160 protein-coding genes and 25 pseudogenes (2 of these 185 cut by a window edge) are annotated in these 230,686 nt (G+C 69.4%); 118 read left to right on the forward strand and 67 right to left on the reverse strand.

Going from position 1 to position 230,686, the window contains the following annotated elements:
• The 4 genes and pseudogenes from ACFJIX_RS22920 to ACFJIX_RS22935 form a co-directional block, all read right to left on the reverse strand.
• Window positions 1-234, reverse strand: a pseudogene (locus tag ACFJIX_RS22920) (sensor histidine kinase) (its annotated part extends 1,188 nt beyond the left edge of the window); the annotation flags it as partial.
• Between the two features lie 52 nt (window positions 235-286).
• Entirely contained in the window at window positions 287-733 is a 447-nt protein-coding gene (locus tag ACFJIX_RS22925) for an SgcJ/EcaC family oxidoreductase (protein ID WP_377161902.1), read from the reverse strand.
• Between the two features lie 267 nt (window positions 734-1,000).
• The gene (locus tag ACFJIX_RS22930) at window positions 1,001-2,815 is read right to left on the reverse strand and encodes a response regulator (RefSeq protein ID WP_377154995.1); all 1,815 of its coding nucleotides are present in this window, start codon (window positions 2,813-2,815) and stop codon (window positions 1,001-1,003) included.
• Window positions 2,812-5,946: a two-component regulator propeller domain-containing protein gene (locus tag ACFJIX_RS22935; RefSeq protein WP_377154996.1), complete on the reverse strand. Its 3,135-nt coding sequence runs from the start codon at window positions 5,944-5,946 to the stop codon at window positions 2,812-2,814. The genes ACFJIX_RS22930 and ACFJIX_RS22935 overlap by 4 nt, the downstream gene beginning before the upstream one ends.
• A 221-nt stretch (window positions 5,947-6,167) precedes the next feature.
• Here ACFJIX_RS22935 and ACFJIX_RS22940 point away from each other — a divergent pair, with 221 nt between their 5' ends.
• The 44 genes and pseudogenes from ACFJIX_RS22940 (at window position 6,168) to ACFJIX_RS23155 (ending at window position 65,874) form a co-directional block, all read left to right on the forward strand.
• A complete protein-coding gene (locus ACFJIX_RS22940) occupies window positions 6,168-7,766 on the forward strand; it encodes a family 43 glycosylhydrolase (RefSeq protein WP_377154997.1) in 1,599 nt (532 codons plus the stop codon).
• A 25-nt stretch (window positions 7,767-7,791) separates the two neighbouring features.
• On the forward strand, window positions 7,792-9,378 hold the full coding sequence (locus ACFJIX_RS22945; protein ID WP_377154998.1) for a beta-xylosidase: 1,587 nt from the start codon (window positions 7,792-7,794) through the stop codon (window positions 9,376-9,378).
• 157 nt (window positions 9,379-9,535) lie between these two features.
• Window positions 9,536-11,806, forward strand: coding sequence for an alpha-xylosidase (gene yicI, locus ACFJIX_RS22950; RefSeq protein ID WP_377154999.1), 2,271 nt, complete (start codon window positions 9,536-9,538; stop codon window positions 11,804-11,806).
• Window positions 11,806-13,620, forward strand: a complete 1,815-nt coding sequence (locus ACFJIX_RS22955; RefSeq protein ID WP_377155000.1) for a glycoside hydrolase family 9 protein — start codon at window positions 11,806-11,808, stop codon at window positions 13,618-13,620. The genes yicI and ACFJIX_RS22955 overlap by 1 nt, the downstream gene beginning before the upstream one ends.
• Before the next feature lie 110 nt (window positions 13,621-13,730).
• Window positions 13,731-14,813, forward strand: a complete 1,083-nt coding sequence (gene chvE, locus ACFJIX_RS22960; protein WP_377161904.1) for a multiple monosaccharide ABC transporter substrate-binding protein — start codon at window positions 13,731-13,733, stop codon at window positions 14,811-14,813.
• 18 nt (window positions 14,814-14,831) lie between these two features.
• Complete coding sequence (locus tag ACFJIX_RS22965) at window positions 14,832-16,409, forward strand: ATP-binding cassette domain-containing protein (RefSeq protein ID WP_377155001.1); 1,578 nt, start codon at window positions 14,832-14,834, stop codon at window positions 16,407-16,409.
• A pseudogene (gene mmsB / locus ACFJIX_RS22970) lies at window positions 16,402-17,614 on the forward strand (multiple monosaccharide ABC transporter permease). The gene ACFJIX_RS22965 and the pseudogene mmsB overlap by 8 nt, the downstream one beginning before the upstream one ends.
• Window positions 17,615-17,745: 131 nt before the next feature.
• Window positions 17,746-18,264 carry a winged helix-turn-helix transcriptional regulator gene (locus tag ACFJIX_RS22975; RefSeq protein WP_377155002.1) on the forward strand — a complete coding sequence of 173 codons (519 nt, stop codon included), beginning with the start codon at window positions 17,746-17,748 and terminating at the stop codon, window positions 18,262-18,264.
• A gap of 7 nt (window positions 18,265-18,271) precedes the next feature.
• Complete coding sequence (locus ACFJIX_RS22980; protein WP_377155003.1) at window positions 18,272-19,006, forward strand: ROK family protein; 735 nt, start codon at window positions 18,272-18,274, stop codon at window positions 19,004-19,006.
• Window positions 19,003-20,478, forward strand: a complete 1,476-nt coding sequence (gene xylB / locus ACFJIX_RS22985) for a xylulokinase (protein ID WP_377155004.1) — start codon at window positions 19,003-19,005, stop codon at window positions 20,476-20,478. Before ACFJIX_RS22980 ends, xylB begins: the two co-directional genes overlap by 4 nt.
• Window positions 20,479-20,552: 74 nt before the next feature.
• A complete protein-coding gene (xylA, locus tag ACFJIX_RS22990) occupies window positions 20,553-21,869 on the forward strand; it encodes a xylose isomerase (RefSeq protein WP_377155005.1) in 1,317 nt (438 codons plus the stop codon).
• A gap of 184 nt (window positions 21,870-22,053) precedes the next feature.
• Window positions 22,054-25,110 (forward strand): TonB-dependent receptor, encoded by a 3,057-nt coding sequence (locus tag ACFJIX_RS22995; RefSeq protein WP_377155006.1) that lies wholly within the window; start codon window positions 22,054-22,056, stop codon window positions 25,108-25,110.
• A gap of 104 nt (window positions 25,111-25,214) precedes the next feature.
• Window positions 25,215-26,918 (forward strand): DUF5597 domain-containing protein, encoded by a 1,704-nt coding sequence (locus tag ACFJIX_RS23000; RefSeq protein ID WP_377155007.1) that lies wholly within the window; start codon window positions 25,215-25,217, stop codon window positions 26,916-26,918.
• 53 nt (window positions 26,919-26,971) lie between these two features.
• Window positions 26,972-29,278: a hypothetical protein gene (locus ACFJIX_RS23005; RefSeq protein ID WP_377155008.1), complete on the forward strand. Its 2,307-nt coding sequence runs from the start codon at window positions 26,972-26,974 to the stop codon at window positions 29,276-29,278.
• 89 nt (window positions 29,279-29,367) lie between these two features.
• Window positions 29,368-31,251 (forward strand): annotated as a pseudogene (locus tag ACFJIX_RS23010) (glycoside hydrolase N-terminal domain-containing protein); the annotation flags it as partial.
• A gap of 94 nt (window positions 31,252-31,345) precedes the next feature.
• Window positions 31,346-31,831, forward strand: a complete 486-nt coding sequence (locus ACFJIX_RS23015) for a glycoside hydrolase family 95-like protein (protein ID WP_377161906.1) — start codon at window positions 31,346-31,348, stop codon at window positions 31,829-31,831.
• Between the two features lie 25 nt (window positions 31,832-31,856).
• Window positions 31,857-33,203 carry a GDSL-type esterase/lipase family protein gene (locus ACFJIX_RS23020; protein WP_377155009.1) on the forward strand — a complete coding sequence of 449 codons (1,347 nt, stop codon included), beginning with the start codon at window positions 31,857-31,859 and terminating at the stop codon, window positions 33,201-33,203.
• A gap of 87 nt (window positions 33,204-33,290) precedes the next feature.
• The gene (locus ACFJIX_RS23025; RefSeq protein ID WP_377155010.1) at window positions 33,291-34,670 is read left to right on the forward strand and encodes a GH1 family beta-glucosidase; all 1,380 of its coding nucleotides are present in this window, start codon (window positions 33,291-33,293) and stop codon (window positions 34,668-34,670) included.
• 131 nt (window positions 34,671-34,801) lie between these two features.
• Window positions 34,802-35,725, forward strand: a pseudogene (locus ACFJIX_RS23030) (MFS transporter); the annotation flags it as partial.
• A gap of 5 nt (window positions 35,726-35,730) precedes the next feature.
• A complete protein-coding gene (locus tag ACFJIX_RS23035) occupies window positions 35,731-36,147 on the forward strand; it encodes an MFS transporter (protein WP_377155011.1) in 417 nt (138 codons plus the stop codon).
• A 37-nt stretch (window positions 36,148-36,184) separates the two neighbouring features.
• A complete protein-coding gene (locus ACFJIX_RS23040) occupies window positions 36,185-37,570 on the forward strand; it encodes a glycoside hydrolase family 5 protein (RefSeq protein ID WP_377155012.1) in 1,386 nt (461 codons plus the stop codon).
• A gap of 228 nt (window positions 37,571-37,798) precedes the next feature.
• Window positions 37,799-38,812, forward strand: a complete 1,014-nt coding sequence (locus ACFJIX_RS23045) for a family 43 glycosylhydrolase (protein ID WP_377155013.1) — start codon at window positions 37,799-37,801, stop codon at window positions 38,810-38,812.
• Window positions 38,809-39,759 (forward strand): hypothetical protein, encoded by a 951-nt coding sequence (locus ACFJIX_RS23050; RefSeq protein WP_377155014.1) that lies wholly within the window; start codon window positions 38,809-38,811, stop codon window positions 39,757-39,759. The genes ACFJIX_RS23045 and ACFJIX_RS23050 overlap by 4 nt, the downstream gene beginning before the upstream one ends.
• 171 nt (window positions 39,760-39,930) lie before the next feature.
• Window positions 39,931-42,015, forward strand: a pseudogene (locus tag ACFJIX_RS23055) (TonB-dependent receptor); the annotation flags it as partial.
• A 7-nt stretch (window positions 42,016-42,022) separates the two neighbouring features.
• Window positions 42,023-42,394: pseudogene (locus ACFJIX_RS23060) on the forward strand (TonB-dependent receptor); the annotation flags it as partial.
• Between the two features lie 202 nt (window positions 42,395-42,596).
• Window positions 42,597-43,583, forward strand: coding sequence for a family 43 glycosylhydrolase (locus ACFJIX_RS23065; RefSeq protein ID WP_377155015.1), 987 nt, complete (start codon window positions 42,597-42,599; stop codon window positions 43,581-43,583).
• A gap of 267 nt (window positions 43,584-43,850) precedes the next feature.
• On the forward strand, window positions 43,851-45,599 hold the full coding sequence (locus ACFJIX_RS23070; RefSeq protein ID WP_377155016.1) for an IlvD/Edd family dehydratase: 1,749 nt from the start codon (window positions 43,851-43,853) through the stop codon (window positions 45,597-45,599).
• A 177-nt stretch (window positions 45,600-45,776) separates the two neighbouring features.
• Window positions 45,777-47,330, forward strand: a complete 1,554-nt coding sequence (locus ACFJIX_RS23075; RefSeq protein ID WP_377155017.1) for an alpha-N-arabinofuranosidase — start codon at window positions 45,777-45,779, stop codon at window positions 47,328-47,330.
• Between the two features lie 3 nt (window positions 47,331-47,333).
• A complete protein-coding gene (locus ACFJIX_RS23080) occupies window positions 47,334-48,893 on the forward strand; it encodes a glycoside hydrolase family 43 protein (RefSeq protein ID WP_377155018.1) in 1,560 nt (519 codons plus the stop codon).
• A 13-nt stretch (window positions 48,894-48,906) separates the two neighbouring features.
• Window positions 48,907-51,555: a beta-L-arabinofuranosidase domain-containing protein gene (locus tag ACFJIX_RS23085; protein WP_377155019.1), complete on the forward strand. Its 2,649-nt coding sequence runs from the start codon at window positions 48,907-48,909 to the stop codon at window positions 51,553-51,555.
• A gap of 249 nt (window positions 51,556-51,804) precedes the next feature.
• The gene (locus tag ACFJIX_RS23090; protein WP_377155020.1) at window positions 51,805-53,361 is read left to right on the forward strand and encodes a methyl-accepting chemotaxis protein; all 1,557 of its coding nucleotides are present in this window, start codon (window positions 51,805-51,807) and stop codon (window positions 53,359-53,361) included.
• A gap of 652 nt (window positions 53,362-54,013) precedes the next feature.
• On the forward strand, window positions 54,014-54,376 hold the full coding sequence (locus ACFJIX_RS23095; protein WP_377155021.1) for a hypothetical protein: 363 nt from the start codon (window positions 54,014-54,016) through the stop codon (window positions 54,374-54,376).
• A 28-nt stretch (window positions 54,377-54,404) separates the two neighbouring features.
• Window positions 54,405-55,535: an ABC transporter substrate-binding protein gene (locus tag ACFJIX_RS23100; RefSeq protein WP_377155022.1), complete on the forward strand. Its 1,131-nt coding sequence runs from the start codon at window positions 54,405-54,407 to the stop codon at window positions 55,533-55,535.
• A 103-nt stretch (window positions 55,536-55,638) separates the two neighbouring features.
• Window positions 55,639-56,280 (forward strand): response regulator, encoded by a 642-nt coding sequence (locus ACFJIX_RS23105; RefSeq protein ID WP_377155023.1) that lies wholly within the window; start codon window positions 55,639-55,641, stop codon window positions 56,278-56,280.
• Window positions 56,281-58,627: 2,347 nt separating this feature from the next.
• Window positions 58,628-58,909 (forward strand): annotated as a pseudogene (locus tag ACFJIX_RS23110) (histidine kinase); the annotation flags it as partial.
• A gap of 247 nt (window positions 58,910-59,156) precedes the next feature.
• Window positions 59,157-59,441, forward strand: coding sequence for an ATP-binding protein (locus tag ACFJIX_RS23115; RefSeq protein ID WP_377161908.1), 285 nt, complete (start codon window positions 59,157-59,159; stop codon window positions 59,439-59,441).
• Between the two features lie 114 nt (window positions 59,442-59,555).
• Window positions 59,556-59,897, forward strand: a complete 342-nt coding sequence (locus ACFJIX_RS23120) for a transcriptional regulator (protein WP_377155024.1) — start codon at window positions 59,556-59,558, stop codon at window positions 59,895-59,897.
• 2 nt (window positions 59,898-59,899) lie between these two features.
• Window positions 59,900-60,031, forward strand: a complete 132-nt coding sequence (locus tag ACFJIX_RS23125) for a hypothetical protein (protein WP_377155025.1) — start codon at window positions 59,900-59,902, stop codon at window positions 60,029-60,031.
• A 242-nt stretch (window positions 60,032-60,273) separates the two neighbouring features.
• A complete protein-coding gene (locus tag ACFJIX_RS23130; protein ID WP_377155026.1) occupies window positions 60,274-61,248 on the forward strand; it encodes an ABC transporter substrate-binding protein in 975 nt (324 codons plus the stop codon).
• Window positions 61,248-62,775: pseudogene (locus ACFJIX_RS23135) on the forward strand (sugar ABC transporter ATP-binding protein). Before ACFJIX_RS23130 ends, ACFJIX_RS23135 begins: the two are co-directional and overlap by 1 nt.
• A gap of 10 nt (window positions 62,776-62,785) precedes the next feature.
• Window positions 62,786-63,811, forward strand: coding sequence for an ABC transporter permease (locus tag ACFJIX_RS23140; RefSeq protein WP_377161910.1), 1,026 nt, complete (start codon window positions 62,786-62,788; stop codon window positions 63,809-63,811).
• Window positions 63,808-64,791 (forward strand): galactofuranose ABC transporter, permease protein YjfF, encoded by a 984-nt coding sequence (yjfF, locus tag ACFJIX_RS23145; RefSeq protein ID WP_377155027.1) that lies wholly within the window; start codon window positions 63,808-63,810, stop codon window positions 64,789-64,791. Before ACFJIX_RS23140 ends, yjfF begins: the two co-directional genes overlap by 4 nt.
• A gap of 56 nt (window positions 64,792-64,847) precedes the next feature.
• Window positions 64,848-65,546 (forward strand): annotated as a pseudogene (locus ACFJIX_RS23150) (family 43 glycosylhydrolase); the annotation flags it as partial.
• Between the two features lie 76 nt (window positions 65,547-65,622).
• Window positions 65,623-65,874 carry a hypothetical protein gene (locus ACFJIX_RS23155; RefSeq protein ID WP_377155028.1) on the forward strand — a complete coding sequence of 84 codons (252 nt, stop codon included), beginning with the start codon at window positions 65,623-65,625 and terminating at the stop codon, window positions 65,872-65,874.
• Here ACFJIX_RS23155 and ACFJIX_RS23160 read toward each other — a convergent pair.
• The 13 genes from ACFJIX_RS23160 to ACFJIX_RS23220 all read right to left on the reverse strand — a co-directional run bounded on the left by ACFJIX_RS23160 (window position 65,862) and on the right by ACFJIX_RS23220 (window position 78,404).
• Window positions 65,862-66,797: a LysR family transcriptional regulator gene (locus tag ACFJIX_RS23160; protein WP_377161912.1), complete on the reverse strand. Its 936-nt coding sequence runs from the start codon at window positions 66,795-66,797 to the stop codon at window positions 65,862-65,864. The genes ACFJIX_RS23155 and ACFJIX_RS23160 overlap by 13 nt on opposite strands.
• A 31-nt stretch (window positions 66,798-66,828) precedes the next feature.
• A complete protein-coding gene (locus tag ACFJIX_RS23165) occupies window positions 66,829-67,590 on the reverse strand; it encodes a FadR/GntR family transcriptional regulator (RefSeq protein WP_377155029.1) in 762 nt (253 codons plus the stop codon).
• A 16-nt stretch (window positions 67,591-67,606) separates the two neighbouring features.
• Window positions 67,607-69,544 (reverse strand): glycoside hydrolase family 97 catalytic domain-containing protein, encoded by a 1,938-nt coding sequence (locus ACFJIX_RS23170; protein ID WP_377155030.1) that lies wholly within the window; start codon window positions 69,542-69,544, stop codon window positions 67,607-67,609.
• On the reverse strand, window positions 69,541-69,996 hold the full coding sequence (locus tag ACFJIX_RS23175; protein WP_377155031.1) for a family 43 glycosylhydrolase: 456 nt from the start codon (window positions 69,994-69,996) through the stop codon (window positions 69,541-69,543). The genes ACFJIX_RS23170 and ACFJIX_RS23175 overlap by 4 nt, the downstream gene beginning before the upstream one ends.
• Window positions 69,993-70,496 (reverse strand): family 43 glycosylhydrolase, encoded by a 504-nt coding sequence (locus ACFJIX_RS23180; protein WP_377155032.1) that lies wholly within the window; start codon window positions 70,494-70,496, stop codon window positions 69,993-69,995. The genes ACFJIX_RS23175 and ACFJIX_RS23180 overlap by 4 nt, the downstream gene beginning before the upstream one ends.
• 99 nt (window positions 70,497-70,595) lie before the next feature.
• Window positions 70,596-71,357, reverse strand: a complete 762-nt coding sequence (locus tag ACFJIX_RS23185; RefSeq protein ID WP_377155033.1) for an extracellular solute-binding protein — start codon at window positions 71,355-71,357, stop codon at window positions 70,596-70,598.
• On the reverse strand, window positions 71,300-71,971 hold the full coding sequence (locus ACFJIX_RS23190; RefSeq protein ID WP_377155034.1) for an ABC transporter substrate-binding protein: 672 nt from the start codon (window positions 71,969-71,971) through the stop codon (window positions 71,300-71,302). Before ACFJIX_RS23190 ends, ACFJIX_RS23185 begins: the two co-directional genes overlap by 58 nt.
• Complete coding sequence (locus ACFJIX_RS23195; protein WP_377155035.1) at window positions 71,971-72,807, reverse strand: carbohydrate ABC transporter permease; 837 nt, start codon at window positions 72,805-72,807, stop codon at window positions 71,971-71,973. The genes ACFJIX_RS23190 and ACFJIX_RS23195 overlap by 1 nt, the downstream gene beginning before the upstream one ends.
• Window positions 72,804-73,709, reverse strand: coding sequence for a carbohydrate ABC transporter permease (locus ACFJIX_RS23200; RefSeq protein WP_377155036.1), 906 nt, complete (start codon window positions 73,707-73,709; stop codon window positions 72,804-72,806). The genes ACFJIX_RS23195 and ACFJIX_RS23200 overlap by 4 nt, the downstream gene beginning before the upstream one ends.
• Window positions 73,706-74,818 (reverse strand): ABC transporter ATP-binding protein, encoded by a 1,113-nt coding sequence (locus ACFJIX_RS23205; protein WP_377155037.1) that lies wholly within the window; start codon window positions 74,816-74,818, stop codon window positions 73,706-73,708. Before ACFJIX_RS23205 ends, ACFJIX_RS23200 begins: the two co-directional genes overlap by 4 nt.
• Before the next feature lie 85 nt (window positions 74,819-74,903).
• A complete protein-coding gene (locus tag ACFJIX_RS23210; protein WP_377155038.1) occupies window positions 74,904-75,917 on the reverse strand; it encodes an arabinan endo-1,5-alpha-L-arabinosidase in 1,014 nt (337 codons plus the stop codon).
• Between the two features lie 16 nt (window positions 75,918-75,933).
• Window positions 75,934-77,382 (reverse strand): aldehyde dehydrogenase family protein, encoded by a 1,449-nt coding sequence (locus ACFJIX_RS23215; RefSeq protein WP_377155039.1) that lies wholly within the window; start codon window positions 77,380-77,382, stop codon window positions 75,934-75,936.
• 92 nt (window positions 77,383-77,474) lie between these two features.
• Window positions 77,475-78,404, reverse strand: coding sequence for a dihydrodipicolinate synthase family protein (locus tag ACFJIX_RS23220; protein ID WP_377155040.1), 930 nt, complete (start codon window positions 78,402-78,404; stop codon window positions 77,475-77,477).
• A gap of 215 nt (window positions 78,405-78,619) precedes the next feature.
• Here ACFJIX_RS23220 and ACFJIX_RS23225 point away from each other — a divergent pair, with 215 nt between their 5' ends.
• From ACFJIX_RS23225 to ACFJIX_RS23235, 3 genes are read left to right on the forward strand one after another with little or no spacing between them, the layout of a single operon-like run.
• The gene (locus ACFJIX_RS23225) at window positions 78,620-79,372 is read left to right on the forward strand and encodes an SDR family NAD(P)-dependent oxidoreductase (RefSeq protein WP_377155041.1); all 753 of its coding nucleotides are present in this window, start codon (window positions 78,620-78,622) and stop codon (window positions 79,370-79,372) included.
• Window positions 79,369-80,316: an SMP-30/gluconolactonase/LRE family protein gene (locus tag ACFJIX_RS23230; RefSeq protein WP_377155042.1), complete on the forward strand. Its 948-nt coding sequence runs from the start codon at window positions 79,369-79,371 to the stop codon at window positions 80,314-80,316. Before ACFJIX_RS23225 ends, ACFJIX_RS23230 begins: the two co-directional genes overlap by 4 nt.
• Complete coding sequence (locus tag ACFJIX_RS23235; RefSeq protein ID WP_377155043.1) at window positions 80,313-81,395, forward strand: aldose epimerase family protein; 1,083 nt, start codon at window positions 80,313-80,315, stop codon at window positions 81,393-81,395. Before ACFJIX_RS23230 ends, ACFJIX_RS23235 begins: the two co-directional genes overlap by 4 nt.
• Window positions 81,396-81,496: 101 nt before the next feature.
• On the opposite strand, the gene ACFJIX_RS23240 is transcribed toward ACFJIX_RS23235, so the two are convergent.
• Entirely contained in the window at window positions 81,497-82,132 is a 636-nt protein-coding gene (locus tag ACFJIX_RS23240) for a TetR/AcrR family transcriptional regulator C-terminal domain-containing protein (protein WP_377155044.1), read from the reverse strand.
• Window positions 82,133-82,269: 137 nt separating this feature from the next.
• Between ACFJIX_RS23240 and ACFJIX_RS23245 the strand changes: the two are divergent.
• The 6 genes and pseudogenes from ACFJIX_RS23245 (at window position 82,270) to ACFJIX_RS23270 (ending at window position 93,176) form a co-directional block, all read left to right on the forward strand.
• A pseudogene (locus ACFJIX_RS23245) lies at window positions 82,270-83,477 on the forward strand (efflux RND transporter periplasmic adaptor subunit).
• A gap of 20 nt (window positions 83,478-83,497) precedes the next feature.
• On the forward strand, window positions 83,498-86,668 hold the full coding sequence (locus ACFJIX_RS23250; RefSeq protein WP_377155045.1) for an efflux RND transporter permease subunit: 3,171 nt from the start codon (window positions 83,498-83,500) through the stop codon (window positions 86,666-86,668).
• A gap of 1 nt (window position 86,669) precedes the next feature.
• Window positions 86,670-88,094 (forward strand): AdeC/AdeK/OprM family multidrug efflux complex outer membrane factor, encoded by a 1,425-nt coding sequence (adeC, locus tag ACFJIX_RS23255; protein ID WP_377155046.1) that lies wholly within the window; start codon window positions 86,670-86,672, stop codon window positions 88,092-88,094.
• A gap of 197 nt (window positions 88,095-88,291) precedes the next feature.
• Complete coding sequence (locus tag ACFJIX_RS23260; protein WP_377155047.1) at window positions 88,292-89,650, forward strand: patatin-like phospholipase family protein; 1,359 nt, start codon at window positions 88,292-88,294, stop codon at window positions 89,648-89,650.
• Between the two features lie 333 nt (window positions 89,651-89,983).
• Window positions 89,984-92,068 (forward strand): LamG-like jellyroll fold domain-containing protein, encoded by a 2,085-nt coding sequence (locus ACFJIX_RS23265; RefSeq protein ID WP_377155048.1) that lies wholly within the window; start codon window positions 89,984-89,986, stop codon window positions 92,066-92,068.
• Window positions 92,069-92,171: 103 nt separating this feature from the next.
• Window positions 92,172-93,176 (forward strand): alpha/beta hydrolase, encoded by a 1,005-nt coding sequence (locus ACFJIX_RS23270; protein ID WP_377155049.1) that lies wholly within the window; start codon window positions 92,172-92,174, stop codon window positions 93,174-93,176.
• Here the strand turns inward: ACFJIX_RS23270 and ACFJIX_RS23275 are convergent.
• On the reverse strand, window positions 93,142-93,759 hold the full coding sequence (locus ACFJIX_RS23275; RefSeq protein WP_377155050.1) for a mechanosensitive ion channel domain-containing protein: 618 nt from the start codon (window positions 93,757-93,759) through the stop codon (window positions 93,142-93,144). The two genes, ACFJIX_RS23270 and ACFJIX_RS23275, sit on opposite strands and share 35 nt — an antisense overlap.
• A gap of 233 nt (window positions 93,760-93,992) precedes the next feature.
• Between ACFJIX_RS23275 and ACFJIX_RS23280 the strand changes: the two genes are divergently transcribed.
• The gene (locus ACFJIX_RS23280; RefSeq protein ID WP_377155051.1) at window positions 93,993-94,286 is read left to right on the forward strand and encodes a hypothetical protein; all 294 of its coding nucleotides are present in this window, start codon (window positions 93,993-93,995) and stop codon (window positions 94,284-94,286) included.
• A gap of 89 nt (window positions 94,287-94,375) precedes the next feature.
• Here ACFJIX_RS23280 and ACFJIX_RS23285 read toward each other — a convergent pair whose 3' ends face one another.
• The 3 genes from ACFJIX_RS23285 to ACFJIX_RS23295 all read right to left on the reverse strand — a co-directional run bounded on the left by ACFJIX_RS23285 (window position 94,376) and on the right by ACFJIX_RS23295 (window position 97,460).
• On the reverse strand, window positions 94,376-96,124 hold the full coding sequence (locus ACFJIX_RS23285; protein ID WP_377155052.1) for a cyclic peptide export ABC transporter: 1,749 nt from the start codon (window positions 96,122-96,124) through the stop codon (window positions 94,376-94,378).
• A 104-nt stretch (window positions 96,125-96,228) separates the two neighbouring features.
• On the reverse strand, window positions 96,229-96,543 hold the full coding sequence (locus tag ACFJIX_RS23290; RefSeq protein ID WP_377161914.1) for a contact-dependent growth inhibition system immunity protein: 315 nt from the start codon (window positions 96,541-96,543) through the stop codon (window positions 96,229-96,231).
• Between the two features lie 2 nt (window positions 96,544-96,545).
• Entirely contained in the window at window positions 96,546-97,460 is a 915-nt protein-coding gene (locus tag ACFJIX_RS23295) for an RNase A-like domain-containing protein (RefSeq protein ID WP_377155053.1), read from the reverse strand.
• Between the two features lie 281 nt (window positions 97,461-97,741).
• Here ACFJIX_RS23295 and ACFJIX_RS23300 point away from each other — a divergent pair, with 281 nt between their 5' ends.
• The 5 genes from ACFJIX_RS23300 (at window position 97,742) to ACFJIX_RS23320 (ending at window position 103,772) form a co-directional block, all read left to right on the forward strand.
• Window positions 97,742-98,680 (forward strand): alpha/beta hydrolase, encoded by a 939-nt coding sequence (locus ACFJIX_RS23300; RefSeq protein ID WP_377155054.1) that lies wholly within the window; start codon window positions 97,742-97,744, stop codon window positions 98,678-98,680.
• A 108-nt stretch (window positions 98,681-98,788) separates the two neighbouring features.
• Window positions 98,789-99,130 carry a hypothetical protein gene (locus ACFJIX_RS23305; protein ID WP_377155055.1) on the forward strand — a complete coding sequence of 114 codons (342 nt, stop codon included), beginning with the start codon at window positions 98,789-98,791 and terminating at the stop codon, window positions 99,128-99,130.
• Complete coding sequence (locus ACFJIX_RS23310; protein WP_377155056.1) at window positions 99,094-99,918, forward strand: GNAT family N-acetyltransferase; 825 nt, start codon at window positions 99,094-99,096, stop codon at window positions 99,916-99,918. The genes ACFJIX_RS23305 and ACFJIX_RS23310 overlap by 37 nt, the downstream gene beginning before the upstream one ends.
• Before the next feature lie 7 nt (window positions 99,919-99,925).
• Window positions 99,926-101,233, forward strand: coding sequence for a lysine N(6)-hydroxylase/L-ornithine N(5)-oxygenase family protein (locus ACFJIX_RS23315; protein ID WP_377155057.1), 1,308 nt, complete (start codon window positions 99,926-99,928; stop codon window positions 101,231-101,233).
• A 211-nt stretch (window positions 101,234-101,444) separates the two neighbouring features.
• Window positions 101,445-103,772, forward strand: a complete 2,328-nt coding sequence (locus ACFJIX_RS23320) for a TonB-dependent siderophore receptor (protein WP_377155058.1) — start codon at window positions 101,445-101,447, stop codon at window positions 103,770-103,772.
• A 261-nt stretch (window positions 103,773-104,033) separates the two neighbouring features.
• Here ACFJIX_RS23320 and ACFJIX_RS23325 read toward each other — a convergent pair whose 3' ends face one another.
• The 4 genes from ACFJIX_RS23325 to ACFJIX_RS23340 all read right to left on the reverse strand — a co-directional run bounded on the left by ACFJIX_RS23325 (window position 104,034) and on the right by ACFJIX_RS23340 (window position 108,310).
• Complete coding sequence (locus tag ACFJIX_RS23325) at window positions 104,034-104,951, reverse strand: hypothetical protein (protein ID WP_377155059.1); 918 nt, start codon at window positions 104,949-104,951, stop codon at window positions 104,034-104,036.
• Window positions 104,952-104,965: 14 nt separating this feature from the next.
• Entirely contained in the window at window positions 104,966-106,939 is a 1,974-nt protein-coding gene (locus ACFJIX_RS23330) for a hypothetical protein (protein ID WP_377155060.1), read from the reverse strand.
• Window positions 106,911-107,387, reverse strand: coding sequence for a hypothetical protein (locus ACFJIX_RS23335; RefSeq protein WP_377155061.1), 477 nt, complete (start codon window positions 107,385-107,387; stop codon window positions 106,911-106,913). The genes ACFJIX_RS23330 and ACFJIX_RS23335 overlap by 29 nt, the downstream gene beginning before the upstream one ends.
• 437 nt (window positions 107,388-107,824) lie before the next feature.
• On the reverse strand, window positions 107,825-108,310 hold the full coding sequence (locus tag ACFJIX_RS23340; protein WP_377155062.1) for a DUF6933 domain-containing protein: 486 nt from the start codon (window positions 108,308-108,310) through the stop codon (window positions 107,825-107,827).
• Between the two features lie 146 nt (window positions 108,311-108,456).
• Between ACFJIX_RS23340 and ACFJIX_RS23345 the strand changes: the two genes are divergently transcribed.
• Window positions 108,457-109,095: a hypothetical protein gene (locus ACFJIX_RS23345; RefSeq protein ID WP_377155063.1), complete on the forward strand. Its 639-nt coding sequence runs from the start codon at window positions 108,457-108,459 to the stop codon at window positions 109,093-109,095.
• 69 nt (window positions 109,096-109,164) lie between these two features.
• Here ACFJIX_RS23345 and ACFJIX_RS23350 read toward each other — a convergent pair whose 3' ends face one another.
• Window positions 109,165-110,082, reverse strand: a complete 918-nt coding sequence (locus tag ACFJIX_RS23350; RefSeq protein ID WP_377155064.1) for a LysR family transcriptional regulator — start codon at window positions 110,080-110,082, stop codon at window positions 109,165-109,167.
• A 189-nt stretch (window positions 110,083-110,271) separates the two neighbouring features.
• On the opposite strand from ACFJIX_RS23350, the gene ACFJIX_RS23355 reads away from it, so the two are divergent.
• The 8 genes from ACFJIX_RS23355 (at window position 110,272) to ACFJIX_RS23390 (ending at window position 118,090) form a co-directional block, all read left to right on the forward strand.
• On the forward strand, window positions 110,272-111,195 hold the full coding sequence (locus ACFJIX_RS23355; protein WP_377155065.1) for a dihydrodipicolinate synthase family protein: 924 nt from the start codon (window positions 110,272-110,274) through the stop codon (window positions 111,193-111,195).
• Between the two features lie 167 nt (window positions 111,196-111,362).
• Window positions 111,363-112,466, forward strand: a complete 1,104-nt coding sequence (locus ACFJIX_RS23360) for a porin (RefSeq protein ID WP_377155066.1) — start codon at window positions 111,363-111,365, stop codon at window positions 112,464-112,466.
• 108 nt (window positions 112,467-112,574) lie between these two features.
• A complete protein-coding gene (locus ACFJIX_RS23365; RefSeq protein ID WP_377155067.1) occupies window positions 112,575-113,546 on the forward strand; it encodes a Bug family tripartite tricarboxylate transporter substrate binding protein in 972 nt (323 codons plus the stop codon).
• Between the two features lie 650 nt (window positions 113,547-114,196).
• Window positions 114,197-115,390, forward strand: a complete 1,194-nt coding sequence (locus ACFJIX_RS23370) for an elongation factor Tu (protein WP_377155068.1) — start codon at window positions 114,197-114,199, stop codon at window positions 115,388-115,390.
• A 203-nt stretch (window positions 115,391-115,593) separates the two neighbouring features.
• Window positions 115,594-116,460 (forward strand): hypothetical protein, encoded by an 867-nt coding sequence (locus tag ACFJIX_RS23375; protein ID WP_377155069.1) that lies wholly within the window; start codon window positions 115,594-115,596, stop codon window positions 116,458-116,460.
• Between the two features lie 205 nt (window positions 116,461-116,665).
• Entirely contained in the window at window positions 116,666-117,148 is a 483-nt protein-coding gene (locus ACFJIX_RS23380; RefSeq protein WP_377155070.1) for a GreA/GreB family elongation factor, read from the forward strand.
• Window positions 117,148-117,828 carry a glutathione S-transferase gene (locus tag ACFJIX_RS23385; protein WP_377155071.1) on the forward strand — a complete coding sequence of 227 codons (681 nt, stop codon included), beginning with the start codon at window positions 117,148-117,150 and terminating at the stop codon, window positions 117,826-117,828. Before ACFJIX_RS23380 ends, ACFJIX_RS23385 begins: the two co-directional genes overlap by 1 nt.
• Before the next feature lie 124 nt (window positions 117,829-117,952).
• Window positions 117,953-118,090 carry a hypothetical protein gene (locus ACFJIX_RS23390; protein WP_377155072.1) on the forward strand — a complete coding sequence of 46 codons (138 nt, stop codon included), beginning with the start codon at window positions 117,953-117,955 and terminating at the stop codon, window positions 118,088-118,090.
• A gap of 39 nt (window positions 118,091-118,129) precedes the next feature.
• Here ACFJIX_RS23390 and ACFJIX_RS23395 read toward each other — a convergent pair whose 3' ends face one another.
• The 16 genes and pseudogenes from ACFJIX_RS23395 to ACFJIX_RS23470 all read right to left on the reverse strand — a co-directional run bounded on the left by ACFJIX_RS23395 (window position 118,130) and on the right by ACFJIX_RS23470 (window position 154,534).
• Window positions 118,130-118,345: a putative motility protein gene (locus ACFJIX_RS23395; protein WP_377155073.1), complete on the reverse strand. Its 216-nt coding sequence runs from the start codon at window positions 118,343-118,345 to the stop codon at window positions 118,130-118,132.
• Window positions 118,346-118,388: 43 nt separating this feature from the next.
• A complete protein-coding gene (locus tag ACFJIX_RS23400; protein WP_377155074.1) occupies window positions 118,389-129,899 on the reverse strand; it encodes an amino acid adenylation domain-containing protein in 11,511 nt (3,836 codons plus the stop codon).
• Between the two features lie 323 nt (window positions 129,900-130,222).
• On the reverse strand, window positions 130,223-130,909 hold the full coding sequence (locus ACFJIX_RS23405; RefSeq protein ID WP_377161916.1) for a phosphopantetheine-binding protein: 687 nt from the start codon (window positions 130,907-130,909) through the stop codon (window positions 130,223-130,225).
• Complete coding sequence (locus ACFJIX_RS23410) at window positions 130,831-131,460, reverse strand: AMP-binding protein (RefSeq protein ID WP_377161918.1); 630 nt, start codon at window positions 131,458-131,460, stop codon at window positions 130,831-130,833. The genes ACFJIX_RS23405 and ACFJIX_RS23410 overlap by 79 nt, the downstream gene beginning before the upstream one ends.
• Before the next feature lie 28 nt (window positions 131,461-131,488).
• A pseudogene (locus tag ACFJIX_RS23415) lies at window positions 131,489-131,788 on the reverse strand (AMP-binding protein); the annotation flags it as partial.
• Window positions 131,671-131,931: an AMP-binding protein gene (locus ACFJIX_RS23420; protein WP_377161920.1), complete on the reverse strand. Its 261-nt coding sequence runs from the start codon at window positions 131,929-131,931 to the stop codon at window positions 131,671-131,673. The pseudogene ACFJIX_RS23415 and the gene ACFJIX_RS23420, both read right to left, overlap by 118 nt.
• A 97-nt stretch (window positions 131,932-132,028) precedes the next feature.
• A pseudogene (locus ACFJIX_RS23425) lies at window positions 132,029-133,951 on the reverse strand (condensation domain-containing protein); the annotation flags it as partial.
• Window positions 133,909-137,475 carry an amino acid adenylation domain-containing protein gene (locus ACFJIX_RS23430; protein WP_377161922.1) on the reverse strand — a complete coding sequence of 1,189 codons (3,567 nt, stop codon included), beginning with the start codon at window positions 137,473-137,475 and terminating at the stop codon, window positions 133,909-133,911. The pseudogene ACFJIX_RS23425 and the gene ACFJIX_RS23430, both read right to left, overlap by 43 nt.
• Window positions 137,381-143,914, reverse strand: coding sequence for an AMP-binding protein (locus ACFJIX_RS23435; protein ID WP_377155075.1), 6,534 nt, complete (start codon window positions 143,912-143,914; stop codon window positions 137,381-137,383). The genes ACFJIX_RS23430 and ACFJIX_RS23435 overlap by 95 nt, the downstream gene beginning before the upstream one ends.
• Window positions 143,915-143,939: 25 nt before the next feature.
• Complete coding sequence (locus ACFJIX_RS23440) at window positions 143,940-147,368, reverse strand: amino acid adenylation domain-containing protein (protein ID WP_377155076.1); 3,429 nt, start codon at window positions 147,366-147,368, stop codon at window positions 143,940-143,942.
• Between the two features lie 4 nt (window positions 147,369-147,372).
• The gene (locus ACFJIX_RS23445) at window positions 147,373-149,253 is read right to left on the reverse strand and encodes a TauD/TfdA family dioxygenase (protein WP_377155077.1); all 1,881 of its coding nucleotides are present in this window, start codon (window positions 149,251-149,253) and stop codon (window positions 147,373-147,375) included.
• 52 nt (window positions 149,254-149,305) lie between these two features.
• Window positions 149,306-152,362, reverse strand: a pseudogene (locus ACFJIX_RS23450) (AMP-binding protein); the annotation flags it as partial.
• A gap of 62 nt (window positions 152,363-152,424) precedes the next feature.
• The gene (locus tag ACFJIX_RS23455) at window positions 152,425-153,177 is read right to left on the reverse strand and encodes a thioesterase II family protein (RefSeq protein WP_377155078.1); all 753 of its coding nucleotides are present in this window, start codon (window positions 153,175-153,177) and stop codon (window positions 152,425-152,427) included.
• 14 nt (window positions 153,178-153,191) lie between these two features.
• Window positions 153,192-153,440, reverse strand: coding sequence for an MbtH family protein (locus ACFJIX_RS23460; RefSeq protein ID WP_377155079.1), 249 nt, complete (start codon window positions 153,438-153,440; stop codon window positions 153,192-153,194).
• 157 nt (window positions 153,441-153,597) lie between these two features.
• On the reverse strand, window positions 153,598-153,861 hold the full coding sequence (locus ACFJIX_RS23465) for a DUF4880 domain-containing protein (RefSeq protein ID WP_377155080.1): 264 nt from the start codon (window positions 153,859-153,861) through the stop codon (window positions 153,598-153,600).
• Between the two features lie 148 nt (window positions 153,862-154,009).
• Window positions 154,010-154,534, reverse strand: coding sequence for a sigma-70 family RNA polymerase sigma factor (locus tag ACFJIX_RS23470; protein WP_377155081.1), 525 nt, complete (start codon window positions 154,532-154,534; stop codon window positions 154,010-154,012).
• Between the two features lie 115 nt (window positions 154,535-154,649).
• Here ACFJIX_RS23470 and ACFJIX_RS23475 point away from each other — a divergent pair, with 115 nt between their 5' ends.
• The 10 genes and pseudogenes from ACFJIX_RS23475 (at window position 154,650) to ACFJIX_RS23520 (ending at window position 167,295) form a co-directional block, all read left to right on the forward strand.
• Window positions 154,650-155,462, forward strand: coding sequence for a 4'-phosphopantetheinyl transferase (locus ACFJIX_RS23475; RefSeq protein WP_377155082.1), 813 nt, complete (start codon window positions 154,650-154,652; stop codon window positions 155,460-155,462).
• A 97-nt stretch (window positions 155,463-155,559) separates the two neighbouring features.
• Window positions 155,560-155,862 carry a hypothetical protein gene (locus tag ACFJIX_RS23480; RefSeq protein ID WP_377155083.1) on the forward strand — a complete coding sequence of 101 codons (303 nt, stop codon included), beginning with the start codon at window positions 155,560-155,562 and terminating at the stop codon, window positions 155,860-155,862.
• Window positions 155,852-156,124, forward strand: coding sequence for a hypothetical protein (locus tag ACFJIX_RS23485; protein ID WP_377155084.1), 273 nt, complete (start codon window positions 155,852-155,854; stop codon window positions 156,122-156,124). The genes ACFJIX_RS23480 and ACFJIX_RS23485 overlap by 11 nt, the downstream gene beginning before the upstream one ends.
• Window positions 156,125-156,129: 5 nt before the next feature.
• Window positions 156,130-157,693, forward strand: a pseudogene (locus ACFJIX_RS23490) (PepSY-associated TM helix domain-containing protein).
• A gap of 38 nt (window positions 157,694-157,731) precedes the next feature.
• Entirely contained in the window at window positions 157,732-158,037 is a 306-nt protein-coding gene (locus tag ACFJIX_RS23495; protein WP_377155085.1) for an NIPSNAP family protein, read from the forward strand.
• A gap of 329 nt (window positions 158,038-158,366) precedes the next feature.
• Complete coding sequence (locus ACFJIX_RS23500; protein WP_377155086.1) at window positions 158,367-160,997, forward strand: hypothetical protein; 2,631 nt, start codon at window positions 158,367-158,369, stop codon at window positions 160,995-160,997.
• Window positions 160,961-162,787: a GMC family oxidoreductase gene (locus tag ACFJIX_RS23505; protein WP_377155087.1), complete on the forward strand. Its 1,827-nt coding sequence runs from the start codon at window positions 160,961-160,963 to the stop codon at window positions 162,785-162,787. The genes ACFJIX_RS23500 and ACFJIX_RS23505 overlap by 37 nt, the downstream gene beginning before the upstream one ends.
• Before the next feature lie 53 nt (window positions 162,788-162,840).
• Window positions 162,841-163,272, forward strand: a complete 432-nt coding sequence (locus ACFJIX_RS23510) for a hypothetical protein (protein ID WP_377155088.1) — start codon at window positions 162,841-162,843, stop codon at window positions 163,270-163,272.
• A 31-nt stretch (window positions 163,273-163,303) separates the two neighbouring features.
• A complete protein-coding gene (locus ACFJIX_RS23515) occupies window positions 163,304-164,614 on the forward strand; it encodes a hypothetical protein (RefSeq protein ID WP_377155089.1) in 1,311 nt (436 codons plus the stop codon).
• Complete coding sequence (locus ACFJIX_RS23520) at window positions 164,596-167,295, forward strand: hypothetical protein (RefSeq protein ID WP_377155090.1); 2,700 nt, start codon at window positions 164,596-164,598, stop codon at window positions 167,293-167,295. Before ACFJIX_RS23515 ends, ACFJIX_RS23520 begins: the two co-directional genes overlap by 19 nt.
• 51 nt (window positions 167,296-167,346) lie before the next feature.
• On the opposite strand, the gene ACFJIX_RS23525 is transcribed toward ACFJIX_RS23520, so the two are convergent.
• Both ACFJIX_RS23525 and ACFJIX_RS23530 read right to left on the reverse strand, forming a co-directional pair.
• A complete protein-coding gene (locus ACFJIX_RS23525; protein ID WP_377155091.1) occupies window positions 167,347-168,330 on the reverse strand; it encodes a hypothetical protein in 984 nt (327 codons plus the stop codon).
• Between the two features lie 338 nt (window positions 168,331-168,668).
• Complete coding sequence (locus ACFJIX_RS23530) at window positions 168,669-170,198, reverse strand: hypothetical protein (RefSeq protein ID WP_377155092.1); 1,530 nt, start codon at window positions 170,196-170,198, stop codon at window positions 168,669-168,671.
• A 279-nt stretch (window positions 170,199-170,477) separates the two neighbouring features.
• Between ACFJIX_RS23530 and ACFJIX_RS23535 the strand changes: the two genes are divergently transcribed.
• Window positions 170,478-172,124 (forward strand): lectin, encoded by a 1,647-nt coding sequence (locus ACFJIX_RS23535; protein ID WP_377155093.1) that lies wholly within the window; start codon window positions 170,478-170,480, stop codon window positions 172,122-172,124.
• 18 nt (window positions 172,125-172,142) lie between these two features.
• Here ACFJIX_RS23535 and ACFJIX_RS23540 read toward each other — a convergent pair whose 3' ends face one another.
• Window positions 172,143-172,751 carry an aspartyl/asparaginyl beta-hydroxylase domain-containing protein gene (locus ACFJIX_RS23540; protein ID WP_377155094.1) on the reverse strand — a complete coding sequence of 203 codons (609 nt, stop codon included), beginning with the start codon at window positions 172,749-172,751 and terminating at the stop codon, window positions 172,143-172,145.
• A gap of 165 nt (window positions 172,752-172,916) precedes the next feature.
• Here ACFJIX_RS23540 and ACFJIX_RS23545 point away from each other — a divergent pair, with 165 nt between their 5' ends.
• From ACFJIX_RS23545 to ACFJIX_RS23565, 5 genes and pseudogenes are all read left to right on the forward strand, one after another.
• Window positions 172,917-173,306, forward strand: a complete 390-nt coding sequence (locus ACFJIX_RS23545) for a hypothetical protein (protein WP_377155095.1) — start codon at window positions 172,917-172,919, stop codon at window positions 173,304-173,306.
• On the forward strand, window positions 173,278-173,901 hold the full coding sequence (locus tag ACFJIX_RS23550; RefSeq protein ID WP_377155096.1) for a DUF3365 domain-containing protein: 624 nt from the start codon (window positions 173,278-173,280) through the stop codon (window positions 173,899-173,901). The genes ACFJIX_RS23545 and ACFJIX_RS23550 overlap by 29 nt, the downstream gene beginning before the upstream one ends.
• A gap of 117 nt (window positions 173,902-174,018) precedes the next feature.
• A pseudogene (locus ACFJIX_RS23555) lies at window positions 174,019-174,486 on the forward strand (hypothetical protein); the annotation flags it as partial.
• Between the two features lie 85 nt (window positions 174,487-174,571).
• A pseudogene (locus ACFJIX_RS23560) lies at window positions 174,572-175,219 on the forward strand (protein kinase); the annotation flags it as partial.
• Window positions 175,220-175,354: 135 nt separating this feature from the next.
• A pseudogene (locus ACFJIX_RS23565) lies at window positions 175,355-176,308 on the forward strand (ATP-dependent DNA helicase); the annotation flags it as partial.
• A 261-nt stretch (window positions 176,309-176,569) separates the two neighbouring features.
• On the opposite strand, the gene ACFJIX_RS23570 reads toward ACFJIX_RS23565, so the two are convergent.
• The 4 genes and pseudogenes from ACFJIX_RS23570 to ACFJIX_RS23585 all read right to left on the reverse strand — a co-directional run bounded on the left by ACFJIX_RS23570 (window position 176,570) and on the right by ACFJIX_RS23585 (window position 178,343).
• The gene (locus tag ACFJIX_RS23570; RefSeq protein WP_377155097.1) at window positions 176,570-176,974 is read right to left on the reverse strand and encodes a hypothetical protein; all 405 of its coding nucleotides are present in this window, start codon (window positions 176,972-176,974) and stop codon (window positions 176,570-176,572) included.
• A 118-nt stretch (window positions 176,975-177,092) separates the two neighbouring features.
• A pseudogene (locus ACFJIX_RS23575) lies at window positions 177,093-177,234 on the reverse strand (IS30 family transposase); the annotation flags it as partial.
• A gap of 294 nt (window positions 177,235-177,528) precedes the next feature.
• The gene (locus ACFJIX_RS23580) at window positions 177,529-177,927 is read right to left on the reverse strand and encodes a hypothetical protein (protein ID WP_377155098.1); all 399 of its coding nucleotides are present in this window, start codon (window positions 177,925-177,927) and stop codon (window positions 177,529-177,531) included.
• Window positions 177,912-178,343 (reverse strand): hypothetical protein, encoded by a 432-nt coding sequence (locus ACFJIX_RS23585; protein WP_377155099.1) that lies wholly within the window; start codon window positions 178,341-178,343, stop codon window positions 177,912-177,914. Before ACFJIX_RS23585 ends, ACFJIX_RS23580 begins: the two co-directional genes overlap by 16 nt.
• Between ACFJIX_RS23585 and ACFJIX_RS23590 the strand changes: the two genes are divergently transcribed.
• The 5 genes and pseudogenes from ACFJIX_RS23590 to ACFJIX_RS23610 all read left to right on the forward strand — a co-directional run bounded on the left by ACFJIX_RS23590 (window position 178,308) and on the right by ACFJIX_RS23610 (window position 183,802).
• A complete protein-coding gene (locus ACFJIX_RS23590; protein WP_377155100.1) occupies window positions 178,308-179,123 on the forward strand; it encodes a serine/threonine-protein kinase in 816 nt (271 codons plus the stop codon). The genes ACFJIX_RS23585 and ACFJIX_RS23590 overlap by 36 nt on opposite strands.
• Before the next feature lie 219 nt (window positions 179,124-179,342).
• Window positions 179,343-181,797: pseudogene (locus ACFJIX_RS23595) on the forward strand (helicase C-terminal domain-containing protein).
• A 33-nt stretch (window positions 181,798-181,830) separates the two neighbouring features.
• On the forward strand, window positions 181,831-182,913 hold the full coding sequence (locus ACFJIX_RS23600) for a putative zinc-binding metallopeptidase (protein ID WP_377155101.1): 1,083 nt from the start codon (window positions 181,831-181,833) through the stop codon (window positions 182,911-182,913).
• Window positions 182,910-183,149 (forward strand): annotated as a pseudogene (locus tag ACFJIX_RS23605) (transglutaminase family protein); the annotation flags it as partial. The gene ACFJIX_RS23600 and the pseudogene ACFJIX_RS23605, both read left to right, overlap by 4 nt.
• A gap of 35 nt (window positions 183,150-183,184) precedes the next feature.
• Entirely contained in the window at window positions 183,185-183,802 is a 618-nt protein-coding gene (locus ACFJIX_RS23610) for a transglutaminase family protein (protein WP_377155102.1), read from the forward strand.
• Between the two features lie 34 nt (window positions 183,803-183,836).
• On the opposite strand, the gene ACFJIX_RS23615 is transcribed toward ACFJIX_RS23610, so the two are convergent.
• The gene (locus ACFJIX_RS23615) at window positions 183,837-184,919 is read right to left on the reverse strand and encodes a helix-turn-helix domain-containing protein (protein ID WP_377155103.1); all 1,083 of its coding nucleotides are present in this window, start codon (window positions 184,917-184,919) and stop codon (window positions 183,837-183,839) included.
• On the opposite strand from ACFJIX_RS23615, the gene ACFJIX_RS23620 reads away from it, so the two are divergent.
• From ACFJIX_RS23620 to ACFJIX_RS23670, 11 genes and pseudogenes are all read left to right on the forward strand, one after another.
• Complete coding sequence (locus ACFJIX_RS23620; RefSeq protein ID WP_377155104.1) at window positions 184,918-185,943, forward strand: SDR family NAD(P)-dependent oxidoreductase; 1,026 nt, start codon at window positions 184,918-184,920, stop codon at window positions 185,941-185,943. The two genes, ACFJIX_RS23615 and ACFJIX_RS23620, sit on opposite strands and share 2 nt — an antisense overlap.
• Before the next feature lie 89 nt (window positions 185,944-186,032).
• Window positions 186,033-186,251, forward strand: a complete 219-nt coding sequence (locus ACFJIX_RS23625) for a YciI family protein (RefSeq protein WP_377161924.1) — start codon at window positions 186,033-186,035, stop codon at window positions 186,249-186,251.
• A gap of 186 nt (window positions 186,252-186,437) precedes the next feature.
• Window positions 186,438-187,034: pseudogene (locus ACFJIX_RS23630) on the forward strand (GntR family transcriptional regulator); the annotation flags it as partial.
• A gap of 241 nt (window positions 187,035-187,275) precedes the next feature.
• On the forward strand, window positions 187,276-188,250 hold the full coding sequence (locus ACFJIX_RS23635; RefSeq protein ID WP_377155105.1) for a Bug family tripartite tricarboxylate transporter substrate binding protein: 975 nt from the start codon (window positions 187,276-187,278) through the stop codon (window positions 188,248-188,250).
• A 110-nt stretch (window positions 188,251-188,360) separates the two neighbouring features.
• Window positions 188,361-189,731 carry an MmgE/PrpD family protein gene (locus ACFJIX_RS23640; protein WP_377155106.1) on the forward strand — a complete coding sequence of 457 codons (1,371 nt, stop codon included), beginning with the start codon at window positions 188,361-188,363 and terminating at the stop codon, window positions 189,729-189,731.
• A 62-nt stretch (window positions 189,732-189,793) separates the two neighbouring features.
• Window positions 189,794-190,057 (forward strand): annotated as a pseudogene (locus ACFJIX_RS23645) (alcohol dehydrogenase catalytic domain-containing protein); the annotation flags it as partial.
• Window positions 190,058-190,331: 274 nt separating this feature from the next.
• Window positions 190,332-190,781 (forward strand): zinc-binding dehydrogenase, encoded by a 450-nt coding sequence (locus tag ACFJIX_RS23650; RefSeq protein WP_377161926.1) that lies wholly within the window; start codon window positions 190,332-190,334, stop codon window positions 190,779-190,781.
• Between the two features lie 20 nt (window positions 190,782-190,801).
• A complete protein-coding gene (locus ACFJIX_RS23655; RefSeq protein WP_377161928.1) occupies window positions 190,802-191,668 on the forward strand; it encodes an ABC transporter substrate-binding protein in 867 nt (288 codons plus the stop codon).
• Window positions 191,669-191,761: 93 nt separating this feature from the next.
• Complete coding sequence (locus tag ACFJIX_RS23660) at window positions 191,762-191,992, forward strand: DUF2789 domain-containing protein (protein WP_377155107.1); 231 nt, start codon at window positions 191,762-191,764, stop codon at window positions 191,990-191,992.
• Between the two features lie 119 nt (window positions 191,993-192,111).
• Window positions 192,112-192,573: a DUF421 domain-containing protein gene (locus ACFJIX_RS23665; RefSeq protein WP_377155108.1), complete on the forward strand. Its 462-nt coding sequence runs from the start codon at window positions 192,112-192,114 to the stop codon at window positions 192,571-192,573.
• 16 nt (window positions 192,574-192,589) lie between these two features.
• The gene (locus ACFJIX_RS23670) at window positions 192,590-193,150 is read left to right on the forward strand and encodes a DNA-3-methyladenine glycosylase (RefSeq protein WP_377155109.1); all 561 of its coding nucleotides are present in this window, start codon (window positions 192,590-192,592) and stop codon (window positions 193,148-193,150) included.
• Window positions 193,151-193,233: 83 nt separating this feature from the next.
• Here ACFJIX_RS23670 and ACFJIX_RS23675 read toward each other — a convergent pair whose 3' ends face one another.
• Window positions 193,234-193,581, reverse strand: coding sequence for a response regulator (locus ACFJIX_RS23675; protein ID WP_377155110.1), 348 nt, complete (start codon window positions 193,579-193,581; stop codon window positions 193,234-193,236).
• 95 nt (window positions 193,582-193,676) lie between these two features.
• On the opposite strand from ACFJIX_RS23675, the gene ACFJIX_RS23680 reads away from it, so the two are divergent.
• The gene (locus ACFJIX_RS23680) at window positions 193,677-196,604 is read left to right on the forward strand and encodes an ATP-binding protein (RefSeq protein WP_377155111.1); all 2,928 of its coding nucleotides are present in this window, start codon (window positions 193,677-193,679) and stop codon (window positions 196,602-196,604) included.
• Here ACFJIX_RS23680 and ACFJIX_RS23685 read toward each other — a convergent pair.
• Entirely contained in the window at window positions 196,510-197,511 is a 1,002-nt protein-coding gene (locus tag ACFJIX_RS23685) for a YihY/virulence factor BrkB family protein (protein WP_377155112.1), read from the reverse strand. The genes ACFJIX_RS23680 and ACFJIX_RS23685 overlap by 95 nt on opposite strands.
• Window positions 197,512-197,730: 219 nt before the next feature.
• Here ACFJIX_RS23685 and yqhD point away from each other — a divergent pair, with 219 nt between their 5' ends.
• The 6 genes from yqhD to arsH all read left to right on the forward strand — a co-directional run bounded on the left by yqhD (window position 197,731) and on the right by arsH (window position 202,374).
• Window positions 197,731-198,894, forward strand: coding sequence for an alcohol dehydrogenase (gene yqhD / locus ACFJIX_RS23690; protein ID WP_377155113.1), 1,164 nt, complete (start codon window positions 197,731-197,733; stop codon window positions 198,892-198,894).
• 98 nt (window positions 198,895-198,992) lie between these two features.
• Entirely contained in the window at window positions 198,993-199,910 is a 918-nt protein-coding gene (locus ACFJIX_RS23695) for an AraC family transcriptional regulator N-terminal domain-containing protein (RefSeq protein ID WP_377155114.1), read from the forward strand.
• A 76-nt stretch (window positions 199,911-199,986) separates the two neighbouring features.
• A complete protein-coding gene (locus ACFJIX_RS23700; RefSeq protein WP_377155115.1) occupies window positions 199,987-200,313 on the forward strand; it encodes an ArsR/SmtB family transcription factor in 327 nt (108 codons plus the stop codon).
• Window positions 200,314-200,326: 13 nt separating this feature from the next.
• Window positions 200,327-200,839 carry an arsenate reductase ArsC gene (locus ACFJIX_RS23705; RefSeq protein ID WP_377155116.1) on the forward strand — a complete coding sequence of 171 codons (513 nt, stop codon included), beginning with the start codon at window positions 200,327-200,329 and terminating at the stop codon, window positions 200,837-200,839.
• A 4-nt stretch (window positions 200,840-200,843) separates the two neighbouring features.
• Window positions 200,844-201,542 carry an aquaporin gene (locus ACFJIX_RS23710; RefSeq protein ID WP_377155117.1) on the forward strand — a complete coding sequence of 233 codons (699 nt, stop codon included), beginning with the start codon at window positions 200,844-200,846 and terminating at the stop codon, window positions 201,540-201,542.
• On the forward strand, window positions 201,535-202,374 hold the full coding sequence (arsH, locus tag ACFJIX_RS23715; RefSeq protein ID WP_377155118.1) for an arsenical resistance protein ArsH: 840 nt from the start codon (window positions 201,535-201,537) through the stop codon (window positions 202,372-202,374). Before ACFJIX_RS23710 ends, arsH begins: the two co-directional genes overlap by 8 nt.
• A 203-nt stretch (window positions 202,375-202,577) precedes the next feature.
• Here the strand turns inward: arsH and ACFJIX_RS23720 are convergent, their stop codons facing one another.
• From ACFJIX_RS23720 to ACFJIX_RS23735, 4 genes are all read right to left on the reverse strand, one after another.
• Window positions 202,578-207,506 (reverse strand): hypothetical protein, encoded by a 4,929-nt coding sequence (locus ACFJIX_RS23720; RefSeq protein ID WP_377155119.1) that lies wholly within the window; start codon window positions 207,504-207,506, stop codon window positions 202,578-202,580.
• A gap of 605 nt (window positions 207,507-208,111) precedes the next feature.
• Window positions 208,112-209,254, reverse strand: a complete 1,143-nt coding sequence (locus tag ACFJIX_RS23725; RefSeq protein WP_377155120.1) for a hypothetical protein — start codon at window positions 209,252-209,254, stop codon at window positions 208,112-208,114.
• A 192-nt stretch (window positions 209,255-209,446) separates the two neighbouring features.
• Window positions 209,447-210,145: a hypothetical protein gene (locus tag ACFJIX_RS23730; protein ID WP_377155121.1), complete on the reverse strand. Its 699-nt coding sequence runs from the start codon at window positions 210,143-210,145 to the stop codon at window positions 209,447-209,449.
• A gap of 9 nt (window positions 210,146-210,154) precedes the next feature.
• Window positions 210,155-210,919, reverse strand: coding sequence for a helix-turn-helix transcriptional regulator (locus ACFJIX_RS23735; RefSeq protein WP_377155122.1), 765 nt, complete (start codon window positions 210,917-210,919; stop codon window positions 210,155-210,157).
• 244 nt (window positions 210,920-211,163) lie between these two features.
• On the opposite strand from ACFJIX_RS23735, the gene ACFJIX_RS23740 reads away from it, so the two are divergent.
• From ACFJIX_RS23740 to ACFJIX_RS23785, 10 genes and pseudogenes are all read left to right on the forward strand, one after another.
• Complete coding sequence (locus ACFJIX_RS23740) at window positions 211,164-211,790, forward strand: hypothetical protein (protein ID WP_377155123.1); 627 nt, start codon at window positions 211,164-211,166, stop codon at window positions 211,788-211,790.
• Between the two features lie 242 nt (window positions 211,791-212,032).
• Window positions 212,033-212,752 (forward strand): GNAT family N-acetyltransferase, encoded by a 720-nt coding sequence (locus ACFJIX_RS23745; RefSeq protein WP_377155124.1) that lies wholly within the window; start codon window positions 212,033-212,035, stop codon window positions 212,750-212,752.
• A 3-nt stretch (window positions 212,753-212,755) separates the two neighbouring features.
• Window positions 212,756-213,865, forward strand: a complete 1,110-nt coding sequence (sctU, locus tag ACFJIX_RS23750) for a type III secretion system export apparatus subunit SctU (protein WP_377155125.1) — start codon at window positions 212,756-212,758, stop codon at window positions 213,863-213,865.
• Window positions 213,862-215,929, forward strand: a pseudogene (gene sctV / locus ACFJIX_RS23755) (type III secretion system export apparatus subunit SctV). Before sctU ends, sctV begins: the two are co-directional and overlap by 4 nt.
• A gap of 16 nt (window positions 215,930-215,945) precedes the next feature.
• On the forward strand, window positions 215,946-216,752 hold the full coding sequence (locus ACFJIX_RS23760) for a type III secretion HpaP family protein (RefSeq protein WP_377155126.1): 807 nt from the start codon (window positions 215,946-215,948) through the stop codon (window positions 216,750-216,752).
• Complete coding sequence (locus ACFJIX_RS23765; protein WP_377155127.1) at window positions 216,749-217,855, forward strand: FliM/FliN family flagellar motor switch protein; 1,107 nt, start codon at window positions 216,749-216,751, stop codon at window positions 217,853-217,855. Before ACFJIX_RS23760 ends, ACFJIX_RS23765 begins: the two co-directional genes overlap by 4 nt.
• Window positions 217,833-218,498: pseudogene (sctR, locus tag ACFJIX_RS23770) on the forward strand (type III secretion system export apparatus subunit SctR); the annotation flags it as partial. The gene ACFJIX_RS23765 and the pseudogene sctR, both read left to right, overlap by 23 nt.
• A gap of 75 nt (window positions 218,499-218,573) precedes the next feature.
• Window positions 218,574-218,837 (forward strand): type III secretion system export apparatus subunit SctS, encoded by a 264-nt coding sequence (sctS, locus tag ACFJIX_RS23775; RefSeq protein ID WP_088404105.1) that lies wholly within the window; start codon window positions 218,574-218,576, stop codon window positions 218,835-218,837.
• The gene (locus tag ACFJIX_RS23780) at window positions 218,834-219,712 is read left to right on the forward strand and encodes a hypothetical protein (RefSeq protein WP_377155128.1); all 879 of its coding nucleotides are present in this window, start codon (window positions 218,834-218,836) and stop codon (window positions 219,710-219,712) included. Before sctS ends, ACFJIX_RS23780 begins: the two co-directional genes overlap by 4 nt.
• Complete coding sequence (locus tag ACFJIX_RS23785; RefSeq protein ID WP_377155129.1) at window positions 219,709-220,164, forward strand: CesT family type III secretion system chaperone; 456 nt, start codon at window positions 219,709-219,711, stop codon at window positions 220,162-220,164. Before ACFJIX_RS23780 ends, ACFJIX_RS23785 begins: the two co-directional genes overlap by 4 nt.
• Before the next feature lie 255 nt (window positions 220,165-220,419).
• Here ACFJIX_RS23785 and ACFJIX_RS23790 read toward each other — a convergent pair.
• The 4 genes and pseudogenes from ACFJIX_RS23790 to ACFJIX_RS23805 all read right to left on the reverse strand — a co-directional run.
• Window positions 220,420-222,438: pseudogene (locus ACFJIX_RS23790) on the reverse strand (peptidase domain-containing ABC transporter); the annotation flags it as partial.
• Window positions 222,323-223,597 (reverse strand): HlyD family secretion protein, encoded by a 1,275-nt coding sequence (locus ACFJIX_RS23795; protein ID WP_377155130.1) that lies wholly within the window; start codon window positions 223,595-223,597, stop codon window positions 222,323-222,325. The gene ACFJIX_RS23795 and the pseudogene ACFJIX_RS23790, both read right to left, overlap by 116 nt.
• A 49-nt stretch (window positions 223,598-223,646) precedes the next feature.
• Window positions 223,647-224,168, reverse strand: a complete 522-nt coding sequence (locus tag ACFJIX_RS23800) for a hypothetical protein (protein ID WP_377155131.1) — start codon at window positions 224,166-224,168, stop codon at window positions 223,647-223,649.
• 57 nt (window positions 224,169-224,225) lie between these two features.
• Window positions 224,226-225,077: a hypothetical protein gene (locus ACFJIX_RS23805; protein ID WP_377155132.1), complete on the reverse strand. Its 852-nt coding sequence runs from the start codon at window positions 225,075-225,077 to the stop codon at window positions 224,226-224,228.
• Window positions 225,078-226,004: 927 nt separating this feature from the next.
• Between ACFJIX_RS23805 and ACFJIX_RS23810 the strand changes: the two genes are divergently transcribed.
• Complete coding sequence (locus tag ACFJIX_RS23810; RefSeq protein WP_377155133.1) at window positions 226,005-226,655, forward strand: ATP/GTP-binding protein; 651 nt, start codon at window positions 226,005-226,007, stop codon at window positions 226,653-226,655.
• A 243-nt stretch (window positions 226,656-226,898) separates the two neighbouring features.
• On the opposite strand, the gene ACFJIX_RS23815 is transcribed toward ACFJIX_RS23810, so the two are convergent.
• The 6 genes from ACFJIX_RS23815 to sctL all read right to left on the reverse strand — a co-directional run.
• Window positions 226,899-227,318 (reverse strand): PEP-CTERM sorting domain-containing protein, encoded by a 420-nt coding sequence (locus ACFJIX_RS23815; RefSeq protein WP_377155134.1) that lies wholly within the window; start codon window positions 227,316-227,318, stop codon window positions 226,899-226,901.
• Entirely contained in the window at window positions 227,300-227,581 is a 282-nt protein-coding gene (locus ACFJIX_RS23820) for a hypothetical protein (RefSeq protein ID WP_377155135.1), read from the reverse strand. The genes ACFJIX_RS23815 and ACFJIX_RS23820 overlap by 19 nt, the downstream gene beginning before the upstream one ends.
• A 106-nt stretch (window positions 227,582-227,687) precedes the next feature.
• The gene (gene sctT / locus ACFJIX_RS23825) at window positions 227,688-228,659 is read right to left on the reverse strand and encodes a type III secretion system export apparatus subunit SctT (protein WP_377155136.1); all 972 of its coding nucleotides are present in this window, start codon (window positions 228,657-228,659) and stop codon (window positions 227,688-227,690) included.
• Entirely contained in the window at window positions 228,656-229,189 is a 534-nt protein-coding gene (locus ACFJIX_RS23830; RefSeq protein ID WP_377155137.1) for a hypothetical protein, read from the reverse strand. Before ACFJIX_RS23830 ends, sctT begins: the two co-directional genes overlap by 4 nt.
• Window positions 229,189-230,538, reverse strand: a complete 1,350-nt coding sequence (gene sctN, locus ACFJIX_RS23835; protein WP_377155138.1) for a type III secretion system ATPase SctN — start codon at window positions 230,536-230,538, stop codon at window positions 229,189-229,191. The genes ACFJIX_RS23830 and sctN overlap by 1 nt, the downstream gene beginning before the upstream one ends.
• On the reverse strand, window positions 230,535-230,686 hold the 3' portion of the coding sequence (gene sctL, locus ACFJIX_RS23840; RefSeq protein ID WP_377155139.1) for a type III secretion system stator protein SctL. The gene runs 649 nt beyond the window's last position; only the last 152 of its 801 coding nucleotides appear in the window; its start codon lies off the right edge, out of view; the stop codon is at window positions 230,535-230,537. The genes sctN and sctL overlap by 4 nt, the downstream gene beginning before the upstream one ends.

The following is a 230,686-nucleotide window of genomic DNA, read 5'->3' on the forward strand; positions in this document are numbered from 1 at the left end:
AGCGCCCATCACCTGCTGCGCGGCCCAATTGCGCAAGCGCTGCTTGTTGGCCGACAGGTCGAGCAGCTCCGACAACAGATCGCTGGTCAGGCGGCTGTGCGCGGCATAGCTGTCCACACGTACCGCGCCCCAGTGGACGAATGCGGCCTGCACGCAGACCAGCGCCAGCATGGCGGCCAGGGCCAAGGTCAATCTCAGTCGATACATGGGCGCGGATTCTAGGAACTCGCGCATCGAGCGCCTTGTGCGCCCGCCGCCATCGCCGAGGATCGCGGCGGGCGCCGTCTCATCGGGACGCCGTCTCCGGCATCGCCGACGAATGGTGATGCGCGATCAGCCATTGGCCGTCGTTCCACTCGTACACGTAGGTGTATCGGGCCTTCACGGTCGCGCCACTGCCGAAGCGGAAGGTGTAGGTGCCGACGTCCTGCGCCACGTTGCAGCCGATCTTGATGAAGCGCTTGTCGATCGTGCCCTGCGGCTTGTCCTTCAGGAACTTCACGAAGTAGTCGCGAATGTCGGCCGGCGTGGCGCGGGGCTCATTGGTGACGGTGGGCAGCAGCACGGCGTCGGGCGCATAGTTGGCCGTGACGCGGTCCGGGTTGCCGGTCGCGAGCGAGGCGTTCCAGCGGTCGAAGAGCGCCGCGATCTGCGCCTTGTCGGCGCTGGCGCAGACAGGCGCGGACGTCGCGCGATCCTGGGCCGAGGCGGAAGTGCCCATGGCGCCCAGCATCAGCGCGGCCAGCGCAGGGGCCCACAAGGCTCGCGGCACGCGGCCCGAAGCGGGGCGGACATCGGAGGCGTCGCGGTGACGGGCGGAAACGGTCATGTGAGGAAACTCCAGATCGGTCGTTGAGCACGGGCACCGTGAGGTGCCGCGCCGGGAACAGGCTGTCCCTGGCGCACCATCGATTCTGGAAATCGCTCATGAACCCGCCATGAGTCGAAAATGAACCGCGAATGAACAGCGCCGCAGCCGGACGCGACGGCACGCCCGCTGTCAGCCCGCGCCCTTCGGCGCCTCGATCCACTGCAGACCGAGCTGTTCGCCGATGTGGACCTGCAGCTCCTTCAAGGACACCGGCTTGGTCAGGAACACGTTCACGCCGGCCTGCAGGCAGGCGGCGCGGTGTTCGGCCGTGGCCGAGGCCGAAATCGCGATCACGGGCACCGTCGACAGATCGGCATCCCGACGCAGCCGGCGCGTGGCCTCCATGCCGTCCATCGACGGCATCAGGCTGTCGATCAGGATCAGGTCCGGCCGGAAGCGCGTCGCGGCCACCGCCAGTTCGTCGCCGTCGGCCGCCTGCGCCACTTCAAATCCGGCGTTCGTGAGGAAATCGCACATCAGCGTGCGGTTCCCCTCCACGTCGTCGACCACCAGCACCCGCCTCGGCGCACCCAGGTAACGCGGCACGCCGGCCGTCGTGTGGGGCGCGTCCTGCGCCGGGGCCTCCGCCGTGGGCAACGGCAGCTCCACGCAGAAACGCGTGCCGCTGCCGAAGACGCTGCTGACCTGCATCTGCCCGCCCATGTCGTTCACCAGCGCTCGCGTGATCGCCAGGCCCAGACCGCTGCCGCCGGTGCGATGCCGCGCGTCGCCCACCTGCACGAAGGGCTCGAAGATGCGCCCCAGGTCCTCCGGTCGCATGCCGACGCCGGTGTCTTCCACCTCCAGTCGCAGCAGCACGTGCGCGGCGTTCCTCGGCTCGGCGGAGGCACGCAAGCAGACCGTGCCGCTGTCGGTGAACTTGATCGCATTGCCCAGCAGGTTGAGCAACACCTGGCGCAGTCGGCGCTCGTCGACGAGCACGCCTGCCGGCAGGCCCGTCCCGGCGTCGAACTGGAACGCCAGGCGCTTCTCGTCCGCCTTCACCCGCATCAGGTTCACCACGCGCCGCAGGGCGTCGGACAGGTTCACCGGCGCCGGATTCGACGCCGTGTGGCCGGCCTCGATGCGCGCCAGGTCGAGGATGTCGTTGATCAGCGCCAGCAGGTGCAGGCCGCTCTGGTGGATCGTGTCCAGCCCGCGCGCCTGACGGGCGCTCAGCCCCCCTTCCATGCTCAGCAGTTGCGCGTAGCCGAGAACACCGTTCAGCGGCGTGCGCAACTCGTGGCTCATGCCGGCGAGGAACTCGCTCTTGGCGCGGTTGGCGGCCTCGGCCGCATGCCGGGCGGCCCGCTCGGTCTGGAGCATCCCGCGATCGAGTTCGGTCCTGTCGGCCTGCGCGCGATCCTGGGCATCGAGCTTCGACAGGATGCTTTGCACCTGCCCTTCGACCGTCGCTTCGCTGAGGCCGAGCGCCGAGGCAATCTCCTGGTAGGCGTTGCCCTGCGCGATGAATCGCAGGACGCTGATCTCGGCCGGGGTGAGCGCCTCGTCCGTGACCTGCCCGGCCAGTTCGAACGAGGCTTCGGAAGGCAGCGCCATGCGGCCGGCATGCACGGCGCGGATGGCGTCGAGCAGCTCCTTGTGCAGGGCGTTCTTCAGCAGGTAGCCCCGGGCGCCGGACTGCAGCGCGCGCTGCGCCTGGGCGTCGTCGGCAAAGGTGGTGAGCACGATGATCCGAGCGTCGGGGAACTCGGCCCGGATCGCGGCGATGGCGTCGAGACCGCCCATCCCGGGCATCTGCAGGTCCATGAGCGTGACGTCCGGCCGGTGTGTCCGGAACTGCTGGATCGCCTCGCGACCGTTCGACGCTTCCGCCACGAGGGTCATGTCCGACTCGACGGAAAGCAGTGTCGCAATGCCTTGCCGCACGATCGGATGATCGTCGACACAGAGCACCTGGATGCGCGTCAGATCTTCGGTCATTCGCCGACCTCGTTGGGCGAGAACTTCTTGTGATGGAGCCACGACCGTGCCGATGTGACAGGACTATACGCCCGCGATGCGGGGGTGCTGAACACCACCTCCGTGCCCGCGTCGGGGCTGCTGCGAACCTCGAGCCTGCCGCCGACCAGCGCGGCGCGCTCGCGCATGCCGTTCAAGCCGTAATGCCCTTGCTTCTCCCCCATGCGCAGCACCTCCGGGTCGATCCCCTTGCCGTCGTCGCGTACCCGCACGCGCAACTCCCGCGCGTCGTAGTCGATCTCCACGTCGACCCGTCCGGCATCGGCGTGGTGGACGGCGTTTCGCATCGCCTCCCCGGCGATGCGGAAGGTCTCGGCGCGCACGAGCGGATGCAGCGACCGCGGCGAGCCTTGCACCTTGACCTCCACCTCGACCCGCGCCTCGACCCGCGCCTCGACCCGCGCCTCGACCCGCGATGCCGCCGTGTGACCGTCCTCGTTCGCGAGCTCCTGCGCCAGCGCGCGCAAGGCGTCCGGCAGGTCGTTCTTCTCCTGGGCCGACGTGCGCAAGCCTTGCACGGTGTCGCGGCCTTCCGTGATCGCCTCCGCCACCTGGTCGATCGCGCCCGCAAGGACCTGCTTCGATTCACGCGGGCGATCGGGCAGGAGGTTGAACGCGGCCTGGAACTGCAACAGCAGGCCGTTGAAGCGCTGCAACAGGGTGTCGTGCAGGTCGCGGGCGATGCTGGTGCGTTCGGCCACGCGCGCCTCCAGCGTCGCTTCGAACTGCTGATGCAGGCGCCGGATGCGCATGTGAAGCCAGGCCTGGAAGCCGGCCCAGGCCAGGGCGACGAGCACGGCCGCGGCGGCCACGCGGAACCAGGTCGTCTGATAGAAGGCCGGCTGGATCGAGAACGCCAACTGCGCGCCCTCCTCATTCCAGACGCCGCTGTTGTTGGACGCCTTCACATGGAAGCGATAGCTGCCCGGCGCCAGGTTCGTGTAGGTGGCCTGGCGCCTGTCGAAGGCTTCCTGCCAGTCGTCGTCGTGTCCCTCCAGCCGGTAGTGGAAGCGGGTGTTCGTCGGATCGACGAGACTCAGCGCGACGAAGTCGATCGTGATGTCGCGGATCAGCGGGGGAAGACGAAGCCCGTCCTTGACCTCATGGGGGGTCTGATCGGCCACGAGCGCCACGATGTGCACCGGTGGCGGCAGCGGATTGATGGGCAGGTGATCGGGGTCGACCACGTGCACGTCCGCCCCCGACACGAACCAGAACCTGCCGTCCCGGGCCTTCGCCACCGGCGGGTTGAAGTAGGCCGGCGAGAAGGCCAGCAGCGGGACGCCGTCCGTGGCGCCCCAGACCTTCGCGGCGATCTTGCGGGTCGGGTCGGCCACCCAGGCGGCCAGATCGTCCTTCAGCACCCGGACGAGCCCGCAGGCCGCATACATCCACAGCGATCCGTGGTCGTCCGACAGCGACCAGTGGATCGTGTTGCAGGGCAGGCCGTTGCCCACCGTGAGCGTCGTGACGCGGCCGTCCTGGATCCGGCTGAGGCCGCCCTCCTCCGTGGCCGCCCACAACGCGCCGTCGGCATCGATGCGCAGACCCGCGACGTGGCCCGCACCCAGCCCTTGCGCGGACGTGTAGGTCGCCTGGATCTTCCCGTCCTTGACGTACAGGACGCCGCCGTCCTGCCAGAAGGCCAGCCAGACGCCGCCTCGATCGGCCACGACGACCTTGGCCTGTTGCCGCCGGCCGAGCGCGGTCCATGGCATGTTCTCGACGAAGCGGCCCTGGTGCAGGCGTGTCAGACCCTTGTCGCCCGACAGCCAGAGGTTGCCCGCCTCGTCTCCGGTGATGGAGTAGATCTCCTTGGCGGGCACGCCGGGGACGGCGACGAAACGGTCCTTCTCCAGGTAGGCGAGTCCGCCGCCCGTGCTGACCCAGAGCCGTCCGTCCACGTCCTCGTACAGGGACTGCACCTTCGGATCCGGCAGCCCGTCGCGCTCCTTGTAGACCGTGGGTCTGGCGTCCTTCCACCGGGCCAGTCCATCGTTGGTGGCGACCCAGACGCTGCCGTCCGTCGTGGCCAGCACGGATTTCGTCCCCTCGTTGGGCAGCCCCTGTTGCGTGGAGAGGGTGGTGATCGGGAGCTTGCGAAAGCGGTCCACGCCCTTCTCGCTGCCGAACCAGATGTTGCCCTCCCGATCCTGGAACAGGCTGCAGGCGATGTTGCCCGAGAGACCCTCCGCCCGGGTGAAGGTGTCCACCCTGCCCGCCCGCTCATGGAGGATGCCCCGGCCCTCGGTGCCGATCCAGAGAGCGCCGTCGCGGTCCCGCAGCAGCTTGTTGGACTTGATGTCGCGGTCGGCGATCGGCTCCTCCTGCCTGAGGACGCTTCGCATCGGATAGTCCACCAGCTGGTCGTCCACGATCCGCTTGAGCCCCGCGCCGCGGATGCCGATCAGCAACTGGCCGTCGGTGGTCGTGCTCAAGTCGCCCACGCGCATCCCGGGGGTCTCGAATCGCCGGGGGGCGCCGGGCTGCCACCGCCAGAGGCCGGATTCCGCGCCCGCCCACAGGGTCCCGGCGCCGTCCTCCGCCAGGCTCCAGACGAACGCTCCGAATCCACCGTCCTGCGTCGTGCATCGCGCCTGTCCGTCGCGGACCGAGCACAGTCGCCCAGGGTTCGCGAGCAGCCCGGCCCAGATCGTTCCGCTGCTGTCTTCGAGCAGCGAGGTCACGAAGCCTTCGGTCTGCGGATACTGGGTCAATGCCTGGCCGTTCCAACTGGCCAGGCCGTTGAAGGTGCCGATCCACAGCGTGCCGTCGCGGGACACCAGCAGGGCGTAGGGATTGTCTGGCAGCGACTGGCCCTTCGGCGGCTTCCAGGGAACGAAGCGCAGGCCGTCGAATCGGAACAGGCCGAAGGACCCCGCGACCCACAGATAACCGTCCGGCGTCTGGGCCATGGAGAAGACCAGGCCCAGCAGGGCCCCGTCCCGCGCCGTCCAGGACGTGTGCGCATATTGCGTGATCTGCAGGGGCGGATCCAGCGCCAGCGCCGGGGACGGCGGGAGGGACAGGACCGATGCCAGGAACAGGCCCGTCAGGAGGGACGCGTGACCTTGGCCTTGCAGTCGACTCACAGGGATCCTTTGCCGCATGCACTCCGGGCAGCGTATCGCGAAAGGATCGCGGAGGGGTGGCCTCAAGTGAGGGGGAGAAAACGGGGAAAACAGGAGAAAACCGGCGCGCCCCGGTCTCCGGGTTAGCTCTCATTAATTCGTACAGCGCTCGAACTAACATGAGCCAGTGCCGCGATCGACAGATCGCCTTCGAGGCGACAGGCGGCAAGGAGACACGACCCATGTTGACGTTCACCCGACGAGCCGCCGTCCAGGCGACGCTCGCCTCGGCCGCGGCGGGACTGACCGCCATGCCGGCCGCCGCCGCGCCGGCCTTCGGGCAGGGCCGCGAGGGCCAGCGCAAGGCCGATCTGGGCAACGGCCATTACCGCAACCCGATCGTCCCGGGCGACCGTCCCGATCCGACCGTCCTCAAGGACGGCAGCGACTACTACCTGACCTTCTCCTCGTTCACCTCGTATCCGGGCGCGGTGATCTGGCATTCGACGGACCTCGTCAACTGGGCGCCGGTGACCGCCGCGCTGCATCGCCCGATCGGCGCCGTCTGGGCCATGGACCTGGTGAAGCACGACGGCCGCTATTTCCTCTACATCCCTGCCATGCAGGACGACGGCTCGCGGATCTACGTCATCCATGCCGACGACATCCGCGGTCCGTGGAGCGAGCCCGTCGACCTGGGCCTGAGCGGCTGCATCGATCCCGGCCACGCCGTCGGCGAGGACGGCCGGCGCTACCTCTTCGTCAACGGCGTGCGCCGGATCCGGCTCAGCGACGACGGCCTGTCGACGGTCGGTGCGCTCGAGCCCGCCTATACGCCGTGGCAATACCCCCAGGACTGGGTCGTGGAGATGTTCGCGCCGGAAGGTCCGAAGCTCCTGCGCCGCGGCGAGTGGTTCTATCTGATCGCCGCGGTGGGCGGCACCTCGGGCCCGCCGACCAGCCACATGGTGACGCTGGCCCGGTCGCGCTCGATCCACGGCCCCTGGGAGGACAGTCCCCACAATCCGATCGTGCGCACGCAGAGCGCCGACGAGCCCTGGTGGTCGCGCGGCCATGCCAGCGTCGTCGAGGGCCCCGCCGGGGACTGGTGGATGGTCTATCACGGCTACGAGAACGGCATGCGCCCCCTGGGCCGGCAGACCTTGCTGGAGCCCGTGGCATGGACGAAGGACGGCTGGCTGAAGGCGCGCGGCGGGACGCTCGCGCGGCCGCTGCCCAAGCCCCGGGGCGGCCGGCCCTCCCCCGCCGGCTTCGACCTGTCCGACGACTTCGAGACCGACCGGATGGGGGTGCAGTGGACCCTCTTCGCGCCCGACGCCCGGGACGCCGCGCGCGTCTCGCGGCAGGACCGCGCGCTGGTGCTGAAGGCCAAGGGGACCTCGCTCGCGGACTGCTCGCCGCTGACCTGCCTGGTCGGCGACCGCCGCTATGAAGCGAGCGTCGAGATGGAGATCCCCGGCGACGCGCACGGCGGCCTGGCGCTGTTCTACGACGGCCGCTGCTTTGCCGGCATCGGCGCCAGCGCGCGGGAGATGCTCACCTACAACTACGGCCAGGAGATCTCGTGGATGCGCCAGCCGCTGCCGGCCGCCTCCGGCCCGCGCATCCTGCACCTGCGGGTCACGAACCGCGAGAACATCGTGAGCTTCCATACCTCGCCGGACGGCCGGGCGTGGACGCAGCATCCCTGGCAGATGGAGGTCTCCGGCTTCCACCACAACGTCTTCGGCGGTTTCCTCAGCCTGAAGCTGGCGCTGTTCAGCGCCGGGACCGGCGAGGTGCGCTTCCGCCGTTTCCGCTATCGCGGCCTGGCCGCCTGATCCTTTCCACGGAGCGCCCTTCCCCATGCCCCCCAAGCTTTCGAGACGCAAGATGGCCGCGCTGGCCCTCGCGCTGGCGCCGGTCGCCGCCTGGAGCGCCGGCCCGACTGCCAGACCCGGCCGCAGCATCGACGTGGACGTCCAGCGGGCCGCCCAGCCGGTGGATCGCAGCTTCGACTACGCCGTCGGCGCCGACTTCCCCGGCACGCTGATCCGCGACGACAGCCAGGCGCAGCTCAAGACGGTCGCCGACGAGCTCGGCTTCCGCACGGTGCGTTTCCACGCGATCTTCCACGACGCGCTGAAGACCGTCACGAAGGACGCCGACGGCCGCCTGCGCTTCGACTTCAGCCGCATCGACACGCTCTACGACGGCCTGCTGGCCAAGGGCATCCGGCCCTTCGTCGAGCTCGGCTTCACGCCGGACGCGATGGCGACCTCGCCGCAGACGATCTTCTACTGGAAGGGCAACACCTCGCATCCGCAGGCCGAGGCGTGGACCGCGCTGGTCGACGCCTTCGCGCGCCACCTGATCGCGCGTTACGGGGCCGAGGAGGTGCGGCGCTGGCCCTTCGAGGTCTGGAACGAACCCAACCTCGCCGGCTTCTGGGAACGCGCCGACCAGGCCGCCTACTTCGACCTCTATGCCCGCAGCGCCCGCGCGCTGAAGGCGGTCGATCCGCAGTTGAAGGTCGGCGGCCCGTCGACGGCCGGGGCCGACTGGGTCGTGCCCTTCCTCGCGTTCTGCAAGGACAAGGGCGTGCCGGTCGACTTCGTCACCACGCACACCTACGGCGTGGACGGCGGGTTCCTCGACGAGTTCGGCCAGGACGACAACAAGCTGTCGCGCTCGCCCGACGCGATCGTCGGCGACGTGACGCGGGTGCGCGCGGAGATCGAGGCCTCGCCCTTCCCCGGGCTGCCGCTCTACATCACCGAGTGGAGCGCCAGCTACAACCCGCGCGACCCGATCCACGACGACTACCTCAGCGCGCCCTACATCCTCGAGAAGCTGCGCCTCACGCGCGGCCTGGCCCAGGCGATCAGCTACTGGACCTACAGCGACCTGTTCGAGGAGGCCGGCCCGCCGCCGGCGCCGTTCCACGGCGGTTTCGGCCTGCTCACGCGCGAAGGCGTGCGCAAGCCGGCGTTCTTCGCCTACAAGTACCTCGGACAGCTGCGCGGCCGTGAGATTCCGCTCGTCGACGCCGGCGCGCTCGCCGCGGTCGACGGCGCCAAGGTCGCCGCGCTGGTCTGGGACTGGCGGCTGCCGGACCAGGCCGTCAGCAACCGCCCCTTCTTCGGCGCGGTGCGTCCGGCCGCGAAGCTCGCACCGGCGACGGTCCGCTGGCAAGGCCTGACCCCCGGCACCTACACCTTGCGCCAGTACCGCACCGGCTACGAGGCCAACGACGCCTACACGGCCTGGTTGAAACTCGGCAAACCGGGCACGCTGTCCGCCGCGCAGCTGGCGAAGCTGCAGGCGCTGACCGTCGACCAGCCGGAGCGCGTACGCACGGTGCGCGTGGGCCGCGACGGCCGCCACCGCGAGTCCGTGCCGATGCGCACGCACGACGTGGTGCTGCTGACGCTGGAGCCCGCGCCGCGCTGACACGGCGTCGGGCAGAGGACGACAGGACGACGACCGGACGACGACCGGACGACGACCGGACGACGACCGGACGAGGGCCGCATGGCGGCCGCGCGAAGATCCGCATGAAGATCCGAATGAAGAGCCATCGACAGACAGGACAACGAGAAGGAGCCCCATGAAGTTCACCGACGGGCAATGGCTGCTGCAGCCGGGCGTCTCGGCGCACTACGCCACCGAGACCTATGCCGTGGACATCCACGACGACCGCGTCGTGCTGCTGGTCCCCACGCGCCCCATCAAGCACCGCGGCGACACGCTGCAAGGACCGACGCTGACCGTGACGCTGCGTTCGCCGCTGCCCGGCGTGATCCGGGTCAGCGTCGAGCATTTCAGCGCCTCCCAGGCGCCGAGGCTGCATGTCCCCATGGTCGGCGCCGACCCCCAGCGGCTGCAGGTCACCGAGACCGATCAGCTGCTGACCGTGACCTCCGGTCCGCTGTCGGTCGACGTGAAGAAGGGCGAAGGCTACGGCCTGGTCTTCCGCGAGGGGGACAAGGTCCTCACGCGCAGCGACTGGCGCTCGCTGGGTTACGTGCAATGGGCCGGCAAGGCCAACTACGTCCATGAACAGCTGACGCTGGCGGTCGGCGAATATGTCTACGGCCTGGGCGAGCGCTTCACCCCGTGGGTGAAGAACGGCCAGACGGTCGAGAACATCAACAAGGACGGCGGCACCGCCTGCGAGCAGGCCTACAAGAGCGTGCCCTTCTACCTCAGCAGCCGCGGCTACGGCGTGCTGGTCAACGAGGCCGGTCCGGTGTCCTTCGAGGTCGCCTCGGAAAAGACCTCCCGCGTGCAGTTCAGCCGCGAGGGCGAGACGCTCGACTACTGCGTCATTGCCGGCCCCACGCCCAAGGCCGCCGTCGCGCGCCTCACCGCGCTGACTGGACGCGCGCCGCTGCCGCCGGCCTGGACCTTCGGCCTGTGGATGACGACCTCGTTCACGACGCAATACGACGAGGCCACCGCGACGCACTTCATCGACGAGATGGCGCGCCGGGAGCTGCCGCTCAGCGTCTTCCACTTCGACTGCTTCTGGATGCGCGAGTTCCAGTGGTGCGACTTCGAATGGGACCGCCGCGGCTTCCCCGATCCCGAGGGCATGCTCGCGCGGCTGCAGGCCAGGGGCCTGAGGATCAGCCTCTGGATCAACCCCTACGTCGCGCAGCGCTCGCCGCTGTTCGCCGAAGGCGTGCGCGAGGGCTACTTCCTCAAGCGCCCGAACGGGCTGACGTGGCAGACCGACCTCTGGCAGCCGGGCATGGCGATCGTCGACTTCACCAACCCCGCGGCCAAGGCCTGGTACCAGGGCCACCTGCGCCGCCTGCTGGCGATGGGCGTGCACTGCTTCAAGACCGACTTCGGCGAGCGCATCCCCGACAAGGACGTCGTCTACTTCGACGGCGCCGATCCGGTCGAGATGCACAACCTCTATGCGCTGCAGTACAACGAGGCCGTCTTCGACCTGCTGCGCGAGGTGCGGGGCGAGGACGCCGTGGTCTTCGCGCGCTCCACCTACGCCTCGGGCCAGCGCTTCCCGGTGCACTGGGGCGGGGACTGCTGGTCCAACTTCGAGTCGATGGCCGAGAGCCTGCGCGGCGGCCTGTCGCTGACCGCCTGCGGCTTCGCGTTCTGGAGCCACGACATCGGCGGTTTCGAAGGCAACCCGCCGCCGGCCGTCTACAAGCGCTGGATCCAGTTCGGGCTGCTGTCCTCGCACAGCCGCCTGCACGGCAGCAGCTTCTACCGCGTGCCCTGGCTCGTCGACGAGGAGAGCTGCGTGGTGCTGCAGCGCTTCACGCGGCTCAAGCATCAGCTGATGCCGTATCTCTACGCGACCGCGATCGCCGCGAGCGAGACCGGCGTGCCGACGATGCGCGCGCCGGTGCTCGAGTTCCCCGACGATCCCGCCTGCGCGACGCTGGACCGCCAGTACCACCTGGGCGACGCGCTGCTGGTCGCGCCCGTGTTCACCGACAGCGGCGAGGTCGACGTCTATCTGCCGGCCGGCCGCTGGACGCACCTGCTCAGCGGCGAGGTCGTCGACGGCAGCCGCTGGCGGCGCGAGACGCACGACTTCATGAGCCTGCCGCTCTATGTCGCGCCCAACACCGTGCTGCCCTGGGGCCTGCAGACCGAACGGCCCGACTACGACTACGCCGACGGCGTGGTGCTGCGGGTGTTCGCGCTGGACGACGGCGCGACCGCGCCCTTCGCGGTCGCCTCGCTGGACGGCTCGATCGCGGCGCGCGGGACGGTGACCCGCAGCGGCGCGGACTACCGCGCCCGGATCGTCGAAGGCGCGCTCTACGACTGGACGGTCGAGGTCGACGGCCGGCGCAGCCCGCCGCAGACCGGCAGCGCCCTGGACTGGAAGGCCGAGTGATGCGGACCCGGATCCTGGCCATGCTGATCGGGCTCGCGATCTTCGCCGTGGGCGCGACCGCCGCCTATGCGCAGGGCCAGGAGGCCCCGCGCCAAGGACGCGACGCGCGCATCGAGGTGAACCAGGTCGGCTACCTGCCCGGCGCGGCCAAGCGCGCCACCGTGCCCGCCGGCGCGGCGACGCGCTTCCAGCTCGTCGACGCCGACACCGGCCAGCCGGTGTGGAGCGGCAGGCTCGGCACCGCGTCGCTGTGGGCACCGTCGCGCGACAAGGTCCGGATCGCCGACTTCTCCGCGCTGGTCCGGCCGGGACGGTATCGGGTGCGCGTCGCGGGCCTGCCCGACTCCGACGCGGTGACGATCGATGCGGGCGTCTACGACGCGCTGGCCGCCGCCTCGATCCGGGCGTTCTACTTCAACCGCGCGGGTCTGGCGCTCACGCCGGCGCTGGCCGGCCCCTACGCGCGCGCCGCCGGGCACCCCGACACGCAGGTGCGGATCCACGCCTCGGCCGCCGGCCCCAGGCGCCAGACCGGCGACGTCATCAGCAGCCCCAAGGGCTGGTACGACGCCGGCGACTACAACAAGTACGTCGTCAATTCCGGCATCACCGTCTACACGCTGCTGGCCGCCTACGAGCAGATGCCGGCGCGCACGCGCGCGCTGACGGTCGGCCTGCCCGAGAGCGGCAACGGCCTGCCCGACCTGCTCAACGAGGCCTTGTGGAACCTCGACTGGATGCTGACGATGCAGGATCCGGACGACGGCGGCGTTTATCACAAGCTGACGAATCCGAACTTCGACGGCGTCGTGATGCCGGACGCGGCGACGAGCTCCGGCGAGCGCCTCGTCGTGCAGAAGACGACGGCGGCGACGCTGGACTTCGCCGCGGTCATGGCCGTCGGCAGCCGCGTGTTCAAGGACTTCGAGGCCCAGCGGCCCGGCCTCTCGGCGCGCATGCGCCAGGCCGCCCTGCAGGCCTGGTCCTGGGCGCTGGCCCACCCCGACGCGGTGTACCGCCAGCCGCCGGACATCCACACCGGCGACTACGGCGACGCGACGCTCGACGACGAGTTCGCCTGGGCCGCCGCCGAGCTCTACATTACCACCGGCGACGACGCGTTCTACGTCGCGATGAAGCCTGGGCAGACCACGATGACGGTCCCCTCCTGGGGCGACGTGCGCGGGCTGGCCTGGATGTCGCTCGCGACCCATCGCGAACGGCTGACCGCCGCCGCCGACCGCGCGTTGATCGAGCGCCGCATCCGCGCGCTGGCCGATGCGCTGGTCGAGAAAACGAAGCGCTCCGCATGGGGTGTCGCGCTCGACGACAAGGACTTCCACTGGGGCAGCAACTCGATCGCGCTGAACGAGGCGATGGTGCTGCTGCAGGCCGACCGCCTCGAGGCCTCGCGTGCGGCGGCCGGCGGCGCCGGGCGTCGCGCCGCTCCCGCGGGCGGCGTCTATCGGCAAGGCGCGCAGGCGCTGTTCGACTACGTGCTGGGCCGCAATCCCCTGGGCCTGTCGATGGTGACCGGTTTCGGCGCCCGCTCGCCGATGCACCCGCATCACCGCCCGTCGGAGGCCGACGGCGTGCCCGGACCGATCCCCGGCTTCGTCGTCGGTGGCGCCAACAGCGGCCAGCAGGACCTGAAGGGCTGCCCGGTGCCCTACCCCTCGGCGCTGCCCGCGCTGTCCTACCTCGACCATTTCTGCAGCTACGCGAGCAACGAGATCGCGATCAACTGGAATGCGCCGCTGGTCTACGTCTCGATCGCGCTCGGCGCGGACAGGGCCCCGGCATCGCCGCGATAACCGCGACCACGCCAGCGATGCCCAAACTGAGATCGACAACGCCGCGGTGTCGCAGTACAAACGCCCGGCGTTCATAAATTATTCAGGAGACGACAATGTTTCATACAGGTATGAATCGCCGGACCTCGCTCGCCAGGACCCTGCTGGTGGCGGGCGCCACGACGCTGTCCCTGCTGGCCGGCGGCGGCGCCCGGGCCGAGGACAAGGGCCTGGTGGGCATCTCGATGCCCACCAAGAGTTCGGCGCGCTGGATCGCCGACGGCGAGAACATGGTCAAGGCCTTCCAGGCCAAGGGCTACAAGGCCGACCTGCAGTACGCCGAAGACGACATCCCCAACCAGCTCGCGCAGATCGAGAACCTGATCACCCGCAAGGTCAAGGTGCTGGTGATCGCGCCCATCGACGGCTCGGCGCTGTCGCCGGTGCTGCAGAAGGCCGCGGACCGCGGCATCAAGGTGGTCGCCTACGACCGGCTGATCCGCGGCACGAAGAACGTCGACTACTACGTCACCTTCGACAACTTCCAGGTCGGCGTGATGCAGGGGCGCAGCATCGTCGACAAGCTCGGACTGGCGCAGGGCCAGGGCCCGTTCAACGTCGAGCTGTTCGGCGGCTCGCCCGACGACAACAACGCCGCGTTCTTCTACGACGGCGCGATGTCGGTGCTCAAGCCCTACCTGGACAGCGGCAAGCTGGTCGTGCGCAGCAAGCAGTTCGGCATGGCCAAGGTCGGCACGCTGCGCTGGGACGCGTCGACGGCGCAGGCCCGCATGGACAACCTGCTGTCGGCCTTCTACGGCAAGGACCGGCTGCACGCGGTGCTGTCGCCGTATGACGGCATCAGCATCGGCATCCTGTCGTCGCTCAAGGGCGCCGGCTACTGCACGGCCAAGCTGCCCTGCCCGATCGTGAGCGGCCAGGACGCGGAGCTGCCGTCGATCAAGTCCATCCTCAAGCACGAACAGGCCAGCACCGTCTTCAAGGACACGCGCCAGCTCGCGCTGGCCGCCGCGACGGTGAGCGACGAGATGCTCTCGGGCAAGGCGCCCGCCGCCGTCAACGACACCAAGACCTACAACAACGGCGTCAAGGTCGTGCCCAGCGTGCTGCTCAAGCCGGTCGCGGTGGATGCGGCCAACGTGAAGCAGGTCCTCGTCGACAGCGCGTACTACAAGGACACGCAGCTGCGTTGATGCGGAGCGGACCCCGTCATGAACGCGATCCCCGAGGACACGGGCGCCCTCCCGCTGCTGGAGCTGCGCGACATCACCAAACGCTTCCACGGCGTGGCGGCGCTCGCGGAGGTCCGGCTGCGCGTGCGCGCCGGCGAGATCCACGCGCTGTGCGGCGAGAACGGCGCCGGCAAGTCCACGCTCATGAAGGTGGTTTCGGGCGTGTACCCGCACCCCGACCACGGCGGCGACTACGGCGGCGAACTGCGCTTTGAGGGCGAGGTCCGCCGCTTCGCCGGCATCGCCGACAGCGAGCGGCTGGGCATCATCATCATCCACCAGGAGCTGGCGCTGGTGCCGCAGCTCTCCATCGCGGAGAACCTGTTCCTGGGCCATGAGCCCGCGCGCCTGGGCGTGATCGACCGCCTGGCGATGCACGACCGCGCGGTGGCGCTGCTGGCGCGCGTCGGCCTGCGCGTGTCGCCCGACACGCCGGTGGGCGAGCTGGGCGTGGGCCAGCAGCAGCTGGTGGAGATCGCCAAGGCGCTGGCCAAGCGGGTCCGTCTGCTGATCCTGGACGAGCCCACCGCCAGCCTCAACGAGACCGACAGCGACGCGCTGCTGGCGCTGCTGCTGGAACTCCGGGCCCAAGGCATCGCCTGCATCCTGATCTCGCACAAGCTCAAGGAGGTCACGCGCGTGGCGGACGGCCTCACGGTGCTGCGCGACGGACGCTCGATCCTGAGCGTGGACTGCGCCGCCGAGCCGCTCAGCGAATCCCGGATCATCCAGGCCATGGTCGGCCGCGACCTGGCGGACCGCTATCCGCGCCGCACGCCCGCGATCGGGGAGCTGCTGTTCGAGCTCGAGGGCTGGCGCGCCTTCCACCCGGTGCAGGCGGGGCGCGAGGTGGTGAAGGGCGTGGACCTGACGGTGCGCCGCGGCGAGATCGTCGGGATCGCCGGGCTGATGGGGGCCGGCCGCACGGAGCTGGCGATGAGCGTCTTCGGCCGCAGCTACGGCCGGCGCATCAGCGGTCGCGCGCGTCTGGACGGGCGCGAGGTCGACCTGTCCACGGTGCCCAAGGCGATCGCCGCCGGGCTCGCGTACGTGACCGAGGACCGCAAGTCGCTCGGCCTGCTGCTGGACGAATCCATCGCCGTCAACACCTCGCTGGCGCATCTGCGCGGCGTCTCGCGCGCCGGCGTGCTGGACGCGCCGCGCGAGCACGAGGTGGCGCAGGACTTCCGCCGGCAGTTGGCCACGCGCTGCGCGGGCGTGGACCAGCGCGTCATGCACCTGTCGGGCGGCAACCAGCAGAAGGTGGTGCTGGCCAAGTGGCTGTTCTCGCAGCCCCGCCTGCTGATCCTGGACGAGCCCACGCGCGGCATCGACGTCGGCGCCAAGTTCGAGATCTACAGCCTGATCGCCGGCCTGGCCGCGCAAGGCTGCGGGATCCTGCTGATCTCCTCGGAGATGCCGGAACTGCTGGGCCTGTGCGACCGCCTGTATGTGATGAACGAAGGGCGCATGGTGGCGGAGTTCCCCGCCGCCGGCACCACCCAGGAAATGATCATGGGCGCCATCGTGGGCGCCGGAGAGAGCGCTCATGTCTGAACCGATCGCGGCGGCCGTGACGCCGCCGGCCCATCCCCTGGCCCAGCCCGCCGGCATCGCCCACTTCCTCAAGCGCCACCTGCGCGACTACGGCATGCTGCTGTCGCTGCTGGCGATCATGACCCTCTTCGAGGTGCTCACCGACGGCACGCTGCTCGAGCCGCTGAACCTGACCAACCTGGTGCTGCAGAACAGCTACATCGTCATCATGGCGCTGGGCATGCTGCTGGTGATCGTGGCGGGGCACATCGACCTGTCGGTGGGCTCCGTGTGCGGCTTCATCGGAGCACTGGCGGCGGTGCTGATGGTGCAGCACGGATGGGGGGCCTTCCCCGCGGGACTGGCCTGCCTGGCGGCCGGCGCCGCGATCGGGGCGGCGCAGGGCTGGTTCGTCGCCTACCTGGGCATTCCGTCCTTCATCGTGACGCTGGCGGGCATGCTGGTGTTCAAGGGGCTGGCGCTGGCCCTGCTGCAGGGACAGTCGCTCGGGACCCTTCCCCGACGGCTTCCAGGCATTGAGCGGGGGCTTCCTGCCCGAGCTCTTCGGCCAGGAGGACCCGCGGCCCACGACGCTGGGCCTGGGGCTGTTCCTGGCGGCGGTCTCGCTGACGGTCACCTGGCGGCACCGCGCGGCCGCGCGCAGCCACGGCATGGAGACCGAGCCCGGCCTCATCTTCTGGTTCCGCCAGGCGCTGCTGACGGGCGCGATCGGCGCGATGAGCTGGCTGATGGCGTCCTACAAGGGGCTGCCCACGGTGATGGTGGTGATGGTCGTGCTGACGCTGCTCTACGACTTCGTCGCGACGCGGACGACGCTGGGACGCCGCGTCTACGCCGTGGGCGGCAACGAGAAGGCGGCGCGGCTGTCGGGCGTGCGCACGCAGCGCATCGCCTTCCTGACCTTCGTGAACATGGGCGCGCTGGCGGCGCTGGCCGGACTGGTCTTCGCCGCGCGGCTCAACACGGCCACGCCCAAGGCCGGCCTGGGCTTCGAGCTGGACGTGATCGCCGCGTGCTTCGTCGGCGGCGCCTCGGCCTCGGGCGGCGTCGGCAAGATCATGGGCGCGGTCATCGGCGCGTTCGTGATGGGCGTGATGAACAACGGCATGTCCATCCTCGGCGTGGGCATCGACTACCAGCAGGTGATCAAGGGTCTGGTCCTGCTGGCGGCCGTGTTCATCGACGTCTACAACAAGCGCAAGTAATCCTGGCTCGGCCTCACGGGGCCTAGGTGTTTTCCTCCTATTTATTAGTTCATCGCCCCAACTAATATGAATCCCATGGACGCGCGATGAGCGCGGACCATCTACAACAAGACAAGCAGGAGACAACGCGCATGCAAGCCGACACCAGCGGTGGCCAGCAACTGTTGAAGTCCATCAACCGGATGGCCCTGGTCCGCCACCTGTGCGCGCATCCCGGGCTCTCGCGCGCCGATCTCGCCACGGACATCGGCCTGACGAAGTCGACGATCACCAGCCTCGTGCGCGAGCTGATCGCCGAAGGATGGCTGATGGAGAGCACCGTCGTCGCCACCGGCGATCTCGGCCGCCGCCCCACCCCGCTGTTCATCAGCCCGGACCACCTGCTGCTGCTCGGGGCCGAAGTCGGCATCGACGGCGTGCGCGTCGTGGCCACCACGCTGACCGGCGAGGTGTGCGCCCGGGCCGTCTCGGGTTTCGGCGCGAGCCGCAGCGCCAAGGCCTGCATCGGCGTGCTGGCGACGGTGCTCGCCAAGGTCCGCGCGCAGCTGGATGCGTCGCAGCAGATCATCGGCATCGGCGTGGGACTGCCCGGCGGCGTGGACGAGGAACGCGGCGTGCTGCACTTCGCGCCCCAACCTCGGCTGGCATGACGTGGCGGTGGGTCAGTTGCTGGCGGAGAAGCTCGACGGCGGCCCGCTGTCCGGCATCCCCCTCTTCCTGCAGAACGAGGCCGACGTCGCGGCGCTCGGCGAGATGGAATTCAACGCCGGCGCCCCCGTCGACCCGCTGCTGTATGTGTCGATCAACCAGGGCGTGGGCGCGGGCGTGATCGTCGGCGACCGGCTGCTGACCGGCGCCAGGGGCTTCGCCGGCGAGGTCGGGCACATGATCCTGCAGATCGACGGCCCGTTGTGCTCCTGCGGCCGGCGCGGCTGCGCCGAGGCGCTGATCGGGATGCGCGCGATGCTGCGTCCCGGCGAGGCCGAGGAGCCCGGCCCGCATTCGCTCCCCGACATCCGCGGGCGCCTGATCGACGGCGACCGCAAGACGGCCAAGGCGGTCGAGTCCGCGGGGCGCTACCTGGGCGTGCTGCTCCAGAATCTGGCCACCGCCTACGACCCCGCCTGCATCGTGCTCGGCGGCAGCGTGGTGGAGTTGGGCGACGCCTTCCTCGATCCCGCGCTGACCACGCTCAACGAGTACGCCGGGGCCGCCGGTCTCGCGCCGACGCCGGTGCGCACCTCCCGTTTCGGCGCCGACGCCGTCGCGGCCGGCGCCGCGGCGCTGGCCCGCTATCGCGTCACCCGGCCCCAGCTGCCGCTGGCCGGCGGCGGCGCGCGTGCGAGCGCCACGACGCCGGCGGAGAGCGAAGGCGAGGAGACCTCGCTGTGACGTCCGGCCCGACCTTCCTGGGCATCGACCTCGGGACCTCCGACCTCAAGCTGCTGCTGATCGACGCGGCGGGTGCCGTGGTCGGTCGCGCCGCCTGGCCGCTGACCGTGTCGCGGCCCGAGCCGCTGTGGTCCGAGCAGGATCCCGCCGACTGGTCGAGCGCCCTGGTCGCCGCGGTCGGGCACCTGCGCGCGACGGCGCCCGCGGCGTTCGCGCGCCTGCGCGGCATCGGGCTGTCCGGTCAGATGCATGGGGCCGTGCTGCTGGACGCGCAGGACCGCGTGCTGCGCCCGGCCATCCTCTGGAACGACGGCCGCAGCCATGCCGAGTGCGACGAACTGAGCGCCGCCGCGCCCGGCCTGCATGAGATCGCCGGCAACCTGGCGATGCCCGGCTTCACCGCGCCCAAGCTGCTGTGGGTGCGCAAGCATGAGCCGGAGATCTTCGACCGCACCCGCAGCGTCCTGCTGCCCAAGGACTACCTGCGCCTGCTGCTGACCGGCGACAAGGTCAGCGACCCGTCGGATGCCTCCGGCACGCTGTGGCTGGACGTCGCGCGTCGCGACTGGTCCGATGAACTGCTCGCCGCCACCGGCCTGACGCGCGCCCACATGCCGCGGCTGGTCGAGAGCAACGCGCCCTCGGGGCTGCTGCGCGCCGAGCTTGCCGACGCCTGGGGCGTGGCGGGCGACATCGTCGTCGCCGGCGGCGCGGGCGACAACGCCGCCAGCGCGATCGGGATCGGCGCCACGGCGCCGGGGCTGGGCTTCGTGTCGATGGGGACCTCGGGCGTGCTGTTCGTCGTCAACGATCGATTCCGGCCGAATCCCGCCTCGGCGGTCCACGCGTTCTGCCATGCGCTGCCGCAGCGCTGGCACCAGATGAGCGTGATGCTGAGCGCGGCCAGCGCGCTGCGCTGGTTCTGCCAGCTCTGCGGCACGACCGAGGCGGCGCTGCTCGAGGAGATCGAGGCGCTGGACACCGCGGACCTGGCCAAGGCGCCGCTGTTCCTGCCCTACCTCGCCGGCGAACGCACGCCCCACAACGATCCCTTCGCGACGGGCTCCTTCCACGGCCTGACGCACGACACCCGGCGCGCCCATGCCGGCTATGCGGTGCTGGAGGGCGTCGCCTTCGGCCTGGCCGACGGTCTGGCCGCCTTGCGCGCCGCGGGCACCGAGGTGTCGCGGCTGTCCATCGTCGGCGGCGGCGCCCGCAGCGGCTTCTGGGCGCAACTGATCGCGGACGTGCTCGACGTCGAGATCGTCCGCCACGCCGATGCCGATGCCGGCGGGGCGCTGGGCGCCGCGCGCCTGGGCCGCATGGCCGCCGGCGACGGCATCGACGAGTCCTGTCCCCCGCCGCCCGTCATCGAGCGCTGCACGCCCTCGCCCGCGCGCCGGGAGCAGCTCTCCGGACGACTCCAGGTGTTCCGCGCGCTCTATCCGTCGCTGCCCTTGCGGCCCGCCTGATCCACCGACTCCGCCCCGCGCCCGGCCCCGACGGCCTGGCGCCGGCCCTTGCCACATCGACCCGCAGGTGCTCCATGACCAGCTACTTCTCGCACATCGACCCGATCCGCTACCAAGGCCCCGACACCGATCAGGTGCTCGCCTTCCGCCACTACGACAAGGACCGCGTCGTCCTGGGCAAGACCATGGCGGAGCATCTGCGTTTCGCCGCCTGCTACTGGCACAGCTTCTGCTGGACCGGCCTGGATCCGTTCGGCGGCGGCACCTTCGAACGTCCCTGGTTCCAGGGCGGCTCGCCGATGGAACTCGCGCGCCAGAAGGCCGATGCCGCCTTCGAGTTCTTCCAGAAGCTCGGCGCGCCGTACTACTGCTTCCACGACCGCGACGTCGCGCCCGAAGGCGCCACGCCGAAGGAAAGCCACGACAACCTGCTGCGCCTGGTCGACGTGCTCGGCGAGCACCAGCAGCGCACCGGCATGAAGCTGTTGTGGGGCACCGCCAACCTGTTCAGCCATCGCCGCTTCATGGCCGGCGCCGCGACCAATCCGGATCCGGAGATCTTCGGCCTGGCCGCGCTGCAGGTGCGCGACGCCATGGACGCCACCATGCGCCTGGGCGGTGAGAACTACGTGCTGTGGGGCGGCCGCGAAGGCTACGAGACCCTGCTCAACACCGACATGGGCCGCGAGTTCGACCAGATGGGCCGCTTCCTGTCCATGGTCGTCGAGTACAAGCACCGCAAGGGCTTCCAGGGCACGATCCTGCTCGAACCCAAGCCGCGCGAACCGGCCAAGCACCAGTACGACTTCGACACCGCCACCGTCTACGGCTTCCTGACCCGCTACGGTCTGGAGAAGGAGGTCAAGGTCAACATCGAGGCCAATCACGCCACGCTGTCGGGCCACAGCTTCGAGCACGAGATCGCCACCGCCTCGGCGCTGGGCATCCTCGGCAGCATCGACATGAACCGCGGCGACCCGCAGCTGGGCTGGGACACCGACCAGTTCCCCAACAACGTGCCCGAGCTGGCGCTGGCGATCTATCACATCCTGCAGGCCGGCGGCCTGGGCGCCGGCGGCTTCAACTTCGACGCCAAGGTGCGCCGCCAGTCGATCGACGCCGAGGACCTCTTCCACGGCCACATCGGCGGCATGGACGCCTGCGCCCGCGCGCTGCTGGTGGCCGAGCAGATGATCCTCGACGGCGGTCTGGCGCGCCACCTCGCCCAGCGCTACGCTGGCTGGGAGGCGCCCGAAGCGCGCGCGATCCTCGACGGCCGCATCCCCCTGGATCAGCTGGCCGATCGCGTGCTGACCCGCAACACCGATGTCGCGCCGCGATCCGGGCGGCAGGAGTTCCTCGAAAACCTCGTCAACCGCTTCATCGGCTGACGTCGGCCTGCTGTTCCCCAGAGGTCGCGATGCACACGCCCTTCTCCCCGATCCCCTCCCGGCCGCGATGTTGACCGGGCAGGCGGCCCGTTCCCGATTTCCCTCCCCGATCCCGAGCAGTACGCCCTCCCGCATGAGGTCACGCCGACAGAGCGGACCCACCCAGAACATTGGAGACAACATCATGAGCACTTGCCAGCGGACACCCGTGTCCCTCGCCGCCGCGCAGGCGGCCGTCCTCCTCGGCGGCCTGGCCGCCGGCATCGCTGTCGCGCAGACCGCGCCGACGGCGCCCGCCCCTGCCGCCTCCGCGGCCTCCGACGCGAAACCGGAATCCGCCCGCCAGATCGAGACCGTCGTCGTCACCGGCAAGCGCGCCGCGCTGAGCTCGGCGCAGAAGATCAAGCAGAACTCGGACGAGATCGTCGACTCCATCGTCGCCGACGACATCGGCAAGCTGCCCGACCGGTCGGTCACCGAGGTGCTGCAGCGCATCGTCGGCGTCACCATGGATCGCACTATGGCCAAGAACGACCCGGAGCACTTCTCGGTCGAAGGCTCGGGCATCTCGATCCGCGGACTGACCTACGTCCGCTCCGAGATGAACGGCCGCGATTCCTTCTCCGCCAACGGCGGACGTTCGCTCAATTTCGAGGACGTGCCGCCCGAGCTGATGGCCGCGGTCGACGTCTACAAGAACCCCTCCGCCGAGCAGATCGAAGGCGCCATCGGGGGTCTCGTGAACCTGCGCACGGCCCTGCCCTTCGATTTCTCCGGCCTCAAGACAGCGTTGTCGGTCCAGACGACGTATTCGGACCTGAAGGAGAAGTCCTCGCCCAGCCTGTCGGGCATGGTCAGCAACCGCTGGAAGACGGACCTGGGCGAGTTCGGCGCGCTGATCAACATCGCCAGCTCGCGCAGCGGCACGCGCACCGACGCCTTCCAGGTCGAGCCCTACTACCCGCGCTCGGACGCCGTCGACGGCCAGCCCGCCGGCACCACGCTGTGGGTGCCCAAGGGATCGCAGTGGCGCACGCTGGAGTTCGACCGCAAGCGCGAAGGCCTGTACGGCGCGCTGCAGTGGAAGAAGGACGACGTGGACACGAACCTCACCTACTTCCGCAGCAAGTACCGCATGCAATGGGACGAGCGCGCCCTGTTCGCCCAATCCGACCCGTACAAGCTGAAGGTCAGCAACGGCGAGTTCGGCGACAACGGCCAGTTCCTGTACGGCACGCTGCGCAACAGCGACGGCTCGGGCATCAACTTCGGCGCCGACACGCGCAGCGCCTATCGCAACTCCGAAACGCAGGACCTGGCCTGGAAGCTGAACTGGCGCGCCAACGAGCGCTGGTCCTTCTCGTCGGACCTGCAATACATCCGCGCCACCACCGACAGCTTCGACTCCACGGTGGCCACCGGCGTGCAGCTGCCCGAAGAGACGGTCGACCTGCGCAGCGGCCGGCCCCAGCTGATCTTCAGCGACGCGCAACGGGCCGCGCTGGCCGATCCGTCCCAGTACTACTGGGCCTTCACGATGGAGCACAAGGACAAGTCCAAGGCCACCGAGAAGGCGTGGAAGGGCGATGCGCGCTACAAGTTCGAGGACGGCTTCCTGCAGGACCTGCGCTTCGGCGTGCGCTTCACCGAGCGCGACGCCACCACCACCAACACGGTGCCGGGCTACAACTGGTCGCCGATCACGCAGCCGTGGCAGATCGGCTGGGACATCAACCACCTGGCCTTCCTGAACGACCCGCGCTTCAGCCAGAACACCTACGTCCACAACTTCAACAACTTCTTCAGCGGCAAGGCCTCGGTGCCGTCGCTGATCTTCCCGACGGTCAACACCACGTCCGGCTATCCGGACAGCTACGCCGCGCTGCACAAGTACCACGACATCCTGTGCGCCGAGCAGCACGGCGGCGACGCCTCGGCCTGCGCGCCGTGGACCCCGGCCTCCTTCGGCACCGATCCGGCGGGCACCAACGACCAGCGCGAGCGCACGCAGGCCGCGTTCGCGCAACTGCGCTTCGCCATGGACGACTGGAAGTACCCGGTCGACGGCAATGTCGGCCTGCGGGTGGTGCGCACCGAGTCGCGCGCCAGCGGCTACACCGTCTTCTCCGGCAAGCAGGTGCCGGCGGGCGCCACCGGCGTGCCGGTGCCGGTGATCCCGAACTTCTCGGAGGCCGGCAACTTCCAGAACAACTACACCGATGCGCTGCCCAGCCTGAACCTGCGCCTGAAGGCCAGCGAGAAGCTGCAGTTCCGCTTCGCGCTGGGCAAGGGCATCTCGCGGCCGGACTTCAGCCAGCTGCAGGCCTACACGACGCTGTCGCAGGACTTCACCTCGACGACGGTGAACGGCCAGACCGTCGTGAGCAACGTGACGCAGACCGGTACCGCCTCGGGCAACCCGATGCTCAAGCCGATCAAGTCGACGCAGGGCGACCTCACGGCCGAGTGGTACTTCGACCGCACGGGCTCGCTGACCTTCGGCGCCTTCCACAAGCAGCTGCGCGACATCATCCTCAACCAGACCTTCGTCAAGCAGATCCCCGACGCCTCGGGCCAGCTGCAGAACTTCATCACCACCGGCCCGATCAACGGCGCCAAGGGCCGCGCCTCCGGTTTCGAGGTCGCGTTCCAGACCTATTTCGACAAGCTGCCCGGCTGGCTGTCGGGCTTCGGCATCCAGGCCAACTACACCTTCGTCGACAGCAAGACCAAGCTCTACGACCCGGTGTCGCAGGCCTACTGCTCGGGCGGCAACTCCGCGGGCAACCTGAACCTCAACCTGAACGGCTGCGACACGGACGGCCGGACCTTCGGCAACCTGCCGCTGCAGAACCTGTCGAAGAACGCCTACAACCTGGCCCTGCTGTACGACCGCGGCGACATCTCGGCGCGGCTGGCCTACAGCTGGCGCTCGAAGTACCTGCAGGCGGTCAACGTCAACGGCACGCAGGGCGGCGACGGGCTGGACACCAACCCGGCCAGCCCGACCCAGGGCCAGACCAACGTGGCCTGGGGGCTGCCGGTGTGGGCCGATTCGTACGGGCAGCTCGATGCCGGCGTGTACTACAAGTTCAGCGAGCACGTGACCTTCGGCGTCGAGGCGCAGAACCTGACCAACGCGACCTACAAGCAGCTGATGCAGCAGCAGATCGGCACCGTGGGCCGCGCCTGGTTCGACACCGGCCGCCGCTACACGGTGACGGCGCGGATGAGCTTCTGAGGCCGAACGCCGCAAGACCCGACCCCGTCCTTGGTCCCTTGTTCCCCGCCCGTCCGCGGCGCCCCCGCGTCCGAACGGGCCCTTGCAGGAAAGGAATGTCTCCGATGACCGCACGCCCTCGCCCGACCGCCGCGCCGGCGCCTTCCTCCGGGCTGGCGCTGGCCGTGGTTGCCGCCGTGATCGGCGCCCTCGCGGCCGTCTGCGGCGGCGCCGCGCTGGCGGCGGAGCTGCCGCGCCTGGTCGAGCGCGACGGCCGCCATGCGCTGCTCGTGGACGGCAAGCCGTTCCTGATCCTCGGCGCGCAGGTGCACAACTCCAGCAACTCGGCGCCGGCGCTCGAGCGCGTGTGGCCGGCGGTCGCCGACGCCAAGGCCAACACCGTCGTCGTTCCGGTGGCCTGGGAACAGGTCGAGCCGACCGAGGGCCGCTTCGATTTCTCCTTCGTCGACACGCTGCTGGCGCAAGCCCGCGAGCGTCAGCTGCGCGTGGTGCTGCTGTGGTTCGCCAGCTGGAAGAACACCAGCCCGCAATACGCGCCGGCGTGGGTCAAGCTGAACAATGCGCGTTTCCCTCGCATGCTCGATGCGCAGGGGAAGCCGAGCTACTGCCTGTCGCCCCTCGGCGCGGACACCCTGGCCGCGGACAAGCGCGCCTTCGTCGCGCTGATGACGCACCTCAAGCAGGTGGACGAGGCGACGCGCACCGTGATCCTGGTCCAGGTGCAGAACGAGGTCGGCACCTACGGCCTGGTGCGCGACCACGGCGCGGCGGCCAACCGGGCTTTCGCCGCCGACGTGCCGGCGGACGTGCTGCGGCTGCAGAAGCCGGTGGCCGGCGCGGGCCGCAAGCCCCGGGGCTCCTGGACGGAGGTCTACGGCGACTACGCCGCCCAGTACTTCCACAGCTGGGCGATCGCGCGCTACATCGGCGAGATCGCCGAGGCCGGCCGCCGGGCCTACGACCTGCCGATGTATGTCAACAACGCCTTGCGCGACCCGCTGACGCCGATGGCGCCGTGGAAGTCGGACTTCGCCAGCGGCGGGCCGACCTACGACGTGCTCGGCCTCTACAAGGCGGCCGCGCCGAAGATCGACATCGTCGGCCCCGACATCTACATGCCGGAGTCGGCCAAGGTCGAGGCGGTCCTCACGCAGTTCCAACGACGCGACAACGCGCTGTGGGTGCCGGAGATCGGCAACGCCGAGACCTACGCCCGCTACCACTACGCGATCCTGGGCCGCGGCGCGATCGGGGTCGCGCCCTTCGGCGTCGACTACGCGGACTACAGCAACTACCCGCTGGGGTCGCCGTACACCGACGCGCGCATGACGGCGCCGATCGGCGCGGTCTACGGCAGCTTCGCGCCGATGGCCTCGCAATGGGCGCAATGGGCGCTGGAAGGCCGCACGCACGGCGTGGCCGAAGGCGACGACCGCCAGCCCCAGACCCTCGCGCTGAAGGGCTGGACGGCCCGGATCAGCTTCGGCGAATGGCAGTTCGGCGAACGCAGCTGGGCGCAGCTCAAGGACGATGCGCCGCCCTCGGCCGCCAGACCCGGCGGCGGCGTCGCCATCGCGCAGATCGGCGACGACGAGTTCATCGTCACCGGCCAGCGCGCGCGGCTGCGTTTCGAGCCCGACGCCGCCTTCAAGGGGCTGGGCACGATGCTGGTCCACGCGCAGGAGGGCCGCTTCGGCCCGGACGGCCGTTGGATCACCACCCGCAACTGGAACGGCGACCAGGTCGACTGGGGCCTCAACCTGACCGCGACGCCGACGGTGCTGCGCGTCAAGCTCGGCCGCTATTGACCGGCCCCCATTGATCGGCCGCTGACCGGACACACAACCCCGAGACATCGCGCATGCAACGCCGCCGCTTCATCTCCCGCACCGCCGGTCTCGCCGCGCTCGGCGGCGCCATCGCGGGGCCTCTTCCCGCCGCCTTCTCAGGCGCGCTCGCCGCCACCGGCGCTTCCGCCGTGCAGTCTGCCGTGCCGTCTGCCGTGCCCTACGACTGGCGCAGCGTGCCCTTCGGCGGCGGCGGCTTCGTCGACGGTTTCGTCTTCCACCCGCGCGAGGCCGGACTGCTCTACTGCCGCACCGACATCGGCGGCGCCTACCGGTTCGATCCGAAGGCGCGGCGCTGGTGGCCGCTGCTGGACCACCTCGACAAGGCCGACGCCGATCTGATGGGCGTGCTGAGCGTCGCGGTCGACCCGAACGATTCGGACCGCGTCTACCTGGCCTGCGGCCTCTACCTGTCCAAGGAGGTGCGCGACGGCGCGCTGCTCGCCTCCAGCGACCGGGGCCGCACCTGGACGACGCACCCGCTCGGGCTCGGCCTCAAGATCGGCGGCAACTCGCCCGGCCGCGGCAGCGGCGAACGCCTGCAGGTCGATCCCTGGGTCGGCGAGGTGCTCTACCTCGGCAGCTCGCAGGACGGCCTGCTCAAGAGCACGGACCGCGGCCGCAGTTTCCAGCCGCTGGCGTTGCCGGCGCGGCATGTGTCGCTGGTGCTGATCGATGCGGCCAGCGGCGCGGCCGGCAAGGCGGCGTCGCGGATCTACGCGGGCAGCCACGACCAGCCGGGGCTCTACGTCTCGGACGATGGCGGACGTAGCTTCGCCCGCGAACCCGGCACACCGGCGATGGCGCCGCAGCACGCGGCGATGGGACCCGACGGCGTGCTCTACGTGAGCTTCGCGGGCGGCGATGCGGGGCAGGCGGTCAACCCCGGCTACGCGTCGCGTGGCGGCGTCTGGAAGCGCGAATCGCGCGGCGGTCGCGCCGTCTGGACCGAGATCACGCCGGTCAAGCCTGGCCAGGGGCTGCAGGGCTTCGGCTACTCCGGTCTCGATGTCGACCGCGCGCGGCCGGGCCGTCTGATCGTCTCGACGATCGAGCGCTGGGTCGACGGCGACGATCTCTTTCTCAGCGAGGACGGCGGCGCGAGCTGGACCGCGATCGGCGCGCGCTCGACGCACGACGTGGCGTCGCGCCCCTGGCTCGCCGATTACAAGCGCGCGACGCGACGGCCGGACCCGATGGGCCACTGGATCGCCGACGTGAAGCTCGATCCCCACGACGGCAGCCGCGCGATCTACGGCACGGGCTACGGCGTGTGGATGACCGACACCCTGGCCGCGGCCACGCGCACGCCGGCCGGCCGTGTCGAGTGGCGTTTCGAGGTCGAGAACATCGAGGAAACCGCGACGCTCGAGATCAAGAGCCCGTCCGGCGGCGCGACGCTGCTCGCCGCGATGGGCGACGTGTCCGGCGCGGCCTGGGACGACCTGGCGAAGAACCCGTCGGCGGGGCTGTTCTCGCCGAGCAACGAGACCAACCGATCGATCGACGCCGCGGAGCTCGAGCCGCGCGTGCTGGCGCGCACCTCGGACCACGCGCCCACCGGCGGCTACGTGTCCGTCGACGGCGGGCTGAACTGGCGCCCGTTCGGGCCGTCGCCGAGGCAGGCGGCGGACGCGCGGGGCCATCGCGCGCCGACGGGCCTGGTCGCCGTCAGCGCCAAGGGCGGCTTCCTCGTGTGGGCGCCGGAACGGCAGCCGGCGATGTGGTCCAGGGACAAGGGACGCAGCTGGTCGCGCAGCGAGGGATGGCCCGACGATCGCAGCCCGCTGCTCGCACCGATCGCGGACCGCGCGGTCGAAGGCGTGTTCTACGTGCTCGACCGCGCGCAGGGCCGCGTGCTGATGAGCACCGACGGCGGCCAGCGCTTCCAGCCCGCGGTCGACGGGCTGCCGAAGGTCGGCGACTGGCAGGACGCGCAGCTGGTGTGCGCGCCGGGCCGCGGCCGCGACCTGTGGTTCGCGCTGCCCAACGGCCTCTTCCATCTGCCCGCCGTCGATCAACCGATGCAGACGATCAAGCCGGTCGCCGAGGCCTGGATGATGGCGCTGGGCAAGAGCGCGGCGGGCGCGGCGTACCACGCGATCTACGTCTGGGGACGGGTGTCGGTGGGCGGCGCCTCGCCGCTCGAGGGCCTGTTCCGCAGCGACGATGAGGGCCGGAGCTTTGTCCGCATCGGCGACGACCTGCACCGCTACGGACGTCTGCTCTCGATGGCCGCCGATCCGCTGGAGCACGGCACCGTGTTCCTGGCGCCCCATGGACGCGGCGTGGTCGTCGGCAAGCCGAGGGCCACGACGTGAGCGAACGGCGCGCCGCCTCCTTCGCAGCCCGCGTTTCTGTGCGGCTGCTGATCGCGGCCGTGACCGTGATCGGTGCCGTCATCGCACCGATGGCATCAGCATCAGCGGCGGCGGCGGCGGCGGCGGCGGCGACCGAGACTGCGGCCGCGGCGCCGGCCGACCTGCGCCTGTTCGAACGTTCGCCCGCGCCCGACACGCCGGACGGCTGGGAGCGCCAGGCCTTGCCCATCGGCAACGGACGACTCGGCGCGATGCTCTTCGGCGGCCTCGCGCGCGACCGGATCCAGTTCAACGAGAACACGCTGTGGACCGGCGACAGCCGATCGATGGGCGCCTACCAGCCCTTCGGCGACCTTATCCTGTCGCTGCCCGGACATGACAGCGACGTCCAGGACTATCGACGCGAGCTCGACATCGGCAACGCCGTCCATCGCGTCAGCTACACGCGGGGCGACGTGCGCTTCACCCGCGAGACGTTCGCGAGCCATCCCGCGCAGGCGATCGTGCTGCGCCTGCGCGCCGATCGCGGCGGCCAGTACAGCGGCAGCCTCGCGCTGACCGACCGCCACGGCGCGCGCCTGATCGTGGACGGCGCCCATGGCACGCGGCTGACGACGACGGGCTCGCTCGCCGGGTATGCGCCGCCCGGGCCCGACGGCCGGCCCGGCGACCAGCCGCCCACCGCCAACCGCATGCGGTATGCCGCGCAGGTGCGCCTCACCGCGGAAGGCGGCACGGTGCGTGTCGAGGGCGACCGGCTCGTCTTCAACGATTGCGACGCCCTGACGATCGTGCTGGCCGCCGGCACCAGCTACCTGCCCGACGCCTCGAAGGCGTTCGACAGTGGCATCGATCCGCTGCCGCGCGTCGTCGCGCAGCTCGATGCGGCCGCCGCGCAGCCGTGGGCCACGCTGCTCGAGCGGCACATCGCGGACCACCGCCGCTTCTTCGCCCGGCTGGCGTTGAACCTCGGCCGCAGCGACGACGAGCGCCGCGCGCTGCCGACCGGCGAGCGCCTGCGCCGCTACACCACCGAGGGCCGCGATCCGGAGCTCGAGGCGCTGCACGCGCAGTACGGCCGCTACCTGCTGATCGCCAGCTCGCGCGACTCGCTGCCCGCCAATCTGCAGGGCCTGTGGAACGACAGTCTCACGCCGCCCTGGAATTCGGACTACCACACCAACATCAACGTCCAGATGAACTACTGGCCGGCGGAGACGGCCAACCTGGCGGAGATGGCGCGGCCCTTCCTCGACTTCGTGCGAAGCCAGATCCCGATGTACCGCCGGGCGGTCGCCGAGGTCGCGGCGCGAGCATCAGCTTCAGCATCGACATCGACATCAGGCGGCGCGACCGCGACCGGCGCTGTCGTCTCCCGCGAGCCGATTCCCATCGGCGCGCATGCCGGCGAGGTCCGTCCGCCCGAAGCGCGCTTCCTGACCGCGCAGGGCCGACCGGTCCGCGGCTGGACCGTGCGCACGGAGTCGAATCCGTTCGGCGGCATGGGCTACCTCTGGAACAAGACCGGCAACGCCTGGTACCTGCAGCATTTCTGGGAGCACTATGCCTTCGGCGGCGACCCGCGCTTCCTGCGCGAGGTCACGCTGCCGCTGATGAAGGAGGTCGTCGCGTTCTGGGAAGACCAGTTGGTGGCGCTGCCCGACGGCCGGCTGGTCGCGCCGATGGGCTGGTCGCCGGAGCACGGTCCGGTCGAGGACGGCGTCAGCTACGACCAGCAGATCCTGTGGGACCTGTTCAACAACGCCGTCGCCGCGGCCGACGCGCTCGGCGGCGAGCGGGCCTGGCGCGGGCACGTGGCCGCGCTGCGGGACCGGCTCGCGGGTCCGCAGGTGGGCAGCTGGGGCCAGTTGCTCGAATGGCTGGACGAGAAGCGCGATCCGGTGCTCGACACGCCGGGCGACACGCACCGCCACGTGTCGCACCTGTTCGCGCTCTTCCCGGGCCGGCAGATCTCGCCCGCGCGCACGCCGGCCTGGGCGGCCGCCGCGCGCCGCACGCTGGAAGCCCGCGGCGACGCGGGGGACCGGCTGGTCGATGGCCTGGAAGATGGCGTTCCGGGCACGGCTCGGCGACGGCGATCAGGCCTACCGCATGCTGCGCGGCCTGCTCGCGACACCCGGCGCCCGCGCCGCATTGCAGGCCGGTCCCGGCACCGAATCCAACAACGCCGGCGGCACCTATCCCAATCTGCTGGACGCGCATCCGCCGTTCCAGATCGACGGCAACTTCGGCTACACGGCCGCGGTGCTCGAGATGCTGCTGCAGTCGCAGGACGGCGAGCTCCAGCTGCTGCCCGCCCTGCCCTCGGCCTGGCCCGACGGCCGCGCGACGGGACTGCGCGCCCGCGGCGGCGTCGAGGTCGATCTTGCGTGGTCCGCGGGCCGCGTGACGGCGGTGACGCTGCGCGCCGCTCGCGACGGCTTCGCGGCCGCGCGCCGCGTCGTCGTGCGCGCCGGAGACCGACGCGCGACGGTCGTGCTCAAGCCCGGAGACACCCGCCGCCTCGACGGCGAGCTCCGTCCGATCCGATGAATCCGCTCTTCCCACAGTCCCGCCCATGTCCAAGTTCACCATGACCGCCGCCCTCCTCTCCACCGCGACCTTGTCCGGCGTCGTGCCGGCCGCGCTCGCCGCCGACGCGCCCCCGGCCGGCGCCGCCGACGAGTTGCGTGTCTTCGTCGACCAGCCGCTGCCGGGCCATCAGTGGACGATCGCCGACTTCGAGCTCAGCGCGCCGCTGACCGGTGATCGCGCCGAGGTCCCCAAGCCCGCCAAGCCCCAGGTCGAGGCGAGCCGGGTCTCGGCCCGCCGCAGTGCCAAGGACGGCGCGCGCGACGCGGTCACGATGACGTGGCAGGAAGCATGGTTCGCCAACCTGCGCATCGACGGCGGTCCGCCCGTCGATCTGCGCCCCTATCTGGCGCACGGCACGCTGGAGTTCGACATCAACGTCAAGGCGCTGTCCCAGGCCGGTCTCGGCTTCAAGCTGGGCTGCGGCGACGGCTGCGAACGCAAGGTCAACTACCTGATGCCCGGGCGCGCGCTGGAGGGCAAGGGCTGGCAGCGGCTGTCGTTCTCGCTGTCGTGTTTCCATCGCGACGGCGACGACTTCAGCCGGGTGCGGCAGCCCTTCTCCGTCGAAGCCAGCGGCAGCGGCGAGCTGTCGATCGCCAACGTCCGTTTCGTGCGGCGCGGACAGGCCAACGCGGTCTGCGCGGACTACCGCACCGAGTCGCTGACCCCGTCGCCGCTGATGCAGGCCTGGGCGCTGGACTGGTGGATGCCGCGTCATGAGCAGAAGCTGGCCGCGGTCCGCGCGCTGCGCGAGAGCGGCAGGAGCCCGGAGGTCGTCTTCATCGGCGACTCGATCACGCAGGGATGGGAGGACGCCGGCAAGGCGGTCTGGGCCGAGTACTTCGCCCGCTACGACGCGCTGAACCTGGGCTTCGGCGGCGACCACACCGAGAACGTGCTGTGGCGTCTTCAACATGGCGAGATCGACGGCATCGCGCCGAAGGTCACCGTGCTGATGATCGGCACCAACAACACCGGCGACCGCCAGGACGTGCCCGCCGTGACCGCCGCGGGCGTGCGCCGCCTGATCACCGAGATCCGCATGCGGCAGCCCTCGACCCGGATCCTGCTGCTGGCGATCTTCCCGCGCGATGCCAAGCCCGACGGCCGTGCACGCGCGATCAACAACCAGGTCAACGCCATCATCCGGGACTTCGCCGACGGGCAGGTCATCCATTTCCTCGACGTCGGCGCCTCGCTGACGAACGCCGACGGCACGCTGTCCCCGGACGTGATGCCCGACTTCCTGCACCTCAGCGAGCGCGGCTACAAGCAACTGGCGCAGGCCATCGAGCCGACGCTGACGCGTCTGCTGAAGACCGCCCGCTGAGCCGGCCCGCACCGCGTCGCGCTTACCCCCTCCGACCCTCACACCACGAGCAGTCCCTTGACCTCCACGCCTGACCCCTCCCCCTCCGTGTCGCCCGCCTTGTCGCCGCTGCCCGCCTTCGGCTACGCGTCGCCCTTCCCCGACACCTTCGTGTTCGGCGTGTCCGCCTCCGCGCCGCAGATCGAGGGCGCGGCCTTCGAGGGCGGCAAGGGCGAGTCCAACTGGGACCGCTTCAGCCGCCAGCCCGGCGCGGTCCACGGCGGCGACACGCTGGACGTGGCCGTCGACCACTACCACCGCTTCGACGAGGACTTCGCGCTGATGGCCTCGCTCGGCGTCAAGGACTACCGGATGTCGATCGCCTGGCCGCGGATCATTCCCGACGGCACCGGCGCGGTGAACGAGGAAGGACTGCGCTTCTACCATCGGCTGTTCGCCAGCATGCGCCGGCACGGCATCACGCCGTGGGTCACGCTGTTCCACTGGGACCTGCCGATGGCGCTGGAGGCGCGCGGCGGCTGGACCTCGCGCGAGACCGTCGACGCCTTCGCGCGTTATGCGGAGGTCGTCGTGAAGGCCTTCGCGAGCGAGGTGACGCACTGGATCACGCTCAACGAGATCCGCTGCTTCACGATGCTGGCCTACGGCTACGGCACCAAGGCGCCGGGCCGCCGCGAGCCGGAGGCGGTCGTCAACCAGACCTATCACCACGCGATCGTCGCCCACGGCCATGCGGTGCGCGCGGTGCGCCTGCACGGCGGACCGGGGGCGAAGGTCGGCCTGACCGACAACTGCGACGTCAGCGTGCCCGTCAGCGAGACCCCCGAGGACATCGCCGCCGCGACCGCGTGGTTCCGCGACCGCAACGCCCACATCCTCGGTGCGATCCATGCGGGCCATTACCCCGAGTCCTACCTCGCGCGCGTCGGCGACGCCGCCCCGACCGTGCTGCCGGGCGACTTCGCGCTGATCAGCCAGCCGACCGATTTCCTCGGGCTGAACATCTACACCGGGCACTATGTCCGTGCCGCCAGCAACGCGGCCGGCTACGAGCAGCTCGCGCTGCCGAAGAACTACCCGCGCGCCGATCCGCCGTGGCTGCACCTGGTGCCGCAGTCGATGTACTGGGCGCCCCGCATGGCGGCGGAGCTCTACGGCCACCGCTCGATCTACATCACCGAGAACGGCTGCGGCTACGACGACGAGCCGCTCGTCGGCGGCGAGTGCCACGACCTGCACCGGCGCGACTTCCTGCGCGGCCACCTGCGCGAACTGCATCGCGCGATCGGCGACGGCGTGCCGGTGGACGGTTATTTCCTCTGGTCGTTCATCGACAACTTCGAATGGGAGGACGGCTACCAGCGCCGCTTCGGCCTCGTGCACTGCGACTACGACACCTTGGCGCGCACGCCCAAGCTGTCCGCGCGCTACTACGCGCGGATCATCCAGGAACGGCAGATTCTCTGAGCCCGCGCCCCATGAGTGCCAACAGCCTGAACTCCCCGTCCGCCGCCGCCGGCGCCGCGCCGATGCCTCACGCGATGCGCCCGCACGACCGCGTCCCGATGCCGCAGAAGCTCGGCTACGGGCTGGGCTCGATGATCGACCTGTGGGGGCACTGGCTCTACGCGTCCCTGGCCTTCCACGTCTTCAACGTCTTCCTGGGCGTCGCGCCGGGACTGATCTCGACGGCGCAGATGATCAAGATCATCGTCGACGCCGCCTCGGACGCGATCTTCGGCTGGATCTCCGACAACACGCGCACCCGCTACGGGCGGCGCCGGCCCTTCATCCTGATCGGCGGCGTCCTGGCCGGCATCGGTCTGCCGCTGATGTTCGCGGTGGGGCGCGGCTGGACGGACATGCAGTACTTCATGTTCATGGTGCTCTCGACGGTGATTTACGTGCCGGTCATGAGCTGCTTCAACATGCCGTGGCTCAGCCTGGGCTCGGAGATGACGCCCGACTATCACGAGCGCACCAACGTGATGTCGATCAAGAACGCGATCCAGAAGGTGCCGGAGCTGGCGATGTTCTTCGCCGCGCAGTTCACCACGCTCGCGTGGTTCCACGGCGCGGACGGCAAGCCCGACATCCTGCGCGGCGCGCAGACCTATTGCGCGCTGCTGGGGGCGGTGATGGTGGCGGTGTCGGTCGTGATGTTCATGACCGTGCGCGAGCGCTACTACGAGAAGCTGGTCGCGCATTCGCAGACCCACATCCCCTTCGCCGACACACTGTGGCGCACCCTGCGCTGCCGGCCGTTCCGGCATCTGCTCGGGATGATGCTGGCCTACGGCATCGGCACCGCGATGGTCGCGGCGCTCGGCTACTACGCGACGGTGTACTACGTCTGCAAGGGCGACGTCACGCTGGCCACCCAATGGAACACCGCGATGGGCCTGTCCGGCATGGCGTTCGGCTTCCTGGGCATCCCGTTCTTCAACCTCGTCGCACGGCGGCACGGCAAGCGGGCGGCGCTGGCGCTGGTGCTGTCGCTGGCGATCTGCGCGTTCATCGGGGACTGGTGGCTCTACGACCGGAACGCCCCGCGCTGCAGCTGCTGGCCTGCGGATTCGTCGCCTTCACCGGGGCCGGTTTCTGGACGATCTACGGCTCCGCGGTCGCCGACGTCATCGATTACGACGAACTCCAGACCGGCCAGCGCCGCGAAGGCTCCTTCGCGGCCTGCCAGTCCTGGATCTCGAAGGTCGGCATCGCCCTGGGCGTCGGCGCCTCGGGCTGGATCCTGCAGTTCACCGGCTTCGATTCGAAGGTGCCGGTGCAGAGCGAGCACGCGATCTTCATGATCCGCCTCCTGCTGTCCGGCATCCCCGTGGCCGGGCTGCTGATGGCGTTGGTGGCGGTGCTGCGGTTCGAGCTGACCGAGCGCGGCATGGAGGAGATCCGGCAGCGCCTGGAGGCGCAGCGCGGCACCGTGTGAGCGGTCCGCATCCATTCACCCACAAGACGGAGACACGATGACGACACGAGCTTCCCTGATCGCGCTGCTCACCGCGGCGCTCGGCCCGATCACCGGCCTGGAGGCGGCGGCGCAGAGCTGCACGCCGACGGCGATCAAGCCCTATGTCAAGGTCGGCAGCGGCGCCTGGACGCAGGGCGCGGCGGCCACGGTCGCCGCCGGCGGGACGGTCACCCTGGGTCCGCAACCGACCAGCGGCGGCGCGTGGAGCTGGTCCGGCTGCGGCGCATCGTCCGGCAGCCGGGAGCTCGGCCTGACCGCCAAGGCCAGTTGCGCGGCGGTGGCGACCTACACCAACGCCTGCGGCGCCAAGACCACGCAGAGCTTCGCGATCACCGTGCCCGGCATGCGCGACCTGACCAGCCTGCAGCTGTCCAAGCTGATGGGCGCGGGCTGGAACCTGGGCAACTCGCTCGAGGCCATCGGCGGCGAGACCGCCTGGGGCAACCCGGCGGTGACGCAGGCCATGTTCAACGCGGTGAAGGCGGCGGGCTTCAAGACGGTGCGCATCCCCGTGTCGTGGAAGCAGTACGCGGACGCCAACGACAACATCGGCGCGACGTGGATGGCGCGGGTGAAGCAGGTGGTGGATGACGCGCACAACGCCGGCCTGTACACGATGATCAACATCCACTGGGACGGCGGCTGGATGCAGCCGACCTATGCGCAGCAGGCGACGGTCAACGCGCGCATCACGAAGTTCTGGACCCAGATCGCCAACACCTTCAAGGGCTACGACGACACGCTGCTGTTCGCGGGCACCAACGAGGTCATGGTGACGGGCGACTACGGCACGCCGACGGTCGAGTACTACACGGTGCAGAACAGCTTCAACCAGACCTTCGTCAACGCGGTGCGCGCGACCGGCGGCGGCAACCTGGCGCGGCACCTGGTGGTCCAGGGCTTCAACACCAACATCGATCACACCGTCAATTTCGCGACGGTGCCGAGCGACTCGGTGGCGCGCCGGCTGATGATGGAAGTGCACTTCTACGACCCGTACAACTTCACGCTCAATGAAGGCAGCAGCATCTGGCAATGGGGCGCGGGGGCGACCAGCGCCGCCAACACGGAGACCTGGGCCAACGAGGCCTACGTCGACGGGCAGTTCCAGAAGATGAAGACGCGCTTCGTGGACCAGGGCATCCCGGTGATCCTGGGCGAGTTCGGCGCGATCCGCCGGACCGAGTTCCCCGGTGCGGAGACGTATCGCACGGCGTGGGACCGCTACGTCGCGCGTTCGGCATGGACGCACGGCGCCGTGCCGGTCTACTGGGACGCCGGGGGCGCGGCGTCCAACCACAGCACCGGGCTGTTCGATCGCGCGACCGGCGGCCAGGTCTATCCCGGCGTGATCAGCGCGATCGTCGACGCGGCGAAATGACGCGGCCGGATCCGGCGAGTCCGGATCCGCTTTCTCCACGTCCTCCGCCGTCTCCACCCGATGCCCGCGATGCCCGCGATGCCCGAAGCGGTATCGCCGCCGGCACCGAATTCATTGGTCCCTGCCTGGCCCGTTTCCTAGCATCGCCAGCGGGCACGCAGAGCGCCTGCGTGCTCCCGCGCGACCGCGCGGCCATGAGAACCAATCAATACGGACCGGAGACAAGACATGACCCTCGCATTCCCGCGCCTGGCGACGGCGGCACGCTGGCTTCACTCCACCCGCGCCGCGCTCGCCCTGCCGCTGGCCGCCCTGTCGATGGTGGCGACGAGCGCGGCCCTGGCCGCGCCCTGGACGCTCAGCGGCTCGCTCGGCACGCACGATCCCGACATCTACAAGACCAGCGCCACGTGGTGGATCTTCGAGACCACCGACAACGGCGGCATCGGCGTGAAGTTCTCCAGCGACGGCCACGCCTGGACGCAGGGCCAGCCGATTTTCAGCGGCGGCCTGTCCTGGTGGAAGTCCTACATCCCCGCCAACAAGACCGCCCAGGTCTGGGCGCCGGGGTGCGGCGAATGGGGCTCGCTGGGCTACTGCTATTACGCGGTGTCGAGCTTCGGCTCGCAGAAATCCGCGATCGGGCTGACCACCTCGGCGGGCGGCATCGCCGCCGGGAAATGGGTGGACCAGGGCGCGGTCGTCAGCTCGCAGGCCGGCGACACCTTCAACGCCATCGACCCCGCCCTCGCCAAGACCGTCGGCGGCAGCCCCTACCTGGTCTACGGCTCGTTCTGGAACGGCATCTTCATCCGGCCGGTCAGCAGCACCACGCTGAAGCCGTCGGGCAACCCGACCAACATCGCGCGCGACACCGTCAACGGCATCGAGAACGGCTTCGTCATCTCGCACGCGACCAACGGCACGACCTGGTACTACCTGTTCGCGTCCAAGAACGCCTGCTGCCAGGGCGCCAACAGCACCTACCGCATCGTCGTCGGGCGATCGAGCGCCATCACCGGTCCCTATGTCGACAAGGCCGGCGTGGCGATGATGTCGGGCGGCGGCACGGTGCTGGCGTCCAGCGGCTCGCGCTTCAAGGGACCGGGCGGACAGTCGCTGCTCGCGGACGGCTCGGTGATCGCCTGGCACGCCTACGACGCGCAGAACAACGGCGCGCCGGTGCTGTTCATCAACAACGTGACCTGGGGCAGCGACGGCTGGCCGCAGGCGGTCTGGTGAACCCCGCCAGGCTCACGCTCGGGGCCGTGCTGGGCGGCGCGCTGACGGGCTTCGTCGCGGGCTGCCTGGTGGACGAAGGCCGTGAGCCGGTCGTTCTGGCCGTCGCGCATCAGGCGCCGATGTCGCCCCTCGACGTGGGCCGGTCCGCCCGTGCGCCGGGCACGGTGAGGGTCGCCGAGGCGGCCGCCGCGATGCCGGACGCCGACAGGCCGGATCTCCCGGCCTTGCTGCACGCGCCGCCCGGCGAGTTGCGGGCCAGCGTCCTCACCGCGCTGCGCCACCGCGCCGACGGCGGCTGGCTGTATGCGCGGGCGCTGGTCCAGCCCTGCGCGACGCTCGAGCTGATGGCGATGCGGGCGCAGGTGGCTGAGCCGGTGTCGCTGGACCTGAACAATCCGCGGGCGCAACGGGCCGCGCGCCAGCGCGACCAGCTCGCCGCCGCGTGCGCGCAACTGCAGCCCGAAGAGATCCAGGAGGCGATGAACGTCCCGCCGGGATCGATCGATCCGCTCATCGCGCTGAGGGACCGGCAGGTGCAACCGGGCAGCGCCGAGGCGCGTGACCGGATGGCGGCCATCCTCGACCGCCCCGATCCGCTGATGCTGGCGGCGCTCGGCCCGGGCCTGCTGCAGCGTGACGGCGAGGCGTACGTCTTCGACGGCCGGCGCCATGGGGACGAGACCGAACGCCGCGAGATGGAGGCCGCGGCGGTGCTGCTGGCCTGCTCGCTCGGCCTGCCCTGCGACGACAGCAACGAACTCGTCTGGGCGCCCTGCCTGATCGACGGCGATTGCCGCCATGCAACGCTCGCCGACTCCGTCATGGACGAGCTCGGCGCGGCGGACCATCCCGAGCGCCGCGCCGCCGTGCTGGCCTGGGTGGGGAAGCTGCGCGACGCGGTCCTGGCGCGCGAGGTCGACCGGTTCGTGAATCCGCCCGCCCGGTAATCCGGGCCTGCCCTGATGCCGAATTTGGCATTGCGCAACTGGAAAATGTGATTGGCTCTGAATCGCACGCTTTCCTAGCATCAGCTCCGCTCGACAAAGGACCCTGAGGGGCTTGTGGGCGTCGTCCGGGACCCTGCCGGTGCGACCAGCCATAAAAACGACGGAGACAACATGAGCAAGATTCCTTTCGCGTTGCGCGGCACCGCGGCTGCCGCCACCGTTCTGGGCCTCATCGCGGGCGCCCACGCCCAGCAGGCGCCTGAAGAGAAGAAGAAGGCGGACGACAACCAGCTCGAGACGGTGGTCGTCACCGGCATGCGCCGCTCGGCCGAGTCGGCCCAGACGATCAAGCAGAACAGCGACCAGGTGGTCGACTCGATCGTCGCCGAGGACATCGGCAAGTTCCCCGACAAGAACGTGGCCGAGATCCTGGGCCGCGTCACCGGCGTGCAGATCCAGCGCAACAACGGCGAGGCCAGCGGCGTGATCGTCCGGGGCCTGGGCGGCGTGGTCACGCTGCTCAACGGCCGCGAGTTCTTCTCGGACTCGGGCCGCAGCCTGTACCTGTCCGACGTGCCGGCGACCATGCTCAAGCGCATCGACGTCTACAAGACGCAGGAAGCCTCGCTGCCCGAAGGCGGCACCGCCGGCGTCATCGACGTGCGCACCAACCGCCCGCTGGACTTCAAGGACGCGCAACTGGTCGTGTCCGCCCGCGGCGAACGCCGCGACAAGGCCAAGACGAACAACCCGGACATCTCCGGCATGGCGTCCAACCGCTGGAAGACGGACCTGGGCGAGATGGGTGCGCTGATCGGCCTGTCCTACCAGCGCGGCCAGTACCACGATGAAACCGGCTTCGTCGGCAATCCCGAGCAGATCGTCGTGCCGGGCCGCACGAACCCGGTCCTGGGCACCGACTCGATGGGCCGCGTCTTCGCCCTCGGCGACCGCAAGCGCGTCGCCGGCAACTTCGCCCTGCAATGGAAGCCGAACAAGGATGCCGAGATCTACCTCGAAGGCTTCGGCACCCGCATCGACCACCGCTATCAGCTGTCGTTCCTGGTGGGCGGCATCGGCATGTTCAACGACGGCGCCTGGCGCCCGGCGCCCGGCACCGTGATCACGACCAAGCCGGGCACCGACAACCTCGACACCGCCACCAACACCAACTATCCGGGTTGGGGGTTCACCTCGACGCAGGCCAAGCACGACGAGGTCGGCAACAACCAGCTGGCCCTGGGCGGCAACTGGCGCATCACCGATCGACTGAAGGTCAGCACCGAGCTGGCCCGCACGCGCAGCGAGATCGACTGGGTCAACCGCATCCTGGACACCGGCTACAACCCCACCAGCACCGTCGCGATGGTGCGCGGCGGCGGCGGCTACATCGACTATCCCGGCCTGGACCTGACCGACGCCGCGAACTTCCACGTCAACGGCGGCGTCGACGTGCGCGGCCGCCGCGAGGGCCGCTCCACCGACTGGCGCGCCGATGCCGACTACGACATGGGGGACGGCTTCCTGAAGGAGCTCAGCACCGGCGTGCGCCTGGCCAAGCGCGATGCGATGTCGATCAACAGCAACATGCCGTGGACGACCTCGTTCTCGGCGGTGGGCCAGACGCTGACCAACTTCCCCGGCGTCTACGAGGTGTCGCCCAAGACCTACGGCGACTTCGGCGTGAAACGCTACGTCTTCGCGTCCCGCGACTGGCTGCTCGACAACGGCGACGCGTTCCGCCAGATGCTGACCGGCAGCACGACGCTGACGCCCTACGACCCGATGACGCTGTTCGACGACACCGAGAAGACCAGCGCCGTGTACGGACGCGCCAAGTTCGGCTTCGACGCGTGGGGCGTGCCCGTCTCCGGCGTGGCCGGCGTGCGGCTGGTCCGCACCGAGCAGACGCTGCGCGGCAATTCCCGGGACGTCTCGTCCAACGTGATCACCCCGGTGCTGGTCGACACGTCGCGCACCGACGCGCTGCCGACCCTGTCGTTGCGCGCCGACCTGACCCCGCGCCTGGTCAGCCGGCTGGTCTGGGGCAAGACGATCGAGCGTCCCAACTTCGTCGACTACAACCCCGGGCAGACCAACTCGCCGCCCGGCGGCGGCACCACCTTCGGCACGCTGTCGGGCGGCAATCCCGACCTGAAGCCGACCGAGTCGAACAACACCGACGTCGCGCTCGAGTACTACTTCGCCAAGACCCGGCTCGGTCACCGGCACCGTGTTCGAGCACAAGTTCAAGAACCGCGTCATGACGCAGACGACGCAGACCACGATCAACGGCGTCCCCTACAACGTGACGCAGCCGGTCAACGTCACCCGCGCCAACCTGCACGGCTACGAGCTGAGCTACCGCCAGTTCTACGACTTCCTGCCGGGCTGGCTGGGCGGCTTCGGCATGGAAGCCAACTTCACCTTCATGACCGGCAAGCAGACCCAGCCGGACGGTACCGACGGCCCCTTCCTCGGCCAGTCGAAGAAGGCCTACAACCTGGTGGGCATGTACGAGCGCAACGGCATCTACGCCCGCCTGGCCTACAACTGGCGCGACAAGTTCCTGGCCGAGTTCCCGTACCGCAGCACGCAGCACGCGCTGTGGGTGGCGCCGCTCAAGACGCTGGACCTGTCGCTGGGCTACGACGTGACCCGGCAGATGACGGTGTCCCTGGACGTGACCAACCTGCTGAACCAGGCCTATCACGACTACTTCGACAAGGACCCGTCGCTGGTGCGTGACGTGCGCTACTACGACCGCACGGTGGCCCTGGGCCTGCGCTGGAAGCTCTGATCCCGCCCGCCGACGACCTCGCAGCTCCCCCGTACCGATGACCGGCACCACCGACGCGCCCGCGGCGCAAGTCCTGACCCCGCTGATCCTTCAGCGGGCGGATCCCCACCTCACCCGTCACGTCGACGACGCGGGCCGGGCGCGCTATTTCTTCACCGCCTCGGTGCCGGCCTACGACCACATCGAGCTGCGCGCCGCCGACCGCTGGGGCGACCTGCCCCAGGCCGAGCCCCGCGTGATCTGGCGCAAGCCGGACACCGGGCCGTGGTCGGCGCTGATCTGGGCGCCGGAGCTGCACTTCCGGCAAGGCGCCTGGTACGTGTACTTCGCCGCGGCGCCGAGCCGGGAGATCGTCGACGGCCTGTTCCAGCACCGCATGTATGCGCTGCGGACCACCTCGGCGGACCCGATGACGGGCACCTGGGAATTCCTCGGCCAGGTCGACAGCGGGATGGATACCTTCTGCCTGGACGCGACGACGTTCGAGCACCAGGGACGGCTGTACTACCTGTGGGCGCAGAAGGACCTGGCCGTCCCCGGCAATTCCAACCTGTACATCGCGCCGATGCGCACGCCCTGGCAGCTCGCCGGGGCGCCGGTGATGCTCAGTCGTCCGGAGTTCGACTGGGAATGCCGCGGCTTCCTGGTCAACGAGGGGCCTTCGGTGCTGAGGCGCCATGGCAAGGTCTTCATCAGCTACTCGGCCAGCGCCACGGACGAGAACTACGCGATGGGGCTGCTGTGGATGGACGAATCGTCCGATCCGATGGACCCGGCGAGCTGGATCAAGTCGCGCCGGCCGGTGCTGACGACCAGCGCAACGCAGTCGGTTTTCGGCCCCGGGCACAACAGCTTCGCGCTGGACGAGGACGGCGAGACGGTCCTGCTCGTCTATCACGCCCGCACCTACACCGAGATCGTCGGCGATCCGCTCTGGAACCCCGACCGCCACACCTTCGTCAAACGCCTGGCATGGACCTCCGACGGCATGCCACGTTTCGGCGACGCCGGCCTGGCCACCTGACGGCGTCCTCGGTGGCAGAACCGTGGAAGTACGGCGCTGGTGGGGGACGGCATGGCGTGGGGTTTCGGCGCTTGCCGCCGGGGCCCCACGCCATGGCGGCCAACGCCCCCGGCCGAAGAAGGACGGACAAAGAAGGACAGCCGAAGAAGGACAGCCGAACCCCAAAATCAGATACCGATCTTGACATCGAAACCATGGAAGTTTTGATTGGATCCGAATCACCCATCTCCCTAGCATCGTGCAACGGAGACATCACAGAACACTGCAATGACCGAGGCCAGGAAGAAGATCAAGCTGCGTTCCGCCGAGTGGTTCGGAACACAGGACAAGAACGGGTTCATGTACCGGTCCTGGATGAAGAACCAGGGCATCCCGGACCATGAATTTGAGGGGAAACCGATCATCGGCATCTGCAACACGTGGTCGGAACTGACCCCGTGCAACGCGCATTTCCGCAAGCTGGCCGAGCACGTCAAGCGCGGCATCCTGGAGGCTGGCGGCTTCCCGGTGGAGTTCCCGGTGTTCTCCAACGGCGAGTCCAACCTGCGCCCCACCGCCATGCTCACGCGCAACCTCGCCAGCATGGACGTCGAGGAATCGATCCGCGGCAATCCGATGGATGCCGTCGTGCTGCTGGTCGGCTGCGACAAGACCACCCCTGCCCTGCTGATGGGCGCGGCCAGCGTGGACCTGCCGACCATCGTCGTGACTGGCGGGCCGATGCTCAACGGCAAGCTCAACGGCAAGAACATCGGCTCGGGCACCGCCGTCTGGCAACTGCACGAGCAGGTCAAGGCCGGCGAGATCTCGATGCACGAGTTCATCGGTGCCGAGGCGGGCCACTCGCGCTCGGCGGGCACCTGCAACACCATGGGCACGGCCTCCACGATGGCCTGCATGGCCGAGTCGCTGGGCACCTCGCTGCCGCACAACGCCGCGATCCCGGCGGTCGACTCGCGCCGCTACGTGCTGGCGCATCTCTCCGGCATGCGCATCGTGGACATGGTCTGGGAGGACCTGAAGCTGTCCCGGATCCTGACCCGCGAGGCCTTCGAGAACGCCATCCGGACCAATGCCGCGATCGGCGGCTCGACCAACGCGGTGATCCACCTGAAGGCGATCGCCGGCCGCATCGGCGTGCCGCTCGAGCTCGAGGACTGGACCACCATCGGCCGCGGCACGCCGACGCTGGTGGACCTGCTGCCCTCGGGCCGCTTCCTGATGGAGGAGTTCTATTACGCCGGCGGCCTGCCGGGCGTGCTGCGCCGGCTCGGCGACCACGGGCTGCTGCCGCACAAGGACGCGCTGACCGTCAACGGCCGCACCCTCTGGCAGAACTGCCACGACGCGCCCATCCATGACGAGGAGGTCATCCGCCCGATCGACCGGCCGCTGATCGAGGACGGCGGCATCTGCGTGCTGCGCGGCAACCTGGCGCCGCGCGGCGCGGTGCTCAAGCCCTCGGCGGCGACGCCCGCGCTGATGCAGCATCGCGGTCGCGCCGTCGTCTTCGAGGACTTCGACGACTACAAGCGGCGGATCATGGATCCGGACCTGGAGGTCGACGCCGATTCGATCCTCGTCATGAAGAACTGCGGCCCCCGCGGCTACCCCGGCATGGCCGAGGTCGGCAACATGGGCCTGCCGCCCAAGCTGCTGGCGCGCGGCATCAAGGACATGGTCCGGATCTCCGACGCCCGCATGAGCGGCACCGCCTACGGCACCGTGGTGCTGCACGTCGCGCCGGAAGCCAAGGCCGGCGGACCGCTGGCGGTGGTGCGCGAGGGCGACTGGATCGAGCTGGACTGCGCCGCCAACCGGCTGCATCTGGACATCGGCGACGAGGAGCTGGCGACCCGCCTGGCCGACTGGGCCGCGAAGCAGACGCCCGATCCCGCGGACCAGAGCGGCTACCGCAAGCTCTACGTCCAGCACGTGCTGCAGGCCGACGAGGGCTGCGACTTCGACTTCCTGCGCGGCAGCCGCGGTTCCGCGGTGCCCCGGCACTCGCACTGAGCGCGCATCGAGGACAAGCGAAGGACCGGCGACGGTCCTTCGTCGTTTGAGCGGGCGAGCGCCCGGAGACGAGACGACACCAGACGGCCGCAAGCCCGCAAGTCTGCGACGGCGGGACGACGGGACGGCAGACGCCGCCCCACAGGCCGGCCACGACAACGACAACAGGAGACAAACATGAGCATGAAGAACAAGGCCTGCGGCCTGATCGCGGGCGCGCTGCTCGCGGGCGCCGCGCAGGCGGCCGACGTGACGCTGAGCATCGACGCGGACAAGCCCGGACCGCGCATCCATCCCGAGGTCTACGGCCAGTTCGCCGAGCACCTCGGCACCGGCATCTACGAGGGGATGTGGGTCGGTCCCGACTCGAAGATCCCCAACGTGCGCGGCTGGCGCAAGGACGTGGTGGGCGCGCTCAAGGCGCTGCACGTGCCGCTGGTGCGCTGGCCCGGCGGTTGCTTCGCCGACGAGTACCACTGGCGCGAAGGCATCGGCCCGCGCGGCAAGCGGCCGGTGAAGGTCAACACGCACTGGGGCGGCGTGGCCGAGAACAACGCCGTCGGCACGCACGAGTTCTTCGACCTGGTCGAGCAGCTCGGCGCCAAGGCCTACGTCAACGGCAACCTGGGCACCGGCAGCGCGCGCGAGATGGCCGAGTGGCTGGAGTACATGACGGCCGAGGGCAACTCCACGCTGGCGCAGGAACGCCGCAGGAACGGCCGCGACAAGCCCTTCAAGGTGGACTACTTCGCCGTGGGCAACGAGGCCTGGGGCTGCGGCGGCAACATGACGCCCGAGTACTACGTCAACCAGTACCGGCAGGTCGCCACCTTCCTGAAGACGCCCGAGAACAACCGGCCCAAGTTCATCGCCAGCGGCGGCAACGCCAACGACACGCGGTGGACCGAGGTGCTGAGCACGCAGAACATCAAGTTCAACTTCGACGCGATCGGCCACCACTACTACGTCTTCCCCACCGGCCAGTGGGAGGGCAAGGGCCCGGCCGCCGGCTTCAAGGAGGACCAGTGGCTCTCGCTGCTGTCCTACACGCAGGACTTCGAGAAGACCGTCGCCGCCAACATCGCCGTGCTGGACAGGAACGACCCGCAGAAGCGCCTCGGGCTCTACCTGGACGAATGGGGCAGCTGGTATGACCCGGAGCCGGGCACGAACCCGGGCTTCCTCGTCCAGCGCAACACGCTGCGCGACGCGGTGCTGGCCGCCCTGCACTTCCACATGTTCCACCGGCATGCGGACCGCGTGCACATCACCAACATCGCGCAGATGGTCAACGTGCTGCAGGCGATGATCCTGACGGACAAGACCCGCATGGTGCTGACGCCGACGTATCACGCCTTCGCGCTGTACACGCCCTTCCAGGACGCGACCGCGCTGCCCGTGACGCTGGGCGGCAATCCCGAGTACGCGCTGGCCGGCAAGGCCATGCCGGCGGTGAGCGCCTCGGCGGCGCGCGGCAAGGACGGCCGGCTGTACCTGGCGCTGATCAACGTGAATCCGCGCGAGGCGCAGACGGTGACGCTCGCCGTGCAAGGCGCCGCGGCGCGACGCGCGGTCGGCCAGGTGCTGAGCGCCGACGCGATGGACGCCGAGAACAGCTTCGCCAGGCCGGACGCGGTCAAGCCCAAGGCTTATGAGGCGCAGGCCAAGGACGGCCGGCTGAGCCTGCCGCTGCCGCCGAAGTCCATCGTCGTCGTGTCGCTGGAGGGCTGATCCATGAGCGACCTCACCCGACGCACCCTGCTCGCGCAGGGCGGCGCGGCGGCCCTCGTCCTCACGGGCTGCGGCGGGGGCGGCTCGTCCGGCGCGGACGCGAGTCCCGCCGCCCCGGCACCGGGCCCTGCGGTTCCGCCGCCACCGCCGCCGCCCGCACCGCCTGCCCCCACGCAGACGCCGGTTCTCTTCACGGAGGTCTCGGTGCACGACCCGTCTGTGATTCGCGCCGACGGCAGCTTCTACATCTTCGGCTCGCACCTCGGCGCGGCGAAGACCTCGGACCTCATGAACTGGACGAGCGTGGCCGACGGCGTGAACAACGCCAACCCGCTGTTCAACCAGGTCACGACCGCGCTGGCCGACACCTTCGCGTGGGCGCAGGTCACCGACCTGTGGGCGCCGGATGTCGCGCGGCTCGACGACGGCAAGTACCGCATGTACTACTGCGCCTGCAAGGGCGACTCGCCGCGCTCGGCGCTGGGCGTGGCGATCGCCGACGCGGTCCAGGGCCCCTACGTGAACCAGCAGATCCTGCTGAAGTCCGGTCAATGGGGCCTGCCCAGCGAGGACGGCACGATCTACGACGCGACGGTACATCCGAACGTCGTCGATCCGCAGGTCTTCAAGGACGCCGCCGGGCGGCTGTGGATGGTCTACGGCTCGTACTCGGGCGGGCTGTTCATCCTCGAGCTCGACAGGACGAGCGGCCTGCCGCTCGCGGGCCAGGGCTACGGCAAGCACCTGATGGGCGGCAACCACGCGCGCATCGAGGGCGCCTACGTGCTCTACAGCCCGGCGTCGCAGTACTACTACCTGTTCTGCAGCTTCGGCGGGCTCGACGCCAACGGCGGCTACAACCTCCGAGTGTCCCGCTCGCGCCTTCCGGACGGCCCGTACGTCGACGGCCGCGGCACCGACATGGCCACCGTCAAGGGCGCCGCCGGCACGCTGTTCGACGACGCGAGCATCACGCCGCACGGCCAGAAGCTGATGGGCGGCCATCAATGGGCGCTGGCGAGCGGCGAGACGGGGACGGCGCCCGGTTATGTCTCGCCGGGGCACAACTCGGCCTACCTCGACGCGGCCACGGGCCAGTTCTTCCTGATCTTCCACACGCGTTTCCCCGGCACCGGCGAGCTGCACCAGGTCCGCGTCCACGAGATGTTCCTGAACGCCGACGACTGGCTGGTCGCCGCGCCGTTCCGCTACGCGCCGCTGTCGCTGGCGGTGCCGGCGGTGACGGCCACGGTGGGCGCCGCGGACGCTGTCGGCGGCTACCAGCTGATCAATCACGGGTTGGACATCACGGCCACGTCGAAGACGTCGGTCGCGATCCGGCTCGCGGGCGACGGCACGGTCAGCGGCGGCGCGACGGGGACCTGGACGCACCAGGGCAACAACCGCGTGTCGGTGGTCTTGAACGGCAGTGGCACGGCGGGCGGCACCTTCGCCGGCGTCCTGTCCCGGCAATGGAACACCAAGGCGGGCGCCTTCGTCGTGACCTTCACGGCGCAGTCGAGCGGCGGCGTGTCGCTGTGGGCCGCGCGCACGGGCGACTGACAGGGCCCGGCTGATGCGCCGCGACTTCCTCCGACGGTGCCTGTGCGGCACCGCGGCCGCCTCGGTCGGGACGGTCTGTGGGCCGGCCTTCGGCGCGCTGTTGGCGGGCGAGTCCGCCGCCGCGCCCGCCGACCCGTCGCCGACAAATCCTGCCCGAGCTGGGGCCGGCGCGGTCTCGCGCTTTCCGTTGTCGCGGGTGCGTCTGCTCGACGGGCCCTGCCTCGACGCGCAACGCACCGACCTGCGCTACCTGATGGCGCTCGATCCGGACCGGCTGCTCGCGCCGTTCCGCCGCGAGGCCGGCCTGCCGCTGCCCAAGCCGTCCTACGGCAACTGGGAGAGCAGCGGGCTGGACGGCCACATGGGCGGGCACTACGTGTCGGCCCTGGCGATGATGGCCGCCGGCACGGGTGACGACGCGGTGCGCGCCCGCCTGCGGCAGGTGCTGGCCGCCCTGCGCCACTGCCAGCTCGCCCACGGCGACGGCTACCTCGGCGGGATCCCCGACGGCAAGCTCGCCTGGCGCGAGATCGCGCGCGGCGAGCTGAAGGTCGACAGCTTCTCCGTCAATGGGCGCTGGGTGCCCTGGTACAACCTGCACAAGACCTTCGCCGGGCTGCGCGATGCGTGGGTCCTGACCGGGGAAGCGCTGGCGCGCGTGATGCTGATCGACCTCGGCGCCTGGGCGCTGACGCTGCTCGAGCCGCTGAGCGATGCGCAGCTGCAGGACATGATGCGCGCCGAGCACGGCGGCATGAACGAGATCCTGGCCGACGTGGCCGCGATGACCGGCGACGCCCGCTTCCTGCGCCTGGCCGAACGCTTCTCGCACCGGGCGGTTCTCGACCCGCTGCGTGAGCGGCGCGACGCGCTGACGGGCCTGCATGCCAACACGCAGATTCCCAAGGTCATCGGCTTTGCACGGATCGCCGAGCTGCGGGCCACGATGCCGGGCGGCCCGCGCGCAGGCGGCGATGCCGCGGCGGACGGCGACTGGCTCGACCCCGCGCGATTCTTCTGGCACACGGTGCGCGAGCGTCGCAGCGTCGCGACCGGCGGCAACAGCGTGAAAGAGCATTTCCACGCGCTGGAGGACTTCCAACCCATGCTCGACGAGGTGGAAGGTCCCGAGACCTGCAACACCTACAACATGCTCAAGCTGACCGAGCTGCTGCATGCGCATGCCGCCGACGATCGCGAGCGGGCCCGGTACGCGGACTACTACGAGCGCGCGCTGTTCAATCACATCCTGGCGTCGCAGCATCCGTCGGGCGGCTTCGTGTACTTCACGCCGATGCGGCCGAACCACTACCGGGTCTATTCGCAGGTCCACCTGGGCATGTGGTGCTGCGTCGGGTCCGGCCTGGAGAGCCATGCGCGGCATGGTCAGTTCGTCTACTCGCGCGTGGAGGACACGGGCGACGTTCCGGCGCTGTTCGTCAATCTCTTCGTTTCCTCCTCGCTGGACTGGCGCGAACAGGGCCTGCGCCTGAGCCAGCACACCCGATTCCCCGACGAGGGGGCGACGCGCCTGCGCATCGACGCCGTCGTTCCCGCCGACGGCGTCGTTGGCGGTGTCGTTGGCGGCGATGCCGAGGCGCGCACCACCGGCGCGGCCGAGGTGCCCGCATCGCGGCGTTTCGCATTGAAGATCCGCCATCCCGGCTGGCTCGCGCCGGGCGCGCTGCGCGTGAAGCTCAACGGCCGGCCGATCGCGCTGTCCGCCGACGATGCGCGCCCGGGCGGATACCTCACGATCACGCGGGACTGGCGCGCCGGCGACGTCGTCGACCTGCGCCTGCCGATGCGCACGACGCTGGAGCCGATGCCCACGCGCACGGATTACGTCGCGGTGCTGCGGGGACCGATCGTCCTCGCGGCCCGCACGCGCCCGATCGCGGGCGAGCGGCTCGTCTTCCGCGCGGGCGAGGCCCGCATGGACCACATCGCGCAGGGCGCGGTCGTGCCGCTGTCGCAGGCGCCGCTCTTCGTGAGTGCCGCGCCGGACTTCGGCGATCGGCTCGCGCCGGTGCCCGGACGCCCGCTGACCTTCAGCGCCGGATCCCTGCCACAAGGGCCGGACGGCGCCTCGGTGAAGGACCTGGTGCTGGAGCCCTTCTTCCGCCTGCACGACACGCGGTATGTCGTGTACTGGCCGTACAGCACGCCGGCCGAGGCCAGAAGCCGCCGCGACCGGCTCGCCCGGGACGAGCGCGAGCGCCTCGCGCTGCAAGCCCGCACCGTCGACGCCGTCGCCCCCGGCGAGCAGCAGCCCGAGAGCGATCACGGCTTCGCGGGCGAAGGCGTCGACACCGGCCTCCACAAGGGCCGCCGCTGGCGTCACGCGACCGCGTGGTTCAGTGTTCGCCTCAGCGATCCGAAGCGGGAGGGTCAGGTCTTGCGGCTGGCGTTCTCCGCGCTCGACGACGGGCGGCGGTTTGCCCTTCAGGTCAATGATCGTGAGCTGGCCGAGCTGACGCTGCGTTCGTCCGCCCTGCCACCCGGCGAGGAGATCTACACCCGCGACTTCGCGCTGCCGGCCGACTGGCCCCGGCCGGCGGACGGATCGCTGCGGGTCAGGCTCGTCGCCTCGCCCGGCTCGATCGCGGGCGGGGTATACGACCTGAGGCTGTTGAAGGCCTCCGATCCGGATCGGGACTAGAACGCGTCGGAGTCCTGGTTGTCTGGTGGCGACCTGTCATTGCATGACGGCGACCCTTGCCGGGACCAGGTCGCCGAGCGTCCCCAACGACAGCCGGGCGCGGTCGACCCATCGGGTCATCGTCGCTGCAACGACGGTGGAGCTGCGCCCTTGTTCCCTCCAAGAGACGGATCCCTCAATCTTCGCGTCGCGCGACGGCCCATTCGAGGCGATCATCCTGTCCACACATGGCACCAGAGGGAGTTCATCGTGACTGCTATCTCCAACCTGAAGATCGGCGTCCGCCTGACCGTGGGCTTTGCGGCCGTGATCGCGCTGCTTGTCATCCTGGCCGTGATCGGCGTCACCAAGATCAGCGCCATCGACCACAACGCCGAGACCATCCTCCATGACCGCTTCGTCAAGGTGAAACTGGCCCAGACGGTCGAGAACGAGGTGAACAACCAGCTCCGCGCGATGCGGACGGCGCTCATCGTGTCCGATCACGCGATGGCCGAGCGGGAGATTGCCAAGCTGGAGACCTCGCTGCCCGTCGTCGCGCGCGCGGTCGAACAACTGACCGCGACGGTGCACAGCGAGCGTGGCAAGGCGGCCCTCGATCAACTGGTCGAGAGCCGCGCCAGGTTCAAGGAAAAGGAACTCCAGCTGATCGATCTGGTGAAGGCGGGAAAGATCGACGAGGGTCGCCAACGACTCGTGTCGGACATCCTGCCGCTGCAGAACGTCTATCTGACGGCGGTCGAGGCCTTCTCGAAGTCGCAGGCGGACAGCATAGAGGAGTTCGGCGCGCAGACCACGGCGCTGGCCCGCAGCGCCAGGACGCTGATGGCGCTGCTGTCGGTGATCGCCGTGCTGCTGGCGGTGGTGATCGCGTATCTGCTGACGCGCTCGATCACGCGGCCGATCGCCGACGCGGTCCGTGTCGCCGAGACCGTGGCCGCCGGTGACCTCTCCGCGTCCATCGAGGTGCGCGGCCGCGACGAGACCGCTCAGTTGCTGGCGGCACTCAAGTCGATGAACGAGAGCCTCATCGGCATCGTCGGGCAGGTGCGGCTGAGCAGCGACTCGATCGCCACGGGCTCGCATCAGATCGCGACCGGCAGCGCCGACCTGTCGCAGCGCACGGAGGAGCAGGCGTCCAGCCTCGAGCAGACGGCCTCGGCCATGGAGGAAGTGGCGGCGACCGCGCAACGCAGCGCCGACTCCGCGCGCAGCGCGACGACCCTGGCCGAGTCCGCCAGCATCGTGGCCAGCCGGGGCGGCGCCACCATGACCGAGATCGTCGCGACGATGGGCGACATCAGCGCGAGCGCCCGCAAGATCGCCGACATCACCGGCGTCATCGACGGCATCGCGTTCCAGACCAACATCCTGGCGCTGAACGCGGCGGTGGAGGCGGCGCGCGCGGGCGAGCAGGGACGGGGTTTCGCGGTGGTCGCCAGCGAGGTCCGCACCCTGGCCCAGCGGGCGGGAACGGCCGCCAAGGAGATCCGCGTCCTGATCGGCGAGAACGTCGGGCGCGTCGAGACCGGATCGCGACTCGTCGAAGGCGCGGGAAGCACCATGGACGAGATCGTGCGCCAGATCCGGGAGGTGGCCCTGTTGATCGCCGAAATCGACACCGCGACGGGCCAGCAGAGCCTGGGGATCGGCGAGGTGAGCAAGGCCGTCAACGTGCTCGACCAGGTGACCCAGCAGAACGCCGCGCTGGTCGAGGAATCGGCCGCGGCAGCGGACAGCCTGAGTCAGCAGGCGCGGCGCCTCACCGAGGTCGTCGGGGCGTTCAAGCTGGGCGCCGCGGGCTGATCATCCACCGACGTCGGCCACGCTGGCTCGACGACGGAGGACGTGCGAAAAGTCTCACCCTCCAATGCCCCCGGGTCGTCGGTTCGATCCGGGTGATGAATCAGTGACGACAGCGACCGGGAGGTCCGAAAGAATCTGGTTCAAGGCAGACAGAGATGAACGATGAGTAGATCCGGGGTGTGCGTCGTCGACCTGACGACGCGGCTGGGCGAGCAGGCGATCGGTCAGGTCCGGACGTCGCCGTCGACCACCGGGCCGCGTCGGTCCATCGCCCTGAGCGCGGATCCCGGCGCCCCGGTCCTGGACTGGTGGCGGCCCCCGCCGCACGGCGAGCACCTGACCCTGGACGACAGCCCCGTCCTGCTCATCCTGCTGCTCGGCCCCGGCTCGGTCCAGGCGGCCAGGGCGATCTTCCGGCAGGCCGTCGCCGCGGGGGTGCCGCGCATCCGCGTGCTCGTCATGCCCAGCGCCATCGTCGAAGAGCTGGCGATGCAATCCCTGGTCGCGCCGGACGATCCCGTGGCGCGCCTCCATCGTCTGCCCGACAGCAGCCCGGAGACGCTGTGGTTCGTCCTGATCGAAGAACTCCCCCCAGGGTCCGGCACGCAAGGCCTGACCCCTTCCCCCCCCCGCCGAGAACCTGAGAACACCGATGAGCACCAATCTCAAGCAGTCGATGAGCACGGCCATGACGATCGACGGCGCCCTCGCGGCCGCCCTCGTGGACTTCCGCAGCGGCATGTGCCTGGCCCAGGCCGGCACCGCCATGAACCTGGACCTGGCCGCGGCCGGCAACACGCAGGTCGTGCGCGCCAAGCTGCAGACGATGGAGGCGCTGGGCCTGCGCAAGGGCATCGAGGACATCCTGATCACGCTGACCGACCAATACCATCTGATCCGCCTCGTGACCAGCAACGCCGGGCTGTTCCTCTACCTGGTGCTGGACAAGAACAAGAGCAACCTCGCCCTGGCCCGCTACAAGCTGACCGACATCGAACGCGCCCTCATGGTGTGACCTGCCCCCGCTCAACCGGAAGAACGCCATGCAATCGCTTCGCGCACTCTGCGGGCTCCTGGCCGCGATCACCCTCGTGCCCGCCTTCGCGGCCGACCCGCCGGTCACCGGCACCCTCCTGCTCGGTCAGGTCGCGCCGTTCAGCGGCCCCTCGGTCAAGCTGGCCGAGGAGTTCAACCTCGGCGCCCGCACCTACTTCCAGGCGCTCAACGAGCGCGGCGGCGTCAACGGCCACCGTGTCGAGCTGCGCACCCGCGACGACCGCTACGTCCCCGCGGAGACCGCGAAGTTCGCCAAGGAACTGATCGAGCAGGACGGCGTCTTCGCGCTGTTCGGCACCGTCGGCACCGGGACCACGCTGGCCGCGGTGCCGGTGGCCGTGGCGGAGGGCGTGCCGCTGTTCGCGCCGTCCACCGGCGCCGACGCGCTGCGCACGCCGCTCAACCGGCTGGTGTTCCACATCCGCGCCGGCTACCACGAGGAGGCCGACTACATCGTCGAGCAGCTGGCGGTCAGCAGCCTGCGCCAGATCGCCGTGTTCCACCAGAACGATGCCTACGGCAAGGCCGGCCTGGAGGCCGTGACGAAGGCGCAGGACAAGCGCGGCTTCAAGGTCGCGGCCCTGGCCACGGTCGAGCGCGACGCCACGGACGTCGCCGACGCCGCCCGCGCCCTGCTCGCGGCCAGGCCGCAGGCGGTGATCCTGATCGCCTCGTACACCTCCAGCGCGGCCCTCGTGAAGGCGATGAAGAAGCTGGGCTACGCCGGCCAGTTCGTCGCGACCTCCTACGTCGGCGGCAAGTCGCTGGCCGACGAGCTCGGCGGCGAAGGCAGCGGCGTGTGGGTCTCCGAGGTCGTGCCCTTCCCCTGGAGCGAAGGCACGCCGCTGCAGCGCGAGTACAACCAGGCGATGCAGCGCGCCGGCGTGCCGCATCGCAGCTTCGGCTCGATGGAGGGCTACCTGGCGGCCAAGGTCTTCACCGAAGGCCTGCGGCGCGCCGGCCGCGATCCCACCCGCGCCAGGCTGATCGCCGCGCTGGAATCGATGCAGGGCTGGGACGCCGGCGGCCCCAGGATTTCCTACTCGGCCACCGATCACAGCGGCAGTCACCGCGTTGAGATGACAATGATCGGTCCCGGAGGCAAGTTCCTGCACTGACCATGTCCCTCACACATCCCTGCCACGCCCGCCGCATGCCCACCGCTCCCCGTCCCGTCACCGCCAGTCCGGCGGCGCCCGTCGCCGGCCACCGGCGGGCGCGATGAGCGCCGGCGACAGGATCCGCGTCCTGATCGCGGACGATCATGCGCTGGTGCGCGAAGGCCTGCGCAAGGTCCTGGAACTCGACGACGGCATCGCGCTGGCCGGCGAGGCCGCCTCGGCCACCCAGGTGCTGGAGCGCCTGGCGCAGGGCGGCATCGACCTGCTGCTGCTCGACCTGCTGATGCCCGGCTGCAACGACGTCGACCTGATCGAGCGCGTCCACCGGGCGCATCCCGACCTGCCGGTGCTGGTCCTGACGATGCACGCCGATCCCCACATCGCCCGGCGCGCGCTGGAAGCCGGCGCGGGCGGCTACCTGACGAAGGACATCTCCACCGAGCTGCTGATCGACGCGATGCATCAGGTCGCGGCCGGCCGCTCCTACGTGGATCCCTCGCTCAGCGCCGCGTTGATCCGGCCGCAGCCCAGGACGCCGGAACCCCTCGACTCGCTCTCGCCGCGGGAGCGGCAGGTGCTCGTCGCGCTGGTGCGCGGGAAATCGCTGGTCGACACCGCCGCCGACCTGAGCGTGGCGCCGAACACCGTGAGCACGTACAAGACGCGCCTGATGGACAAGCTGGGCCAGGCCTCGCTGAGCGACCTCGTGCGCTATGCCGTGCGCCATGGCATCGTGGACTGACGGACGGCGCGTCCGCCGGTCCCTCGGGGCCGGAGCCACACGACTCACACTTGCACGACTGGCGCGACTGGCGCGGGTCTGGCGACTGTCGCTGCTGGCGCTCCTCGCGCTGCTGGCCCTGGCGCCGCGGCCCGGACGGGCTGCTGAGCACATCGTGCTCGCGTCCTACCAGGAGCGCGAGGGGCTGCTGAATCTCACGCCCACCTGCCTGACACGGGATCAGCGTTCGATCCTGTGGATCTGCACGGAGAACGGGCTGTTCCGCTTCGATGGCTTCCGGGTGCGCGCCGAGCCGCTGCCCGGCTCCGTGGGCACCATCGTGTGGGGCGGACGCGTCGACCCTCGCGGCCGCCTGTGGCTGACCACCGACCGGGGGCTGTTCGTCCGCCAGCCGGCCGGTGACGCCGCCGACGGCGAAGGCGGCGGCACGCCGCGCTGGGTCGAGGTCCTGCGGCCCGACGGCAAGACGATCGACGTCGTCCTGGACCAGCAGTTCGACGTGGACGAGCACGGCATGCTGGTCGCCTTCGATCGCGACCACCGGTACTGGACCGCCACGGTCGACGAGCGTCAGGCAGGCCCGATACGGGTCCAGGAGTTGCCCGTCGCCGCCCATGTGCGGGCGCGCGGCACGCCGTATGTGGATTCCAGCCCGCTGCGGCTGCGCGGCGGCAGCCTGTGGTTCGGCTGCGGCGAGGGCCTGTGCTCCTGGGACCGCCGGCAGCCGACGGTCACGCAGTGGTCGGCCGGCCAGGGATTGCCGCCGGAGGCCTGGTCGACGCTGTTCGTCGGCCGCGACGGCAGTCTCTGGGCGCGCGGCCGCAAGCACCTCGCCCGCCTGGCGCCGGGCGGGCAACGCTTCGAGGTCGTCGCCGCGCCGCCGCCGAACCGCCTCTGGGAGGCGTCCAACCCCATCGCGGAGGATCCGCGGGGGCGGATCGTCACGGCCACCGACCGCGGCCTCGCGCGCTGGGACGGCGCCGCGTGGCAGGAATGGACGCACGAGGACGGACTGCCCGACGCGGCGATGCGCGTCCTGCTCTTCGACGCCGGCGGCGCCCTCTGGCTGGGCGCCTCCGGCCAGGGCATCCATCGATGGATCGGCTATGGCGAAGTCGACCATTGGACGCGCGCCTCCGGCCTTCCCTCGAGCGTCGTGTTCAACCTGCTCCAGGACGGCAGTGGCCGCATCTGGGCCTTCACCCGCCAGGGCCCGGCCTGGTTCGATGCCGCCGCGCGCCGGTTCCGGCCGATCCGGACGACGCTCGCGACGGGCGACGACGTGCCGTCCGGCGCCGCGATCGACGCGGCGGGCGACCTCTGGTGGATGGACAACGGGCAGTTGATGACGGTCAAGGCCGGCGGCACGGCCGCGCGCCGGGTCCTCAGCGACCCCTCGCTGCTGGCGCTGTTCCAGGGCCACGCCGGGACCGTCTACGTCGCCAGCGACGAGCGCGTCGAGCGGCTGGTGCCTTTGGGTGCCGGCGTGCGCAGACAACCGGTCGCGACAGGGGTTCCGGGCGGCAGCCCGCCCATCGAGGTCTTCAGCGACGGGGCCGTCGACTGGTTCGTCAATGCGCGCTGGAACCCCTTCCGCGCCGAAGGCACCGGCTGGGTGCCGCTGCGCGACGAGCAGGGGGCGCTCGTCAAGGGCATCTCCCAGGTGCTGCTCCCGGACGGGGTGCTGTGGATGACGGACGACGCGGGCCTCGCTGCCTACGCGCTGTCCGGATCCGAGGCACGACTGCGCCAGCGCGTGTCGAGGGCCTCGCTCGGCCAGACCGCCCCGATGTGGCTGGGCCGGGGACCGGACGACGGGCTCTGGCTGGGGACGGACCGGGGCGTTTTCCTCTTCGACGGCCAGGGCGCCTGGCGGGAGATGATGGACCGCGACACGGGACTGGTGTGGAACGACACCAACAGCGGGAGCTTCCTGGTCGACGCCGCTGGAGACGCCTGGATCGGCACGAGTGCCGGGCTCACCCGGGTGTACGGGAACCGGCGCCCGCCCCCCGTGCCGGCCGTGCTGCGCGCGGACTTGCTGGAGTTCGGCACCCTGCGCTTCGATGCCGCTCCGCGCGACCCCGTGCCCTGGAGCGATCGCCAGTTGCGCATCACGCTGGGCACGCCGGCCTTCTCGCTCGCTCGCGCCCAGCGGGTCGAGTACCGCCTCTCGGCCGACACCCCGTGGCGCGTCGCCGAAGGCGCGTCGATCGAAGTCGGCGCGCTGGACACCGGACGGCACGTGCTGGAGATGCGTGCCGGCGGCCGCGTCCCGCTCGAGCCGCCGGGGCCGTCGCTGAGCGTGCCCGTCGAGGTGGCGCCGCCCTGGTGGGACACCACGGGCATGCGGCTGGGGTATGCGGCCGCGCTCGCGGCCCTGTACTGGCTGCAGGCGGTCTGGACGCAGCGCCGCGCCCGCGCGCGACGGCGCGAACTCGAACGGGCCATCGAGGCGAGGACGGCCGAACTGGAAGCGTCCCAGGCCGCGCTGCATCGCCTGAGCGAGTACAACGCGCTGGCGCTCGAGGACGAACGCAAGCGGGTCTCCCGGGAACTGCACGACGAGCTGGGCCAGCAATTGGCGGCCTTGCGCCTGGAGATCTCCGTCATGCGGGCACGGGCCGCGAAGGCGGCCGCCGCGCCCCGGCACGGCGCCCGGCACCGAACAGTTGGACCTGTTGCACGAGCGCGTCGACAGGCTCGTGGCCACCGTGCGCAGCGTGGTGTCGCAGCTGCGCCCGCCGGCGCTCGACGGCGGGCTGGAAGCGGCGCTGCGCTGGCTGGCCTCGGCGTTCATCCGCGACACCGGCCTGCCCTGCGCGGTCTCGATCCCCGTCGAGGCGAACCAGTTGAGCGCCGAGGCCGGCACCCTGATGTTCCGCATCGTGCAGGAGTCGCTCAACAACGTGCGACGGCACGCCGAGGCCTCCCATGTCGTCGTGAAGCTGGCCTGTCACGACGCCCAATGGACGCTGACGGTGCGCGACGACGGCCGCGGCTTCTCCCCGGCGAGCCGGTCCGCCGGTTATGGCCTGCTCGGGATGGAAGAGCGCGCGCGCCTGCTGGCCGGCAGCCTGCGTGTCCTCTCGGCGCCGGGCCAGGGGACGACGGTCGAGTTGAACGTCGTTCCCGGGGCGCCTCCGGTGCCGCCGCCCTGATGTAGGGGATCCATGACAACCCGGGCCGCAAACGTGAAGGATGTCACGCCCGTTTGCGCAAACGTCCTGTAGAGTTTCACCTACATTGTCGTAGTGCACCTACAGGAGGGCCTGATGCTCATCGCCGCGCCACCGCATGTCATCCCCGGCCCCCTGGCCGAAGTCGACATCGAACTTGAACTCGAACTCCAACTCGGCCTCGATGGGGATCTCGACCCCCTGGCGCGCCGCGATGCGTGGGCGACGACCGAGTTCTCCGACAGTTGCTGGCGTTTCGGCGCGTGCGTCGTGCGGCCGGCGTGCCGCGAGATCGTCGTCGGCGGCGAACCCCGCTATCTGCAGCCCCGCCCCTTCGATCTGCTGGCCCACCTGATCGAGCACCGCGGCCGGGTGGTCTCCGCCGACGAACTGCTCGACGCGGTCTGGGCGACCAGGCCGTGCAGCCCGCGGCGCTGACGATGGCGATCGCCCGTGTCCGCGCGGTGCTGCAAGGCGCCATGGCGGATCACTGCGAGATCATCCGGACCTATCACCGCGTCGGCTACCGTTTCGTCGCGCCGCTGGACCCCGGCATCGACCTGCTGCGCTGAGCCGGCGCGGGGACGGCCCCCGAGGGCCCCCGAGGGCCCCGGATGGCCCCGCAAGACCTTTGATGGGCCCCCGATGGGCCCCTGATGGGTCCATCAGGCCCGCGATATCGATCAGGACATCGCCCGCGCGAGAAATGTGATTGGTCCGGCATCCCTGCCCTCCCTACGATCGCTGTCACCTCACGAGGCGCGTCGCCGCTGGACGCGACCTCCACACCAACACCAACGAGGAGACAACGAACATGAAGACGACCCGTCGTCATCTGCTGGCCCTGGCCGCGCTCGGTCCGGGCCTGGGCCTGGCCGGCACCGCCGCCTTCGCCGCCGACAAGCCGCTCGTCATTGGCTTCTCCCAGGTCGGCGCGGAAAGCGAATGGCGCACCGCCAACAGCAACTCGATCAAGGACGCGGCCAAGCAGGCCGGCATCACGCTCAAGTTCGCCGACGCCCAGCAGAAGCAGGAGAACCAGGTCAAGGCCATCCGCAGCTTCATCGCGCAGCGCGTCGACGTGATCGCGTTCTCGCCGGTGGTCGAGTCCGGCTGGGACACCGTCCTGCGTGAGGCGAAGAACGCCCGGATCCCCGTCATCCTCACCGACCGCGCGGTCAAGGTCAGCGACCCGTCCCTCTACGTCACCTTCATCGGCTCCGACTTCGTCGAGGAGGGCCGCAAGGCCGGACGCTGGCTCGTCGACTGGGCCAGGAAGAACGCTCCGGCCGGCGACGTCAACATCGTCGAACTCCAGGGCACCGTCGGCTCGGCGCCGGCGCTCGACCGCAAGCGCGGCTTCGAGGAAATCCTCGCGTCCGAGCCCCGGCTGAAGATCGTCCGCTCGCAGTCCGGCGACTTCACCCGCGCCAAGGGCAAGGAGGTCATGGAAGCCTTCCTGAAGGCGAAGGACAAGAAGATCCACGTCCTGTTCGCGCACAACGACGACATGGCCATCGGCGCCATCCAGGCGATCGAGGAGGCCGGCCTCAAGCCCGCGAAGGACATCGCCATCGTCTCCATCGACGGCGTGCGCGGCGCCTTCCAGGCCATGGCCGCGGGCAAGCTCAACGTCACCGTGGAGTGCAACCCGATGCTCGGCCCGCAGCTGATGCAGCTGGCCAAGGACGTCGTCGCCGGCAAGTCCGTCGCCCGTCGCATCACGACCGAGGAAGGCGTCTTCACCGCCGACGTCGCGGCCAAGGAACTCCCCAACCGCAAGTACTGATGGACGCCCAGGCACCGCTGCTGTCGCTGAGCGGCATCGACAAGGGCTTCCCCGGCGTGCGGGCGCTGTCGGGCGTCGGACTGCGGCTCTTCGGCGGCGAGATCCACGCCCTCATGGGCCAGAACGGCGCCGGCAAGTCGACGCTCATCAAGGTCCTCACCGGCCTGTACGCGCCCGACGCCGGCGTCATCGAGCTGGCGGGCCGGCCCATCGCGCCGCGCTCCACCGCCGACGCGCAGGCCCTCGGGATCAGCACGGTCTACCAGGAGGTCAACCTCGTGCCCAACCTGTCGGTGGCCGAGAACCTCTTCATCGGCCGCTACCCGCGCCGCTGGGGCCAGATCGACTGGAGGCGCATGCGCGCGCGGTCGCGTCAACTGCTCGCCGAACTGGAGCTCGACCTCGACGTCGACGCGCCGCTCGCCCGCTGCTCGCTGTCCGTCCAGCAGATGGTGGCGATCGCGCGGGCGCTCAACATCTCGGCGCGGGTGCTGATCCTCGACGAGCCCACCTCCAGCCTCGACGAAGCCGCCGTCCAGCACCTGTTCCGCGTGATGCGGCGACTGCGCGGGCAAGGCCTGGCCATCCTCTTCGTCACGCATTTCCTCGATCAGGTCTACGCCGTCTCCGACCGCATCACCGTCATGCGCAACGGCTGCACCGAAGGCGAATATCCGGCCGGGGAACTCGGCCGGCTGGCGCTGGTCCACAAGATGGTCGGCCCGAACGTCGCATCCTCGACACCGCCGCCGGCCTGCGCCCGAGACCACCGAACCCGCGCTGACCACGCACGGCCTCGCCCGGCGCGGCGCGTTGCAGCCGCTCGACCTGGAGATCCGCCGCGGCGAGGTCCTGGGCCTGTGTGGACTGCTAGGCTCCGGCCGCACGGAGACCGCGCGCCTGCTCTTCGGCGCCGACGCCGCCGATGCCGGCGACATCGAGGTCGACGGGCACCGGCAGCGCTTCGCCTCGCCGCGCCAGGCGATCGCGAAGGGCCTGGCGTTCTGCTCCGAGGATCGCAAGCTCGAGGGCGCGATCCTCGCGCTGTCGGTGCGGGAGAACATCGTGCTCGCGCTGCAGGCGCGCCAGGGCTGGTGGCGCGCGATCGCGCTGAAGCGTCAGCAGGCCATCGCGGACGACTATGTGCGCCGCCTCGGCATCAAGACGCCGGACATCGAGACGCCCATCGGCCTGCTCTCGGGCGGCAACCAGCAGAAGGCGCTGCTGGCGCGCTGGCTGCTGACGCAGCCGGGCCTGCTGATCCTGGACGAGCCGACGCGCGGCATCGATGTCCGCGCGAAGGAGGAGATCATGGACGAGGTCCGACGGCTGTGCGCCGAAGGCGACGCGAACGACCGGCGCATGGCGGTGCTCTTCATCTCCTCCGAGCTGCCCGAGGTCCTGCGCTGCAGCGACCGCATCGTCGTGCTGCGCGACCGCCGGGCCGTGGGCACCTACGCGCGCGGAGCGCTCGACGAACGCTCCGTGCTGGAAGTAATTGCCGGTGAGAGACCCGCCCGTGATTGAGACCCTTCCCCTGCGCGGCGCCGCGGAGGCGCCGAAGCGGCGCGCCCGTCTGGCGCTCTTCGTCGAGCATCCGCTGCTGCGCCCGGTCGCCGCGCTCGCGGTCCTGCTGCTGCTCGACGTGATCTTCCTCCCCGGCTTCTGGCACCTGGAGATCAAGGGCGGTCATCTGTACGGCCCCTTGATCGACATCCTGAACCGCGCGGCGCCGCTGATGCTGGCGGCGCTGGGCATGAGCCTGGTGATCGCGACCCGCGGCATCGACGTGTCCATCGGCGCGGTCGTCGCCATCGCCGCGACGGTGGCCGCGTCGCTGGTGGCCGCGGACCAGCCGCTGGCCGTCGCGTATGCCGGCGCGCTCGGCGCCGCGCTGCTGTGCGGCGTCTGGAACGGCGCGCTGGTCGCGGGACTGAAGCTGCAGCCGATCATCGCGACGCTGATCCTCATGGTCGCCGGTCGCGGGCTGGCGCAGCTGCTGTCGGACGGCCAGATCCTCACCGTCTATCGCGAGGACTTCTTCGTCCTGGGCGGCGGCTACCTGCTCGGCCTGCCGGTGTCGCTGTGGATCGTCGCCGTGCTGGCGCTGGCCACCTCCGCGCTGCTGCGCAGGACCGCGCTGGGCCTGTTCATCCAGGCCGTGGGCTTGAATCCGGTCGCGTCGCGCCTGACGGGCCTGCGCACCGCGACGCTGATCTTCGGCACCTATGTCTTCGCCGCCGCCTGCGCCGGCCTGGCCGGCCTGATGATCGCCTCCAACATCCGGAGCGCCGACGCCAACAACGCGGGGCTGCTGCTGGAGCTCGACGCCATCCTGGCCGTGACGCTGGGCGGCGCCTCGCTGGCGGGCGGCAAGTACCACCTCGCCGGCGCGCTGGTCGGCGCGCTGATCATCCAGACGCTGACCACGACGATCTACTCGCTCGGCGTCCCGCCGGAGGTCAACATGGTCGTCAAGGCCGTCGTCGTCTTCATCCTCTGCATCCTGCAGTCGAGCGAACTCCGCCCGATGCTGCGCCGCCTGCGAGGGCCCGCCCGATGAACCCACCTGCCCTCTTCCACCGCTGGCTGCGGCACCCGGCGTTCAGCGCCCAGATCACGGTCGTGCTGCTGCTCGCGCTGATCGCGGCGGGCGGCGCGCACTACACCGGCTTCGCCTCGCCGCAGGTGATGCTCAACCTGGTCATCGACAACGCCTACCTGCTGGTGCTCGCCGTGGGCATGAGCCTGGTCATCCTGTCGGGCGGCATCGACCTGTCCGTCGGCGCGGTGCTGGCGCTGGCCACGACGGTCGCCGCCTGGCTGCTGCACCACGCGCACTGGCCCGCCTGGGCCGTGATCGCGCTGGTCCTGGGCGGCGGTGCGGCCTTCGGCGTCCTGCAGGGCGCGCTGATCCACGGCTTCAAGCTGCAGCCCTTCATCGTCACGCTCGCCGGCATGTTCCTCGCGCGCGGCCTGTGCTACCTGGTGAGCATCGACTCGATCACCATCGAGGATCCGACCTTCGTCGCCGTCTCGCAGACCCAGTGGCGCGTGCCCGGCGGCTTCGTCTCGCCGAGCGCCGCCATCGCCGTCGCGGTGCTGGTCGCGGGCATCTGGCTCGCGCACCGCAGCGCCTTCGGGCGCGCGGTCTACGCGCTCGGCGGCAACGAGCAGTCGGCGCTGATGATGGGACTGCCGGTCGGTCGCACCAAGCTGACGGTCTACGGCCTCAGCGGCTTCTGCGCCGCGCTGGCCGGCCTGCTCTTCGCGTTCTACATGCTCAGCGGCTACGGCCTGCATGCGCAGGGGGCCGAACTCGACGCGATCGCCGCCGTCGTCATCGGCGGCACCATGCTCAGCGGCGGCTACGGCTACGTCGCCGGGGCGCTGTCCGGCGTGCTGGTGCTGGGCGTGATCCAGACGCTGATCGCCTTCGACGGAACGCTCAGCTCGTGGTGGACCAAGATCGTCATCGGCGCGCTGCTGTTCGTCTTCTGCGTCGTGCAACGGCTGCTGGCGCGTCCCGCCGCGCCGGTCTGAGCCCATTCACCGCTTCCCCGCTTCCCCGCCCTCGTCCCTTCACTGCCCACGCGCCCATGCTCCGCTTCCAGATCCGATCCCTGCGCGCCACCCTCGCTGCCACGGCGGCGGCCGTGCTCGCGCTGGCCGTCCCGGCGCAGGCCGCCAACCCGCTCTTCCCGCGGCTCTACACGGCCGACCCCGCCGTGCTGGTGGACAACGGCCGCGTCTATCTCTACGTCGGCCACGACGAGGCCGCGCCGGACGGCAAGGACTTCGTCATGAACGAATGGCGCGTCTACTCGAGCTGCGATCTGGCGACGTGGACCGACCACGGCGCGGTGATGAAGGCCGTGGATTTCCGATGGGCCAAGGGCCGGGCCTGGGCGTCGGACATCGCCAGGCGCGTCGTCGACGGCAAGGCGACCTACTTCTTCTACACGACGGTCGAGCACGCGACGATTCCCGGCTTCGCGGTCGGCGTGGCGAGCGCCGACAGCCCCACCGGTCCGTTCAAGGACGCGCGCGGCTCGGCGCTGATCACCAACGACATGACCCGGCAGACCGACATCGCCTGGGACGACATCGACCCCGCGGTCTTCGTCGACGACGACGGCCAGGCCTACCTCTACTTCGGCAACACCGTGCTCGAGTACGCGCCGCTGAAGCCGTCGATGACGGCGCTCGCGGGCCCGATCACGGCCGTGCCGGTCAAGGACTTCACCGAGGCGCCCTACCTGCACAAGCACGGCGCGACCTACTACCTGTCCTACTCGCAGCACTTCCCCGAGGAGACGGCCTACATGACCCGGACCCGGACCGACCGGTCCGTGGACGCCGCGCGGCGTGATCATGGCCAGGAACGAGAAGACGCCGACCATCCATCAGGCGATCTTCGACTTCAACGGCAGGAGCTACATCGCGTATCACAACGCCAAGCTGCCCGGCGGCGGGGAGTTCCGCCGTTCGGTCGCGATCGAGGAGCTGCACTACGCCCCCGACGGCACGATCCGCTTCGTGCCGCAGACCGACGCCGGGCCCGCACCGAACCCGTCGCCCGGCTGCCAGGGCCCGTCCCGGCCCGGCGCCGCTCAGTCCTTGTAGAGCTCCTTCGCCACGCCCTGCACCTCCCGCAGCAGCGCCCGCGCGCCCGGCGACAGCAGGTGACCTTCGCGCGTGATGATGCCGAACGGGTCCATGCTGCACGGCAGCTCGATCGGCAGGATCGCCAGCGCCCGCAGGGACGCGTAATAGCGCGCGACCTCGGCCGGCATCACATGCAGCGAGTCCGTCTGCTGCAGCAGCGCGGTGATCACCAGCAGCGCCGTCGTGTCGACGGCGTTGGCCGGCGGATCGATGGCCGCGCGACGGAACATCTGCTCCCAGCGGTGTCGCAGCACGCTGCCCGGCGGCGGCAGGATCCACGCCTGCGTCGCGAGGTCCGACAGGGTCAGGTCGTCGCGGCTCAGCAGCGGATGTCCCAGGCGCGCCACCGCGCAGGCGGGTTCGCCGCTGAGTTCCTCGTACTGCAGGCCGGCGCCGCTGTCTTCCTCCAGGATGCGCCCGATCATGAAGTCCAGCGTGCCGCGCTGCAGCTGATCGAGCAGCACCTTGCTCGTCTCCAGCTGCACGCCGATGCGCAGCAGCGGCGCGCTGGCCTTCACGCGCGCGATCGCGCGCGGCAGCAGCGACATGCCCGGCGTCATGATGACGCCGACCTCGACCTGGCCCGTCAGTCCCTTCTTCAGCGCGACGATGTCTTCGTGCGCGGCCGCCAGGCTGGTCAGCGCCATGCGGGCATGACGGATCATGGTCTCGCCGAACAGCGTGGGCTCCATGCCGCGGGGCAGGCGTTCGAAGAGCCGGACCTCGAGCATGTCCTCGAGGTCCTTGAGCTGCTTGGACGCCGCGGGCTGGGTCATGCACAGCGCCTCGGAGGCGCGGTGGATGTTGCGGTGCTCGTCCAGCGCGATGAGCAGCAGCAGCTGCCGCGTCTTCAGCCGCGCGCGCAGGAACCAGTTTGGGATTGGGGGCGTCGTCCATCGGGTCCAGGTTCGCTCAGGCGAGATCCACGATGCCCTTGGCGGACAGCACGTTGCTCAGGTCGTCGCCGGTCTCCTGCAACTGGACCAGCGTCGCCTGCCGCGCGCCCAGCGGGTCGCGGTTGCGGATCGCCGTCAGGATCGCCTCGTGGCGGGGCAGCGACAAGGCGTGGGTGTTGGGCAGCTGGCTGCTCAGCAGGATCGACTCCCGCAGCGCGAGCGACAGCATGTTGCCGATGTAGGCCATCAGGTCGTTGTTGGTGGCCTCGGCGATGTGGCGGTGGAACGCCAGGTCGGGCTCGAGCAGCTGCTCGGTGTCGGTCGCCGCGGCCATGCCGTCGAACGCCTCCTCGATGCGATGCAGCTGGTCGGAGGTCGCGGCCTTGGCGGCCAGCGCGGCGGCGGCCGGCTCGAAGACGCGCCTCACCTCCATGAGGGTGTTCAGGAACTCCTGCTGGGGCTTGGACTGGATCAGCCAGTAGAGGACGTCCGGATCGAGCAGGTGCCACTCGTTGCGCGGCCGCACGATCGCGCCGGCGCGCTGGCGCGAGACGACCAGTCCCTTGGCCACCAGCACGCGCACCGCCTCGCGCAGCACGGGACGGCTGATCTCGTAGCGGTCGAGCAGTTGCTGCTCGCCGGGCAGCCGGTCGCCGGGCTCGAGTCCGCCCGAGACGATGGCCAGCCCGAGCTCGCTGACGATGCGACCGTGCTGGCTCTTGCCCTCGGCGCGGCGCGCGCGCGGGCTGTAGGTCGAATGGTCGGCGCGGGTCTTCATATCGGGCGGCAGGCTATCACGGGTGGCCGGGCTCGAAACTTGCGACAAATCCCCCCCTCGCGGGCAGCGTGATGCGCTGAACGCCCCCGCCACGCAGCGCCTCGGTCCGGAAATCGCGCGGGCCGTCGCCTTCGCCGATCAGCGTGCCGACGCGACCGGCGAGAAAGCGCAGGTCGAGCGACAGCGTGCGGGGTTCCGCCTCGGCGTTGATGGCGGCGACGACCCACCGATCGCCCGCGCGACGCGCCAGCGCCACGGACTTGCCGGGCTCGCCGGCGAGGAAGCGGACATCGTCCCATTGCCGCGGCAAGCCGCGCAGGAAGGCGCGGACGTACTCGGGGACCGCCGCCATGCCGTCCGGTGTTTCCGCGTAGTGCTGGACGCCCGACAACAGCAGCACCGACAGCGCCAGCTCGAAGCCGTTGCGCGTCGCGCGCTTGAGATTGGGGATGTCGCCGAAGACCACCGGCGTGAAGTCCATCGGATCGAACAGGTTGCGCGCGAACGGCAGCATCGCGAGATGCGCCGCCACCGCGTCCTGATCGGCCTGCTCGAAGGTCGCGAACTCGAAGCCCTTCACCGCTTCCGCCGTCATCAGGTTCGGATAGGTCCGGTTCCATCCGCGCGGCAAGGTCGCGCCGTGGAAGTTGAGCAGCAGGCCGGCCCGGGCGGCGTCCTCGAGGAGGTCGACGTAGTACCGGATCACGGACTGGCCGTCGCCGGCGAAGAAGTCGATCTTCAGGCCCTTGATGCCGGCGTCGGCCAGCTTGCGGAACTCGGCGCGACGCTGGGCGGGATCGATCAAGGCGCCCTTGGGCGAATACTCGGTCTCGTTCCAGGCACCCGAAGAGTTGTACCAGAGCCAGAGCCCGACCTGCCGGGTCCGCGCATGGGCGATCAGCGCCTGGATCCGCTCCCAGCCGATCTTGCGGTCCCAGTCCGCGTCGATCAGCGTGTAGGGCCAGCGCATGTCAGCGGCGTAGTCGATGAAACGCTTCTGCACGTCGTAGACGGTGCCGTCGTCCTTCAACAGCGCCCAGCTCCATGAGGCCGGGCCGGGCTTGATCCGGTCCGCCGCAAACGGCACGGCCGGCGCCGCCAGGTCGGTGCCCAGGGTCGACGCCATCAGCGCGGGCAACGGCGCGGCGGCGATCACGCGCCACGGCGTCGTCATCGGGCCCGCCACGTCGGCCAGGCGGCCGCCGCCGGTGACGACCTCCGCGGCCATGGGCTGGCCGAGGCGGTACTCGCCGCCCTCGGACGCGGCCTGCAGGCGCGACGCATGGAAGGACCCGTCCATGCCGGCCTCGGTCAGCGTGACCCAGGTCGCCGACGGATCGGTCGCGTCGCCGACCCGGTACAGCGCCGGGAACACCCACCCCGCCGGCGACGGGGACGGCTCGCCGACGGGGATGTCGCGACGGTAGTGTTCCTCGTAGGCCGGATTGGTGTTCTTCCAACCGGTCTGTGCCACCTGCATCGGCTGCAGCCAGGCGCGCGCGGCGGCGGGGAAGCGGAAGCTCGTCAATTCCTCGACGAAGCGCTTGCGGAGCGGCACGGCCTCCGCAACGACGTAGCGGAAGGCCACGCCGTCGTTGAACGCGCGCCACTCCACGCGCAGCACCTGGCCGCGGCTGTTGACGATGCGGCAGGCGACGGCGCGATACGGCTGATCCACCCGGCGCTTCTTGCCGGTCAGCGCGTAGCGCTCGCGGCCCGAGGTGACGGGCCCGCAGCCCTTCAGCGCCAGCCCGTCCACCCACTCGACGCCGTCCAGACGGAGACCGAGCCGCGACGGCAGCAGCACGTCGCCGCCGGCGCGGCTCACCGTGTAGCGCAACGCGGTCGTCTCATCGAGCGCCATCGACACGCTGAGCGCGCCATCCGGACTCGTCAGCACCGGCGCGGCCTGAACGGCCAGCGGTGCCAGCATCGCGAGCAGCCAGGCCCTCATGCGTCCCCCCACGGCACCGGTCCATCCGGCAGCGGCTGAGCGAAGTCCGGCAAGCCGTCCGCGCGCCAGCGGAAGGGCTGCACGCGCGCATGCCGATTGGGATCGTGCAGGGGATCGCCGACGATGTCGCGGTAGTTGCGGGCGTGATAGACGAGCAGGTCCGTCTGCCCGTCGGGGGTCGTGGTGAAACTGTTGTGCCCCGGTCCGTACTGTCCGTTGGCGCTGGCGAAGACCGGCGCCGGCGACTTGTGCCAGACCGAGGGGTCCAGCAGGTCCGCCGCCGCGTCGGCCCAGAGCAGGCCCATGCAGTAGTTCGCGTCGGTCGCGGCCGCGGAGTAGGCGATGAACACGCGGCCGTGCCGCTGCAGCACCGCCGGCCCCTCGTTGACCGAGAAGCCGATGCGTTCCCAGGGCAGCAGCGGCTCGCTGATCCGTGTCGGCGCGCTCTTCAAGGTCCAGGCATCCGCCAGCGTCGCCAGGTAGAGGTTGGTCTTGCCGTCCCGGGGCCGTGTCCGCCTCGGCCCAGCAGCAGGTACTGCTCGCCGGCGTGGCGGAAGGTGGTCGCATCGAGCGCGAAATCGTCCAGCGGCGTGCGGATCTGGCCCCGTTCGACCCATTCGCCGCGCGTCGGATCGTCGTGGGCGTTCTCCAGCACATGCATGCGGATCTTCCAGATGTCGTCGCGCTGGCCACCGGCGAAGTAGATCAGCCAGCGGCCGTCGACGCGATGCAGTTCCGGCGCCCAGATGTGCCAGCTCGCCGGGCCGTGCGCATGGCGCGTCCAGACGATCTTCGGCTCGGCGTGTGAGAGGTCCCCGATGCGCGCGGCGCCGCGCAGCTCGATCGCATCGAAGCCGGGCACCGACGCGGTGAACCAGTAGCGGCCGTCGTGCAGCGACAGGTGCGGATCGGCGCGTTGGGGAATGAGCGGGTTGGACCAGTTCAGCGACATGGCATCGGCGCGCGCGGCGCGGTCAGGAGGGAGGAAGGACGATCCCGTTCCGGGACACGGGCGGGCGACTCATCTGGTGACTCATCTCGGCGCTTCATCTCAGCGCCTCACCTTCTTCAGCGCCTTGTTCACCTGCTTCTCGACGTCGGCCTGCACCTCGGCGACCGGCTTGCCGGAAATCAGCAGGTTGCTGACGTCCTCGCCGATCAACAGCTCGATCGCGCGCTGCGTGGGCACGTTGCCGGGCATCGCGGCGCCGGTGCGCGTGATCTCGGTCAGGTTCTCGCGGAAGGGCAAGGCGCGGAAGGCCTCGCTCTGCGCCACCGAGCGCCGCACCGGCAGATGCCCCGTGCGCGCCCACTCGGCGCTGTGCGTCCAGATGAAGCGCAGCAGCTTCAACGCGGCCGCGTGCTGTTCCGGCGTCGCGGCGCCGCCCTTGAGCAGCGCCCAGCTGTGCCCGTCGGCGAAGACCGCCGGCCGCTGGTACAGCTGCGGGAAGGGCACGACCGTGTAGCCGCCCCGCAGCGCCGATCCAGGCCGCTTCGCCTCGCGCAGGAACTGGTCGATCGTCCAGGTGCCGACCACCACCACGCCTGCCTCGCCGTTCAGGAAGGCCTGGTTGGCCGCGCCGTAGTCGAGATCGGGCTTCACGTGGCCCTCGGCGTACAGCCGCTGCATCAGCGTCAGCGCGTTGACGACCTGCGGCTGATGCATGTCGATGCGGCGACCGTCGTCGCTGAAGAGCCGGGTGTCCTGCTGCGCGATCAGCGTCTGGAAGGTGCGGTTGGTCGCCGCCGTCTCCTTCACGATCGCCCAGGCGAAGAACGGCTTGCCGGTCCGCTGCTTGAATTGCCGGGCCATCGCCAGCAGCTCGTCCGGGAATGCGGCAACCGGGGTCTGCCGTCCGCCCCCATCAATCCCGCCTGGCCCATCAGCGTCGTGTTGACGTGCCACAGCCAGGCCCAGGTGTCGAACGGCAGCGCATAGATCTGGCCGTTCAGCGTCACGCCGCGGCGGGCGTGATCGGTGAAGTCGTTCACGTCGATGCCCAGCCCGGGCAGCTCGGCGTCCAGGGGCTCGACCAGCCGCCGGCGCACGTAGTCGCCCAGCGCCGATTCGTGCATCACCGCCACCGTCGGGATGTCCTTGGCGACCAGGCGGGCCGTCAACTGGTCGTAGTACGGCGCCCATTCCGCCACCTGCGTCTTCACCCGGATGCCGTCGGTGTTGGTCGCGTTGAATTCGTTGATCAGCGCGGTGACGATCCCGCATTCGCCGACACCCTGGCTCGTTTCCTTGACCGCGCCGAACTTCGCGTCGCAGCTGCCGAAGAAGCGCATCAAGGTGATCTCGGTCCTGGGCGGGACGGGTGGCTCGGCGTCGTGCTTGCCGCATGCGGCGAGCAGCGCCGCGCACGTCGCGAGCGCCGTGAGCGCCGTGAGCGCCTTGAGCCCGATGAGCAGGGACTTGTTCATCACGAGCGCCCCGTCCCGGCCACGGCCGTGACCAGATGCTTCTGGAAGAAGAGATAGATCATGAGCACCGGCGCGCCGGCGAAGACCGCCTGCGCCATCAGGAAGCCCAGTCCCTCGGACTGCGCGAAGTTGGTCTGCGTCGACGCCAGCCCGCGCGTCAGCGTGTACATCTCGGGCTGGGTCGCGATGACCAGCGGCCAGAGGTAGTCGTTCCAGCAGGCCAGGAAGGTGAAGATCCCCAGCGTCGCCTGCGCCGGCAACGTCAGCGGCAGCACGACGCGCAGGAAGGTCTTGAAGCGCGAGGCGTTGTCGAGCAGCGCGGCCTCCTCCAGGTCGATCGGCACGGCCTTGAAGTACTGGGTCATCAGGAACACCCCGAACGGGGCCGCCAGGCCCGGCAGCGCGAGCCCCGCGATGCTGTTCTGCAGGCCCCAGTCGGAGAACAGCCGGTGCAGCGGGATGAAGACGCTCTGCGACGGTACGGCCAGGCCGAACAGGACCAGCGCGAACAGCGCGCGGCGGCCCGGGAACTCGCAGCGCGCGAAGCCGTAGCCCGCCAGCGACGACAGCACCAGCACGCCCAGCGTCTGCAGCGCGGCCACCAGCGCGCTGTTGCCGAGCCAGCGGAACACCTGCGAGGTCTGCAGGATGTCCGCGTAGTTGGCGAGCGTGTACGGCGGCGCCAGGAAGACGTCGGTGCGGACCATCAGCAGCTCGTTGGGCTTGAACGACAAGGCCAGCACCCACAACAGCGGCAGCATCCACAACGCGGCCAGCAGGACCAGGGCGGCCATGACCGCGCGGTCGAACCAGCCCTTGCGCAGCATCGGGGTCATCGGCCGCCTCCCTGCGCGGCGTCGCGCCGTTCCAGCCACATCTGCACGGAGACCCCCACCAGCATGACCCCCAGCAGCACCTGGGACGCCGCCGTCGCATACCCCAGCGAGAGCTGCATGAAGGCCTGCTCGTAGATGAACTGCACGATCGGCCGCGTCGTGTTGTTGGGGCCGCCGTTGGTCATCAGCATGATCTGCGGGAAGACCTGGAACTGGCGGATCACCTCGATCACCGCGACCAGGGCCACGGTGCGCCGCAGCGCCGGCAGGGTCACGTGCGTCAGCGTGCGCCAGCGGCTGGCGTTGTCCAGCGCGGCGGCCTCGTAGACGTCCGACGGGATCTGCTGCAGCGCCGACAGGAACAGCATCATCGGCAGGCCGACGATCCACCACACGGTCACCAGCGCCAGCGTCGGCAGCGCGAGCGCCTCGCTGGTCAGCCAAGGCAGGGACGGCAGACCGACCGCGGCGCTGCCCTGCGCGACGAGGCCGCGCTCCGGCATCAGCGCGAGCTGCCACACCAGCGTGATCAGCGTCACCGAGAACACGCTCGCGCAGAAGAACACCGCGCGCAGGAAGGCCGCCAGCCGGCCCGGCCGGTTCAAGGCCAGCGCCAGCATCAGCGACAGGACGACGAAGACCGGCACGCTGATCAGCACGAAGCGGATCGTGTTCCAGACGACCTGGTGGAAGACGTCGTCCTCGATCAGCTCGCGGTAGTTCTGCCAGCCGATGAAGAAGCTGTCGTTGGACAGCAGGTCATGGTCGTGGAAGCTGATGAACCAACCCTTGGCCAGCGGCCAGAGGAGCAGCAGCACGTAGACCGCGACGAAGGGCAGCACGAACAGCGCATGCGCCGGACGCGACGCGCGCCATCCGACGGACGGGGACTCGGTGCTCATGCCGGGGTTCCCTGTGGCGCTGCCGCTTCCGCGTGGGGCGTCGCATGGTGGGCGCGCCCTTTTCCGTCGAAGAGATGGGCCTCCTCCATCGCCAGCGACAGCTGGACGGACTCGCCCACGGCGGGCGACACGCCCGCGACGGTCGCGATCGCCCGCGTGCCGTCGACCAGCCGCACGTGCGCCAGCGTGCGCTCGCCGAGGAACTCGACCATCTCCACCTGCGCCGCCAGCGGACCGCGCGCCGCGGTGACCAGGTGCTCCGGCCGCACGCCCAGCGTCAGCTCGCTGCCGGGCACGGCGTCGCCGACCTGCGTCACGACCTCGTGACCGCCGGGCAGTTCGACGACGGCCCGGCCCTGCCGATCGGCCAGGCGGCGCACCGGCACGAAGTTCATGCCCGGCGTGCCGATGAAGCCGGCGACGAAACGCGTCGCCGGGCGACGGTACAGCTCCGACGGCGACGCGACCTGCTCGATGCGTCCTGCGTTCATGACCACGATGCGCGTGGCCAGCGTCATCGCCTCGATCTGGTCGTGCGTGACGAAGATCATCGTCGCGCCCAGCCGGCGGTGTAGTTGCGCCAGCTCCAGCCGCGTACGTCCGCGCAGCGCGGCATCGAGGTTGGACAGCGGCTCGTCGAAGAGGAAGATCGCCGGCTCCTTGACGACCGCGCGGCCGATCGCGACGCGCTGTCGCTGACCGCCGGACAGCTGGCCCGGCTTGCGCGCCAGCAGCGCGTCGAGCTCCAGCATCCGCGCCGCCTCCTGGATGCGCCGGCCGATCTCGTCCTCGGGCAGCCGGATGTTGCGCAGGCCGAAGGCCAGGTTCTCGCGCACCGTCATGTGGGGATACAGCGCGTAGTGCTGGAACACCATCGCCAGCCGGCGCTGACCCGGCGCGGCGTGGGTGACGTCCTGGCCGCCGATCCGGATGCGGCCGGCGGTGACCTCCTCCAGCCCGGCGATCATGCGCAGCAGGCTGGTCTTGCCGCAACCGGACGGGCCGAGGAAAACGATGAACTCGCCCGGCGCCACGTCGAGCGACAGGTCGGGGATGACCTGCACCGCGCCATAGCGCTTGCCGATCTGCTCCAGCGTGAGAGCTGCCAAGGGAATGTCTCCTGATGCTTCTGGGTTCGCCGGGGATCTTCTCGGATCTTCTCCGGCGGCGGTGTCGGGGCGCTGAGGGGACGGTCTACAGTCCCGGCCAGCCGTCCTCGGTCCAGCGGAGTTCGCCGAACCGCAACTTGGGCTTGCCGCCGTCCTCCGCGTCATAGGCGTGCCGGACGATCCAGCGGCCGACCACGTCCTGGTGCCCGGGCCCGATCCAGCGACCCGCGCCCTGCTCCACCGGCGTGCCGCCGCCGTCCATCAGGTCGCGCCCATCGCGGTCCAGGAACGGCCCGTGCGCCGATCGCGCCCGGCCGACGCGGATGTTGTACGTGCTGGCCAGGCCGCGGCAGCAGAAGTCGTGCGAGACGAACAGGTAGACCCAGTCGCCGTGCCGCACGAGGGTCGGCGCCTCGATCGCCCCCCCGGCGCCGGCGCCCGCCTTGGAGGCGCCGCGGGCGATGAAGCGCGTCGGTCCGGTCGGGCGCATCGTCGCGGGATCGAACTCGACGACACGGATCCCGCCCCAGAACGAGCCGTAGCTGAGCCACAGCCGGCCGTCGCCGCCGACGTCCGCGACATCGATGAACAGATCGGGATCGATCGCGTTGAAGTCGTCGCGCTCGACGCTCGCCACGACGAGGCCGTCGTCACGCCACGGCCCGTCGAGCGACGCGCTGCTCGTCAACCCGATCGCCGAGCGGTTCCTGCCGAAGGTCGAGATCGAGTACAGCAGCCAGTACCGCCCCTTCCACGCGAAGACCTTGGGCGCCCAGACGTCCAGTCCGCGATGCGCGGGCACCGCCTCGGCCCACCAGGCCGGGGCTTGCGTCAGCGCCGGCGCCAGGCGTCGCCAGCGGCGGCCATCCTCGGAGCGGAGGTGCTGGATGCCCTGGCCCGTCGCGAAGACGTGGAAGACGCCGTCGCGCTCGATCAGCGTCGGATCGTGCGCGCCCGCGGGATCTTCCATCGCCGCCGCGGCATCCGCCGGGGACGGGCCGGAGGGCACCGCGTTCGAACACGCCGCCGCCAGGGCGACGAGCCACGCCGCGCCGGCCGACAGGGCCAGGCGCGCGAAGCGATGCGGGATCGGCGTCATCGCGAGCTCGGCGCCATCAGCCGGGGAAGGTGTAGGCGGTCTTGACCGTCGTGTAGAACTCGCGGGCATGGCTGCCCTGCTCGCGCGGGCCGTAGCTCGATCCCTTCGTGCCGCCGAACGGCACGTGGTAGTCGACGCCCGCCGTGGGCAGGTTGACCATCACCATCCCGGCCTGCGCATGCAGCTTGAAGTGGGCCGCGTGTTTCAGCGAGCGGGTGCAGAGGCCGGCGGACAGGCCGAACTCGGTGTCGTTGGCCAGCGCCAGCGCCTCGTCGTAGTCGCGCGCGCGGACCACGTTGGCGACCGGACCGAACACCTCCTCGCGGTTGATCGTCATGGCGTTCGTCGTGCCGGTGATCAGCGCGGGCACCTGATAGAAGCCGGGGGTCTCGCGCTCGACGACCTCGCCGCCGAAGGCGAGCGTGCCGCCTTCCTGCTTCGCGATGGCGACATAGCGCAGGTTCTGGTCGAGCTGGCGCTGGTCGACGACCGGTCCGATGTCGGTGCCGGCCTTCAACGCATGGTCGACCTTGAGCGTCTTCATCTTCGCCACGACGGCCTCGACGAAACGGTCGTGGATGCCATCGGTGACGATGATGCGGCTCGACGCGGTGCAGCGCTGACCGGTCGAGAAGAAGGCGCTCTGCACGGCCGCGTTGACGGCCACGTCGAGCTCGGCGTCGTCGAGCACGATCAACGGGTTCTTGCCGCCCATCTCGGCCTGCACCTTGGCCTGGCGCGCGGCGCAGGCGGCGATGAGGCGGCGGCCGGTGGCGACCGAGCCGGTGAAGCTCAGCGCCCTGACGCGGGGCGAATCGACCAGCGTCTGCCCGACCTGCGAGCCCGCGCCCATCACCAGGTTGAAGGCGCCCCGGGGCAGCGCGGTGCGCGACAGGATCTCGGCGAGGGTCCAGGCGCAGCCCGGGACCAGCTCGGCCGGCTTGAAGACGACCGTGTTGCCGTAGGCCAGCGCGGGCGCGATCTTCCAGGCGGGAATCGCGATCGGGAAATTCCACGGCGCGATCAGGCCCACGACGCCGACCGGCTGGCGGAGCACGTCCACCGACACGCCGGGTCGCACCGACGGCAGCGACTCGCCGCCGCAGCGCAGCGCCTCGGCGGCGAAGAACTTGAAGATCATCGCGGCGCGGTGCGTCTCGCCCAGGCCCTCGGCCAGGGTCTTGCCTTCCTCGCGGGACAGCAGACGGCCGATCTCGTCGCGGCGGGCGAGCAGTTCGTTGCCGACCGCGTCCAGCACATCGAAGCGCTGCTGCGGCGTGGTGGACGCCCAGGCGGGGAACGCCGCCTGCGCGGCGGCGATCGCCGCCTCGGTCTGCGCCGCATCGGCTTGCGCGTACAGGCCGATCACGTCACCGGTGTCGGACGGGTTGATGTTGGGACGCTGATCGACACCGGCGACCCATTCGCCGCCGATGTAGTTCTGGAATTGGGGGATCTGGCTCATGACGGGCCTCGGGGGTTGGGGTCGGGGCCGACTCGGGCGCGGACTCGGGCGCGGACTCGGGGTGGGACTCGGAGCGGGACTGCGGAACGGACTCAGCGCGCCCAGCGCAGCACCAGCGGATCGAGGCGCCTGGCCGCGTCCAGCAGACCGGCGCGGACATGCGGGTTCATCGTCGGGAACGGATGACGCGGCAGGTCGCAGGCGATCACGCCGCCCTCCTTCATCAGCGCCTTCGCGGTCAGGATGCCGCCCTGGCGGTTCTCGTAGTTGATCAGCGGCAGCCAGCGGCCGTATTCGGCCACGGCGGTCTCGCGATCGCCCGCGGCGTAGGCATCGACGATGCGGCGGATCCCGTCGGGGAAGGCGCCGCCGGTCATCGCGCCGGTCGCGCCGGCGTCCAGGTCGGCCAGCAGCGTGATGGCTTCCTCGCCGTCCCACGGGCCTTCGATCGTGTCGCCGCCCAGCGCGATCAGTTCGCGCAGCTTGCTGGCGGCGCCGGCGGTCTCGATCTTGAAGTAGCGGACCTGCTCGATCTCCCGGGCCATCCTCGCCAGGAAGGGCGCGGGCAGCGGCGTGCCCGACATCGGCGCGTCCTGGATCATCACCGGGATGTCGATCGCATCGGAGAGGCGCGCGTAGAACTCGTGGATGCCGGCCTCGCCCACGCGCAGCGTCGCGCCGTGGTACGGCGGCATCACCATCACCATCGCCGCGCCCATCTCCTGCGCCATCCGGCTGCGCTCGGCACAGATCTGGGTGCTGTAGTGCGTGGTCGTGACGATGACCGGCACGCGGCCGGCCACGTGCTCGAGGATGGTCCGCGCCAGCACCGCGCGCTCGTCGTCGCCGAGCACGAACTGTTCCGAGAAATTGGCCAGGATGCACAGCCCCGTCGAGCCGGCGTCGATCATGAAGTCGACGCAACGCTTCTGGCTCTCGAGGTCGAGGCCGCCCTGCTCGTTGAACGTCGTGGGCACGACCGGGAACACGCCCTTGTAAGGTCGGGGGAAGCTCAGGCTCATGTTGTCTCCAGGAGGCTTCGTGTTTCTTGTGGATCGAATTAAAGTATTACTTTATTTGGAGTCATATCCGTGCAAACCCGCATCGGCCCGAGATTGACTTGGCAAATAGTCAGACTTATAGAATTGAGCCCCTTGCCGCCGGGAGGCCAGGACGGCCGACCGGCGGCACCGACACGAAGAGGCGCGACACTCGCGCCCGCACCCACGGAGACGACATGACCAGCGCCATCTATCCCAGCCTGCGCGACCAGCGCGTGCTCATCACCGGCGGGGCGACCGGCATCGGCGCGACGCTGGTGGAGCGCTTCGCCGCGCAGGGCGCGCGGGTGGGCTTCATCGACATCGCGGCGGACGCCGGCCGGGCACTGGCGGCGAAGCTGCCGGGCAGCGCCTTCGTCGCCGCCGACCTGACCGACATCGCGCAACTGCGCGCCGCGATCGCGGCGCTGCGGGAGCAGCTCGGCGGTCCGTTCAAGGCGTTGCTGAACAACGCCGCCAACGACAAGCGCCATGCGCTGGAGGACGTCACGCCGGAGTTCTGGGACCAGGCGATCGCCGTCAACATCCGGCACCAGTTCTTCGCCGCGCAGGCGGTGGCGCCGGACATGAAGGCACTGGGCGGCGGCTCGATCATCAATTTCGGCTCGTTCAGCTGGATGCTCATGCAGGGCGGCATGGCGGCGTACACGACGTCCAAGGCCGGGGTGCAGGGGCTGACCCGCTCGCTGGCGCGCGACCTGGGGCCCTTCAACATCCGCGTCAACACGCTGGTGCCGGGCTGGGTGATGACCGAGAAGCAGCTCAAGCTGTGGGTCAATGACGAGACGAAGCAGGAGATCGACGCCAACCAGTGCCTGAAGCAGCCGCTGATGCCGGACCACGTCGCGGCGATGGCGCTGTTCCTCGCGGCGGACGACAGCGCGATGTGCAGCGCCCAGGACTACATCGTCGACGGAGGCTGGGCGTGAGCGCGCCGGGGTCCTGGACGTCCACGTCCGCGAACACGTCCGCGACCGGGACGGCCACCGCCAAGGTCCACGTCGACTGCCGGGACCGGCTCGGCGAATGCGCGCTCTGGTGCGACCGCGAGCAGGCGCTGTACTGGACCGACATCGACAGTCACCGGCTGTCGCGCTGGCAAGCGAGCGCGTCGCCGACGGGCGACGTCACGCAGTGGTCGATGCCGGAGGCGCTGGGCAGCTTCGCGCTGTGCGAGGCCCCGGGTCGGCTGCTGCTCGGGCTGGCGTCCGGCGTGGCGTTGTTCGACCTCGCCACCGGCGAGATCGGCCCGCTGACGCCGGTCGAGGCCGATGAGCCGCGCACCCGCATCAACGACGGCCGCTGCGATCCGCAGGGGCGCTTCGTGTTCGGCATGTTCAATCCGCACGGCGCCGCGGTCGGCGGGTATTACCGCGCGGAGACGGCCGGCGTCGGCATCGGGCGGGGGCTGAAGGTCGAGCGGCTGCCGTTGCCGCCGGGGATCGTCGGCAACTCGCTGAGCTTCAGCCCGGACGGCGGGACGCTGTACTACACCGACTCGCCGACGCGCACGATCTGGGCCCTGCCCTATCACGCCGACGGTCGGCTGGGCGAGCGGCGCGTCTTCGCGCAGTGGCCGATGGACGGCGGCGAACCGGACGGCGCGGCGGTCGATGCCGACGGCGGGCTGTGGTCCGCCGCCTGGGGCGACGGCGTCGTGGTCCGCTTCGATGCACAAGGGCGCGAGACACTGCGTCTGGCCTTGCCCGCGTCGCAGCCGACCTGCCCGGTCTTCGGCGGTCCGGCGCTGGACCGGCTGTTCGTCACCACCGCGCGCAAGGACTGCGAGCATGAGCCGCTGGCCGGCGCGGTCTTCGAGCTCGATGCGCACGGCCATCGCGGCCGCGCGCCCTACCGGTTCCGCACGCCATGACACCGATGCAGCGCAAGGTCTACGGTCACCTGCCCGACGGGCGGCCGGTTCACGAGTACACGATGGACAACGGCCGCGGACTGCGGCTGTCGGCGATCACCTATGGCGGGATCGTCACGCGGCTGGAGGTCCCCGATGCCCGCGGTCAACTCGCCAACGTCGTGCTGGGGCTGCCGACGCTGGAGGACTACGTCCTGCGCAATCCGCATTTCGGCGTGATCGTGGGCCGTTATGGCAACCGGATCGCGAATGCGGCCTTCCGGATCGATGGCGAACGGCATGCGCTGCCGGCCAACGACGGCGCCAATTGCCTGCACGGCGGGCCGCGCGGCTTTGGGCTGCAGTTGTGGCGCGCGGAGGCGGAGAGCGACGACTGCCTGCGTTTCGAGCTGGACAGCCCGGACGGCGATCAAGGCTTTCCGGGACGGCTGCGGGCGGTGGTGCGGTACCGGCTGGTCGAGGACATGGGCTGGCAGGTCGAGTACGAGGCGACGACCGACCGGCCGACGGTGGTGAACCTGACGCACCACGACTACTTCAACCTCGCGGGTCATGGATCGGCGCTCGACCACGAACTGCAGATCGCCGGCAGCCGGTATTGCGAGATCGACGCCGCGTCGATTCCGACGTCGATCGCGCCGGTCGCCGGCACGCCCTTCGACTTCCGGGAATCGCAGACCATCGCCTCGCGCCTGCGTGAGGGGCATCCGCAGTTGCGCCACGGCAAGGGCTACGACCACCACTGGGTACTCGATGGCCTTGTCGACGCCCCTCTCGGCGCCCGTGCCGACGCCCAGCCCCACCTGGCGGCGCGACTGCGTGATCCGGCGTCGGGGCGTTGGATGGAAGTCCTGACGACCGAGCCCGGCGTGCAGTTCTATTCGGGCAACTTCCTCGACGGCAGTCTGCTCGGCAGCGGCGGGGAGTTCATCCGGCAGGGAGACGGGCTCTGCCTCGAAACCCAGCACGCCCCCGATTCGCCGAACCGCGCGGTCAGCGCGGAGTGGCCGTCGACGGTGTTGCGGCCGGGCGAGGTCTACCGGAGCCGGACCTTGCATCGCTTCGGCGCGACTCCGTAGTCACTCGCCGGCGCGCCGTCCGGCTTGGCGTTTCAGCCGCCGGAGCGGTCAGCGTTCCGGCCTGCCGGCCAGAGGTCAGTGCTTCGGCCTGCCGGCAGACATCAGCGTTCCGGCCTGCCGGCCAGAAGCGCGTCCGTGGCGTAGGCCCGGAGAAACGCGTCCACCGCGCGTTGGGCGGAACGCTTGATCTGCGTCCGACTCAGCGGCGGCAGATCGCGGTGAAACCAGCGGTGATACTGCTCCGCGTTGACCAGCCCGCCGAACTGCTGGGCCAGGATCGCCGGATCCTCGCGGCGCAGTTCGCCGAGCGCCACCGCCTGCCGGAACATGTCCGTCACCACCACCAGGCCGCGCTTCGGACCGGCCTCGTAGAACAGCCGGCCGATGTCGGAGTGCCCCGCCGCGCCCAGCACCATGCGGTGCGCCGCCACCGACTCGTCGCTGGTCAGGAAGCCCACCAGCTTCTCCGCGAACCGCAACAGCGTCGCCTCGAGGTCCCCGCCGCGGTATTCGGCGATCTCGGCCAGCGCCGCCGCCATGTGCCGGTCGCCCGTCGCCGCGGTCACGGCGAGGAACAACTCCTCCTTCGACGCGAAGTAGCCGTAGATCGTCGACTTCGATCCGCCGATGCGCTTGACGATCTCCGCCATCGAGGCGCGCTCGTACCCGGACTCCAGGAACACCTGCGAGGCCGTCTCCAGGATCGCCTCGCGGCGGGCTTCTGTGCGCACTTTCACGACAACTCCTTAACCGTACCAATCGGTCTATTTTTCCTTGACACCCATGAACTGTCAAACCAATAATCCGCCCGTAAATACCGAACCGTTCGGTACATTTTCAAGAACACCGCCCCTGCTCGACCTGGAGTCCCGTCATGCGCATCCGCCCTGATCCCTTCCTGCCCACGGCGCTGCTGGCCGCCGCCGCGGCGCTGGCCCTCACCGCCTGCGGCGAGCCCCCGGCCGGCCCGTCATGGGCGCGGGCGGCCCCCCGCAGGTCAGCGTCACGACCGTGACGACGCAGCGCCTGGCGCTGACCACCGAGCTGCCCGGCCGCGTGACGGCGGCGCTCGTCGCCGAGGTGCGGCCGCAGGTCGGCGGCCTGGTGCAGGAGCGCCGCTTCAAGGAAGGCGGCGAGGTCAAGGCCGGCGAGCTGCTCTACCAGATCGACCCGGCGACCTACCGCGCCAGCGTCGACAACGCGCAGGCCACGCTGGCCAAGGCGCAAGCCACGCTCGTGTCGGCGCGGCTGAAGGCCGGCCGCTACAAGGAGCTGTCCGCGATCAAGGCGGTCAGCCAGCAGGACGCCGACGACGCCGAAGCCAGCCTGCTGCAGGCGCAGGCCGACGTCGGCGCCGCGCAGGCGGCGCTGCAGACGCAGCGCATCAACCTGGCCTACACCCGCATCACCGCGCCGATCGGCGGCCGCATCGGCCGTTCCACGGTGACGCCGGGCGCGCTGGTCACCGCCAACCAGGCCGCCGCGATGGCCACGGTGCAGCAGCTCGATCCGATCTACGTCGACGTCACCCAGTCCAGCGGCGCGCTGCTGGCGCTCAAGCGCTCGCTCGAGAACGGCCGCCTCAAGAGCGGCACGGCCGCCGTGCGCCTGGTGCTCGAGGACGGCAGCGTCTATCCGCAGGCCGGCACGCTGCAGTTCTCCGAGGTGACGGTGGACCCGAACACCGCCGCCGTGACGCTGCGCGCGTCATTCCCGAACCCGCGCGGCGACTTGCTGCCCGGCATGTACGCCAAGGCGGTGATCGAGGAAGGCGTGATCGACCAGGCCGTGCTGGTGCCGCAGCCGGCCGTCAGCCGCGACAGCACCGGCAAGCCGGTCGCCTTCGTCGTGGACGGCGACGGCCGGCTCGCGCAGCGCGCGCTGACGACGGAACGGGCCATCGGCGACCAATGGCTGGTCGGCAGCGGCCTGAAGGCGGGCGACCGGCTGGTCGTCGAAGGCCAGCAGAAGGCACGCCCCGGTGAGCCGGTCGAGGTCAGGACCGCGACCGCCCCGGTCGCCCCCGCCGTCAAGACCGCCGTCAAGACCGCATCGGCCAGCGCCGCCGCGGGTGCGAACTGAGCATCGGACGGAGACCCTTCATGGCTCGCTTCTTCATCGACCGGCCGATCTTCGCCTGGGTCCTGGCCATCATCACGATGCTGGCCGGCACCGTGGCGGTGCTGACCCTGCCCATCGCCCAGTACCCCTCCATCGCCCCGCCCGCCATCGCCATCACGGCCAACTACCCCGGCGCCTCGTCCAGGACGCTCGAGGACACCGTGACGCAGGTCATCGAGCAGAAGATGAAGGGACTGGATCGCCTGTCCTACATCGCCTCGACCAGCGAATCCACCGGCAGCGTGACGATCACGCTGACCTTCGAGACCGGCACCGATCCCGACACCGCGCAGGTGCAGGTCCAGAACAAGCTGGCCCTGGCGACGCCGCTGCTGCCGCAGGAGGTGCAGCAGCAAGGCCTGCAGGTCGCCAAGTCAGCCAACAACTTCCTCAACGTGCTGGCCTTCATCTCCGAGGACGGCAGGCTCAACGGCTCGGACCTGTCCGACTACGTCGCCGCCAACGTGCAGGACCCGATCAGCCGGGTCGAGGGCGTCGGCGACACGACGCTGTTCGGCTCGCAATACGCGATGCGGATCTGGCTGGACCCGGACAAGCTCAACAGCTTCAAGCTGACGCCGCTGGACGTGAAGACCGCGGTGCAGGCGCAGAACGCGCAGGTCTCGGCCGGCCAGCTGGGCGGCCTGCCCGCGGTGCCCGGCCAGCAGCTCAACGCCACCATCACCGCGCAGACGCGGCTGAAGACGGCCGAGGAGTTCGAGGCCATCCTGCTGCGCACGCAGACCGACGGCTCCGCGGTGCGGCTGCGCGACGTCGCCCGCGTCGAACTCGGCAGCGAGAGTTATGCGACCGTGGCGCGCTTCAACGGCAAGCCGGCCGCCGGTCTGGCGATCAAGCTGGCCACCGGCGCCAACGCGCTGGACACCGTCAAGGGCATCGACGCGCGGCTGGAGGAACTGAGCCGGTTCTTCCCGCCCGGCGTGAAGGTCATCAAGCCCTACGACACCACGCCCTTCGTGCGCATCTCCATCGAGGAAGTGATCAAGACCCTGATCGAGGCCGTGGTGCTGGTCTTCCTGGTGATGTACCTGTTCCTGCAGAACTTCCGCGCCACGCTGATCCCCACGATCGCGGTGCCGGTGGTGCTGATGGGGACCTTCGGCGTGCTGGCGGTGTTCGGCTACTCGCTCAACACGCTGACGATGCTGGCGATGGTGCTGGCGATCGGCCTGCTGGTGGACGACGCCATCGTGGTGGTCGAGAACGTCGAGCGCGTGATGAGCGAGGAAGGCCTCTCGCCGCTGGAAGCGACGCGCAAGTCCATGGGCCAGATCACCGGCGCGCTGGTCGGCGTGGCGCTGGTGCTGGCGGCGGTGTTCGTGCCGATGGCCTTCTTCGGCGGCTCCACCGGCGTGATCTACCGCCAGTTCACGGTGACCATCGTGTCGGCGATGACGCTGTCGGTGCTGGTGGCGATGATCCTCACGCCGGCGTTGTGCGCGACGCTGCTCAAGCCCGCGGCCAAGGGCCATGCGCTGGCCACGACCGGCTTCTTCGGCGCGTTCAACCGCGCCTTCGATCGCGGCAACCGCCGCTACCAGGGCATCGTGCACCACATGCTGGGCCGCGGCTGGCGCTACATGGCGGGCTACGCGGTGCTGGTGGTCGTCGTGGGCGTCGTCTTCAGCAAGATCCCGGCCGGCTTCCTGCCCGAGGAGGACCAGGGCACGCTGTTCACGCTGGTGCAGTTGCCCCCCGGCGCCACGCAGGCCAAGACCCTGGAGGTGCTGCAGCAGGTCGACCACCACTTCCTGGTCGAACAGAAGGACGCGGTCGACTCGATCTTCTCGGTGGCGGGCTTCAGCTTCGCGGGCAGCGGCCAGAACGCGGGCTTCGCCTTCGTCAAGCTCAAGCCCTGGGGCGACCGCGTCCGCCCGGAACTGAAGGCCGCGGCGGTGGCCAACCGCGCGATGGCGACGCTGTCGAGGATCCGCAATGCCACGGTCTTCGCGATCGTGCCGCCGGCGGTGTCGGAGCTCGGCAACGCCAGCGGCTTCGACCTGATGCTGCAGGACCGGGCCAACCTCGGCCACGCGGCGCTGATGCAGGCGCGCAACCAGCTGCTGGGCGCGCTCTCGAAGGAACCCGGCCTGGTGGCGGTGCGGCCCAACGGCATGGAGGACACGCCGGAGTTCCGGCTCGACATCGACGAACACAAGGTCGGCGCGCTCGGCCTGTCGATGAGCGACGTCAACGCGACCTTCTCCACCGCCTGGGGCAGCAACTACGTCAACGACTTCCTCGACCGCGGCCGCGTGAAGAAGGTCTTCCTGCAATCGGATGCGCCGTTCCGGATGCTGCCCGGCGACATCGACCACTGGTTCGTGCGCAACGCCGGCGGGACGATGGTGCCGTTCAGCGCGTTCGCCACCGCCGGCTGGACTTCCGGTTCACCGCGCCTGGAGCGCTACAACGGCGTGCCCTCGGTCGAGATCCTGGGCATGGCGCTGCCCGGCACGCTGTCCAGCGGCCAGGCGCTGGCGCTGGTCGAGCGCCACGCCGCCGAACTGCCCGCGGGCATCGGCTACGAGTGGACCGGCGTGTCGCGGCAGGAGCGCGAGGCCGGCGGCCACGCGACGCTGCTGTACGCGGTGTCGATCCTGGTGGTCTTCCTCTGCCTGGCGGCGCTGTACGAGAGCTGGTCCATCCCGTTCTCGGTGATCCTGGTCGTGCCGCTGGGCGTGCTGGGCACGCTGATCGGCGCGGTGCTGACGTGGAAGATGAACGACGTCTACTTCCAGGTGGGCCTGCTGACCACGGTGGGCCTGGCGTCGAAGAACGCGATCCTGATCGTCGAGTTTGCCAAGGAGCTGCACGCCAAGGGCCTGTCCGCGCTCGACGCCGCGATCACCGCGGCCCGCATGCGGCTGCGTCCGATCCTGATGACCTCGCTGGCCTTCATCCTCGGCGTGCTGCCGCTGATGATCAGCAAGGGCGCCGGCGCCGGCGCGCAGAACGCGCTGGGCACCGCCGTCGTCGGCGGCATGGTGTCGGGCACGGTGCTGGCGATCTTCTTCGTGCCGCTGTTCTTCGTCGTCGTGCAAAGGCTGTCGGGGCGCGGGAAGCCCCAGGCCACCCCCGCCGCCGCGGCGACCGCGGACACCCCTCCCCTGTTGAACGAGGGCCACTGACATGACCCGCTTGATCTCTCCTTCCTCGCTGCCTTCCCTGACGAGCCTCGCGGCATTGACCGCGGCCCTGCTCCTCGCCGGCTGCGTCAACCTGGCGCCGCGCTACGAGCGGCCCGCCGCGCCGGTGCCCGAGCGCTTCCCGCAGGCGCCGGCGGACGGCGCCCCGGCCGCCGACGTCGGCTGGCGGACCTTCTTCGCCGACGCGAAGCTGCGGGACCTGATCGGGCTCGCGCTCGACAACAACCGGGACCTGCGCGTCGCGGTGCTCAACATCACGCAGGCCCGCGCCCAGTACCGCATCCAGGACGCGGCCACGCTGCCCGCCGTGACCGCGAACGGCAGCGGCACGGCCACGCGCACGCCGGCCGCCCTCTCCGGCACCGGCGCGGCAGTGACCAGCCACCAGTACAGCGCGACGCTGGGCGTCAGCGCCTACGAGCTGGACCTGTTCGGCCGCGTGCGCAACCTGAGCACGCAGGCGCTGGAGCAGTACCTGTCCACCGAAGAGGCGCGGCGAAGCACGCAGATCTCGCTGGTGGCGGAGGTGGCCACCGCCTACCTGACCTGGGCCGCCGACCTGGAGCGCCTGGCGCTGGCGCAAGAGACGCTGCGCAGCCAGAGCGACACCTATGCGCTGACGCGGCGGCGCTTCGAGCTCGGCAGCGCGTCGGCGCTGACGCTGCGGCAGGTGCAGACCAGCGTCGACAGCGCCCGCGTCGACGTGGCGCGCTACGCCGGACAGATCGCCCAGGACCGCAACGCGCTGGCGCTGCTGCTGGGCACGCCGGTGCCCGACGCGCTGGCCCCGGTTGCGCTGGGGGACGCGCTCAACGCGCTGCCCGAGCTGCCCGCCGGGCTGCCGTCGGAATTGATGCTGCGCCGGCCCGACCTGCTGCAGTCCGAGCACCAGCTCAAGGCGGCCACGGCCGACATCGGCGCCGCGCGGGCCGCCTTCTATCCGCGGATCAGCCTGACGGCCTCGGCGGGCAGCGGCAGCGCCGACCTGTCGGGCCTGTTCAAGGGCGGCTCCGGCACCTGGACCTTCCTGCCGCAGATCAGCCTGCCGATCTTCGACGCGGGCAGCAACCGGGCCTCGCTCGACAGCGCCGTCGCCGGACGCGACATCGCGGTGGCGCAGTACGAGCAGGCAATTCAATCGGCCTTCCGCGAGGTCGCCGACGCGCTGGTGCAGCGCGACGCGTTGAGCGGCCAACTGGAGGCCCAGCAGTCGCTGGTCGAAGCCAGCGGCGAAGCGCTGAAGCTGTCCGACGCCCGCTTCGTCCGGGGCGTCGACAGCTACCTGGACGTGCTGGATGCGCAGCGCACCTGGTACGGCGCGCGGCAGACGCTGATCGGCACGCGGCTGTCCCGCCTGACCAACGGCGTGACGCTTTACAAGGCGCTGGGCGGCGGCTGGAACGGTTGAGCGCTCGAGGAAGCGGCGGTCTGGAAAGAGGCGCTCCGGAACATGGGAGACTGCGCCGCGTGGTTGATGCACGGGTGGGGAGTCGACGATTGAGAAGTTTGAAGCAGCTGTTTGAGCGGTCCACGGGTCATCGGCATTCCGGCCGGTTCCGGGACCACGAGCCGGGACGGGGCCAGGCCGGTCTCCTGGCCGCCTTGATGACCGTCGCGGCGCTGGCGGGTTGTTCGACTTATCGCCCGTGGATCAACGCGGGCCTTACCGCGGCGGCGGACGGCGCGTTGCCCGTCGCGCGGCCCTCGCCGAGTCGCCCCGTGGCGCCGGTGGTGGCCGCGGTCACGTTGTCGGGCGGTGGCGCGCGGGCGGCCGCTTTCGGCCTGGGCGTCCTGCGCGAGCTGAAGGCCACGTCGTTCAACATCGACGGTGCACCGACCACGCTGCTGGACCAGGTCGCGCTGGTCAGCGGCGTCTCCGGCGGCAGCATCCTGGCCGCGCACTTCGCGGCCTTCGGCGACGAGACGCTGACGCGCTTCGAGCCCGACTTCCTGATGGTGCCCTTCGAGGCCGGGCTGATCCGCCAGGCCTTCGCGCCGACGCGGCTGTATCACCTCACCTCGCCGTGGTACGGCCGCAGCCACATCCTGGCGCAGCGGCTCGACGAGCTCTATCGCGGCCGCACCTTCGGCGACCTGAAATCGCGCCCCGGCGCGCCGGACCTGATGGTGACCGCCACCGACCTCACCACCGGCGCGCCCTTCGACTTCACGCCGGAGCAATTCGGCCTGATCTGCTCCGACCTGGATCGCACGCCGCTGTCGTTCGCGGTCGCGGCCTCGTCGGCGGTGCCCATCCTGCTTTCGCCGATCACCTTGCAGAACCACGCCGGCGAATGCGCGCCCGGGCCGCTGCCGCCGCGCGGCTCGACGATGGTCGAGAACGACTACCGCACCCGGTTGCTGGCACTCAGCGCCCAGAGCTATCGCGACGCCAAGGAGCGTCCCTTCATCCACCTCGTGGACGGCGGCGTCTCGGACAACACCGGCGCGCGGCTGATGCTGGACCGCCTGCTGGCCGGCGGCTCCATCGCGTCGTCCTTCCCGGACGCGCCGCCCGGCTCGATCCACCGGATGATCCTGGTCACGGTGAACTCGGAACGCGACCTGGCCGAGCGCATCGACGCCAGCGACCGCGTGCCGTCGACCGGGCAGGTCATCGAGACGCTGGTCTTCGGCGCCGGCGCGCGGGAGACGCAGGTCACGCTGGCCATGCTCAACGACGACGACCGCCGCTGGCGGGCCGAACTGATGCGCACGCGCGGCACGCCGGGCAGCCCCTTCGCGGCGGACGCGGAACTCCACATCATCAGCGTGAGCCTGCATGACGTGCCGGACGACAAGATCCGGCACAGCCTGCTGCGCGTGCCCACGGCCTTCACGATCGAGGGGCGCGACGTGCAGGAGCTGCAGAAGGCGGGCGCCGAGGCGCTGCGGTCGACGCCCGCGTTCAAGCGCTTGAAGGACAGCCTGGATCGACTGTCGCAGCGGGCGGCACCCGATTGAGCCGCACGCCGCCGTCGAGGTGGATGGCGCGCGTTGGGGATGTCGAGGCGTCCTCGCGGGGACAGGTGTTGCGCCGTGCCGACGCGAACCGTCACAGAGTGAAACCGCCCGCGAGCTGACAACGATGTCAAGTCAAGATGAGGAAAGTGCCCAAAGGCACCTTCTTCGAAGCAACTTCTTGTCGACGCAGGCTTTCCCATCGTGATGAATCTCGACCTTGACGCGTGGCTCGCGTCGACCAGCTCCCGCCGCCAATGGCTACAGCAGGCTCTTGTGACCGGCGGATCGGCGCTCGGTTTGAGCGCTTGCAGCTCAGGCGATTCCGATGAGTCCATGGCGTCGACCGGCGCCAGCACCGACGGCGGCACGGTGGCGACCGGCGGTACCGGCTCGACGAGCACCGGGACGACAGCCACCGCGCGCACGTTCACGCATCCGGGCCTGCTGAACACCGAGGCCGACTTCAGCCGCATGAGGACGCAGCTCGCGGCGGGGCGCGAGCCGTGGGTGGGCGGCCTTCGGGCGCTGACCTCGAGCAGCCGCGCGCAGCTGGGCCGCGACCCGCAGCCGGTCGCCACGACCATCCGCGGCGGCGACGGCGAGAACTTCCGCGCCATGGTGGAGGATGTCCAGCGCGCCTACCAGTTGGCGCTGCGCTGGAAGGTCACGGGCGATGCCGCCTATGCCGACCAGGCCGTGCGCTACGTCAACGCGTGGGTCTCGACGATGACCTCGCTGACCGGCAACGGCGACCGCTTCCTCGCCGCCGGGATCTACGGCTACCAGTGGGCCAACGCGGCCGAGATCCTGCGCACCTACAGTGGCTGGAGCGCCGTGGACCGCGCCGCCTGCCAGCAGTGGCTGCTGACCCATTTCTATCCGCTGACCAGCAGCTTCCTGAAGGACCACAACGGCTCGAACGTCACCAACCACTGGGCCAACTGGGACCTCGTGTGCCTGGTCGGCATGCTGGCCATCGGGGTCTTCGCGGACCGCGCCGACGTCTACCAGGAGGCGCTCGACTACTTCAACCGGGGCCGCGGCAACGGCGCGTCGCAGCACATGGTCTACGCACGCCATCCCGGCCACATGGGGCAATGGCAGGAAAGCGGCCGGGACCAGGGGCATGCGACGCTGAGTCTGGGCATGGCCGGCTACCTGTGCGAGATGGCCTGGAACCAGGGCGACGATCTGTACGGCATGGACGACAACCGCCTGCTCGCCGGCGCGGAGTACGTTGCGAAGTCCAACCTGAAGGACGCCGCGGGCGCGTTCTACACGCTGCCGTTCTACGTCTACAGCAACCGCCAGGGGACCTTCACCGCCGTCTCCGACGGGGGCCGTCCGAACGGCCGGCCGTGCTGGGAACCGATCTTCAACCACTACGTCAAGCGCAAGGGTCTCGCGGCACCGTGGGTCAGCGCGCTGGCGGCGCAATTGCGCCCGGAAGGCAACACCTGGCTCGGCGACGACCTCAGCTTCGGCACGCTGACGTTCTCGCGGGACGCGGAGGTGTCGCGCGTCAAGCCCACCGGGGTGCAGGCGATCGTGCGCGGCGGCGCGGCGCAGTTGTCCTGGTGGGGCAGCGCGGACGCGGCGTCCCACGCGGTCCTGCGCGCGGCCGTCGGGGCCAGCGCGTTCACGGAGCTCGGCCGCATCAATGCCGGCGACCTGAACACGTGGACCGACACCTCCGTGACCCAGGGCCGGTGGCAGTATCAGATCCGCGCGCTGGACGGCGCCGGAGCGACCTTGTCGACCTCGGCCACCTCGATCGTCGACCTGGACGCACCGCTGCTGTTGAGCCTGCCGCTGGACGACGGCCAAGGCACGGTCGCCCGCGACGTCGGCGAGCGCCAGTTGGCCGGCGCCCTCAAGGGCGGCGCGTCCTGGGGCGACGGCCGCAAGACCGGCACCAAGGCCTTGGCGCTGGATGGCGCCTCCGGTCACCTGGAGCTGCCTGCGGGCGTGCTGGCGGGTGTCGGCGACCTCACGATCGCCGGCTGGGTCTGGTGGAACGGCGTGAACAAGGGGAACGCGCGCGTCTTCGACTTCGGCTCGACCGACATCACTTATCTCGCGCTCCTGGTGAGCGCCGACGCGATGCGGGTCAGCGTGACCAACACCAGCTACTTCGGCGAACAGACCGTGTCGACGGGGCCGCTCGCCAAGGGCCGCTGGGTCCACCTGGCCATGACGCTCAAGGACAGGACCTGCACGCTCTACGTCGACGGCGCCGCGGCGGCCTCGATCGCGACGATGGATCTCGCGCCCTACCAGCTCGGCAGGACGACGCAGAACTGGCTGGGGCGCGCGCAGTACGGGCAGGATCCCTACTTCAACGGACGGCTGCAGGACTTCAGGATCTTCGGCGGCGCGCTCACCGCGGAACAGGTGCGGGCGATGGCGCAGGGGTGACCTTGGCACCGGCACCAACGATTGTTGACAGCCGGATCGCAACTCCCGGCGTGATTCAATCGGGGCATCATTCCCCGCGAAACACCGCGAGCATTGGAGCCTCATGCACCGACATCCCGACACGCCCGCAGGTTCCGTCCATCGCCTGATGCTCGACAGCGAGGTGCTCGTCGGCAACCTGGTCGGCGCCCCCACCCGACGCCTCGTGGACGTGTACATCCCGCACGGGCATGACGGCCGAGGCCTGCCGCTGCTCGTGGACATCGTGGGCTTCACCGCTGGCGGCCCGGTGCACACGAACTGGAAGAATTTCGGCGAGAACGTGCCCGAGCGGCTGGACCGCTTGATCGCCGCCGGCGAGATGCCGCCGGTCGTCGTCGCCTTCCCCGACTGCTTCACCCGGCTGGGCGGCAACCAGTACGTCAACTCGGTCGCCATGGGCCGCTGGGACGACTTCCTCCGTGACGAGGTCGTGCCCTTCGTCGAGGGACGTTTCGTCTGCGGCGGCAATGGCCGTCGCGGCCTGTTCGGCAAGTCCAGCGGCGGCTACGGCGCCATGGTCCATGCCCTGCTGCATCCGGACTTCTGGTCCGCGGCGGCCGTGCATTCCGGCGACATGGGTTTCGAACTGCTCTATCGCCACGAGTTCGTCCCGGTGCTGCGCGCACTGGCCAAGGAGCCGGACATCGGCCGATGGTTGGACGCCTTCTGGACTGCAAAGAAACCCAAGGACAGCGACGTCCACATCCTGATGATGCTCGCGCAGGCCGCGAGCTTCGACCCCGATCCCTCGGCGCCCTACGGCGTGCGGCTGCCGGTCACCGCCGACATCTGCGAGCTGATCCCCGACCGCTGGGCCAACTGGCTGGCCTGGGACCCGCTGACGCTGGTCGAATCGCATGGCCGCGGGCTGAGCGCGCTCAAGGCGCTCTACATCGACTGCGGGGACGTCGACCAGTACAACCTGGTCTATGGCGCCCGTCGCATGCACAAGCGGCTGAGCGCGATGGGCGTGACCCACGTCTATGAGGAGTTCGCCGACGATCACACGGCCGTCGACTACCGGATGGACCTCAGCCTGCCGATTCTGGCGAAGGCCCTTTCATGAGGGCGACTTCCGCCGACGTCCGATTCCAGCGCCTCAGCGCCCGCTGGAAGAACAGGCTGTTCGGCAGCTGCAGCATCGTGCCGTTCTGCGCGTCGCCGCTCTCCAGGAGCGTGGTGTAGACCAGGTTGATGTCCACCACCCGGCCCTTGACGCCGGGCCGGTCGCCCGCTTCCAGCAGCTCCACGACGTCGCCGATCCGGAACGCATGCGTGATGTAGATCAGCAGCGTGCAGAACAGGTTCGAGAGCACGCTCCAGGCCGCGAAGAACGCGACCGCGCCCACCGCGGCGAAGCCGGTGAACGCCGTCCACAGCACCGACCCCGACACGCCCAGGCGCTCCAGCGACCACAGCACGGCGCCGCCGTAGACCAGCACGCCGATGCTGCGCAGGAACAGCGACGCGACCTTGACGGGGAAGCCATAGCGGGTTGTCAGCCGGCGGGAGATGAGCCCCGCCACGCGCATCAGCAGCCAGGCGCCGAAGCCGATGATCACCACCTCGATCACGGGGACGAAGATGTCCAGCCATTCGGCCAGCCACAGGGGAAGACGGTCGTGCAGGGATTGGTAGAGCTTGTTCATGGCGCAGCAGATTACACGTCGATGGCGTCGCCACCGCTTCCGGGTGAGTGGTCGTTGCAGCTCATGATCGAAGCGACCGGCAGTTACAAACTTTGATCCCCGCCCCTTCGCCTTGCGCGCGGGGTCTTTACGCGGTTTCGCCGCTACAAGGATCGCTTTTTGCTGTAACCCCTTGCTCGCAGGCCGGCGACCCTCGTCGCCGTTCACATTCTTTTCAAGACAAGGAGATTCCCATGAAGCGTTCCCTGTTGATGGTGGCCACGGCCACGGTGCTCTCCCTGGGTGTTGCGGCCGGTCCGGCCATGGCCCAGGCCTCCAGCCCGACCTCGGGCAGCGTTGATCAGGCCAAGGCGCTGAAGAAGCAGGCCGATGCCGATTACAAGGCCGCCAAGAAGGCGTGCAACGCCATGAAGGGCGATGCCGAGAAGCAATGCGAAAAGGACGCCAAGGCCACGCACGAGAAGGCCGAGGCGGACGCCAAGGCCATGAAGGAAAAGGCTGAGGCCGACAAGAAGGCGATGAAGTAAGCGGCGGCGCCTGCCGCGGCGCTTCGGCGCGGCGGCAGGCGTTCGGCCTCGGCCCGCGATTGCGCGACCCGTGAAGGCGCGGGCCGGGTTCAGCTCACCGTCAGTTCCCGCTCAGCCCGCTCGTCGTCGACCGCGGGCTGATCTGCCGTGCCGGCGTCGCCGAGGATCTTCCCGTTGCCCATCCGGATCACGCGATCCGCCAGATGGAAGTAGCGGTCATCGTGCGACACCACGATCACCAGGTGGCCCTTGTCGCGCAACTCCGGCAGCAACTCCGTGTAGAAGAGATGCCGGAAGGTCGGATCCTGATCCGCCGCCCATTCGTCGAAGACCAGCACGGGCCGGCCCTCGAGGTAGGCGTGCACCAGCGCCAGCCGCTTGCGCTGCCCGGTCGACAGATCCACGGTGCTGAAGGAGCCGTCCTTCACCGACACCTTGTGCGCGATCTCCAGCCGCTGCAGGTAGGGCAGCGCCTTCTCCGGCAGGCTGCCGCCCTGCCCGGCTTCGGCGGCCAGGTCCTCGAACAGGTAGAAGTCCGAGAACACCGTCGTGTAGAGCTGACGGTAATGATCACGCGTCTCGTCGGTCACCGGCGCGCCGTCTGCCAAGACCTGACCCTGCTGCGGCGCATACAGCCCCAGCAGCAACTTCACCAGCGTCGTCTTGCCCGAGCCGTTGTCGCCGACGATGAACACCATCTCCCCGCGCTTGAGCCTCAGGTCCACCGGCCCGAGCACGAAGGCCTCGCCGCCGTCCGGTTTCGCGAAACCGTAGCGCACGCCGCGCAGCTCGATCGCGTCGGCCAGCGCGGCGGGCTCGCCCGGCTTGTCGAGGTCGAGGAAGGGTTCCGGCGTCGCGAAGCGCGCCGACATGTCCGCGATCCGCTGGAACGCCACCCGCGCCCGGCCGATGCCCGGCACCGCCGCGGCGATCTGGTCCAGCGGTCCCTTGAGGAACAGCAGCACCAGCACGAAGCCGCTCAGCACCGCCGGCTCCATGGTCCGGAACGCCGCCCAGCCCAGGATCAGCGCGATCAGCAGGAAGAACAGCGCCGAGCCGAAGGCCGTCGCCAGCACGTAGGTGTTGATCGCGCGCCAGTTGATCTCGCGGATGCGGTCGACGGTGCCTTCGATCTGGCCGCCATACATGCCTGCACGGCGAACGCGGTGCATGCGCAGTTCCTTGGCGCCATCGCTGATCGCGCGGTAGGCCTTGTGCAACTGCTCCTCGGCGTCGCGCGCCTTGTGGAAGCCGCGGATGCCGCGGGCCTGCGCCCAGGTCTGCACGCCCACGCCGATCACCAGCGCCACCAGCAGCAGCCCGAACAGCGGCGGCGACAGCCACGCCAGGTAGCCGAGGCAGCCCAGCGTGATCGCCAGCGCGATCACCGCCGAGGACAGCACGAAGGCAGCGTCGCTGATCATGTCCACGTCGCCGGTCAGCACCGGCATCAGGCGGTGCGTGCGGTAGCGCTCCAGCGCGTCGATCGGCGCGGCGAGGATCTTGCGCGCCAGGCTCTTGCGCACCTGGGCCACCAGCCGCTGGCCGACCAGGTTCGTGCACATGCTCGAGGCCGCGCGTCCCACCAGCGCCACGGCGCACAGTGCGACGAAGGTCAGCAGCAGCCCGCCGGCCATGCCGCCCGGGCGGTTCAGCACCTCGTTGATCGTGCCCAGCAACGCCACGGTCGCCGCGCCGGCGGCGATGCCAGTCACCGCCGACACGAGCAGCCACGGCAGGAAGGGCTTCAGGAGCGTGGAGACTTCGCCGACCTTGCCGGGAGCGGCGATATCGGAGCGGGGCGCGGCGCCCGCCGGGGTGCCAGGAGCAGTGTTCATCAGCGTGGTCTTTCAGCCACCGGCGCGAGGGCGCGGCGGACGGGGTGAGGTCCTACCCCGTAGACGTTCCAGCGGCGCGGATGTTCACGGCGCCAGTGGCAGCGTCATGGACTGTTGCTCAGCGAGGATCGGAGGGTCAGGAGAAAGTCCCGCGTCGTCGGGCAGAACGCCGACGGAATGATGTCGGGCTCGAAATACGCCTGAAACCGCTCGTCCATGCCGTCGTCTCCGGTCTCGAGAAATCTGTCGATGTCGGCGACCAGCAGTTGCACAAGCTGTGTTGTCGCCTCTTTGCGGAAGGCGCCCACGATGTCCTGGATCGAGTCGCCCTCGATGTCGAAGTCCTGGTGGAACCATCCCCCCATGAAGGAAGCCAGATCTGGGAACTGCTGCTGACCCTTGAGTGTGTAGCTGGGCATGGTCAAGGCACCGGGTAGGCTGTGAGAACGAAATAGACCCGATTCTGCTGCTGCACGCGTCGAAGCACGACCACCATTCGATTCATCTGTTGCATCGCGCCTGTTGCCCGCACCACCCCCTCTCCCACCGACGAGCTCGCCTGGTAGCGGAAAACCTCTCTGCCGCTTGCCGACGAGGACTTCGCCCAGGTTTCGATGGCGGATCGATTCGCTCGCAGCGCGGCTGCCACATGGCGCTCGGCATCCGCGAGGCTGCGGAAAGTGGTGGCCGCCGGAATGCGTGGCTCGCGCAGCAGGCGCGCCCGCAACTGCGGTTCGGTCTGGCCGACATGCTTCAGGATGGTGTGACCGCCAGCGGCCTCCTCGGCCGCAAGACTGACGGCCCCGCGCCTGACCGCGATGACGCGTAAAGCGCCGACACCGCCCGCCAGGAGCGGGATGGCAATGTCAGCCCCGAGGCCGATCATCTCCGCGGTTGCCGGATCCGCGCCGAGCGCTGTGGATGCGGACCTGGCCGCTTCGGCGGTGAGCGTTCGCGTGTCCCGACCCGACGTGATCTGCCGAATTGCAGCTGCCGAGGTATCGGCGCCGTGGACACCAAGCGCACCGCCGGCGACCTTGGTCAGCGCTGTGGGCTCGGGAACGAGCAGCAGGCCTGCCGCGCCGACCAGCTCGAGCGCCCCTGCGACCAGTTTGCCGACACCCCAGAGTCGATTAGCCAGCGTGGGCCCTTCGTCCAGGCTCTCGCCCGCGAGCACGGCGGCCAACTGAATGGGCGTGAGGACGACTTGCAGCCCGTCCATGGAGTCAACGTCGCATTGAACCGACGTGACGTGATCATCGAGACCGTGCGCTCCTGGCGGCAAGGAGCGATGCAGGCAAAGCGTTCCGTCGTCGATTGGCTCGGCGTAGGTCATACCGAGCGGGCCGGGAGGTCTGGAGCTTGCCATGTTCTCGATTGGCAGATGAGGGCGTTGGCCAGACCGCTCCGATGAGTGCTCTTCAGCGCGGTCGAATCAGCGGGGATTCTGAACTCGCAGGAGCCATTGCACGTGATCACCAAAGTCACGGAACTTTTCCGCGACACCAGCTTCGAGTCATCCCGGACTTCAGCCATGCCGTGAACAAACGCGGCCCCAGGACGTCTCTCTTCGGACACCACCGAACCGGCATCGCCCCGATGCCGCACCCCGCGCCCATGCCTCTGCATCCCGACCTGGAAGCCTTCCTCGAGCTGGTCAACGACGCCAATGCCGACGGCCCGGCGCTCCATGAGATGACGCCCGCGCAGGCCCGCGCGGCCTACGACCGCTCGACGCTGGCGCTGGACGAGCCCGGCCCCGACCTGCCCTGGGAGGCGCTCGCGCTGCCGGCCCGCGACGGCCACGCGCTGCCCGCGCGCCTGTACCGCGGCGGCACGGAACCGCGCTCGCCGGTGCTGCTGTTCTTCCACGGCGGCGGCTATGTGCTGGGCGGACTGGACTCGCACGACTCGCTGTGCCGCGACCTCGCGGCACGCGCCGCCTGCGCGGTGCTGGCCGTCGACTACCGGCGCGCGCCGGAGCACCGCTTCCCCACCGCCTTCGAAGACGCCGAGGACGCCGCCGCCTGGCTGCGCGGCCACGCCGGCTCGCTGGGACTGGATCCGGCCCGCATCGCCGTCGGCGGTGACAGCGTCGGCGGCACGCTCGCCACCGCGCTGACGCTCGCGGCGCGCGATGCCGGGCTGCCGCAGCCCGTCCTGCAGCTGCTGCTCTACCCCTGCACCAGCGCCCGCCAGGACACGCCGTCGCACAAGCGGCTGGCCAGCGGCTTCCTGCTGGAAGAGCGCAACCTGCAATGGATGTTCGGCCAGTACCTGCGCGACGACGCGGACCGCCTCGACTGGCGCTTCGCGCCGCTGCAGGCGGCGACCCTGCAAGACCTGGCCCCCGCCCACCTGGCGCTGGCGGAATTCGATCCCCTGCTGGACGAAGGCCTCGCCTACGCCGAGGCCTTGCGGGCCGCTGGCGTCCGCGTCACGGCCAAGGTCTACGCGGGCATGGTCCATGACTTCGCGCGGCTCGGCAACGTCGTCGAGGAGGCGGCCACGCTGCGCGCCGAGCTCGCCGCCGTGCTGGCCCAGGCCTTCCGCTGAGCGCCTCCGCGCTGCCCCGACCTGCCGCCGTGAACAAATCGGCGCGGCCAACGTCTTTACCGGAGACGGCGGCGCGTTGAGCGCCGCACCCACCTTCAAGGCAGTCCCATGTCCATCGCTTCGCCGGCGCAGGTCGCCGGCTCCGACCGCCAGGATTCCGCCGCCGGTGCGACCGGCCGGATCCTGGGCCTCATCGCCGGCCAGCCCTTCGAGACAGTCATGGACGGCGCCCAGATCACGGTGAAGCCGCTGGACGGCGGCCCCGCGAGCGCCTGGATGCTGGAGGCCCGTTCGCCACTGCCTTCCCTGCATTCCCGCCACGGTCTCGGTCAGGGCGTCACGGCTCTGGCGGACGGCCACCTGCCGGCGGCGCTCGAAGCCCTCTTCGCGCTGCGCCCGGGCTGCCTGCGGTCGTGCTCGGCGACGCGCTACCGGCCAACGCCGCGCTGATCGCTGGTGGGATCGCCCTCCCCGTCGGCTCGCCGACAACGACGCTCACGGTCTCGCGGGAGCTGTTCTGGCAATGGGACCGTCTCTGGCTGGCCAACCGCCGCGAGCCCGCACCGATCCAGCAGGTCTTCAGCAAGGACGGCCGTCGCCATCCGCGCCGCCCGGCCAAGCCCACGGGCACCGTCTACCGCCGCCACATCCCGTGGTTGGACAAAACCTTCAGCCTGCGCGCGCTGGACGTCGAACGCGACCTGCCGACCGTCAACCGCTGGATGAACGAACCCGCCGTCGCGCACTTCTGGCAGGAAACCGGCGATCTGGCGCACCACCGGCGCTATCTCTCCGGCATCGCCGCGGACCCGCACACCCTCGGCCTGATCGGCTGCTTCGACGACCAGCCCTTCAGCTACTTCGAGGCCTACTGGGCCAAGGAAGACCGCATCGCGCCCTTCTACGACGCCGCCGACCACGACCGCGGCTGGCACGTGCTGGTCGGAGAGCCGGGGCTGCGCGGCCGCGAGTTCCTGACGGCCTGGATGCCGGGCATCTCGCATTACCTCTTCCTCGACGACTGCCGCACGCAGCGCATCGTCATCGAGCCGCGCATCGACAACCGCCGGATGGTCCACAGCCTGAACCGCTGCGGCTACGCCTCGCTCAAGGAGATCCAGTTCCCGCACAAGCGCGCCGTGCTCGGCCTGCTGATGCGCGAGCGCTTCTTCGACGACGCGCTCTGGATCCCGCGCGGCGATTCCCCCTTCGACCTCCCCGCAGTCCCGCAATCCTGAGGCACCCATGCACATCCATGACCTGATCGGCATCGGCTTCGGCCCGTCCAACATCGCCCTGGCCATCGCCCTCGAAGAAGGCCGCGAGGCGCGTCCCCAGGACCGGCCGCTGGACGCGCTCTTCGTGGAACGGCAGCCCGGCTTCGTCTGGCACAAGAACATGCTGCTGGACCACGCGCACATGCAGATCTCCTTCCTGAAGGACCTGGCGACGCTGCGCAACCCGTCCAGCCGCTTCACCTTCCTGAACTACCTGCACGAGAAGGAGCGGCTGCAGGACTTCATCAACCTGAAGACCTTCTTCCCCAGCCGCCACGAGTTCAACGACTACCTGGGCTGGGCGGCGGCCCAGTTCGAGGACCGCTGTGCCTATGGCGAAGACGTCTTCGAGGTGCTGCCCGAGCCGCGCGCCGGCGAGGTGAAGCTGCTGCGCGTGCGCTCGCGCGACGCCGCGGGCGCCGTGCACGAGCGCCTGACGCGCCACCTGGTCGTCGGCGTGGGCGGCATGCCGCGCATCCCGGCCGAATTCAAGGCGTTCAAGGACGATCCGCGCGTCTTCCACTCCAGCAACTACCTGCAGGCGATCGCCGGCAACGGCGCGGCCCAGCGCATCGCCGTCGTCGGCGCCGGCCAGAGCGCGGCGGAGATCTTCATGGACCTGCACGGCCGGCCGCAACGCCCGCACGTGGACCTGGTCATGCGGGCGCGCTCGATCAAGCCCTCGGACGACAGCCCCTTCGTCAACGAGATCTTCAACGCCGACTTCACCGACTTCGTCTTCAGCCGCACCGGCAGCGAGCGCGAGGAGCTGCTCAACGAGTACTGGCACACCAACTACGCCGCGCCCGACCTGGCGCTGATCCAGCAGATCTTCGACGTGTTCTATCGCCAGCGCGTCAGCGGCGAGGAACGTCATCGCTTCCTGCGCCGCCACGAGGTCGCCGGCGCGCAGGCCGCCGACGACGGCCTGCGGCTGACGCTGCGCGACCTGAACCACGACCGCACGACGACGCAGCGCTACGACGCGATCGTGCTGGCGACCGGCTACGAGCGCGACCGGCATCGCACGCTGCTGTCGTCGCTGGCGCCCTACCTGGGCAACTTCGAGGTCGACCGCCACTACCGCCTGCGCGGCAGTCCCAACTTCCATCCGAGCGTCTTCCTGCAGGGCGCCTGCGAGCTGACCCACGGCCTGAGCGACACGCTGCTGTCGGTCACCGCGATCCGCTCCGGCGAGATCCGCAGCGCGCTGCACGGCGCTGCCGGCATCGATCACGCGACGGTCCGGCAGGAAAGCTCGCGTCAGGCCGCATGACGACGTCGATGCCTCGCGACCGGCCGCCCCGGAGGCAGCCGGGCCTGCGCTCAGTGCCTCCGGATCGTTCGAGCGAGGAGCCGCCGACGACCACCGCTTCGTTCTCCGCGACGCGCGCCGCCACACGGGATCCGTGGCGGCGCGCTTTTTCACGTTCCGGGCTCCCTCTTACCTCTCCACCACAACCATGAATCCTCAGAAGGATCGCGCCATGTTCCCGTCCTCCTCGTTCACGTCGTTCACCTCGTCCCCGTCGGTTTCGTCGCAATCGCAATCGCAATCGCCTTCGTCATCGCTGCCGCCTCGGCCCCGCCGGCTCTCGCTGGCCCTGGCCTCCGCCTTCGGCACCGTCGCGCTGGCGGGCGTCCCGTCCGTCTGGGCACAGGCCGCCGCGGACGCGACCGCCGCCGAGGCGGCCGCGGCCCCCGGTGCCGCCGCCTCGGGCGCGGCCGGCTCCGCGCTGCCCACCGTGTCCGTGAGCGGCCGTTCCGCGCCGAGCGAGGGCACCGGCTCCTACACCGTGCGCAGCACCGGCGCGGGCACGCGCATGCCGCTGTCGCCGCGCGAGACGCCGCAGTCGCTGACGGTGATCGGCCGCCAGCAGATGGACGAGCAGAACCTGGACACGCTCAACGAGGTGATGCGCCAGACGCCCGGCATCGTCGTCAACCGCCGCGACGAGCGCGTCGACTTCACCTCGCGCGGTTTCTCGATGAGCCAGATGGTCGACGGCATCCCGACGCTGGCCTTCAACAACGTCTCGGCCGAGGCGAGCATGACCAGCATGGCCATGTACGACCGCGTCGAGGTCATCCGCGGTCCGGCGGGCCTGCTCAACGGCGTCGGCCAGCCGGGCGGCTCGATCAACCTGGTGCGCAAGCGCCCGACGAAGAACTTCGAAGGCAGCGTCACCGTCGGCGCCGGCAACTGGAGCCGATACCTCACGCAGGCCGACGTGGGCGGCAGCCTGACGGCGGGGGGCGGCGTGCGCGGTCGCGTGGTCGCGTCGTACTCGGGCGGCGACACCTTCATCGACAACAAGAGCCGCAAGGACAGCCTGCTGTACGCGATCGTCGAGACCGACCTCGGCGCCCGCACCGTGCTGGCCGGCGGCTTCGAGTACCAGAAGAACGACATCGACGGCGCCAACTTCGGCAACATCCCGCCGTACTACGGCAACGGCACGCGGCTGGTGGTGCCGCGCTCCTACTCGTTCAGCACGCCGTGGAGCGTCTGGAACATGGAGACTAAGCGCGCCTTCGTCAACCTGCAGCACGCGTTCGACAACGGCTGGCTGGTGAAGGCCGAGCTGGCGCAGGTCAAGAACAAGCGCGAGCGCTACAGCGGCGACCTGCAGAGCACGTTGCCGACCTTCCCGATCAACGCGGCCACCAACGTCGGCGTGGTCTCGCTGAGCGACAACCCGGCGGAGGGCACGAACAAGTCGCTGGACCTGTACGCGTCGGGGCCGTTCCGGCTGTTCGGCCGCACGCACCAGGCGGTGATCGGCTTCAACGTCAACAAGCTCGAGAACGAGATCGCCAACAACAGCGCGCTCAACACCGGCACGCGACTGGACCGCCGTCCGGGGTCGGTCTTCGACCTCGGCGCGATCGCCAAGCCGGACTTCCAGTACCCGCGCCTGCGCCAGTACGGCGACACGCAGGAGCGCGCGATCTACGGGTCCACGCGGCTGCAGGCGACGGACGCGCTGTCGGTGATCGTGGGATCGCGCGTGACCTGGTACGAGAACACGGCCTACCAGCGCTCCTGGGCCGGCACGGCCAACGGCGCGCGCGTCGACGGCGCGCCGGTGAAGGAGGACGGCGTGTTCACGCCCTACGCCGGCGTGGTCTACGACCTGACGCCGCAGTTCTCCGTCTACGGCAGCTTCACGCAGATCTTCCAGCCCAACACGTCCAAGGACGTGAACGGCAACGTGATCGATCCGCAGCGCGGCAGCAACGTCGAATTCGGCGTGAAGGGCGAGCACTTCGGCGGCCGTCTCACGACCGCGGTCGCCGTGTACCGGACCAAGCAAGACCATGTGCCGGTCGCGACGGGCACGCTGCAGCCGGACGGCACGGCGGCCTTCCGCGGCGAGCGCGGCACGGTGACCGAGGGCTATGAGTTCAGCCTCGCCGGCGAGGTGCTGACCGGCTGGCAGCTGCAGGCCGGCTATGCCTACGGCACGCCGACCAAGGCGGACGGCTCGGCGCTGTCGCCGCACCTGGCCACCCGCACGTTCAACCTCGCGACCAGCTATCGCCTGCCGGGCGTGCTGAACAAGCTGACGGTGGGCGGCAACGTGAGCTACCAGAACCGCACGTCGATGGACGTGATCTCCAAGCCGGCGCTGACGCAGGGCGGCTACACGCTGCTGGGCCTGCTGGCGCGGTATGACGTGACGCGGCAGCTGAACGTGTCCCTCAACGTCGAGAACGTGACCGACAAGACCTACATCTGGATGAGCGGGCAGTCGGGCTACATGTTCGGGACGCCGCGGAGCACGTGGGTCAGGGCGAACTACAAGTTCTGACGGGCAAGGACTGACCCTCGGTTCGGGATCTACACGGGGCGCCGGGAGGCGCCTCGTAGTCCACTCTTCATTCGTTTGGCGAGCTCTGCCAGAGAGAATTCGGGTCATCTCGATCGGAACACCAGCCCAGCGGAGGATCCGTATGAGAGGCCACCTCCGCTCTCGGCCGGCTGACTCGCCGTCACGCTGAGGCGCTACGCCGGCAGAACGCCCAAGGACTGCATCTCGCTTCGACAGTCGGGACTACATGCTTAGTCTCGTCTATGAGAACAAGCTGGCTCTGACGCGTACCCAGTGTTCCATCTCTGGGGTGTTTGGCGGAACGACCACGGTGCGCTTCAAACTTACCTTTTCGTCGCCACTGTGGCTGAGATACCCCATTTCCACCTCATGCTCACCAGAGGTCAGGGGCGCGCTGGTGGCAAGGCGAACACCCCGTGCGACCACAGCGCCATCGATCGACCACACGATGCCGTCGTCGGGAAGCGCACGGCCGGCCGGATCATATGCAGATCCCTGCAGGGTAAACGGCTGGTAGGGCAGCAGGACTGCCTGCGAAGATGGCGCGTGGAAACACAAGATGGCCGGGCGAGTCGGCACCGACCATGCGTCGCTCTGCGCGGTCTCAGAGCGAATGCCGTCGGTGGCCAGCAATCCGATTCGGCATTCACTCCCACCCGGAAGTCCTCGGAGGTCGATCTCGAAGCTGGACTCATTCAAGCTTCTTGCAACAGGAATGGCGCGCCGTTGCGGATCCAGGAATACCAAGTTGTAGGTCAGGGGCATCGGATGCTCGACTTCCCATTGGACGAGCCATGACTCATCCCCTGGGGTGACCTTCAGGGAATGAATCTTGGGTCTTTCACGGGCGATGGGTGCCTTGTGGATGACCTGGCCCTCGCAGATCAGTTCGAGCGCAGTGGCGTTCGGATGGAGCGCGACATGCCCTGTGATGCGAGCTGTATCCGCGCTGCGCACCTCGCATGACCCGCACAAGGAAGTCCGCCGTTCCAAGTTGCCTTTGGCGACCGCCGTCCCCATGTCGTCCAGCAGGCGCAGGCCCAGATCGGCCGCCGGTCGGCAACGCTTGGTCAGGCGCGTGGTCTCCCAACCAGGCAATGGCCGGTACGTGCCGTCGATCCGCAGGCTGCCAAGGACCCGAAGGAAAGGGCGAAGCATGGTGATCTCCAATTTCAGAACTTGTCGAACACCCGTTTCCACTGGACGGGTGACACCCAGCGTGAGGATTGGGCGTAACTCATGAAGTCATAGATTGCGCCGAATCCAGGAAACCCGTCCATCAACATCTTCACCGTGGATGGATCCAACGCTTCCTCGCCACGGATCCCACCGCCGTTCGGCAAGGTATCGAACTCCTCATCGTCATCGAAGCCACCGCCGACATCGACGTGGTTCAGCTTCAACGTGTGGGCCAATTCGTGCGCCGCGACAACTCGATCTGGTGGTACGACTACTGTGTTGCGGCTAGCGTTGAACCACCGCAGGCCTTGGGAGATTCCGCCCCAGTCCGAGCGAGGCGTTACGGCAGCCCAGACGGCACCATCGTCGTCCGGACAACTGTCTTCCCAGGGGAAGAGTGCTTCGGACAGAGTGCAATCGTGCTGATCGTCGATATGCTCCATGAGGTTCGCCGTGCCTTCCCTTGTGGACAGATCCTCCCCCGTATGCCACGTCGGCATCCGCGCGGGCGCAATGTCCAGGGGGGGCGTCGCCAAGAGATCGAAAGCGCGCACGATCACTTCGCGGGCTTGTGCGTCGGAAAGCGCTGGTCTGCCCGGTTGGCTTACACGGACATAGCGCACTCTAAACGGCGCCTTGTCGTACCAGACGGCCGTCTGCTGCGTGAACGGCGTTGCCTGTCGCACCAGTTCGCCAGCAGGAGCGCTGGGCAGTTCGTCGCGCGTCCACACGCGCACGCGCAACACTTTGGTGGCCTGGGCCAGGCCGGCAGGCACCTTGAAATTGAGGGTAGCGTTGCCCCGAGATCGCCGGGCAGACGTATCGGGTTCCGCCGTCGCTTCTGCCCCATTCACGGGCGGAATCGTGTAGCCCCCGATGCGGAGTTCGCCGCTGATCCCGACCGCATTCGCGACGGACCAATTGGGCTTGAATCCTGAGAGGTTGTCCGCGGTGACATAGACACGCACCACCGTATCTTTGCTGGCTACCAACGGGATGTTGTTGTCGGCGCCGTCTGGGCTGCGGAACTTCTGAATGCCTTGTGTCACCTCCACCCCAGTGATGACCAGGGAAGGTAGCTTGCAGAGTCGAACCTCCACGGTGGCTTGTCCTTGGCCACAGGGCCCCACAGCGGTCAAGGTATAGCGCGCCGTCAGCGGCCGGTCGCCGTTGAAGGGCCCCAACGAGAGGGTGTTGCCGATCGGATTCGAGGTTGAAGGAGTTCCCCCAAAGTCGGGGCCGTCTGAGCCCACTCGTTTTAGCTTGATGGATTCTGCATTGATGACAGTCCAATCAAGCACCAATGGGGTACCCGGCTCGACGAAGGCGGACATCAGGCCATTGACCGTGAACGCCTTGATCACCGCGGCTCCGGCACGAAGTCGATTGATCTCCAGGTCCGGCGGACAGTCGCGAAACGGCGCAGCGACGGCAGCGGGCGTAAACATGGGATAGCAAGAGAAGGCCTTCAACTCTTGGAGCAAGCGATCCTGCTCCGCCTTCCAGGTGTCATAGGAGGCAATGAACGATGCGTCGGCGAAGCCGATCGGTCCGGATGCGATTCCCGGCGGAAGCGTGACCGTAATGGCAGTGTCGGTCCAATCGGAACCGGCAACGGAGACGGCACGACAGCCATCATTGAACGGCAAGAGCAGGACAGCGGTATTGCGAATAGCCGCAAAGCCGGAGCCTCGAATGATGATGCGATCGCCTACGCAGAATCCGTGCTGCTCGACAGCCGTGATGCCCTGCGCCCATGTCACGCGTGCCGGTCGAGGCGGCGGGGGAAGTGCCGCACGTGCTGCGAGGCGCCTGGCGACCTCTCGCGTGCAGGCCAACAAGGCGAGCCAACCCGGCGGGTAATCAATCACTGGATCCCGTTCGAACGGTGCGAAGGGACGCCAATACTCCCGGTCCCAGTACTTCGGATGGCGAAGCTCAGCAATGATGCGATGAATGGGCTTCAATTGTGCGGGCCAGCCCAGCGGATCCAGATCCGAGTCGAAATCGGGGGACGAGGTCGCCGGGGAACGGCAGGTCGGGCATGCCCGACATGTCCATAAAGATGGGCATCTGACCGGAACCTGCCAGCATGCGAAGCACGCCCAGCATGCCACCGCGCAACTTGCCTTGTAGGGCTCGCGCGAGTTGGGAAATCTGTCCGGCCCGTGCCAAGGCACTAGTCATGCAGTCGAGCACCGCCTTCGTATGCAATCGTGAGGAGTTAGCTCCCGCACCGACGATCAGCAGCATCAATTCGACGAGGCTACTTTCCTGCAGGACGTCCGAGGCATCCAAGGCGGGCAACTCTTCCCCCGGACTGGGCATCGCGGCCAATGTGCAACTGCAATGGTTGTCTTGCGGTGTCTCCTCGTACACGGAGAAGCGCACGAACAGTCCCAGCGAGGAAGGCATGGCCGTTCGCGTAAGGAGCGACACGCGATTGAGCTCGGCCGTGGCGTGCTCATCTCCGTTGGAAGCCCGCAAGGCTAGGCGCTGGATTGTCTCAAGTTGGCACAAAGGTGCCAGAAGATGGCGCGCCAAAGGCTCCAGTAGTGGAACGGCACCGGTGGTTGCGGAGCGCGCCAGCGCGTGAAGGGCTGCGATGGCTGCGGGCCAGTTCACGATCGCTGACGTTGGGAGATCCGTGCCATGCATGTGTACCGCCTCCACTGTGTCCGCGCCCTTCGAGAGATCCCGCAGGGGTAGGTCGATGGGGCCTTAACGCACGCCATCTCCGTCCGCGATGCTCACTGACCCGACGCGATCCCGCATCCTCAGCATTTAGGACGTCACGCACTCGGCGCCGTCCGACCGGTGTGTGCAGTTCAACGCCGCCGGGCAGGCAAAGCTCAAGCTCGGCGATGGGCGGCGAACGCCGCGACCGTCGCCCGATCCGGGACTTCGTACTCGATGAGTTTCAAGGGCGTACGTGCCAGCGAGAGAGTGCTCCAGCAGCGATCGATCTGCAAAGTCGGCCTTCTCGAATTGAAGCTGATACGCCAAGTCGTTGATCGACCCCAGGATGCGCCGGCTTGCCGACAACCCATTGCTGCATGGCGCCGAACTCGGCGACCACTGCGTCGGCGGGCACCCCCACGGGCACCAGCACGGGTTCCAGCGCCTCGATGAACCTCTGAACGATGGACCGTCCCTCCCGCGGGCAACACGACGGGCAGCAAGGTTCGCTCGCTGACGGCGAGCACGATCTGGACCTGCCCGACGTGGACCAGGTGGGCGTACCAATCGCCGAGAATCCTCTGTGGCGAAACAGGCTCCGGCTTGGGCTCAACCTTGATCCTGTCGAGAAGCTTCCGGGTGCAGCGGAATGTGAACACGGCACTGAAGCGGCGGTTGAAGTGGTCGGAGCGTATCGGGCATTAATCGAGTGAGCACGCGTCGCTCCCGCCATGAGGGCGTACATTCCGGCCTCATGCGATCGATCCCGAATCGAGCAAGCGAATCAATAAGGGACGGAGGACTTTTGTTCGGATTCTTCAAGAAGCGGCGGCGGACTGCACCGCCCGCGCTCACGATCTCGTCGAAGCAGGTACCGCTCGACTGGGACACCTGGCGAGCCAGCTCCGCGAACCACCCTCAACTGGACGACCAGGTGCTGAGCGCCCGCTTGGCCGAGACCGTCGCCTGGTGCGACTCGCTCAGTTCACTCGCGGACTTCAAGTCGGCGGCACTGAGGCCCAGTCTGCTTCAAGACAGCATGGACAGCCTCGTCTGCGATCTCGGCAAGAACCGTCAATTTCAGTTGCGCCACACCAAGGCCCAGGTCAGATACGGCTCACCGGTCTTCATGACCGGAAGGTTGATGCTGTACTTTCCCGACGAGAACCTCTCGGACGGTTATGCGGAGATTGTCTCGGGCGGTTTCTTCGACGTGGACAACGTGCCGGCCTTCGACACCTGGGTGTCGTTCTTTTCCGAGGAGGATCATCCTCGGACATCCGCCCGACGGTATCTGCTTTGTTATGTGCCCCCGCTGATGACTGTCGCGGCAGACGCGGGCATCGAAGGCAATCCCGAATCGTGCATCCAGTGGCTGGAGCGATCGGATGTTTCGATTCGCCAGCGCCTCAAGGCGCTGACGAGGGTCGCATCGCACGGATAGGCGATCTGAAGTTCCGAGGTCCGGGCATCGATTCGCAAGGGCGACTCGTGATGTCGGAGAGAGGCCGCCTCATCCAGGCTCGGAGAGCTGGTTCCTCCAGGACTTCACCAGCGCCTGGATGGTCTGCGCGACCACCTTGCAGGCCGGCGTGAGCTTGCCGTGCCGTGGCGTGGCCAGCGTCACGTGTCGCATGAGGTCGGGACGCACCAGCTTCGTCGCATGCACCTTCCCGGCCCGCAGGTCCTCCGCGAAGGCGTAAGGGCCGAGGATGGAGTACAGCCCCGGCTGGTTGGCCACCAGCGTCCGTTGGACGGTGAGCGAGTCGGCCTCCGCCACGGGCGCCAGCTGGAAGCCGAGGCCCCGAGCGGTTTCATCGAGCGCGTTTCGCCAGTGGCTCGGCCGTCGCGGAAGCACCAGACGCAGCCCCTTCAGACGCGAGAAGGGCAGCGTTGGCTGCTGGGTGAGCGGGTCGCCAGGCGCGCTGACCAGGTAGGTGCTGACGCTCGACAGGAGCTTCTCATCGCGCCCGGAAGGCTTGCTGAAGCGGAACAACACGGCGAGGTCCAGTGAGCGGCTGTCCAGCAGCGCATCCAGCTCCGTTCCCTGCGCTTCCACCAGGTCCAAGGAAATGCCCGGATGCTCGCGCTGCAGCTGCTCGAACAAGCGGGTGGTGAGCGGATGGGCGGCCGTGGGGATGATGCCCAAGGTCACCCGACCCACGATGCGGCCAGCGTCGGACTTCAGCTCGAGCTCCATCTGCTCGGTCTCTTGAAGCCAGGGACGCAGCCGGGCAGCGACGCGTGCGCCGAGCTCGGTGACCGCGACGCCGCGCCCAGTCCGCCGAAACAGCGGCCCGCCGTACCCGGACTCGAAGTCCGTGATCTGGCGGCTGATGTGCGACTGGGCCGTCTGCCGATGCGCCGCCACCTTGCTCAGGCTGCCCGCCTCCACCACCTCGAGGAAGAGCCGTACCGCTGCGATGTTCATGCGCGTCTCCGTGAGATATGCCAATTCTGGCATGTCTGATTCATCTGATCTGTGGCTAGGCAGATGGTCGCCGGATTTCTACATTCACTCCCACCGACCCGTACCCCGCTGCCGGCGCGAAGCCGGCGAGAGTGACAAGACGGCCAGGTTCATCACCCACCCTCGGCACTGCGACATCAGGAGACATCCATGCAAGCCCCCGACCTCCGCGGCCTCGTGCCCGCACCCGTCACCCCCTTCACCCGCGACGGCGCCGTCGACTACGCGGCCATCCAGCGCCTGGGCAGCTGGCTGGGCGGCATCGACGGCGTCAAGGGCCTGACCGTCCTCGGTCACGCCGGCGAAGGCACGTTCCTGGAGCGTGACGAGCAGCTGCGCGTCATCACCGCCTTCCGCGAATCCGTGGGCGACCGCCTGCCCATCATTGCCGGCATCACGCTGGAAGGCACGAGCGTCGCGGCCGAAGAAGCCAAGCGCGCGGTCAAGGCCGGCGCCTCGGCCGGCCTGGTGTACCCGTCGCATGGTTGGCTGCGCTTCGGCTACCAGGACGGCGCTCCGCAGGACCGCTACAAGGCCATCCATGAAGCCAGCGGCCTGCCGCTGATCCTGTTCCAGTACCCGGACGCCACCAAGGCCACCTACAACCTGAAGACGCAGCTGGAAATCGCCGCGCTGCCGGGTGTCTTCGCAATGAAGAACGGCGTCCGCAACATGAAGCGCTGGGACACCGAGATCCCTGTCATCCGCAAGGAGCGCCCGGACCTGCAGATCCTGACCTGCCACGACGAGTACCTGCTGCACACCATGTTCGACGTGGACGGCGCGCTGGTCGGCTACGGCGGCCTGACGCCGGAGCCGCTGATTGAACTGATCGCCGCTGGCAAGGCCAAGGACTACGCCAAGGCGCGTGCCATCCACGACCGCCTGCTGCCCGTGACCAAGAACGTGTACCACCGCGGCAGCCACATGGAAGGCACCGTGGCGCTGAAGCACGGCCTGGTGGCCCGCGGCATCCTCGAGCACGCCACGGTGCGCAGCCCGCTGCTGCCGCTGGCCGAAGGCGCCGGCGAGGAGATCGCCGCGGCCCTGCGCTCGGCCGGCCTGGTCAAGTAGGCGCAAGACCTGGCACCGCGGGGAGCGGCTACGCCCTTCCCCGCCGTGCCGTCGGTGGCTCATCACCGGCATCCGTGGCGCGCCGGCGCTCCGTGGCACGAAGAAGACTTCGGTCACCCGGCATCCCCTAGACGTCCGGCGAACAACGCCGGCAGAGGAGACAAGACATGTTCCGATTCCCCGTCGCCGCATGGGCGGCCGTGGCTGGGATCGTCGGTGGGCAGTGCCATGCGCAGACCTCGGTCGCGTTGTCTGGCACGGTCGACGTCGGCGTCCGCCACGTGAAGAATGGCCGGCTGGGCAGCATCGACTCCGAAGTGAGCGGCGCCAACACCACCAGCAAACTGGTCGTCCAGGTAAGAGAAGCGCTCGGCGATGGACTGAGCGCCGGCGTCTATCTCGACAGCACCCTCCTCGGCGACACCGGCGCCGTGAACACACCGTTCTGGGACCGGCGAGCCACCGTCAGCATCGCGCACGACCGCCTGGGCGAGATCCGCCTGGGCCGCGACTGGGCGCCCACGCACATCCTCTGGTCCGACATGGACCCGTTCATCACCCTGGGCATCGCGGGCGCCAACAGCTTCCGCTCTGTCTTCGCATCGCGCGCCCTCGGGCAGGCCTTCGGCGTGAGCGCCGATGCCAACCAGCTCAACCCGACCCTCCGCATCGCCAACACCGCGCAGTACTTCCTGCCGACCGGTCTGGGCGGCCTCTACGGCTCGCTGCTGGTGAGCGCTGGTGAAGGCGGTGCCGCCGGCGCCGGTTCCGCGAAGACCGATGGCGGACGCCTGGCCTGGCGCGGCGAGCAGTTGATGGTCGGTGTCGCGCAGGTCACGACCCGCAACGCCAACGCCGGCCGCGACTTCACCGACCGTGTCTGGGGCGCGTCCTACGACTTCAAGGTCGTGAAGGTTAGCCTGGGCCAGCGCCAGTGGCGCTACGGACCGGACAAGACCACGAACACGCTCGTGGCCGCGCTGGTTCCCCTCGGCTTCGGCGACCTGAAGTTCTCCGTGCTTCGCGCGGACCAGAAGGGGGCGACTGCAGCACAGAGCTCCAACGATGCGACCTTGATCGGTGCCGGCTACGTGCACCATCTGTCCAAGCGCACGGCGGTGTACGCGCATGCCTCACGCATCGCCAACAAGGGCGGAGCCTCGTTCGCCGTCACCGGCGGTCCCGCGGTGAGCGGCGTCGCCACGGCAGCCAACTACTTCGGAGGCCAGAAGTCGACGGCCTTCGAAAGCGGCATCCGGCACAACTTCTGAGGTCGGCCCCATGGCGAGAACGATGATCGAGACGCCCGACCAGGCGCTCGAGGACCTCTCGCCCTGAACTGCAGCGACTCCCAGAGCAGAGAAAAGCAAGGAGACACCATGAACTTCGTCAAAGTGCTGGCCACCCTGATGGCCGGCGCCGTGATTCCCCTGACGGCGCACGCACAGGCTTTCCCGGAGAAAGGCAGCACGCTGCGCATCATCGTTCCGTTTGCAGCAGGGGGCGGCGTGGACAACGCGGCCCGTCTGCTGGCCGAGCAATTGCGCAAGCAGCTCGGCACTCCCGTCGTCGTGGAGAACAAGGCCGGCGCGAGCGGCACCCTCGGCGGCAAGGCAGTTCAGACTGCGCCGGCCGACGGCTACACGATGCTGTTCTCCGCAGCCACGCATGTCCTGGCCAAGCAGGTGATGGCGACGCCGCCCTACGACCCGCAGACCGACTTCGTCCCTGTGGCGCGTGTTGGCGAAGCGCCGCTCATGCTTGTCATCGCACCGGGGCTCGAACCCAAGACGCTGGCCCAGATGATCGTCGCCGCCAAGGCCAAGCCCGACGACTGGATGGCGGCCATTCCCGCGGCCGGTGCGCCGAGCCATCTGGCGACGCTCCTCTTCGCGAAGCAGGCGGGGCTGAAGCTCACCTACGTGCCGTACAAGGGAACCCAGCCGGCGCTGGTCGATGTCGGCGGCAACCACGTGAGCCTGCTGATGGACTCCATGGTGTCGCTGCTGCCGCTCGCGAAGTCCGGAAGGGTGCGGCCTCTGGCCATCACCGCGGAGAAGCGAAGCCCGCTGGCGCCGGACGTGCCGACGATGCAGGAAGGCGGCCTCAAGGCATTCAAGTACGCGTCCTGGTACGGCGTCTGGGTCCCGAAGGGAACGCCCGAGGACCGCGTCGCCAAACTGAGCGCGGCCGTGACGCAAGCGTCGACGGAGCTGGGACGCAATGGCGCTTACGCGGCGATCGGCATCGATGCGATCGCTGAAGGCAGTGCGCAGTTCAAGAAGTTCATCGCCGCCGACGTGGCGCTGGGCGCGGAGCTGCTGAAGAGCTCAGGGTTCAAGCCGGAGTGACGGGGCGGACAAGCACAGCGGTTGGCGCCACCTCCACCTGGGCAGCGCCCCCGGGCGCTCATGAACCGCGCCACGCCGACTGCTGCGCACGCACAACGCCTCCGTTGCTTCCCGCCCATCACGGTGTTAGCCTCGCGGCCCTATGCAGCAGTTCCTGACCTTCCAACGCGCACAAGCCGCAGCCGAGACCCGCACATTCGCGGTGGATTCGCTGTGCGCGGCGTATGACGCAGCACTGCTTCCCTAGAGCCATTCCATCCGGAGGCTCGGCCTCCTGAGTTCAACGAAACCCGGTAGGCCACAAGCCACCGGGTTTTGTTTTTTCCGTCCTCCGTTGGAGACCCAGGCCATGAGCCCCGATCGAGATTCGTCCTCCTTCTTCGCCGCACGCGCTGCAAGCAGCGCCGTGCTGTGCGTCCCCTTCGTGGAGTGGTTCGTGTAGACCTCTCCGGGCCTGCGTGTGCCTGGAGGTCCATCCTTCAGGCGAGATGAAAAGCCTGCCGGGTGGCCCACACCCCGCAGGCTTTTTTCTTTCGTCCGCGCAAGCGGGCACCCAGGTCTGGCGCGCGCGCCGACAACCCCGGCCGACAGGTCCACCTGGCCAGTGGACCGAACCGGCTTTTCACTCATCAACGAACTGGAGAAACATCATGACCACCAAGGTCCACGTCAACGTCGGCACGATCGGTCACGTCGATCACGGCAAGACGACGCTGACGGCCGCCCTCACCGCCGTGCAGGCCGCACGCTTTGGCGGCCGCGCCCTGTCCTACGGACAGATCGACAACGCCAAGGAAGAGCGCGAGCGCGGCATCACGATCAACACCTCGCACGTCGAGTACGAGTCGGACAGGCGCCACTACGCGCACATCGACTGCCCGGGCCACGCCGACTACATCAAGAACATGATCACCGGCGCCTCGCAGATGGACGGTGCCATCCTGCTGGTGGACGGCACCGAAGGCGCCGCCCGGCAGACCATCGAACACGTGCTGCTGGCGCGCCAGGTGAACGTGGGCCACATGGTGGTGTTCGTGAACAAGATGGACCTGGTGCCCGAGAGCGACCGCACCGACATTGCCGAGCTGATCGAGATGGAGATCGGCGCCCTGCTGGCCACCCATGGCTATCTGGAGCCCGCCTTCGTCTTCGGCAGCGCCATGAAGGCGCTGGCTGCGGCCGAGCGCGGCGAGCTGGACGGCCCGGACGTGCAATGCGTCGTCGAGCTGGTGAACGCCTTGGACGCGCGCATCCCTGACCCGGTGCGCGACTACGCCAGCCCGTTCATGATGCCCGTCGAGGCGGTGCACACCATCGCGGGCCGCGGCACCGTCATCAGCGGCCGTGTCGAGCGCGGCGTGATCCACGTGGGCGACTCTCTGGAGATCGTCGGCCTCAGCTCGTCCGGCGACGACCCTGTCGTCGTCACCGGCGTGCAGTCCTTCCACAAGGACGTGGCCGAAGGTCGTGCCGGCATGAACGTGGGCCTGCTGCTGCGCGGCGTCAAGCGCGATGACGTCGTGCGCGGCCAGGTCGTGGTGAAGCCCGGTGCGCTGAAGCCCTACCGCGCAGGGCGTGCCCAGATCTTCGTCCTCAGCAAGGAAGAAGGTGGCCGCCACACGCCGTTCGGCTCGGGCTACCAGCCGCAGTTCTTCTTCGGTCCGACCGACGTGACCGGTGTCATCAGCGTCGACGCCGAAGCCGGCGTTGTCGAACCCGGCGCGCAGGCCTTGATCAGCTTCGAGCTGAACAAGCCCGTCGCGATCGAGAACGGCATGCGCTTCGCCATGCGCGAGGGCGGCAAGACCGTCGGCGCTGGCATCGTGACTGAAGTGCTCAGCTGAAAGGCTCAGTTGAAAGGCTGAGCACTCCCCGCCCCTGTTGCTTGCTTGTCAGGCAGCAGGGGCTTTTTTCTTCGGCCGCTACTCGACACCTCGCTGAGCGCCCTCTGCTGGAACAGGCATAGGCGCCGCCTTCCTGAAGAGCCTCGGATAGAGTGCTTCATTCCATGAAGGTTGGCGAAGGAGATCCAGTGACTGACACCCCCATGGCACTTCCTGAACGATTCGAAGTGCAACGATCCGAACGATGGGTGTTTCTGGCCGCGCCTTGGCTGTTCATCGCCTTGGCAGCGTTCTTCGTCGCCATGCCCTTCCTTCCCGGCGATGGGAAGCCGCGCAATGAAGCTTTCCTGTTGGGCTTCGCTGTCGTCGGTTGTCTCGCCTTCAGCGTCTGTGCGTGGTACTCCCGGCAGCTCGTTCGACAGCTGGTCGAATCCGCTGTCTCGGTCGATGAACAGGGGCTGTGGCCGTCGGTCAAGAACAGGCATGACGCCCTGGTTCCCTGGAACTCGATCGTCCGCTTGCGGGAGCGCGAGATCTTGCAGCGCCTCGACGCGATCGATGCCTCGGGAAAGACTGTTGCCAGGCTGGAGTACCAGCTCAAGGACTTCGATCGTCTGCGGGCCATCGTGTTGGAGCGGGCAAACCTGCGCGGCACGGCGCCATCGTCCGACACGTACAAGCGGCCGCGGAGCCACCACCTGCTTGCCATCGGTGGCGTGCTCGGCTTCGCGCTTTTGGGCTGGTACCTGGGCCCCACCGAGCCACTGCTCGGCTACGTTGCGATGACCTTCGTCGTCGGGCTCGTCGCCTGGGAGTACTGGACCACGCCATTCCGCCTGCGCATCACACCAGGCGCTCTCGAGATCAGCCTGCCGGGCCGTCTCCGGCGCGTTCCGCGCGAGCACATCAGGAGCGTCGAGATTCAGGATGAACAGGTGAACTACACCAAGCAACCAGCCGTGATGTTGCAGCTGGTCGGAGGCGGAAAGCCTGTGAAGCTCAAGGCGCTCGGCGTGCAGACCGTGGAACTGCATCAGGCGCTTCAGGCTTGGCACCGGGGCAACGCCTGACCCTCCCAGGTGCCGTGGAATGCCCCCACGAGCACGGCCGCCCCTGCCCAGCAGCGGTTGCAGCAACCATGCGTCGCTTTTCCCCGAAGACCTATCATCAACTCGCTCACGCTCCGTGACACGAAGCGGTCATCGGCTCAGCTGACTGGGCCGTGGCATTCACACTCAAGAGGCCTCCGCTTGTTCGAGATGCCTACCTTTCATCATGGATAAATTCTTGCTGCAGCAGCAGGTGCTGGAACGGCTCGCCGAAGACCTGCTGCAAGCCGAACAGGCTGCACGCGTGGCGCATGAAACGGCGACTCACGAAGAAAACATCGCCGAGAACAAGTACGACACGCTGGGTCTCGAAGCCGCCTACCTGGCCACCGGCCAGGCTCGTCGCGCCGAAGCCATCCGGCAGGCGATGGCCAATTGGCGCCAGTTCCGCCCGCCCTCCTACGACGCCAGGTTGGGCATCCAGATCGGTGCGCTGGTCTGCCTGGTCGATGCCGACGACAAGCAGCAACAGCTCTTTCTCGGCCCGGATGGCGGCAGCATGAAGTTGGTGAGCGGCGCTCAGCTCGTTCAGGTCATCAGCAGCGAAGCCCCGTTGGGCAGGGCCATGCTGGGCAAATGTGAAGGTGATGAGGTGTCGATCCAGGTCGCTTCAATCCGACAGCAATTTGAGGTGATGTGGGTTCATTGATGCTGACACCGCACGCGCCACTCGCCACCCCAGTTCCGCAGTTGCCGCGGCTCTACACCTTTCGCCGCTGCCCGTACGCCATGCGCGCACGGATGGCGCTGCTGCAGGCCGGGCTAGCCTTCGAGGCGGTGGAGGTCAGCTTGCGCGACAAGCCGGCAAGCCTGCTGGCCTTGTCTCCCAAGGCGACGGTACCCGTGCTGCAGTTGCCCGATGGCAGCGTGATCGAGGAGAGCTGGGACATCATGCGCTGGGCGCAGGCTGCGCCAGATGCGCAGGGCTGGTGGGCGCGGGCGCAATCGCCTGCGAACCTCGACCTGGTACAGCGAAACGACGGCGACTTCAAGCATCACCTGGACCGCTGGAAGTACCCCCAGCGCTACGCGAGTGAGACCCTCACGCCAGACGCACACCGCGACAGGGCGCTGGATGTGCTTCTGCGACCGTTGGAGGCACGGCTGCACAGCGCGCCCTTCCTGGGCGGCGCCACGCCATGCGCCACCGACTTGGCAGTGTTCCCCTTCGTCCGCCAGTTCGCCGCAGTGGAGCCGGAATGGTTTGCAACGCTGGACTTGCCATCGGTACGGTCATGGCTGAACGGCTGGCTCGACAGCCCGCTGTTCGTTTCGTGCATGTACAAGTTGCCCGCGGAAGGTGCGAATCGCTTTCCGCCGCTCCAGTAATAGCCGACAGACTCCTTCGGGAAGCGCAGCTCGAGTCGGCGCCTTTGGAACGCCGCATGAAGTCAAGGCTTGCGCATGACCCGCTGCAGGGCATCCTTGCGCATCGCATCGCGCGCGCGTCGACTTGCAATACGAAGCCCACCGCCGCGCGACCGAGGCCAACGCCGAGAACGCGACCAACCTGAAGGTGTTGGCCGGACTGGCCGCATGCTTCGACAAGCCGTACCGGGAGGCCTACGGCAAGTGCCGACCCCGCGATTGACCCGGCTTCCCACCCGCACCGGGTGGCGAAGCGACCGGGTCAGGCGTAGGTGTTGATGTTGCGGCCGAGACTGCCTTCGGTGGCCAGGGCAGTCGGCTGCGGCAGCGCCGCCAGCAGCGCGGCGGCGCCGGCTTCCTGGACGTCGATGGCCTTGCGGAGCACCAGCAGGCCGGCCGCGTTGCCGACCGTGCCAGGCGTGCCGTTGGATGCATTGCTGACGGCTGCGGCGACGCTGGGGGAATTGGTGATGACCATCCCTGCAATATCGGCGATTCCTGCGCGAGCTTGAGCCCAGATCTCACGAGACCACGGCGGCGATGGGGTGAGTGCCGCAGTGCCCGATCAGCTCGACCAACTGCGCCCGGAAGCCCTGCGCCAACCCCTCCATCGTCTCCGGCCTGAACATCCGATCGCTGTAGGACCAGTTCATCGTCAACACGCCGTCCATCACCTGGCCGATCACCTCGATCCAGTTCGGCAGCGGGCCGTTCTCGTCGCGCGCCATGCCGCCCGAATCGCGAGCGCGCGTGAAGCCGGTGCCCTCCTTCAAGGTCTGGTCGAACTGCCCCAGGTAGTTGAACGCGATGCCCGGCCGCACCGCAGCGAGCGAGTCGCGCACCGCCGCGTCGGCGTGCAGGTAGCGCAGCGCGCCGAAACCGACGCCTCGGTTCGGTACCGCGCGCAGATGCGCGGATACCGCCGGGATCGCCTCTGCCCACGGCCGGCCGTGTCCGGACAGGCGCACGGGATAGGCGCTGGTGAACCAGCCCACCGTGCGGCTCAGGTCGAGGTCCGCGGCGTCGCCCTCGCGGCCGTGGCCCTCGAGCAGCACCAGCGCCTCCGGATGCCCGGTCCACGCGGACAGCGTGCGTCCCAGCGCGGTCAGCAGCAGCGCATCGATGCCGCTGCCGTAGGCGGCAGGCGCAACGCGGAGGAGCTGCTGCGTGAGCGCCGCGTCGAGCGACATCGACGCCGTGCGCCGGTCCCTGATCCAGCCGGGCGCCTCCGGATCGTCGCGCGGGAGGTCCGGGATCGCGGCGATCTCGCGTTGCCAACGCGGCAGCTCGGCAGCCAACGCTTCTGACCTCGCCCACTGCTGCAGGTGCTCCGCCCACGCCTTGAACGGCGCGCTGCGGACCGGCAGTGTCGGCTCCGTGCCCGCCGCCAGCGCCAGGTACAGCGACTGCAGATCCTCCAGCAGCACGCGCCAGGACACGCCGTCGATCGTCAGGTGATGCACCGCGATCAGCAGCCGTGCGCTGCCGTCGGCATGCCGCAGGTGAAGCATCCGCCAGAGCGGGCCCTGTGCGAGGTCCAGGCTGCGCTGCGCGAGGTCCGCCTCGCGTCGGATGTCGTCCGGGCTGGCCACGTCGCGTGTCCACAGGACCTCCACGGCATCCGCCGACGAAGCATCCTCGTAGCGCTGCGTCCAGGTGCCATCCGCATCCTGCTGGAAGCGCAGGCGCAGTCCGTCGTGATGCCGCGCGAGCAGCGTGATCACGCGTCGCAGCCGGTCCTCGTCGAGCCAGAGCGGCGCCTGCAGCATCACCGACTGGTTGTAGTGGTGGCGTGCGGGAATGGGCTCGTCGAAGAACCAGTGCTGGATCGGCGTCAGAGGGACGATGCCTTCTGCAACGGCGTCGTCGGTCACAGCGGTGGCGGAGGCGGAACCCGCCTGCGTCAGCGACGCGCTGTCCGCCGTTGCCGCCGTTGCCGCCGTTGCCGTCGTTGCTGTTGCCGTTGCGGACGCCGTGGCGGCCGCCACCGCGACGGCGGCACTCAGCCCCTCGATCGTCTGGTGGCGGATCAGGTCGCGCAGCCGCAGCTCGAAGCCGAGCTTGGCGTTGCGTACCCGCGAGATCACCTGCAGGCTCAGGATGGAGTCGCCGCCCAGTTCAAAGAAGTTGTCGCCGATGCCGAGCTGCTCGAGGCCCAGCACTTCCTGCCAGATCGCCGCCAGCCGGCGTTCGACCTCGTTGCGCGGAGCGCGATGGGCGCCGTCGGTGCTCGCGATCGGATCGGGCAGCGCGCCGCGGTCCAGCTTGCCGCTGATGAGTCGCGGCAGGCGCGGCAGGACCACCAGATGCGCCGGCGCCATGTGCTCCGGCAACTGCTCGGCGATCCGCTGGCGGATGCGTGGCAGCAGCGCCGCCTCGGTGACATCGGGCAGTGCGACGACGTAGGCCACGAGCTGCTTGCCCGAGGGGCTCTCGCGCGCGACCACCGCCGCCTCGAGCACGCCCGGCACCTCGCACAGGCAGGTCTCGATCTCGCCCAGCTCGATGCGGAAACCGCGGATCTTGACCTGGTGGTCGGCGCGGCCGATGTATTCGATGTTGCCGTCCGCCATCCAGCGGACCAGGTCACCGGTGCGGTACAGCCGGCCGCCGGCGGCGTCGAACGGATCGGCGACGAAGCGCTGCGACGTCAGCCCCGCGCGGCCCAGGTAGCCGCGCGCCAGGCCGTAGCCGCCGATGTAGAGCTCGCCGACGACACCCGCCGGCACCGGCTGCAGATCGGTGTCGAGCACATGGATCGCGCGATCGCCCACCGGCCTGCCGATCGGGGCGTAGGCGCAGTCGAAGCTCTCGGTGGCGGCGGACTTCCAGATCAGCGGCGTGATCACGCACTCGGTCGGGCCGTAGCCGTTGATCATCGTGCGCGGACGCAGGTGGCGGCAGACCTTGTCGTAGGCGGCCTTGGGCATGGCCTCGCCGCCGAAGACGTAGAGCTCCACCGGCGGCGCGTCGCCGCGCATGCCCGCCCAATCGGCGATCTGGCCGAGGTAGGCCGGCGGGAACGCGGCGTTCGTGACCTCGTAGCGGTACAGCGCTTCGCTCGTCTGCTCGGCGGTCCAGAGTTCGTTGTCGCGCAGCGCCAGGCCCGCGCCGATGCACAGCGGCGTCAGCCAGCGCTCATGCGCGCCGTCGAACGAGAACGACATGAAGTGCAGTTCGCACGAGTCGGCACTCATGCCGTAGATCTCCGCCGTGGCCAGGCAGTGCATGGCCAGCGGACCGTGCGTCACCGCCACGCCCTTGGGCAGGCCGGTGGAGCCGGAGGTGTAGATCACATAGGCCAGGTGATCGGGATGGTCCGGCAGGTCGAGATTGGCGCCGTCGCCATCGGCGTCGCCCTCCTCTTCCATCGTGACGACGGCCAGACCGTCGATGACCGGCAGACGCGATCGCAGCGCACGCTGCGTCAGCAGCAGCGACGCGCCGCTGTCCCGCAGCATGAACGCCAGGCGGTCGGCGGGATAGGCCGGATCGAGCGGGACATAGGCCGCGCCCGCCTTCAGCACCGCGAGCAGGCCGACGATGCTGTCCAACGAGCGCTCCAACGCCACGCCGACACGCGCGTCGCGTTGCACGCCCAGGCGCACGAGGCGGCGCGCCAGGCGATTCGCGCGGGCATTGAGTTGCGCGTAGCTCAGTTCGTCGTCGCCGAACAGCAGCGCGATCGCTTCGCCGCGTTCAGCGGCCTGGCGCTCGATCAGGCGGTGCACCGGGACCGGACGCGGCGCGGCCAGACCGTCGCGGCTCCGCCCGAGTTCACGCACCGTCGCGGTCGCGGTATCGTCCAGCCAGTTCAGCTCGCCGAGCGGCGTGGAAGCGTTGGCGCTCATGCGAGCGAGCAGCGTCTCCATCTGCGCGCGCAGTTCCTCGACGAAGGCATCGTCGAAATCGCGGCGGTTGTAGCAGTACTCGATGACCAGCCGGTCGCCGGCGACCACCTGCAGGTCCATCGCATAGCCGGTGAGGCCATCGCCGCCGATCTCGGCGAACGCCAGGCCGTACTGGCTCAGCTGGCGCAAGGCGCGGTCGATCGGGGCGTTCTCGAAGACGATGATGCTGTCGAACAGCGGCCGGCCCGACGAACCCGCCCAGCGCTGCACGTCGGCCAGCGCGGCGTGCTCGTGGTCGCGCAGCTGCAGGTTGGTGTCCTGCACGGCGCGCAGGTAGTCGCCGACCCGCTGGCCGGCGTCCCAGCGCACGGGCACAGGCACCGTGTTGATGAACAGGCCCAGCATCTCCTCGGCGCCCGGCAAGGTCGCGGGTCGGCCGGCCACGGTCGCGCCGAAGACGACGCGGTCGCGGCCCGTGTGCCGATGCAGCAGCACGGCCCACGCGGCTTGCACCAGCGTGTTCACGGTCACGCGCTCGCGCTGCGCGAAGGCCTGCAGCGACGCCGTGCCGTCGATGTCGAAGCGCGTGTACAGCTTCTGGAAGCCGGAACGGCCCGGCGCGGCGCGGGTGGACTCGGCCAGCAGCGTGGGCCCGTCCAGCTGCGCCAGCGCCGAGGTCCAGAACGCCTCGGGCGCGCCGGCGTCCTGGCGCTGCAGCCAGCGGACGAAGTCGCCGTACCGGGGCGGCTCGGCGGGCAGCGCTTCGCCGGCGTAGCAGCGCAGCCACTCGGCCATCAGGCGCGAATCGCTCCAGCCATCCGACAGCAGGTGATGGCGCGTCCACACCAGTTGATGACGGTCCTCGTCCAGCCGGATCACGGCGACACGCGACAGCGGCGGACGGATCCAGTCGATGGGTCGCACGAGTTCGGCACGGGCGAAGTCGGCGATGCGACGGGCCACCGCAACCGGATCGTCGGAACCAACTGATCCGGCTGAAGAGTCGAGATCGCGCCAATCGAGCCGTTCCATCACGGCCGGCGCCTCGCGCAGCACCAGCTGCAACGGACGAGCCATGCCAGACTGCCAGAGCACCACCGTGCGCAGCATCGCGTGGCGGGCGACCATCACGCGCCATGCGGCCTCGAGGCGATCAGGATCCAGATGGCGGACCTCGACGTTCAGCTGATTCACGTAGAGCCCGGAATCCGGCGCCTCGACGGAATGCAGGAGCATGCCCTCCTGGGTCGGCACCAGCGGGTAGACGTCCTCGATCATCGAGGCGTCGATGCCAAGCGCGGCGATGGCCGCATCGTCGAGGAAGTCGCTCAAGTGGCCGCGCGCAGCGGGCGCATCGGCGGCATGGCTGCTGCCACTGCCCGACGTGTCGTGCTCGACCAGACGCTCGGCCACCTCGCCCAGTCGCGCGACGGTCTGCAGCTCGAAGACCTGGCGCGGCGTGAGTCGCCAGCCCGCACGCCGCAGGCGCGAGATGATCTGCAGGCTGAGGATCGAATCACCGCCCACTTCGAAGAAGTTGTCGTGACGGCCCACGCGCGTCGCGTTCAGCACCTCCGCCCAGATGGCCGCGATGGCGAGCTCGACCTCGCCCTGCGGCGCTTCGTACTCGACGGCGGACGCGGCCTCCGGCTGCGGCAACGCCTTGCGATCGACCTTGCCGCTGGGGTTCAGGGGCAGCGTGTCCAGCAGGACGATGACGGCGGGGACCATGTATTCGGGCAGCGCGCGGCTCAGCGCCTCGCGCAGAGTCGACACGTCGATCGAGCCGACGGCGCCAACGACGCCATCAACGCCATCAACGCTTCCGACACCGGCAATGCCGGCGGTCTCGGCGCTTGCCCCATCGCCCATTCCGGGCGTGGTCGTGGCCTTCGCGTGCGCCGACACGTACGCAATGAGCCGAGCACCCGTCGGTGCCGGCTGCGCGACGACCACGGCCTCGCGAACGCCTGGCTGAGCGAGCAACTGCGCTTCGATCTCGCCGAGCTCGATGCGGAAGCCGCGGATCTTGACCTGATGGTCGATGCGGCCGAGGTAGTCGAGCTGACCTTCAGCATTCCAACGCACGAGGTCGCCCGTGCGGTAGAGACGGCTGCCTGCCGAAGCACCCGGAAGATCCCGCGCGGAATCGTTCACCGCGTCTTTGGCAACCGTGGCCATCGGGTTGGCGACGAATCGTTCCGACGTCAGCCCGGCGCGACCGTGATAACCACGCGCCAGTCCGATGCCACCGAGGTAGAGCTCGCCAGGCACGCCGGGCGGGACCGGGTTGAGGTCACCGTCCAGCACCCAGGTCGAGATGCCGGCGATCGGCGCGCCGATCGGCACCTGACTCCGGCCGTCGTCGCGGCACGTCCAATGCGTGACGTCGATGGCGGCCTCGGTGGGCCCGTAGAGATTGAACAGCCCCGCCTGCGGCAGTCGCCGGAACACGCCGGCCTGTGCTTCCGCCGGCAGTGCTTCGCCGCTGCACACGATGCGGCGCAGCGAGGTGCAGACCTCGACGCCGTCGTGCGCCAGAAACGCTTGAAGCATCGACGGGACGAAGTGGATCGTCGTGACCTGGTGCGCCTCGATCAGCGCCACCAGGCGTGCCGGATCGCGATGGTCGCCCGGGCTTGCGATAGCCAGCCGGGCACCTTCGGCCAACGCCCAGAAGAGCTCCCACACCGAGACATCGAAGCTCAACGGCGTCTTCTGCAGCACCGTGTCCGACGCGTCGAGCGTGTACGCCTCCTGCATCCACGCCAGGCGGTTATGCAGCGCCACGTGGCGGTTCGCCGCGCCCTTCGGACGGCCAGTCGATCCGGACGTGTAGATCACGTAGGCGAGGTTCTCGCCGTGCAGCTCTACATCGGGGTTGACGGCTGATTGCTCCGAGACATCGATGGTGTCGATGTCGACGAAGCGGCGCCGTCCCCCGTCCGGCAGCCGTGAGCGCAAGTGCGACTGCGTCAGCACCAGAGACACATCACTGTCCTCGAGCATGTAGGCCAGCCGCTCCGCCGGCAGCTCGGGATCGAGCGGCACGTAGGCGCCGCCGGCCTTCAGGATCGCCAGCACGCCGACCATCATGTCGAGCGAGCGCTCGACCGCCAGACCCACGCGCGCGTCGGCACGCACGCCCAGGGCGATCAGGCGATGCGCGAGCCGGTTCGCGCGCAGGTTGAGCTCGCCGCGCGTCAGCGCGGTGTTGCCGAACACCAGTGCCGGCGCATCGGGATCGATCGCCGCCTGGCGCTCGATGAGGCGATGCATCGTCGATGCGCTGGCAACAGCCTTCGAGCCTTCGCTCCATCGCGCCAAGGTCGCCATCTCGGCATCGCCGAGCAACGGCAGCGCATGCAACGGCCGCTCGCCGCCGGCCGCCAGCGCATCGACGATCCCGCGCACGGCGGCATCCAGGTAGCCGGCCATGCGCTCGGAACGCACCGAGCGCTCGACCTGGAGCACCAGCTCGAAGACCTCACCGCGGTCGTTGACCGACAGCGTGAACGGATAGTTGGTGCGCTCCTTCGCCCCGACCAGCGTCATGCCCTCCCAGGTCGTCTCCGCGCCCACCGCGTCGTTTGCGTCGCTCGCGTCGTTTGCCTCATGCGTTCCATGCGCTTCATGCACGCCCCCGGAGCTTTCATCGCCTCGACGCGGGCCGCTGTGGCGATAGTTCAGCAGGCTGGAGAACAAGGGCGTGCCACCCGGCAGCCGACTGCAGCGCTGCGCCAGCGACAGCGGCGCGTGCTCGTGATGCAGCAGGCCGGTCAGGCGCTCGTGCGTCTCGCGCAGGCCCTGCGCGACGTTGCGGCCGCCAAGCCGCACCCGCAGCGGCAGCGTGTTGATGAACATCCCCATCGCGCGGTGCGCGTCCTCGCCGCCCTGCATGCGGCCGAACAGCACCGTGCCGAAGACGACGTCGTCGCGCCCGGCGGTGCGGGCCAGCACCAGCGCCCACGCGAGATGGAAGAGCGTCGCCGCACTGACGCCCTGGCGCCGCGCCTGCTCGCGCAGCGCCGTCGACGGCGTCGTGGGCAGCGTCAGTCGCGACTCCTCGTTGGCGCTGCCGTCCAGCCGCGCGTCCGCGAGCCCGAAAGGCGCGGTCAACTCGTCCACGTCGCCCAGCTGCGCGCGGAAGAAGGCCTCATGCGCGGCCGTGTCGATGCCGCCGCGCGACTGCGCGACATAGCGGCGGTACGGGACCGGTTCAGGCAGCTCGGCCTGCCGGCCCTGGAGGATCAGCGCGATCTCCTCGATCATCAGCTTCTCGGCCGTGTGGTCGAGCGCCAGATGATGGCTCGGCAACTGCAGCAGCCATTGACCGGCCGGCGCATCGTGCACGGCGATCGCGCGCACCAGCGGCGCGCGGCGCACGTCGATGCGGAAGCTGCGGCGATCCACGTGCGCCGCCAGCCGCTCGGCCGCGAGACCCGCGGCGCGATCCGCCTCGTCGATCTCCAGCCACTCGAGCCGCAGCGGCGCCTCGCGGCAGACCACCTGGACCGGCGTGCGCAACCCTTCCCAGAGGACGGCGGTGCGCAGGATGTCGTGGCGCGCGATGACCTCGTTGAGGGCATCGATGAAGCGCAGCAGTCGCGGCTGCGAATCGAATCGCAGCAGCAGCGAGATGACGTAGGCGTCGCCCTGCTCCTGCATCAGGTGATGGAACAGCATCCCTTCCTGCAGCGGCGCGAGCGGATAGAGGTCCTGGATGTTGCCGGCTCCGCCGGGGATGGCGGATTCGATGCGACGCAGTTCGTCCGCGTCGAGGTCGATCAGCGGCAGCATGCCGGGCTCGATCGCGGCGCAGCCCGGAGGGATGGTGGCGGCGCTGTCGTCGATCGACACGGTGTCCGACGACGACGCGCGGGCCGTCGCTACTGCGGCAGCGGCTGCGAAGTCCGCCAGGCGCGGATGCAGGAACAACTCGCGCATCTCCGAGTGCCAACCGGCCCGCCGCATCCGCGCCTGCAGCTGGATCGCCAGCAGCGAATGGCCGCCGAGTTCGAAGAAGTTGTCCTGGCGACCGACGCGCTCGACGGCCAACAGGTCCGTCCAGATCGCGGCGATGGCAAGCTCGGCGTCACCTTGCGGCGCTTCATACTCGACCGATGAAGCGGCCTCGGGCTGCGGCAGCGCCTTGCGATCGACCTTGCCGCTGGGGTTCAGCGGCAGCGTGTCCAGCACGACGATGACGGCGGGGACCATGTACTCCGGCAGCGCGCGGCCCAGCGCCTCGCGCAGGGTTGCCACGTCGATCGGCGCTGCGATCGGCGCCCCCACGGACTGATCTATCGGACCGGTCTGGCCAGTGGTCGTCGCATGCGCCGACACGTACGCGACGAGTCGCGCGCCCGCTGGCGCCTGCTGCGCCACGACGACGGCCTCGCGAACGCCCGGCTGCGCGAGGAGCTGCGCCTCGATCTCGCCGAGCTCGATCCGGAATCCGCGGATCTTGACCTGATGGTCGATGCGACCGAGGTAGTCGAGTTGTCCGTCGGCGTTCCAGCGCACGAGATCGCCGGTTCGATAGAGCCGGCTTCCTGCCGATGCAAGCGACGCAGGCGAGCCACCCGCCGCATTCGTGGCCATCGGGTTGGCGACGAATCGCTCGGACGTGAGTCCGGCGCGATCGTGATAGCCACGTGCAAGCCCAATGCCGCCAAGGTACAGCTCGCCCGGAACACCGGGCGGGACCGGGTTGAGATCTCCATCCAGCACCCACGTCGAGATGCCCGTGATCGGCGCGCCGATCGGCACTTGGCTGCGACCGTCGTCGCGGCACGTCCAATGCGTGACGTCGATGGCGGCCTCGGTCGGGCCGTACAGGTTGTAGAGGCTCGCCTTCGGAAGCCGCCGGAACACGCCGGCTTGCGCCTCCGCCGGCAGCGCTTCGCCGCTGCACACAATGCGCCGGAGCGAGGTGCAGGCCTCGACGCCGTCGTGCGCGAGGAAGGCCTGCAGCATCGACGGCACGAAGTGGATCGTCGTGACCTGATGCGCCTCGATGAGCGCCACCAGGCGCGCCGGGTCGCGATGATCGCCCGGTCCTGCGATGGCGAGGCGCGCGCCTTCGGCCAACGCCCAGAAGAGCTCCCATACCGACACGTCGAAGCTCAACGGGGTCTTCTGCAGCACGGTGTCGGAAGCATCGAGCGCATACGCCTCCTGCATCCACGCCAGGCGGTTGTGCAACGCCGCGTGGCGGTTGGCCGCGCCCTTCGGACGCCCGGTCGATCCGGACGTGTAGATCACGTAGGCGAGGCTCTCGCCGTGCAGCTCGACATCCGGATTCGCATCAGCTCTCGTGTCTCGGTCCGCGTCCGGCCGGTCGCTGAGTTCGATCGTGTCGATGTCGACGGCGCTACGCCCTGCCCCGACCGGCAACCGCGCGCGCAGATGTGACTGTGTCAGAACCAGCGACACCCCACTGTCTTCGAGCATGTAGGCCAGCCGGTCCGCCGGCAGCTCGGGATCGAGCGGCACGTACGCGCCACCGGCCTTCAGGATGGCCAGCACGCCGACCATCATGTCGAGCGAGCGCTCCACCGCCAGACCCACGCGCGAGTCCGGACGAACGCCCAGCGCGATGAGGCGATGCGCCAGACGGTTCGCGCGGACGTTGAGCTCACCGCGCGTCAACGACGAGGTCGCCGACGACGCCGACGACGACACCGCCTCCGATGACGACGACGAAGACGAAGACGACCGTGACTTCGCTTCGCCGATCACCAGCGCCGGTGCATCGGGATCCGCTGCCGCCTGCCGCTCGATGAGCCGATGTACAGGCTCCGACGCGGCGACCGGCGCGGTGTTGACGCTGAGTTGCGCGAGCCAGTCCGATTCGACCGTGGACATCAGCGTGACATCGCCGACCGCGATCTCCGGCGTGTCGGCGATCGCCGCCAGCGTCGCGGCGAATTGGCCGGCCATGCGCTCGATGGCCGCGGGCTCGAACAGTTCGGCCGCGTAGCTGAAGCTCGCGCGCACCGTGGCGTCGGCGTTCTCGGTGGTCGTCAGCATCAGCTCGAACTGCGCGGCCTGCTCGCCGGAGGCATACGGCGTGACCGTCAGCCCCGGCAGCACCGCCTCGCCCTGGGCCCCACCGCGGCCGTGGTTGAACATCACCTGGAACAGCGGATGTACGCCGAGCGAGCGCTCGGGCTGCAGCGCATCGACCAGTTGCTCGAAGGGCAGGTCCTGATGCGCCTGCGCGCCGAGCGCGGCCTCCCGGGCCTGATCGAGCACCTGCGCCAGCGTGCGAGCGCCCTCCACGCGATTGCTGAGCACCTGCGTGTTGACGAAGAAGCCGACGACCCCTTCGGTCTCCGGCCGCTGGCGATTGGCCACGGGCACGCCGACACGGATGTCCGCCTGTCCGGCATGGCGGGCCAGCACCGTCTGGTAGCCGGCCAGCAGCGCCATGAACAGCGTGGCGCCGTGCTCCAGCGCGCGCTGTCGCAGCGCGCCCACCAGCGGCGCGGGCAGCGTCGTCACATGCTGGGCGGCGCGATACCGCCCATCCGATCGTCGGGGATGATCCGCCGGCAGCTGCAGCACCGGCTGCTCGCCGCCCAGCCGGTCCTTCCAGTAGGTCAACTGCCGGTCCTTCTCGCCGGCCTCCAGCCAGTGGCGCTGCCATGCGGCGTAGTCCGCGTACTGGATCGGCAAGGCCGGCGCCGACGGCGTCTCGCCGCGCACCCGCGCGCCGTACTGCCCAACGAATTCGTCGACGATCACCTTCATCGACCAGCCGTCCGACACGATGTGATGCATCACCACGACGAGGATGTGGCGCTCCGCGCTCTGCCGCAGCAAGGCCACGCGCAGCAGCGGTCCCGCGCCGAGGTCGAACGGGCGGTCCACCAGACGCATTGCCATCGCCCGTGTGCGCGCTTCCAGGTCGCCATCGGCGCCAACACCGACATCGAAGCCAACATCGATCGTTTCGACCTGGAAGCCCGTCTTCCCGGCCTCATGCACCCGCTGAGCCACCTGCCCCCGCTCATCTGCGTGGAAGGTCGTGCGGAGCGACTCATGGCGCTCGATCAGCGCCTCGAAGCTGGCGCGCAACGCCGCCTCGTCGAGTGCTCCCTGCAGGGTCAATGCGCCCGACAGGTGATACGCCGTGCTGCTCGGATCCAGCGTCCACAGGAACCACTGGCGCAACTGGGCGTGCGGAGCGGCCGCGCATCGAGGCGAGCAGCCTGGTCATCGCCGGAGGCCTCCACCACCGAAGAGGCGTCCGCGACCACGGCGCCCGGCCGCCACGCGTGGCGCAGGCACGATCGGCAGCATCGCGAAGTCGATGCCCTGCGCCTTCAGCGCCTGCAGGAACCCGCGCTGCTTGTCCGCGGACAGACGCGCGAAGCGCTCCGCCAGCGCGCGCTTGGGATCCGCAGGAGATGCGGCCGCCGGTGCGGCCGCGGCTGAGGTCGACGGCAGACCGCCGGGGCAGGCGAGGAGGCGTCGTTCTTGTCGATGATGCTCATTCAGTTCTCCCAGGTGTCCAGCAGTGCCGCCATGCGATCGAGATCGCCGCGCTGCGCCGACGCCGTCGCGTCGACCTCGCGCCGCACCGCCGCGGCCGCGTCGGCCAGCGTCGGGCTCTCGAAGTACGCGCGCAGCGGCAGCTGCACGCCGAAGCGCCGCTGCACCTTCATCTGCAGTTTCAGCAGGGCCAGCGAATGCCCGCCCAGTTCAAAGAAGTTGTCGTCGCGACCGACGCGTTCCACGGCCAGCGTCTCCGCCCACAGCGCGGCCAGCGCCGTCTCGGTCTCGCCGCGCGGCGGCTCGTGCGCGCGGTCGACGTCGGCCTCGGGCGCCGGCAGCGCCTTGCGGTCGACCTTGCCGTTGGGGTTCAGCGGCAATGCGTCCAGCACGATGAACAGCCCCGGCACCATGTGGTCCGGCAACACGCGCGCGAGGCCCTCCCGCAGCGCGCGCGGCGCCAGCGCATGACCGGGCAGCGGCGACACGTAGGCCACCAGCCGGGCGCCGGCCGCGCCGTAGGCGGCGACCGCCACCGCCTCGCGCACGCCGGGCTGCAGGCGCAGCTGCGACTCCACCTCGCCCAGCTCGATGCGGAAGCCGCGCACCTTCACCTGATGGTCGATGCGGCCGAGGTACTCGAGTTCCCCGCGCGCGTTCCAGCGCACCAGGTCGCCGGTGCGGTACATGCGCCCTCCGGCGCCAACAAAACGGCTCGCTGATTGGCTCGCCGAATGGTGCGCCGGTTGGATCGCTGGTTGGATCGCCGAATACATCGGCGAACGGGATCGGCGACGAAGCGCTCGGCGCTCGCATCGGGCCGTCCGAGGTAGCCGCGCGCCAGACCGCCCGCCAGGTACAGTTCGCCCGGCACGCCGGGCGGGCACAGGTTCAGGTCGCCATCGAGCACGTAGGCGCTGCGGTCGCCCACCGGCTTGCCGATCGGCATGTAGGACGCGTCGGAGCGCTCGCCGGCCAACGCGATGCCCACCGTCGGCGTGATCACGGTCTCGGTCGGACCGTAGCCGTTGATGATGCGCGGCGGCTTCAGCACGGCCTGCACGAGATCGAGATTCGCGCGGGACATGGCCTCGCCGCCGACGGTGTAGGACCGGATCGGCAGCCGGCTCGCCGACTCGCCGAGCAGTTCGGCCATCTGCGTCAGGTAGCCCGGCGTGAAGCAGGCGATCGTGATGCCGTGGCGTTCGATCTCGGCGGCGGTCCGCTCCGCGGGCCACAGTTCCTGGTCCGCGCGGCATCAGCGCCGCGCCGAAGGCCAGCGGCACCCAGGTGCGTTCATGCGCGCCGTCGAACGCGATCGACGCGAACTGCAGCTCGCGGTCCTCCGGGGTCATGCCGTAGACCTCGCCGATCGATTGCACGTGCATCGCCAGCGGCCCGTGCGTGACGGCCACGCCCTTCGGCCGCCCCGTGGAGCCCGAGGTGTAGATCACGTAGGCCAGATGCTCCGGGTGGAGCTCGACGGCGGATCCGTGTCCGCGCCGGTGAAGGCGTCGCCGCCGTCCAACGTCAGCACCTCGAGTCCGTCGTGGACCGGCAGCCGCGATGCGATCGCCTCCTGCGTCAGCAGCAGACGCAGGCCGCTGTCCTCGACCATGTAGGCCAGGCGCTCGGCCGGATAGCTCGGATCCAGCGGCACGTACGCGGCGCCGGCCTTCAGGATCGCCAGGAGGGCGACCACCATGTCCATCGACCGCTGCACGGCCAGGCCGATGCGGTCCTCCGGTCGAACGCCCACGCGCGATCAGCCGGTGCGCGAGGCGATTGGCCCGGGCGTTGAACTGCGCGTAGGTGAGCTGTTGATCGCCGGAGATCAAGGCGACCGCGTCGGGCCGTTCGGCGGCCTGGCGTTCGACCAGACGCGGCACCGGCGGCGTCGACCGTAGCGGATGCTCGTTGAGGCCCCAGCCCTTCAACCGGGCGAGCGAGGCGGCATCGAGCACGTCCAGCTCGCTCAACGTCTTCGCGGGACGGTGCGCCAGCGCGTCCACCAGGCTGCCTACCGCGGCCTGCATCAGCTCGCAGACATGGTCCGCATCCAGCGACTCGTGCACCTGTGCGACCAGGCCGAAGCCTTGTCCATCGTCGTCCACCGAGAGGCCGAACGGGTAGTTCGACCGCTCCTGGGCGGCGCCGATCTCCATGCCTTCCCAGGCGCTTGAGGACGCATCGCGGCGGCGGCCCGCATGCCGGTAGTTGAGCAGCGCCGAGAACAACGGCGTGCCGCCGGACAACCCGCTGCAGCGTTGCGCGAGCGACAGGCTCGCGTGCTCGTGACGGAGCAGCGCGGAGAGCGCCGCATGGGCGTCGCGCAGGCCATCGGCAACGGACTGCGTGCCGACGCGCAGACGCAGCGGCAGCGTGTTGATCGAAAGCCCCAGGGCGCGTTCGGCGCCGCCTTCGGCCCGCAGGCGGCCCAGCAGCACGGTGCCGAAGACCACGTCGGTGCGGCCCGTCGTGCGGCCCAGCACCAGCGCCCACGCGAGGTGGAACAGCGAGGCGACGCCGACACCATGACGGCGCGCCTGCCGGCGGGCCTCGGCCGCCAGCGAAGCGGGAAGCGCATGACGCGCCTGCCGCAGGCGCGAGCCGTCACCGCGGACATCGGCCACGCCGAACGGCGCGGTGGGCTCGGTGACATCGCGCAGCATGGCGCTGAAGAAGGCCTCGTGCTCCGCGCGGCTGATGCCCAGGCGGGCCTGCGCCACGAAGCGGCGGAACGGCACCGGCTCGGGCAGCTCGGCTGTCCGGCCCTGCTGGATCAGCGTGATCTCCTCGACGACACCGGCCAGCGTGCTGTGGTCCGTCACCAGGTGATGGCTGGGGAGTTGCAGCAGCCAGCGTCCCTGCGCCGCGTCGAAGCCCGCGATCGCGCGGAGCAGCGGCGCGCGTCGCACGTCGATGCGGCAGCGGCCGGGGCGCCCCATGGCCTCGAGCCGCGCGGCCACCGCACCGTCTTCGGGCGCCAGCCACTCGATGTCGAGGCGCGCCTCGCGGCACACGACCTGCACCGGCTCCTCGAGGCCTTCCCACAACACGGCGGTACGCAGGATGTCGTGGCGCTCGATGACGCGGTTGAAGCTGTCGACGAAACGGCGCAGTCGCGCCTCGCTGTCGAAGCTGATCAGGTGGGCGGTGACGTAGGCGTCGGCGTCGGGTTGCAGCAGGTGGTGGAAGAGGATCCCTTCCTGCAGCGGCGCGAGCGGGTAGACGTCCTGGATGTTGGCGGCACCACCGGGGATGGCGGCTTCGATGCGGCGGGTCTCGTCGGAAGTCAGGGCGATCAGCGCCTCCCCGTCATCGATGGAGGCCGAAGTCGAAGTCGATGGGGACTCCGACTCCGATGTCGATTGAGTCGCCGTCGACAACGATGACGCCGACGACCCGATCGATTCGGCGAATGCCGCGAGTTCCGCGTGCAGGAAGATCTGACGGACCTCGGTGCGATATCCCCGTGTGCGCAGGCGCTCCAGCACGCGCAGGGCCAGCAACGAGTGGCCGCCCAGCGCGAAGAAGTTGTCGCGACGGCCGACGCGTTCGACGTCGAGGACCTCGGCCCAGATCGCGGCGACCGTCTCCTCGATCTCACCGCGCGGCGCTTCGTACTCAACGGCGGACGCGGACTCCGGCTGCGGCAGCGCCTTGCGGTCGACCTTCCCGCTGGGATTCAGCGGTAGCGTGTCCAGCACGACGATGACGGCGGGGACCATGTACTCGGGCAGCGCGCGGCCCAGCGCCTCGCGCAGGATCGACACGTCGATCGAGCCGACGGCGCCAGCGACGCCAACGACGCCATCAACGCTTCCGACACCGGCAATGCCGGCGGTCTGGCGCTTGCCCCATCGTCCATTCCGTGCGTGGTCGCCGCCCTGGCGTGCGCCGACACGTACGCGATGAGCCGAGCACCCGTCGGCGCCTGCTGCGCCACAACGACGGCCTCGCGAACGCTCGGCTGAGCGAGGAGCTGCGCTTCGATCTCGCCGAGCTCGATCCGGAATCCGCGGATCTTGACCTGATGGTCGATGCGACCGAGGTAGTCGAGTTGTCCGTCGGCGTTCCAGCGCACGAGATCGCCGGTTCGATAGAGCCGGCTTCCTGCCGATGCAAGCGACGCAGGCGAGTCACCCGCCGCATTCGTGGCCATCGGGTTGGCGACGAATCGCTCGGACGTCAGCCCGGCGCGATCGTGATAGCCGCGCGCGAGACCGATGCCGCCGAGGTACAGCTCGCCCGGAACACCGGGCGGGACCGGATTGAGATCTCCATCCAGCACCCACGTCGAGATGCCCGTGATCGGCGCGCCGATCGGCACTTGGCTGCGACCGTCGTCGCGACACGTCCAATGCGTGACGTCGATGGCGGCCTCAGTCGGTCCGTACAGGTTGTAGAGGCTCGCCTTCGGAAGCCGCCGGAACACGCCGGCTTGCGCCTCCACCGGCAGCGCCTCGCCGCTGCACACGATGCGACGAAGCGAGGTGCAGGCTTCGACGCCTTCATGCGCCAGGAACGCCTGCAGCATCGACGGCACGAAGTGGATCGTCGTGACCTGATGCGCCTCGATGAGCGCCACCAGCCGCGCCGGGTCGCGATGATCGCCCGGCGCGGCGATGGCCAGTCGGGCGCCTTCGGCGAGCGCCCAGAACAGCTCCCACACCGACACGTCGAAGCTCAATGGTGTCTTCTGCAGCACGGTGTCGGAAGCATCGAGCGCATACGCCTCCTGCATCCATGCCAGACGGTTGTGCAGCGCCACGTGGCGATTCGCCGCGCCCTTCGGACGGCCGGTCGATCCGGACGTGTAGATCACGTAGGCGAGGCTCTCGCCGTGCAGCTCGACATCCGGATTCGCGTCAGCTCTCGTGTCTCGTCCCGCGTCCGGCCGGTCGCTGAGTTCGATCGTGTCGATGTCGACGGCGCTACGCCCTGCCCCGACCGGCAACCGCGCGCGCAGATGTGACTGCGTCAGAACCAGCGACACCCCGCTGTCCTCGAGCATGTAGGCCAGCCGGTCCGCCGGCAGTTCGGGATCGAGCGGCACGTACGCGCCACCGGCCTTCAGGATGGCCAGCACGCCGACCATCATGTCGAGCGAGCGCTCCACCGCCAGACCCACGCGCGAGTCCGGACGAACGCCCAGCGCGATGAGGCGATGCGCCAAACGGTTCGCGCGGACGTTGAGCTCACCGCGCGTCAACGACGAGGTCGCCGACGACGCCGACGACGACACCGCCTCCGATGACGACGACGACGACGATGACGAAGACGAAGACGACCGTGACTTCGCTTCGCCGAACACCAGCGCCGGTGCATCGGGATCCGCCGCCGCCTGCCGCTCGATGAGCCGATGTACAGGCTCCGCCGCGGCGACCGGCTCGGTGTTGACGCTGAGCTGCGCGAGCCAGTCCGATTCGACCGTGGACATCAGCGCGACATCGCCGACCGCGATCTCCGGCGTGTCGGCGATCGCCGTCAGCATCGCGGCGAAGTGGCCCGCCATGCGCTCGATGGCCGCGGGCTCGAACAGCTCCGCCGCGTAGCTGAAGCTCGCGCGGACGCTGCCGTCCTCCAGCTCCGTCGTGTGCAGCGCGAGCTCGAACTGCGCCACGCGTTCCGCGACTTCCACCGACTCGATGGCCAGACCGGGCAGTTGCCGTGCCGACAGATCCTGGCCGCGCTGGTGGTTGAACAGCACCTGGAACAGCGGATGAACCCCCAGCGAGCGCTCCGGCTGAAGCGCCTCGACCAGCTGCTCGAAGGGCAGATCGGGATTCGCCTGCGCGCCGATCGCCGCCTCGCGCGCCTGCGCCAGCACCTGCGTGAGCGGCAGCCGCGTGGCGATGCGGTTGTCCAGCACCTGCGTGTTGACGAAGAAGCCCACCACCGGCGCGATCTCGGGCCGGTCGCGGTTGGCGATGGGCACGCCGACGCGGATGTCCGTCTGGCCCGTCCACCGGGCCAGGACGGCCTGGAAGCCGGCCAGCAGCACCATGAACGGCGTTGCGCCCGCGTCCCGCGCGCGCTGTCGCAGACGCTCCGCCAATGCCGGCGGCAGCGCGAGCGTGTGCCGCGCCGCGCGGTACCGGCCGTCGGCGCGGCGCGGATGATCGGTCGGCAGCTGCAGCACCGGCTGCTCGCCGCCCAGCCTTCCCAACCAGTGATCGAGCTGCCGCTGCTGCTCGCCCTCGGCCATCCGATGACGCTGCCACGCGGCGTAGTCCGCGTACTGGATCGGCCACGGGACCAGCATCGACTGCTCGCCGCGCAACGCGGCCTCGTAGTCGGCCAGGACTTCGTCCACGACGATGCGCATCGATCCGCCATCGGACACGATGTGGTGCATCACCACCACCAGCAGATGGCGGTCCGCGTCCTGCCGCTGCAGCCCGACGCGGATCAGCGGTCCCGCGCTGAAGTCGAACGGCGTGTCGACAAGCCGCCGCGCCTGCGCATCGTCCGAGAGCTCCGTCAGCGCAATCACTGCTTCGCCCGGACCTCGGACGCGCTGCATCACCGCGCCGTCCGGCGACGCGTGGAAGGTGGTCCGCAGCGATTCATGCCGGCGGACGAGCGCCTCGAAGCTCGCGCGCAGGGCCGCGACGTCCAGCGCGCCGCGCAGCGTCAGCGCGCCGGCGATGTGGTACGCGGTGCTCGTGGGATCGAGCTGCCAGAGGAACCACTGACGCTCCTGCGCGAAGGACGCCGGCATCGCCGCAGACCGCTTGGCGGCTGGCAGCACCGTGATGGCGAGACGCGGGGATCGACCGTCCACGGCGCGCGCGAGCGCGGCCACGGTCGGGTGCTCGAACACCTCCCGCGGCGACAGCTGCCAGCCCCGACGGTGAGCCAGCGAGATCAGCTTCAAGCTCAGGATCGAATCCCCGCCGAGCGCGAAAAAGTGATCGTCACGCCCGACCCGCGACACGCCGAGAACGTCGGCGAAGAGCGCCGCGACGGCCGCTTCGGTGTCGCCGCGAGGTGCCTCATAGGCACCCACCGAGCCGAGCTCGGGATCGGGCAGCGCGCGCCGGTCGACCTTGCCGTTCGGGTTGAGCGGCAATGCGTCCAGCACGACCACCAAGCTCGGCACCATGTAGTCGGGCAGTACCGCGGCAGCGCGATCGCGCACGCCTTCCAAGTTTTCAGCGTCCAGCACATGGCCGGCCCGTGCAACGACGTAGGCCACCAGCCGCGTGCCGGACGCGCCCGGCGCGGCGACGGCCACCGCCTCGCGCACGGCGGGCTGCGAGGTCAATGCGGCCTCGACCTCGCCGAGTTCGATGCGGAAGCCGCGCACCTTGACCTGATGGTCGACGCGGCCGAGGTACTCGAGCTCGCCGTCGGCGCTCCAGCGCACCAGATCGCCGGTGCGGTACATGCGAGCGCCCGGTGCGCCGAACGGATCGGCGACGAAGCGCTCGGCGGTCTGGCCGCCGCGATCGAGGTAGCCGCGCGCCAGACCGGTGCCGCCGAGGTAGAGCTCGCCCGGAACGCCGGGCGGGCAAGGCGACAGGTGGCTGTCGAGCACCCCAGGCGGCGCGATCACCGACGGGATGGCCGATCGGCGCGACCGGCCGGTCGCCGAGGCGTGCGATGTCGGCCGAGGGGACGCGCCACGCGCACGGCGTGATGACGGCCTCCGTCGGTCCGTAGGAATTCACCAGCCACTGCGGCACGAAGGCATCACGCGCCGCGCGCAGGTCGGCGGCGGACCAGGCCTCGCCGCCAGCGATGCACAGCCGCACCGGCAGACCACCGCCCGCGTGTTCGGCCGCCAGTTGGCGCAGGTAGGCCGGCGGCAGGTGGATGGCGGTCACGCCGTCGCGACGGATCGTGCGCGCGACCTCGGCGGTCGACCAACCGTCCTGCGGCAGCAGCACGACGGCCGCGCCCTGGATCAGCGGCGCCATCCACTGCGAACCGGCCGCGTCGAAACTGATCGACGCGAACTGCAGCATGCGGTCGTCCGCCCGGAGGCCGAAGCGATCCACCACCGCTTGCAGGTGCATGGCGAGCGGTCCGTGCGCCACCGCCACACCCTTGGGTCGGCCGGTCGATCCGGACGTGTAGATCACATAGGCCAGATGGTCGGGCGACAGCGTCACCTGAGGCGGCGAGGTCCACGCCGACGCCGCCGGGTCAACACGCGCGGGATCGACACGCGCGGGATCGACATGCGCCGAGTCGATGCCTGCCGACTCCGCCTCCGGATGGAGCGCCGGATCGAGACTCGACAGGCGATCGAGCGTGCAGTCGGGCGCCGACTCGAGCGCTTCGATGCACAACGCCGTGAGACCGTCGCGCATCGGCAGGCGCGCCGCCATCGCATCGCTGGTGAGCAGCAGCGTGATGCCGCTGTCCGCCATCATGTGCTGCAGTCGCTCGGCCGGATACGCGGGATCCAACGGCACGTAGGCGCCGCCAGCCTTGAGGATGGCGAGCAGTCCCACCACCATCTCCACCGACCTCGGGACGGCCAGCCCGACTTTCGATTCAGGCCGGACACCGTGTGCGATGAGTTGATGCGCCAGGCGATTCGCCCGCGCGTCCAACAGGGCGTAGCTGATCCGCTGTCCGCCGGCGATCAGCGCGATCGCATCTGGCCGTTCGACCGCGCGGCGCTCGAAGAGCCTCGGCATCGGCAGCCGCTCCGGATGCAGGCCGATCCGGCCTTCTGTCGCATCCGAGCCGTCGCCCGCGTCAATGCCCGTGCCCGTGCCCGTGCCCGTGCCCACTCCCACACCCGTGACGGTGTCGGTGTCGGTGTCGGTTTCCGTCTCGGTGCCGGTTTCGGTGCCCACCGCAATGCCACCGTGCCCTGTGGCCCACGCGCACCATTGCGCGAGCGCTGCGGGCTCGATGCCGCCGAGCTCACACAGCGGCCGTTCCGGCTGCTCCGCGAGCGCACGCGTGATGTCCTCGACCGCCGCCAGCACGGACGCGGCGATGCGGTCCGGATCCAGCGATCGATGCACCTGCGCCACCAGCCCGAAGCCGTCGCCGAAGTCGTCGACGGACAGCGCGAACGGGTAGTTCGTGCGCTCCTCGCCATCGAGCAGCCGCACGCCTTCGCCCAGCTGTGCGCCGACGGGCAGGCGACGGCTGTGACGGTAGTTCAACAGCGCAGAGAACAACGGCGTCCCGCCCTGCAATCCGCTGCAACGCTGCGCCAGCGACAACGGCGCGTGCTCGTGCCGGAGCAGGTCCGCCAGCGCGGCGTGCGCGTGACGCAGGCTCGCGGCGACGCCATGCGCGCCCACGCGCAGGCGCAGCGGCAGCGTGTTGATGAACAGCCCCAGCGCGCGGCTCGCGTCCTGTCCGGCCTGCATGCGGCCCAGCAGCACGGTGCCGAAGACGACGTCGTCGCGACCGGTTGCGCGCGCCAGCACCAGCGACCACGCGAGGTGGAAAACGGCAGAAGCGCCGACGCCATGGCGCTGCGCCTGGCGCCGGACGGCGGCGGCCAGTTCATCGTCCAAGGTCAGCCGAGACTCCCCCACGCCGGACCCGTCGCCGAGTACGTCGACCAGCCCGTAGGGCGCCGTCGGTTCGACGACATCGCCCAGCAGGCCGGAGAAGAAGGCCTCGTGCTCGTCGCGGCCAAGGCCGAGCCTCGCGCGGGCGACCAGGTTGCGGAACGGGATCGGCGCCGGCAGCTCGGCATCGGCGCCGCGCTGCATCAGGCCAATCTCCTCGACGATCCGTTCCAGCGTCGTGTGATCGGACACGAGGTGGTGGCGCGACAGCTGCAGCAGCCAGGAGTCCGAGGCAGCCCCCTGCACCGCCGTCGCGCGGATCATCGGCGCCGTGCGCACGTCGATGCGCAGGCGGCTGCGATGCACATGGTCCCGCAGCCGCTGCGCAGCGTCCGCCGTCGGCGCGGCGCCCTTCCCGTCCAGCCACTGCAGCGCGAGCGGCGCCGTCCGATGCACGATCTGCACCGGCTCCCGCAGTCCTTCCCAGGCGACCGATGTCCGCAGGATGTCGTGGCGTGCGATCACCGCGTCCAGATGCGCGACGAAGCGTTCCAGCCGCTCCCGGCTGTCGAAGGCGAGCCCGCGCGAGGTCACGTAGGCATCGCCCTGCGCCTGCATCAGGTGGTGGAACAGGATGCCTTCCTGCAGCGGCGCCAGCGGATAGATGTCCTGGATGTTGGCGGCGCCGCCCGGCACCGCGGCCTCGATGCGCCGGAGCTCCTCCGGCGTGAGCGCCACCAGCGGCAGCATGGCCGGCTCGATGGCGGTGCAGCCGTCAGGAATGGCGTTCGGTGGAACGACGACCTCCGCCTCATCGGCGCTGCTCGCGATGGCGCGCGCGAAGTCGTCCAGGCGGGGATGCTCGAACACCTGACGCACCTGCGCTCGGTGCCCCTCGCGGCGCAGCCGTTCGATCAGGCGCAGCGCCAGCAGCGAATGGCCGCCCAGCTCGAAGAAGTGGTCGCGTCGGCCGATGCGCGCCGCGCCAAGTACTTCGGCCCAGGCCGCGGCGACCGCGGTCTCGACCGGACCGTCCGGCGGCTCGTGGTCGCCGGAACCGGCGGTCTCCGCGTCCGGCAGCGCGCGGCGATCGACCTTGCCGTTGGGCGTGAGCGGCAGCGCGTCCATCACGACGAAGGCCGCGGGCAGCATCGCATCCGTCAGTACGCGGGAGAGGCGCTCGCGCAGCGCGGCGACATCGGGCGCGACGCCCTCGTGCCCGGTGACGTGCGCCACCAGCCGCGTGCCGCCCAGACCTTCCTGGGCCGTGACGATAGCCTCGCCGATGGCGGGATCCGCACGCAGCTGGGCCTCTACCTCGCCGAGCTCGACGCGGAAGCCGCGCACCTTCACCTGGTGGTCGACGCGCCCCAGATATTCCAGTTGACCGTCCGCCGTCCACCGCACCAGATCGCCGGTGCGGTACATCCGCCCGCCGAGGGCGTCGAACGGATCGGCGACGAAGCGTTCCGCCGTCTGGCCGGGCCGGTGGTGGTAGCCGCGTGCCAGGCCGTGCCCGGCGACGTACAGCTCGCCGGGCAGGCCGGGCGGCAACGGCTGCAGATCCGCGTCCAGCACGCGCATCGCGCTGCCCGGCAGCGGGCGACCGATCGGCAGCGTCGCCGCCGAGCGGTCCGCCTGCGCCGCATCCTGCGTGAGCGTGCCGACGGTGGTTTCCGTCGGCCCGTAGTGGTTGAACACGCGCAGGTCGGGCCGCAACGACCGGATGCGCTCCAGCAGCGCCCACGGCGTCGCCTCACCGCCCAGCACCAGCCGGCGGCGCGGCAGGACCTCGACCGCGTCCCGCGCGCCCATCAGCGCCTGCAGGTGGCTCGGGGTGATCTTCAGCACGTCGACGGCGTGGCGACGCATCAGGGCCGCGAAGCCGTCCGGATCGAAGGCCCGCGCCGCGGAGACCAGGTGCAGCGTCTTCCCGGCGCAGAGCGCGCCGAAGAGCACGGTGTGCCCCAGGTCCGCCGCGACGGTCGACACCATGGCCATGCTGGTCACGCCGCTGACGGCGCTCTGGGTGCAGGCTCGGGTGCCGGCCGCGGCTTCGGTTTTTCCGCCTGCCGTCAGCGCGCCGTCGTTGTCGACCTGCGCCAGACTCTCGATGCCGAGGCGATGCAGCACACCGTCCACGTAATTCGCCAGCGCGCCGTGGCTGACGACCACACCCTTGGGGCGCCCTGTCGAGCCGGAGGTGTAGATCAGGTACGCGGCCTGGCTCGCATGCACGGGCACGATGCGATCGGATTCACCGCGCTCGACGATGTCGTTGTTCGTATCGATCACATCGATCGCGTCACTCGCGTCATTCGTGTCGACCGTGTCGGTCGCTTCGACCTCGTCCGCGGGAAGCGCCATGATCTCGACGCCGTCGGTCCACGTGGGATCGGCGTCGCCGATCACCAGCATCGCGCCGCTGTCGCGCAGCTGGAACGCACGCCGCTCCTCGGGCAGCGCCGGGTCCAGCGGCACCACCGCCGCGCCGGCGCGCATCACGCCGAGCATCGCGACCACCATGTCGATCGAGCGCTCGAAGGCCAGACCCACGCGCGCGTCGGCGCCGATGCCGCGCGCGCGCAGCAGTGAGGCCAATCGGTCGGCACGGCGATCCAGCGCGGACCAGGTCAGCGACTCGTCCTCATGGACCAGTGCGGTCGCATGCGGCTGGCGGCGCGCGTGTTGGCGCACCCGCTCGTGCACCGGCACGATGGCAGGCATGGGCGCACGTGCCGTCGCCATCGTGTCGCGGCGCTCACCTGTGCCCCAGTCGTTCAGCCGCCGCAGGTCTTCGGCGTCGGCCAGGCTGATCGATCCCACCACCCGGTCCGGCTCGCGCAACACGGCCTCGAGCATCGCCACGCATCCGCGGATCAGGCGACGCGCGGTCGCCGGTCCGAACAGATCCGTGTTGTAGGCCAGCCGGCCGCCGGTGCGCGCGGTGCCGACCTGGAAGTTCATCGACAGGTCGAACTTGGCGTTGACGTCGCCCTGCTCGACGAACTCGACGGCCACGCCGTCGAAGGACAGGGCCGGGAGATCGCCCATCTGGACGCCGAACAGCACCTGGAACAGCGGCGAGCGCGTCGGATCACGGCGCTCGCCGCGCTGGGCGAGCAGCAGGTCCAGCGGCAGGTCGGGATGGGACATCGCGGCCAGCGCGTTGCCGCGGATCTGGCGGCACAGCTGGCGCAGCGTCTGTCCGGACGACAGCCGGGCCCGATAGACATGGGTGTTGACGAAGAAGCCGATCAGGCCGAAGACGTCCTCGTCCTGACGTCCCGCGTGCGGCACGCCGACGGCGAACTCGGACTGGCGCGCGAAACGCGCGAGCAGCAGTTGCCAGGCCGCGAACAGGGCGACGAAGGGCGTGCAGCGCTCGGCGCGGCAGAACTGCCGCAGCGCGGCGTCCAGCGCCGGATCGAGATCGAAGGCGATCGACGTGCCCCGGAAGGTCGGCATCGCCGGACGCGGGGCGTCGGTCGGCAGCTCCAGGGCCGGGACCTCGGGACCGAGGTGCGCGTTCCAGTGCGCGAGCGCGCGATCGAACGCGCCCTGCGCCATCGCGGCGCGCTGACGCACCGTGTGGTCGGCGTACTGCAGCGGCAGTTCCGGCAGTCGGACCGGTCCGGATTGCTTCAGCGCCAGCGCGTAGGCGGTCGACAGGTCGGCGGCGAAGACCGGGTTCGACCAGGCGTCCGACACGATGTGATGCAGGCACAACGCGAGGACGTGCTCCTCCGCCCCGAGACGGATCAGCCGCGCCGCCATCGCCGGCGCCGCGCCCAGATCGAAGACGTGGTTCAGCGTGGCCCCGACTTCGCGCGCGAGCGCGGCCTCGCGGGCTGGTGCCGGCTCGCCCGACAGGTCCACCTGGTCGAGCAGGAACGGCACGCTGGCCTGCGCCACCGCCATCGGCACACCGTCGCGCTCGAAGAAGCGCGTGCGCAGGATCGAATGGCGGGCGATCACCGCGTCGAAGGCGCGCTGCAGCGCCTCGATACGCAGCGGTCCGCGCAGCCGCATCACGCGCGGCAGGTTGTAGGCGGTCATCCGCTCGCCGAGCCGTTGCAGGATCCACAGCGGCTCCTGCGTGAACGACAACCGGACCGCGTCGCCGTCGGCCACCCGGAGGTGCTTGGAATGGGCGGACGCGCTCAGGTCGTCCCGGGCGGGCACGGGCGGAAGGGTCATGTCGTTCATCGGTCAGCCTGATGCGTCAATGGGGAACGGTCGCCGTTTCGGCGCTCTGCCAATCGGTGGCGGCCAGGCGCTCGAAGCCGGAGGTATCCCAGGGGCCGGCGCGCAGCGCCGCGGCGAGCTCGGCCACGGTGGGGTGATCGAAGACCAGGCCGGGTTCGATCTCGATGCCCAGCAGCTTGCGCAGCCGCGCCACCAGCCGGATCACCATCAGCGAGTGGCCACCGAGCTCGAAGAAGTCCTCGTCGATGCCGATCGGGCCGCGGCCCAGCAGCAGGCCCATGCCTTGCGACAGCACGCTCTCCAACGCGTCGCGCGGCGCGCGCGGTGCGGCGGCATCGCCATCCCGCGACGATTCGAGGGCCGATGCGGCGGCACCGGCCGCCAGCGCGACGATCGCGGCACGATCGAGCTTGCCGTTCGCCAGTCGCGGGAAGGCGTCGAGCGCATGAAGGCGCGTCGGCACCATGTGCGACGGGAGCAGCGCCTTCAGCGCCTCGCGCAGGTGCCCCGTGCGACCAGCTTGATCCGCTTGATGCGCGCGGTTCGTCGCGGTACCGGTGGCGTCGCCGCCAGACGTGTCCAGCACCACGCACGCCACCAGCTCGACCTCTCCAGCCGCGCCCTGCTCCGTGAGCACCGCGGCCTGCCGGACCTCCGGCAAGGTCAGCAACGCGACCTCGATCTCCGCTGGATCGACGCGGAAGCCGCGCACCTTCACCTGGTGGTCGGCGCGTCCCACGAGACGCCACCCGCCCTCTGCCAGCACCCGTGCGACGTCGCCCGTGGGATACAGACGTTCACCGGGATGAAAGGGGTCGTCGACGAAGGCGCCCGGCACCTCGCGGCCCAGGTAGCCGCGGCAGACCTGCGGACCTCCGACATGGACCTGACCCTGCCCGCCCGCGGGCACGAGCCGCATCGCCTCGTCCAGCACCAGGACGCGGTTGTTGGGCAGCACATGCGTCAGCGGGAGCGCGTCGCCACCCTGCAGATCGGACGCGCGGACGCGATGCACGAGCACCCCGACCGTGGTTTCGGTCGGCCCGTAGTGGTTGTGGATCGCCGTGTCGGGCGCCAGGCGCCGCAGGCGCTCGATGAGCGCGCGCGGCGCGGCCTCGCCGCCCAGCACCAGCGTGCGCGGCAGGCGCGGCGCCTCGCCTGCCGCCTCGCCTTCAAGCAGCGCCTCTAGGTGCGACGGCACGATCTTCAGCGCGTCGATACCCGCCGTCTCGACGAAGCGCGCGAAGGCGGCCGGGCTCCGCGTGTCGTCCTCGCTGGCGACGATCAGGCAGGCGCCGTTGAAGAGCGCGCCGAACAGCGCCGTGTTGCCCAGGTCGGCGACGACCGAACTGGTCAGGCCCCAGCGTCGGCTGGCGGCGAGGTCCATCGCCGCGGTGCTCGCGACGACGTAGTTCAGCAACTGGCCGTGCTCGATGGCCACGCCCTTGGGCCGGCCGGTCGATCCGGACGTGTAGAGCACATACGCCAGGTCGCCCAGCCGAGGCTGAGTGGCCGGAAGAGCACCGTCCAGCTCGCGCAGGTCGATCGCGGCCTGGCCGGCGGACGTCAGGACATCGCCAGTCAGCGTCGCCGCGCGGAACGACGGCTCGCTCGACTGCGGTGTCGCGGACAGGACCAGGGCGGGCGCGGCGTCCGACAGGAGCGCGCGACGACGGGCCTCGGGCCAGCCGGGCTCCAGCGGCAGGTAGGCCGCGCCGGCTCGCCAGGCGGCCAGCATCGCGACGATGAGGTCCGCGCCGCGCGGCAGGTTCAGCGCGACCAGCGATCCCGGCGTCACGCCCAGTGACGCCATCGCACGAGCGAGGCGGTTGGCGCGCTGGTTCAACGCGCGGTAGTCGAGCACGATCCCGCCGGCCTCGAGCGCAGGGGCCTGCGGCGACAACGCGGCCCATTCGGCCACATGCTGCGACACCGTCAGCGCGCCGACGTGGCGGCGCTCGCCCTGCGCCCCGCGCAGCAGGGCCGCGCGCTCCTCGGCGCCGACGGGATCGAGCTCGCGCACCGCCGCGTGCGGCCGATCGAGCACCTGCCCGACGAGCGTCGTGAGCTGGCCCAGCAGGCGTTCAACCGCCTGCTGCGAATGACGCAGGCCGTCGGCGTTCAGCACCAGCTCGACGCGCTCGCACCAGTGCACCTCCAGCGAGAGCGCGGCGCGATCGCCATCGCCATCGTCACCCTGCTCGACTGTACCCTCGACCGACGGCACGGACCAGCCCACGCCAGGCGCGGCGACGTGCTGCCAACGGAAGACCGCTTCCCGGTGAGACGTCGTGGCGGGCGACTCGACCGACCGGTACTCCTGAGCGTCGACGTGCGCGGCCGCCGTGGCCGCGCAGTGCGTCAACCAGTCCTCGACACGTGTGTCCCCGGTCAGCGTCACCGCCATCGGCAGCACTTTCTCGAAGACGCCGACGGCGCCGCGCATGACCTCGTAGTCGTCGCGGCAGTCGTGGCGCCAGCCGGAGAGGAACCGCTCGAAGCCGTTCAGCCGTGCGAGCAGCAGCAGCCAGACGGCGTGCAGCAGCGGCTCGGCGCCTACCGTCGAAGCGACGATGCGGGCCACCACCGTCGAGTCAAGCACGGTCCGCGCTTCGACACGGCCGGCGCGCGGTGCCAGGGGTTGCGGCAGTCGCGGACCCTGCCAGTCGGCATCGAGATCGTCCGGCACGGCAGTCCCAGCGACACCATTGCCGAGATGCGCGCGCCAATAAGTCGCGCCGGTCCGGGCCTCCTCCCCGCTCGCCAGTTCGGCGCGCCATTCGACGTACTGGCCGTACTGGAAGACCTCCTCGGCGTCGAAGCCGATTGCATCTCCGCGCTCTCCGCGCTTTCCCTGTTCTCCGCGCTCTCCGACGCAGGCCGTCGCGATCGTTGCCAGCAGCGTGCGCAGGCTGCCTTCGTCCGCCACCAGCGCACTCGCATGCAGCGCCAGCACATGCCGCGTGTCGGACACGCGTGCCAGACCTGCGCGCAAGACCTGTCCCTCGGCGATCGCCAGCGGCGCGGCCAATCGCGCGAGCCAGTCCTGCAACGCCGCCTCGTCCATGCCCCGCAGATCGGCGCTCGACCAGTCCAGCGCTGGCCGCACCGGCAGCAGCCATTGGCGCAGTCCGCGATAGCCGTCCACTGGCCCGAAGGCGGTGCGCAGCATCTCGTGCGCGCCCACGGCCTGATCGACCGCGTGACGCAGCGCGTCGCCATTGAAGCCGCCATCTGGGCCAGCAAGGTCAGCAAGGTCAGCAAGGGCCCCATCGATCGTGACGCGCGCCGTCCGGCCGGGCACGGCCGCGAGGCGCGCCGCATCGATCCCCGCAGCATCCAGGTGCGTCGCATCCAGGTGCCGGACCACCGCGCGCTGCTCGGGGCTCAATCCGCTGCTGACGATTTCCTCGGCGGGCAGGCCGGGGGTATGGATCGCATTCATCGGATCACGCCTCCCCGCCCAGCGCCGCGCGATCGAACATCGCGCCCATCGCCACGACGATCTTGCGCGGTCCCTCGTACGGGTCGCGCGCATGGGCCGCCAGCATGTTGTCCAGCATGATGATGTCGCCCTGCCGCCAATCGAGCCGCACCGCGCAGGCCTCATAGGCCTCGCCGACGATGGCCATCGTGGCGTCCGGGATCGCCGAGCCGTCTCCGAACGTGACGTGCCGCGGCATGCGGTCCAGCCCGACCAGGCCGAGCAGGTCCTCGCGCACATCCGGCTCCAGGCAGCTGACGTGGTGCAGCTGCACCTGGTTGAAGAACACCCGCTCCCCGGTCAGCGGATGCTTGACCACGGCCGGGCAGCGGGTGCGGGTCTGCAGCGTGTCGGCGTCCAGCCATCGGAAGGCGGTGCCGGCCCGCGTGAGCCGAGCCTCCACCTCCCCGCGATCGGTGGTCTTGAAGAAGTCCTGCCACGACACGTCCAGCCGCGGCGTGAAGGTGCGGACGTAGAGCAGGCCCTTGCGTTCGAACTCGTCGACGAGGTCGGCGGGCAGCCGGCGCAGCATCTCGCGGCAGTCGACGATGGGCGTCGCGCCGCCGACCGGCGACGGCAGCTCGCAGAAGAACCACTGCTTGCGTGGCCAGCGCTCCAGGTGGGCGCTCTCGTTGTGGAACAGGATCATCTGCCGCTCGGGATACGGCGTGGAGCGGTAGGTGTTGCGGCCGCCCTCCTTCTTCGGCAGGTCGCCGTAGCCGCCGAACAGCTCGGGCTCGATGGACTCGGCGAAAGCCTCGAACTCCTGCGGCGTCCTCAGCCCGAAGTTGCGGAACAGCAGACCCGCGTGCGTGAGCAGCGAGGTCTCGACGACGTCGCGGTTGGCGCGCGCCCAGGCGACGGCATCGAGGTCGGGGCGCGTGGCCTCGACGATCAGGGGGAAGGGGCGATCGTCCGCGAACGTGGTCATGCGGACGGCGGGCGCCGGGGTAGCAGCCGTTGCCGAAGCGCCGACGGCGCCTGGTCCCGCGCGCTTGCCCAGCGCGGCCAGTTTGCCCAGCTTGTCGAGCTTGCCCGGCTTGTCGACGACGGGAGGAGGAAGGGAAGACATGGTCGGCTCCTGGTGATGCGGAGGAGAAGAAGGTGGCGGGCCGGAGGACGGCTGGCTCGATGTCGATGGTCCGGAAGGCTCCAAGCCGTCCAGCAGCGTGTCGAGCGCCGTGTCCGGCTCGGCGGCGGCACGGCGCAGCAGCGTCCGCCAGTCCTGGGCGGCGGCTTCGACGGTGGCGCGCTCGTAGAGGGACGTCGCGAACACCCACTCGGCGCGGAGGCCGTCGGCGGTGTCGGTGACGAAGACGGCGAGGTCGAACTTCGAGGTGACCGGAGGCCGCGATTCGAGGCGGACCGCCAACCCGGGCAGATCGAAGCGCGCGGCGGGGGTGTTCTGGACGACGAACAGGGTCTGCACCAGCGGCCCGTGCCGGCGCGAGCGCGGCACGCCCGCCGCGTCGACGATCTGGTCGAACGGCATCGCGGCGTGCTCGAACGCCGTCAGGCCGAGCTCGCGCACCCGTGCCAGCCACTCGGTGAAGGTCTCGCCGCGCTTGTCATCGGGACGGTCCGCACTGCTGGCACCGTCCGCACCGTCCGCACCGTTGGCACCGTTGGCACTGTTAGCACTGTTGGTTCTGTCGGCACTGTGGGTGCCGTTGGTGCCGCTGTTGCGATCGACGCCGAGCCGGCGCGAGCGCAGCGGCACGACGTTGACGAAGAATCCGATCAGCGGTTCGAGCGCCGGCAGGTCGCGGCCCGCGACGTCGGTGCCGACGACGAGATCGTCGCCGCCGGTACGCCGGTGCATCAGCGCCAGGAAGGCCGCCATCATCACCAGGAAGGGCGTGCTGCCTTGCGACCGAGCCAGTCGGCGTGATTGCATCGGTCTCCGCGCTCGACATCGTGATCGACACGGCATCGCCAGCCATCGATGCGACCGCCGGTCGCTCGCGATCGGGCGGCAGCGTGGACAGCGCGGGCGCGCCGCGCAAGGCCTCGCGCCAGAACGCGGCCAGCGCCGGCTGCGTCGCGGCGAGCTGGCGCGTCTGCCATTGCGCATAGTCCGCGTACTGCACCGCCAGCGGCAACCAAACCGGCGTCGCGTTGTTCTGGATCGCCGCATAAGCGACGGTGAGATCACGGACGAACACGCCCACCGACCAGCCGTCGAAGGCGATGTGATGAACGCACAGCAACAGCACATGCCGGTCGGATGAGAGTCGCAGCAGCTCGGCACGCAACAAGGCATCGCTGGCGAGATCGAAGGCGCGGCCCTCTTGCGCGGCCAGCGCCGCGTCAACTGCGGCGTGCCGTTGCGGCTCCGGCAGCGCCGACAGATCGCGCAGCGGCAGACCGACGCGCGCGGCGGGCCGCGACACGGCGATTGGTTCGCCCTCGTCGTTCTCCGGATAGACGGTGCGCAGCACCTCGTGCCGGTCCACCAGCGCGTCGAGCGCGCCTTGCAGCGCCGCCACGTCGAGATCGCCGTCCAGATGCAGCGCAGCGGCCATGTTGTAGGCCGGATGGGCTTCGCGTGCGGCGCGCGGCGTCAGGCGCTCGACGAGCCACAGACGGCGCTGCGTCGGCGACAGGACCCGCTCTGCGGTCCGATCAACCGGAACCAGCGGAACCAGCGGAACCATCGGCACGTGGTGTGCGTGGGGAGCGTGGGGCGCTCCCGCAAGAGCGCCAGACGTCGCGGTGCCGGACATCGCGGCGGCGCGCCGCGCATCGATGCGCGCGGCGAGGTCGCGCAGCACCGGACATTCGAAAAGATCGCGCAAGCCCAGCGTCACGCCCAGCCGCGCGGACACGCGCGAAGCCAGCTTCACCGCGGTCAACGAATTGCCGCCCGCGACGAAGAAGTTCGTGCTTCGCGCCGGCATCGCGGCGTCGGAGAGCGCCAGAGATTCGTGCCAGATCCCCGCCAGGACCTGTTCGGTCTCGCTGTAGGGCAGCTGCTCCGCGACGCCTTGTCCCGCGACGGGCGACGACACGGGGTCGTCTTCTCCCCCTGACACGAAGCGACCCTCGGCATGGATCGCGAAGGCATCCAGCGTGCCATCGCGCCAGCCCTGCCGCGCCGCGGAGCGCTGGATCTTCCCGCTGGACGTCTTGGGCAGACCGCCCGGGTTGAGAAGGATCGTGACGCGCGGCGCTTCGCCGCAGTGTTCACCGACGACGGCACCGATCGCGGCCACCAGCGCCTGCGCCGTCATCGACTTGCGCGTGGCGCGCGACACCTCGGCCGCGACGCCGATGCCATCGCCGTCGGGTCCCGGCACCGCGAACGCCGCCACGCGTCCCTGACGCGCGAGATGGGGCTGGCGCTCGATCGCCGCCTCGATGTCCTGCGGATACACGTTGTGGCCGCGGAGGATGATCAGGTCCTTGATGCGACCGGTCACGTAGAGCTCGCCGTCGCGCAGGAAACCCAGGTCGCCGGTGCGAAGCCAGCGCTCGGGGCCTTGCTCGATGAAGGTCTCGGCGCTGACCTCCGGCCGTCCCCAGTAGCCCTGAGCGACGCTGGGCCCGCGCACGCGGATCTCGCCGACCTGCGCCTCGTCCAAGGCGGCGCCGGTGGCCGGATCGACGATGCGCACCTCATGGTCGCGTGCGACCGCGCCGCAACTGACCAGCCATTGAGCTCCGTCGCCCTTGGCATCGGCATCGGAAGGAGCATCGACAGACGCGTCGACCTCGACGTCCCCGGCCAGTTCCGCACGCTGCCGCTTCAGCGCCTCGGTGGAGAAGCGACGAGAGACTGCGCCGTCCGCACGTTGCCCGCCGGTCACGAAGAGCGTCGCCTCGGCCAGTCCGAAGCTCGGGTAGATCGCGCCGGCGGGGAAGCCATAAGGCGCGAAGGCCTCCTGGAAGGCGGCCACCGTGTCGGCCCGCACCGGCTCCGCGCCGGACAGCGCGATGCGCCACGCGCTCAGGTCCAACGCCGGGGCGGCGGTGCGCCCTGCCCGCTTCATCCGCTCGGCGCAGAGCCGGTAGGCGAAGTCGGGACCGGCGGTGATCGTGCCGCGATGGCGATGCATCGCCTCCAGCCAGCGCATTGGCCGGGCCAGGAAGAACGCCGTCGTCATCAGGATCAGCGTCCCGCCGGCGAACAGCGGCTGCAGCAGCCCGCCGATCAGCCCCATGTCGTGGAACAGCGGCAGCCAGGAGACATAGACGTCGCGCGCCGTGGTGCCGAGCGCCGCCTGGATCGCGCGCTCGTTGGCGATCAGGTTGCCGTGGCTCACCATCACGCCCTTGGGCGTGGACGTCGAGCCGGAGGTGTACTGCAGGAAGGCGATGTCGGACGGTCGCGGAACGTGCGGCGTCCAGGCGTCGGCCAATGCGACGTCGATGTCGTCCACGGCGAGCGCCCGCATGCCATCGGGGTTGCCGATGGCATCAATGGCGCCGATCGCGCGCATCGCGCCGGTCGCTCCGACTGCCCCGATTCCGCCGAGCTCGCCGAACGAGCCAGCCTCGATGACGTCGCGCATGCCGAGCACCGCGGCGGCGCCGGCATCGCGCGCGATCGCGGCGAAGCGCTCGAGATGCTGCGGCCGTGCGCTCTCCGGCGGGAACACCGGCACGGCGATCATGCCGGCGTACTGGCAACCGAGGAAGGCGACGAGGTAGTCGTCCGTGCCTTCGAGCGCGATCAGCACGCGCGCCCCCCGCTGCAGACCGGCGGCCTGCAGCGCCGCGGCCAGCGCGCGCGAGCGGCGACCGAGCGCCTCGTAGGTGACGGGCCGTTCGTGGCCGTCGTGTCCGGCGTCGCGTCCGCCGTCCATCCCGCCGTCCACCCCGCGGTCTCCGACCATGATCAGGGCGGTGTCCCCCTGCCTCGACGCGATGAGTCGGTCGAGGTGCTCAACGAGGGTCGATGCCGCGCCCTCGGGCGCCGGCAGGGACGAAGGAGTCGTCATCGCGGCAGGCATGTCGCGCTTCTTTCAGTGAAGGTCTCTGGGCAGCGGGGCCCGCGGCGCGTGGCGCCGCGCGGTCACGCGAAGGCGCCGGGTGCGGCGCGCGCGGGTGCGCCGACGGCGCTCAGGTGGCGGGCCAGCGCGGTCAGCACCGCGCCCTCCTGCTGCCGCACGAAGAAATGGCCGCCATCGAACCAGTCCAGCGTCGCGGGCGCCTCGGACTCGAGCGACCAGGCGGCGAGCCGGTCCGGCGCGATCTCGTCCTGGCGCCCGGCGAAGACGTGCACCGGCACGGGCAGCGGCGGCCGCGGGACATGGCGATAGCTGTCGCACACGCGGTAGTCCGCGCCGAGCACATCGAGCGTCAGGCGCAGCAGCTCCGCGTTGTCGAAGACCTCGTCCGGCGTGCCGCCCTGGCGGCGCAGGTCGGCGGCCAGCGCCTGGTCATCGCCGAGCGCCTGCTGCAGGCGCGACGTGTCGCGCCGCGACGGCGCCGCGCTGCCCGAGACGATCAACGCGCGCGGCAGGCGCTCGCCGCGCTCGCGCAGCCGTTGCGCCATGCCGTGCGCCAGCAGCGCGCCCATGCTGTGACCGAAGAGCGCGAAGGCCTGCGGCCCGCCCGACGATCCGCGCATGACCGCGGCCTGCTCGTCGCAGAGCCGGTCGGCCAGGGTCCCGAAGTCCTCGACGAAATGCTCGCCCAGGCGGCTGCCGCGGCCGGGCAGTTCCACCGGCACGATCTCGATCCAGCGCGGCAGCAGACGGCGCCAGCGCAGGTACATCGTGGCGCTCGCGCCCGCGCACGGCAGGCACAGCAGCTTGAGGGCCATCGCCTCCATGGGCCTCAGCCCGCGGTCGTCGGCTGGCCGGCCTGCTCCTGCCCCGCCATCCAGTCGCGCAGCGACTTCGGGCGCATGTCGGTCCAGGTGCGGTCGACGTAGGCGAGCACCGTCTTCTTGTCGCCGCGGACATCCGGCACCACGGACCAGCCGCCGGGAACGGCCTTCCAGTGCGGCCAGATCGAGTACTGGTCTTCGTGGTTGACGAGAACGATGAAGGTGTCGTCTTCGCGGTCGAAGCAGCTGGTGGACATGAGAACGCCTCTTGCAGGATGGGAATGTGGGCGTCCCCGCTCCCGGTGAGACCGGCGACGGGGCCCTGTCCTCTCAAGACGTTTCAGCGCGGCGGATGTTCACGCGGACCCTCCCGGGTCAGTCGCTGGCGTGGATCTTCGAACCTGGTGGCGCCGCTCAGTCGCAGGGGTCTGCGTCCCTCGATCGGCGTGCCGCCGGCCGTGTCGCGGCGTCGTCCGGATCCTGCGCGCGAGCCGGCACCTGGCCCGCGAGCGCCCACAGGCGCGTCGCCTGCTGATGCATCCGCACATGCTCGGGATCTTCGGCGAGCCAGCGCGCCAGCGCGAGCCGGGCGGCCTCGTCGAAGCGCTCGCGATCGAACTCGCGTTGCACCCACGTCCAGGCGGCTTGCCAGACGGGATCGTCCTGCTCTTGTGTCATGGGGGTTGGCGGCGGCGTGACCCGGAGTCGAAATCGCAGAGGCCGGATGACCCCTGTGGCGGCAGCTTACTCCAGGCTCGCGCGGCGCTGCGCGAGGTCCGCGCGCGGGGTCGCAGGGGTGCGCCCGGGGTGCGCGCGATGCGGCGCGTCAGTCGTCGGCCAGCAGGTGGCGGCACCCCGCGATCGCGCGCGCGGCGTCCGCGATCCAGGCGTTCACCAGCCCCAGCGCGCAGCCCATGCGCTGCGCGATCTCGCGCTGGGTCAGGCCTTCCAGCCGGTAGAGCTCGAAGGCCTGCCGCGTCTGCGCGGGCACGCAGGACAGCGCGCGGTCGATCGAGCAGATCACCTGCTTGTCGCGCATCGAGCGCTCAGGCGAAGCGGTGTCGGGGATGTCCAAATCGTCGGCCTCCACATCGAAGGAGCGGTAGTTCGCTTCCACACTGTGCTTGCGGCAGTGGTCGAGCGCCATGTTGCGGACCACGCGGCTGCAGTAGCCCAGCGGCCGGTCCGCCTGCCGGGGCGATTCCCCATGGGCCAGCTTCAGGTAGGCGTCCTGCAGCACGTCGTCCGCCTGCTCCGGCGTCCGCACGATGCCTTGCGCGATGCGCCGCAGACGCGCCCGGTTCTCGATGAAGACGTGGGCGAGCCCCGGTTCGAGGTACTCGATGGTCATGACAGTGGTACTCCCTGTGACTTCGTGGCCACTTGAATGATAATGATTCTCAACAAGGCGCGACTCTACCGTCATCGCGCGACGATTTCCGCTATCCCGCCGACCGATCAGGGGCATGACACCAACGCTTCATATCGCAACAGTTGGCGACAACACGTGCCAGGCCGAGAACGCCGTGCCGGTGCGCGAATGGCTGCACCGCCTGGCCCCGGCGCGTCTGCGGGACATCGAGCGCCTGATGGCCCCTGCGCCGCATGTGCTGCCCGCGGAAGTCGTCGGACGCGGGATCGATCTGCAGCAGCTGGACCGGCTGACGCAAGACCTGACCCTGGACGGCCTGCCGCCGGCGATCAGGCGGTCCAGCCGCTCGCGCCGACTCGGCTACCTCGGTGGCCGGCTGTGCGCGGAGACGGCCCTGCTCGCCCGCTCGGGCCGGTGCGAGGCGATCGGCACCGGCGACGGCGGCGCACCGCGCTGGCCGGACGGCGTCGTCGGCTCGATCGCCCACACGCGCGATGGCGCCTGGGCGGCGGTCGCCGCCAGCGCCGAGTGGCTGCGGGTGGGAATCGACAGCGAATGCATCGTCGACGAGAACGGCAGCCGCGACATCGTCGCGCTCTGCTGCACCCCGCGTGAGCGTGCGAGGTGGTTCCCGGCGGGCGCGGACCCGCTGCGGGCCACGCTGCTCTTCTCGGCCAAGGAGAGCGTCTACAAGGCCATCCATCCGCTCGTGAAGCGCTTCGTCGAATTCGACGAGATGGAGTGGATCGACGTCAGCGGGAACCGTGAGGACGGCTCCGCGCCGCTCAGCCTGCGATTCCGCCCGACGCCGGACGGGCCGCTCGACGGGCGGGTCCATGAGCTGCTCGTGCAGGCCCGGGTGACGGGCGATCAGGTGCACACGTCGGTCGCCGAGCCCCGAGCCTGAAGCACCGCCATCCTTGCCGCGCAGTCGAGAATTCCTCGCATTTGCGAATTGCTTGCATTTACACTGCGCCGCTTCAACATTCGCACGACCTCGCCCGATGTCTCTGCTCTACCTCGCGCTGGCGGTCGCCGCGGCGATCGCCTTCTATCTGGGAAGCCGGCATCAGAGCCTGCGCGCGGTGGCCCGCCCGGGACGTCTGCGCACGGCGGGCTGGCTGCTGCTGGCCCTGGCCTGGGGCGCGGCCTGGCGCGCGCTGGGCGTCTGGGGCGGCGGTTTCGCGATGCTCACGGCCTTCATGCTGGCCGCCGTGGCCCTGCCGTATTTCAACGCCTGGCTCAACGCCTGGCTCAACGCCTGGCTGGCGCGGCGCAAGGACGGGGAGGCGCGTCATGTGGGGTAAATCGCTCGCCGCCGCGCTGCTGGGCCTGCCGTTGACGGCCGCCGTGATCGGCCTCGTCACCCTGAGCTGGCCTGGCCGTTCCCAGGTCATCACCCTGCCCTGGCTGCTGATGTCGTTCCCGCTCTGGATCGGCGTGATGTCGGCGGCCTTCGCCGCGCGCAGCGGTCGCCGCGCCTGGGCATGGCTGGGGGGACTCACGGTGCTCGGCTACGCGCTGCTGCACGGGCTCAAGCTGCTGGGCTGGATCCAGGTCGTCGCATGATGAAGATGAAGCTCAATCCCGCCACCCTGCGCAGCTTCCTGGCGCTGCACACCTGGGTGGGCCTCGCGGCCGGACTGCTGCTGTTCATCGCGTTCTACGCCGGCGCGATCACGGTGTTCACGCACGAGCTCGACGGCTGGCGCCGCCCCTCGGGCGAGGTGAACGAGGCCGACAAGCTCGCCCGGGCGCAGGTGCTGCTCGACAAGGTGCAGCTCGCGCATCCGCATTCGCACAACCTGAAGCTGCAGCTGGAGCCGGCCAATCCCGAGCTGGACTGGTACAACGAGAACTACTCCGAGCACCGCCGTTATGTGCTCGACGAGTCCGGGCAAGTCCTGACCCCGGCGGCCGCGCATGGCGGCTTCATCCAGCTGATCTACCAGCTGCACTACACGGCCGGACTGCCCGCGCCGTGGGGCACCTACCTCTTCGGCGTCGCCTGCGTGCTCTATGGGCTGGCCCTGGTCAGTGGCATCGTCATCCACGCGCCGCTGTTGTTGAAGGACCTCTTCGCCCTGCGCGCCGGACGCAACCTCAAGCGCCTGTGGCAGGACGCGCACAACGTGATCGGTCTGCTGTCGCTGCCCTTCCATGTGATCTTCGCGTGGAGCGGCGCGGTGCTCGCGATCGGTTACCTGATGCTGGCGCCGTTCCAGTTCTTCGTGTTCGAGGGCAAGCTGCTGAAGATCATCAAGCCGGATCTGCAGGTGGCGGCGCACGTGGAGGCGGAAGAGTCCCCCGCGTCCCCTGCTCCCGCTGACCGAGCTGCTGCGTCGCGGTCAGGCGCAGGTGCCGGGCTTCCAGCCCGACGAGGTGTCGTTCCACGACCCGGGCGACGCCAACGCGCAGGTCACGCTGGTGGGCCTGGTGGACCAGAAGAGCCTCAGCCGCCGCGTGGCCGTGGCCTTGAACGGCGCCACGGGCGAGGTGCTCGGCGTGGATCAACCGAGCACTTACACCCCGGGCAAGCGCTTCCTGAACGGGCTGACCTCGCTGCACTACGGCAACTTCGGCGACACGCTGCTGAAGTGGCTGTACTTCGTGCTGGGGCTGGCGGGGGCCTTCCTCTTCTACAGCGGCAACCTGCTGTACATCGAGTCGCGTCGCCGCCATCAGCAGACGGAGCAGGCGCGCGGTCCGCGGCTCATGGCGAAGTTGACGCTCGGCGTCTGCCTGGGCTGCATCGCGGGGGTGTCCGCGCTGTTCCTGTCCGGCGCGCTGTTGCGGGACCAGTGGGACCGGCCGGTCTACTTCGGCGTCTTCTTCGCGAGCATGGCCTGGGCCTTCCTTCGCGCGCCGGCGCGAGCGGGGCACGAGCTGCTGTGGCTCTGCGCGGTGCTGACCGCGGCCATTCCGGCTGCGGCGTGGGTGGCGACGGGCGTCTCGCCGTTGGCGGCGCTGCTGGACGGTCATTCGCACCGGCTCTTCGTGGACCTGATGGCCGTGCTGCTGGCCGGGGCGTTCGCGCGGATGGCGGGGGCGACGCTGAGGCGCGGGCTCAACGGGCCGGCGAACAGTGTCTGGGCGCTGGCGCCCCGGCGGGACGTGGTGCCGGTGGCCACCGCCTGAAGGCGGCGGTCCCCGTCGAGCGCGGTCACAATCCGCCCATGATCACCTGCCACCTCCGCTACGTCCTCGACCCCTACAAGCTCAAGGAGTTCGAGCACTACGGCAAGCTGTGGATCCCGCTCGTGCGCAAGTTCGGCGGGGTGCACCACGGTTATTTGCTGCCCTCGGAGGGCGCGAACAACATCGCGCTCGCGTCCTTTTCCTTCCCGTCGCTCGCCGCGTACGAGGAGTACCGGATCAAGTCCTTCGAGAATCCGGAATGCCAGGCGGCCTTCCGCTACGCCGAGGAGACGCGCTGCATCCTCAGCTATGAGCGCACGTTCTTCCGGCCTGTGTTCGAGTGAACCTGGGTCGGAGGGAGCGTCCCCTGAGGCCGGGGCCACTTGTTGCCCTTCGCGACCTCCTGCCCGCCTGCAGTCCGGGCAGACCGGAGCAGCAAGGCCTCGCGCAACCCTCGTTGCGCATCAGGTTTTCATGCGGACGCAACCTTCAATCTAGGGACTCGTCCCTCTTGTCGCCGCGTTCCGCACTGCAAGTCCTTCCTCCTCCTTTGTGATGATGACGCTGCCAGTCTGACGGTCCATCGTCCCCGCCAAACGCCCGCGTCGCACCCGTGACCGGGCTGGGGACGGAGGCGAAACGCCGACCGGCCCCACACAGCTGGGAGGCCGTCATGATCCGTTCCATCTCGCGTTCCGCGCGCCGCGTGCCGACCTCGGCGCTGCTGGCCGCCGCCGCCTTCGCGCTGTTCACATCCTGCGGCAAGGGACCCGGCCCCGGCGAGGTCACCGACGAGGCCCGCCAGGCCGGCCGCGACGCCGCGTCCTTCAGCCACGCCGACGAGGACTACTTCAAGGAGATGGACGGCGGCCTCGCGCTCGACGCCAAGGAGATCCAGGGCCGCAACATGTGGCTGGTCTGGAGCGGCGGCAACGACCGCTTCTGGGACAGGATGACCGACTACACCTTCGGCGCCTTCGACCTGCTGAAGATCGTCAGCTCCCATCCCAGCCTCGGCTACAACCGCGAGAACCGCTGGCCTCGACTCGGCCTCGTCAACGAGCCCTGCTTCGACCCCGCGGCCGCCGCCGATCCGAAGCGCTTCGGCCTGTGGCTGGACGTGCGTCGCACCGACTGCGCCGCGGACCCGTTCGAGAACGAGACCAAGTACCCCGGGGTCGCCCTCGGCGGGCGCGGCAAGAACGGCCTGCCGGTCGGCTCCTTCTACGGCTACGCCACCGGCATCATGGGCCTGCGCCTGTTCCCCAACCCGGCTTTCGACGAGAAGGCCGCCAAGGCCTGGGACGCCCAGCGCTACTACACCGACCCGTCCTACTACAACCGTAAGGACCTCGTGCGGCCCTACCGCGTCGGCATGTCCTGCGGCTTCTGCCATGTCGGCCCGAGCCCGGTGAACCCGCCCGCCGACCCGTCCCATCCGCGCTTCCCCAACCTCAGCTCCTCGGTCGGCGCGCAGTACATGTGGGTGGACCGGCTCTTCATCTTCAACGCCGACAAGCCCGAGGGCCGCGCCAACTTCATGTACCAGCTGGCCCACACCTACCGGCCCGGCTCCATGGACACCTCGCTGGTCTCGACCGACAGCATCAACAACCCGCGCACGATGAACGCGGTCTATGACTTCGTCGCCCGCATGGGCACCGCCAAGAAGCTGTGGCACGAGCCGCTGGCCGGCGGAGAACTCGACAACAAGCAGTTCAACGACTACGTCAAGGACGGTCCGCTGGCGGAGTACTTCGACAAGGGCACCAAGATCGTCAAGACGCCGCACGTGCTCAAGGACGGCGCCGATTCGGTCGGCCTGCTGGGCGCGCTCAACCGCGTCTACCTCAACATCGGGCTGTTCAGCGAGGAATGGCTGCTGCACTTCAACCCGGTGGTCGGCGGCAAGGACATCACGCCGATCAGGATCGCCGACGCGCAGAAGAATTCGTCCTACTGGAACGCGACCGAACGGGGCAACGTCAACACCGCCCTCTTCTTCCTGAAGGCGGCGCGTCCGGACCACCTCAAGGACGCCCCCGGCGGCGCCGCACACCTGGCGGCCGACGATGCGACGCTGGCGCGCGGCAAGATCGTCTTCGCCGACACCTGCGCCCGCTGCCACTCGAGCAAGGCGCCCGAACCACCGCCGACGCTGGGACTGGACCCCGCCCGATGCGCCGGCGCCGGCTACCTCGACTGCTACAAGCGCTGGTGGACGTGGACCCAGGGCGACGACTTCAAGGCGCGCATGCGCGAGCTCGTCCAGGCGAGCGACTTCCTCGACGGCAACTATCTGTTCCACCGAAGCCCGCGTGCCCGTCACGCTGCTGCGCACCAACGCCTGCAGCCCGCTGGCGACGAACGCGCTGGCCGGCAACATCTGGGACAACTTCTCGTCCCAGGCCTACAAGAAGCTGCCTTCGGTCGGCACGCTGACGCTGTCCGACCCGTTCACCGGCGAGCCCCTGCCCTACGCGATGCCGGCCGGCGGCCGCGGGTACACGCGGGTGCCGTCGCTGATCAGCGCCTGGTCCACCGCGCCCTTCCTGCTCAACAACACCGTCGGGCCGTTCAGCACCGATCCGTCGGTCGAGGGACGCATGAAGGTGTTCAACGCGTCGATCGAGCAGATGCTCTGGCCCGAGCGCCGGCAGCAGGACGAGCTCTTCGGCGCCAAGGTCCACGGCACCATCGACCGCACCGACGCGCGCAGCCAGGTGACCATCCCCGTCGGCTTCGTGCCGGAGAGCCTCTCGCCGCTGCGCGGTTGGGCGCACCGCTGGCTTCCCTGGCTGGTCGGCGACGGCGGCGACATCGTGCTCGGCCCGATCCCGAAGGGCACGCCGATCGGCGCGCTGGCCAACCTCAAGATCCGCTCGGAGAGCGACAACCTCGACGAACGCGCCGCCCATGTGAAGCTGCTCGGAGAGTTCGCGATCAAGCTCAAGGCGGACCTCGCGACCGCCCCCGCCGGCGCGACCGACGAGGAGTTGCGCAAGCGCTTCGCCAACCTGCGCGAGCCCATGCTCAAGCTCAGCAAGTGCCCCGACCTGGTCGTCAATCGGGGGCACTATTTCGGCACCGCGTTCTTCAATCAGCAGGACGACCTGAGCGTCGACGAGAAGGCCTTCGGCACCGAGCCCGTGCTGAGCGACGAGGAGAAGCGCGCCCTGATCGCCTTCCTGAAGACGTTCTGAGCCACCGCCTCGGAACACCCGGACTTCGCCCGCATCGACACCGCACGCCTGCCCCCAAAGCTCCATGGACCTGCCCGACGACAGCGAATGGGACGTGGTGATCGTGGGCTCCGGCGCGGGCGGCGGCACGCTCGCGGCCCGGCTGGTCGAGTCGGGCCTGAGCGTCTGCGTGCTGGAGGCCGGCGGCGATCCGCCGTCGGAACCCGGCGATCGCATGCCCGATGACTACGAGGTTCCCGGCTTCCACGCCTTCGCGTGCGAGCACCCGCAGAGCAGCTGGAACTTTCACGTGCGCCACTACGCCGACGAGTCCCGCCAGGCCCGCGACTGGAAATACCAGCCGGGCCAGGGCGTGCTCTACCCGCGCGCCGGCGCGCTGGGGGGCTGCACGACGCACAACGCGATGATCTTCATGCTGCCGCACGATGCCGACTGGGACCACATCGCCGAGCTGACCGGCGACGACACCTGGAATGCCAAGGCGATGCGCCAGCACGCCCGCCGCGTCGAGGCCTGCCGCCACCGGCCGATCTGGCGGGCGCTGAGCAGGCTCGGTCTCGATCCCACCGGCCACGGGTGGGACGGCTGGCTCCACGTCGAGGGCGCGCTGCCGCCGGAGGCGCTCGGCGATCGCGCGCTTCGCCTCCTGGTGGCGCTCACCGGACGCGCGCTGCTGCGCGGGCTGAAGGATCCTGTCGGCGGCCTGTGGCGCTGGCTTCGCGGCGCCGCCGATCCCAACGCCCGGCCGGTCGACGGCGGCAGCTTCACGGGCCTCTGCTACACGCCGCTGTCCACGCGCGGGCATCGCCGCACCGGCGCGCGCGAGCGGCTGCTGGAGGCGGCGCGCGCGTTTCCCGGCCGCTTGCACATCGAGCTGGACGCGCTCGCCACACGGGTGCTGATCGACCGCGACGGGCGCGCCGAAGGCGTCGAGTACCTGAAAGGCCGTCACCTGTACCGCGCCCATCCGTCGCCGAACGCGGAGCCCGGCCTGCGCCGACGCGTCCGCGCGCGACGCGAGGTGGTGCTCGCCGGAGGCGCCTTCAACACGCCGCAGCTGCTGATGCTGTCCGGCATCGGTCCCCGCGCGGACCTCGAGGCGCTGGGCATCGAGGTTCGCGTCGACCTGCCCGAGGTCGGCACCAACCTGCAGGACCGCTACGAGATCGCGGTGACGCATCGCCTGCGCCAGCCCTGGGCGATGCGGACCGGCGCGACATTCGATCGCGGCGACCCGCCCTGGCAGCGCTGGGCCGGGGGCGACTGCAGCCTGTACGCGACCAGCGGCGCGGCGGCCGCGGTGGTGCGCCGCTCGGCACCGGAGCGGCCGGAGCCCGACATCTTCTGCATGGCGCTGCCGGCGTCCTTCGAGGGCTACTACCCGGGTTTCTCGCAGCAGATCCGCGAGCGCAACGACAGCCTCACCTGGGCCATCCTGAAGGCCCACACCCGCAACCGGGCCGGCCGGGTGCGCCTGCGCTCGGCCGACCCGCGCGACCCGCCGCTGATCGACTTCCATTACTTCGAGGAGGGCGACGACGCGGCCGGCGAGGACCTCGACGCCGTCGTCAGCTCGATCGAGTTCATCCGCACGCTGACGGCGCCGCTGGTGGAGCGCGGCCTCGTGACGGAGGAACTGCGCCCGGGCGCGCAGCTCACGGACCGGCAGGCGCTGGCCGACTACGTCCGCGACACCGCCTGGGGCCATCACGCGTCGTGCTCCTGCCCGATCGGGCCCGTCCTCGACAGTCGGCTGCGCGTGCGCGGCGTGCGCGGGCTGCGCGTCGCGGATGCCTCGGTCTTTCCCCGCATCCCCGGCTTCTTCCTGGTGAGCGCCGTCTACATCGTCGGCGAGAAGGCCGCGCAACTCATCCTCGACGACGACGGCTGAACGCCGCCGTCCTTGTTGATCGACCCGACCCTTGACCGAACGGAGGTGACCCCATGGCTTACGACGTCGCGCAACTGCTGGCCATGTCCCAGCAGGAACTGGACAAGCTCTTCATGGACAGTACCGCCGGCGACATGCCCGACGGACCCGCGCAGGGCACCGCGATCATCGCGCCCGGCACGAAGTACACCGAGAACATCGCCAACTTCGTGACCCACTTCGGCTGGCAGGGCAAGGTCTTCGACGCGGAGAAGGGCCTGCTCAAGAACAAGATCCTCGCCTTCGGGCTGCAGGCCATCGTCGCCAAGGTCTACCGCGGGCCGAGCTGGCTGGACCAGAAGGAATGCATCGTGCTGGACTACTCGGACACCTCGCTGCTCGCGCACTGGATCCGCGACGAGATCCGCCAGATCGGCCCCGGCTTCTATCTCGGCAAGGTGTACTGGGGCAAGGACCGCCTGATCGACTTCTGCCTGCAGTTCTGAGCCGGGCGTCGTCGACGCGCAGCCCCGGCCCATGACCCCGCAGTCCCCGATCATGCTGGTCGCGCCGGTCGTGCCCGGACGCGAGGCGGGCCTGCGGGCGCTGCTCGACACGATGACGCTGCGACCGGGCGTCGCGGATCCCGACAACCGCATCCTGCCCTTTGCCGCGATCAAGACGCTGCACTTCGCGCGCCTCGTGCTCGTCGACGACGCGCTGCAGGCCGACCTGCGCTTGCACGACGTCAGCCGGCCGGCGCGCCTGCCGACGACGCTGCTGTTCATGGCGGACTGCGACGGCACCGCGCGCGACTGCCTGGAGGCGATCGCGCGCGTCGCGGACGCGGGGCTGCGCGAGCTGTTCTCGCACTGCGAGGCCCCCCCGTCAGGCTCGGACCTGCTCGCGTGGATGCTCGATCACAACCGGCCGGTCGACGTGTTCTACGTCAACTTCCGGGGTCGCACGGCGCTCCAGATCTGCGAAGAGCAGAAACTGCACCAGGCGCTGTCCGACCGCGTCCCCCGCGAGTCGATGGCCAACGCCGCGCAGGCTCGCGCGGTGCGGCAGACGCTGCTGGACCACGTCCACGCGGAGCAGCGGGCGCAACGCCTGACCCTGACGCCTGAAGCGCCCACGCCGGCCAGCTGGCAACTGAGCGAGGGCCTGCATGCGGCCCTCGGCCTCCTGCTGGTGCTGCTGGCGGTCGTGCTGCTGCCGTTGACGGTGCTCCTCGCGATCCCGGTGCTGGTGCTGCTGCGCTGGCGCGAGACCCACGACCCCGAGTACTGTCCCCGCCCCGACGACGCCGCGGTGGAGGCGCTGCAGCGGGACGAGGACTGGGACGTCACCAACCAGTTCAGCGCGATCGGCGCGGTGAAGCCGGGACTCTTCCGGCGCTGGCTGCTCATCGCCATCCTGGCGGCGATCGACTACGCCGCGCGCCATGTCTTCAACCGTGGCTTCCTGGGCCGGGTGCGGACCATCCATTTCGCGCGCTGGGTCTTCCTCGACGACAAGACCCGCGTCGCGTTCGCGAGCAATTACGACGGCAGCCACGAGGCCTACATGGACGACTTCATCAACAAGGTCGGCTGGGGGCTCAACCTGTCCTTCAGCAACGGCGTGGGCTGGCCGCGCACCGCGTGGCTACTCTTCCAGGGCTGCCGGCACGAGCAGCGCTTCAAGCGCTACCAGCGCCGCCACCAGGTGCGCACGCAGGTCTGGTACAAGGCCTACCCCGGCCTGACGCTGACCGACATGGAACGCAACCACCAGGTCCGGCTGGGCTTCGAAGCCCGGTCGCCGGACGACGCGGAGGTCATGGCATGGCTGCGACTCCTGTGACGGCCGCGGCGACTGCCTCGCGCCAGTCCGGCGCGTCGGGCACTTCAGGGGCGGCGCCCGAGGTCGATCTCGACGACATCCAGGGCCTGCTGATGCGCGGTTATGGCGATCACCCGGAAGCGGTGTTCCTGCTGCTGCGTGTGCGCGACGCCGCCGCGGCGCGGCGCTGGTTGTCGCAGGTCGAGGTGAGCGTCGCGCGGCGCGACCCGGGCAACCGGCACGACGCCCCGGCCTTGCAGCTCGCCTTCACCGCGCAAGGGCTGCAGGCCTTGGGCGTGCGCGAGTCGGTCATCGACGAGTTCGCGCCGGAGTTCCGCGTCGGCATGGACAGGCCGGAGAACCGGTCCGACCGTCTGGGCGATGTGGGCGGCAGCGCGCCGAGGACCTGGTCCTGGGGCCATTGCGCCGGCATGCCGCACGCGCTGCTGATGCTGTACGCGCGGCGTGGCGAACTGGCCGCGTTCCGCGCCCGCGTCGACGCGGCCTGGGCCGAGGGCTTCGAGCTGCTGACGGCGCTTCCCACCATCGACGCGATCGACGCGGATGGGAGAGAACCGTTCGGCTTCAAGGACGGTCTCTCGCAACCCCTGCTGGACTGGCGGCGCGAGCGGCCGGTCGACGACCGGACGACGCAGACCTACAGCAAGCTCTCGTGTCTCGGCGAGTTCGTGCTCGGTTATCCCAACGAGTACGGCGCGCTGTCCGACCGGCCGCTGCTGAATCCGGGCCGCGACCCGGGCGGGCTGCTGCCGCGCGATGCGCTGTTCGGCATGGCGGACCTCGGCCGCAACGGCAGCTACCTGGTGATGCGCCAGCTGGCGCAGGACGTGCGTTCGTTCCAGCGCTTGTCCGACGACGTCGAGCGCATGGTGGGACGCACGCACGACGGCGTTCCTCTGACCGCGACACCGGTCGACGCCGAGGCGGACTTCACCTTCGATGACGACCCCGAAGGCCTGCACTGCCCGATCGGCGCGCACATCCGGCGCAGCAATCCGCGCAACGCGGACCTGCCCGGCGGTCCGGCCTGCCCGTTCACGACCTTCACGCGCACGATCGGGCTGGACGCCGAGGCCCGCGCGCTGGACCTCGTCGCTTCGACGCGTTTCCATCGGGTGCTGCGTCGAGGGCGCAAGTACGAGGGCGGTCTGCACTTCATCGCGCTGAACGCCAACATCGGCCGACAGTTCGAGTTCGTCCAGGGCGCGTGGCTCACGAGCTCACACTTCAACGGCTTGAGCGCCGAGAGCGACCCGCTGCTCGGGCCGCGCGTTCCGCGCGTCGACGGCCAGCCCGTCGACGCGTTCTCGATACCGCGGGTCGACGGTCCCGCGGAGCAGCTGACGGGGCTGCCTCGATTCGTGACCGTGCGCGGCGGCGCCTACTTCTTCCTGCCCGGCGTGCGTGCGCTGCGCTTCCTGGCCACCGAGCCGGAACCACCGGATGACGCCCTGCCGCGGCACGACGTCGGTGCCGACAGCGGTCGTGCCGGCCCTATCGAGCGCGGCGTGCACGACGGATTCGTCTCGCTGATGCGCGTCGAGCGACGGATCGATCCGTTCATCCGTCCCGCGCTGGACGCGCTGCTGCGCGAGCCGCTGACGCGCCTGGTGCAGGCCTTGATCGTGCGGCGCTTGCCGGCGGCGCTCATCGGCGCGCTCGGCGAGGAGCGCCCGCTGCCGTTCGAGGCCGAGGCGGTCGACGAGATCGTCGCCACGATGGGCGACTACCTCGCCTCGCACTACCGCGGCATCCCGTGCCAGCGCGCCGGCAACACCAAGACGCACGGCGTCGTGCGCGCCGAACTGGAGGTCCGCGACGACGTTCCCGAGGCGCTGCGCCACGGCATCCTGGCCGAGCCGTCGCGGCGCTTCCCGGCCTGGGTGCGATTCGGCGGACCGGGGCCGGACAGCCCGCCGGACATCGACGATGTCGGCGTGCTCAGCATCGGCGTCAAGCTGATGGGCGTGCCGGGTCCGAAGCTGCTCGACGACGAGCGCTGGACGCAGGACCTGACGGGGATCAGCACGCCGGTGTTCACGACGCCGGACGTGCTGGAGAACGCGCGGCTGCAGGCGCTGATCCGGCGGGGCACGCCGCTGTATTTCTTCTCGTCGCCGAAGAACGGGCGTTGGCTCAACGGGCTGATGCAGGCGCTGTGGTCGCGCACGCAGACCAGCCCCTTCGAAACGTCCTACTGGAGCTGCACCGCCTATCGGCTCGGCGAACGCGGCGCGATGCAGTACGCCTTCGTGCCGCGCGCGCGCCGTGTCAGCCGCGTGCCCGGCCTGCCGGGCCGGCCGTCCGACAACTACCTGCGCGAGGCGATGGTGCGGGCGCTGTCGGCGGGCGAGGTCCTGTTCGACGTGATGGTGCAGCCGCAGACCGACCCGCGACGCATGCCCATCGAAAGCGCCGGCGTGCGATGGCCCGCGTCGCTGTCGCCCCCGGTGCACGTGGCGACGCTGCGCCTGCCGCAGCAGGTCTTCGATTCACCGGCGCAGCTTGCCTTCGCGCACCGGCTGTCCATCAATCCCTGGCATGCGCTGCCCGCGCATCGCCCGCTGGGCAGCCTGAATCGCGCGCGGTGGCGCGTCTATCAGTCGCTGTCACGCATGCGGCAGCGCATGAACGGGACGCCGCATGTGGAGCCGACGGGGGATGAGACGTTCGAATGCTGAGCCACCAGCGGCAATGTCCCAAAGAAAAATGGACTGGAGAAGGCCGGGACGTCAGTTGGATGGCAACTTGGGAGGCAGCGGCCACGGCGCGACCACCCCCATCCGTTCGAGCATCAGCTTGTCCAAGGCCCGCAGGATCTCCGGCTTGAAGACCTTGCCACCCAGGTGGGCGCCCAGCGAGCGGTAGCTCTCCCACTGCGCCTCGTCGAAGAACTGGTCCGCCGTCGGCTCCTGCGGGAAGGTGCCGTGCTCGACGGCGTACTGGCGGACGTCCTCGTTGGCATCCCAGGGCACGTTGGGCTTGATGACGATGATCTGCGTGCAGGGCATCGTCTCGCCCCGGCGGGTGGCCCACAGCAGCAGCGCGGTGGGCGTCGCGCGAGGCGTCACGGCCGGTGTGTCGTCGCAAGGCGCCATGCGCTTGAACGCGGCCGGCCCGGCGAAGACCTGCCCCAGCTCGCCCGTGAAATCGGTCTGCACGTCGACCTCCACCTGGAGATCGATCCGCGCCAGCCGCATCAGGTTGGCGAGGTCCTCGAACCGGTAGAGCGGATCGGCGCCGCTGTCGGTGGCAAAGATCCGCAGCACCTGGCGCTCCGGGCGCAGCAGTTCGTAGAGGCCGGTGTTCTCGAAGTGACCGCCGTCGGACAGGTACTGCAGCACGCGTGCCGTGCCGAAGAATCGGGCGCGGAATTCGTAGGACAGGTAGGTCTGGGTCCGGAACAGCGCGCCCACCGCGCGACGCAGATGGTCGCCGATGCCGTGCACGTTCTGCCGTTCCAGGCCGGAGCCCCACCAGGTGCCGAGCCGCACGTTGGCCGCGCCCATCAGCAACGACATGCCCAGCGAGGTCCCGCGGCCGATGCCGGTGCTGAAGGCGGCGCCCGAGGTGCCGATCCAATGGCCGATCGACATCTGGCCGCTCGCGCCGATGTTCTTCCAGGTCTGCTTCGGGAACGGCGTGATCGGGTGGGTGTCGAGCTGGAAGCCGTGCGGCATCACCGCCATCGGCTGGCCCTTGCGGTCGCGCTGCACCAGCTGCTCCGCCCGGATCGACCGTCTTGTTGACGGTCACGTTGATGAGGTGCAGCGGCGCGAACGTGGTCAGCACCTTCTTCCCGCCATCGGTCCGCCGTCCGTAGTAGTCGGAAGGGGTCAGGTTGTCCCCGGCCAAGGGTTCCGAGGCGCTGCGCGCGGCCTTGTCGGCCGTCCTGAAACGCTGACCGTTCGAGGCGCCCAGGTAGGCGCGCGTGAGACGCGAGCTGTAGAAGGCCTGCAGCGACGAGAGGTTGATGAAGCCGGCGAACTGGCCGGTGGCGATGGACAGGACCCCGCTGAGCAGCAGCAGGTACATCAGCGTCGTCAGTTGCTTGTCATCGAGGAAGAGCGGCCCGATGTCGGGCGCCTTTCCGTCCCATACGATCGCGTTGACCACCACGCTCCACAGCGCACCGACCAGCACGAAGATCAGGATGCCGGCGAGGCCCGCGAGCGTGTGGAACGGGATCCGGGACAACCATCCCGGCAGGCCGCCGTCCTTGGACGCGGCGCGCTGGGCGAGCCACACCAGCACGGCCGCCAGGCCGGCGGGCGTCAGGATCGGCCCCGCGTGATTCTGCGCCGAGGCCAGCAGGTACACGGTCTGCCCCAGCGTGTCGATCACGGCCAGAGCGACGATCACCACCGTCGCCACCAGGACCGCGGCCAGCATCCGGGTCAGCTGGACGCGCTGCGCGGACGCGGAGCGGTTCCAGCACGCAAGGAGGACGTACACGACGTTGGCTGCCGCGATCTCCGCCGCGATGACCAGCAGCAGCAACTGCCGGTGCCACGGCACCGGGTCGGGCTCCGCCAACCGGAAGTTCTCGATCGGGCTGTTCCTGAAGGACAGGAAGGCGATGCCGACCAGGAACGCGACGATGCCCAGGCTGCCCAGCATGGCGCGGTTGATGGGCCAGCTCTTCCCGTCCAGGCGCTCGCTGACGAGCCAGAACGCGATGCCCAGCGGCACGCCGGCCAGCATGACCGGCGCGACGCTCAGCGGGGAACAGGGGGCTCCACCAGATCCGACCGATCAGGGAGCCGCCCGCGCCGAACGACGCGAGCGCCGCGGTCAACGCGTCGAACTCCCAGTCCATCACCGGGTTCCAGGCCAGGGCCAACGCGATCCTCACGGCGCCGATGGCCGCCATCAACGCCAGCAGCACCACGCCGATCACGTAATGGACGGCCAGCCAGTTGCGGATGCCGAGGGCCGCCGCGTAGAAGGCGTCACCAGTGCCCGTGGGAATCAGGTAGCGCCCGTTCTCGCGCAGCCAGGCCTTGGGAGCGCGCAGGATCTCGTCGCCCGCTTCGTAGTCGGTGTCGGAACGGATGCGACCCGGCGCCCCCGATCGCAGCACCTCGACGGCATCGTCGGCCGCCTTCGCGGCCTGTTGCGCGGTGATCCGGCGCTCGGGCCGGCGATTCGTCATCGCCGAGACGAAGCGATGAACCCAGGAGCCGACCTCCGGTGCCGGACCGGGCTCCGGCGACGGTGGCGCAGGCCGCAGTCGACCGGGCTGGAACAGGCTGCAGAGGAACGCGCCGACGTAACCGCCGCCGCTCACGGTCGACAGGTAGTCGAACCGGGACAGGAACGAGGCCCGGAACGTGCTTCCCGGCGTCGGCGCGGCCGGCGGCGCGGGCATCGCTCCCGGCACCGGCGCCGGCACCTTCATCCTCGCCAGCGCCTCCAGCACGCCGAGCGCGAACGTGGCACTGCGGATGCCACCGCCCGAGATGGCGAGGGCCAGGTGTTGCCCGCCGGTGCCGCCCTTGCCGCCGGGATCGATCTCCTTGCGTCTGTCCGAGAGGAGATCCGCCTCCGGTCGAAGCGTTTCCGACTCCTTGATCTCGTTCATCGTCGTGCCTCCCGGATCGTGCCCGCGCGCACCAGTGCTCGGCGTGGGTGATGCTAGGCAGCCGCGTCGATGCGGGCATCGTCAGAACTGATGAGACCCTCCTCCTGGGATCCTCCGAAGAGGTAGAGCCCCACGCAACCCTCGTTGCATCTCTGCAAGCATTGCAACCGGGGCGTCGCATCGGCGCCCGCAGGACGCACCTCGACACAGCGCCCGGTCCCGCGTCCCTACAGTGCCTCCACCTCGACGCCCTGATGGCGCCGCTGCTGGAGAACTCCCGTGACCTTGTCCCGTCGTACCTTCCTGGGCACCGCCGCCGCCGGCGTCGCCGCTTCCACGCTGCCCTTGTCCAGCGCCATCGCCGCCAGCCCGGTCGGCGACGTGGTCGGCAAGATCACCGTGGGCTACCAGGGCTGGTTCGCCTGCGCCGGCGACAGCGCGCCGATCAACGGCTGGTGGCACTGGGCCCAGGACTGGAGCCGCACGCCCTCTCCCACCAACCGCGCCATCATCTCGTGGCCCGACATGCGCGAGTACGCCTCCGGCTACCCCACCGCCTTCGCAGCGCTCGGCAACGGCGCGCCGGCGACGCTGTTCTCGTCCTACGACCAGTCCACCGTCGACACCCACTTCCGCTGGATGCAGCAGAACGGCTGCGACACCGCCGCGCTGCAACGCTTCAACCCCAACGGCGGTGAAGGCGCGACCCGCGACGCCATGGCGCTGAAGGTGCGCAGCGCCGCCGAGTCCTACGGCCGCAAGTTCTACGTCATGTACGACGTGAGCGGCTGGCGCAACATGCAGCCCGAGATCAAGGCGGACTGGCTGAACAAGATGTCGGCGCTGGTGGCCTCGTCGGCCTATGCGCGGCAGAACGGCAAGCCGGTGGTGGGCATCTGGGGCTTCGGCTTCAACGACGACAACCATCCCTGGTCCGCCGCCGCCTGCCTGGACGTCATCAACTGGTTCAAGGGCCAGGGCTGCTACGTGATGGGCGGCGTGCCGACCTACTGGCGCGAAGGCAAGAACGATTCGCGCGCCGGGTACCTGGACGTCTATCACGCGCTGAACATGATCTCGCCGTGGATGGTCGGCCGCATCGGCGACGCCGCGGGGTCCGACTGGTTCTACCAGAACGTCAACCTCCCCGACCAGGCCGACTGCAATGCGCGCGGCATCGACTACCAGCCCTGCGTGCTGCCCGGCGACCTGAGCGTGCGCCAGCGCGCGCATGGCGACTTCATGTGGCGCCAGTTCTACAACATGGTCCGGGTCGGCGCGCAGGGGATCTACATCTCGATGTTCGACGAGTTCAACGAGGGCAACCAGATCGCCAAGACCGCCGAGACCGGGGCCTTCGTGCCCGCCGGCTCCGGCATCCTGGCGCTGGACGAGGACGGCACGGCCTGCTCGTCCGACTACTACCTGCGCCTGACCAACGACGGCGGCCGGATGCTGAAGGGGCAACTCCCGCTGACGCCGACGCGGCCGACGCCGCCGGTGGTCGGCACCACGACGCCGACGACGCAAGTCGTGACCCTGCGTGCGCGCGTCAACAACCGCTACGTGACGGCCGAGAACGCCGGCGGCGCGCCGCTGATCGCCAACCGCGACGCCATCGGCGGCTGGGAGCAGTTCGACCTGCTGGACGCCGGCAACGGCAACATCGCGCTGCGCGCGCGGGCCAACGGCCGGCTGGTCTGCGCCGAGAACGGCGGCGGCTCCGCGCTGATCGCCAACCGGACCGCGATCGGGCCGTGGGAGTCGTTCAAGCTGATCCGCAACGCGAATGGCTCGGTGACGCTGCAGTCGATCGCCAACAACCGCTATGTGACGGCGGAGAACGCCGGCGCCGCCTCGCTCATCGCCAACCGCACGGCGATCGGGCCGTGGGAGCAGTTCGACATGATCACGGCGGCGCGTTGAACGTGGCCGGCCCGGCGTTCAGCCCATGCGCAGACGCCGCGAGAACTCCATGTAGAGGATGACGCGATCGGTCGGCGACTCGTTGAGCACGAAGTGGTCCAGCGAGCCGTCGAAGATCAGCGGCTGGCCGCTGACGAACTGGCGGAACTCGCCTGCCACGTTCAGATAGGCGTAGTTGCGGTGGGTCGCGGTCACCAGCGGCAGGTGCAATTGCAGCAGCTGCTCCTCGCCGATCTCCGGATGCGTGTGGACCGGCAGCATCGCGCCGGCATTGAGCTGGGCAAACGCCGCGACCTTGATGAGGCCGCCCAGCGAGCCCAGCATCGCCATCGTCCGCGCAAGTACCGGGTCGACGCGCGGCACCGGCGCCCCGAAGCCCATCAGGGCGTACTGCAGCCAATCCGGGTTGCCGCCGCCCGGGCCCCAGCCTTCCATCCAGCCGAACGCGTGCCCGGCCGCCAGATAGCCTTCCAGGTCGCGCAGGACCTCCTCATGGCGCTTTCCGTGCCGGTTCATGGCCATCACCGGGGCGCGCAGCCGGAGGAATTCGTCGCGGATCGTCTCCCATTGCCCGCACAGGGTCCGCAGCTGCGGGAAGTCGTCGATGTCGTGGAATGTCGTCTTCATGGTCCGTGCGTAGTGCGGACGATGAGTCCATGTGTTCTCCCAAGTTGATGCCAGTCGCCCACCGTCGCAGCGACATGCATCGACGCCTGCATCCGTCCGGCCGTCGGCTCCGTAAGTCCTTCATCGAGACCGACATCCACCACCCGGTGGGAGCCAAGGACACGCATGAGCCGCATCGACGACCCCCTCTCCAGCCGCACCGGGGCAGGCCTCCCGATCTCCCCCTCGCGCCGCGTTGCCGTGCGCCACCGGCCCGGGTACCGCCTCCCGCACCTGAGCCTGCTGGCGAAGTTCAACCTGATCTTCCTGGCGGTGTTCCTCGTCGGGCTGGCGGCCACGGGCTTCCTGGCGCGGCGATGGCTGCAGGACGGCGCTCAGGAGCAGGTCGCCGACCGCGCCCGGCTGCTGATGCGCAGCGCCGGCGCCGTCAACCAGTACACCGCGGACCACATCCGTCCGCTGCTGGAAAGCCAGTTGCGCGAGCGCTTCGTGCCCGAGGCCGTCCCCGCGTTCTCCCGCGCACGAGGTGCTGGCCACGCTGTCCAAGGCCTATGAGGACTACAGCTACAAGGCGGCCATGCTCAATCCCACCAACCCGCGCAACCGGGCGGTGAGCTGGGAGGAGGACGTGATCTCGCAGTTCGCGCGCCGGCCCGCGCTGACGGAGTTCATCGGACGCCGCGAGACGCCCAGCGGCGAGGCGCTCTACATCGCGCGGCCGATCCGGATCGGCAACGCGGCCTGCCTCGGTTGCCATGCGTCGCCGCAGACCGCGCCGCCGACGCTGGTGGCGCGCTACGGTCCTTCCAACGGCTTCGGCTGGCGGCTCAACGAGACGCTGGGCGCCGAGGTCGTGAGCGTGCCCATGACGCTGCCGTTGAAGCAGGCGTCGCAGACCTTCTGGCTGGTGATGGGCGCGCTGACGGCGGCCTTCCTGGTCATGGGCGCGGCGCTCAACCTGATGCTCTGGTACCTGGTGATCCGGCCGGTGACGAGCCTGGCGCGGATCGCGGACCGGGTGTCGCTCGGCGAGGACGCACCGCCCTTCGAGGCCCGCTCGAACGACGAGATCGGCGTGCTGACCGTGTCCTTCGGGCGCATGCGCCGCAGCCTGGATCAGGCGATGGCGATGCTGGAGGGCCGCGCATGACCGACACGAAGACCCCTGGCGATGCCGCCTTCCACGCCGACCCCGTGAGCGACCCCGCGGGCGGGCCGGCCCGCATCGGCAAGATCCTCCTCCCGAGGCCGGCTCGGGGAAGGCGCGATGGGCGTCGTCTACCGCGCCTTCGATCCGCACATCCAGCGCGAGGTGGCCATCAAGGTCCTGCGTCGCCAGTTCGAGGACGTCATCGGCGAGACGGCTCCCGAAGACTCGATCACCGCGCGCTTCCGCAACGAGGCGCGCGCGGTCGGGCGCATCGCCCATCCCGGGGTCGTGACCATCTACGACTTCGGCGAGGTCACCGAGTCGGCGGCTTCATCTCCGAACGCCGGCTCGGGTGCTGACACGGGGGCCAATGCCGGCGCGAGCATCGTCTCGGGCGCTGGCAGCTTCGCCTTCCTCGTCATGGAGCTGGTCGAAGGCCGCGGTCTCGATCAGATGATCAAGATCGCGAGGCCGCCACTGGCCTGGTCGCTCGACGTGATGGACCAGTTGCTGGATGCGCTCGGCTGCGCGCACGACCGTGGCGTCTGGCACCGCGACATCAAGCCCGGCAACCTGCTCATCACCCGCGACAACCGGGTGAAGCTGACCGACTTCGGCATCGCGCGCATCGCCGACCGGCACCTCACGCAGGTCGCCTCGCAGATCGGGGACGCCGGGCTACATGGCGCCGGAGCAGTACCTCGGCGGTCCGATCGACCACCGCGCCGACCTCTTCGCCTGCGGCGTGCTGCTGTACCGGCTGACGACGGGACGCTCGCCCTTCAGCGGCGCGCCCGAGGCGGTGATGTACCAGACGCTGCATCAGGAACCCGCGGCGCCGAGCGCGCTGCGGCCGGGCGAACTGCCGACGGCGCTCGACGCCGTCGTTCGTCGCGCGATGGCCCGGGATCCGCGCCATCGCTTCGCCGACGCGGCGGCCATGCGCGCGGCGCTCGCGGACATCGCGACGATCGGCGGTCTGCCGGCCGGGTCCACCGACGGCTTTGGCGATCGCACGGTGGTCCAGCCTCGCCACGATTCGGCTGCAAATCCGATCACAACGTCGACGAGAGGGTCCGGCGCAGGATCGAGTGCAGGGCGCGGTCTGGATGCGGCCCTCGTCTCCCAGGTCGAGCGCGCCCTCGCGACGCATATCGGGCCGCTGGCCAGGCACCTCGTCTCGCGCGACCTCGCGCACAGCGCCAGCGTCGAGGCACTTTCGCGATCCCTCGCGCGCCACATCGCCGATGCGCCGGAGCGGGAGCAGTTCATCGCGACCGCGGCCGCGCTGGCGGCCGCAGCCGGCAAGTCGCCATGAAGAATCGTGGGAGCCCATGAGAGCCCATGAGGGCCCTTGAGGGCCCATGAGGGCCGTTGCAGAGGCCGTGAACAAGGGCAGGCGCGGATTTGAGATGCTGTATGCATCCACAGCATTCAAGCCTGACCCCGCCCCGTGCCCTACACCGTCGCCGTCCGCGAGCTCTGCGAGTTCACCGCCAAGCAAGGCGACCTGGACCTGCGCTTCACGCCTGCGCCGACGGCGCAGGAAGGGATCGCCGGACATGCGCTCGTGTATGAGCGCCGGGGCCCCAGCTACCGACGGGAAGTGACGCTCAGCGGCGAGTTCGGAGAGCTCCGCGTGCGAGGTCGCGCCGACGGCTTCGATCCCGATCGCCGACGCCTGGAGGAGATCAAGACCTTCCGCGGCAGCCTCGATCGTCAGCGGCCCACGCATCGCCGACTGCATTGGGCCCAGGCCAAGGTCTATGCGTGGCTGCTGTGCCAGGCCGAGGCCCTGCCGGACATCGAGGTCGCGCTCGTCTACCTCGACCTCGGCAGCCAGGAGGAGACGCTCCTGACCGAACGCTGCAGCGCGGAGGAACTGCGCGTGCACTTCGAGTCGCTGTGCGAGCGATTCCTCGCGTGGGCCGTCCTCGAGCTTGATCACCGGGAGCGACGTGACGCGGCGCTGCAGTCGCTGAGCTTCCCGTTCGGCGATTTCCGCATCGGGCAGCGACCGCTCGCTGAAGCGGTCTACCGCGCGGCAGCATCGGGCCGCTGCCTGCTCGCGCAGGCGCCGACCGGCATCGGCAAGACGATGGGCACGATCTCTTCCTGGCGGCGAAGACCTCGGGACGACAGACCGCGCTGGAGGCGATCGAGCGCATGGTCGATCGCGGCGATGTGTCGGGAGCATCGGAGGAGTCGAAGTCATCGGTCTCGCTCCGCGTGCTCGAACTCGTGACACGCGACAAGGCGTGCGAACACCAGGACCTGGCCTGCAGCGGCGAGTCCTGTCCGCTACCCAAGGCTTCTACGACCGATTGCCAGCCGCCCGATCGGCGTCGCTGCGCATGGCCATGGCACGAACGTCGCGATGACGCGGTCTGCGGTGCGCGAAGCCGCCTAGGCGCACGACGTCTGCCCGTACTACCTGAGCCAGGAACCGGACCTGTTACCCATGTCCTGGCACATCTGTCACTGATGTCCTCGGTCCATACACTTCCCGGGAAGGGAGCGAGTCGCCCTCTGCCGTCAGCGGTGCCAGCCACCTCGTCTGCAGGCACCGCTGACGGCGAGCGTCGAGCAGCGAGCCACCGCGTCAAGGCCAAGCCCTCACGGGCGGCCGGTGGCCGACCTTGACTCGGATGCTCGCCTCGAACTTCAGTCAGGCTAGGTGCTCGAACATCGCTGAGATATCCCGCCACCTAATCGCATCCGGCAGCGGCGCACCCTCAAGGAAGGCGAGGAACGCGGCCTCAACCATCGGTGCGGTCAGCCATTCATCAGCTCGCAGCTTCACCTCGCCACCGCTGAAGGTCAGGATGGTTCCGTCCGGGAACACCTTGCTCGGAGCATCTAGGTGCGCGCGGAAGTGACGCCGGTTGACCGCGTCGCGCCACTCCAGCATGCACGTCACTCCGCCGCCGGCCACCTGGAGATAACTACCTTGCGCGTCTGTCAGCGACGCATACGAAGACGGCCCGTAGCTGCGCAGCTTGGGAATGACTGCTCGCACATTGGCGGTCGTCGCGTTTTCAACAGGGGCCTTCTTCTCAACTTTCAAGAGCATTTCAGCCTCCGGGCGGCAGGCAAATAGTCGGAGGTCATGGTCTTGCGCAAGCCATCGGGGACGCTCCTGAGGCGTCGGCGGAAGCCGTTGAGGATGTCGTCGGCGTTGCTTCCTTCGCGCTTGACCACCATGGCGTAGCGACTGAGACGCTCGACGAGGGCAACCGGGGACCGATTCATGGCGTCCTTGATCATGTCACCCTCCCAGTGTCCGGGCACGATCCGAGCGGCTACCTCCGGCGGACGCAGCGCGATGGGGACGGGCTGAAGCCGAGCCAATCTGCAATCTGACGTCGGCTACATCCGGCCTGGAGCAGCAGCTGAATGCGATGCGATCGGTTTGGCTCAAGTGCGAGTAGTGAGTTCCCATTTTCGCGACACCTTACAAGATGCGGGGTGTCGCACTTCGACCTTGCGCCCGCCCTCTCATGCCATCTGCAAGCACGCGACGCCCGTCGGGCCGCTTGCCTCATGTGATGAGCGCCGTGAATCCACGCTCGCCATGAAGGCCCATTTCGCGTCGCCCGTCACGCTATCCAATAAATACGGTCGTGATCAGCCGTGCGAAGCAAGGGGTTCGAAGAGAGTCTTCAAATCAATATTGAATCGTTCGTAGTCAAAATCTTCAAAATTGTATTTTTGAAGCGTTTCCGGGACATCAGAAAGCAATTTATCAATCATGATTTTTCGGCGCACAGCATGATCTGCAGAAATCATTTCCGACAAATCTAGCATGATATCCAAATAAAGCGCCTTTTCCTTTTTTGAGAAACGCAATCTTCGCTTCAACTCAAACTCGGGCAGTGGGCAATTGAACAGAATCTTTACCCCTTCCACACTTTTTCCGTAGCTTCGCTCAATGAAAAATACCCTGGGCTTCAATTCCTGAATCTCATCAAGAACCTTATCAATTCTCGACTCCCAGTGATAATCCGCAGTTATTCTAAAGTCCATTTGGAATTCCTATCTAACAATTTTGTTTCCGGGGGGGAAAGCTTGCCATTCTGCTCAGAATAATTGCGGATCTTCATGTTTTCCAACTGAAGCGCCTGATCCTGAGTGCCCAGAAACTCTTGCTTCTTTTCAACGCCAAATTCGCCAATTCCGTCGAGATACACTTGACTATATCGCGACTTGGGATTCTTGGTGGTTCCGAACTTCCACGCCTCGCCACGTTCCAGCCATACGATTTCGGTCGGATGCTTTTGACCTCTGGTCATGACCGGATAGAACCCACGTTCGTTCGCTACTAATTTGTACTGCTCAACCGGCGTGCTTCCATTCTGTTTCGCGGATTCGCTGAGCAGAACTAGCTGGCCTGGTCGCTCGACGTGATGGACCAGTTGCTGGATGCGCTGGGCTGCGCGCACGATCGCGGCGTCTGGCACCGCGACATCAAGCCCGGCAACCTGCTCATCACGCGCGACAACCGGGTGAAGCTGACCGACTTCGGTATCGCACGCATCGCGGACCGGCACCTCACGCAGGTCGCCTCGCAGATCGGGACGCCGGGCTACATGGCGCCGGAGCAGTACCTCGGCGGTCCGATCGACCACCGCGCCGACCTTTTCGCCTGCGGCGTGCTGCTGTACCGGCTGACGACCGGACGCACGCCCTTCAGCGGCGCGCCCGAGGCGGTGATGTACCAGACGCTGCATCAGGAACCCGCGGCGCCGAGCGCGCTGCGGCCGGGAGAACTGCCGACGGCGCTCGATGCCGTCGTGCGGCGCGCGATGGCCCGGGACCCGCGTCATCGCTTCGCCGATGCGGCGGCCATGCGCGCGGCGCTCGCGGACCTCGCGATCGGCGGCCCGAGCACCGGGGCTGCCGACAGCTTCGACGATCGCACGCTGGTCCAGCCTCGCCACGGCTCGGCTGCAGGCCCGATCGCAACGCCGACGGGAGGGTCCGGCGCAGGATCGAGCACAGGGCGCGGTCTCGATGCGGCCCTCGTCTCCCAGGTCGAGCGCGCCCTCGCGACGCACATCGGACCATTGGCCAGGCACCTCGTCTCGCGCGACCTCGCGCACAGCGCCAACGTCGAGGAACTCTCGCGATCCCTCGCGCGCCACATCGCCGACGCGCCGGAACGGGAGCAGTTCATCGCGACCGCGGCCGCGCTGGCGGCCGCAGCCGGCAAGTCGCCATGAGACTCCATGAGCGCCCCTGAGAGTCCGCGAGGAGTGCGAGGCGCGCGAGGCGCGAGGCGCGAGGCACGAGGCGCGAGGCGCGAGGCGCGAGGCACGAGGCACGAGGCGCGAGGCGCGAGGCGCGAGGCGCGAGAAGGGCTTGGCAGAGACCGTGAACAAGGACAGGTGCCGATTTGAGATACTGTATGCATCAACAGTGATCAAGCCTGACCCCTCCCCGTGCCCTACACCGTCGCCGTCCGCGAGCTCTGCGAGTTCACCGCCAAGCAAGGCGACCTGGACCTGCGCTTCACGCCCGCGCCGACGGCGCAGGAAGGCATCGCCGGACATGCGCTCGTGTACGAGCGCCGGGGTCCCGGCTACCGACGGGAACTGACGCTCAGCGGCGAGTTCGGCGAACTCCGCGTGCGAGGTCGCGCCGACGGCTTCGATCCCGATCGTCGACGCCTCGAAGAGATCAAGACCTTCCGCGGCAGCCTCGATCGCCAGCGCCCCACGCACCGTCGACTGCACTGGGCACAAGCCAAGGTCTATGCCTGGCTGCTGTGCCAGGCCGAAGCACTGCCGGACATCGAGGTCGCGCTCGTCTACCTCGACCTCGGCAGCCAGGAGGAGACGCTCCTGACCGAACGCTGCACGGCGGCGGAACTGCGCGCGCACTTCGAGTCCCTGTGCGAGCGATTCCTCGCGTGGGCCGTCCTCGAGCTCGCACGCCGGCAGCAACGTGACGCGGCGCTCCAGGCGCTGCGGTTCCCGTTCGGGGACTTCCGCGTCGGACAACGGCCGCTGGCCGAGGCGGTCTATCGCGCCGCCGCGACGGGCCGCTGCCTGCTCGCGCAGGCGCCGACCGGCATCGGCAAGACGATGGGCACGATCTTCCCGTTGCTGAAGGCCGCGCCTGGGCAGCGCATCGACAAGATCTTCTTCCTGGCGGCGAAGACCTCGGGACGGCAGACCGCGTTGAACGCTCTTCAGCGTCTCGTCGAAGTCGGCAACAACAACAACAACAACAACGGCAACGGCAGCGGTAATGGCAGCGGTAATGGCAGCGGTAATGGCGACGGTATCGACGACGTCGTCGTCGAGGGCAACGACGCCGATGCCAACTGCGCCAGTGCGACAAGGACCGTCGTGCCTTTGCGCGTGCTGGAGATGGTCGCGCGGGACAAGTCCTGCGAGCACCCGGACAAGGCCTGCAACGGCGAGTCCTGTCCCCTGGCCAAGGGCTTCTACGACCGCCTGCCCGCAGCCCGTTCGGCCGCGCTGCAGGTCGACCGGGCGGCCGGCAGTGACGCCGGCGTCGCACTGACGCGGACCGCCGTGCGCGAAGCGGCCTTGGCACACGACGTCTGCCCGTACTACCTGAGCCAGGAACTGGCGCGCTGGGCCGACGTGGTGGTCGGCGACTACAACTACTACTTCGACCACGGCGCCCTGCTGTACGGACTGACGCAGGTGAACCAATGGCGCATCGGTCTGCTCGTCGACGAGGCGCACAACCTCGTCGAACGCGGCCGCAAGATGTTCAGCGCGACGCTGTCGCCGGAGCGGCTGTTCCAGGCGCGACGGTCGTCCGGCGCGACGGCGTCGCCGCTCGTGCGCAAGGCGCTCGACAAGGTGCGCCGCAGTTGGCGCGCGATCGACAAGGCACAGGCCGAGCCCTATGCGGCGTACGAGTCCTTCCCCCGAAGCCTTGCTGAGCGCGCTCCAGCACAGCATCGGCGTGGTCTCGGAACACCTCGCCGCCCATCCCGACGAGGTCGATCCCGCGCTGCTCGACTTCCATTTCGAGGCGCTGCACGTGACCCGCGCGGTGGAGTCCTTCGGGCCGCACTCGCTGGTGGACGTCCAGAAACCGGCGGGCTTCGGCGCCAAGCCGGGTCCGTCGGTCATCTGCATCCGCAACATCGTCCCCGCACCGTTCCTGAAGCCGCGACTGGCGGCCGCCCACACGAGCACGCTGTTCTCCGCCACGCTGCAGCCGCAGGCCTTCCACGCGGACCTGCTCGGACTGCCGGAGAACCACGTGAGCATCGAGGTGCCCTCGCCCTTCGACGCGCGCCAGCTGCAGGTGCACGTGGCCTCGCACATCTCGACCCGCTACCAGCATCGGCGCGCCTCGCTGCAGCCGATCGCCGACCTGATCGCGGCGCAGTACCGCGTCGCGCCCGGCAACTACCTGGCCTTCCTCAGCAGCTACGACTACCTGGAACAGGTGGCGGAGCTGCTCGGCGACCGCCACCCCGACGTGCCGCAATGGCGCCAGTCGCGCCGCATGAGCGAAGGCGAACAGCGCCAGTTCCTCGATCGCTTCACCGACGAGGGTCGCGGTGTCGGCTTCGCGGTGCTGGGCGGCGCGTTCGCGGAAGGCGTCGACCTGCCGGGGCGCCGGCTCATCGGCGCCTTCCTGTCGACGCTCGGCCTGCCGCAGGTCAACGCGGTCAACGAGCAGATCCGCGCGCGCATGGAGAAGCTCTTCGGCGCGGGCTACGACTACACCTACCTCTACCCGGGCTTGCAGAAAGTCGTGCAGGCGGCCGGCCGGGTGATCCGCACGACCGAGGACCGCGGCGTGGTCCACCTGATCGACGACCGCTTCGCGCGGGCGGAGGTGCAGCGGCTGTTGCCGGCGTGGTGGGCTCAGCCAGGGACAGCAAGACACGCCAGGGAGTGAGGCAGGCCCCATGCTTGCCAAGGGGAGGCTGACATGACCTCCCCCCGCGTCTATCGCTGCACCTGCGGCCACCGCCTCTACTTCCGCAACAGCGCCTGCCTGATGTGCAAGGCGCCGCTCGGCTTCCTCCCCGACGACCTGGTGCTGCACGCGCTGCTGCCCGGCCCGGCCACCGCGACCTGGCAAATCGAGGGCGTGGACGGCGTCTTCACCCGCTGCGCCAACTTCCACACCGCCGCCGGCTGCAATTGGCTGCTCCCGCTGGATGACCGGCGCAAGGGCCCGTTGTGCGTTGCCTGCGCGCTGAACCGCACCATTCCGAACCTATCGGATCCCATCAACGCCGAACTCTGGGGACGCATGGAGCGCGCCAAGCGGCGGCTGGTGTCGCAGCTCCTCGGGCTGCGCCTGCCGGTGGTGCCGAAATTCGAAGCACCGGACCGCGGGCTTGCCTTCGACTTCCTGCGCACCCTGCCCGGCCAGCCGCGCGTGATGACGGGACACGCCTGGGGCGTCATCACCATCAACATCGAGGAAGCCGACGACGCCAAGCGCGAAGCCGCCCGGCAGCGCATGGGCGAGTCCTACCGGACGCTGCTCGGGCATTTCCGCCACGAGATCGGTCATTACTACTGGGACCGGCTGGTCTCGGGCACGTCCTGGCACGAGCCTTTCCGCGTCCTGTTCGGCAACGAACGCCAGCCCTACACCGACGCGCTTCAGCGTCATCACCGCACCGGCCCGCCGCCGGACTGGTCGCAGCGCTTCATCACCTCGTACGCCAGCGCGCATCCGTGGGAGGATTGGGCGGAAACCTGGGCGCACTACCTGCACCTGCGCGACACCATCGATACCGCCGGCAGCTTCAAGCTGCTGAGCACCGTCGACGAGATGCGACCCTGGCCCTACGGACTCGACGACCTCTGGTCGCCGGGCCACGCCACCGGACCCGACTTCCTGCGCCTGCTGCGCGACTGGCTCGCCATCACCAGCGTGATGAACGAGATGTCCCGCGCGATGGGCCAGCCCGACTTTTACCCCTTCGTGCTGCAACGCCGGGTCGTCCCGAAGCTGCACTTCATCCATTGCGTCGTCGAGAACGGCAGGACCCCATGATTCGCCTCGATCTCCACTTCGAACTGGACTACCGGATCGACTCGCCGCATGGCGACTTCGTGTTCAACATCCAGCCGGCCCACACGGCGGCGCAACACGTCCTCCAGGAGAGCGTCGTCCTGACGCCGGAGGTGCCGTGGCGCTCGGAGACGGTCGCCAGCACGCGCAACCGCCTGCTGCGCCTGCGCGCGCCGCAGGGCGATCTGCACCTGACCTACACCGCCAGCGTCACGATCGAGCACGGCATCAGCGAACCGGCCTTCATCGACGAATGCCCGATCGATCAGTTGCCGTCGAGCTGCTGTCCTACCTGGCGCCCAGCCGCTATTGCGAATCCGATCGCCTCATCCCGTGGGCCGAGGCCGAGTTCGGTCATCTGCCCTCGGGATACGCGCGCGCCGCCGCGATCGCGGCGTGGGTGCAGCGGCACATCGCGTATTCCTCGTACGGATCGACCACGCAGACCACCGCGCTCGACACGCTGACGGATCGGGTCGGCGTCTGCCGCGACCAGGCGCACGTGATGATTGCGCTCTGCCGGGCGCTCTCGCTGCCGGCGCGTTACGTGACCGGCACCGACTACGGCGCCGACCCGACCAAGGCGCCGGACTTCCACGCCTACGTGGAGGTCTACCTCGGCCGGCGCTGGTACACCTTCGATGCGTCGGGCACCGGCATCCCGATGGGCTTCGTGCGCATCGGTACCGGACGCGATGCGGCGGACGTGCCGTTCGCCACCTTGTACGGCCAGGTCCAGGCGCCGTTCGCGCCGCTGGTGCGCGCAAGCGCGTGCGAAGGGCCGGGGCTCCGACTGCCCGTTCACGTGAGCAGCGCCTTGTCCACCGATGGCGATTCAGCGGGCTGTCATCTCGCGCCCGCCGCCGCGTGATCGCCTGCGGCCGGCCTCCGTTTCCGCGCGGGTGTCACGCCTCGTTCGCCGCGCCCGCGGACGCCAGGAAGCTTGATCGCACCGCATGCGGCGTGCTGCCCGTCCAGCCTTGAAACGCACGGATGAAGGAGTTGGGATCCTCGAAGCCCAGCAGGAAGGCGATCTCCGCGCCTGACAGCGAGGAGTTCTGAAGGTAGTGGTGGGCCAGCGCGCTGCGCAAGCCGTCCAGGGTCTGCTGGAAGCTGCTGCCCTCCTCTTGGAGCCGCCGTTGCAACGTGCGGCTGCTGACCCCCAACTTGCGACAGATCGCCTGCATCGACAACTCCCCGGCGGGCAGCGCCTCGAGCAGCGCGCTGCGCACCCGCTCTGCGGTGGTCGCGTGCCGGTCCAAGTCGGCGAGGCGTTGCCGCAAGGCGGGCTCGAAGAAGGACCACATGCCGTGATTGGCGGTCAGGAATGGACGCCGTGCGTCCTCTGCCGAGAACACGACCGTGGGCATCGGTGTTCTTTCGACCGGGACGCCGAAGTAGTCCGCGTAGGCCAGCGCCTCCGGCGCCGACTGCGGCGGCTGGGGCCATCCCACCCTCACCACGTGCATCGGGCTCCGAGTGGCCAGTCGCGCCAGTTGGACGAGGAAAACAATCTTGAAGGCCATCAGCACGGGCGGGGGCGCCAAGGCGCGGTCCAGGAACTCCAGCGCCACCGTCGTGCGACGCTCGGTGCGCTCGACATGCAACGCCATGGGGCCACTCAGACGTTTGTACTTGGCCAGGCGTGCGAGTGCGCCATCCATGTCGTCGCTGCACAGCGCCACGAAGAGTTCAGGCTCGAACCAGTCGGACGACATCCTCTGCGCCAGGCGCAAGGGCACGGGCAGCTGCCCGGCAGTCGCCTCTGCCTCGATCGCCGCCCATAGCTTGAAGTAGGTCTCGGAGTCGAGGCGCGTGCTCGCGCGCCCGAACAGATCGCCAGGCAACTGGGCCCGGCGCAATACGTTGGCGCCATTGACACCCGCGTCGTGCATCAGCAGCAGCCAGCCCGGCCAGATCGCAAAGGTGCCTGCGTGCGCCAAGCGGCCCCCTGGCAGCTTGGGGGCGACGGCGTTGTCGTCTTTCATGACTTCAGTTTACGAGCGGCCTTCGCCGGGCACACCAGCGGAACGCGCCAAGCTGCGCGGTCTTGCTGGCGGGTTTCGCATGTCGATTGGCGCGATGAGCGAGTGCGCTGGCGCCGATGCCTGGGCACAGTGGCCCTGTTCCTTGAACCCGTCCCCGGGCCCGTCGCCCGGCCACCCCACCGCTGGCAGAAGCCGACGGCTCGGCAGCAAGAAAGCAAAGACCATGAAAAAGACCGTTTTGATCACCGGCGCCTCGTCCGGCTTCGGCCTGATGCTCGCGACACGCCTGCAGCAACAGGGCTTCGAGGTGATCGGCACCAGCCGCGATCCGGAGAAGGCGGCCAAACTGCCGTTCAAACTGCTGCGGCTGGACATCGACGATGACGCGTCCATCGAGGCCTTCACGCGCGAGTTGTTCCTGCACGCCCCGCGGGTGGACGTGCTCGTGAACAACGCCGGCTACATGGTGACCGGCCTGGCTGAAGAGACGCCCTTGGCGCTCGGACGCCAGCAGTTCGAGACGAACTTCTGGGGCACGGTCAAGGTGACCAACGCCTTGCTCCCGCACTTCAGGGCGCAGAAGGCAGGCCAGATCATCACCGTCAGTTCCATCGTGGGACTGATCGGTCCGCCGAATCTGTCCTACTACACCGCCTCCAAACATGCGGTGCAGGGCTATTTCAAATCCCTTCGCTTTGAACTGGACCAGTTCAACATCAAGGTCAGCATGGTCGAGCCCGTGTGGTTCAAGACTAATCTGAGTCACAACGCCGTCGCGGCCAAGGCCGGCAGGATTGCGGACTACAACGACTATCGCAAGCAGGCGAACGCCGCCACGCAAAAGGGCATCGACGAAGCGCAGTCGCCCGCCCCCGTCGTCGCGACCATCGAAAGGCTGATCAAGACCCGGCACCCGAAGTTCAGCAACCCGGTCGGCAAGATGACGGGAATGATTCTCTTCCTGCAAAGCTACATGCCGAAGATGTTCGAGAGCGAGATTCACAAGAGTGTCCGCACGGCTTGATCGGGACCACGATGAAGTACTACCTCTGCAAATTCATTCCGCCACGCAAGGATTTCCTCGCCACGATGTCGGACGTCGAGAAGGATCTGATGAAGCGTCACGGCGCTTATCTGAACCGCCTGTTGGCGGAGGGATTGATCGTTGCGCACGGCCCGGTCATGGATCCGGCCGGCGGCTACGGCGTCTCGCTCTTCCGGATTGCCGACGAGCAGACCATTGAGGCCCTCACTGCCGAAGATCCCATCGTCAAGAACGGCGTGGGCCACTATGAGCACCACGTGATGCTCAGTCTGGCGGTGGGCGCCTGAGCTTTCATCGCCATCGATCACACGGACCCAAGCGCGACCCAGGCGCCGTCGTGTGCCCCGCTGCCACGTGATCGTTGCGCGCCGTCGCGCCATGGCGCGCGGCGCCGCTGACCGCAGTTCGCACCGTGACAGGCAAGGCCTGGATCCCGGCCTTGTCCATTTCGTCTGATCGTATACGATAGACGAATGCTCCCCTGGATCACCGACACCTCCCCCGACCTGCTCGCCGACGTGCGGGACACGTCGCTCGCCAAGCTCGTCCGCGACGAGGTGCTGAACGCCATCCTCCGCGGCGACCTGCCGCCGGGGCAGCGCATCAACGAACCGGATGTCGCGGCGCGCCTGCGCGTCTCCCGCGTCCCCGTGCGCGAGGCGCTGCGCGAGCTCGAAAGCACCGGTCTGGTCGCCGCGCGCAAGCACGCCGGCGTCTTCGTGCGGGTGCTCGATATCAAGGAAGTCGCCAACCTCTACGAGCTGCGCAGCCTGCTGGACGGCCACGCCGGCCGCCGCGCCGCGGCGCTCGAACGCCCCCGGCGCGACGCGCTCGTGAAGCGGCTCGTGACGCTCGGCCGCGAGATGAAGGCGAATGCGCGCCGCCGCGACGTGCAGGCCTATTACGCCGCCAACCTGGCCTTCCACTGGGCCATCGTCGAGGCCACCGACAACGAGCCCCTGACGCGCACCTACCAGGGCATCGTCCAGCAGCTGCACCTGTCGCGGCTGCGGAACCTGTCGCGCGACGTAGGCATGAAGGTCTCGATCCTGGAGCACGACCAGATCGTTGCCGCGCTCGACGACGGCGACGCCGCGCTGTGCCAGCGGCTGCAGGAACACCACGTCAACGCGGCGCACGGTCGCCTGCTGGAGACGGAAGGAAAAGAGCGAGGACGCCAGCGGGAGCGACAGCAAGAGCTAGCAAAGGCCAGCCGGAGGCGGCAAGACCTGGCACCAGCATCCATCAAAGCAAGAACGAGGGCCATCACAAGAGCCCCGCCTTACCGCGCTTCACCCCGGAGACAAACCGATGACCAACCGACGATCCGTGCTGATCGCCGCCCCCGCGTTGCTGCTCACCGCAGGACGCTCGTGGGCGGCGGACAGCTTCCCCAGCAAGCCGATCCGCTACATCGTGCCCGTGGCCGCGGGCGGCGGCAGCGACTTCATCGGCCGCGCCGTCTGCGACCGCTGGGGCCATGCGCTGAACCAGACCTTCGTGGTCGACAACATCGGCGGCGGCGGCGGCGTGATCGCCACGCAGGCCACGGCCAAGGCGCCGCCCGACGGCTACACGCTGATGCAGGGCTACGTGGCCACGCACGGCACCAGCCCCGCCACGCGCAAGCTGCCCTACGACGCGGTCAAGGACTTCAGCCCCATCGGCATGATCGGCGGCACGCCCAACGTGCTGGTCGTCAACAGCGCGGTGCCGGTCAACGACCTCAAGGGCTTCATCGAGTACGCCCGCAAGAACCCCGGCAAGCTGAGCTACGGCTCCTCGGGCGTGGGCTCGCTCACGCAGCTCGTGATGGAGCTGTTCAAGCAGCAGTCCGGCGTGTTCATGCTGCACGTGCCCTATCGCGGCATCTCGCCCGCCTTCACCGACCTGATGGGCGGCCAGACCCACGCGATGTTCCCGGGACTGGCCGCGGCGCTGCCGCACATCCGCTCCGGCCGCGTGAAGCCGCTGGCGGTGACCGGCACCGCCCGCAACCCGACGCTCAAGGACGTGCCCACGCTGATCGAGGCCGGCTTCAAGGACTTCGACGCGATGCAGTGGTACGGCGTCGTCGGGCAGGCGGGCATCCCCGCGCCGCTGGTCAAGCAGCTCAACGCGACGCTGAACACGGTGCTCAAGGCACCCGACATGCGCGACAAGCTGGCCGCCGAGGCCGTCGATCCGACGGCCATGAGCCCGGAACAGTTCGGGCATCACATCCAGGCCGAGGTGGCCCGTTGGACCGCGCTGGCGCGCGACCGGAAGATCCAGGTCGACGACTGAGACACCCGATGAACAGACGGCTCGAAGCCGACCGGACCACCGACCAGACTGCCGCCCGGACCGCCGACTGAAGAGCCCCCCGACACACGACTGAAGGACGATTGAACCCCATGGCACGCAATACCCAGGTCGCCGCCGACCACAACGCCCCGCCCATCACCCAGATCCTCGCCCGCTACGTGGCCACGCATCCGTCGCGCGGCTGGAGCGACGCGGTGGACCACGAGGCCCACCGCACGTTCATGAACTGGGCGGGCTGCGCCGTCGGCGCCGCCGGTCACGAGGCGATGCACGCGGCGCTCGCCGCCGTGCAGATGCTGCAGCCCTCCGCGCAGGCGAGCATCCTCGGCCGCGCCGAGAAGGTCGACATGGCCGGCGCGGCGCTGCTCAACGGCATCAGCTCGCACACCTTCGACTTCGACGACACCCACCTGAAGACCATCATCCATCCGGCGGGTCCGGTGGCCTCGGCGGCGCTCGCGCTGGCCGAGCACCTCGGCCTGTCCGGCCGGCAGCTGATCGACGCGATGGTCCTGGGCATCGACGTGTCCTGCCGCATGGGCAACCTCGTCTATCCCGAGCACTACGACCGCGGCTGGCACATCACCGGCTCCACCGGCACGCTGGGCGCCGCGGCGGCCTGCGCGCGACTGCTGGCCCTGGACGAGCACCAGACCCAGATGGCGCTGGGCATCGCCGCCTCGCAGCCCGTGGGCCTGCGCGAGCAGTTCGGGACCATGACCAAGCCCTTCCACCCGGGCGGCGCGGCGCGTGCCGGGCTGCTGTCGGCGCTGCTGGCCAAGCACGGCTACACCGCCAGCCCGCGCGCGCTCGAGGCGCCTCGCGGCTTCGCGCAGGTGGTCTCGACGAAGTACGCCTGGAACGAAGCCACCGACGAGCTCGGCGAGCGCTTCGAGATCTCCTTCAACACCTACAAGCCCTTCGCCTGCGGCATCGTCATCCATCCGAGCATCGACGCCGCCGTGCAGCTGCGCGAACAGGGCGTGCGGCCCGAGGACGTCGAGCGCATCGAGCTCAAGGTGCACTCGCTCGTGCTGGAGCTCACCGGGAAGAAGGAGCCGGCGGACGGCTTGCAGGGCAAGTTCAGCGTCTATCACGGCGTGTCGGCCGGACTGATCTTCGGCCGTGCCGGCGAGCCCGAGTACGACGATGCGATCGTCAACCGCGAGGACGTCGTGGCGCTGCGCCGCAAGGTGGTGGCGACGGTGGACGACGGCATCGACGAAGCCTCGGTCGACATGACGGCGGTGCTGCGCGACGGCCGCCGCGTCCACGTGTTCGTCGAGCATGCGATCGGCTCGCTGCACAAGCCGATGAGCGACGCGGCGCTGGACGCGAAGTTCCACTCGCAGTCGGATGTCGTCATCGGCGCTGCGCGCAGCGACGCGTTGATCGCGGCCTGCTGGCGGCTCGGCGAGCTGGCCGACGTGCGCGAACTGACCGCGCTGGCGCGGCCTTGACGCCGCGGCGCCCCAGTCACCGCACGAATCACGACACGAGTCACATCACCGGCGACGACACGATGCGCGGCTACTGCCTCCAGCACCGGGACGGCCACGCGGAGCTGCTGCTCCGCGACGACCTGCCCCGCCCTTCCCCCGGTCCCGGTCAACTGCTCGTCCGCGTCCGCGCGGCGGGCTTGAACCGCGGTGAGTTCCTGGCCGGCCATGGCCTTCACGGCGCCGGCGGCGCGCCGAAGCCGGTGGGCGCGGAAGCGGCCGGCGACGTGGTTGCCGTCGGTGACGGCGTCCAAGGCTGGCGACTCGGCGATCGCGCGATGGGCCGCTGTGCCGGCGGCTTCGCCGACTTCGCGCTGATCAGCGAGGCGGAGGCGCTGCACGTGCCCGAGGCCCTCGATTGGACCGAGGCGGGTGCGATCCCGCTGACCTTCCTCGTCGTCTACGACATGCTCGTGGTCCAGGGTCGGCTGAAGGCGGGCGAGACCCTGCTGGTGGCGGGCGGCAGTTCCGGTGTCGGCGTCGCGGCGCTGTCCGCGGCCAAGGCCATCGGCGCGCGCGTGATCGCCACCTCGGGGCAGCGCGGCCAAGCTGGCGCGGCTGATGACGCTGGGATTGGATCTCGGCCTCGAGACCCGCGCGCCGGACTTCGCGGCCGCGGTGCGCGAGGCCACCGACGGTCGTGGCGCGGACCTCGCGATCGACACCGTCGGTGGCAGCGTGTTCGCCGAATGCGTGCGGGCGCTGGGCTTTCAGGGTCGTCTCGCGATGGTGGGCTATGTGGATGGCGTGCTCCAGGCCGAGCTCGATCTCGAAGCGCTGCATGCGCGGCGTCTCCATCTCTTCGGCGTCTCGAACAAGCTCCGCACACCGCAGCAGCGCGCGGAACCGGTGCCCGGCTTCCGGACCGACTGGCTGCCGCTGTTCGCCGACGGCCGCCTGCGGCCGGTGGTGGACCGCGTCTTCCGCTTCGAGGACCTGGCGCAGGCCAAGGCCTCGATGGAGCAGGCCGAGCACCTCGGCAAAATCGTGCTGGCCGGCAGCGAGGACTGATCAACCCCAAGGACATCGGCATGAACGTTCAACGTCGTGAACTTTGCGCGGCAGGCGCCGCCACGCTGCTGCTGAGCGCCTGCGCCTCCGCGCCGGCCGGATCGACCGATGGATCGAGGGCCATAGCCTCGGGCGGATCGGACATCGGCTCGGCCGCCTCGGCCGATGCCCGGGCGGCCGCGGCCGAACTGACCGGCACCGGCAAGCTCCGCGCCGCGATCAACCTCGGCAATCCCATCCTGGCCAGCCGTGGCCCGGACGGCGAGCTGCGCGGCGTGTCGGTCGACCTCGCGCGCGAGGCGGCCCGACGACTGGGCGTGAGCATCGAGCTCGTCGCCTTCAACGCGGCGGGCAAGGTCGTCGAAGCGATCAAGGACAAGCAGGTGGATCTCGCCTTCGTCGCGATCGATCCGCTGCGCGGCGCCGACACCGACTACACGGCGCCCTACGTGATCATCGAGGGCGCTTACCTGGTCCGCAACGACTCGCCGCTGCAGCGCAACGAGGACGTCGACCGCGCGGGTCGGCGCATCGTCGTCGGCCGCGGCAGCGCCTACGACCTCTACCTGACCCGCGAGATCAAGTCCGCCACGCTGGTGCGCGCGCCGACCTCGCCCGCGGTGACCGGCCTGTTCGTCGCCGACCAGCTCGACGTGGCCGCCGGCGTGCGTCAGCAGCTGGAAGCCGACGCGCGCCGCGTGGGCAGCGTGCGGCTGCTGCCGGGCCGTTTCATGGTGATCGAGCAGGCGATGGGCGTGCCCAAGGGACGCATCGCGGCGCAGCGCTGGCTCAGCGCGTTCGTCGAGGAGATGAAGGCCTCCGGCTTCGTGGCCGAGGCGCTGCGCCGCCACGGCATCGAAGGCGCGCTGGTGGCGCCGCCGAGGTAACAACAGCGGTGTCCTGAATGGAACACTGTCCTACACCGTCGCGATTCGCTTGGCGTTAATCTCAAGGGCGACTGCACCTTGAAGGAGACCCCCATGGAAGCGACCAACCACCAGTTCCACGAGCTGTTCGACCAGCTCGGCCTGCCCTCCTCCGAGGCCGAGATCCGCGAGTTCATCGGCCAGCACCGCCCCCTGCCCGGCGACGTCAAGATCACCGAGGCGCCGTTCTGGTCCGAGCAGCAGTCGCGCCTGTTGAAGGAACTGCTGCTGCAGGACGCGGATTGGGCGGAGGTCGTCGACCAGCTGAACGTCGCGCTTCACTGAACTTCCGGGGCCACGCGCGTCGCTGGTCTCGACGGGCTCAAGGCGATCGACGCGATCGGCCCCTCGCGCTCCGAGCGCCCGCCTCGGGAGCGCCGACGAATCGCAAGGAGGCATGCCTCATGTTCGACCTGCACGTCCACTGGTGGGAGCTGCTCGCCCGCGCGGCGCTCATCTACCTGGCGCTGTTCCTGATGGTGCGCTTGTCGGGCAAGCGCACCATCGGACAGTTCACCCCGTTCGACCTGCTGGTGGTGATGCTGCTCAGCGAGGCCGTGAGCAACGGCCTGAGCGGCGGCGAGGACTCGGTCACCGGCGCGTGGATCCTTGCCGCGACACTGATCGTGATGAACGCCTTCATCGGCTTCCTGGGATCCCGGAGCAAGCGCCTGGAGGCGCTGCTGGAGGGGTCCCCCGTGCTGATCGGACGCGACGGCGAATGGTTCCCGCAGGCGCTACGCCGCCATCGGCTCGGCACGGCGGATGTCGAGAAGGCGCTGCGCGAGGCGGACTGCGAGCTCGAGGAGCTGCACATGGGCGTGCTCGAAAGCGATGGCAGCATCAGCATCCTCAAGCGCAAGTAGGTTCTCCCCATTCCGCATGCCAGGTGCCGCAAGAATCGACTACTCCAGCTCGCCCGTCGACCTGGCGCGTTCCCTGATCGGCTGGACGCTGCTGGTCGACGGCGTGGGCGGACGCATCGTCGAGACCGAGGCCTACGACATCGATGACGAGGCCTCCCACAGCTTCCGCGGCATGACGGCGCGCAACGGGGCGATGTTCGGCCCGCCGGGTTCCACCTACGTCTACCGCTCCTATGGGTTGCACTGGTGCTTCAACATCGTGTGCCGGGAGGTCGGCCACGGCGCCGCCGTGCTCATCCGCGCCCTGGAGCCCACGCATGGCCTGGATCTGATGCGGCAACGACGGCGAGCCGAAGATTCACGCCAACTCTGCTCCGGTCCGGGCAAGCTGGCGGAGGCCCTGGGCATCACAGGCGCGCTGGATCGCCATCGGATCGACCAGCCGCCGTTCGCCGTCCTCCCTCCGGCGTGCGACGCGGAGGTCGCCTGCGGAGCAAGCATCGGCATTTCGAAGGCGCAGCACCTGCCGTGGCGCTTCGCACTGGCGAAGTCAGCGTTCCTCAGCAGAAAAGTCTGAACTTCCCCGGCGTGGGTCCGGTTGCCGTCAACCGGGAGCTGGCCGCGAAACCCAGTCCGCACGGCGCCGCCGGGCGCCGACGTTCACCGGTAGGCGTCTTCCGCCAATTCGCACAGCTGTCCGCACCCGATGGGCTTGCTGACGTGCAGATCGAACCCGGCGCTGGCGACCAGGACGCGGTCGCTCTCCTGGGTCCGGGCGGTCAGGGCGACGAGCCTGGCGGGAGCCTGGACCTCGGTGCCCCGGATGCACGCCGCGGTCTCGTAGCCGTCCATGCCGGGCATGTCGATGTCGAGCAGGACCAGGCGGGGCCGCAGCAGCTCCGCCAGCAGCACGGCCTCGGTGCCGCTGTAGACGGCGCAGGCGCAGAAGCCGTAGGCGTCCAGCAGCGCGACGAGGGTATCGGCCGCATCCCTGTTGTCGTCGACCACCAGGATGCGGCACGGGGGCGGTCGAATGCTTGGGCTCCATGCCTCCACAGGGCAAGGCGCGGGCCAAGCCCCTCGCTCAAGTAGCATCTCCGCCCATGAGCCTGCCCCACCCGACGCCCTCGCCTTCCCCCACGGAGCGCCTGCGCTGGCTCGACGGCGGCGGCGACATGGGCGCGCGCATGCGGGCCATGGACTGGCGCGACCAGCCGCTGGGACCGCCGGAAACCTGGCCCCAAAGCCTCCGATCGGCCGTCAGCATCTGCCTCGGCTCGCGTTTCCCCATGGTGGTGCTCTGGGGCCCGCGGCTCGTCATGCTCTACAACGACGCCTATGCGCCGCTGCTCGGCGACAAGCATCCCGGCGCGCTCGGCTGCAGCATCCACGAGGTGTGGACCGAGATCGCCGACGTCATCGCGCCGCTGATGGCCGGCGTCATGGCCACCGGCGAGGCGACCTGGGTCCCCGACGGATTCCTGGCTCTGGAGCGGCACGGCGCGGCGGAGGAGACCTATTTCTCCTATTCGTTCGGCCCGGTGCGCGTGGAGGACGGCAGCGTCGGCGGCATCCTCGCCGTCACGATGGAAACGACGCAGCGCGTCGTCAGCGAGCGGCGGCTCGCCTTCCTCAAGGCGCTGGCGGATGCCACCGCCGGCGCCACCGATGCCCTGGACGTGTGCACGCGGGCGATGGTCGCGCTGGGCGCCGGCACGCCGGACATCCGGCACGCCGCCATCTATCTGCGCCAGCCCGGCCGTGGCGACCGGCGGGTCGCGGAGACCGCGTCCGGAGGCGGACCGCGGATCGCCTGGGCCGCCGAGTTCAGCGGTGACGCACCGGATGTCCCCTGTTCGATCGCCGTGCCCATCCAGATCGAGGGCCGCGCCGAGCGGCTCGGCACCCTCGTCGCCGTGCTCAATCCGCAACGGCCGCTGGACGACGACTACCGCGAGTTCATCGCGCTGATCGGCCGCCAGGTCGCGCGCGCCATCTCGGACATCAACGCCCTGGAGCGGGAACGCGCCCGCGTCCATGCCGAACAGGAGCTCCGCCGCATCTTTGAACAGGCGCCCAGCTTCGTGTGCATCATGAAGGGGCCGGACCATGTGTTCGAGTTCGTCAACCGGGCCCATCTGCAGTTGTTCAACAGCGCGGCGTGGCTCGGCAAGCCGGCGCGGGAAGCCTTCCCCGACATCGCCGGCCAAGGCTATTTCGAGCTGCTCGACGGCGTGTACCGGACCGGCAACCGTTTCGTCGCGGCGTCCGCGCCGCTGCGCTACCGCTACGCGCCCGAGAGCGCCGAGGAAGAGCGCCTGCTGGACTTCATCTTCGAGCCCATCCGCGACGAGGGCGGCCGCATCACCGGGGTCTTCTGCGAAGGCTTCGACGTGACCGCGCAGCGGCGCGCCGAAGCCGCCCTTGCGGCGGCGCTGCAGCAGACGCAGGGCCAGCGGCGGCTGTACGAGGCCATCCTGGCCAACACGCCGGACCTGGCCTACGTGTTCGACCTGTCCCACCGCTTCGTCTACGCCAACGAGGTGCTGCTGCGGATGTGGGGCAGGACCTGGGACGAAGCGATCGGCAAGAACTGCCTGGAACTGGGCTACGAGCCCTGGCATGCAGCCATGCATGACGAGGAGATCGACCGCGTCGTCGCCACCGGCCAGCCGGTCCGCGGCGAGGTGCCGTTCGCGGGTGCCTTCGGGCGGCGCATCTACGACTACATCTTCGTGCCCGTGCTGGGGACCGACGGCGAGGTGATCGCCGTGGCCGGCACCACGCGGGACATCACCGAGATCAAGGCGATGGAGGAGACGCTGCGCAGCCAGGCGGACCAGTTGCGCGAGAACGACCAGCGCAAGGACGAGTTCCTCGGCATCCTGGCGCACGAGCTGCGCAATCCGCTGGCGCCGCTGATGAACGGCCTGGAAGTCTTCCGCCGCCTGGCGTCGCGGGACGAGCCCGCCCTTCAGAAGGTGCAGGCCATGATGGACCGCCAGCTGGTGCAGATGGTGCGTCTCATCGACGACCTGCTGGACATCACGCGGATCTCCAGCGGCAAGATCCGCATGAGCAGGTCTCGCCTGGCGTTGGCCGAGGTGCTGCAGGCGGCCGTCGAGACCAGCCAGCCGGCGATCGACCAGTCGGGGCACACCCTGACCCTGTCCGCGCCCGGTCGCCCCGTCTTCGTCGACGCGGACGCGACGCGGCTGGCGCAGGTGTTCCTGAACCTGCTGACCAACGCGGCCAAGTTCACCGCGCCCGGCGGGCACATCCAGATCACGACCGAGCGGCACGGGAGCGAAGTCGTCGTCACGGTCCGCGATGACGGAGAGGGCATCCCGCCCGACATGTTGTCGAGGATCTTCGACATGTTCGTCCAGGTGGACCGCTCGCAGGAGCGCGAGCGCGAACGCAGCGGGCTGGGGATCGGGTTGTCGCTCGCCAGAGGGCTGGTCGAGCTTCACGGCGGCAGCATCGAGGCCCGCAGCGACGGCCCGGGGCAAGGCAGCGCCTTCATCGTGCGTCTGCCGGCGGCCGCCGATGCCGACCGGCCGGCCGGCGAGGACGACCGGCCCGCCGACCCGGACACCTTCGCCGGGCGCCGCGTGCTGATCGCCGACGACAACGTCGACGCCGCGGACAGCCTGGCCCTGCTGGTCGAGCTCATGGGCGCCCAGCCGCGCGTCGTCCACAACGGCCTGGACGCCGTGGCGCAGGCCGGGCAATTTCAACCGGAGCTGGTGCTCCTCGATCTCGGCATGCCGGGGCTGACCGGCTACGAGGCGTGCGCCAGGATCAAGGCGTCGCCGTGGGGGCGCGACATGGTGGTGGTCGCGCTCACCGGCTGGGGGCAGGAGAAGGACCGCCGCAAGTCGCGCGAGGCGGGTTTCGACGCGCACCTCGTGAAGCCGGTCAGCACCGAGGCGATCAAGGCGCTGATGGCGTCGAACGTCCAGGTGCCGTGCGATCCCGCGCGGCAGCACCTCGTCGCGAGCCCAGACGCTGCGCATAGAGCCACGTGAATTCGGCGCCGACCAGGAACACCTGGGCCGAGTAGTAGACCCAGACGAACACGACGGCCACGGAGCCGGCCGCGCCGAAGCCGCTCGCCACGCCGGTCTTGCCGATGTACAGGCTGATCAGGATGCGACCGATGGTGAACAGCGTCGCCGTGACCGCGGCGCCGACCCAGACGTCGGACCAGGCCACCTTCACGCGCGGCATGACCTTGTAGATCAGGGCGAAGACCGCCGCGGTCATGGCGAAGCCGACGACGGCGTTGAGGCTCTGCAGCAGCCATTCCCAGCCGCCGAACCAGCCGCCCCACCACTTGCCGAGCGCCGCAACCACGGCGCCGGTCACCAGCGAGACCAGCAGCAGGAAGGCCACGCCGACGATCATCCCGAAGCTGAGCAGACGGGCGCGCACCAGCGTCCAGACGCCGCTCGTCCGGTGGCGCACCGGCGCGCGCCAGATCCGGTCGAGCGCGTCCTGCAGTTCGCCGAAGACGGTCGTCGCGCCGATCAGCAGCACCCCGACGCCGAGCACGGTGCCCAGGATGCCGGTGCTGGGCTTGCTGACGTTGCTGAGCACCTCCTGGATGCCCTTGGCCGCCTCGGGCCCCATCACGCCCTCGATCTGGCCGAACAGCTCGCCGCGCACGGCGTCCTCGCCGAAGACCAGCCCCGCGATCGAGATGACGATCACCAGCAAGGGCCCCAGCGAGAAGACGGTGTAGTACGACAGCGCCGCCCCCATGCTGGGCGCGTAGTCGTCGATCCAGGCCGACAGCGAATCCACCATCAGCGACCACCAGGTCTTGAGCGAGCGGCCCGACCAGGAAGGGACGGCGTCCGCCGCGCCCGCGGCATGGCCGGTGTCCTCGGCGCGCGCGGCGTCCGGGACGTTCGCGACGTTCGCGACGTTCACGGAGAGGGTCGATGGGTCCGGCGATGGCGGTGTCATCCCTTCCCCCGGCAACGGGCGCGCCCAGCCTCGACCTCGATCGATGCCTTGCCCATTCATCGCCTCCGCAGCAGGATTGGGCAAGACAAAGGCAGCATCGTGCGTTGCCCCGGGAGCGGGCGGCGACGAACAATCCACCCCATCGACACGAATCCTCGTTCACCCCTTGCGGAGCCGACAGCCATGAACAACTTCAGCCTCAACACGCCCACCAAGATCCTGTTCGGGAAGGGCCAGATCGCCGAGCTCGGCCGGGAGATCCCCGCGGACGCCCGCATCCTCGTCACCTACGGCGGCGGCAGCATCAAGAAGAACGGCGTGCTCGACCAGGTGCGCCAGGCGCTGGCCGGCCGCACGGTGGTCGAGTTCGGCGGCATCGAGCCCAACCCCACCTTCGAAACGCTGATGAAGGCCGTCGAGGTCGTCAAGGCCGAGCGGATCGACTTCCTGCTGGCCGTCGGTGGCGGCTCCGTCGCGGACGGCACGAAGTTCATCGCCGCCGCCGCGCTGTACGACGCGGCCCGCGACCCGTGGGAGATCCTGCTGACCCGCGGGGCCAAGGTCACCGGCGCCGTGAAGATGGGCGTCGTGCTGACGCTGCCGGCCACGGGCTCGGAATCCGACAACGGCGCCGTCATCAGCCGTCAGGCGACGGGCGACAAGCTGCCCTTCTTCTCGGCCTTCACCTACCCGGTGTTCGCGGTCCTCGACCCGGTGACGACCTACAGCCTGCCCGCGCGCCAGGTGGCCAACGGCGTCGTGGACGCCTTCGTCCACACGGTCGAGCAGTACCTGACCTACCCGGCGGAAGGCCGGATCCAGGATCGCTTCTCCGAAGGCATCCTGCTCACGCTGATCGAGGAAGGTCCGCGGGCGCTGACCGAGCCGGAGAACTACGACGTCCGCGCCAACGTGATGTGGAGCGCGACGCAGGCGCTGAACGGCCTGATCGGCGCCGGTGTTCCGCAGGATTGGGCAACGCACATGATCGGCCACGAGCTGACCGCGATGCATGGTCTCGACCACGCGCAGACGCTGGCGATCGTGCTGCCGTCGGTGCTCGAGTACAAGAAGGAACAGAAACGCGCGAAGCTGCTGCAGTACGCGGACCGCGTCTGGGGCCTGCGCGACGGCAGCGAAGCGGCGCGCATCGACGGCGCGATCGCGGCCACGCGGGCCTTCTTCGAGCAACTGGGCGTCGGCACGCGCCTGTCCGCCTACGGGCTGGACGGCAGTTCCATCCCGGCGATGATCGCCAAGCTGAAGGAACACGGCGGCACCGCGCTGGGCGAGCACCAGGACATCCGGATCGAGGACAGCCAGCGCATCCTCGAAGCCGCCCGTTGATCGCCGGCTGATTCCTCACCGAGCCTTCGCTGACTCCCCTGCCTTCGTGGCGCACGCGGCTTGCAGACCGCGTGCGCCCGAAGCCTTTTGAAGCACCCATGGCGACCATCCTCAACGACAGCATCCGCCAGCGGATCATCGACGCCGCGACCCGCTACCGGTCCGCGTCCTTCTCCACGCCGTCGCCGGTGGCCGGCGTCCGGATCCTCTATTCCGAGACCTCGCACCCGCGCACGCCGGTGCTCTACGAGCCGTCCATCGTCATCGTGGCGCAGGGCGCGAAGGTGGGTTTCGTCGGCGAGAAGACCTTCCGCTACGACGCGGACAACTACCTGCTGCTGACGGTCCCCCTGCCCTTCGAATGCCAGACGATCGCGAGCAAGACGAAGCCCTTCGTCGGCGTATCGATCGACATCGACACGGCGGTGCTGCAGGAGTTGCTGATCGACCTGGAGGACGAGGGCCTCGACCGCCGCGCGAGCCTGGAGTGCACCGGCGTCAACAGCGCGGCGTTCACCGAGGAAGTGCTCTGCGCCATCGAACGTCTGTTCGACGCGATGCACCAGCCGCGCGACGCGAAGGTGCTGGGCAAGCTCATCCTCAAGGAAATCATCTATCACGTGCTGTGCGGCGACAGCGGCGCGGCCCTCCAGGCGCTGGCCAACCGGCACACGCATTTCGCGCAGGTGACGAAGGCGCTGCAGCACATCGAGTCCCACTACGCCAAGCCGCTCAGCGTCGAGCAACTGGCGGGCCTGGTGAACATGAGCGTGTCCGCCTTCCATCACAACTTCAAGGCGGTGACCAACACCTCGCCGCTGCAGTACGTGAAGAGCTACAAGCTGCACAAGGCCCGGCTGATCATGCTCAACGAAGGTGTGAAGGCCGGCGTCGCGGCCACGCGCGTGGGCTACGAGAGCCCGTCCCAGTTCAGCCGCGAATTCAAGCGCTACTTCGGCGCCACGCCGGTGGATGAGGTGGCGCGGCTGAGGGCGTTCAGTCCGGCGGTCAGTTGATCCGCAAGCGCTAGCACCAGCGTGCGGCCTTCGTCAGGCCTTGTCGTTCATTACAAGTTTTGTTGTAATGTAGAGCATGGACAAGACAACCGCCCTGGCCGGACTCGGCGCACTCGCTCATCCCATTCGACTCGACGCGTTCCGCGCCCTGGTGGTGGCCGGCGAGCACGGCCTGACCCCGGGCGCCCTCGTCGAGATGCTCGGCATCGCCTACGCCAAGCTGGGCTTCCATCTGAAGGACCTCGCCGAGGCGGGGCTGGTGACCTCCGAGCAGGTCGGGCGCAACGTGGTCTATCGGGCCGTGTACCCGCAGATGAACGCGCTGCTGGCCTACCTCACCGAGAACTGCTGCCAGGGCGCCGCGTGCGCCGTGGCGCCGACCCCGGCCCGTTGCGGCTGCTGACACGGGAACCGCCATGACATCGACGCTCTGCAATGTGCTCATCCTCTGCACGCACAACTCCGCGCGCAGCGTGCTCGCCGAGGGCATGCTGAATCATTGGGCGAGGCGGCTCGGCAGGGAGGTCCGTGGCTTCAGCGCGGGCAGCGCGCCCAGCGGCCGCCTCAACCGGTTTGCGCTGGAGGTCTTGCAAGCCGCCGGCGTCGACACCGCGGGCTATCGCAGCAAGAGCTGGGACGAGTTCAGCGCGCCGGACGCGCCGCCGCTGTCCATCGTCATCACCGTGTGCGACAGCGCCGCCGCCGAGCAATGTCCCGTCTTCTTCGGCGGGACAGGACAACCGGTCAAGGTGCACTGGGGCTATCCGGATCCGTCCGATGCCGAAGGCGGCGATGAAGGCAAGCGCCGCGCGTTCGAGCTCACGCGGCAGGCCATCGGGTATCGCATGCTGCAGCTGGTGCAGTTGCCCTTGTCGACGATGAGCCAGGCGGACCTCCAGCAGGCGCTGGGCGAGATCGCCCGGAGCTGACGCGATGACACTGTCCCGCAAGCTGCTGGCAGAGGCCTTGGGATCGGCGCTGCTGCTCGCCGTCGTGATCGGCTCCGGCGTGATGGCGGAACGCCTCTCCGGCGGCAACGCGGGCATCGCGTTGCTGGCGAACGCCCTGGCCACGGTGGGCGGTCTGTACGTCCTGATCGAGGTGCTCGGCCCCGTCAGCGGCGCCCACTTCAACCCCGCCGTCAGCGCCGTGATGGCCTGGCGCGGCGAGCTCGCCAGGAGCGCGCTGCTGCCCTACGTCGCCGCTCAACTGCTGGGCGCCGTGCTCGGCGCCTGGCTCGCCCACGCCATGTTCGACCTGACCCTGCTGCAGTTCTCCACCAAGCTGCGCAGCGGCACGGGCCAGTGGATCGCCGAGGGCGTCGCCACCTTCGGGCTGTTGCTGGTCATCCTGCGCGCGCCTCCCGCGCGCGTGGCGGCGATGGTCGCGGCCTACATCGGCGCGGCCTACTGGTTCACGGCATCGACGTCCTTCGCCAATCCGGCGGCCGTCTTCGGTCGCATGTTCAGCGACAGCTTTGCCGGCATCGCGCCGGCCAGCGCACCGGGCTTCATCGTCGCCGAGCTGGTCGGCGCCGTCCTCGCGGCAGGCGTGCATCACCTGTTGTCGCCCCCTCGGATCGTCGATCGCGACGCCTCCTCCACCCCATCGACGCCTGCACCCCATGTCTGAACGCCTCTTTCCCGACGCCACGTTCCCGGCGCTGACCGACGGTCTGCTGGACCTCCCCACGCCGGATCGCCTGACGGTGCCGTCACCCTCCGCGCATCCACCGCGCATCCTGATGCTGTACGGCTCGCTCCGCGAGCGCTCCTACAGCCGGTTGCTGACCTTCGAAGCGGCGCGCCTGCTCGAAGCCATGGGCGCGGAGGTCAGGATCTTCGATCCTTCCGGCCTGCCTCTGCCGGACGACGCGCCCGATGCGCATCCGAAGGTGCGGGAACTGCGTGAGCTCGCCGCCTGGTCCGAGGGCATGGTCTGGTGCTCGCCCGAGCGGCATGGCGCCATGACCGGGATCATGAAGACGCAGATCGACTGGATCCCGTTGTCATCGGGCTCGGTGCGACCCACGCAGGGCAAGACACTGGCGGTGATGCAGGTGTCCGGCGGGTCGCAGTCGTTCAACGCCGTGAACCAGCTGCGGGTGCTGGGCCGCTGGATGCGCATGCTGACCATCCCGAACCAGTCGTCCGTCGCCAAGGCCTTCGCCGAGTTCACGGACGAGGGTCGGATGAAGCCCTCCCCCTACTACGACCGCGTGGTCGACGTGATGGAGGAACTGTTCAAGTTCACCTTGCTGACGCGCGATCTCGGTCCCTACCTGACGAGCCGCTACAGCGAGCGCAAGGAAAGCGCCGCGGAACTGGCCAAGCGTGTCAACCTGAGTGCGGCGACGGGATGCGCGCCTGCGGCAGGAGCACCCGCCTGCGGCTGCGCGCCCACTCGCGGCGCGGCCACAACGTCGCCTCCAGGGTCGGCACAGGCCTCACGCTGCTGCGGCTGACCGGATCACGGGTCACCCGTCCGGATGGCGTGCCGCAAGCCCTCCAACGCCGGCTCGACGACCGACATGTCCGCCCCTTCCGCGAAGACCGCATAGGCCGGATAGAGGAACTCCGATGCGCCGCGGACTGATCGCGTAGCTCGACGGGCGGTTGACCGTCCTCGTCAGCGGACCGCGGGACGACGCCTGCATCCACTGACGCCTCACAGCCGTGCCGGCTGCGCATCGATCGTGATCAGGTCCCGCCCGCCGTGGGCGGTGTTGATCTTCCCGCCCAGCGTGACCTTGCCGCCGCCGAGGAAGCGCTCGGCGAAGCCTTGCGGACCGGCCTCCTTGTCTTCTGCCGCCTTCGGCGTCGCGCGGAACTCGCCGCTCGCCACCGACGAGTCCCGCGCGCGCTGATTCAACTCGTTGACGAACAGCCGGAACGGCTGCCAGCTGGCCTCCGCCTCGACATGCGCCGCGATCTGCTTCTGCAGATCCTTGATCTGCGTCGCCGCGCCCTCGTCCACCGGCGCGCCCGGCCGCTGCAGCACGTTGATCCGCTCCAGGCAGGCGTTGATCGTGTCCGCCGCCTCCGGCGTGAGGCACTTGCGTTCGATGAACAGGCGGTTGTTGCCCGGCGGCAGATCGACCATCTGCTGGAGGAAGCCCTTCAGCGCCTCGTCGCCGCCGCGCAGCACGCCGTCCGGGCCGCGCTGGCCCAGCCGCGCCTGCCACGCGCCGCTCTCCTTGTTCACCAGCTTGATGAAGTCGTCCTGCACGGCGTACTCGCGGTGCTTGTACGAGATGTTCGGCTTGACCTTGCCGTCCTCCGTGGTGATGCGCACGAAGCCGTTCTTCGCCTGGATCACCAGCTCCGTCTCCACGCCGACCTTGTGCCGCGCGAAGACGCCCACATCGGGCTGGTCGGCGCGCTTGATCGTCGGATGCGAGACGCCCACGCTCGCCGCCGCGCCCAGCGAGGTGCGCGACCCGCTGCCGGCCTGCACCGTCCGCGTCGCGCCGGCTTCGTCCTTGGCCTTGCTGCGGTTCATGAAGGTGTGCTTGAGCGCGACGCCCGCCGTGCCCGACGCGCTGGCCACGCCCAGGATCTTGCCGCTGCCGCTGCCGTCGACGCTGAGCGAGCCGTTCACCTGGTGCGACTTGCCCTCGTTCCAGCCGAAGGAGATGTCGCGGTAGTCGCCGACCTTGCCCACCATCTGCGCCCACATCTCGCCGCCGTTGGCGGGGCGCGCCGGCGCGCCGTTCTGCCCGTTCTGCGCGGCGAGCGCGAAGATCGAGTTCACCGTCAGTTCGCTCATGCGCTTCCAGCTGCCCTCCGGCGCCCGCATGGCCGTCGACTGCGCGGGCGTCAGCGAGGCCGTCAGTTGCTGGTGCTCCGTGCCGGTCTTGTTGGTGCGGATCATCAGCCCCTTGCTGAACAGGTGCGCGCCGCCCAGCCGCGCCATCGCCTGCACGCTGCCGCCCAGCTTGCCGACCTGCGCGCCCACGCGCACGCCGCCGCCCAGCATCTCGGTGACCTTGGTCTCGTTGCCGAGGAAGATCACGCCGGTGTTGGAGGCCACGCCCGCCTTGAGCACCGCCGTGCGGCTGCGGTCGACGTTGAATTCGCCCACCGGCGTGATGCCCGTCGTCAGGCCGCCGATCCCGTCCACGCTGGCCACGCCGTAACCGAACATGCCGCCGACGCCGAACTTGCGGCCGTCGCTGTAGTCCGTCATGTCGCCCCCGGCGACGACGGTGACCAGCACCTGGCGCAGGATGTCCTGACGAGCCTGCGGCGTGGCGGCGTCGAAGTCGCGCTGCAACTGCGCGAGATCGCTGTCCATCGCCGCCTTGCCGCGCAGGACCTTCAGGTCTCCCCGGAGCTGCGTGACCGCGGCCGCGCCGCCCTGCGGCACCGATCCGGGCGCGCCGGACGCGCTGAGCCGCCCTGCCTTCACCCAGTCGTTCAGCGTCCCGGGCAGCAGCGCCTTGTCCGCGTGCGCGGCGGCATCGGCATCCACGAGGGTCTGGTTCAGCGCCGGGGGCGCCACGTGCGCCGGCGGCGGTGCTCCCGCGGGCGTTCCGGCCGGCGGCGGCGGATTGGAGATCTCGTCGTTGACGCGGGCCGCGGCCGCGCCGATCTCGGCCTGCGTGAGCCGCAGCCCCTGCGTCAGGTCGATCAGCGGATCGGCAGCCGCGGGCACCTTCGCGTTCCATGCGTCCATCACCGCCAGGCGCATGACCGCGCGGGTGCGCTCGTCGCCGGTCATGGTCGCGGCATTGGCCCGCACGTCGTCCAACAGCAGCGTCCTGCTCCGGTCCAGCGCCCCCTTGAGTCGCTTGGCATGCTCGCCCGGCACGGTGCCGATCTCCGACCCGAGCGGTCCCGCCTGCATCAGCGTCTTCAGCGGCGTCTTGTCCTTGCCGACCTTGCGCCGCATCGAATCGATCGGATGACGGAGCGAGTCCCGCACGCCGGGTCCCGAAACCTGCGTCTTGCAGGCGAGGTCGATGTACTTGCAGAACTTGTGCAGCCGCTTGGCCATCAGGTGGAAGTCGGAGCCCGACCCGCTCTCCGTGAAGCCGTTGCGCAGCGCGACGTAGGCGGGCTTCATGTCCGGATTCGGATCGGCCGCGCCTCGCGCGCGGGTGAGGTTGTCCGCCGCGTAGAGGAAGGCCTGCGTGGGCAGCGTGGCCGGATGTTCCGGATCCCGGCGCTGCGCCGTGCCGCGGCGCATGTTGCCCGTGCCCAGGCGCCTGTGGTCGACCAGCTTGATGTGCTCGGGATGCGCCGCGATGGCGGCGCGGAAGTCCGCCGGTGTCTGGTTGCCGCCGACGTTGAAACCCTGCGCCAGCAAGGCGCTCTCGGCGCGCAGGCCGAGCTTGTAGTGCTCGACCGCATGCTCGGCATGCTGGCGCGTCTGGAAGGCCGCCAGCGCCGCGTTGTGGGTGGTCTGGGCGGCGGGGGTCGGATTCGGCCCGAGCGCCGCCGGCATCGGCGCCGCCGGCGGCAGCGACAGTCCCTGCAGGTCCAGCAGCGCCTGCATGCCGCCGGACGTCGCGGCGAGCGCGCGCTTGGCGGCATTGGCCAGCCGCTCCACCTCCGGCCCGGGCGGCGCCGTCGTCACGCCGGCCAGCGGCGACGGCGCCGGGCCACGCGGCACCATGCCCGGCAGCGCCGGGCCGCCGCTGTTCCAGAGCGCGTTGTAGACATGCGCGGCGACGGTCGGATCATCGGTGACCGTGCGCAGCGTCGTCGCGATCAGCAGCGCCTGCTCATGACGCAGCGGATGACCGTCGGGGCGGCCGGCCGGGTCGGGATTGGGATGGGTGAGCAGCGCCTGCGCCAGCATCGTCCCGACCGGCGTGGACTCGGTGGCGTGCGTCTCGGTCGCGAACATGCGACCGACCTCGGACGCGAAGGCCTCCGCATTGCCGAAGGCCGGTGGTGTCTGCGCCGCGCGCTGGGTGCGGATGGACGCGTCCGTCAGCAGATTCGCCGCGCCGCCGGCGGCGACCTTCACATGCGCATCGACGCGCTTCAGGGCGCCGTCGCTCAGGACCTTGTCCGTCGGTGTCCGGGCCGGCGGAACGCCGTTGTTGAACTTGGTCGGCGCGCTGCCGCTGGTGGAGCCGGTGATGGACCCGACGGCGAAGTCGACCTTGACCGGTGCCATGCGCCGCTCCACCGCGGCCAGCGGCCGGCTCAGCAGGGTGTCCTTGGCCTTGTGGCCGATGGAGCGCTCGTCCGGATGCGGCGGCGCGGCCTTGGGACGGATCTCCTCGCACAACGCGTCGATCGCGTGCCCGACCCGCTGCTGTGCCTGATCGGCGGCGAGCTCGCGCGCGTCGCGCGCCCGGGCGCTGGCACGGGCGGTGGCATCCGCATTGTCAGCCGCGACCCGGTGCTGGTCCCGCTGCTGATTGGCGGTGGTCTCGAGGGGTCCACTCGTCTGCACATGGTTCTGGCACGTGGCCAGGTTGCCGCGCTCGACATTGGCTGCGGTGAGGAGTTGCGCCACCACCGTCTGCTGCACGTTGATGGCGTTCTGCGCCAGTGTCAGATCGGCATTGGCCCGCTGCAGGGCCCGGCTGGGCGCCGGCGGAGGAGCGCCCGGCGCTGGCGCGGGCATCGCGGCCTGGGCGGCATTCACGGCCTGCTGGCAGGCCTGGTGGTGGGCGTGCAGATCCCCGCCGGGCTGCAGCCGGTCGCGCGCCTGCGCATGGCGGTCGATGGCCGCGTCGGTGATCCCCTGCTGCTTCGCTTCCGCATCGCGATGCGTGGCGGCCGTGCGGGTGCTCTCCGCCGCGTCGGCCGTGGATTGCGCCAGCGTGCGATGCGCCTGCGTCGCGGCGACCGCATGGGGCACGGCGGTCTGCGCGGCTGCGGCATGGTCCTGCATGGCCCGCTGCTCGGGCGAGTTCGCGGCGGTCAGCGTGGCCAGCGTCTGGCTCGCATGGGTGAGTCGCGTGATCGCATCGTTGGCCGCCGTCACCCGCTGCTGGGCGGCGGCGTGCGCCGCGATGCCCGTGCGTTGGTCCGCCTGTGCGGTCGCGAAGTCGGTGGCGTGCGTGTCGATGGCGGTGTTGTTGAGCGTCCGGCGGTTCTCCGCCGTGGTGATCGCCTGCCTCAGCTGCTGAAGGGCCGTGTTGGCGTTGTCCCGGTCCGCCGTCGCCTGCGCGATCCGTTGCGCGCGGGTGGGTGCCGCGGGCCCGGCTCCCGCAGGGGCGGGCTGTGCCGGCGCCGGCGGATCTGGCGGAGCGCTCTGCGCGAGCCGCAGCGCGCGCTCGGCGTTGTTCAGGTTCGTCCTCTCCCTTCCCAAGGCGGGATCGTTGCGGGCGGCATGCACTGCGGCGTCGAGCACGGGGACCTGCGCCCGCGCCGCGTTCAGCAAGCCCTGATGCCGGTTCACTTCCGTCTGGAGATGGGGCAAGGCCGCCGCGGTCTGCTGGGCCTGCGCCTGCGCAGACGTCAGCTCGGCCTGACGCCGCGGCGCTTCGGCCGCTGCCGCGGCGGCCGCGGCGGTGCCGCGCTGCTGGAGGTCCTGGATCGATTGCTGGCGCTTGTTGAGCGCGGCGTTTGCCGAGGCCTCGCCATCGACGCGCGCCGCCACCTGGCCATGCGCGCCGTGGGCCTGCCCCATCGCCGTCGCGATGTCGGCAGCACGGCCGGCGTCTGCGCTTGCGCCTGCGCATTGCCGGTCCGGCCGAGCAGGTTCATCCGCGGCCGCTGGCTCTGCCGGGTGGCGACGGTGCCGCCGGTCGGGGTCAGGCCTTGCAGGGCGCCAGGCACGGTCGCGTTCTGCGTTCCTGCGGTGCCGGTGCCGCCGGTCGTGGGCGGCAGCGGCGTGGTCAGGGGCGGCGGCGGCATGCCGGCGCGGTTGCGTGCGAAAAACTGGACCATCGACCGTCCCCTGATGTCTTTCGCGACACTGTCGGGCGTAGTCCGTTCGGGCAGTCGCTGCGAGCCGAAGCGCCTGTCGACGACCCGAAGTCCCGCCGAGAGGTGCTACCGTGCAGAAGCTTGTTGACTGCCGAGTCCGCTGGCCCTCACCCCCGCCCTCTCCCGCAAGCGGGAGAGGGAGCGAGCGTGCACCGAGCTGACCTGCAGAATCACTCTCCCGCCAGCGACAGGGTGAGTGATGCCCGCACCGTTCTCACTCCCTCTCCCGCTTGCGGGAGAGGGTTGGGGTGAGGGCCAGCGGCCGTGGCAGTACTGAAAGCCGCCGGCGATCGCCGATTGCCGCGATCAGGTCCGGAGCGGCGCGCCCGTCAAGACCTCGCGCAGCCGCGCGATCGCCCGCTCGATCATGGCGGCGGCGGCGTCGGCCGCCTCGCGTTGATCGTCGAAAGTCCGCGCGCTGGCCTCGGCGCGTTGGTCCGCCTTGGCCGCCGCGCCCCGGCGCGCGGATCGGTTCTGGACGGCCGCCGCCTCGGCGCCCTGGTGGCGCATCAGGTCGTTGCGCCGCATCACCACGACGATGTGCTCCGCGTCGACCTCGCCGGCGAGGCGGCGGATCCCCGCCCGCTGCATCGCGATCGCCGCCCCGCAGTCCTGTGCCTGCCACTGCAGCCGCGCGCCGGGCGCGATGGCCGCCACTGCGTCAGCATGCGCCTGGACGCAATGCGCGTGTTGCGCCAGTTGCGTCGTCAACGCATCGCTGGCCGCGTCGGTGTGGCCGATGTCCTCGACCACCCGCGCCGCGGCATCGACCGCGCGCCGGTGCTCGGACAGCGCCTTCCTGGCATCGTCGAGCGCGATCTCGGCCGCGCCGCCCAGCGCGGCCAGGGCCAGCGAATGCGGGCGGACGGTCCGGTTCATCGCGCCGATCGCGTCGCGCAGCCGCATCTCCGCCGCCCGCGCCGCGTCCCGGCGCGACAGCGCGGCCGCCTGCGCTTCCCGGTAGGCGCCAGTCGCCCTCGCCAGCGCGGCGGCATGTTCGGACAGCGCGGGCGAGCGCCGGCGCATCCGTTCCTCGCTGCGCCGCAGGCTCCCGGCGGCGTCATCCAGGGCCTCCTGGGCCTTGTTGCTCACGGCCTGCCGCGCGGCCAGTTCAGCCCCGGCGGCGGCAAGCGCGGCCGTCACCTGCTGCTGGATCGCCAGGATCGCGGCCTCGCATTCGGCCTGGGCGGCTTCTGCCGCCAGCACCCGATCCATGCGCAGTGGCAGCGCCTGGCGTGCGTCGCGCATCGCCTCGATGGCGGCGGCCAGCTCCTTCACGCGCGCCGCCTTCCGGGCCTGCAACGCCTGCGCGGCCTGCCGCGCGCGCAGCCGGGCGCTGACAGCGGGCTGCGGCGTATTGGAAATGACGAAGAGTTCCGCGGCGTCGGTTCCCGCCGCGCCGCCCGGCATCGGTAGTGCCTGCGCACGCCCCTGGTGGACATCGAACATCAACGTTCCTCCTGATACGTTTTCACACCACTGTGGAGGGATTCGCATCGGGAGATAACCGCGGAACGAAGGGCCCTTCGACGATGCGAAGGGGGTCTCCCGCTTGCGGAAGAGGAAGCAAGAAGAGCGTCGATCGAACTCCCTCTCCCGCTGGCGGGAGAGGGTGGGGGTGAGGGCCAGCGGACTCGGCAGTCAACGGGCCTCGCCATGCTGACTGACATGGCCGCTCTCCCCGGCCGCATCGCCAGACGATCCATGAGGCGCGATGTCCAGCCAGCCCGCCGCGATCATCACGACCAGCGCCGCGACCGCCGCCAGCACCGCGCCCCAGCTTGCGATGCGCATGCGCGGCGAGCGACCGACGCGCTCCGTGGCCTCGGGCCGCACGCCCTCGATGCGCGCCGTGCTGCGCCCCGGCTGGATGCGCGATTCGGGACCGACGACGCGACCGGCGCCATCCGCCGCATCGACGCTCTGCGCCCACACGTCGTCCTCCGGCGGCGGCGGACGGCGCGCCGACGACGCGCCGCGACGCACGACCGGCCCCGGCGTTCCGCGCGGCGGTGCCTTGCCCTTGCCGCCGCTGGCCGACGCGCGCGCGCTCGCCTTCGCGACACCGTCCGACCCCGAGTTCGGCGCCGCCGGTGCCAGGTCTGAACCCCGGTCGTGCGAGGCATCCCCGGTGACGCGTTCCTCCTCGTCATCGAGCAGATGCCGCGTCACCACGCCCATCAACCGGCTGGCCGAGGCCTGGCGACGACCGCTGGCCTCATCCCGCCGGCGTGCCGACGGATCTCCGGGCAGCGGACGGACCTCCTCGGCCGAGGCCGCCGAGGAACTGGCCGACGCCGACGACGGCCGCGCCGGGAGCCGTGGCGGATCGCCGCGCATGGCGCGTGCTCAGACGCCGTCGACGGAGAACACGCGTCGACCGGCGTCGGCGCTCATCCCCACGCCCGTTCCCGAGCCGCTACCGGCGACCGCCGCCGCCACGGTGGCCGCGATGGACGGCAGCTCCGCGAAGCTCGGCAGGCTCGCCGTCGCGCTCGGGGTCTCGCCGAACTGCTGGCGGTAGTTGTGGGCCAGCGTCGAGCGATTGGCCATGCCCCAGCGCGCCGCGACCGCCAGCACGCTGTCGCGACCGGCCATCTGCTGCAGTTCGGTCCGGATGCAGGCCATGCGCAGCTTGCGGATCACTTCCGCCGGCGTCAGGCCGAGGTTGGCGCGGAAGGCCATCTGCAGCGCGCGCTCGGTGACGTCGATCTCCGCGGCGATGCGACGGACCGACAACGCCCGGTCGTGCAGGTGGTCCAGGATGTATTGATAGGCACGGCGATAACGCGGGGGCAGGCGCAGTTGATCCGCATCGGCCTGCTCGGCGCGCTCCTGCTGCTCGAGGAAGCGCGAGTACGGCACCCGCGTCAGCTCGAAGCGCAACCGCGCCAGCGACAGCTGCGCATGCTGGCGATAGCAGCGCAGCGCGTCGGAGTGGCGGCCGTTCATCGCATGCAGCTTCGACGCGCAGTAGCGCAGCTCGATCGCATGGCGGTGGTGGAGCTGGCGCGCATCGTCGATGGCCAGCGGGCCGAGGATGTCGTAGGCCGTGCGCGCCTGGCCGCGGTCCAGCAGCGCCAGCGCGGCTTCGACGCGGGCGCGTTCTTCCATCGGGGCGAGGCGGCGGTCGCGATACCAGCGCACGCCGTCGAAAGAGACCGTCCACGCTCTCTCCGCCCTGCCCGCCCTGGCCGCCCTGGCCGCCGATCAACGCGGGCTCGGGCGCCACGAGCGCGATCAGGAACTCGAGTCGCGCCACCACGCCCGGCAGTGCCGCCAGCGCGCGCGCCGACGATCGCAGCGCCGCGCGCACGTCGCGGTCCCGCGGCAGCTCCGCGCCGGCGAGGTCGTCGTAGTGCCGCAGCGCGCGGCAGACCTGGACCTCCAGCTCGATCGCCGTCAGCAGCGGCATCATCAGCGCGGGCGCGTCCATCGCGTCGGCCAGCGCCATCGCGAAGGCCAGCGTGCGCGCCGCCCGGCGGTGCTCGCCCATGGACTGCATCGCCTGCGCCATGCCGGCCAGCGCCTCGACCCGCAGCGCCGACGGCGCGTCGTCCGCATCGGCCACCACGTTGAAGGTCTCCGCCGCGCGACCCGGCTTGTTCAGGTGCAGGAACAGAAAGCCCCGGTCCATCGACGACAGCCAGCGCACCTGTGCGCGCGGCAGTCCCTCGTACATCTTGAGCTGCTTCTGGAAGAGCTCCTCCGCCTGCTCGTCGCGCCCGGCGGCCAGCAGCGCCTGCCCCAGCACCTGGCCCAGCGCCGCGAGCCGCTCGGGATCGCCGCCGGCCCCACGATCAAGCCGGCCCAGCCCGAGCCGCAAGGCCTCCTGCACATCGCCGCGCGCCACCGCGGCGGCGACGTCTCCATCCTGCTCGGCAAGCCTCAGGCTGCCCAAGGTCAGCAACAACATGTGAACTCCCCTTCCATGCGTATCGAGTGCGTTGTCGGATACATCCGGATGCGCCTGAACGTGCATTGATCACGCATTCATCGCGGCCGTATCGCCCGCCGTGTGCGTTTCGGCGTGGGCTCATGCTAGGCAGCCGCCCACTTCGGCGGCCTCATGTCTTCACGATGAAATCCTCAACAATCCTCAACACGAAGTGAGCGCCGCGCCGGCTCATCGGGCACGGATTCGCGTCCGCGCAAATCGCTTCGCCCCCTCCTCGCCTCGCGCCGCTGCCGGCAGGGACAGTGCGCCTCAACCCCGAGGAGCCCCCCGTGTCCCTAGCCCTTCCTCTCGCCGAGAAGAACGCCAACGCGATCTCCGACCTCATCGCGTTGCGGCCCGCCACGACGCAGGACGCCACCTCGGTCGCGGCGATCTACAACGCCTCGCTGCGCACGCAGCCCTATCAGCCCGCCGGCGTGAGCGAAGCCGACGGCGCGCGCTGGGTGGCGGAGGAGCTCGCCAAGGTCAAGGACAAGGACGCGGTGAAGGACGCCAACTACATCGGCCCGATGAGCGTGCCGATGGCCAAGCTGCAGATCGAGCTCCACCAGTTCTACCGACGCCCGATGGTGATCGCGACGCAGCGCGGCGAGACCGTCGGCTGGATGGGATCGCTGGGCCTGCATGACCGGCCCGGCCTGTCGTCGTTGTTCGAGCTGGCCTACTACGTCGCGCCGCGCTGGCGCGGACGCGGCGTCGGCACGCGGCTGATCAAGCACCTGATCACGCAGGCGCCGGTGTGGCGCGTGGACCGGCTGCTGGCCATGGTCTGGAGCGACAACGCCGCCAGCCTGTCGGTGCTGCGGCGGGCCGGCTTCAGCGCCTGGGGCGAGCTGCCCGGCGCGGTCACCGCCTTCGGCAAGCGGCGCGACATGGTGCTGCTCGGGATGACGCTGGCGGACATCGCGCGGGACTTCGACGAGACGCAGCCCGCCGAGGCCCTGGACCTTCCGGACGTCACGGACGTCGCGGACGCCGCGGCCCCTTGAGCCATGGGGGAAAAGACCGAACAACCCAGCCAGAAGAAGCTGGACGATGCGAAGAAGAAGGGCCAGTCGCCCAAGAGCCAGGACATCAACGCCGCGGCCGGCCTGCTGGTGATCACCGTCTGCCTGAGCGCCGCCAGCGCCACCGCGCTCAGCCATCTGGAGCGGCTTTTCGCGCTGGCCAGCGGCGTCGGGCTGCAGGCCAAGACGGACAGCGACGTGTTCGCCGTGGCCTACGACATCGCCATCGAGGGCTTGTGGATCGTGCTGCCCTTCGTCGTCGCGGCGATCTTCGTCGGCCTGATCGCGTCCTTCGCGCAGGTCGGCTTCAACATCACCTTCGAGCCGCTCACGCCCAACTTCGACAAGGTCAACCCGGGCTCCGGGCTGAAGAAGCTGATCTCGCTGCGCTCGATCATCGAGTTCGTGAAGACCGTGTTCAAGGCCATCCTGGTCGGCTGCGTGATCGCGATCATCACCATGGGCCTGATCCCGCTGATGGTCGGCGCCGCGACGCAGACGCCGACAGGCGTGGCCACGGTCGCATGGACCGCGATGCTCAAGCTCTTCGTCGCCGCGGTGATCGCGCTGGTCGTGCTGGGTCCCGTCGACTTCGCGCTGCAGCGCTGGCTGTTCATCCGCGACCAACGCATGGACAAGGACGAGCTCAAGCGCGAATACAAAGAAATGGAAGGCGATCCGATGGTCAAGGGCCAGCGCAAGCGCCTGGCCTTCGAGATGGCCAACAGCGATCCGAAGAAGACGGTGCCCAACGCGACCGTCGTCGTCACCAATCCGACGCACTACGCCGTCGCGCTGCGCTACCAGCCCGGCGTGACGCCGCTGCCGCTGATCGTCGCCAAGGGCGCGGACGCGCAGGCGATGGAGATCCGCCGCATCGCGGAAGTCTCGGGCGTGCCCATCGTCGGCGATCCGCCGCTGGCGCGCGCGCTGTTCAAGGTGCCCGTCGACGAGACGGTGCCCGAGGCGCTGTTCGAAGCCGTGGCCACGGTGCTGCGCTGGGTGGCGATGCTCGACGGCGTGGGGGCGAAGAGCGGTGGCAGTGGCGGTGGCGGTGGTGGCAGTAGCGGCAAACCAAGCGGGAGCAAGGCATGAGCAACGCACTGGGTGACAAGAGCACCCTCGGCAACGACCTCGCGATGAGCTTCCTGGTGGTGGCGATCGTCGGCCTGATGATCCTGCCGCTGCCCACGGTGGCCATCGACACGCTGCTGGCGGTCAACCTGGCGGTGAGCGTGCTGCTGCTGATGACCTCGCTGTTCATCCCGAACGCGGTGGCGCTGTCCTCGTTCCCGTCGCTGCTGCTGTTCACGACGCTGTTCCGGCTGTCGCTGAACATCGCGTCGACCAAGTCCATCCTGCTGCACGCCGACGCCGGTCACCTGATCGAGAGCTTCGGCGAGCTGGTCGTCGGCGGCAACCTGGTCGTGGGCATCGTGGTGTTCATCATCATCACGGTGGTGCAGTTCATCGTGATCTCCAAGGGCTCGGAGCGCGTGGCCGAGGTCGGCGCGCGTTTCACGCTGGACGCGATGCCGGGCAAGCAGATGAGCATCGACGCCGACCTGCGCGCGGGCCTGCTCACCGGCGACGAGGCGCGCCGCAAGCGCGCGCTGCTCGGCATGGAGAGCCAGATGCACGGCGGCATGGACGGCGCGATGAAGTTCGTCAAGGGCGACGCCATCGCGGGCCTGATCATCACGCTGGTCAACATCCTGGCGGGCATCGTCGTCGGGATCATGTACCACGGCATGACGGCGGGCGAGGCGGCCAACCGCTTCGCGGTGCTGTCGATCGGTGACGCGATGGTGTCGCAGATCCCGTCGCTGTTCATCTGCGTGGCCGCGGGCGTGCTGATCACCCGCGTGGCCGACGAGCATCAGAAGAAGCCGCGCTCGCTGGGGCAGGAGATCGTCGCGCAGATGACCGCCAACGTGCGGGCGATGTACCTCGCGGCGGGACTGACGGTGGCCTTCGCGGCGGTGCCGGGCTTCCCGGCGCTGCAGTTCCTGGCGCTGGGCATCGGCCTGGCGGCGGCGGGCCGCTACCTCGCGCGCCAGCGCAAGAGCGGCGAGGCGCAGAGCGTCTCCGCGCCCATCGCCGCGCTGCAGCGCGAGGGTGCCAAGGGCGACGCGCCGTCGATCATGCAGGAGGCACCGCACTTCTCGCGGCCGCTGGCCGTGCGCATGTCGCCGGCGCTGGCCGCGCTGCTGCTGCCGCACATGCTCGACCAGGCGATGGAGCGCGAGCGGCTGCAACTGCAGGCCATGCTGGGCGTGCCCTTCCCCGGCGTGTGCATGTGGGTCGAGCCGACCTTGGAGGACCTGCGCTTCGAGGTGCTGATCAACGACGTGCCGGTGCGGCACATCGAGCTGCCGGGCCGCCTGCTGCTGGTGCCCGCGGCGCTGGCGGGCGAGCCGTGGGCCGCCTCCGCGGCGACGCACGGCGCCCTGCTCGACCAAGCGCAATCGCAGTGGCTGCCGCCCGCGCAGGTGCCCGACGCGGAGCGCGCGAAGTGCCTGGACATCGAGCAGGTGATGGCGCGCCAGGTGATGCTGCTGTTGCGCCGCAACGCCCACCAGTTCATGGGTGTGCAGGAGATCCAGTGGATCGTCGACAAGGCCACGGCGGACTACCCGGGCCTGGTCGCCGAGGTGCAGAAGATCCTGCCGGTGCAGCGCATCGCCGAGGTGATGCGGCGGCTGCTCGAGGAGCAGGTGCCGATCCGCAACGTGCGCACGATCTTCGAGAGCCTGATCACCTGGGGCCCGAAGGAGAAGGACATGCTGCTGCTGACCGAGTACGTGCGCGGCGACCTCGGGCGCTACCTCGCGTTCGAGGCCAGCGGCGGACGCAACTACGTGTCGGCGATCCTGCTGGACGCGGGCGTCGAGCAGGCGATCCGCCAGTGCATCAAGCCGACGCCCACCGGCAACTACCTGGCGATGCCGCCGGAGAGCGCCGCGGCGATCACGGAGAAGGTGCTGCGCATCGCGGGCGAGACGCCCGAGGCCGGCGTGGCGGTGATCACGTCGATGGACATCCGGCGCTACGTCAAGAAGATCATCGAGTCGCGCCTGGAGGGACTGCGCGTCTACTCGTACCAGGAGCTGGGCAACCAGGTCGAGTTGCCGGCCGCTCGGCCGCGTCGCGGCTTGAGCGTGACCGGACGAGCATGAACGACGAAGAGATCCGCCGCATCCGGCGCCTCGTCGTCGCGGATCCGCAGATCCCGCCGCTGCCGCTGCCGCTGCCGGTGGACCCCCGACAGGCGGAGCGCTTCCATCGCGCGCTTGGCGCCGTGCGGCGCGCGACGTCGGCGACCGATGCCTCGCCGGAGACGCCGGCAACGGCGCCCCCGCCCGCTCCGGAGCAGGCGCCGCCGTCGCGGCATGAGGCGATGCACGCGCCGGTCGTCGCAGTCGCCCTGCCGTCGCGCGAGCGCTCGGACCGCACCGAACGCAACGACCGCAACGACCGGAAAGAGTCCGGCTCGCCTTCCCGCAGGAAGGACGCGTCGCGCAACGACGCTGCCCTCCTCGTCGACGGTCATCGTCCGCGACCGCCCGTGATCGCCGCGGCGGAGGCCGGCGCGCGGGAGGCCAGCGAAGCGCAGGAAGCGGAGGCCGAGCAGGACGCCGCGCTCGATCAAGCCGTCACCGCGCCGCCGATGCCCACCCCCCACGTGGCGTGGACGCCGCTGCCCGAAGGCTGGGAGCGCGAGCTGACCGACACGGTCGCCACGCTGTGCCGGAGCAGCGAGCCCAACTTCCACAGCTGGACCATCCAGGTGCCGGTCGACGCCGAGACCCTGCCCCACACCGAGCTTCGTCTCACGTTTTCGCCTCACCAACTGACGCTTCGCTTCAGCACGCAGTCGACGCGCTCGCTCGCCCTAATTTCGGCCCACCAGTCGCAGCTGCGCGCGTTGCTGGTCCGCGCGCTGCCCGGCGACCGGCACATCGAGATCGACATCACATGAACCGGCCGACCTCCTCCGCATCGATGCTTCCTGCGAGCGCCGCCACGGCTGGCGTCGCTGGCGGCGCCGCCTTGACGGACTCGACGACGCTTGCCGGCCGCCTGCCCGCGATGAGCGCCGCCGACGCCTCGCTGTCCCGCGTGGCGCACGATGCGCGCTTCGCCGACTGGCTGCGGGCGACGCTCCAGCATGCGGGCATCGGCATCACGCGACAGCGCGACGCGATGCCATGGCAGCTCACTGTCGAGTCGGCCCAGGGCAGTTTCCAGCTCGGGCTCGACGCGGTGGATTCGCCGGCGTTGCAGCTCGCCTGCGCCCATCAGCCGCGCGACACGGCCTGCGCGGTTGTGACGCTGCTGCTGGCCGGCTGGGCCGAGGCCTTCGCGCCGATGCTCGGGACGCTGCGCGTCGTGGACATCCAGCCGCTGGCCGACGCGGACACGCCGGAGCGCCTCGTCCCCCTCGTCCTTGGCGGCGCGATGCCCGTCGCCCTGCTGGACGCCGATCCCGGCGTGCTGGAGCGCGTCATCGCGACCGTCGCCGCTTCCGGCACCGACCTGACCCCGCTCGCGCAACTGCCGTTGCGCCCGGTGATCCGCCTCTTCGCGCGGACCTTCCCGCTGCGGGTGCTGCGCGGACTGCGTCCGGGCGACACCGTCCTCGCCGGCGGCCAACCCGCGCTGCTGCGCTGCGGCGTGGGCCGCGCGCTGCGCGCTTCCCTTCACATCGATCCCCAGGAGTTCACCGTGCACCTTGCCGAGCCGCCCGCCCTTACCGACGACCCGGCCGCCCACGAGGCCGGGCACATGGCCGCACAGCTGTCCGGAGAAAGCACGGAAGCGCCGCGATCCGCCGGCTCGCTGGACGAGCTGCAATTGCCGGTGGCCTTCGAGCTGGACACCGCGCGTGTCAGCCTCGCCGAGCTGGCCAGCATGCAACCGGGCTATGCCGTCGAGCTCGACGTGCCGCTGCGCGAGGCCACGGTGCGCCTGGTCTGCCACGGCCGCACGCTGGGCCAGGGACAGCTGATCGCCATCGGCGACCACCTCGGCGTGCGCATCAGCCGGCTGGAGTTCGCGCATGACGCCGCTGCAGCACGCTGATCCGGTCGCGCTCTTCCTGGTGCTGCTGGCGCTGGCGGCGCTGCCGTTCGCGGCGATGGTGGTCACCTCGTACACCAAGATCTCGATCGTGCTGGGCCTGCTGCGCAACGCGATCGGCGTGCAGCAGGTACCGCCGAACATGGTGCTCAACGGCGTGGCGATCATCATCTCCTGCTACATCATGGCGCCGGTCTTCATCGAGGCGACCAAGGGCATGAGCGCCGCTTCCGCCGGCAATCCGGCCGGCGGCTCCAGCACGCAGACGCTGATGGAGGCGGCCGATTCGGCGCGCGAGCCCTTCCGCAAGTTCCTCGACAAGCACGCCGAGGAGCGCGAGAAGCAGTTCTTCCTGAAGTCCGCCGCCATCATCTGGCCGGCCGACAAGGCGGCGGCGCTGAAGAAGGACGACCTGATCGTGCTGGCGCCGGCCTTCCTGCTGAGCGAGCTGACGGCGGCCTTCCGCATCGGTTTCCTGCTCTACCTGGCCTTCATCGTGATCGACATCGTCATCGCCAACGTGCTGCTGGCGATGGGGCTGTCGCAGGTGACGCCGAGCAACGTCGCCATCCCCTTCAAGCTGCTGCTGTTCGTCACGCTGGACGGCTGGTCGCGGCTGGTGCACGGGCTGGTGCTGACTTATCGATCAGCCAATGATGAATGCCTCGACGATGACGACGAGATCGACGCGGTCGCACTGCACGCGCGGGGAGCAAGGTCCATGAACTACGACGTGGTGGTGCAGCTCACCTCCGAGGCGCTGATGATGTGCGTGCTGCTGTCGCTGCCGGCGGTGGTGGTGTCGGCGCTGATCGGGCTGATCGTGTCGTTCTTCCAGGCGATCACGTCGCTGCAGGATTCGAGCATCTCGCAAGGCATCAAGCTGCTGGCGGTGACGGGCGTGGTCGTGGTGACGGCGCCGTGGGCCGGGTCGACGCTGATGAAGTTCAGCGAGAACCTCTTCACGGCGGTGTTCCAGAAATGAAGCTCGACCGCGCGCGCCAGGGCGCCGAGGCCCAGCAGGCGCGGGAAGCGCAGGAGGCCGCGGGCAAGGGGCACACGCGCGGGAGCGGCTCGTCCGGGTATGCGGGCGGGATGCACAAGGGGAACGCGTACCGGCACGCGCCGCGGGCACAGGTGCCGACGCGACGCAACACCGGGCCGGCGCCCAAGCCGCGGCCTCGTCCGCCATCGACGGGCGCGCAAGGAGCGCACCCAGAGGACGAGCACCCGCAGATGCCGATGGACGATCCGCGGCAGATGGCTGCGGGCGGCGCGGGCGCGAACACGATGCGACCGGTGCAGGGTGCCGGCGGCAAGCAGCAGAAGCCGGATGCGGGGGAGCGTCAGGAGCAGGGATCGCTGAGCTCCCCGCCGCGCACGCGCATGCCGCCTCCACCGCCGGAAGTCCGCGAAGGCGCGGCCCTGCGCCGCAGCGCGCTGCCGGCGGCGGTGATGCTGCGATCGATGCCGACACCGGAGGGCAAGCCCCCGACGGTGCTGCTCGATGCGTTGGCGTCGCTGTACTTCAAGGGTGGTGGCGCCGGCATCACGGTCGGCGCGATGCGGCTTGCGGCGATGACCGCAGTGGCCCGGCATCTGCCGGCGGACGCGACGCCGTCGCTGTCGGTCGTCAAGGCGGCGGCGGTGGCCTGGTGCGCGGCCAACGGTCCGCCGCCGTCGGCGACCGAGGCCCAGCGGAACGCCAACCTGCTGTTCCCGCTGAATGGTCTGCGCGCCCTCTTCCGTCCGCTCGACGCGCTGCGCGACGGCGTCGAGGCGCGCAGCAGTCAACTGCAACGGGCGCTCACGCCGCTCCCCGCCGCCGAAGCAGCCCGCACGAAGGACTCTCAGTCATGAACGTCGAGCACTACCAGCAGCTCATCGTCGGCCTGTGCGAAGCCGTCGGACTGCCCGACGCCGAGGCCGCGCTCGCGCGCAGCGCGATCGAGGTCGAAGGCTTCGAGGTGCTGCTCGGCTACTACGACAACGACCCCGAGGCGATGTACCTGAACTTCACCTTCGGCAGCGTGACGTCGGGGCGCAGCCTGCGTGTCTATCGGTTGATGCTGGAGGCCAACCTGAGCCTGTATGCGCAGGACCAGGCGCAGCTCGGCCTGGATGCCGATTCAGGCGTGGTGCTGCTGGTGGTGCGTGTGCCGATGCTCGACGGGGTCGATGGACCCTACCTCGCGGACACCATCAACCACTACATCGAGCACGGCCGCTATTGGCGGGAAAACATCCTGCTGGCGGAGGATGAGATGTTCGAGAGCCTGTCGTTGGGGGAGTACACGTGGATGAGGGCGTGAAGCCGAAGCAGCGATGTTCAGGCTACCGCCGAGAGAGTCCCCGTGGCGGCACGCTCCTCGTGTCCAGAGACTTCGATGATCCGACCGCCCCCCACACGCAGTACCCGGTCCGCAATCGCGATGGTCTGAGGCCGATGTGCGATCAGGATGCGCGTCACCTTGAGTGCCGCGATGGCCTCGTTGATCTGCCGCTCGTTGTCCAGATCGAGATGACTCGTGGCTTCGTCCAGGAAGAGGATCCCGCGGCCGCTTGTACAGCGCCCGGGCGAGCAGCAGGCGCTGCTTCTGACCGCCTGACAGGGCGGTTCCCATGTCGCCCACCAGCGTGTGGTAGCCCATCGGCATCCGCTCGATCTCGTCGTGGATTCGCGCCTGGCTCGCGCATTCCATCGCGAAGTCGACGTCGGAGCGGCTGTCATGGAAACAGATGTTGTCCAGGATGGTGCCGGCGAACAGCTGGTCGTCTTGCAAGACAGCGGCGAAGACATCGCGGTACGCCCGATGGCCGAGATGGTCGAGGCGGAGGCCGCCAACTTCCACCTGGCCGGACGTCGGCTGGAGGATGCCGAGCATCAGCTTCATGCAGGTGGATTTGCCCGCGCCCGAGGCGCCGGTGAGCGCCAGGCATTCACCGTCCCTGACCTGGAGCGTCACGTTGGCCAGGATGGCGTCCTCCTCAGGACCGTAACGGAAGCTGACTTTCCGCAATGCCAGTGACGCGTCGCGGATCTGGGTCAGCGTGCCGCGACCGTCGCTCTCGGGCTTGGCCAGCACGATGTCGGCAAGGCGCTCGGATTGAACGCCCAGCAGGCTGAGGTCGGCGGCGCGCTCCACGGCGGCATTGGTCTTGCTGCTGAACTGGTCGGCATAGGCGAGGAAGGCGAACAGCATTCCCAGCGACAGACGATGATCAATGACCAGCGTTCCTCCCAGCCAGAGCAATCCGACGCGTTCGATCGTCGACAGGACGGACCAGCCCGTGCCGAGCAGGAGGTTGAGCCGCAACATCTTGAGATGCGCATTCGTCGAATCGGCCCACAGGCGGGTCCACGCGACACGGCGCTCCGTCTCACGGTTGAGCAGCTTGATGGCCCGCACCCCTCGTACGGTCTCAAGGAAGAAGCTCTGTTCCTTGGCCTGCTTGGCGTAGTAGCCGCTGGACATCACACGCATGGCATTGATGCGGCCCCATCGCATCGCGACATAGAGCGTTGCCGAACCCATCGGGATCAGCGCCAGCAACGGCGAGTAGATCAGCATCATCACGAGCCCGCCGCAGGCGATGACGATATCCAGCACCAGCTCGACGGCACTCGTGGTGAGGGTTTGCGTGATGCCGCCCACCGAAGAGAAGCGCGACACGACGTCGCCGAGATGCCGGCGTTCGAAGAAGTCTACCGGCAGCCGGAGCATCCGTGCCATCACGTTGGTCATCCATTGCAGCGTGAAGTGGGTCGTGACATAGAGACTGACCCACGACCGCATGGCGCCGACGGCGATGGAGATCAATCCGACCGCGAGGCTTCCCAGTGCCAGGATCGTGAGCAGGCTCCGATCCGCGCCCAGCACGGCCTCGTCCGTGATCCACTGCGTCAGGATGGGCAACAGGAGCGAGAGCGCCTCGATCGCCATGGCCAGCAGGAACATCTGTACCAACGCCGGCGTCAGCCCCTGGGCCTTGCCCATGATCTGTGCCAGGGACATCGGCGAGCGCGCCGTCTTGCGCTTGAAGTCGAAACCCGGCGTGAGCTCCAGCGCCACGCCGGTGAAGTGGCTCGAGCACTGCTCGGCGGAGAGCGTCATTTCTCCGACGGCCGGATCGTGAATCTCGATGCCCCTGCTCTCTGCCTTGCGGAGCACGACGAAGTGATTCATGTCCCAGTGCAGGATCGCTGGCGTCTGGAGCTGCGCCAGCTCGTCGATGTCGAGCTTGAGTCCACGCGGGACCAGCCCCAACGCTTCGGACTGCTCGGCAATTGCCGCCAAGGTGCTGCCCTTGAGCGATCCCGGGAACCGGTTGCGCAATTCCGCGAGGCTGACCGAATGGCCATGGAATCCCGCCACCATGGCCAGGCAAGCCAGACCGCATTCGGACGCCTCGGTCTGGAGGATCAGCGGAAGCCGCGTTGAGAAGTCGAACTGAAGGAGACTCATGGACTCATCGCACCTTGAAATGGCCCGACTCGAACAGCGGCTCGAGCACCCACTCATACAGGCGGCGTTCATCCAGTTCCACGATCGCCGAGACCTGCATGCCAGGCCGCAGCGGCGCATCACGGCCATAGGCGCTGATGGACTGCGATGCGAGCAGAGCGGTCAGACTGAAGGTCGGCTCGGGCTGCTGCTCGGTCGGCGTCACGGCGAGGCGGCTGAGAGCGCTGAGTTCCGATGCCGCCTGCGGCGCAAGCGCGACGGCGTCAAGCACGGCATCCACCATGCCGAACTTCTGATAGGGGAAGGCGTCCACTTTGAGCCGCACGACGCGTCCGGCGTCGAGGAAGCCGATGGACTTGCTGGGCGCGTAGAGCCGGGCCACCAGCGGCACCGACGACGGCGTCACCGTCGCGACCGGAGCGGTCGGCGCGGCAGGCTGGCCAGGAAATGCGTCGATGCTGGCGATGACACCGTCGACCGGCGCCACCACGGACCATTCATGGCCATCGCGGAGTTGCATGGACTCGGCCTGCGCCTGTTCGAGCGCGCGCTCGGTCTGCCTCAAGGCCACGCGATGACGTTGCGGCAATGCGGACAGCTCGCGCGTCAGCCGCCCGACTTCCGCGCCGATGGTCAGCAGATCGTGCCTGGCGGTGTCGAGCCGCACGCGCTGATCGAGCAGATCCGCCTGCTTGCTGTCCACCATCTGCTGTGAGGCGAAGCCTGCCTGCTGCAGGCCCTGGTAGCGTTCCACCTCGCCCTGGGCCGCGGCCAACCGCTGCTGGAGCACGGCGATCTGCTGCCGTTGCACGGGATCCAGCTGACGTTGCTCCTGCAGGGACCGAAGCACGTTGTCGACCTCGTCGCGATGCACCTGATGCAGCGCGTCCAGTTCCTCGCGGAGCGTCTGCAGTCGCGCCTCGGCGGACCGATCGAGCTTGCGTTCCATCGAATTGCCGTCGGTGGCCATGTGCTCGGTCGCGAACACCATGAGGATCTCGCCCTTTCCCACATGCTGCCCCTGGCGCACGCGGATCTCGCGCAACACGCCGGTCTGCGGCGCGTAGATCTTGGCGACGCCGCCCGCAGGCTCCAGCACCCCTTGAAGCTCGACGTGCCTCGTGTACTTGACGAAGGCCAGCGCCGACAGCAGCCCCATCAGGCAGAGCACAGCGAACGCGGCGTAGAGCCGATGCGACGGCGGCTGAATGAGGACGATGCCACCGGCTTGCAGCCCGCTGATCGAATCGTTGACTTCATGTCGAAACAGAGATTTCATGGCGGGCTGCAGCGACCGTCAGGGCTCGCACCCTGACGGTCTGTCGATGTCACTCTTCTTCGTTGGGGGCGTGATCGTCACCTCCGCCGCCGCCACCGCCACCGCCGCCGCCACCGGAATCTCCGCCGCCGGAATCCCCGCCGCCGTCACCATCACCGCCGCTTTCACCGGTGCTGCCGCCGTCGCCACCGGTATCCCCGGAGCCGCCATCGCTCGCATCGGAAATGTCACCGCTAGCAGCGATCTGAACGTCCTCCTTGTCCACATCGGCCTCGCTGACCTTCTTGCTTTCGATGATGTGTCCGTCCTTGCCCACGGTGGTGAGCGTGCAGGAGGACCACGCGCCGGCGACGCCTGCGTTCAGGTCGATAAGCTTCTTCCCCGAGATGCCAAAGCTGATCTGACCGCTGGCACTGGTGCAGGTCACGATCGCCGTGACACCGTCGCCAAGATCGAACTTCTGGATCTGCGCGCCACTGGCGTCGACTGTTGAAGAGAACGGTTTCTGAACCGGCGCGGCGCCGCCAGCGCCCGCCACATGCTTCAACAAGGCGCGATCAAGTACTTCCATGACTTTCCTCTCACTGTTTTGAAAGTACCCGGTTTTCGAACCGGGGGCATTCCGCGGCTATCCGCGGTCATCAGCTACGCGCCTGATCGGAGTTACCCGATAGCCGGCGCGCTGCAGATCCGAAAGGAGGCCTTCACATTGCTTTGAAGCGCCTCGGTAGGGAAAGAGGTGTGCTGCACCCACAGCCAAGAAATGGACCTTTCCATCGTTCATCGCCGGAATCCTCTCCAGCCATAACTCGTTGCGAGGGCAGACGAATGCGTCGTTGACCGGTCCGGGGGTGGAGCGATGCTCGACAAAAAGGTCGTGTGCCTGTTCGTCAATTTGTCGAACAGCCTCCGCCGCAGAGGCCTGCGGCAGCGGGAAGTCGGGGTTGTAACTCTCGATGTGGGCCTTCAATATCTGCAGACGTACAGCGCTTGAGCAATAGGCTCGAGCGAGATCGTCTGCCTCGTCCAGCGATTGAATCGGCAATCTTGGACGTATTTTTCGCAGTCGTTGAACCACTGGGCCATTGCCCGCTGCGGAAACATCGAGACGTGCCTGGGGCTTAAGAAATTCATACTGAATCTTGAGCGTACTGACCACACTAAATTCAGACAAACCTTCCGCAAAAATTCGAGCGTTATCTTTCAGAACCACTTCGGCAGGCGGCCCACCCGGCAAATCCTTCGAGATCGCGCGAAAATATTCAACGGCACCCTTTTGAATGATTTCCCTCGCCCGCTGCAGTGTTTGTACCCCTGTGGGGTCGGAAATCGGAGTCTGACATTCGACCTGCTGATTTCCGGCAGCACTCCCCCCATCCTCAAAATGCATAACATCGGCCAGCCGGAAGGCGGAAATCACCACATTATTAAAATAGGCGTCGTTCTCCAGCCGGCTTCCATGATGGGTAATTCCCAGCACAACATTCGCTCTCCGGCTGGACCATCGACTTTCCACATTCGAGGGGTCGACGCGCTCGCCGTGCAAACCAATGTCGAAAGAACGAAGAAAGCGGCCAGCAATCTAGGAAACGACAGGTTCATCTGAAATTTCTCTTCTGCGATCATTCTTGATACGACGGAGAAATTCTGTCTCACGCCGTCACGTCGGTCCAATCCCTCTTTTTGGGGAAAAGCATAAGAATTCCGTAAAGCGGCCGCAAACCAAAAATCAAGAAAACGTCAGAAACACGTGAAAACCAGAAAGTGACACCAATAAACTAGCAAAAGCCAGTCATTCCAGACCGTCGTTATTAAGCGCGAACATTCCCAACTCGCGCTGCCCTTATCGATTACCTGGAAAATTTGATGCTGTTCTGCTGTACCTTCAAAAATCTCTATTCCTTCGCCGATCAGGCCGAGCTTTCTTTCCTCTGCCACAACACAACGAAATCGCAGGCTGGGTTCGCGCCTCCCGGGCCCATCGACCTGTCACGGCCGTCCTGGCCGTCATGGGCGCGAACGGATCGGGCAAGTCCGGCTTGATTCGTATCGGCGCGGCCCTCGCGTGGTTCATTCGCGATTCGTTCAATCTGGCACCGGAGGACGCTCTGCCGTTCGGCCACATCTGGCTCGACGGGATGCGCCTTCAGAGCTCAAGGTGGTCTATGAAGGCGCAGATGGTGCCGAGTGGTCCTACGAGCTCCGGATCCGAGCCGACCGGATTGAGTTCGAGGAGCTCTCTGGCACGGGCGGTGAATCAGGCTCGCGTCCCTCGCGAGTCTTCACCCGTGAGGCGCGCGGTGACAGTTATTCAGTGTTGCAAGGCCTCGGAATCGCGGACTCCGAGGCAGTGACGGTGCGACCCAACGTATCGCTCATTTCGTGGGCCAGACAGCACGGGTGCGCGATGGCGCAGCGGATCGCAAAGACTTCGCTGGTCACCAATCTGGGGATGTGGGGGTGTGAGCAATCCGCTGCGAGTGCGCAACGTGCGGCGGCTGCCCACTTCGCGAAGCATCCGGACCATCGGGATTCGATGCGGGCTCTGATGAAGCTTTGGGACTTCGGACTCTCAGACGTGCGACTGCAAGCCCTGCCTGCTCATCCAACGGCAAGTGGCAACTTGGGAGAAGCCGAATGGATGGCGCTAGGCATCCACCATGACGCCGATGGCAGTACGTTTGAACTCCCCTTCCTGCGCGAGTCCAGCGGCGCCCGGCGCGCCTTTGTGCTGCTATGGAAGCTCCTTCCGGTCCTTGAGCAGGGCGGCCTTGCTCTCATCGACGACCTTGACGCCGATCTGCACCCGCACATGATCGAGCCGGTTCTGCGTCTGTTCCACGGCGAAGACACCAACCCTCATGGCGCGCAACTCCTGTTTACCTGCCGCTCGCCTGAAGTGCTCCGATCCCTGCATCGGGCGCAGGTGACCTTCGTGGAAAAGGTCGAGTGCAAGAGCGAGGTCTACCGCGGCGATGCCATCGAAGGGCTCACCAGCCAGCACAACTTCCACAACAAGTACCTGTCGGGCGCGCTCGGCGCGGTGCCGCAGATCTGACGCGCTTGACGATCCGGAAGGTGAAGTGGACGGTGCTGGCCGTCGGAGAAGGCGATGCCGAGGTGCCCAGGTCGACCCGCTTCGGCAGGTCGCCACGCAGACCGGTCCGACCTCGATCCCACGGTGATGTCTTTCAGGATCGAGCGGACGTCATTGGCGCGAATTCTCGATGGGCGCGCACGCAAGCCCGCCACGGGAGTTCCCTTGGTGGGCATCCGAAGACAAGCAGGAGGCGGATGAGCGCTATCGCCGCGGCGCAGACCGCCGCCGCGCCACCAACGCCAGCAGCCCCACCCCCGCCATCATCAACCCGTACGTCGCCGGCTCCGGCACGACCGCCAGCGTCCAGACGCCGCGCGATCCGCTCAGTTGACCGGTGGAGTTGGTGAAGGTCTCGTAGAAGCCGTAGAGCTGCTCCTGCGAATCGGTGCTCCCAAGCCCCAGATAGTCATGCCGTCCGGTGGGCAGGATGTAGCGCCGTGACATGGACAGGTCCCAGTCGGTCGGCAACGCGAACATGCCGATGGCCCCGATCGTCAGCGATGCCTCCATCTCCCGCTGCACCGGGCACTGGTCGCAGTACGGCACGAAGGGATAGACCAGTGTCTCGCTGTAGCGCGAGCCGTTGTCGTTCACGTTCAGCGTCATGGTGAAGCGCGACACGTCCTCCAGCGTGTCCCCGCCGCCAGCAGGCGCGTGACAGGCATGTAGATGTCGGCATTCAGCACCACGTCCATGAACCGGTACTGGTCAGGATCCCCGGGATTGGCGCGCACGTTCTCCACGCGCATCTGGAAGACATTGCTGACGTAGTGATAGCGGAGCTCTTCCGCGGCAGCGGGCGACGCGCCCATCGACAGCGCCACTGCGAGCGCCAGCGCACACAGCAAGCGACAACGGGAAAGGAACGATGACAGTGCGTTCATGACAACTCCCTTCAAGACTCTTCGTCGACCGGAGCGGTCGCGGCAAGAAGCCTAAGCGCGCTGTCAACGCCTTTCCATCCGTGAAGCCGGGATCAGGGGCGCGTGATCAAGGCGGGAACGCCAACGTGCGATCCGCTTCCGACGCCGTCGAGGCCGCGGGCATCGTGGCCGCCGAGGCCCCCGACGCAGCCGTGGACGCCGGGGCCGCCGAAGGCGCGACGGCAGGCGAGGAAGCCGCCTCCGGCCCGGCCTTCGCCGCCTCGGCCGCCCTCGCCCACTTCGCCATCTCCGCCGACAGGTTCTGCATCGACAGCGCCGGCCGGACCTGCTCGAAGAACACCGCCACCAGCAGCGACAGCAGCGCGATCGCGACCGCGCCCTTCACCGGCTGCGCCAGGTTGTTGGGCTCGAGCTTCTCCGCCGTCTTCGACAGGATGCCGAAGCCCAGGTCGATCAGCATCAGCACCAGCAGCGCCGGCGCGGCGATCTTGATCATCAGCTCCAGGTAGTGCCCCGTCTGCACGCGGACGAAGTCCTCCAGGATCGTCGACCACGCCGGCGACAGGCTGCCGATCGGCCACCAGTGGAAGGAGTCGAACAGGATGCCCGTCAGCATCAGCATCCCGCCCAGCAGGTAGAAACCGCTGATCGCCAGCTGCGACAGCAGGTTGCCGATCGGCGTGCTCTGCTCGCCGCTGAGCGGGTTGGTCTGCTGGACGTTGTTGTAGCCGGCCTGGTTGTCGATCAGCACGCCGACGCCCTCCGCCACCCAGAACACCGTCGACGCGGCGAAGCCGAGCACCACGCCGATCAGCGCCTCCTTCGCGATCGTGGCCACCAGCTGGACCATGTCCATGCCGTGCACCAGCCCCGCGGGCTGGCCCCACGCGATGAACAGCGCCAGGCAGATGCACACGCCGTTGCGGATCGGTCCCTGCAGCACCTGGTCCGTCGTCGCCGGCAGCACCAGGAAGACCGCGTAGACGCGCAGCAGGCACACCGCCAGCAGCATCACGCCGTCCTGCAGCGTCGTACCGAAGCCGATCACGCCGGCGAAAGTGTTGAACATCTCGTTCATGCGCCGGCCTCCGCCGCCACCGCCCTGGCCGCCGCTTCGGTCGCGCGCCGCTGTGCGACGCGGCGCGCGACCGCGGCCTCCTCGCTCTCTTCGTCCTGCGTGTCCTCGGCCTCCTGGTCGATCTCGACGAGCCGCTTGCGCCGGCGCTCCTCGAGCTGCTCGATCTGCTGCTCGGCGCGCTGCAGCGCCTGCTTCGCGGCCAGCACGCGGGCCTCGGCCTGCGCCACCTGCGCGACAGCCGTCCGCACGCCCTCCTCGGCCTGGCGGACCAGATCCTGCAGGCCCTCGCGGACATAGGTCAGCGTGACCGCGTCCTGCGGGCTGAACGATGCCGAGGTGGCCAGCGCCTCGATCTGCGCAGCGCAGGCCTCCTCGTCGGCGACGCAGCCCTCGTGGCGCGCCTGCGCCGCCTGCTGTGCCGCCACCGCGGCGTCACGCTGCGCGGACTCGGCCTTGACCTGCTGCTCCATCGGTTCGAGCCGGCGGCGCTTGGCCCACAGCAGCAGCTTGAGCGAACGCAGGTCTTTCATCAACCGTTCACCAGCGCCTGCAGCTCGGCCACGGTCTGCTCGATCGGCCGCAGGTCCGAGGTCGCCTGGTTGAGGAACTCGCGGATCGCGCCGTGCTTGCGCACCGCCTCGTCGGCGAACGGGTCGTTGCCGGGCTTGTACTCGCCCATCTGGATCAGCAGCTCCATCTCGTCGTACTTGGCCATGAGCTTGCGCAGCCCGCCGTTGGCGGCCTGGTGGTCCTTGGGCACGATCTGCGACATCACCCGGCTCAGGCTGCCCAGCACGTCGATCGCCGGGTACTGGTTGCGCGCCGCGATCTTGCGCGACAGGATCAGGTGGCCATCCAGGATGCCGCGCACCTCTTCGGCGATCGGGTCGCTGCCGCTGTCGTCCTCGGCCAGCACCGTGTAGAGCGCGGTGATCGAGCCCTTCGCGCCCATGCCCGTGCGCTCCAGCAGGCGCGGGATCTCCGCGAAGACCGACGGCGGATAACCGCGCCGCGCGGGCGACTCGCCCGCCGCCAGGCCGATCTCGCGCTGCGCGCGGGCGAAGCGGGTCAGCGAGTCCATCATCAGCAGCACCCGCAGCCCGCGGTCGCGGAAGTACTCGGCGATCGCCGTGGCGACGTGCGCCGCCTTCGCGCGCTCGATCGAGGAGCGGTCCGAGGTCGCGCACACCACCACCGAGCGCGCCATGCCCTCCTTGCCCATGATGATCTCGATGAACTCGCGCACCTCGCGGCCGCGCTCGCCGATCAGCGCGATGACGCTGATGTCGCACTGCGTGCCGCGCGCGAGCATGCCCATCAAGGTGCTCTTGCCGACGCCCGCCGGCGCGAAGATGCCCATCCGCTGGCCCTCGCCCAGCGTGATCATCCCGTCGATGATCTTCACGCCGGTCGGCAGCGGATGCTCGATCATTTCCCGGTCCATCGGACTGGGCGGCATCGCGAAGACCGGCCGCCGCTCCTCACAGACGATCGCCGGTCCGCCGTCCACCGGTTGGCCAAGGCTGTCGACCACGCGTCCCAGCAGCGCGTCGCCGACGGCGATGCTCTGGATCTCGCCGAGCCCGACGACCTGCGTCTGGCCCGCCGCCACGCCGAGGATCGAGCCGAACGGCGACAGGATGGTCTGGCCGTTGGAGAAGCCGATCACCTCCGCCACCTGCAGCAGCCCGCCGTTGGCGTCGAGCAGGTGGCACATCTCGCCGAGCTTGGCCGACAGGCCGCTCGCGCGCACCAGCGTGCCGATCACCTCGACGACCTTGCCGGTGCGGTTCAGCGTCTCGGCGCCGGCGAGCTCGAGCTCCATCCAGCGGCCGAGCTCATCCAGGTTCATCGAGGCGAGGCGGTCAGGAGCGTTCATCGCAAGGGACAGTCTCTAGGGGAAGCACTGGGGATGCACTCGGGGCGAGTCGGCGTTGGACAGGGGTTGAGCGAGGCTGCCCGGAGGTTCAAACTCTCGGCGACCGCGCGCTTGACGGCGCGCGACATCGCCGCACGCAGCGCGTCGA

The organism is Roseateles sp. UC29_93 (assembly GCF_042695725.1).
In the GTDB taxonomy this organism is placed as follows: domain Bacteria; phylum Pseudomonadota; class Gammaproteobacteria; order Burkholderiales; family Burkholderiaceae_C; genus Roseateles; species Roseateles noduli_A.

Bases quoted from the DNA above. Each gene is read 5' to 3' on its own strand.
- ACFJIX_RS23195 (WP_377155035.1), bottom strand. From the start codon at position 72,807: ATGACCCCGATGCTGCGCAAGGGCTGGTTCGACCGCGCGGTCATGGCC.
- ACFJIX_RS23545 (WP_377155095.1), top strand. From the start codon at position 172,917: ATGAGCCGCATCGACGACCCCCTCTCCAGCCGCACCGGGGCAGGCCTC.
- ACFJIX_RS23710 (WP_377155117.1), top strand. From the start codon at position 200,844: ATGACACTGTCCCGCAAGCTGCTGGCAGAGGCCTTGGGATCGGCGCTG.
- ACFJIX_RS23800 (WP_377155131.1), bottom strand. From the start codon at position 224,168: ATGGAAGTACTTGATCGCGCCTTGTTGAAGCATGTGGCGGGCGCTGGC.
- ACFJIX_RS23700 (WP_377155115.1), top strand. From the start codon at position 199,987: ATGGACAAGACAACCGCCCTGGCCGGACTCGGCGCACTCGCTCATCCC.
- ACFJIX_RS23270 (WP_377155049.1), top strand. From the start codon at position 92,172: ATGCACCGACATCCCGACACGCCCGCAGGTTCCGTCCATCGCCTGATG.
- ACFJIX_RS23465 (WP_377155080.1), bottom strand. From the start codon at position 153,861: ATGACACAAGAGCAGGACGATCCCGTCTGGCAAGCCGCCTGGACGTGG.
- ACFJIX_RS23820 (WP_377155135.1), bottom strand. From the start codon at position 227,581: ATGAACGCACTGTCATCGTTCCTTTCCCGTTGTCGCTTGCTGTGTGCG.
- ACFJIX_RS23480 (WP_377155083.1), top strand. From the start codon at position 155,560: ATGTCTCTGCTCTACCTCGCGCTGGCGGTCGCCGCGGCGATCGCCTTC.
- ACFJIX_RS23350 (WP_377155064.1), bottom strand. From the start codon at position 110,082: ATGAACATCGCAGCGGTACGGCTCTTCCTCGAGGTGGTGGAGGCGGGC.
- ACFJIX_RS23500 (WP_377155086.1), top strand. From the start codon at position 158,367: ATGATCCGTTCCATCTCGCGTTCCGCGCGCCGCGTGCCGACCTCGGCG.
- ACFJIX_RS23735 (WP_377155122.1), bottom strand. From the start codon at position 210,919: ATGGAAGAACGCGCCCGCGTCGAAGCCGCGCTGGCGCTGCTGGACCGC.
- ACFJIX_RS23155 (WP_377155028.1), top strand. From the start codon at position 65,623: ATGGCCAGGAACGAGAAGACGCCGACCATCCATCAGGCGATCTTCGAC.
- ACFJIX_RS23470 (WP_377155081.1), bottom strand. From the start codon at position 154,534: ATGACCATCGAGTACCTCGAACCGGGGCTCGCCCACGTCTTCATCGAG.
- ACFJIX_RS23510 (WP_377155088.1), top strand. From the start codon at position 162,841: ATGGCTTACGACGTCGCGCAACTGCTGGCCATGTCCCAGCAGGAACTG.
- yqhD (WP_377155113.1), top strand. From the start codon at position 197,731: ATGAACAACTTCAGCCTCAACACGCCCACCAAGATCCTGTTCGGGAAG.
- ACFJIX_RS23610 (WP_377155102.1), top strand. From the start codon at position 183,185: ATGCCCGATCGATCAGTTGCCGTCGAGCTGCTGTCCTACCTGGCGCCC.
- ACFJIX_RS23660 (WP_377155107.1), top strand. From the start codon at position 191,762: ATGGAAGCGACCAACCACCAGTTCCACGAGCTGTTCGACCAGCTCGGC.
- ACFJIX_RS23070 (WP_377155016.1), top strand. From the start codon at position 43,851: ATGACCGAGGCCAGGAAGAAGATCAAGCTGCGTTCCGCCGAGTGGTTC.
- ACFJIX_RS23580 (WP_377155098.1), bottom strand. From the start codon at position 177,927: ATGGACTTTAGAATAACTGCGGATTATCACTGGGAGTCGAGAATTGAT.
- ACFJIX_RS23015 (WP_377161906.1), top strand. From the start codon at position 31,346: ATGGCGTTCCGGGCACGGCTCGGCGACGGCGATCAGGCCTACCGCATG.
- ACFJIX_RS23505 (WP_377155087.1), top strand. From the start codon at position 160,961: ATGGACCTGCCCGACGACAGCGAATGGGACGTGGTGATCGTGGGCTCC.
- ACFJIX_RS23320 (WP_377155058.1), top strand. From the start codon at position 101,445: ATGTTCCCGTCCTCCTCGTTCACGTCGTTCACCTCGTCCCCGTCGGTT.
- ACFJIX_RS23080 (WP_377155018.1), top strand. From the start codon at position 47,334: ATGAGCGACCTCACCCGACGCACCCTGCTCGCGCAGGGCGGCGCGGCG.
- ACFJIX_RS23290 (WP_377161914.1), bottom strand. From the start codon at position 96,543: ATGCCCAGCTACACACTCAAGGGTCAGCAGCAGTTCCCAGATCTGGCT.
- yicI (WP_377154999.1), top strand. From the start codon at position 9,536: ATGAAGTTCACCGACGGGCAATGGCTGCTGCAGCCGGGCGTCTCGGCG.
- ACFJIX_RS23640 (WP_377155106.1), top strand. From the start codon at position 188,361: ATGGCACGCAATACCCAGGTCGCCGCCGACCACAACGCCCCGCCCATC.
- ACFJIX_RS22995 (WP_377155006.1), top strand. From the start codon at position 22,054: ATGAGCACTTGCCAGCGGACACCCGTGTCCCTCGCCGCCGCGCAGGCG.
- ACFJIX_RS23530 (WP_377155092.1), bottom strand. From the start codon at position 170,198: ATGAACGAGATCAAGGAGTCGGAAACGCTTCGACCGGAGGCGGATCTC.
- ACFJIX_RS23225 (WP_377155041.1), top strand. From the start codon at position 78,620: ATGACCAGCGCCATCTATCCCAGCCTGCGCGACCAGCGCGTGCTCATC.
- ACFJIX_RS23215 (WP_377155039.1), bottom strand. From the start codon at position 77,382: ATGAGCCAGATCCCCCAATTCCAGAACTACATCGGCGGCGAATGGGTC.
- ACFJIX_RS23065 (WP_377155015.1), top strand. From the start codon at position 42,597: ATGACCGGCACCACCGACGCGCCCGCGGCGCAAGTCCTGACCCCGCTG.
- ACFJIX_RS23730 (WP_377155121.1), bottom strand. From the start codon at position 210,145: ATGCGCGGCGATCCGCCACGGCTCCCGGCGCGGCCGTCGTCGGCGTCG.
- ACFJIX_RS23655 (WP_377161928.1), top strand. From the start codon at position 190,802: ATGAACGTTCAACGTCGTGAACTTTGCGCGGCAGGCGCCGCCACGCTG.
- ACFJIX_RS23590 (WP_377155100.1), top strand. From the start codon at position 178,308: ATGGACCAGTTGCTGGATGCGCTGGGCTGCGCGCACGATCGCGGCGTC.
- ACFJIX_RS23810 (WP_377155133.1), top strand. From the start codon at position 226,005: ATGGCGCAGCGGATCGCAAAGACTTCGCTGGTCACCAATCTGGGGATG.
- ACFJIX_RS22965 (WP_377155001.1), top strand. From the start codon at position 14,832: ATGAACGCGATCCCCGAGGACACGGGCGCCCTCCCGCTGCTGGAGCTG.
- ACFJIX_RS23485 (WP_377155084.1), top strand. From the start codon at position 155,852: ATGTGGGGTAAATCGCTCGCCGCCGCGCTGCTGGGCCTGCCGTTGACG.
- ACFJIX_RS22955 (WP_377155000.1), top strand. From the start codon at position 11,806: ATGCGGACCCGGATCCTGGCCATGCTGATCGGGCTCGCGATCTTCGCC.
- ACFJIX_RS23085 (WP_377155019.1), top strand. From the start codon at position 48,907: ATGCGCCGCGACTTCCTCCGACGGTGCCTGTGCGGCACCGCGGCCGCC.
- ACFJIX_RS23760 (WP_377155126.1), top strand. From the start codon at position 215,946: ATGAACGACGAAGAGATCCGCCGCATCCGGCGCCTCGTCGTCGCGGAT.
- ACFJIX_RS23185 (WP_377155033.1), bottom strand. From the start codon at position 71,357: ATGGCCCGGCAATTCAAGCAGCGGACCGGCAAGCCGTTCTTCGCCTGG.
- ACFJIX_RS23695 (WP_377155114.1), top strand. From the start codon at position 198,993: ATGGCGACCATCCTCAACGACAGCATCCGCCAGCGGATCATCGACGCC.
- sctT (WP_377155136.1), bottom strand. From the start codon at position 228,659: ATGAACGAGATGTTCAACACTTTCGCCGGCGTGATCGGCTTCGGTACG.
- ACFJIX_RS23625 (WP_377161924.1), top strand. From the start codon at position 186,033: ATGAAGCGTCACGGCGCTTATCTGAACCGCCTGTTGGCGGAGGGATTG.
- ACFJIX_RS23190 (WP_377155034.1), bottom strand. From the start codon at position 71,971: ATGAACAAGTCCCTGCTCATCGGGCTCAAGGCGCTCACGGCGCTCACG.
- ACFJIX_RS23335 (WP_377155061.1), bottom strand. From the start codon at position 107,387: ATGCCTTCCTCGCTGGGACTGTTCGTGCGCTTCTCCGTGTACGAGGAG.
- ACFJIX_RS23005 (WP_377155008.1), top strand. From the start codon at position 26,972: ATGCAACGCCGCCGCTTCATCTCCCGCACCGCCGGTCTCGCCGCGCTC.
- ACFJIX_RS23570 (WP_377155097.1), bottom strand. From the start codon at position 176,974: ATGCTCTTGAAAGTTGAGAAGAAGGCCCCTGTTGAAAACGCGACGACC.
- ACFJIX_RS23040 (WP_377155012.1), top strand. From the start codon at position 36,185: ATGACGACACGAGCTTCCCTGATCGCGCTGCTCACCGCGGCGCTCGGC.
- ACFJIX_RS23285 (WP_377155052.1), bottom strand. From the start codon at position 96,124: ATGAACACTGCTCCTGGCACCCCGGCGGGCGCCGCGCCCCGCTCCGAT.
- ACFJIX_RS23365 (WP_377155067.1), top strand. From the start codon at position 112,575: ATGAACTTCGTCAAAGTGCTGGCCACCCTGATGGCCGGCGCCGTGATT.
- ACFJIX_RS23300 (WP_377155054.1), top strand. From the start codon at position 97,742: ATGCCTCTGCATCCCGACCTGGAAGCCTTCCTCGAGCTGGTCAACGAC.
- ACFJIX_RS23360 (WP_377155066.1), top strand. From the start codon at position 111,363: ATGTTCCGATTCCCCGTCGCCGCATGGGCGGCCGTGGCTGGGATCGTC.
- ACFJIX_RS23105 (WP_377155023.1), top strand. From the start codon at position 55,639: ATGAGCGCCGGCGACAGGATCCGCGTCCTGATCGCGGACGATCATGCG.
- ACFJIX_RS23785 (WP_377155129.1), top strand. From the start codon at position 219,709: ATGAACGTCGAGCACTACCAGCAGCTCATCGTCGGCCTGTGCGAAGCC.
- ACFJIX_RS23165 (WP_377155029.1), bottom strand. From the start codon at position 67,590: ATGAAGACCCGCGCCGACCATTCGACCTACAGCCCGCGCGCGCGCCGC.
- ACFJIX_RS23795 (WP_377155130.1), bottom strand. From the start codon at position 223,597: ATGAAATCTCTGTTTCGACATGAAGTCAACGATTCGATCAGCGGGCTG.
- ACFJIX_RS23130 (WP_377155026.1), top strand. From the start codon at position 60,274: ATGAAGACGACCCGTCGTCATCTGCTGGCCCTGGCCGCGCTCGGTCCG.
- sctN (WP_377155138.1), bottom strand. From the start codon at position 230,538: ATGAACGCTCCTGACCGCCTCGCCTCGATGAACCTGGATGAGCTCGGC.
- xylA (WP_377155005.1), top strand. From the start codon at position 20,553: ATGACCAGCTACTTCTCGCACATCGACCCGATCCGCTACCAAGGCCCC.
- ACFJIX_RS23115 (WP_377161908.1), top strand. From the start codon at position 59,157: ATGTTCCGCATCGTGCAGGAGTCGCTCAACAACGTGCGACGGCACGCC.
- ACFJIX_RS23405 (WP_377161916.1), bottom strand. From the start codon at position 130,909: ATGTACCGCACCGGCGACCTGGTGCGCTGGAACGCGCGCGGGGAACTC.
- ACFJIX_RS23275 (WP_377155050.1), bottom strand. From the start codon at position 93,759: ATGAACAAGCTCTACCAATCCCTGCACGACCGTCTTCCCCTGTGGCTG.
- chvE (WP_377161904.1), top strand. From the start codon at position 13,731: ATGAATCGCCGGACCTCGCTCGCCAGGACCCTGCTGGTGGCGGGCGCC.
- ACFJIX_RS23120 (WP_377155024.1), top strand. From the start codon at position 59,556: ATGCTCATCGCCGCGCCACCGCATGTCATCCCCGGCCCCCTGGCCGAA.
- ACFJIX_RS23385 (WP_377155071.1), top strand. From the start codon at position 117,148: ATGCTGACACCGCACGCGCCACTCGCCACCCCAGTTCCGCAGTTGCCG.
- ACFJIX_RS23440 (WP_377155076.1), bottom strand. From the start codon at position 147,368: ATGAATGCGATCCATACCCCCGGCCTGCCCGCCGAGGAAATCGTCAGC.
- ACFJIX_RS23170 (WP_377155030.1), bottom strand. From the start codon at position 69,544: ATGAGGGCCTGGCTGCTCGCGATGCTGGCACCGCTGGCCGTTCAGGCC.
- ACFJIX_RS23075 (WP_377155017.1), top strand. From the start codon at position 45,777: ATGAGCATGAAGAACAAGGCCTGCGGCCTGATCGCGGGCGCGCTGCTC.
- ACFJIX_RS23635 (WP_377155105.1), top strand. From the start codon at position 187,276: ATGACCAACCGACGATCCGTGCTGATCGCCGCCCCCGCGTTGCTGCTC.
- sctS (WP_088404105.1), top strand. From the start codon at position 218,574: ATGAACTACGACGTGGTGGTGCAGCTCACCTCCGAGGCGCTGATGATG.
- ACFJIX_RS23370 (WP_377155068.1), top strand. From the start codon at position 114,197: ATGACCACCAAGGTCCACGTCAACGTCGGCACGATCGGTCACGTCGAT.
- ACFJIX_RS23680 (WP_377155111.1), top strand. From the start codon at position 193,677: ATGAGCCTGCCCCACCCGACGCCCTCGCCTTCCCCCACGGAGCGCCTG.
- ACFJIX_RS23305 (WP_377155055.1), top strand. From the start codon at position 98,789: ATGTCCATCGCTTCGCCGGCGCAGGTCGCCGGCTCCGACCGCCAGGAT.
- ACFJIX_RS22930 (WP_377154995.1), bottom strand. From the start codon at position 2,815: ATGACCGAAGATCTGACGCGCATCCAGGTGCTCTGTGTCGACGATCAT.
- ACFJIX_RS23540 (WP_377155094.1), bottom strand. From the start codon at position 172,751: ATGAAGACGACATTCCACGACATCGACGACTTCCCGCAGCTGCGGACC.
- ACFJIX_RS23705 (WP_377155116.1), top strand. From the start codon at position 200,327: ATGACATCGACGCTCTGCAATGTGCTCATCCTCTGCACGCACAACTCC.
- ACFJIX_RS22940 (WP_377154997.1), top strand. From the start codon at position 6,168: ATGTTGACGTTCACCCGACGAGCCGCCGTCCAGGCGACGCTCGCCTCG.
- ACFJIX_RS23020 (WP_377155009.1), top strand. From the start codon at position 31,857: ATGTCCAAGTTCACCATGACCGCCGCCCTCCTCTCCACCGCGACCTTG.
- ACFJIX_RS23280 (WP_377155051.1), top strand. From the start codon at position 93,993: ATGAAGCGTTCCCTGTTGATGGTGGCCACGGCCACGGTGCTCTCCCTG.
- ACFJIX_RS23355 (WP_377155065.1), top strand. From the start codon at position 110,272: ATGCAAGCCCCCGACCTCCGCGGCCTCGTGCCCGCACCCGTCACCCCC.
- ACFJIX_RS23260 (WP_377155047.1), top strand. From the start codon at position 88,292: ATGACCGTCGCGGCGCTGGCGGGTTGTTCGACTTATCGCCCGTGGATC.
- ACFJIX_RS23000 (WP_377155007.1), top strand. From the start codon at position 25,215: ATGACCGCACGCCCTCGCCCGACCGCCGCGCCGGCGCCTTCCTCCGGG.
- ACFJIX_RS23720 (WP_377155119.1), bottom strand. From the start codon at position 207,506: ATGGGGCAGGCCCACGGCGCGCATGGCCAGGTGGCGGCGCGCGTCGAT.
- ACFJIX_RS23095 (WP_377155021.1), top strand. From the start codon at position 54,014: ATGAGCACCAATCTCAAGCAGTCGATGAGCACGGCCATGACGATCGAC.
- ACFJIX_RS23420 (WP_377161920.1), bottom strand. From the start codon at position 131,931: ATGGACATGGTGGTCGCCCTCCTGGCGATCCTGAAGGCCGGCGCCGCG.
- ACFJIX_RS23495 (WP_377155085.1), top strand. From the start codon at position 157,732: ATGATCACCTGCCACCTCCGCTACGTCCTCGACCCCTACAAGCTCAAG.
- ACFJIX_RS23375 (WP_377155069.1), top strand. From the start codon at position 115,594: ATGGCACTTCCTGAACGATTCGAAGTGCAACGATCCGAACGATGGGTG.
- ACFJIX_RS23315 (WP_377155057.1), top strand. From the start codon at position 99,926: ATGCACATCCATGACCTGATCGGCATCGGCTTCGGCCCGTCCAACATC.
- ACFJIX_RS23125 (WP_377155025.1), top strand. From the start codon at position 59,900: ATGGCGATCGCCCGTGTCCGCGCGGTGCTGCAAGGCGCCATGGCGGAT.
- ACFJIX_RS23455 (WP_377155078.1), bottom strand. From the start codon at position 153,177: ATGGCCCTCAAGCTGCTGTGCCTGCCGTGCGCGGGCGCGAGCGCCACG.
- ACFJIX_RS23620 (WP_377155104.1), top strand. From the start codon at position 184,918: ATGACTTCAGTTTACGAGCGGCCTTCGCCGGGCACACCAGCGGAACGC.
- ACFJIX_RS23515 (WP_377155089.1), top strand. From the start codon at position 163,304: ATGACCCCGCAGTCCCCGATCATGCTGGTCGCGCCGGTCGTGCCCGGA.
- ACFJIX_RS23325 (WP_377155059.1), bottom strand. From the start codon at position 104,951: ATGCTTCGCCCTTTCCTTCGGGTCCTTGGCAGCCTGCGGATCGACGGC.
- ACFJIX_RS23380 (WP_377155070.1), top strand. From the start codon at position 116,666: ATGGATAAATTCTTGCTGCAGCAGCAGGTGCTGGAACGGCTCGCCGAA.
- ACFJIX_RS23475 (WP_377155082.1), top strand. From the start codon at position 154,650: ATGACACCAACGCTTCATATCGCAACAGTTGGCGACAACACGTGCCAG.
- ACFJIX_RS23650 (WP_377161926.1), top strand. From the start codon at position 190,332: ATGACGCTGGGATTGGATCTCGGCCTCGAGACCCGCGCGCCGGACTTC.
- ACFJIX_RS22945 (WP_377154998.1), top strand. From the start codon at position 7,792: ATGCCCCCCAAGCTTTCGAGACGCAAGATGGCCGCGCTGGCCCTCGCG.
- ACFJIX_RS23460 (WP_377155079.1), bottom strand. From the start codon at position 153,440: ATGTCCACCAGCTGCTTCGACCGCGAAGACGACACCTTCATCGTTCTC.
- ACFJIX_RS23235 (WP_377155043.1), top strand. From the start codon at position 80,313: ATGACACCGATGCAGCGCAAGGTCTACGGTCACCTGCCCGACGGGCGG.
- ACFJIX_RS23100 (WP_377155022.1), top strand. From the start codon at position 54,405: ATGCAATCGCTTCGCGCACTCTGCGGGCTCCTGGCCGCGATCACCCTC.
- ACFJIX_RS23200 (WP_377155036.1), bottom strand. From the start codon at position 73,709: ATGAGCACCGAGTCCCCGTCCGTCGGATGGCGCGCGTCGCGTCCGGCG.
- ACFJIX_RS23725 (WP_377155120.1), bottom strand. From the start codon at position 209,254: ATGTTCGATGTCCACCAGGGGCGTGCGCAGGCACTACCGATGCCGGGC.
- ACFJIX_RS22925 (WP_377161902.1), bottom strand. From the start codon at position 733: ATGCTGGGCGCCATGGGCACTTCCGCCTCGGCCCAGGATCGCGCGACG.
- ACFJIX_RS23435 (WP_377155075.1), bottom strand. From the start codon at position 143,914: ATGACCCTTCCGCCCGTGCCCGCCCGGGACGACCTGAGCGCGTCCGCC.
- ACFJIX_RS23250 (WP_377155045.1), top strand. From the start codon at position 83,498: ATGGCTCGCTTCTTCATCGACCGGCCGATCTTCGCCTGGGTCCTGGCC.
- ACFJIX_RS23295 (WP_377155053.1), bottom strand. From the start codon at position 97,460: ATGACCTACGCCGAGCCAATCGACGACGGAACGCTTTGCCTGCATCGC.
- ACFJIX_RS23830 (WP_377155137.1), bottom strand. From the start codon at position 229,189: ATGAAAGACCTGCGTTCGCTCAAGCTGCTGCTGTGGGCCAAGCGCCGC.
- ACFJIX_RS23220 (WP_377155040.1), bottom strand. From the start codon at position 78,404: ATGAGCCTGAGCTTCCCCCGACCTTACAAGGGCGTGTTCCCGGTCGTG.
- adeC (WP_377155046.1), top strand. From the start codon at position 86,670: ATGACCCGCTTGATCTCTCCTTCCTCGCTGCCTTCCCTGACGAGCCTC.
- yjfF (WP_377155027.1), top strand. From the start codon at position 63,808: ATGAACCCACCTGCCCTCTTCCACCGCTGGCTGCGGCACCCGGCGTTC.
- ACFJIX_RS23045 (WP_377155013.1), top strand. From the start codon at position 37,799: ATGACCCTCGCATTCCCGCGCCTGGCGACGGCGGCACGCTGGCTTCAC.
- arsH (WP_377155118.1), top strand. From the start codon at position 201,535: ATGTCTGAACGCCTCTTTCCCGACGCCACGTTCCCGGCGCTGACCGAC.
- ACFJIX_RS23765 (WP_377155127.1), top strand. From the start codon at position 216,749: ATGAACCGGCCGACCTCCTCCGCATCGATGCTTCCTGCGAGCGCCGCC.
- ACFJIX_RS23180 (WP_377155032.1), bottom strand. From the start codon at position 70,496: ATGTCGCTGAACTGGTCCAACCCGCTCATTCCCCAACGCGCCGATCCG.
- ACFJIX_RS23670 (WP_377155109.1), top strand. From the start codon at position 192,590: ATGCCAGGTGCCGCAAGAATCGACTACTCCAGCTCGCCCGTCGACCTG.
- ACFJIX_RS23615 (WP_377155103.1), bottom strand. From the start codon at position 184,919: ATGAAAGACGACAACGCCGTCGCCCCCAAGCTGCCAGGGGGCCGCTTG.
- ACFJIX_RS23780 (WP_377155128.1), top strand. From the start codon at position 218,834: ATGAAGCTCGACCGCGCGCGCCAGGGCGCCGAGGCCCAGCAGGCGCGG.
- ACFJIX_RS23520 (WP_377155090.1), top strand. From the start codon at position 164,596: ATGGCTGCGACTCCTGTGACGGCCGCGGCGACTGCCTCGCGCCAGTCC.
- ACFJIX_RS23665 (WP_377155108.1), top strand. From the start codon at position 192,112: ATGTTCGACCTGCACGTCCACTGGTGGGAGCTGCTCGCCCGCGCGGCG.
- ACFJIX_RS23600 (WP_377155101.1), top strand. From the start codon at position 181,831: ATGACCTCCCCCCGCGTCTATCGCTGCACCTGCGGCCACCGCCTCTAC.
- ACFJIX_RS23265 (WP_377155048.1), top strand. From the start codon at position 89,984: ATGGCGTCGACCGGCGCCAGCACCGACGGCGGCACGGTGGCGACCGGC.
- ACFJIX_RS23395 (WP_377155073.1), bottom strand. From the start codon at position 118,345: ATGGTCATCACCAATTCCCCCAGCGTCGCCGCAGCCGTCAGCAATGCA.
- ACFJIX_RS22975 (WP_377155002.1), top strand. From the start codon at position 17,746: ATGCAAGCCGACACCAGCGGTGGCCAGCAACTGTTGAAGTCCATCAAC.
- sctU (WP_377155125.1), top strand. From the start codon at position 212,756: ATGGGGGAAAAGACCGAACAACCCAGCCAGAAGAAGCTGGACGATGCG.
- ACFJIX_RS23445 (WP_377155077.1), bottom strand. From the start codon at position 149,253: ATGATGGCGGCCTTCCTGGCGCTGATGCACCGGCGTACCGGCGGCGAC.
- ACFJIX_RS23210 (WP_377155038.1), bottom strand. From the start codon at position 75,917: ATGACGCCGATCCCGCATCGCTTCGCGCGCCTGGCCCTGTCGGCCGGC.